This is a genomic window from Pseudoalteromonas sp. OOF1S-7 (assembly GCF_022347765.1).
Lineage (GTDB): Bacteria > Pseudomonadota > Gammaproteobacteria > Enterobacterales > Alteromonadaceae > Pseudoalteromonas.
This window is the reverse complement of record NZ_JAKRFZ010000001.1, coordinates 1-230,686: the sequence shown is the minus strand read 5'-3', so window position 1 is coordinate 230,686 and position 230,686 is coordinate 1. Positions and strand designations below refer to the sequence as shown.

Below are 230,686 nucleotides of genomic sequence, written 5' to 3'. Positions count from 1 at the left end.
TGAAATAAATATCTTCAGTCCGTGGTCTACTATGCAAATCATCCATTTTTTATAGCTACCGATTGAGAGAGAACAACATGAAATCAGTAAAAAAAACCAACACACTAGCAATGACATTAGGCGCGGCAGTTGTAACTGCTGCAACTTTTAGTGCGCCAGAGGCTGCTGCCAACCCATTTAGCTTTGAGCAATTGACAGCAGGGTATCAGTTAGATGCCGGTGAAGGAAAATGTGGTGAAGGTAAATGCGGCGGCGATGCCAAAGGTAAAAAAGAGGGCAAGTGCGGCGAAGGTAAATGCGGCGGCGATGCCAAAGGTAAAAAAGAGGGCAAATGCGGCGAAGGTAAATGTGGCGGCGATGCCAAAGGTAAAAAAGAGGGCAAATGCGGCGAAGGTAAATGTGGCGGCGATGCCAAAGGTAAAAAAGAGGGCAAGTGCGGCGAAGGTAAATGTGGTGGCGATGCCAAAGGTAAAAAAGAAGGCAAATGCGGCGAAGGTAAATGTGGCGGCGATGCCAAAGGTAAAAAAGAAGGCAAGTGCGGCGAAGGTAAATGCGGTGGCAATGCCAAAAAAGAAGGGAAGTATGGCGAAGGTAAATGTGGTTGCCACGCTTAACGTCTAACCTGGCTAAGGAGTGACAATGAATAAACCGTTTGGTATGGTCGGCATGGGCCTGAGGCGCGAGATGTTAGATGATATTTTAGTCTCCCCGCCTCAACAGGTTGACTACTACGAAGTTGCGCCTGAAAACTGGATGACGCTCGGTGGTAAATATGCAGTTCAGTTTTCTGAGTTAACTGCCCGGCATCCCTTTGTTTGCCATGGTTTGTCGTTATCACTCGGATCGCCGGCACCGCTGGACACTCAGTTTGTCAGTGATTTGAAAACTTTTTTTACTACGCATAGCATTCGTTGCTATAGCGAACACTTGAGTTACTGTTCTGGTGATGGTCACATGTACGATCTTATGCCTATTCCTTTCACTGAAGAAGCGGTAAAGCATACAGCAACGCGGATTGCAGAGGTGCAAGACAGACTCGAACGTCGTATAGCCGTGGAGAACGTCTCCTATTACGCAGCACCAGGACAGCAGTTGTCCGAACAGGATTTTACCCTGGCTGTACTTGAAGAGGCCGATTGCGATCTGTTGCTGGATGTGAACAATATCTACGTTAATTCAGTTAACCATGGCTATAATGCCAGTGAATTTTTAGCAGCAATGCCCAGCGAGCGAATCGTTTATGGTCATATTGCCGGACACTATGTTGAAGAACAAGACCTGCTGGTGGATACCCATGGCGACGCGGTGTGTGATCCGGTCTGGCAGCTATTGCAACAAGCCTATCAAATACACGGTGTGTTCCCGACATTACTGGAGCGCGACTTTAATATTCCACCTTTGCCCCAGTTGCTGGAAGAAGTGGACCAGATCCATGCCGTACAAAGCCTGAACAAGTCAAAAAGAGGGATCGCCTGATGTCATTTCAGCAAGTTCAGGCTGAGTTTATGGCCCACATTAAAGATCCCACAGTGCACCCGACACCAGCAGGTATTGAAGACCGGCGTATGCAGGTTTATCGTGAGCTCTTCTTCAATAATATAGAGGGGTTTGTCGCATCCACCTTTCCGGTACTTAAAAGTCTCTACGATGAGCAAACCTGGCTCACTTTAGTGCGTAGTTTCTTTAGTCAGCATGACTGTCAGTCTCCCTATTTTTTAGATATTAGTCGGGAGTTTTTGAGCTTTTTGCAAGACGCGTACACACCCTTGCCCTCGGATCCTCCTTTTATGCTCGAGCTGGCCCACTATGAATGGACAGAATTGGAAGTTGCAATTGCTCAGGAGGCCAAAGAGGAATCACCCATCCCGCTGCCTTTATCTGAGCAATCAGGGCTACACCTGTCACAGGCCGCCCGCAGCGTTAGTTATCAGTATCCAGTACATCAGATAAGTGATGTGCACCAGCCTCAGGCGACCTCGGGTCCACATTGTTTTATCGTATATCGGGATCGCGCCTTTGATGTGCAGTTTATCGAAACGAATCCAATGACGGCACTATTACTGCAAAATATTGTTGTTAATCCCGGAATAACCATAAATTCTCTGGCAACGCAATTGGCTGAACAATTCAGCCAGTTCGATAAACAAACCTTGATAAACGGGGCGGTTCAGACACTCAGCCAGTTTGCTCGTCTGGGTATATTGGTCGATAAAAAAGCATAATACCCCTTTATCAGCCATCTAAGTTCGATTATTATGGGCGCCGTTTTGTCGTGCTTATGCTGAGTGCTGTACAGGCAGTTAAGCTTGGACACTTGTGCCAGGCAACATGCTGCTTGCTCACCCAGCGCTTAAAAATAAAGGTAGTAATATGTCTAAAGGTGATTTCAAAGATCCGTTCAACGCGAAGTATTTCCTGGCTTTTGTCGCTGTATTTGCTGGCATTGGATGTCTGAATGCAATTCTTGGCTGGGCCACTGCACTGAGCGCTTAATCGCTACTTAGAGCCTTCTGTTTTTCAGAGTTAAAAAGCCGCCTACAGATTGGGTGGCTTTTTTTCAATCCGAACTTTATGAATTTATCGTAAAATCCACCTTTCTGGCATTTCATGTCATTGCTTTCTTGTTATAATCGAGCTCTTTGAAATTAAAACTAATTAAGCATCCGATTATGACACAAGCTAATTTGTCACTGATTAAAGACAGCATCGCGACGGTTCCAAACTACCCAAAAGAAGGGATCATGTTCCGCGATGTAACGACCTTGTTGGCCAACCCGGCGGCGTTTAAGGCAACCATGGATTGCCTTATTGAAGCGTACAAAGACCAAGGTTTTACAAAAGTTATAGGGACTGAATCTCGCGGCTTTATTTTTGGCGCACCTTTGGCCTACGAACTGGGCTTGCCTTTTATTCCGGTACGTAAACCAGGCAAGCTTCCGCGCGAAGTGATCAGCCAGTCTTACCAGCTTGAATATGGTGAAGATGTGCTGGAGTTGCACACTGATTCGATTCAAGAGGGTGATAAAGTTCTGTTGGTTGATGACTTGCTGGCAACAGGCGGTACCATTGAAGCAACCGCTAAGTTGGTTGAACGCCTTGGTGGTAAAGCCACTGATGCCGCGTTTGTAATTTCTTTGCCTGAACTGGGTGGAGAAAAGCGCGTCACGGGCATGGGCATTAAAGTACTTAAGCTGGTCGATTTTGACGGCGAGTAACGCACTATGAGTTATCAGGTTCTGGCGCGTAAATGGCGTCCGCAGTCGTTCCACGAAATGATGGGACAGGAGCATGTTAAACAAGCACTCATCAATGCACTGAATGAGCAGCGTCTGCATCATGCTTATCTGTTTACCGGCACTCGGGGAGTGGGCAAAACAACCATTGCCAGGATCTTTGCCAAGAGCCTGAACTGTGAAGTGGGGATCACCTCCACTCCATGTGGTCAATGTAGTGCGTGTGAAGAGATCGAAGCCGGTAAGTTTATTGATCTCATCGAGATAGATGCGGCATCGCGTACGAAAGTGGAAGACACCAGAGAAATTTTGGACAACGTGCAATACGCGCCAACGCGTGGTCGTTATAAAGTGTATCTGATAGACGAAGTACACATGTTGTCAAAGCACAGTTTTAATGCGTTACTGAAAACCCTGGAAGAGCCGCCGGAACACGTTAAGTTCCTTCTGGCAACCACCGATCCGCAAAAGTTACCGATCACCATTTTATCGCGGTGTCTGCAGTTTAACCTTAATGCGATGGCACAGAGCCAGATTGTAATGCAGTTGTCGCAGATCTTGCCTCAGGAGTCCGTCAATTTCGAAGAGACGGCACTGGAAGTCTTGGCAAAGGCAGCAGATGGCAGTATGCGTGATGCGCTGAGTCTGACCGATCAGGCAATCGCGCAGACCAATGGTGAGTTGACCTTACCGGCCGTACAGCAAATGCTCGGCCTGATGGACAGCAGCCATGCCGTATTACTCATGGCTGCCATATTGTCACAAGAGGGCGAAACTCTGTTGGCAGAAGTGGCCGACATAGCGCTGAAAAACGGTAACTTCGCCAGCGTGCTGGATGATCTGATCAGCCTGCTGCATCTTGTACAGCTTACGCAGCTCGTACCTCAGGCTGCCAATTTTGGCCAGTTTGAAGCCGAGCAGGTGAAGACACTTGCCCAACAGCTAACACCGCAAGACACCCAGTTTATGTACCAGTTGCTGCTTGCGGGTAAAAAAGACTTAAGCTGGGCACCTGAACCCAGGCTTGGTTTTGAAATGATCATGCTGAGATTACTGGCGTTTGAACGTGCCGACTTTTCTCAGGCCGCTGGTCCGACGCCTGCGGGAGCTGCAAAGGATCCGGGTAAAGTCGGCAAACTGCGGGATATGTTAAGTGCCAAACAGCGTGGTCCGCAGGCTCAGAACAACACACCTGTTCCTGAACATCAAAATGCAGCGCCACAAAGCCAGGTTGTTACTTCTGAATCTCAGCTCGCACCGGCGCCGCAAAATATTGCAGAGAAAGCTCAGCAGCAAGGCTCAGCGCAAGCGCATCAGCAAACTACGACAGCAGCGATGCAACAACACGATGCGCAGGTCGTCGGTCAGCCTCCGTCTGCCCGTGAACAGCAAAAGTCTGAATCTAAATTAGGCCCAGAGGAATCGTCATCTGCTGCACAATTTACAGACACGGTCCCGGTACACACAGCACCTCCAGCAGCTCCGCCGTCACCGGAAGATGTCTCGATTGAACAACAATATCAGGACATCATGGCTCAGGCCGAATCACAGGGCTATGAGCAACATCAGAGCGCACCAGTGCAGCAGCCAGAGCCCGTTCAACAGCAAAGCAATGCACCGCAGCAGACGCAGGGCTCGCAAGAGTCAGAGCATACTCCTGTTCAGCAGCTGGCACAAAAGCAGCAACAAGCGCAGTCGGCCATTGCTCGTATTTTACAAAATCGGCAAATCTCTGGCGCTGGCAGGTTACTGGGAGGAGAGGGCGAAGCAAAAAAGTCTGAGCCGCAACAGGGAGCCGGTACGGTGCCCGGTGCTGTTGCGTCAGGCAGACGATTACCGTCAGCCCCGCTTACTGATGATAGCCAGTATGCAGAACAGGCCCCCCAGCAGGCGCAGCTGGCTTCTCAGCCTGTGGCACCGCAACGCAAAGCCAAAAAGCCCGAGATGGCGGAGCGCTTTAAAAAAGATGAAAGCAAGCTGGCCCCTGAGCTGCTGGAGCAGTTAGCACCGCAGGCACCGGGAGAGCAGGATATTCAGGAAACAGCTCTGGAAATCCCTGCACCAGAGAACTTTGTCAGCCCAATCAGCGATATTAAATTCGCCCATCAAAAGGATGACTGGGCCCAGATGATTGAACAAATGCAGCTGGGTGGCCGGGTCAGACAGTTTGCGTTGCATGCCATGTTCAACCAGCAGGGCCAGCAATGTATTTTGCAGGTGGAGCAGAGTCAGCAGCATCTGGATTCCAGTATGCTCAGAGAGAAACTTCATGAAAGCCTGGCTGAGCGACTCAATGCGTCGGTAGAGCTAAATATTGAATTTGTTGACGTGGTGAACAACACGCCATTTCTTATCCAGCAGGATATCGATCAGCAGAGATACCTGCAGGCGGTCGATGCGGTTAATAACGATCCCGTGATCCAGGCCTTTGCCCGCGAGTTTGAGGCCTCGGTAGACGAAAAATCGGTAAGGGCATTGTAATTGCGCAAGTAAGCCCTTATCTTGTGTCCCATAGAGTTTTAATTTTTGAAGTGTAAGAGAGCAGACTATGTTTAAAGGTGGAATGGGCAATATCATGAAGCAGGCGCAGCAAATGCAAGAGCGCATGGAAAAAGCCCAGGAAGAGATTAAAAGCCTGGAAGTCGTTGGTGAAGCCGGCGCAGGCCTGGTTAAAGTCACTATGCTGGGTAGCCACAATGTACGCCGCGTAGAGATCGACGAAAGCCTGATGGAAGACGACAAAGACATGATCGAAGACTTGCTGGCAGCAGCGGTCAATGACGCTGTACGCCGTGTAGGTGAAGAGTCGCAAAAGCGCATGTCAGAAGTCACCGGCGGTATGCAGATGCCTCCGGGATTCAAGATGCCGTTTTAATTGAAAGTAAAAGAAAAATAGCGCCTCATGGCGCTATTTTTTTGTTTGAATTCTGACAACTTCTAACAGAAATATGACAAGGACATAAATGAGTACGCGTGCGCTGGTTTTTCCACCCAATTTTAAGCTGGTTTTATACGCAATGGCTGTGATGATTGCGATGCAGCTGTTGGGGAGCGTGATTGGCTTGCCGGTGGGTCGACTCGGGATCATCCCACATAATGAGTATTACCTGAGTGGTGTCATCACCGCGCCTTTTGTCCATGGCAGCTGGGGTCATTTAATGAGTAATCTGCTGGGCCTCTCTATCAGTGGTTATCTGGCCGCGAGGTTACCCAAGTTTAAAAGCGCGACACTGCTAATCCTGGTTGCGACCGGGTTACTCGTCTGGCTCTTTGCAGGTTCAGGCAATCACATTGGTGCATCCGGTCTGGTTATGGGCTATTTTGGCCTGTTGCTTGGTGCCGCATTGTTTAATCGCAACGTACTGGGTGTGCTCAGTTTTATCGCCTTACTGGTGCTTACTTATTATGCCAATATCAGCTTTTTAGCGACTTTGCTCGATTTCTCCGCTCAGACCAGCAGCTCAAGCCATATCTTTGGCTTTATCAGCGGAATGGGGGCGGCGTATTTGACTAGGCAAAAACGTGTGAGTAACAAGAACAAGGTGGCTCGCTGATGAGCCGTATGATTTTTCACTGCCAGCTGAATATACCATGTGCTAAACGGGCGGAGTCAGTTTCTACATTGGCAGGACATTTTAAAAAGAGAAGTAATAATTATGTATGAATATCTCGTCGGGTTAGCGGTATCAGATAATGAGGTGTACGCCCAATATCGTGCTGCGATGAAGCCTATTTTGAGCGTTTATCAGGGTGGGTTTGGGTTCGATTTTGTCGTCAGCGAAGTATTGCAATCTGAAACGGATAAACCAATCAACCGGGTCTTTACGATCCAGTTTCCAAGTAAAGAAATGTCTGAGCGCTTTTTCTCAGACGAAGACTACCTGCAGGTAAAAGCGCGCTACTTTGATGCGTCGGTTGCGCATACCACAATTATTTCGGGCTATGAAAAATAAACCTGAAGTCGCTAAACAAGCTTTAGGGTGTTGTAAGAGTGCAGCAGAACATGGGAGCAGCGTGGTTTTGGCTAGCTGTAACGTAACATGGTCAACCGTCACCATACTGCAAACCGAATCGTACTGGCTAATTCGCTGTGTGTTGTTACCAGTATACTTTGGTCACTTTGAGTCTGCCGCCATCGTTTTCACATATAGCACCCAAATTTGGGATGTAAGTCTGCGAAATTTTAAACCACAACTGAACTTGGTTGCTATCGAGGCACTGGAAGTGATAGTAGCGAAAATTTCCCGGGTCGATGCCCCGGGCCTGAGTTGTAGCGCTGAGTGTGAACATGCCCGCTGCAATGGTACAGAGTGTTATAAGCTTCTTCATGTTAGTTTCCTTCATGTATTATACCAATTTCACTCAATACCTGTTCAATTTGAAGGAGCAAATAGAACACTTAACTAAGCAAATTGGTATTATCTTGATCCCTTCACAGGCAATGACCTTTTTTGTGTTTTAGTGTCATTGAATGTGAACAAGTTTAATATTATGTGATCTACTTAATGTCTGTCTATATTTTACTCACAATACAAAGCGATCAAATCACTATCTAGCTATATCTTCATGATATAAAAGAAGTTGTTTTTATGGGTTATCTGCCAGGGCCGGTGTAGTCGTTGTGATCGAGTAACGCATATGGTTTGCAATCTGATTCATTTTTAGGTACGTTTTATTAGCACTAAATATACAAATTTTATTGAGTTAGTGCAGAACAATAAGATAAGCCTTAACCGTCATCGATAGCTGTGCCTGGACCAAGGAGGAAGAGGATGTTTGAATTTTTTGCAGCGTTATTGGGCCTGATAGCGACCGTTTGGATCACATGCGGCGTTTATATTGCGGGTCGGTTTTATCCTAACTATGATCATATTAACCAGTTTTGCAGTGAACTGGGGGCGGCGGGGAGCCCAACTCAGAGGCTGTCTCCCTGGATTAATAATTATCCGTTAAGCGTGATGTTTACGGTCTTTGGCTGGCATGTTACTCAGCTGCCAAATGCCAGCATCGCATTCTATATCACGGGTGTGCTGATCATGTTTCATGGTATAGGCACTTGGTTTGCAGGTTACTTCCCAATGGATAAAGACCCCTATACGACCACACCCAGTCGCCATTGCCTGATCCATTCAACCGCAGGTTCTGTTGTCATGTTAACCCTGCTGCTTGCACCGGTGTTTGTGGCCATCAGCCCGGACTCAGAGCTGGTCGCGCCCTGGTTTCGTGTTTTTTCTGTCACGGTGGTCCTTGCATCACTGTTTTTCACGGTTAAACTGATTCGAGCATTTCACATCAAGCGCGGTGCTGGTTTGTACCAGCGTTTGTCCTACTGGACTCAGTTAGTTTGGCTGAGCGTATTTTCTCTGGTTTTGATGTAATAAGCGTTGCCCGCAGTTAAGGTCGGGCAACTTTTTTACCGTTTGTATTAAAGTTTGAGCGCCTCAACAATCAAAAATTTTCCCTCATGATTACGGTGAACTGTGTGCGATATTTGCACGAAACCGCTGTTCTGCAGGAGTGATTTTAGACCATCAAGGGCTTTCAGATCAGAGTGAACTTCTATGTTTCCTTCTGTCGGCGCATTCAGATCTTCACACAACCAGATCTTGCCGCCGGATTTGAGTGCTGAATAAACCAATGCCATCGACTGAGCCGGGCTTTGCCAGTGGTGAACAGAAAATGCGGCTACGACTAAATCCTGTGTATTATCGGACACATCTAGTGACTCTGCACCGGCTTCAAAAAATTGCAACTGAGCCTTTGAAAGTCCGGCTCGTTGTTGTCGGGCCTGTGCCAGCGCAATCATTTTGGCAGTTGGGTCGAGTGCAGTCACGCGCACATTTACAGCAGATTGTGCCAGACATACGCTCAGGTATCCGCCGCCGCAGCCGAGTTCAACAACATTGAAACCAGATTGCACGCCCGCAAGCCCAGGGATCTGTTGGTGGAAATCCAGTTCGCCCCATTGCTCGTCATAACGGTTCGCATGTTCATCATTCCAGTGGCTCATAAATGTTCCTCTTGTCTTTTATGGTATGGCGTCAGTATGTAGGTAAGGCGCTGTTCAGGGCAGAGCTCAGATTATGAAAAAATCGGCTTATCTTAAGAATTCAATATTGAGCAAATTTTGTAACGGAAGAAATATTTACAGACACTTTTTTAGTCCACATTTTGACAATTTACGTATTTACTAAAGAGACCAATAACACGGACTATGGATACGACAATGAGAAAGCTTTTGATGGTACTGGCATTGCTGACAATGACCGGCTGCTCAACAAAATTTATTTATAAAAATGCTGACTGGCTGAGCTACTGGTATCTTGACGACTATGTGTCAATGACCGATGAACAGGAAGCGCAGTTTGATACGCGTTTACTCTCCTGGCTGGAATGGCATAAAACACAGGAATTGACACGCTATGCCGAGCAGCTTACTTTGCTGAAATCAGACATAGAGAACGACAAAATTACTCTGGCGCGTATTGAGTACCATCAGACACAGATGCTGGCGCACTGGTATCGTTTACGTGGCAAAGTGGTGCCGGATCTGGTTGACATGGCGCCTATGCTGAGTGAAACGCAGGCCAAAGAGCTTTTTGACGCACTTGCCGAAGGTGAAGCTGAGCGGGCTGAGAAACGGGCTAAACGTTCAGAGCAGAAAAAACACAAGCGCTGGTTGCGAGAGCGCGAAAAAAATCTCAAGCGCTGGATAGGCAAGCTCTCTGCCGAGCAGGAATCGCGGATTGCGCAATTGTACGACCAACAGAGCAGCACCGCAGACTTGTGGACAGATTATCGCACGCGTTACCAGGGAGAGCTCAGAGCCTTGTTTGCTCAGTCTGAGCGTGGCGATGTTTTTAAAGCAAGACTGTCCGAATTACTGATGGCCCCGGAGGTGTTCCGCTCTGAACAACTCAACCAGGCTCAGGTAAAGAATCGCCAGGCAAACCACCAATATCTGCTGGATGTGTATATGAGTCTCAGTGAAAAACAGAAAAAGCGCCTGGTGTCTGAGCTGGAAGAGGTGATTGAAGACATCCAATCACTTGCTGAAGACGAGTGATCAAGAAGGCGACGCAAAACACGTCGCCTGGTTTTAGAATCGCTGCTTTAATCCAGCAGAGTCAGTGTGGTGACGTTACGCACACCAGGCTGGCTCATATAGTCATTTTTAACGCCAGTGACACGCAGCTTTTTGCCCAGCAAACTCGGGTTCAGCTGAGGGCTGTATGTCGCGCGCTGTGAAGACTCTAGCTTGATGTACAGCTTGTTGCCGGGGGCGTTTGGGTCGCTCAGCTCAAGTGCATAAATGTTGTTGATGGCTGAGGTAATGGTGCCCGCTACCACAACCGGTGTGCCATTGCTTTTGGCCAGCACTTCACTGACCGTCATATCCAGGTTTGGATCCGGGTCTGGAGAGGTTGCAGATGCCTTAGCAATCTCAGACACGTTGCGGATCCCAGGCTGACTCATGTACGAGTCGCGCTTACCCGTGATAACCAAAGTCTCATCCAGAATGCTGGGGTTCAGCTGCGGACTGAACTCGGCGCGCTGGCTTGATTCAAGCTTGATGTTGATAGTGGTACTGTCGTCAGATAAGTCAGACAGCACCAGTGCGTAGATGCTGTTGAGTGGTGCTTTGACCTTACCGGTTAAGGTGATGGTTTCGCCCTGAGCTGTGGTCAGTGCCTGAGCTACCGATAGTGCGCTGGGTGCGATAACCAGATCGGTAACATAACGGATCCCCGGCTCACCCATGTAACTGTTACGCTTGCCGGTTACCAGCAGCGTTTTGCCCAGGATTTCAGGGTTCAGCTGCGGGTTGAAATCGGCGCGCTGATTAGACTCCAGTTTAACATTGATGCTCACAGCCGGGTCATTTAGGTCGGTCAGTAACAGACCATAAATACCGTTTACGGCATCCGTCACTTTACCCTGAACAACCAGCTCAGTGCCGGTTGTGGCGGCCAGCGCGTCAGCGACTGACACCGCAGTACCCGGCGTTGGATCCGGATCAGGATCTGGGTCTACCTGGCCCTGGCCATACGGTGCATTGAACGCGTTGTCTTTGTAGGTGTCTGTATCCCAGGGGTTAAAGCCATTGCTGGGGTTGCTCCAGGGTTGTCCATTGTTGGGGTCGAACATTTCCTCTGAGGTCATGGGGACCGGCGTTACACGGCCCGGTGTGCGGCCATTGGTACCATCGAAATGAGTGTAGCTTTCAGGTGTAGCCAGCCAGTTGATGATATTAACTGATAACACAGAGGCGTGACCTGGATCTGTCCAGCCCGGGTAAGTTTTTTTGGTGTTCCCGTTGTCCTGTCGACGATATTTAGGAGTTGCATCTTCGATGGGGGAGGAGTCACCAATGAATGCTGCTTTACCAGCACCAGATTTAGCGATGGCAACGTAAGGGCCTTCGGCCTCGCCACCAAAATACAGGCCAGAGTCTTTGGCGTGTCGCCACTTAGTCGGGTTGTCTGTTTCAGCAAAGTAAACCAGGCCTTTGGCTTTTTGGCCGTCGACAATCGCCAGCGTTGCACCGGCAGCCATCAGGATAGGGGCAACACCCTGGGTCAGGCCTTGGGTCTGAGAAGCAGGCTCGACACCGCTGACCCCTTGTTTGTAGTCAACGCCGTTAAAGCGAAAACGAATACCGAAGTTTTCAACCAGCCAGCCTTGTTGTGCGCTTTTCGGATTGCGCCAGTCACCGTAGACGCCGCCCAGGTTATATTTGCTCAGATCCGAGCGGTTGTAACCGTTGAAGACCTCTGTCGCATCCCAGGTATTGAGGTTGCGATCCGCATCGTAATGGTCGGCGATAAAGAAAATCCCTTTACCCGCAGCCACGAAGGTTTCCAGTGCCTGTTGCTCTGCCAGAGTGAACGGGCGGTTAGTTTCAGCAAGCACAAAGACATCGGCATGTTTGATGGCATCATAGGTAATGATGGCTTCGTTTAGCTGAGTTGAGATGTTGCGATCGTCATAGAAGCGGATTTTGCCGTCGTTGTTTAAATCGACGCCGCGATATTCTTCAACGCGGTAACCTTCAGCGACCAGGGCATCGGCAAAGTCAGAAAAGGCGCCGTCAATCACCCAGTCGGCATTTCCTTCAACGCCGCCGTGCGAGACGTCGAATAAAATGGTTTTGCCATTGTTTTGTTGTGCACTCGGTACTTTGACCGGTGCGGTGTTGTTCCAGTTATAAGGTGTTGCCGCTTGCAGTGTTGTTGCACCCAGTGCAAGCGTGACACCAAGGCCTAAGACTGTGAATTTAGTTAGTTTCATCATCAATTCCCGTTGTGAATATCAACCAGCCTGACTACTTTTGCTAAATGAGCGTATTCACCCGATCAATAGCCGGATAGCAAACTGGGGTCAGCTCGCTGCAAAGCCAAGTTTCCCTGGCAAGCACACAATCCTTTGGCCTCAAAATGGCACGTTCAGTTCAGCAGGTTGATAGGATAATGCCGCATACTGCCTGTGATTGCGGCGTGATATAAAAACCACGCAAGTGCGTGGCTTTTAAATTGTTTATCGTTCTGTCACTCAGTTCGCGGACTGAGTCAGATCGATTTGATAGATTGCAAAACCGTCATCAGTGGTTTTATTCAAAGGTGTGATGTGGGCAAAGCGTGCACTGAATACGGCGGCTTTGTCCGACGGTGAGCTGTAAAATACAACATTTGCACCCGCCACCGGTGCAAATGACCAATTGCCATCAGCACTAGGGTCCATGCCAGTTTCAGGGTTTTTGTTTGACTGCAAAGCAATGTAGTCTGCGACAACCTGACGGTTTTCGTTAGGAGAATCTACCACGATTTTTTCGCCTGAGATCCCCGGGAAGTTACCTCCACCTGAAGCTCGGTAGTTATTGGTTGCAACCAGGAACACTTGCTCGTCTGTTACCGGCTGACCCTGATAGGTGAGGGCTTTAATGCGGTTACCATCAGAGACTTTATTGCCTGTGGTGTCGTAGCGGGCAGGTTCAGTGACATCAATCTGGTAGCTCACACCATCCAGTACATCAAAGTTATAAGAAGGAAAGCTGGTATTAACCAGTACCTGAACTGCCTCACTGTTTGGCGTAATTTGGTTAAACTGACCGGCCGACATTTCCAGCCATTGTTTAACCTCTGCGCCATTGAGTTTCAACACTTTCAGTACATTCGGATAAATGTACAGGTCGGCCACGTTGCGATAAGCAATGTCACCTTTTTCTACCGCTGTAAAGTCATCAGAGCCACCACGACCTGCTCTGAACGGGGCGCCCGCAGACAGGACTGGTAGTTCACCCAATTCAGTGCCCTGAACAATTGTCTGTGTATACCAAAGCTGAGCGTCGGTGACTATCTGGATAGACGGGTCGTCATTGACGAGCGCAAAGTAGCTGTTTACTTCATCCGAGATCTTAGCAAATGGCTCGTTAACCCAGGTCTTGGTTTCTTCATGTGCGGCCATTGCCGCGTTTTCGACCTGTGCATCGTTAATCGCCAAAGATGTGACTGTGCGGTCTTCGTTGGTGACAGAAATTGGCTGCAAGGTCGACTGGGTGTCTTTCACCTGCCAGCCATCTTTGCCGTATTCCAGCGTCATGTCGATGATCCCCAGATTGTTACCCCAGAAGCCTGGCATAACCGCTGCAACGCCATTGATGGTGCCTTTTTCGTTGTCTACACCATGTTCTTCCAGGCCGGCATAGCGCGGACCCGGGAAGTTGGCGTGGGCATGACCAAACATAATGGCATCAATACCGTCGACTTTGGACAGATAGTAACTGGCGTTTTCAGCCAAAGGTTTCTTCTCTGCCGTTTCCAGACCGGAGTGTGGAATGGCGATGATAATGTCTGCTCCGGCTGCTTTCATCTTAGGCACATAGTGCTTGGCCATGTCGACAATGTCTTTGGCAATCACTTTGCCTTCGAGGTTGGCTTTGTCCCACTGCATAATTTGCGGCGGGACAAAGCCGATGTAGCCGATTTTCAGCGTTTGTGTGTCACCATTTTTATCCACAACCAGCTTCTCTTTTATAAGATAAGGCCTGAACAGCGACAAATCGTTGCTTGGGTCATCGTCACCATCGTCTATAAATACGTTGGCTGAGATATAAGGGAATCTGGCATCGTCTATGGCTTCGTCCAAAAACTCCAGACCAAAGTTAAATTCATGGTTACCGATGTTGGCTACATCGTAATCCAGGGTATTCATAGCACCATAAATCGGGTGTACATCACCGTCTTTAAGCCCTTTAATTTTGGCCATGTAGTCGCCAAGCGGGCTGCCCTGGATCAAGTCACCGTTGTCTACTAGTACGGAGTTTTTCACCGCATCACGTGCCTGACGGATCAGGGTCGCAGTTTTGACCAGCCCGACCTTGTTGTCTTCTTTATTGGAGAAATAGTTGAAATTCATCAGGTTGGCATGCAGGTCCGTGGTTTCCATCACGCGCAGTTCAAGCAGGGTGCCCGGGGCAATCACCGGCTCTTCGGGCTGCTTGTCGTCAGTCGGCTGCTTATCGTCAGTGGGTTGTTTGTCATCTGCAGGCTGTTTGCCATCATCCGTTTGTTGCTCATTTGCCGGTGGCTTGATCTTAACTTTGTTATCGTTATCTGAACAACCGGTGAGTAAAGCGGCACTGCCGCAAAGCATTGCGAGTGTTAGTAATTTTAATTTCATAGTCCTGACTCTGTAATTGTTTCAGGGGCAGTACTATAGAAACCAAAAAAGACAAAGAGGCTAAAAATTCATGGCATCTCTGTGCAATATATATGGCTAAAAAATGACTTGAAGATTCTCGTTAACATTTGGGTAAAAACGCCATGTGAGATTTTATTTCTATAAAGAATATGAGCTTAAGTGCTTTCTTGGGTGAATATCTATGACTCTTTTTGAAATAACACTATTGATGTATACAGGGCAGAGTTTTTTCTGAATATATGTATGCACCTAACAAAATGAAGAGTTACAGCACGCAAAATGTCTTCTCAGGTATTATTTTGCGGCTGTCATTATTGAATATCTGGTATGAGTAGAAATATACCCGTTAACTGAAATTATTTTTGTTGGCCTGATAAAGTTGGTCAATGTCGGGGATATTGCGCTCCCAGCGCGGTTTTTGCTCGCCAATATAATGGCGTGCGGCATCCAGAAAAAGGCGGGTTCTGACGGGCAGGTCCCGGTGCGGGTATACGGCATATACAGCGCTATAATCGGGCAGGTTGACGTCAGTCAGCAGAGGCACCAGCTGATCGGTATCAGCATGATCGGCAAAGAAGAAGGCCGGTGCGGTAAAAAATGCGGTGTGCGACAGTACTTTGGCTATCAAGGCCTCAGCATCATTGGAGCGAAACACTGGCGTTATGGGTTGCTCCTGCGGCTTGCCATCTTCGTCGATGTAACTGATGGATTCAAAGCGCAGGTGTGAACTGCTGTAAGACGCTGCGGGTAAATCTGCCAGATCGGCCATGCATTTGGGCTCGCCATAGGTGTCAATAAAGCGCTGTGTGGCCAGGATCAGCATTTTGTTACGGGCTATTTTTCGGGCAACTAGGGAAGAGTCACGGGGCTCGCCAACCCGAAACGCCAGATCATAACCCTCAGAGATCATATCCACGACCCGGTCGTCCATGCGGATCTCAACACTGACCTGAGGAAAACGCTTTTGAAAGTCGGTGATCACCGGCATCAGGTAATATTTGCCAATGTAACTGGATGCGGTAATACGCAATAAGCCCCTTGGCTCCTGGTGATAGTTTTCTGCCAGTTGCACGGTATCTTGTAGCAGCAGGCGCAGATCGGCTGCCTTTTTTACCATTTCTGCACCGGCCGCAGTCAGAGAAAATGACCGGGTAGTGCGGTTGAGCAGTCGCACACCCAGCTCTTCTTCAAGTTTGCCTATCTGTTTGGAGATCACTGAACGGTCAATATTTCTCAGCTCAGCTGCCTTAGAAAATGACCCCTGCTCAACAACTTCGAGCAACATAATCAATCGGCTGGTGGTATCCATAATCTGTCCTTTCAATACAAAGAAAAGTTTATTGGTGCCATTCTGGCACTAATGTTTTTAAAAAACTACCATTTTTCTTCACGATAATTCTTCGTACCATCATAGCAACTCATACTGTCGGAGAATGTCATGAATAAAATTAGCTATACACTCAGTGCGGTCGCACTTGCTTTGGTGCTCAGCGGTTGTAGCCAGCCCAATGCACAGGAAGGGCAACAACAGCCACCGCCGCTGACCATAGATGTGGCGCAGGTGAAAATGGCCCCGGTTCAGTCGTGGCATACCTTTACCACGCGTTTGCAAGCGCCGGAGCGGGTGGTGCTTAAGCCTCGCGTATCTGGTCAGGTAGAGCAGATGACATTCAAAGAAGGTGAAAGAATTGAGAAAGGCCAGACTTTGTTCAGACTTGACCCGCGCCCGTTTGAAGTGCAGGTAGAAACCCTGAATGCTCAGCTGGTGAGCGCTGATGCGGCTTTAATGCAGGCTAAAAGCGAAGCACGCCGTGCCAAACAACTGGTCGCTGAAAAAGCCATGTCAACCGAGCTTGCCGAGCAGCGTGCGGCGACATTGCGCCAGGCACAGGCTAACCGCGATGCTATCGCCGCACAGCTGAAAAAAGCGCGCCTGGATCTGGAGTTCAGCCAGGTTGAAGCGCCGATCAGTGGCGTGATTTCGCGTGCTATCGTAACCAAAGGTAATTATGTGAGCGCCGGTGAAACCACGCTGGCAACCATAGTTTCAGATCAGCAGATCTATGCTTACTTTGATGTCGATGAGCGCACCTGGAGTGACAAGTTTGCCGGTGTTGATGCCACAGATGCGGTAACCGTGCAATTACAGCGTATCAATGGTGGGGCATCTGTGCCCGGCGTGGTTGATTTTATCGATAACGAAATTAACCCCAATACGGGCACTTTAGGCGTACGTGCAGTGTTTGATGCGCAGCAACACGGCCTGAAACCAGGTGCCTTTGCGCGCATCTCTTTGGGCTCGGCTGATGCTGCCACCATGCCTTTGGTGCCTGAGCGTGCCATTGGAACGGATCTGAAAAACCGCTTTGTACTCACGGTAGATGCCAATAACACGCTGCAATACCGCCTGGTAGAGCTGGGTGAGCGCTACGGAGCATTCCGTGCGATTAAATCGGGTCTGGAAGCAGGCGATAAAGTCGCGGCCAATGGTCCTGCACGCGTTGGCCCGGGCATGCCTATCACCCCAAATATGGTGACGCTGAACCTGGATGATACCCGTCTTGTGATTGCACAGCGCGACACTCAGCATAGCGCTGCAAACTAAGAGGCCATTATGAACTTTTCTCACTTTTTTATCAGCAGGCCGATTTTTGCGGCCATGCTCTCGCTGGTGTTTGTGATCACCGGCGCTATCTCGCTGTTTCAGTTGCCGGTCAGCGAATACCCGGAAGTTGTCCCACCGACTGTGGTGGTCAACGCCAGTTACCCGGGTGCCAACCCCAAAGTGATTGGTCAGACCGTTGCAACGCCGCTTGAGCAGGAACTCAATGGCCTGGAAAACATGCTGTATCATTCATCGCAGGCAACCAGCGATGGCCGTCTTACCCTGACTGTGACCTTTGCTTTGGGCACAGACTTGGATCAGGCACAGGTTCAGGTGCAAAACCGGGTGAATAATGCTCTGCCACGCTTACCACAGGAAGTACAACGCCTGGGGGTGACGGCGCAAAAATCGTCACCTAACCTGGCCCTGGTGGTGCATTTGGTGTCTCCGGATGGTCAGCAGGATACCTCTTACATGGCCAACTATGCCGACATCTATATTAAAGATGAGCTGAAGCGCTTGCCGGAAGTGGGCGATCTACAACTGTTTGGTGGTGCCAAGTATTCCATGCGTGTGTGGCTAAACCCCGATGCACTGGCGGCTCGTAACCTGACAGCAGGCGATGTGATTAACGCCTTACGTGCGCAAAACCAACAGGTGGCTGCAGGCTCTTTGGGCGCTCAGCCTTCACCGGATGAGAACCAGTTTCAGGTATTGCTGAATGTAAAAGGCCGCTTAACTCAGATTGATGAATTTGAGCAGGTGATCATCAAAGTGGGCGAGCAGGGCCAGATCACACGCTTGCAGGACATTGCGCGTGTTGAACTTGGTCAGGAAAACTATGCACTGCGCGCTATGCTGGACAATCAGCCAGCGCTGGCGATGCCGGTATTCCAGCGTCCGGGCTCTAATGCCATTGCTTTGTCTGACAACGTACGTGCGACAATGGCGCGTCTGGCGAAAGACTTCCCGGCGGGCATGACCTATGAAATTGCTTATGACCCTACCGTATTCGTACGTGGCTCAATTGATGCGGTTATACAGACGTTGTTGGAAGCCATTTTACTGGTAGTTGTGGTTGTGGTGGTGTTCCTGCAAACCTGGCGTGCGTCTATCATTCCATTAATTGCCGTACCTGTGTCACTGATTGGTACTTTTGCTATCATGCAGATGCTGGGTGTGTCGATTAATACGCTGTCTCTGTTTGGTCTGGTGCTGGCCATCGGGATTGTGGTGGACGACGCCATTGTGGTGGTCGAAAACGTAGAACGTAATATTGCCGACGGTTACAGCCCGTTTGAGGCAACTAAAATTGCCATGACCGAGGTAACCGGCCCGATTATTGCCATCGCCTTTGTATTGTGTGCGGTGTTTATTCCAACGGCCTTTATAACCGGACTGTCGGGCCAGTTTTATAAGCAATTTGCCCTGACGATCACCATTTCAACCTTGATCTCGGCCTTTAACTCGCTGACCTTATCGCCTGCGCTTTCGGCCTTGCTGTTAAAGTCCCATGATGCGCCGAAAGATGGCCTGACCCGCGTGCTCGACAAACTGTTTGGCACCTGGTTATTCAAACCCTTCAACCGCATGTTCGACAAAGGGGCGCAGGGTTACGAGAAGCTGGTACAAAAGCTGATCCGCATGAGTGTGGTCGTAGGTGTGGTGTACTTAGCGCTGGTGGGTTCAACCGTGGGTCTGTTTAACTCAGTGCCGGGTGGCTTTATTCCTCAGCAGGACAAGCAATACCTGGTTGCGGTAGCGCAACTACCGGATGCGGCCAGTCTGGACAGAACTGAAGCCGTGGTCAAACAAATGCAGGCCATTGCGCTGGAAGTACCTGGTGTGGCACACACCGTGGCGTTCCCGGGTCTGTCGGTGAATGGGTTTACCAACAGCACCAACAGCGGCATTGTGTTTACGCCACTGGCTGATTTTTCTGAGCGTCAGGATCCCAGCCTGTCAGCCCATGCGATTGCGATGCAGCTGAACATGCGCTTTGCACAAATTGATGAAGCCTTTGTTGCGGTGTTCCCGCCGCCGCCAATTCTTGGTCTGGGTACCACAGGTGGTTTTAAATTACAGCTTCAGGACAGAGGTAATAAAGGGTTCGAAGCCTTGTTTGCGGCGCTTCAGACCACCATTGGTCAGGCACAACAACATCCGGCACTGACGGGTCTGTACTCCAGCTTCCGCATTCAGGTGCCACAAATGGACATTAACGTTGACCGTGAGCAGGCACTATTGCAGGGCATTCCGCTGGATGAGGTGTTCAATGCACTACAGATTTACCTGGGCTCTGTGTATGTGAATGACTTTAACCTGTTCGGCCGTACTTATCAGGTCAAAGCGCAGGCCGATGCTGAATTTCGTGCTAAGCAATCGCAGATCAACAACCTGAAAGTGCGTAACGCCGCCGGCAACATGGTGCCTCTGGGCTCCGTAGTTACGGTGACACCCACCACAGGTCCGGATCGGGTGATGCACTATAACGGCTATATGACCGCAGAACTGAACGGCAGCCCGGCGCCGGGGTACAGCTCAGATCAGGCCAAAGAAGCGATTGAATCGGTACTGGCTGAGAGTTTACCGGAAGGGATCAGCTATGAATGGACTGAGGTAACGTATCAGCAAATTCTGGCGGGCAATACCATGGTGTATGTGTTCCCTCTGGTAGTGGTACTGGTCTTCATGGTGCTGGCAGCCCAATACGAGAGCCTGCGTTTACCACTGGCCATAATATTGATAGTGCCAATGACGATATTCTCTGCGCTGGCGGGTGTGTACATGCTGGGCGGTGACAATAATATCTTCACCCAGATTGCGCTGATTGTACTGGTGGCACTGGCCTCGAAGAACGCGATTCTGATGGTCGAGTTTGCCCGCGATAAGCATAAATCCGGTGCAACGCATCTGGAAGCCATCATGGAAGCATGTCGTTTACGACTGCGTCCTATCCTGATGACATCGATTGCGTTCACAGCCGGTGTGGTCCCTCTGGTACTGGCGTCAGGCGCAGGTGCTGAGATGCGTCAGGCAATGGGTAATGCGGTGTTCTTTGGCATGATTGGGGTAACGGTATTTGGCTTGCTCTTTACACCCGTGTTTTATCGTCTGCTTACGCTAAACGAAAGCGCAAAGGAAGGCTCAAAAGACAGCGCAAGCGAGCCTGCGATTGAAAAATAGCCGTTAACAGGATTTAAACACCTGTCACAACATTGAGTTGTTTGACAGAGACCAAGATGGTTTAATAGCAACAATTGCGAAGTTTTGCCCATAACTGGATAGTTGAAGTTATGGGCAACCAGGCCTCAAAAGGGCCGAAATGTGGAGATATGCACCCATGTCAGTCGAAAAAACCACCATGCGAGCGCTGGAGCTGCGTCAATGTGGCGCTGAGTTTGACTTAGCGATGGCAGAGCACACCATGCCAGTGCCGGGAGATAACGAGTTACTGGTTGCCATTGATTATGTGGCCTTGAATCACTTGGACGCACGGATGGCGAAAGACGGATTTTGCCAGTGGCAATACCCGCACATTTTGGGACTGGATGCCGTCGGCACTGTGGTCTCAGCTGCCAAAGGCGTATTTCCTCCCAAAGGCAGCCGGGTATTGTTTAATGCCAGCCTGGCAGAGCAGGGGATGCTGAAAGAATACGCGGTTGTGCCCAGCCACGCGGTGTCGGAAGTACCCGATGGCATGAGTGGCAAGGTGGCGGTGTCACTACCCAATGCGGGCATGGCGGCACTGCTGGCTCTGGATAAAATGCAGATGCAGGACGGCGACTCGCTGGCCATCAACAGCGCGCAAGGCGCCGTGGCCCATTTTGCCGTGCAATACGCCAAACAGCGCGGTGCTCAGGTGTTTGCTTTCGCGCAGAAAGAACACCACAAAAGGCTAAGTAAACTCGGTGCAGACTGGGTGTTCGACTGTGAGTCGGAGTCGGTGTGCGAACAGATAAAGCGCGAGATGGGGCCAGGTGGTTTTGACTGTATCCTGAATACACAAGGCGGCGACTCCTTTTTGGATGACCTGCGCCACTTGCGGTTTTGCGGTCGCATTGCCTGTCTTAATGGCTTTGGCACCATTCCCGAAGAGCTGCTGTTTGAGAAAGCACCCAACATTGGTGTGGTCTCAGTCGCCGGCGCCTGGATGGCGAACAGCCTGTGCGCCCAGCAGCACTTGTGCTTTATGGGACGCCAGTTACTTGATGACGTCAGCAACGGCCGCATCAAAGCACCTGAGGTTAAACTGCTCGACTTTAGCGTCGACACCGTGCGCGATGCATTAAGTTGTTTGCTAGGGAAAACCTGCCAGCAACGCCCGGTGATCCGCATTACGCGCGATTAATCCGACACGATATTTATGAGTTACAAAGCCCGGCTAGTTTAGTCGGGCTTTTTAATGTGTGGAGACTTAAAATAGTAGGCTTCTGGGGAGCGCCGTGTTGTTTGAGGTGTTACGTTGTTTGGGCCTTTCTAAACGCTGACAGAAGTATAAAACAAGCGAGAAGCTAGCTTGCGACAGGGAGAAACAGAGCCAGCGAGCCGATGTGCTTTCCTGACAAATGAAAATAGCGGTGAGGCGATTCTGTCAATGTAATATGCAAGGGGAAGTAAGCCATGCTGTGTTGAAATCACAATACCTTGCCAAATAGGAAAAAAGTGGGTCTAATGATATGCATAAATCACGTTGTTCAGGCAGGGAATGAGTCACGTTGTAACGGTTTAAGTCACAAACGGTTCAGTACATAAGTTACTCATCAAAAGCAAATCCCCAAAACATAAACAACACCAACCGGATACGGCGTGCAGGTAGCGGCCCAGTTCAATAAACGATTATGCGTATTGCGTACGCATGAATACTAAAGCGTTAGATTTTCGCGAAGTTCATAATATTAACCAAAGAAGGTCTTAAAATTGTTTAATCTAATAATCTCATATGATCCGGAAAGTTGGGACAGCAGCCCTCACGAGCTTGATAGAAGCCGTGTGGCAATTGAATATACTGCTGATGAGATTAGTGAGAGATACAAATTTTTTAGTGAAAGTGCAATTGAAGAGCTAAAAAGTTTTCCTACTCTTTTCGTTACAGAAAACGAGTCAGTAGAATCTAAAATAGGCTACGTAAAAAATATTCGTCTTCGACAGAATTCGGTTGTGTTCGATTTTGAATTTGATCATGCTTTACCGAGCCTACCAGTTGGTGCTATTGAGGCTTTGAGAGTTGATATTGATCTTGGTAGTTGGGAACTATCGCGGACTCACTGGGCAATTAAAGATGAGCCACTATTTGAAATCTTGTTACGAAAAGGCTATGTCACCCAACAACAATTAAATGCTTCTAAATGGGGTTCCAACCAAGAACCAAGCTTTGATCCTCCTGTAATTCCAACCCCTCCTGGTGTCTTTAATACATCTCAGGTGTTTATAGTTCATGGTCATGACGATATTGCCAAGCTAGAGATGTCGGCATTCGTTTCAAGCCTAGGCTTGCAGCCAATAATTCTTCATCAGCAAGCGAGCTCGGGGCGAACTATTATTGAAAAAATAGAGCACTATTCAAATGTCGGCTTTGGCGTGGTTTTGTATACACCGTGCGATATAGGCTCTAAAGTTGGAGACCTAACGGGTAATTATAGAGCACGTCAAAATGTCGTTTTTGAACATGGTTTTCTAATTGGTAAACTTGGGAGAGCTAGGGTTTCCGCAGTGGTAAAAGGCAGCGTAGAAACCCCAAATGATATTAGTGGTGTAGTTTACGTTTCAATGGATCATGCGGGGGAATGGAAGCAGCAATTATTGGTAGAGCTCAGAGGTGCTGGCTATCAAGTATAAACCTAACAAAAATCTGCACACGGACGCATACTGCTACGCTCGTTTTTGTGTATGTCGCTGCGCTCCAATTTTACACAAAAACGCTCTCCGCAGATTGTGCCGGTGAGCTTGGCGTTAGACATACTTCAGGGAGAATACATGCCATCTTTGGATTTTGAGACGGAAAAGACAATTTTCCGAGATTATTACAACGAAAATAGTGGGTTATTTGATGGAGCAAAGAGTTCATTTATCACTCTAGTGAATTCCCTAATCAGAAGCGCCAGCGATATTGCTTTGTCAAAAATTGAAGGCCGGGTAAAAGATCGGGACGAATGCGTAAAAAAATTCAGTAGAAAATATCGAACAGATCTTGAATCAAAAGGCGAAGAATATCAGATTATAGATCACATCACAGACCTAATAGGCTTGCGAGTAGTTTGCCTCTATGAGGATGATATAGTCAAAATTAAAGATCTTTTGTGCGAGCATTTCGATGTTATTGATATAACTGATAAGATTTCACAGATCGAAAATACCGAAAACTCTTTCGGCTATAAAGGTCTCCATTTGGACCTGAAATTAAATGAACAAAGAAAGGGACTTCCTGAATATTCGAAGTTCACAGATTTCCAGTTTGAGGTTCAAATACGAACGATAATACAGGACTCATGGAGCGTTCTTGATCATAAGATAAAGTACAAAAAATCCATACCGAATTACCTTAAAAGACGAATTAACTCTCTAGCTGCGCTATTTGAAGTGGCGGATAGGGAATTCAGAGAAATCCGAAATGCCACAGAAGAAAGTATAAGGGCGGAAGACGTCACTCAAGAACAAATCACTCAGGAAACCGATCAAGTTGAATCGGGTGAAGAAGCACCTAGGTTTACAATTTCCCCTTTAAACGCTTTCAGCTTTTTGAAGATCGCACAGCACTTTTTTAACGGTTTTGAGTTCGAGCCCCATAAGGTAGACGGGTTCACCGAAGAAATTGTGTCTCTGAAGCCGGATATAACTCGCGGAAAATTCAATTTCTATATGCGAGAGAATATCTCACTAGTAAAGCGATATAAGGAGTTTTTCGAAAATAATTACCCAAATGATAAATTGAATCCTTATACAGTTATTAGGCACTGCCTATATAACGGTAATAAGGAAGCGTTTTCCAAATTGCTGACTAACCAATCAACTGAAACGTTTGAAGCATGGCTGGCAGAGAGTGGCTAACAAAGCGCAAGGGCGATAGAAATAGGCGACACCCACCTAAAAATGGCATACTTTTGTTGCCCTGAACTGACATGCAGAAAAGGGTCCAATAGCCTTGTATATCCAAGTTGAGCCTGCTTATAGTGGTCTGCTAATTGAAAATATGGAAACCTTAATGTGTTGCCAAGCGGGTTTATGAGAATACGGCACTATGGATTTCTGGCAAACGCGTGCAGAGTAAAGAAACTGGTGATAATACGTAATCAATGTGGCAGCGAGGCAAGGAGGTTGCCAACCGAGGATAGCGAAGCGCTTTGTACAAGTCCACCAAGCTGGCCGTGCAGGTGTTGCCAAACTGGGCGAGTGTGCTTGATGCTGGTGTTGCTGGTTGAGAAGTGCAAGGGGCACGAAGGTAGCTGGCGAGAAGGAGACTCAGAGCGAACGAGATAGCGACCCGACGTGGTTGCCTGATAAATGAATATAGCGGTAAAGCGACTGTGCCAATGCAACATGCAAGGGGGAGTAAGTCATGTTGTGTCGAAATCACAACACCTTGCCAAATAGGAAAAAAGTAGGTCTAATAATAGGCATAAATAACGTTGTTTAGGCAGGGAATGAGTCAGGTTGTAACGGTTTAAGTCACAAACGGTTCAGAACAGAAGTTACTCATCAAAAGCAAATTCCCATAGCATAGACCACACCAGCCGGATACGGCGTGCAGGTAGCGGCCCAGTTCAACAAACGATTATGCGTACTGCGTACGCATGAATACTAAAGCGTTATAAGTACAATTTGGCCTGTTCGATATTATTTGAATAATAAGTTTAAGGAAAGTTATGGGTGAGCTATCAAGAAAAATTGGTGAAAAAGGAGAAAAGCTTGTTTCTGAATTTCTAACTATTATAGGTTGGGATAATTTTCTAGACGATGAATCAATAAGTTGTCATTTTCCAGAAAAACATAAAAGAGCAAGTGCAAAAAAGAATAGAACAACTCATGGTATCGATGTATTCCATTCATTTAGATCTCAACTCCAAGATTACACACTCGAAAATATAGTATTATCGGTCAAATATACAAATGATCCTTACCCAGCCAACCCATCATCAAAATTTAAAGAGCATTTAAAAGACTTAGCCCAAACGGTAGAGTGCTTTATGAAGTCTGACTTGAGGTCGTCTAATAACGAAGATTATGAAATGTCAGGGATTAATAAAGCTAGTGATGTTGGAGTTCTCTTTTGGCTAAGTAACCATAAAGAGTCAGACCAAGATGTTATAAGTAAAATTGCAAATATAAATTTAGATAAAAGCCTTAACTTCTCAACAGTACATGTTGTTGATAATAGTCGTGCAGAATTCATTTACGATTCTGTGAATTATATTCGTAATAATTACAGAAACTATGAGTGTTACTTTCATTATGCATTTAGCTCCTCCAACTTTAAAGATCCTGATATTGATAAATACGGAAGCATCATGCCTGTTGAGTATTTAACTTCAAATTTATTACCATTCAGGATAATTGATAAGCAGACAAAAAAAGTATCATTTTGTTTGTCTAGTAGAGAAGATTTTTCCGAAGAAGCTATTAATCGACTCTTGTATTTGGCCAGTGACGTTTCACAAGATTTCACCGGTGACTTTATTTTCCTTTTTCCAGAATACGACCCTTTGAAACATGACCCAATCTTAAAAAGAGCAAAACGTTTAAAAAAGGACACTAAAAGTTCGCTTAATGTAGTTGTAAAGTCTTATAGCTCTGATTTTAGGAATTTAATAAATGAATAAAAAATACCTATTACCATTTGGGGATTCACTAAGAGAGTTCTTAAATGATTCAGGCGTAGTTAAATCAGATCTTAGAGGATTGGTTCGTAGGAGAGGGATTTTTGTTGCTGTAGAAGAGAAAAGTTCATATATCCCTATCTTAGTGCGGACAGGAATAACCCCCTTAGAGTTAATTGAACTCAACGAAAACCTAAAGGTAAGAGAAGCTAACCCCAAAAGGCAGACACAATCAATTAAATGTGAAGCAGTAGATGTAAATTTAATTGATGCAATACCATTAGGTTACAATGTAAACCAAATTACTAAAAAAGAGTTTGCGAACTATAAGGTTTTGGGGAATCCAAGCTTTAAGACCATAGATAACGATCCTAACAATATTGAGTTAGATTTTAGTGTAGAACGATATGACTACACTCAAAGTTGGAATAAGAATACGACTCAATTTAGTGGAAAAGTTAAACTAAAAAAAGATGGAGATGCTCTAGATATTAATATCAGTTTGTCTCATACGTCAGATGAAACAAAGGAGGTGGCTAATAAAATAGCCGCTGATGTGATTGGACTTCTAAAGAAATCGGGTCACGTTAAAAATGAAGAAAAAGTGAAAAAGATAAGGTTTTCTGATTTCACTAATGAAAAAAGAATTAAGTTCTTACAAGAGTTGAGTCAAAAGCAAATAAATAACGAGCTTTACTTCAAAGATACTAAGGATATTGGCTTTAGCCCTGATACATCCCTAGAACTTCCAGAAGAAATTTCTTGGATGCAAGAAAAAGTTAGTAACTTAGAAATTCAAGGTAAAGAGCTACATTCCACATTTTTCATTAAAAATAAAAGGTTACATAAAAACATTCAAATGCACAGGATAGAAGCTTCTTATACATTTGATTTTATTAATTATAGTGGAACATGTGTAATATCTTTTGAATTTCCTGAGTTTGTCGCTAAACAAGATAAAAGTGCAGAACTCATAATTCGAGTAAATAGTGTAAGGTTTAAAGAGAACAAAATAGGCATAAGTCAAAGCAAAATGAAAGAAGTGCTTTTGAGTCAGTTAGAAAGTTCAAAGTTAGCTTTATACAAAAAGCACTCTGAGTAATGTACTTATAACAAACGCATCAAAAATGACGTAAAACGCTTGGCTGGCGCTCATTCTTCGCTAATTATAGCCAAGCATTATCCGCATTTTATGCGGGCGTTATGCATTTTAACCAAACCCACTTTTGGTAAATATTTCGTATGGAAGAGATAGAAAAACAAAAGTTTCAAGCTGAAATAGATAAACTGCAACTGGAATCACAAGAAATTGAAAGAAGGCTTCAATCGCATGTTGGAGCCAGAAGATTTCTGATTGAGGGGATTGTTGGTGGATTAGTAGCGGCGGGACTTTTAGCTGCTTGGCTTATCGTATATTTACAACCAATAATCTCAGCCAAATCTGAGCTTTCCGAAATCACAGCAAAAACCCATGAGGCAAACGTCAAAAAGCTGTCAGAAGAAAAATCCAACTTGGAAAAAGCAAAAGAAAGATTAGAAAAATCAAAAATTGAAGCGGAAAAACAAGCAGAAAAACTTATTGCAGTAAACGCGCAACTTCAAAATCAACAGGAGCAGTCAAAAGCAAACCTGGCACAACAAAAACTAGAGCTAGAAAAGTTGGCGGCAGAGATCAATGAGCTGAGCAGTGCCCTAAACATTAACGAATTAGAAAAGAAAAAGCTGACCGCATTGACAGCTAAAGCCCAGAATGAAATTGCTCGATTGAGTGAAGAAAAGGAAAAGCTAAGCGAAGACATTACTAATACGATTCGGAGAGGTGATGATCTAGATGTGCAAAGAATCAGGACTATTCTCTCGCCCTATACTTATTGGATCTTACACGAAAGCGAAGAGCTGCAAGATGTCACTAAAATAGAAAATACTCTATCTAAGTTTTCTCTTATTCCCATCACTAAAAGTGACAACTTCCAAAAAAGACAAAGAACGGTAAAGACAGAAGCTAATGTCAGCGAATCCGCAATTTCAGAGCTTAAGAAATTATTTCCAGATTATAGTTTCATAAAGAGTTCGTACACTGATGGGGAGGTAACGATCTATCCATAGTTTTATTACATGCATAAAAAACAAGCGACATATATGGACGCTTCAGAGATGTCAAGCCGAGTAGGTCTTCAAGATAGCGAATTCTCGTTATCTCGTTCGTTATTTTACCCGTGTTGCCACGCCTGATGTTTGGTCCAGTTCGCTATAAATGTGTTGCTCTGACATATATCCGGGCTTAACTGATTGTTCAGCGCCCCAAATGAGTTCCGAGCCCAAAAAACAAGCAAAAACAAGCGACACCTGTAACTCCCCCATAAACTGCAACAGCTCTTGAGTAGAATTTCCATTAACAGAAGAAGGAAGTTTTACGATGAGAAAAAGCAAGTTCACCGAGTCACAAATTGTTGCCATGATCAAAGAAGCCGAATCGGGTATATCGGTTCCAGATCTTTGCCGAAAACACGGAATTGGGCAAAGTACATTTTATAAATGGGAAAAGGAAATAGGCGACACCCACCTAAATATGGCGTACTTTTGCTATCCTATGTTCTAAATTGAAACGGCCAAACTGCTCACAATTAGGCTGAGAATTTACGGGTGGGTGTCGTCGAAAGTAGAGCGGTCGAAAGTAGAGCGCCCAAAGTATAAACCACATCAGCCGGATACGGCGTGCAGGTAGCAGCCCAGCTCAGAAAGCGATTATGTGTACAGCGTACGCATGAATACTAAAGCGTCTGGTAAAAAATATGAGTAAAATTGAAATAATGAAAGCGGAGCCTGGCCATGCTAGTGAAGCGCTAAAACTACTTTCTCAGCTTGGCTATGAAAGTACGTTGGAAGACTTAAAGCGAGTATTAGCTCAAACCGATAGAAGTGATGAAATTTACATTGCTAAAATATGCGATAAAGTTGTTGGATTAATGAGCGTTATTTATTTCGATTACTTTCCGTCTCAAGAAAAAATTTGCAGAATTACAGCAATCGTTGTTGATCAAAATGCTCGTGGTACTGGCGTTGGAAGCCAGTTAATTGATTTTGCAAAAGGTTTGAGCAAGCAACAACTTTGTTCAAAATTAGAAGTAACAACATCCATCGTTCGTCAAGCTACGCAGCAATATTATGAAAATATAGGCTTTACCAAGACCTCCTATAGATATGCGCAAGAAATCGATAACTTGTAAGTTACTCAACAGGACGCAAAACGCTTAGCTCGTGCTCCTTCGCCGCTCATTTGGGCCAAGCATTTATGCGGCCCATTTTACCGAGACATCCATATGAAAATGGCGTACTTTTGCTGGGCAGTTTCAACTGCCAAGCTGAACTTGCTGAGGGTCTCTGAAAATGATGTTATCGTATAGAATGGAGTTATCACGCGGGGTGTTGTTATCTGGTTAGTTTTTGGCGAAATAAATTAGATTAAACAATGCAGTGCGTACCCATTACATTGATTATAAATATGAATATTTGAGAATTCCTGAGGTTCGGGTGTTATATGTCAGTCGAGAACTAGATTTAAGGATTAAATGTGATTAAGCGTTATGGTTTTATCGTAAAGGCTGATGGCTATGATCATCTCCGTGATTCTGCGGATTTGAATGTGCCAGAATTTTCGACTCAGGTGGTTGGTGTGAGTAGTGATGAAGAAGCGATTGTCGTAGCCAAAGAGATGATAGGAAGTGGAGTTCAAGTTATTGAACTGTGTGGTGGCTTTGGTGCTGACAGTGCTGGTTACATTATCAACAGTTTGGCTACTGACGTACCAATTGGCTACGTGACATTCTCTTACCAAGAGGAAAAAAAACTTGAGCAATTGATGAAGTAGCGCTCAGGCGTATAAAAAGAGAGTATGGCGTTAATGACGCTTAGAGGGCGGAGCTAAATGAACAGCCACTTGAAACGGGTGCAATTCCAGGTTGAAAAACACCGAGTGTTAAAATTAAACGTCACAAATTCGACTTTACAAGCGAACAGATTAACAATGCAAACTCAACTAAAACTCCATACTCACCGACAGCATAAAGCTACGTTTTGGCTGAGGGATGAGGGAGTTAGCCCAGCCCTGTGAACGCTGCTCAAAATCATCGCCACTCGCGGCGGCTTCCGCGCCCGAATGGTAATAGATTTCATCAAAGAGATTTTTTACTTTAAATGCCACTTCTAACGATTCGAACCGGTAAATGATATTGGCGTCTACCGTTAAATAGGCATCATTTTCCCTGCCTTTGGCACGCAGTGTGTTCCTCAAATACAGCGGTTTACTGGCGATCCAGTTGGCCCTGACGTTGATATTAAGCGCCTCACTGACCGGTACATTGAGCCCGGTACTGATTTTGTGTGGCGCGATATCTCCAAGCTCTACATTCATATCCTGGCAGGGGTTGTAAGATAGCGTATGATTTGTTGCAATGTCCTGGCAATTTTCGATCCCTTCGCCTACCCACAGGCCCAGCGAGTGGTCGTAGCTGACACTACTTTTGGTTTTTGTATGGGTGTAATACAGGTAGCCGGAAATATTGGCAGCACCCGTAATAAAGTTGCTGAACTCAAACTTACCGCGATATTCCAGACCATAAGTGCTGCGCTTTCCGGCGTTTTCGGCTTCTTCTTTTACGACGTCATCGTATCTGGCAGTAAACAGAGACAAGTCATGCAGCCAGTTGTCTTGCTGATACATATAAATGAGTTCAAAGTTTTCCGCCTTTTCGGGTTTCAGGTTTGGGTTGGCAGCACGACCGCTCCAGCCGCCCCACAGTTGTATGGGGGCTGGTTCCTGAAAGGCGGTGCCATAAAGCAGCTTAATTGTTGATTTGTTTGAGAGAAAATAAATGGCAGACGCTCTGGGGTTGGTGGTACTGCCGTATAAGCTGTTTTTGTCAAATCTCACCCCAGCATTGACTCGCCAGTCATTGACATTCCAGATGGCCTGAATATACGCGCCTCGGTCAGTCAGACTGGCCAGGTTTTCGTCCGGCATTCGGCTGAGCGTGTCTGGCTGAATGTTGATGGTACTGTCTGTATTGAGTGCAACGCCATCTCCGGCGGTCTCTGGTGTATCTGATGAGCAAAAGGTTTCGGCAAAATAACCGCAGGCATCATAGGCTTTAGTGAGCTCTTTGTCTTCAAATTTAATGCCGCCGCTGATCTTTAGCTGCTCAGAGTAATCGAATTCATAATCTTGCTTAAACAACCAACTTTTATTACTGGTTCGCCAGTGTGAAATGGTCAAGGTTGAGACCACATTCGGGCCGCTCAGCGCATTGGAGCCTGGAAAGGATTCAACCCAGTAACCCCCATTGCCACTTTGCCTGCTCAGCAACAGGGTACTTACCTGTACTTTATCTTTTAAAGACCCTGCATATCGCAGGTAATATTGTTCAGAGTTGCGATACCACTGCGCCGCCGGCTGTGCTCTGTCGTGGGGATATTGCGGCCCCCAGCCGTGGCGCATATCCCATTCAATGATCCCCAGCGTCAGGTTCTTGAACCCGACATCAGCAAGAATACCCCATTCCCGTTGTGGGTCGTGGTAGGCACCAAAATCATTGTATTTGGAGCTGTGAGGACAGCCGTCGGCTGCACAATTGGCAGACAATGCGGTGTCATAAATAACGGGTCCCCATATATCCCGGTTGCTTAATAATTCATTGCTGACAAAACCCCAGGGCGCCAGATCGTCAATGTCGGCTTCATCACTTGAGTAGTATTTAGCAGACAAGTTATAGGTCAGCTTGTTATGGGTGCCACCTGCGGCAATATCAATGCTCTGTGTGTCGTAGCTGCCCGACTGAATATTCACTTTAAAAAAATCATCACCCTGATGAGTCTTGTCGGCGTCGGACGTAACCAGATTTATGATCCCCAAAAATGCATTGGGGCCATACACAGCGCCAACTGGGCCATATAGCACTTCTATCCGCGCTATATTTGACAGCGGGTAATTTTTTGACAAGGTGGCTTCGTGATACCACAAGTGGTTATCGACGATGCCATTGACCAGCATCAGTGTGCGCTGGGTGAGGGGGGTACGGTAGCCGCGCTGATAGGTGATCACTCCGCCATTACCATTGGTGACTGTGCTATCGAAGCCGGGCAGATCCAGGATCACTTCATCAATGCTTGTGTAACCGCGTTGTCTGATATCCGCGGCGGTAATGATCACCATAGCAGCCGGGGCATCTCGCAGTGTTTCTTCAATGCCGGAGGCCGATGACACGGTGACATCAAGTAAGTCCTCTAAGCTTAGCTCCATGAATGTATCCAGTTCATCACCTTGTGCCGCGCTTTGTGAACTGACTAAAAGCATGGAGGAAAAAAGGAGTGCAGGTGGAACCTGTCTGAGCTGCTTCCTGGTCATAAGCTGTCCCTGGCCCTACTAACTGTAGCGCACCAATGACGTGTTACCCTGGCAAAACGCAGATATGGCATAGTCAGTGACTAACTTACTCTAATCTTTGGAGGTTAGAATAAACTGCTTGTTTGTCAAGGTGGAAGGAGTGGTAATAGGAACGCTGAATGCCACTTGGGCTTTGCCTATGTCTGGGTTAGCCACAGTTAGTCGAGGCGGATGAAGCTAAACAGGGGCTTAAAATACCGAGGCTACAGTTGGATACGAAGCCCGGCTAGCCGGGCTGACGGAGATCCAAACTTCTCAAAAATACGCCGAGTACGATAAAGACAGAAAGTCTAAGCCGGGATTGGGGCTTTTGAATCCGGCGTTGGAGTAGTGCATATAGCGAATAGCGATATTGGCATTGTCCAGCTGATAAACCAGTCCCAGTCTGTCTTCAAACTGGTAATGCGTGCTGACATTTTTACCCGCAAACTGTGTATCATCCAGTAGGGCCAGACCAATGCCAAACTCCAGAGCAATCGGATGGCCGTTTAAGGTGGTGAAGGGATATCGGATCACCGGCGAAACCGCCAGAACAAAATTTCCGTCATGGCGGTTTTCGTCTCCATAACGCCAGAAATTGATGCTGCTTTCAAAATGTACATCAAAGTGACGCCAGGCTGCCGGCAGTTCCAGTTTTGGATGGTATTGATAAGCCAGTTTAATGCCATCGACGCTGCCTTCCCCATGAATGTAATGGATGGCATAGCCATGCTGCTGCGCAGAAACAGGGGCTGCTACCAATGTAAGCAGTGACAGCAGAAATACGATTGATTTGATCATCATAAAACCAAACTCAGTAGAATTGAATAGCCCCATTTTCGGGTTGTCTTTTGCCAATAAAAAGACATGAAATGGCAACTGATTGATGCTAATTCGGCACCTGAATGGTAAGTGATTGATTTTAAAGGTAAAGACGATTGGTGCCAATCTAGCATTAATATGGTGCTGATTTGTGTGTTTTTTATCTGCAAAGTTAGCGCTAAACTTGTCCCATTAACCGTTATGGGAGTGGATCATGAAAAGACTAATGCAACTTATACTGGTAACAGTACTGGCGTTTAGCAGCGTACCGGGTTTTGCAGCAGCCGGTACACAAAGTAACCCCTATGGCCTGATCAAGTCGGTTGGCGATCAGCTGTTTGTGGATATCAGCAAACTAAACACGCTGGAAGAAGTCCAGAAAAAAGCACAGCTGAAAAAGCTCGTGCGCGAGCAATTGATGCCTCATATCGACATCAAATATGTGTCTTTCAAGTTACTTGGCAAGCATGTCCGTGAGATCAACCGGGATCAGGCCGTGACCTTTATTGATGCGGTCGAGCAATACCTGGCCAATACTTATGCCAACGCACTGATGAGCTATAAGGGCCAGCAGGTTAACTTCATTGAGCCGGTTGTGAGCGACGACAGCAAATTCGCGTCGGTGAAATCCGAAATTGTTGAACCCAATGCACCGACTATCGACATCGTATTTAAATTCCGCAAAAACAAAGCGGGTGAGTGGCAGGTATACGATCTGGTTGCCGAGAGCATCTCACTGCTAAGCGCCAAACAAAAAGAGATCACAGCCCGGATAAGCGAAGTCGGCATAGAACAGGTAACCAAAGAGCTGGTGGCCAAAAGTTAAGCAAAGTACTTAAAGGCACAATTTTCGTCCTTCAGGCGGGTACTCACCCTTACCCATGAGATCCGATACTCTCCGATTGCCCGCCTTTTTGTTGCCCTGCGGGGCAGTACTTTATCCTCTATCTTTGGCTTGTCGCTGTCGTGTCAGCCATAGTAAGATGGCGACCATTGATCGGATCAGCACAGCTTAGCGGGCAACAAGATACTGATGTATAGATATCAGCCAGTTCGCCGTACGCTGTCAGTAAATTAAGAATGCTTTATTATGCAATTATCTCCCTCACTCTCAGCTTTGGTTGAAGCTTTGCGTTGTCTACCTGGCATTGGACCTAAATCGGCACAGCGGATTGCCTTTCACCTGCTTGAAAGGGACCGCAGTGGTGGCACTCAGCTGGGCCAGAGTCTGTTGCAGGCAATGGACAAAATCGGCCACTGTGAATCCTGCCGTACTTTTTCAGAAACGCCGGTATGCGATATCTGCAGCAATGTAAAACGTCAGGATACCGGATTGCTGTGTGTGGTTGAATCCCCAAGTGATGTACTGGCCATTGAACAAACCGGTCAGTACCAGGGTCTGTATTTTGTATTGATGGGGCATTTATCACCGCTTGATGGCATTGGCCCGGCCGAAATTGGCATGGATGTACTGGAAAAAACGCTTGCCAATGGCAACATCAATGAAGTCATTCTGGCAACCAACCCGACGGTTGAAGGTGAAGCCACTGCCCACTTTATTGGTGAGATGTGCCATCAACACGGTGTGACCGCCTCCCGAATAGCCCATGGTATGCCTGTCGGTGGCGAACTGGAACTGGTGGATGGGATGACCCTGATGCACGCCTTTAGCGGCAGAAAAGCGATTTAGTGAAAGCCCGAAAGGGCTTTTTCAATATTTATTGCTTCGAAAGTACACTAATTGCAACTTTTTTCTTTTAACACTCTTGAAAAATATCTTCCCAGCACAATATACCTGAGCAGAACGCAAGTTAACTGATTAACTATGTACTACTATGTGTACCAAATAAGTTAGGGTGTACCAAATGACTACAGAGAATACCAAACAAAATCATTCATTTAGTGCCAACACTAAGCAACTGCTTCAGCTGATGATCCACAGCTTATACTCCAACAAAGAGATCTTTTTACGGGAGCTGGTCTCCAACGCATCGGATGCCGCTGATAAGTTACGCTTTTTAGCGTTGCAAAACGGCAATTTGTACGAAGGTGATGCTGAGTTGCGCGTACGTATCAGCGCCGACAAAGACGCAAAGACGGTTACCATTTCTGATAATGGTATCGGGATGACCCGTGATGAAGTGATAAGCTCACTGGGTACAATCGCTAAATCGGGCACGGCGGAATTTTTCAATAACCTGACAGGTGATGAGGCGAAAGACTCTCAACTAATCGGCCAGTTCGGTGTGGGTTTTTATTCTGCCTTTATCGTGGCTGATGAGGTAACCGTACGCACGCGTAAAGCGGGTGAATCGCAGGCGGTTGAGTGGCAATCAAAAGGCGAGGGTGAATACACGCTGGCAGATATTGAAAAAGCCGAACGCGGTACTGAAATTATTCTTCATCTGCGTGAAGACGAACTGGAATTTGCTGACGATTTTCGTCTGCGTTCAATCGTCACTAAGTACTCAGATCACATCTCTATTCCGGTTGAAATGTATAAAGCACCGGTACCAGAATCTGAAGGCCCGGATGGTGAGAAAATCGAAGCGCAACCGGGCGAGTGGGAAGGTATCAACCGTGCCACAGCACTGTGGACGCGCGATAAGTCTGAGATCAGCGACGAAGAATATAAAGAATTCTATAAGCACGTTGGCCATGACTGGGAAGAGCCACTGACCTGGGCGCACAATAAAGTCGAAGGCAAAACGGAGTACACCAGCTTATTGTACATTCCGAAAAAAGCGCCTTTCGATATGTGGAACCGTGACCGTCAGACTGGTCTGAAATTGTACGTACAACGCGTGTTCATCATGGATGACGCTGAGCAGTTTATGCCAAGCTACCTGCGCTTTGTAAAAGGCTTACTGGATTCTAACGACTTGCCACTGAACGTGTCGCGTGAAATTCTGCAGGACAACAAAGTAACTCAGGCTATTCGTAAGGGCTGTACCTCTCGTATCCTGAAAATGCTTGACCGCATGGGCAAGAACAAGCCAGAAGATTATCAGACTTTCTGGAACGAGTTTGGCCAGGTGATCAAAGAAGGCCCGGCTGAAGACGCTGCAAACAAAGAAGCGATTGCTAAGCTACTGCGCTTCAGCTCTACCCACACTGATGAAAGCGTACAAAATGTGTCGCTTGAGCAGTATATTGAGCGCATGGCCGAAGGTCAGGACAAGATTTACTACGTGGTGGCAGACAGCTTTGAAGCGGCGAAGAGCTCCCCACACCTGGAAATTTTCCGTAAGAAGGGCATCGAAGTACTGTTGCTGTCGGATCGCGTTGATGAGTGGATGATGAGCCACCTGACTGAGTTTGCGGAGAAACAATTCCAGTCAATCACTCGGGGTGATCTTGACCTTGGCGATATGGAAGACGAAGAGAGCAAAAAAGCGCAGGAAGAGAGCGAGAAGCAGGTAGAAGGCCTGGTTGAGCGCATCAAAGAAGCGCTGGGCGATAAAGTAAAAGAAGTACGCTTTACACACCGTCTGACCGATTCTCCGGCCTGTGTGGTTGTCGATGACCACGATATGAGTTCGCAGATGCAAAAACTGATGGAGTCAATTGGTCAGTCTGCACCAGAGGCTAAGCCAATTTTTGAGCTGAACCCTGAGCACCAGCTGGTTAAACACCTGAATGTGGAACAGGACGAAGATAAGTTTGCACAGTGGTCAGAAGTATTACTGGACCAGGCACTGCTTGCAGAGCGTGGCAGCCTGAAAGACCCGGCTGGCTTCGTAGCTCGCCTGAACAAACTGATGCTTGATCTGAGCAAATAAACCCAAACGCAGTCTTGATTGTGTTTAAAAGCCCGGCGAGTAATTCGACCGGGCTTTTTTGTGTCTGGTTACTGGCCAGATGCAAGAGAGCTGTACTTTGTATTACCCAGTGATGCGACGACAGAATCGCACCAACATGTGTTTCCAGCCAGTGAAAGAATTCATTATTCGCCAACCTGTATGCACATCTCATTGAAAAAGAAAGGGTGGTGATAAATTCTCATGCCTTTCATCTGAATTAAGTGCTTGTTTTACCATGTTCAAACGTCACTCAACACCGAGAGTAAAGGCACTTTCGTGAATTTGTCATATAAATACACTGGACAAAGTAAGGATGAAAAAGATAAAATGACAGCGTTGTCATTGAGATCTATTATCACCTTGAATCCGCTTCTGCCCGAACATTTATGGAATAATCAGATAGCTCAGCTTGCCGACATTAGAAATGTTTATTAATTAGGTCCAAATCTTCTACATAACTCATCGCAATCTCTGTAAAAAAGTGCATAGCTTGTGATATATTCTCCTCGTTTGTAACAAACTATAACCGAATAATTATTTATTCTATCTATATCAGTGGTTTAGGTTTTTGTTGAAAAAATCTTATGTTAGCCACAAAAAAAGATGTAGCGAATCTGTAATTTTGGGTGTATGGTTTGTTATTAGATGACAGCGTTGTCATCATCACTGGGCAGAAGTGATTTAAAAACCAACAAAATGATTCAAGGGGAATCCTGTGTTAGCTAATAATTTTAAAAAAAGCTTACTGGCAGCTAAGGTTGGCCTCATCCTGAGTACGGGTGTGACAGGCGTAGCGTTTGCTGAAGATAACCAGACTGGCGTTCAAGAGAACGTAGAAGTCATTGAAGTGCGTGGTATCCGCCGCTCATTGGCTGAAGCTGTTAATACCAAACGCTTCGCAACCAGCGTTGTAGATGCGGTATCGGCAGAAGATATCGGTAAGTTTCCTGACAGTGACGTAGGTGAAGCGCTGGGTCGTATCCCGGGTGTCGCAGTAAGTCGTCAGTTTGGCCAGGGCCAGCAAGTATCAATCCGTGGTGCATCCAGCCAGTTAACGTTAACCACGCTTAACGGTCAGAACGTTGCTTCTACAGGTTGGTATACTGAGCAAGCAATCGATCGAAGCTTCAACTACACCTTGTTGCCACCTGAACTGATTTCAGGTATCGACGTTTACAAGTCTTCGCAGGCAAACATCGTAGAAGGTGGTGTTGGTGGTACGGTTAACGTAAAAACCCGCAAACCATTAGACCTGGATTCCGGAACCGTTTTCGCTTCTGTTAAAAGTGTTTACTCAAGCCAGTCTGAGCAGTGGGATCCTGCTTACAGTGGCCTTGCAAGTTATAAAAACGACGACGAAACATTTGGTGTACTTGCTGCGTTAGCTGTACAGGAAACCGACTATGTGCGTCGCGGTAATGAGTCACTGGCTGGCTGGAATGGTGCAGTTTCTGCTAACTACTTCCTGCAAGAGCGTGAAAGAACAGCAACCAATGTTGCGTTCCAGTATGCGCCTACGGATGAGCTATCATTCGACCTGACATACATGAATCTTGAGCTTGAAGCGAACAACAACAACAGCAGCTTCTGGATTTTCCAGGCTGGCGCAAACTGCCTGGGCGAAAACCCGGATGGCGTATGTATGTTGTCTGAAGCAACAGCAGCGACACCAACTGATAACCCGTCTTGGCTTCAAGCGTTTGCTCGTCGTGCGAAGATGGAATCTGAAACCGTTGATTTTGGTTTTGAATTCAAGCGTGACACGTTTGAAATCTCCGGCCGTATTGGTCGTTCAGAAGCAACTGGTGGTACAGAAGCGCAAACAAACTATGGTGGTTTGATTGGTTCTCATGAAGATCGCTACGGCATGATCGACATGACGGGCAAGCGTATTAAGATCCAGCTAAAAGAAAATGATTATCGCGTTGGTCACTGGAATGAGGGTAGCCCGGGCGTAGCAGCATGGGCAGTACGTAATCAGCCGAATACGGATGAAGAAACGTATGCACAGCTTGATACTAAGTTCATGCTTGACCATGACATCATCACCGCTGTTCATGTTGGTGCACGCTTCACTAACCACAAGGTGGAAGAAGATAATTTCAAAGGTCTGGCAAACATTCAGCGTGATGCGAATGGCGCGCCGGTACTGCGTGATGAAAATGATCCAACCAGTGTGATTGCTGATATTGCTGATATTGCACCGGCACAACTATATGGCAATGGCGTAAACGAAGCGGGTTTCGAATATATCACTATCCCGGGTCCACACCTGGATGCAATGTTCAACCATACCGCGCAGAACTTCAGCGAATATGTGCGTGACCGCAGTGGTTATGCCGCGCTTGAAGAAGAAAACTTTGCGTTTTACGTAATGGCTGATTTCAGTGGTGAAAACTACCGTGGTAACTTTGGTCTGCGTTACATCTCTACAGATGTCAACAGTGACTACTATGGCTCAGACATCACAGTAACGGGTATTACTGATTCAGGTAACTTCTACGGTGGTAATGCGCTGAAGTCGAAGACCTTGTCTAACAAAGAAGCGGATTACTCAGATATCCTGCCAAGCTTCAATATCGCGTACGACCTGGATGAAGACACTATCCTGAGAGGTTCAATCGCGCAGGTTATCAGTCGCCCTAACTACCAGGATGTGTTTGCACGTTCTAGCCTGAGTGGTTACGACAATGAAAACCCGAATGACCAGCAAGAAGTAACCGGTAACCCAGGTCTTGAGCCGTTCAAAGCAACTCAGCTGGACGTGTCTTATGAGTACTATTACGGTGACAGCAACTTCGCAAGCGCGACGTTCTTCTACAAAGACATCGAGACATTCGTAACCTCTTCAACTACACCAAATCAGTCTATCGGTATCAAAGATCCCGCGTGTAATTGTGATGTATGGAACATTGTTAACCGCGTAAATGGCGACGGTGGTGATGTAATCGGCCTTGAGCTTCAGTTGCAGCACGCGTTTGACAACGGCTTTGGTGCCATCGTCAACTATACGTATGCCGACAGCTCGTCAGAAGAAACAAACTTCGATGACCGTATCGGCCGTTTCTCAGACAGCTCTGATCATACGGTTAACTTAGTCGGTTACTACGAGAATGATGACTTCGGCGCGCGTCTGGCTTATAACTGGCGTTCTGAGTTCATGATCCGTGAAACGGGTTTCTATTCTTCACGTGAGCATATGGACTTCGGTACTTTGGACTTCACTGGTAACTACCAGGTGAATGACAATATCAGCCTGACACTTGAAGTTGTAAACATTCTCGAAGAAGACAGCTACCAGATTGGTATCTCAGGCTCTGACGGTCTGTTGAAAGAAGAAACGAAACACAACTTCCCTGCATGGAGCTATGTGGGTGAGCGCAAGATTGCATTGGGTGCAAACTTACGTTTCTAATTTTGTTGTTTGGAAAAGCCCTGCTTAAATAGTGGGGCTTTTTTATGCCTGTTTTATGGCAAGATCGAGACAGGCGTACATTGTTTATAGTAAAAGCGGTATGTCCGTCGGTGGTGGTCTTTTCAGTGGTTGTGAGGTGAATTGTGCAAAATGCAGAAACCAGAATTAAACGTATCGTCATTGTAGGAGGTGGCACAGCGGGCTGGCTGGCTGCTAATCATTTGGCCGCGGATGCGTCCGAGGATGTGTCTATTACATTAATTGAGTCTCCTGACATTCCTACGATCGGGGTCGGTGAGGGGACGGTCCCTGTTATTGTTGATAGCCTGAAAAAGTTTGGGATCCGGGAGTCGGATATGTTCCGGCTGTGCGATGCAACCTTTAAAAATGGCATCCACTTTACGGGCTGGAACAAGCCTGTTGACGGACAGCCCCATTGCTATTTTCACCCGTTTGACGATCCAAATGTTAACGGGGTTAATCTGTTGCCTTACTGGTTGCATCAGTTACCTGAGGCCAGGACACGCTTTGATCTAAGCGTTTCCATCCAGGCCCATATTGCACTAGAAAATAGAGCGCCAAAGTTGATCACCAATGCTGAATATGAGCGCATGATTAACTATGCTTTTCACCTTGATGCGGGTAAGTTTTCAGCATTACTTGCAGATCATGCAACCAAAAATCGCCAGGTAAAGCATATATTGGATGACGTTGAATCAGTCAAACTGACACCGGATGGCGCCATCTCAGGGTTACAGCTGAAGCTGGGGGGACTGCTTGAAGGCGATCTGTTTATTGACTGTAGTGGTTTTCAGTCATTATTGCTCGGTAAAGCACTCAACACCCCGTTTATCGATAAAAGTGATGTATTGTTCGCCAACCACGCTGTGGTGACACAGGTCCCTTATGAAAATGAGCAAGAAGTACCGCCTTACACTATTTCAGCAGCCCAGCAGGCAGGGTGGATCTGGGACATTGGGCTGCAAACCCGTAAAGGGGTAGGCCACGTTTACAGCGATCAATTTACGACCCATGAACAGGCCCATCGCGATTTATCCGCTTATCTGGGAAAGTCTGAAGATGCTGTCGAGTCGCGGCTGATCAAAATGCAGGTGGGTTATCGAGCACAAGCCTGGGTGAAAAACTGTATCGGCATTGGACTGTCACAAGGGTTTGTTGAACCGTTGGAAGCAACTGGGTTATTAGTTTTTGATTTAGCAGCCAGAATGCTCTCTAGACGTTTACCCGATGTGCACCAGGACATACCGCCCATTGCGCAGCAGTTTAATCAACATATGACGCATGTCTGGCAGTCAATCATTGATTTTATCAAACTTCACTATTGTATCTCAAATCGTGACGATAGTGAGTTTTGGCGAATGAATCGCGCAGCAGAGACGATCCCAGACTCACTGCAACACAAATTGGCATTGTGGAGAAACGATATTCCCAATGAGTATGACTTTGTCAGCAGTCTGGATGTGTTCAGGCTGGAGAATCACCTGTATGTGTTATATGGCATGAACTATCCCAGTCGATGCAATTATCCTTCGCCACAAAAAGTGTCACAACAGGAAGCTATGCTGAAGCTGGTAGCCCGGCAGCAGCAAAAGGCTGGTGCAATATTAGAAACGCACAGCACGCTGGTTGCAAAAGCATCAAGATATGGCTTTCAAAGAATTTAACCACAATATTTCTTTTCTTTTACCTTGAAAAGCTATAGCCTTGGACGCATATAAATAACAACTTTACGATAAAACGGAGCAGTATTATGGCGGAGCAACAAGTGCAGCCTTTACACAATGAGAAACATGCCAACATCAAAGTAAAAAATGGCATTAACGTAGAATTTTTAAAATCTCAGCACTTGATCCCGGTTGTTGCACACGAGTTTGCACGTGTTGCGACTGAATTCCCGATGGCATTTGTTAAGAACACTGAAAGCGGCCAGTATCAGGCAGTGGCTTTGTTTGGCCTTGAGCCAGGTGAAAACCTGTTTGTACAAAATGACGAGTGGACTGCGGGCATCGCACCTCTTGCTGCTTCTCGCTACCCATTTGGTCTGGTGAAGCATCCAGAGCAAGATCAGTACGGCATCGTTATTGACGAAGCAAGCCCGCTGGTAGGTGAAGAAGAAGGTAATGCTTTGTTCGAAGATGGCAAAGAAACTGAATACCTGGAGCGTCGTAAAGAAGCACTGGTTAACTACATCGAGTTTTCTCGTGTTACTGAAGCCTTCACACAATACCTGGCTGATAAAGACCTGCTGGTTCAACAGACTCTGACTGTTGAAATCGCAGGTGAGAAGAAAGACATTAACGGTATCTACCTGGTAGACGAGCGTAAGCTGAACGAGCTGAGCGATGAAGCATACCTGGAATTGCGTAAGCGTGGTTACCTGGCACCTATCTTCTCTTTCCTGACTTCTACACATCAGGTTGGCCGTCTGGCTCGTCTGAAAGCAAAGCGTCAGGCAAGCTAAGTCAGTAATGACTATCTATTGTTAAAAAGCGCCTGAGGGCGCTTTTTTTATCGCTTTTTTTTGTATTCGAAATTCAATTCCGGCAACTTGGTTCCATAATAAAAGTACAACAGGAACTCAACATGCGCCGTATTCTTATCACCTCATCCATATTCGCCGCTCTGAGCGTGGCACATCCTGCTTTTGCAGCCAAACCTGAGACACCCATTGCGATTGCTATTCATGGTGGTGCCGGCACGATTGAAAAATCACGCTTCACACCTGAGCAGGAAAAAGCCTATAGACAGACGCTTAAAGCGGCCGTTGAGCAGGGCTACGCCGTGTTGGAGCAAGGAGGTGAAAGCCTGGATGCCATCACTACGGCAATTACAGTGCTTGAAAACTCGCCGTTCTTTAATGCCGGAAAAGGCGCGGTTTATACTTATGAAGGGGCGCATGAGCTGGACGCATCAATTATGGATGGACGCGATCGTCAGGCCGGTGCGGTTGCCGGTGTTAAACATATTAAAAATCCCATCGAGCTGGCAAGAGCGGTCATGGAGAAATCGGTGCATGTGATGCTCAGTGGTGAAGGTGCCGAGGAATTTGCTAAACGTGAAGGTATGCCGTTCGTTAACAACGACTATTTTGATACGCCTCACCGTCATGAAGCCTGGCAAAAAGCACGAAAGAAGCTGGAACAAGCCGAGCAGGGCAGCAAAGACTATCAGGCACAGCATCAGCAATTGCCACTGCAATATAAAATGGGCACAGTGGGCGCCGTGGCGCTGGACAAACAAGGCAACCTGGCCGCAGGCACATCGACAGGCGGTATGACAGCAAAACGATTTGGTCGTGTTGGTGACTCGCCGATTATTGGCGCGGGGACCTTTGCAGACAATGAGTCTTGTGCAGTATCAGCAACCGGGCACGGTGAGTACTTTATCCGCTATAACGTTGCCGCTGATATCTGCGCGCGGGTGCAGTATCAGGACAAATCCGTGGTGCAAGCCGGGCAGGACGTGATTTTTGGCCCTATGTTACGTGCGGGTGGAACCGGCGGGGTGATTATTTTAGATGCCAAGGGCAATATCAGTATGCCATTTAACACCAAGGGCATGTATCGGGCCAGTAAATCCAACACTCAGCCTACCTATGTTGGTATTTTCAAAGAGGCACAATAACCCTAATCAGTCTGCTTAACGTCTGCAAATTTGGGCAATTTTTGTAACGCCAGCTACTATTTAATATGAAGCTGGTGTTTTTTTAGGGGAATGAAATATGCAATCTGTCAAAGTAGCAGACTATCTGAATCATCGTCCGGTGACCTTTAAAGCGGACATGCGCATCGAATCGGCAGTGGAAAAATTACTGCAAAGTGGTCAGTCCGGAGGCCCGGTGATTGATGACATGCAACGCGTGGTGGGCTTTTTATCTGAGCAAGATTGTATCCGCACTATGCTCGAAGCTACTTATCAGAACGAATCACACAGCATAGTGGCTGATGTAATGAATGCTGAGCCATTGTGTGTCAGCCCGGATGACAGCATTTTAAAATTGGCAGACAGAATGACGGCGGACAAGCCGAAAATTTATCCGGTCTGTGACAGTGATTGTCGGCTGGTTGGAGTGATCAGCCGTACTCATGTGCTTTATGCCATTGATAAGCACCTCCACGATACCTATGAATCGGGACATCGCTTTGTCTGAGTATTGAATCGCTCGCCAGACCTGTCGGCGAGTGTGCCTGGCGCGCTGTTCGGCCCACTCGTTGTATCGACGACTTTACCTGCGCTAATTTAGTACACAGCCCCCGTCAAAGGGACTGGGCTGACTGCATGCTTTTTGTTAGACTACGCGACGATTTTCTCAGTAACAAGGTGTCGTGTAGTGGATTTGCAGTCGTTGTATTCGAACATAGCGGATTGCCTCAAAAAGGATCAGTTTCTCTTTAAAAAACGTCTTCAGGGCGTCAAAAAAATAAAAGACGAAGCGAAACAACAAAAGGTACTTACTCAGATAACGCGTGACATAGAGCACAGTAAAACGCTTAGAGTGAAGCGCCTGGCTGAACTGCCGACGGTGCAATATCCCGAGTCGCTGCCGGTCAGCCAGAAAAAAGACGACATTAAAAAAGCCATTGCCGAGAACCAGGTGGTGATAGTCGCGGGTGAAACCGGCTCAGGTAAAACCACTCAGCTACCTAAAATCTGTCTGGAACTGGGCCGTGGTGTTGATGGCTATATTGGTCACACTCAGCCACGACGTTTGGCCGCACGCAGCGTGTCAAACCGGATTGCCGAAGAGCTTAATTGTGAACTTGGTCAGGAGGTTGGCTTTAAGATCCGTTTCAGCGATCAGGTGTCTGATAAGAGCTATATCAAATTAATGACCGACGGTATCTTGCTGGCAGAGATCCAGCAAGACAGATACCTGAACCAGTACGATACCATCATCATAGATGAAGCCCACGAGCGCAGTCTGAATATCGACTTTATCCTTGGCTATCTGAAAAACCTGCTTCCCAAGCGCCCGGATCTGAAGGTGATCATTACCTCAGCGACAATCGATCCGGAGCGTTTTTCCAGGCACTTTAATAACGCGCCTATCATTGAAGTATCGGGCCGTACCTATCCGGTAGAAGTGCGCTATCGCCCCGTGATTGATGCCAGAGGGGATGAGAGTGAAGCTGAAAACGACCAGCTACAGGGGATCTTCGATGCCGTAGACGAGCTGTGTGCAGAAGGCCCCGGAGACATTCTGATCTTTATGAATGGCGAGCGGGAAATTCGCGATACGGCGGATGCGCTGAGTAAGCGTAACCTCAAAGGGGTTGAGATCCTGCCTTTGTATGCCCGTTTGTCGAATGCGGAGCAAAATCGCATTTTTGCTGCCCACAGTCACCGTCGTATTGTGCTGTCAACCAACGTGGCCGAAACCTCGCTGACAGTCCCTGGGATCCGCTATGTTATCGACCCGGGCACGGCGCGGATCAGCCGCTACAGCGCCCGTACTAAGGTTCAGCGATTGCCGATTGAGGCCGTTTCTCAGGCCAGTGCCAATCAGCGTATGGGTCGCTGTGGCCGGGTTGCCGCGGGCGTGTGTATCCGACTGTACTCGGAGGAAGATTTCCTTGGCCGACCTGAATTTACCGATCCGGAAATTCTGCGCACCAATCTGGCATCGGTTATTTTACAAATGCTGGCGCTGGGTCTGGGCGACATCAAGCGGTTTCCGTTTGTGCAGGCACCCGATAACCGCAATATCACAGATGGTGTCACCTTGCTTGAGGAGTTGGGTGCCGTAAAACCTGCCGCCAGACGTGAGCAAACCACGCTGACCCAGACCGGGCGTAAGCTCAGCCGCTTACCGATAGATCCGCGACTGGCCCGCATGGTACTGGCATCAGCCCCTTTGGGTGCATTGCGTGAGGTGATCATTATCGCAGCGGCACTGTCGATTCAGGACCCCAGAGAAAGACCGCAGGAAAAGCGCGGTGCTGCGGATGAAAAGCATGGTCGGTTTGAAGATCCGGACTCGGATTTTATGGCGTTTTTAAACCTCTGGCAGTATCTGGAGGAGCAGCAGGAAGCGCTCAGTCGCAGCCAGTTCAGAAAGCAATGCCAGAAAGACTTTTTAGCCTATATGCGGGTCAGAGAGTGGCAGGATATTGTTTATCAGCTCACCACCGTGTGTACCGAAATGGGCCTGAAGGCCTCGGGCAACGACGCCAGCTTCGAAGCCATTCACCAGGCGCTGCTCAGCGGGATGTTGAGCCACATAGGTCAAAAAGACGAGAAAAAATTCTACAAAGGGGCGCGCAACAGCCAGTTCCATATTTTCCCGGGCTCTGGCCTGTTTAAGAAAAGTCCGAAGTGGGTGATGGCGGCTGAACTGGTAGAAACCAGTAAGCTCTATGCCCGTATTAATGCCAGAATTGATGTTAACTGGGTTGCCCCGCTGGCGGAGCATCTGGTTAAGCGTAGTTACAGTGAACCGCACTGGGAAAAGAAACAGGGTTGTGTCATCGCCTTTGAACAGCAAACCCTGTACGGCCTCATCATAGTTGGCAAAAAGCGTACGGTTTACAGTCAGATTGAACCGGCGCTGTGTCGCGAACTGTTTATTAAAGAAGCGCTGGTTGCGCAGCAACTGGGTCAAAATGAGGCCTTTTTAAAGCACAATCAGGCCCTGATTGAAGATATTCAGGATCTGGAAAATAAAGCGCGTCGTCGGGATATTCTGGTTGATGAGCATATGATGCAGGCGTTTTATGAGCAGCGGATCCCGGCCGATGTCAATAATCGGGCTGCGTTCAACCACTGGTGGAAAGAGAAGAAAAAAACCGATAAACGCTTTTTGCATATGGACAGAGATGCCCTGATGCAGCACGAAGCGTCGCACATTACGGCGCTGGATTATCCTGACGTGTGGCAGCAGGGCAATCTGATGTTGCCATTGAGCTACCATTTTGAGCCCGGTCAGCCGGTTGACGGCGTGACGGTGAACATCCCCTTACCACTGCTTAACCAGGTGGCCAATGAAGGGTTTGACTGGCATATTCCGGCACTGCGTCATGAATTGATCTGCTCTTTGATCAAGAGTCTGCCAAAAAGCCTGCGACGCAACTTTGTTCCGGCGCCCAACTATGCCGATGCGGTGCTTGCTGCCATAGAGCCAATGCAGGGCGGTTTTCTTGAAGCCCTGGCCAATCGCTTGTTGCGTATGACGGGGGTTAAAGTTGACGCTGAGGCATTCGATCTCGGGGCTCTGGAATCGCACTTAAAAATGCAGTTTCAGGTACTGGACGAACACAATAAGGTGATTGCACATGGCTATGATCTGGATGCACTCAAAGCCAAATTACAAGGCAAGGTTACACAAACGCTGTCTAAAGTGGCCGAAGAGGGCATAGAGCAGGAGGGGCTGACGCAGTGGTCGTTTGGTGACCTGCCTGTGGAATACACTAAAAAGCAGGGCGGCTATGAGATCAAAGCTTTCCCGGCGCTGGTAGACAACAAGCAAAGCACCTCAATCAGTTTATTTGACCATCCGCTCAAGGCACAACAGGCGCATCGCCTCGGTTTGCGTCGACTGGTGATGCTGAACGTGCCCTCACCGGTGAAATATTTACAACAGCATTTGCCGAATAAAGCAAAGCTGGGGCTGTATTTTAATCCGTTTGGTAAAATTAATGACCTGATCGACGATTGTACCGCAGCGGGAATAGATGCCCTACTGGGAGATTACACTGCGATCCGCTCTGAGCAGGACTTTGAAAATGCCAAAGAATATGTCCGGGCTGAACTTGGAGACAAAGTGGTCGATATTGCGTCGGCGGTAGAGCAGGTGCTGAGCATTGCGCACGGCATTAACAAGCGCATGAAAGGGCGGGTTGATTTAACCATGATCACCGCGCACGGAGATATCAAGTCTCAGCTGGAAAGCCTGATCTTCAAAGGGTTCGTCAGCCAGCATGGGGCGCACAAATTGCCTGACTTACTGCGTTATATGAAAGCCATTGAAAAACGCCTGGAAAAACTGCCTGTTGACCCTAACCGGGATCGTTTATGTGTGCTGGAGCTGGAAAAAGTGGCGGCGGCGTATAGCGATAAATGTAACAAACAACCAAAAGGGATCCCCATGCCTGCGGCACTTGACGAGATTTTCTGGATGCAGCAGGAACTTCGGGTGTCTTTGTTTGCTCAAACACTAGGAACACCCTATCCGATTTCGGCCAAACGGATCACCAATGCGCTAAATGAGATCGAATAGTGTGTTTTGACTTGCAATTTGTATTGGGGCAATTACCTTATTAAGAGGAAACTATTTTTGGATTGTGAAAAGGAAGCGGCATTGACTATGTCCACACAGGGGAACAGGATGAAAACGCCGCATGTGTTAGTGGTTGACGATGAGTATTTCAATTTTGAAATGCTCTCTATGGCTTTGTCGGATGCATTTAAGTTTAGTTATGCTGAATCGGGTAAGAGCTGCCTGTCTAATGCGATAGCGGATCCACCGGATGTGATATTGCTCGATGTGTGCATGCCCGGGCTGGATGGCTACGACACGTGCCGAATGCTGAAAAATACGCCAGAGACCCGTGATATTCCGGTGCTCATGGTGTCGGGCCTTGAGTCGGAGCAGGAAATGCAGGCGGGTTTTGATGCCGGCTGTGATGCCTATGTGGTTAAACCTTTTTCAATGCAATCCTTATCGGAAAAAATAAAAAATATGGTGCAAATTATTCCCAGGTAATTTTTTGCAGGCAAGCAATGATAAGAAAGAGTGGAGCATGCCATGATACACGAGGATAAACGGCGCTTTATGCGCATGATGGTCAATACTCAGGCACAATTGACCGTGTTGTCAACGGGCCATAAACTGCAAGGTACCTGCCATGACTTAAGTGCCACGGGGCTATCAATTATTGTTGACGAGCCTCTGGAGATCAACGAAATGCTGGAGGTGTTTATCGACAGCCATGGTGGCTCTATTCCCCCTCTAAATGCGCATGTTAAAGTGATCCGTTGCGGCAATAACAGCGAAGGTGAAGGCTATATACTCGGCCTGGAAATCGTACAGTTCAATTAGTCACTTTATATTCGGTTCGAGTCCCGGTCCGTGTTGAATGTGACGGACCGCCTGCACAAAGTAAGCGCTCTGACGTGTTCCCACTTTGGTAAAATTCGTCACTACTTCCACACTATTTGCACATTGACCTTACATACTGATTAGCATCTGGTCTTACATGTTTTGAATTCCGCTCACAGGGGTAGCTACACCATGAGATTGACAATACGGCACAAGCTGCTGGCTATTTTGTTGTTGGTCAACACTGTATTGATCATGGCGATTTACTTTGCTAATCAGGCGGCGTTTGAAAAGAGCTTTCGTGATTATATTCAGCAAAACAGCCGCGCCCGGCTGATTGCCCTGGTGCCGAGCATTCGCGACAACTTTGCCCGTTATGGTGAAGACTGGGTGTTTCATCGCCATCCGGCCTGGCATCAGCTGGTAAGAGAGTTACGAGGGAACGGGGTGAGTGCCACTTCGTCCGGTACTGCCCCGTCTTATGACAGTTACGACAGCCCTTCCATGCAGCGATCGCGCAGACCATCAGAACTCAATGAGCGGGGTTCTGAGCCCGATTGGGGCGGTCGTGGCGTTCGCACTGAGCAAGGTGCTCAGGCGCAGTATCACACCGACAGACGCCCACAGCCTGGTGCTGATCGCCCGCCCAGAGGAGAACGAGGTGCCCATCCTCCCAAAAAGCGCAGACCACCCAGGGGCCATGGTGATAATGGTGGTCGTCTGGTGTTTAAAAACGCGGCGGGCGAGCAGGTAATTGGCTCTCTGACAACGACCAGAACCACCTTGTGGGTACCCGTACACCAGTCCGAGGTCCCATCGTCACCTTTGCTGGGATATGTGGGCCTGGAAGATGGGCTGGTTGTCAGTAATCGCTTTGACAGCCTGTTTGCAGAGCGACAAAAAAACTGGTTTATGTACATCGCCATTGTTGCCCTGATTGCGTCGAGCTTACTGGCCATTCCGTTCAGCCACTTTTTGGTTGCCCCGGTACTGGCACTGCGCCGTGCAGCACAAAATCTTGCAAGGGGCGACTATCAGAGCAACTTAAACCCTGACAGTAACGACGAGCTGGGTATGCTGGCAAGAGATTTGAATACGTTGTCCGAGACCCTGCGGGAAAACCAGCAAGCCCGACAGCAATGGATTGCCGATATTTCCCATGAACTGCGCACGCCTATCGCTGTGTTTAAAGCTGAGCTGGAGGGCATGATCGATGGTGTGATAGACACAGATCCCGCGCAGTTGCAATCTCTGCATGAGGAGATTGGCCGGCTGACTCAGCTGGTGGATGATCTGCATCAGTTATCCATGTCGGACAGAGGCTCACTAAGCTATCAGATGGCGTCACATTGTCTGGGTGAACTGGTTGAGCAAACCTTTGGCAATCATCAGGCGCAGTTAGCCAATCGTCACTTTGTGTACCGGCTTAAAGGCGACCTCCAAAACCTGATGGAGTGTGACGACAGAAGGATGACGCAACTGTTTAGTAATCTGATGCAAAACACACTACGCTATACCGACTCTGAGTTGCACAATCCGGGGCAAATCCTGGTGACCATCAAGCAACAGGGTAAGCACACCGAGATCGTCTGGGAGGACAGTTCACCGGGTGTGGACGCCGCGCTGTTGGATAAACTGTTTGATCGGCTATACCGCGTTAAGCAGGCCAGAGATCGGGTCTCGGGGGGGTCAGGTCTGGGGCTGGCCATTTGTACCAGTATAGTGCAGGCCCATAATGGCACTATTTCGGCTCGTGAGAGTGAGTTAGGTGGCTTAGCTGTGGTAATGCGTTTTACTTAAAAGGGTTGTAAATTCAAGCGATTTCACTTAATTTTGGGAAGGAGAAGACCCAAAGCTAAGTGAACGCAGAAGATGCAAAAAGTACTGATCATAGAAGACGAGCAAAAACTTGCGACCATTTTGGGCAAGTATGTTACCCAGGCAGGCTATGAGCTCCACATGGTGCATGACGGTGCCGATGCCCTGGCTGCCGTGGAAAGCTTTAAACCCGACATTATTTTGCTTGACCTGATGCTACCCAACGTTGACGGTATCGTGATCTGTCGGGAAGTGCGTCGTCATTCTATGGTGCCGATCATCATGACAACCGCCAAAGTCGAAGAAATAGACAGGCTCCTCGGGCTTGAGGTGGGGGCTGATGATTATGTTTGTAAGCCCTACAGTCCGCGAGAAGTGGTTGCCCGGGTGAAAGCCATTTTGCGCCGGGTAGGGTCGAACGTGCCTCAGTCTGAGCAACTGACACTGGACGAAAATACTTTGTTTGTGAGTTATCAGAGCAACTCTGTTGAACTGACCCAGGTGGAATTTGTTTTATTGCAAACGCTGGTAGCGCATCCGGGACGCATATACAATCGCTCGCGATTAATGGACAACATTTACGACGACGACCGCATCGTCAGTGACCGCACTATAGACAGCCATATTAAAAAAATTCGCAAAAAACTGTCACAGTTGTCTCCTGACACCGAGTTTATTCATTCCATTTATGGTGCGGGTTATAAGTATGAGCTGACTAACTAGCTGAGTGCCCTATGGATAAACCTCGGAATCTGTCGCCCTGGCAGCAGGCATTTTGTGATAATCAGTGCCTTGATGCGCAGTATATCCAGCCACTGGCACCGGTTACGCGCTGGCTGGCACAGCAGGTTGAGCAGCAGGTGCCTTTGTGCCTTGGGATCAGCGGCTCACAGGGCAGTGGCAAATCTACACTGGCGGCGTATTTAAAAGCGTATCTGATACAGCTCGGCCTCAATGCTGAATGTGTATCGCTGGATGACTTTTATCTGAGCCGGGCCGAGCGCACAAAACGTGCCGCAGATATCCACCCCCTGTTTCAAACCCGCGGTGTCCCCGGCACGCATAACACTGAATTGGCAAAGGATGTATTCGCGCAATTTCGGGCCCGTAGGCCGCTTACCTTACCCCGCTTCGACAAGTCCATGGATGAACCATTTGAACCGGGAAAATGGACAAAGACCGAGGCGCTGGATGTCCTCATTGTCGAGGGCTGGTGCCTGGGCGTCGAGCCACAAACTGAGCAACAACTCAGTGATCCGGTTAACCCGTTAGAACAAAACCGGGATCCAGAAGGGCGTTATCGATGTGCAGTTAATCACTTTCTTAAAGCAGACTATCAGCCGCTGTTTGCACAACTGGACAAGCTCATTTTCCTCAACGCGCAGGCGTTTACTTATGTTGCCCGCTGGCGCTTTGAACAGGAGCAAAAGCTTAGCCTGTCTGGCGCTCAGGCGCGCCGCATGTCGCAGTCGGAAGTGGCGCATTTTGTGCAGTTTTTCCAGCGCCTCACACAGTGGGGGTTAGCAACTTTGCCAGAGCAATGCGACATCATGCTAAGGCTCTCGCCACAGCGCCAGATCATCGAGACGGTGCTTCACAATTAACCCACATTAATGCGTTAGGGTGGGGAAAATAACGACGGAATAACACCTATGAACAATATCGCTTTTTCCTTTTCGGCCCTGTTGCTGCTGAGTTCCATGAGTGTCAGTGCAGAGCAAGCGCACAGCGGAAAAATTCAGGTTGAAACCCTGACCAAGCAGCTGCACAGCTGGAATGGTGCAGTTTTACCTGCCTATCCTCAAGGTCAGCCGGAGGTGCAGATCATGCGTTTTACCATTCCCGCCGGTCAGACGCTGCCAACGCATAAGCACCCGTATATTAACGCCGGGCTGTTGCTCAGCGGAGAATTGCAGGTCGAAACTCAAAGCGGGGAAATGCTCCACATCAAAGCGGGCGATACTCTGGTTGAGGTTGTCAATACCTGGCACTGGGGTAAGAGCATAGGTAAAGAAGCCGCGCAGATAGTGGTGTTTTATGCCGGCGTTAAAGATCAGCCGGTGACCCTCAAAAAACAATAGCTTTAGCTGCACCGCTTCAGAGCCAGATGGCAGTGCAACCGGGTTTAACTGACACAGATCCCGTATCTGGGCAGAATATCTACTATGATGCTGTGACGGTGTTTTTTCGCCGCATCATGAAAGTGCTTCCAGTCACTGTGCATAAAGTCCGGGTGGTACTCGTAGCAAGCCTCATCGCCCTGTGCCAGTGTGGTGCCAAGGGCCTGATACTTCCAGGACCCAGGACCTTTGGCGATATAACTGAGCTGGTGGGCACCCAGACCAAAGCGGTCGGCGGCAATGGCATCCAGCCACTGCTGGTGTCGCAGCTCAGGAGCATCACTGGTGAACTGAGTAAAACACCGTGCAATCTGCTGTTTTACATTCGGCGATAGCCCGGTGATGGGCTTGACCAGGTACGTCTGAAAAACCTTGCACAGCTCATCTGCTGCTTGTAAAAAGTCAACGGGGTTATTGCGCTCAATGTGCTCCCCTAAACCATTTTGATAAGACCAGTGCTGGTGTGGCAAGTCCGGATGAGACAACGCCTGACCATGGCCCAGACTAGGAATGTGGTCTTGCAGGATATTGGCAAAATATCCGCTGACTTTTGCGATCAGCGAGTGATGTGTCTGGCCATTGTGATCTTTGATATCGCGCACATGATTGACCGGGTGGTCAACACCGGCAAAGCCCCGGTGACCCCAGGTGTCAATAAACACGTGTGCCGTGATGCCCAGTCTGTGCAATGAATAAGGGCGGTCTTTGTCCGCCAACACCTCTGCGACCATGTCTTTGGCCACATACGAGTGAGGCTGACAAATGAGCTTTTGAATAAAGCTGCCATTGGGATTTTGTCCCGCCGGTAGTCCGCCATTGCCCGGTAAAAAATGAAATGGCACCCAGACTTTCATGTTTTTCAGGCTGTCCAGGTTGCGATATTCAAGCATTTTATGGGCGGTCGCAATACGCTCATAGGCTGCGCCATTGCCAAATTCAATGTGGCCATAGTTGGTGGCATCATCCACATATTGTGCCGCATGGGCAATGGTGCTGGCCTGAGCAGGCGAGAATCCGGCATCTCGGGCTACCACCCAGGTCATAGCGTGATGAAGATCAATTTGCATTATTTTTCCCTGCGAAAATCGATTAATGCACTAAACGGTACACTATTCAATGAATTAATCCTACTGATAGCGACACGAAACCGCTATAATGGCAGCCATTTTCAGGTATTTGTATACGGTATCGTGTGGTACCGCAGAGAGTGTGTATGAGTAAAGGTTTTATGTTGGTTTGTGATGGCAGTAACGGTGCTGGCAAAACAACAGTGATCCAGGGCATTGCCGATTATCTTGAGCAGCAAGGGTATGACGTAGTACTGACCCGGGAGCCTGGTGGTACGCCAATCGGTGAAAAAGTCCGTAGCGTTATCCTCGATCCCAGTACACCAGAAATGGGGTCAATGACTGAGCTGATGTTATTTGGCGCGGCCCGCGCGCAACACGTCGAGGAAAAAATCCGTCCGGCTCTTGAAGCTGGCAAAGTGGTGATTTCTGACCGTTTTGATGCTGCAACATTCAGCTTTCAGCATTACGCACGTGGCATCGACCTTGAGGCGATTACAACCATCAATGAACTGGCACTGGGTGGTTTCAAACCGGATATGAATCTCATCCTTGACCTGGATCCGGAGTTGGGCCTGCAACGTGTCAGTCAGCGCGGCGAAGGGTTAGATCGTCTCGAAGATGAAAAAATGGAGTTTTTACAGCGTGCCCGTGAGGGCTATCTGGCTCAGACTAAGGCCGACCCCGCGCGTTTTAGTGTAATTGATGCATCCCAGGACAAACAATCGGTGCTGTCGGATTGCCTCAAAGTGGTTGATGCTGTGATTGCAACAAATCGTAACAGTAAAAACGATTAGCGAGTGTCCAGATGTATCCTTGGCTAGAATCGGTTTTTACACAATTGCAGACGAGTTATCAGCAACAGCGCTTTCATCATGCGCAGATGCTGTATGGCATGGCGGGAGTGGGAAAACTGGAGTTTGCACACACGCTGGCTGCGGCACTGCTATGTAAGCAAGCAGGCACATCGCTTGTTGCTTGCGGGCAATGCAAAAGCTGTTTGTTACTGGAAGCTGACAATCATCCGGACAAGCTACTGATCGCCGCTGAGTCTCAAAGCATCAGTGTTGATGCGATACGCAGTCTGAACGACTTTATCTTTCACTCAGCGCAGCAGGGTGGCAATAAAGTGGTGGTGATCGATGGCATAGAAAAACTCACCGAGTCTGCGGCCAATGCATTACTAAAAACCCTCGAAGAGCCCGCCAAAGGCCGCTATTTACTGCTACTGTGTAATGATACCGCCCGCGTGACAGCCACTGTGTTGAGTCGCTGCAACAAAATGAATGTGGCGGTAGTCGATGGCAGGGAGGTTGAGCAATGGCTGGCAGAGCAGGGAGTCCATACCGGGCAATATCCCTGGGTCAGTCAGTTTATCTCGCAGCCGCTATTATTGCTCAGATGGGCGCAGGCACAGCAGCTGGGTGATATCGACGCTTTGTGGCAGCAGGCGCAGCGTCTTGGAGAAGGTGTAAATAGTGAGACATTGAGCAAGGCTTTGCAGGCAGACACCAGCTTGATCAAAATATTTTGCGGGTTTGCCGTGGCCGCCATCAACGCTAAAATGGCATCGGGTCAGCTGGATTTCATCAAAGCGCAGGCGGCTATCACCAGCATAAGGCGGTTTTCAGTAGACCAGCAAACTGTGTTAGGCTTAAACTTGTCCCTGAGTCTGTCACGATTGTGCTATCAGTTGCAGCAAACCTTAAGATAGGAGTCAAGGTGCAAGAAATACTCGTTGATTTTGAAGACAATGACGAACTATATCGCAGTTATATGCCTTATCAGAAAAGTGGTGGTTTGTTTGTGCAAACCAATAGTCGCTACGAGATGGGGCAGGCACTGACGCTGCGCATTACTTTACCCGATGCGCTGGAAGAAGACGTTGTTACCGGTAAAGTCGTCTGGATCACGCCACAGGGGGCACAGAACTCCAACCCGCCCGGCATTGGCGTGGGGTTTGAAGCCGAAGACGAATTGCTGAACGATAAAATAGTAAAAATACTGGGCACTAAGCTGAATTCCGGCAAGCCCACCTACACCATGTAAGAGTTGTTATGATTGTAGATTCTCATTGCCACCTGGACAGGCTGGACTTTGATAAAATAGGCAAAGACCTGCCCGAGATCCTGACCGATGCCCGAGCCAAACAGGTGGAGCACTTTTTGTGTGTGAGCGTGACCCTGGCGCAATTTCCAGCCATGCTGGAAAAGATTTTACCCTTTGACGATGTGTCTGCATCTTGCGGCGTCCACCCGCTTAACCAGGACGATGCATTGGACCCGGCATTGCTCAGAGAGCTGGCGCAACATCCTAAGGTGGTGGCAATCGGCGAAACGGGCCTGGATTACTACTATTCAAAAGACACCCACCAGGTGCAAAGAGACAGTTTCGCAGAGCACATTGATATTGCCAATGAGCTGAGCAAGCCACTGATCATCCATACCCGCGACGCCAGGCAGGACACCCTGGATATCATGCGTGCGCATAACGCGCAGCAGTGTGGCGGTGTTTTGCATTGTTTCACCGAAAACTGGGAAATGGCTAAGCAAGCCATTGATATGGGATTTTATATCTCTATTTCCGGGATTGTGACCTTTAAGAATGCTGTTGAGCTGCAAGATGTCGTAAAACGTTTACCTCTCGACAGACTACTGATTGAAACGGACTCGCCGTATCTGGCACCGGTACCGCATCGTGGTAAAACCAATCAACCTGCCTACGTACAGGATGTTGCTTATTTTATTGCGGATTTAAAAGGGATTAGTTACAAGGAGTTAGCTTGCGCCACAACGGAAAATTTCTACCGTTTGTTTGGCCTTGCTCAGCGTGGTAATGCCAGTTAACAGGACCGATTTACCCTATGTGTTGCTCGGCCCTATGGTGCGCCGGGCAGAGCCCACGCAATTTTGCCTGCAGTTTGTCACCACGGCGGCCCCCGATATTGAGATAGAAGTTGAAGGCACAGAGGTGGTATCTCAGCTCAGTGAAATACGCCTGGGGACTTATCTGTATCTGTGCTTTGTATTGGTCACGCCAAAAACAGGCCGGTTTGCGTGCGATACCAATTTAAGCTATCGCGTAAAGGCGGACGGGCAATGGCTGGACTTAAGTGAGCTCAGCTACACTGCGTCGCCTCAATTAATGATCCCCGATACCCTACACAGTGTACTCCATGGCTCCTGTCGTAATCCGCATCATCACAGCCGGGATAGCCTGGCAAGCGCAGACGATTATCTGAGCCACACCTTGCACGATAGTGCCAAACGACCAGCCTTATTGCTCATGTCCGGAGACCAAATATATGCGGATGATGTGGCGGGTCCTATGCTGATGGCTGCCCATAAGTTGATCACGCTACTTGAAATCTATCCCGAGGACAATGTGTCACTGGCTTTGCCTGAGTCGCTGCAGCAGCAGCTCTATCAACGCCATCATTGGTTGCCAAAAACACCCTGGCAAGCGCTTAGCAAATGGACTATGGGTCACTGGCTTAAAAAAGACGAGGTACACTTCTCCAGTGTGAAGGCTGGTAACCACCTGGTTACGCTGGAGGAATTTATTGCCTGCTATGTGCTTAATTTCAGTTATCAGGCATGGAACTTAGTTGATTTACCACAGCTGCATGGACATTCACTGAACCATGCTCAATCTCTGGAATTTGCCGCCGATAAACGGGCTCTGGAGGGGTTTATAGACACGTTGCCGGCCGTACAGCGATTATTTGCCAATGTGTCTACCCTGATGATGTTTGATGATCATGATGTAACCGATGACTGGAATCTGACTGCGCGTTGGGAGCAAAATATTGCCAATTCGCCGGCGAGCCGTCGGATCATCGCCAACGGGCTGATCAGCTACTGGTTGTTTCAGGGCATGGGAAATGATGCGCTGGCTGCAACCGGTAAGCTGATAGACGGGTTCACACAAAGCCTCACTGCGCACAATAAATGGGCGCTCACCAGCTTTGACAAAGCTTTACACCGCTTTACCCAGTGGCACTACTGCCTGGAAACACAGCCTAAAGTGGTGGTACTGGATACGCGTACACACCGTTGGCGCAATGAGCAAGACTTTAATGAGCCGAGCGGGCTCATGGACTGGGAAACCCTAATGGAATTGCAAGAGCAAATGCTGGATCAGGAAAGTGTATTACTGGTTAGCCCGGCACCGGTGTTTGGCGTTAAGGCGATAGAAACCATACAGGCAGTATTCAATGCCTGTGGCCAACCTTTAGTGGTTGACGTTGAAAACTGGATGGCTCACGAGGGCGCCGCGAAAAAACTGATCGACATTTTCAAACGTGAAGATACCCCTTCAGAGACTATTATACTGTCGGGTGACGTACACTACTCGTTTTGTTTCTCGGTGGCGGCGCGGTTTGGCCGACATGACAACCGTATCTGGCAGCTGACCTCATCAGGGATTAAAAATGAATTTCCCAAGCGGTTGTTGCAGATTCTGGAAAAGCTTGATACCTGGTTGTTTGCACCCTGGAGTCCGTTTAACCTGTTGACTAAACGTTGGCAACTGTCGGTACGTAAGCATCACAGTGACAGCCCCAAAAAGCGCTACCTGGTAAGTGCGTCCGCGATCAGCCTGGTAGAGTTGGAGCAAGGGCGCTTAAGTCGTTATCGGCTGCTGCGGGGGGATGGTGACGTGACTGAGTTTGCGTTATCGGAGCATGATGATACTTCCTGTTAGCCAGAACATCGACATCCCAACTGAATTGTAAAGTTTTGCTATAGTTACAACAAAGAGCCTGCGCATAAGGTGAACGGGTTGTATCAGCAGCACAAAAAAAATACTAAGCTCAGCATCCTGGTCATAGTGATGCTCTGGCTTTTCTCTGCAAACTTGTCGGCTGTCCCTGTATTTTCGGATACCGCTCAGGTGATGCGTCATTATGACTACGAATCTGGCCTGAGTCAGGTCAGCATTACTGCGATTGAAGAAGATCAGCTCGGATACATCTGGATTGGGACCCAGGCGGGTCTTAACCGTTTTGACGGCCATTCTTTTAAACAGTTTATCAGCCGTCAGCAAGACCCTTTTTCATTGGCTGGTGCATTTATCACGGCCTTATGCCATAGCGGTGAATCGTTATGGATTGGCACCAGCACCGGGCTCAGTGTCTATCACACGGTAACGGGCCGCTTTCAGAGCTTTCTGAGTGATTTTAGCCCTTTGATCCCATCCGACAGGGTACAGTCCATTGGCTGCCAGGGCGCGGCTATCTCGGTGACGACCGAGGATGGTTATTATTACGTAATAGACAAAGGCACTTTAGAGCCGCAGGAGCTCGTACTGGAAGGCGACTTTATACGCTACGTGACTGTGTATAAAAATCTGGTCTATTACTTATCCGACCAGGGATTGGTTGTTAATAATCGCCAAACCGGGCTCACGACATTGCTGTTAGCTGGTGACTTTAAGTCTTTAACGGTCAGTGGTGAGCGTGCCTTTTTGATCGGCAAAGATAATCAGCTCACCGCCTACGATACGCTGTTTGAACGCGCGTTATGGCATAGCACAATTACGCCAGACGCTAACCTGGTGTTGCATTCAGTGTTTGCATCGGCGGGAGAGTTATTTGTTGCAACCAGTCATGGCGTTTATTTACTCAATATGAAAGGCGAAATTAAAAAACGCTGGTACAAACGAGGCAACAATAAATCCGGTTTACAGGACAGCAGCATTCTCTCGGTATTTCGCGATAGTAACAGCGATCTGTGGATTGGCACTGAGACCCGGGGGCTGCACTTTATCAGTCAGTTGAGCGAAACCTTTGGTCACGTTGGAGAATATAACTACCCGCATGCCCCGATAACGAATGCCGACGTGCGCAGTTTTGCGCTGGATGCATCAGACCGGCTATGGGTCGCGACCTCCAATGGCGGCTATATTTTTGAGCAGCAAAGGTTTGTCAAAGTGGAGCAGGTCTATCCTCAGCTTGCGCGTTTTGCCAATAGTTTTATTACGAAGGTGCAGATTGTGGGCGATCTTGCCTGGATGACATCACGTGGTGCGGGGGTGGCCAGGCTCAATCTGGTCAGCGGCGAAGTCACTTACTTTACACCTGATTTTGGCAACGGGCCGGAGCTGAGTTTCAATGATATCACTGTGTTTAAACAACTGGTTTTACTTAGTTCCCGTACTTTGGGTTTGCTTTATTACGACGAAGCTCAAAAGCAACTTTTGCCTTTCTTTGCACCATCTGTATTAGTGCCTAACCATGTGTCGTCTGTGCTGGTGGATGGCGATGGTTTCTACTTTGGAAGTGTGGGTGACGGCTTATATCATTATGATGGTCAGAATATCAAATCACTCACCACCAATAATGGCCTGGCGTCGGATATTGTATTTATGTTGTCCCGTGATTCACTTGGCGCTGTGTGGGTTGCCAGCGAGTCTGGTGTGAGCATTATTAATCAGCAGTTTGAGGTTGAAAAGGTATTGAAAGTAGCGGATGGCTTGGCCAATGAAGCTATCTGGGCCATGGTGTTTGATCAACAGGAGCACGTCTGGCTTGGCACCAGCGGTGGCCTGAGCCGGGTTAATATTCACGATCATAATATTGACAACTTCCTGGTGGTAGACGGTGTGCAGGATAATGAGTTTAACTACAATGCCGCCTGGCTGGCACCGGATGGTCGGGTGTTTATCGGCGGAGCCAAAGGGTTTAATCAGTTTTATCCGGAGCAAATCCGGATTGCTTTTGGGATCCGGCCGCTACTTATTTCTAATATCGAATTACTGGGTGAAGTCTTGCATCCTGAGGTTAGCAGCGAGCTGACACTGGCGCCGGAATTGACCGAAAAACTGGTACTCACTCATAATCAGGATATTGTCTCTTTACATTACTCCAGTCTGGACTACGGCTCAGAGCGTTTGAACTTTTTTTATCGTATTGTCGGGTTAAGTGATCAATGGTTGAAGCTGGCCGATGGTGTCAGACAGATCAACCTTCTGAAATTAGAGCCTGGTAACTATCAGGTGCAAACTTACACTGTGAATCGCTTTAACCAAAAGTCACCGGTGCATCGTTTTACCATTCAAATTAAGGCCCCGTGGTGGTGGGATTGGTATTCAAAAACATTCTATGTTGTGGCGTTAACATTGAGTTTTGCATTGTGGCTCAGGCAACGTCAGGCACGTTACCGTCAGGTGGTGAATGACAATCGGGTGATGAACGAGCTGCAGCAGCGTCTCGAATTGAGCCTATGGGCCAGCGGTGACGAATTATGGGACTGGCATCTGGAAGACAAGAGGGTCTATCGTTATTGCGTAAAGCCTCGCATTGACTATGGTAGAAACCAAACCACCATGACCGTTGAAGACATTGACCAGTTTGTGCACCCAAAAGATTGTATCGCCTGGGAAGAGAAAATTGAATCATGTCTTGAAGGTGAGCAGGATACCTATGAAATCGCCATGCGGGTCAAGACGTTAAAAGATCAATGGAGTTGGGTCCTTGAGCGCGGCAAGGTCGTGAGTCGTGACCACCATGGCCAGCCACAACGAATTGTGGGTGCATTAAAAGACATTGCAGAATTAAAAGCACATCAAAATGCGCTGCAATCGCTCAATGAGCAACTTGAAATCAAAGTGGCGATGCGTACGGATGAGTTATATAAGAAAAACCAGAAGCTTGAACAGGCCATGATGGAACTTAAACGAACCCAACAGGAATTGATTGAAAGCGAGAAAATGGCGTCGTTGGGCAATGTGGTAGCCGGGATAGCACATGAGATTAATACGCCACTGGGCGTGGCCATTACGGCGCTGACATATAATCAGGAATGTTTACACAATATCAACGAAAAGTTGCAGCAAAAGCAACTGCGCCAGGCGGATTTAGAGCGCTCAAACGCGGAGCAAGAAGAGGGTTACCGACTTATTTTACGTAATCTGGACCGGGCTCAAATGCTGATCAGCAACTTTAAGCAGGTTGCCGTAGATCAGTCCAGTGAGGTAGAGCGGGATATCAATGTGAAAGACTATATTGCCGATGTTTTCAGTTCTCTATTGCCGCTCAGCAAAGGCAAGGAGATCAGCTTGTCCATCACAGGGGACGATGACATGCTGGTAAACACCTACCCGGGCGCCATCTACCAGATCATGACCAACCTGTTTAATAATTCAATGATCCATGGCTTTGAAAAGCACCCGCAAGGCAAGGTCGAAGTGTCAACGTATATGGCTCAGGCGCACTGGTTGCTGACATATCGCGATGATGGGGTAGGCATGTCAAAAGAAGGTCTTAAAACCCTGTTTGATCCTTTTGTTACCACCAAAAGAAGTCAGGGGGGCTGTGGTCTGGGCATGCATATAGTGTACAACCTGGTGACGCAGCTGCTCAAAGGGGAGATCTCCGCGAGCTCAACCCCGGGGGAAGGCATTGAAGTGACTATTAAGGTCCCATATACCGCCCCCAAAGGCGAAGACGTTGAGGAACAAAGTCGTGCCTAAATAAGGCTCATATGCAGTGATAAATGTCATTCGTTTTTAAAAGCATCATGGGCTAAATTGCTGTACTATTTGGCCCACCCAGTTGTTAGCATACGGGTATACAAGGCAGCGGAATAGGCTTAAATGCGTGCATGTTATACCAATTTGCTTAATTAAGTGTTCTATTTTGAGGCGAGAAAATAGGGTCGATAACACCGCTCCCGCGTCCTGCTATCGCTAAGGCACCTGCATCCCTGTCTCTTATACACAAATTTTGCGAACTCATACCTAAGGTAAAGGTTCTAAATGAGAAATTTTCAACGCCGTTAGCGTCATTTGCTCCGTCAAATTGAACAGGTATTAAGTGAAATTGGTATTATGCCAGTGCTCTGAAGGCTTTAAGCTTAAATTGGACATCAAGAGAGCAATAATAAAGGACAGCTCAAGTGAAAGTATTAGAATTAACGAGCAGCGACCCGGACCTAGAAGTCATCGCAAATTGGTATTACCAACAGTGGGACAGTACAGACCCAAATGCGACATTACAAAGCGTGATTGACAAAATCTCGTCGTTTGATGCCCGCACGGGGTTTGCCGCCTACATTAACGATGAGTTGGTCGGTGCGGGTGAAATTAAGCACCAAATCTTCCCTAAACACTCAGACTACCAGTACTGGCTGGATGGTGTTTATGTGCCGGCAGAGCAGCGTGGAAAAGGCATTGCAACGGCTTTAGTTGAGTTTGCGATTGCCAAGGCGAAAAACGTGAACTGGCCTGCACTGTCTCTTTGCTGTGAAGCACATCTGGTGAAATTATATGAGTCACATGGGTTTTGCGTCGTTGATAGGGACGAGCATAAGTTCATTATGACCCATAGACTAACGCTCTGAGCATTAACGAAATATATACTCAAACAGCTTGACCAAAACAAAAACGGGCCCTGTGGCCCGTTTGTCATTCCAGCTTAATAGCCGCGCAGATTACATGACACGCATGCCAGGCTGTGAACCGTCATCCGGATTAAGGATGTAAATTTCCTTGCCGCCAGGGCCCGCAGCCAGGACCATGCCTTCCGACATGCCAAAGCGCATCTTACGAGGCTTCAGGTTAGCAACCATCACGGTCAGTTTGCCTATCAAATCTTCCGGTGCATAGGCCGATTTAATGCCTGCGAATACCTGGCGGGTTTCGCCCCCCAAGTCCAGCGTCAGCTTCAGTAGCTTATCTGCGCCTTCTACGTGTTCGGCATTGGCAATTTTAGCCACGCGTAAGTCAACTTTAGCAAAATCATCGAATTCGATTTCATCAGCAATGGGCTCTTTGGCCAGTGGGCTGTCTGCGGCTGGCTGAGCGCTTTGACCACCCACTTTTTTCTCCAGACTTTCTTTAGACGCATCAATCATGGCATTGACTTTATCCAGTTCAACACGTTGCATCAGCGCCTTAAACTTGTTGATTTCGTGGTCAACAAGCGGGGTTGCCAGATTATCCCAGCTGAGTTCAGTATTCAAAAAGGCTTCAACATTGGCCGCCATGCCGGGCAGAATAGGCTTAAGGTAAGTCAGCAAAGCGCGGAACAGGTTCAGGCCCATTGAACACACTTGATGGGCGCGCTCTAAGGTGTCTTCATTTTTAGCCAATACCCACGGCGCTTCGGCGTCGATAAACTGGTTGGCTTTGTCGGCAAGTGTCATGATCTCACGTACAGCGCGACTGTATTCGCGGTTTTCATAGTGACCGGCGATACTATCTTTGGCAGCCACAAAGCTATTCAGTAGCGTTTCATCCATCACCGTACTGCTCAGCTTGCCGCTAAATTTTTTGGTAATGAAGCCCGCACAGCGGCTGGCGATGTTGACAACCTTGCCGACCAGGTCTGAGTTAACACGTTGTGCAAAGTCTTCCAGGTTCAGATCCAGGTCGGTTACTCCGCTGTTTAGTTTAGCGGCATAGTAGTAACGTAAATACTCAGGATCTAAGTGCTCTAAGTAGGTACGTGCCTTGACGAAAGTCCCCTTGGACTTAGACATTTTTGCACCATTTACGGTAACAAAGCCATGAGCAAAGACGTTGTTTGGCTTACGGAAATTAGCGCCGTCAAGCATGGCTGGCCAGAACAGACTGTGGAAGTAGATGATGTCTTTACCAATGAAATGATATAGCTCGGCATCAGACCCTTCGGCCCAGAACTCATCAAAGTTCAGGTCCTGCTTGTCACAGAGATTTTTAAAGCTGGCCATATAGCCGATGGGGGCATCCAACCAGACATAGAAGTATTTACCTGGCGCACCCGGGATTTCAAAGCCAAAGTAGGGCGCATCACGGCTAATGTCCCATTGTTGTAAACCATCAGCAAACCACTCATCCAGCTTGTTAGCCATTTCGGCCTGCAAACTGCCAGAGTGCAACCAGGTTTTCAGCATGTCTTCAAATGCCGGCAGGTCGAAGAAAAAGTGTTCAGAATCTTTCAAAATCGGCGTTGCACCCGACATCACAGACTTGGGGTCAATCAGTTCAGTTGGGCTATATGTTGCACCACAGGCATCGCAGCTGTCGCCATTTTGGTCTTCTGCTTTACAAGTTGGACAGGTACCGGTAACAAAGCGATCGGGCAGAAAAATACTTTTCTCAGGGTCAAACAGCTGAGAGATGGTGCGCTTCTTGATATGACCTTTGTCGTTCAAGCGTGTATAGATTAATTCACTCAGCTCACGGTTTTCATCGCTGTGCGTGCTATGGTAGTTATCAAATTCAATATTGAAATCGGCAAAATCGCGCTGTCTTTCAATACTGACTTGCTGAACCATTTCCTCAGGTGTTATGCCTTGCTTTTGCGCATTCAGCATAATCGGTGTGCCGTGTGCATCATCGGCGCATACATAATAGGCTTCATGGCCTTGTTGCTTCTGGAAGCGTGCCCAGATATCAGTTTGAATGTATTCCAGCAGGTGACCCAGGTGAGTCGGTCCGTTGGCGTACGGCAGTGCACTCGTTATGAGAATTTTTCTCTTTGTCATAGTTATTCCATGAAAATAGAGCGGCTCAGTTTGGCTCTGCAGATCTGACGATTGGCACCGGCTTGGTGCTTATCTACACAGAGAACAAAAACTTCGGCCCGGTCAGTACGTCTGCGATTGCTAAAAGACTGACCAGAACGGCCGGGAAAATCCCGGCAGACGCGAATTTGACTGGTTTTAATGAGGTGAATGTTACATAATTCCTGCGCCCATTTCATCACCTCAAGGCGTTTTATTTGTATGTTTGGTATTGAAAAACTATTTACCAGGAAGGACCCCATCAAAGAACAGATTAAAACTCACCTGCAACATTACCGTAGCGCGATTTTCCCGATGGGGGTTGATGCGCAGTGGATAGCGGAAATATCTGCCGGTAAAGCGCAGGGGGCGTGCTGGCAAGTGTCATTGACCTTACCCTTTGCAGCCTCCGGACAGGGGGAGGTATTGACTTCACACCTGAGCGATTCTTTGAACACAGACATTCATGTTACATGCCACACAGAGGTGGCCGGTGCGGCACAGTTTAAGCAAATCAAACACATTGTTTTGGTTGCCTCGGGCAAAGGCGGTGTTGGCAAATCAACCACGGCGGTTAATCTGGCTGCGGGGTTGGCATCTCAGGGCGCACAGGTTGGGATTCTGGATGCCGACATCTATGGGCCCTCTATTCCTTCGTTATTGGGATTGACTGGACAGCAGCCAGAGGCACTTGACGAAAAGACCTTAAAGCCGTTCGAGAAAGATGGTATCCGGGCTATGTCCATCGGCTTTTTGGTTGCAGAGGATGATGCGACCGTGTGGCGTGGTCCAATGGCGTCACAAGCGTTAACTCAGTTGTTGAACGAGACTGCCTGGGGCGAGCTGGATTACCTGATAGTGGATATGCCGCCAGGAACGGGGGACATTCAACTGACAATGACGCAAAAAGTACCTGCCAGTGGCGCAATTGTCGTGACAACGCCTCAGGACCTGGCCCTGGCCGATGCGCAAAAGGGGATTGCGATGTTTAATAAAGTCAATTTGCCCATTATTGGCCTGGTCGAAAATATGAGCTACTTTTCATGTCAGCATTGCGATGGTAGAAACGCGATATTTGGCAGTGAAGGGGGGGCCAAACTGGCTGCACGTCATGGTGTACCCTTACTTGCAGAGATCCCACTTGATAGCGGGATCCGGGAAAACTCGGAGCAAGGAGCCAATATCACCACCCAATCACTGGCGATAAAAGATCATTATATTTACTGTGCGCAGTTGGTGAGCAGTATGCTGTATTTACAATCACAATCGACTCAAGGGGTCGAAATTCTAATAACGGATGACTAAGTAATGAGACTCTCCGACAGAGACATAAAAGAAGCAATAAAAAATCAACATATCCAAATCGCGCCATCGCCGGCCGATGAGATGATCTCAGGGGTGACCGTTGACCTGCGTCTGGGTAATAAATTCCGGGTGTTTCAGGACCATGCTGCACCTTACGTTGATTTGAGTGGACCCAAGGACCAAATTAATGCGGCGATGGAATCCATAATGAGTGACGAAATTGTGCTCGAGGATGGCCAGGCCTTTTTTCTACACCCGGGTGAGTTAGCATTGGCTATGACCTATGAATCTGTGACTTTGCCTGCTGATCTGGTTGGCTGGCTGGATGGCCGCTCTTCATTGGCCAGACTTGGACTGATGGTCCATGTGACCGCGCATCGCATTGATCCGGGTTGGTCGGGAAATATTGTTCTGGAATTCTATAATTCAGGTAAATTGCCGTTGGCGCTGAGACCAAAAATGAAAATTGGCGCGTTGAGCTTTGAGACGTTAAGTAGCCCGGCTGATGCGCCTTACAATATGCGAAAAGATGCCAAATACAAAGGGCAGAACAGCGCCATTGCAAGTCGGATAAGCGACGATAATCGCTGATAGAAAGCGTATATTGAACTTAACAGACGGTCAGGCATGCATCAAAAATGTGCGTGCCTGACTACGCCGTGCTTCCTTTCACTTGCCAGCAAAATTGAGGATTTTTTAACTTGATACTGGCAATTCAAACTTCAGCTTCCATACTTAACATTCAAGCTACATCGTAACGTGCATCATTGAACATGTTCGCTTTGGTGTTGGCAATTCCCTGAAACCAGTAAAACAGGGCACTGTTGTAACTCGCCCACTGATTGATCGAACTATACCACTTGCTCAAGGAGGTTGGGATGTGGTCAGGCGTGATACGTGTGTTGGCGGTACTGTTGGTTATGATGACAGGCTTGCTTTTGGAAAGCCCTGCTCGCACTGGCGATCAGACCGCAATTTCTCTGAAGACGTATAATGATGCAACAAATCAGCTGAATCTGGCTGAGATCCGCCAGATGGCGACGCAAATGACAGAGGCAAGCGAGCACATCAAGTTGCAGCGTGGGGTTGCAACCTGGGTGCGAGTCGACATTCCCCCAAACGTTCAACAAGAGCAAGTGATCTATACTCAGCCCTTCCAGGGCGTGCTTAAGTTCTATCTGGAGCGCGCTGATAAGTTAATTCAATATACACTGGTTGCACCTACCAAAGAGCTCGTTTCACCTGCCCAGGCTGTATTGCCACATATTAAAGTACCTAGAGATGATCAAAGTGCGCGGCTTTACATTCAGGCTCAGGGGACCTACCCCCAATGGCTCACAATAAGTGCAAGCCATGAATCCGATTTTGTGCAGCTGTTTAGCATCAAGGTCTTTTTATTTGGGGTTGAAGCAGGCTGTATCTACTTCGTTGCATTTTTTCTGCTTATGATGGCTGTGACTCAACTCAGGCCGGGTTTACTGGCGATTGCGGGCTATGTACTGCTGGTGGCTTTTCTCAGCGGGGCGGAGAGCGGAGTAAATGTGTTGTTACTTCCTGCTGTGGTGAGTGGGGCTCTGGCGACATATAGCAGCCAGTTTTTCCTGCTGTCACTGGCATGTATTTTGTGTTTCTTTCATTTTTTTGCAGTTCAAAAACGGCTAAATGAGCAACATCAGCACTATTTATGGCGACTACTATGGGCCTTATTGCTGGTTGTGTGTTTCAGTGCTCCGTTGCATGCCAGCTACCAGCTGTTGTTTCAGGTTATAGCCAGCTTAGTGGTGACAGCTTATATCGCTTATGTACTGTGTATGCAGCCTCCGCAGTATCAGTTAGAAGCTCGATTACTGACGCTGGCCTTTGCACCAGTGTTAGTATTGCTGGTGATCTTGATGCTGGGACAGTTAGGCGTGCTTGCCAGTTCACACTATTATGTGCTTAATCATACTTTATTGACGGGGCATATTTTGCTGCTGGCCTATTATGTCTACTGGCACGAAAGACAGAAAAAGTTGCTGCTACTTCAGTATGCGAACCATGACAAAGAAACCGGACTGCCTAACAGGCACATGTTACAAAAAGCCTTAGACGGCCTGCAAAGCACCCATCAACACCACACCCTGATAATGTTTCGGCCCAAAGTATTGAGCGTAATCAGGCTGAATATGGGCTGGGATTATGCAGCTATGCAGTTGAAATTATTGCTAAAAAAGGTTCAACTACAGCTGGATACCTATGGCCGGGTGACGATTGCTGCAGAGCCAAACAGTAAAACCCAAATTTACCAGCTGGACGATATTCTGTTTGCCATTGTATTGCGTGGTAAGCTGGAGCTAAGTCAGGTAGAGCAATATGCCTGCCTGTTGGCGTCGATTTTTGAAGAAGGAATAAACTTTAAAGGTGAGTTGCTGGTGGATCAGCTCGAAATCGGTGTAGCCAGTAACCCCATCCATGCACAAACCACAGAAGCATTGATGCAGCGTGCTTTGCAGGCAATATCGGCGCGTCCACTTGGCACTCAGAAGTGGCATTTGTTCGATCACAATGACTCACTGTCATTAGAGCGGCGGATCAAAGTCGCGTCATCGCTGAAGTACGCGGTATCACAAAACCAGTTTACTTTGTATTTTCAACCCCAGGTGAAGTTGCAACAAGGAGAAGTGTTCGGTGCTGAGGTGCTGCTGCGCTGGCACCACCCCGAGTTAGGTGTGATCCCGCCGGATGAGTTTATCCCCATCGCTGAAGCGTCTGGCATGATACCTGAAATCACCGATTGGGTTGTCGAACAGGCGTTATCTGCGCAGGCGGAGTTGTGCCATATTTATCCGCAGCACATTTTGTCGCTGAATGTGTCTGGCAAAGACATTGGCCGAAAAGAACTGGCGGTGCAATTGATCACCTTGATCAGTCAATTGAATTTGATTCCTTCACAATTGATGTTGGAGATCACAGAGTCTGTTACTCTGGCCAATGAAATGGATCTGAACGAGATCATTGATGGTTTTAAACGCTTAGGTGTAAAAATGGCCATCGACGATTTTGGCACCGGATATTCATCGCTGGCCTATCTCAGTCAGCTGGGTGTTGATGAGATAAAAATTGATAAAAGTTTTGTAATGAATATTGCCAGTTCAGCGACCAATCAGACGATTTGTAAGGCCACTTGTGATATGGCACACAACCTCGGTTCTATGGTGGTTGCTGAAGGGGTTGAAAGTGTGCACAGCTATCAGATGTTACAAGCTTTTGGTTGTGATATTGGTCAGGGTTATTATATCTCCCGACCGTTGCCATTTGACCAGTATCGGGACTGGTTAGTGCAGTTTATTGCGCTTGACGATATAACGCAGCACCTAGCATCTGAAAGTAATTAGTTGTTGTGCTAAGTGTTGCCGCTGCAATCGAAGAGTCGGGAAAGCCGCCCTGACGTTGCAGCTCTGAGCCGAGTACATCATCTACCAAAAAGGCGTTGCGGATCTGAGGGTGACTGGCGATGACCCACTCAAAGGCGCGTGCGGTGAGTTCCTGTGGTCGTGCGTAATACTGAATGCCGCGCGCCTTATCTAACAATGCGGCACGTTTAAAATAGTCACTTGGTTCAAGGGTGCTGCTATCGAGCAGCAAAAGGCGAAAGAGTTTATCAAGCCGTTGATTAAGCGGGTGGGTCAGCCTGGGTGTCTGAGTAAGCCACAGCGCTGATGCAAAGTCGTGTGCACCCGCCGTGCTGAACATGTGTTTGGCGATGTAATGATCAAATGCATGCCACCACTCGTGCGCCAGTGCCCCTCCACCTGCATTTTTTGCCAGTGCCAGCGTGCGTTTGCTGCTGTCGTAATGGGCCTGCACGCCAGCTTGTCCGCCACTACCAAAAGCGAGGTTTAAGGTGCCTCTCAGGCCAATCGAAAAAGGAGGCAATGACAGGATCTGGGTGAGATCAGCCAGTGCATCGTAGAGTAAGTTGGCTGCGATATGCTGTTCCTGTTTGTTGACCCAGGCACCTAAGGTAATGGTCTTAAAACCAAAAGTACTTTTAATTTCATCAAAGCTTGCCTGGTCGCCAAAGCGATAATCCGGCCCGTCACGAAAAAACTGCCGTTTTAATCGATTATTCGATCGATTATTCGTCACGTAAGTACCTTAATTTTACATGCTCAGGCATCTGCCTCGTTTGTTGTTCGATCATACCTGCCAGCGCCTGATATAAGGGGGCGGGTGAAATTTGCTCATAGAGGTGTAAAAAGTGAGCGGTTGCTTCAAGCGTAGATAGGCTGAAGGCCTGCTCAGCTTTACGTATATGGTACTGATTCTCTGGGAGGTGCGCGAAAGAGACATGAGGTAGTGTCATCAGCCAGGGGTTGAGCATCAGCATTTTGTGCACCTTTTTCCAGGTACCATCCAGTACCACCAGCGTCTCTATTTTGGGCAAGGTGTCCTGATGCCCATTTTCGCTGAGTGTGAGCGCCTTGTCAGACGGGTACAGTAAAGCACAGGCGCCCGACTGTAGTTGTGATCGGGTAGCGGTAAAGTCGGCCGCTGACTCTCCGCGGACGACTTCGACATTGGTCAGTTGCAAAGAAAGCAGTCGAGCGGTGTTTTTGGCGACTTTGGCTTCACTGGGATGTTGTAATACCAGTATCTTACAGCGATTGTGGATGGCGCTACACAGGTACTGGCAAACACATGTTTGTAGCGGAAAGTGGCAGTGATTACAAAGGGGTCGTTTCATCGCATTATTTTACTGTTTTTTCTGTCACAGATCATATCATAGTTTGCAGTTTGGGTGCCTCTTGGCTAGCATTAACTGTAAGTGAGGCTGTTGGTAGGTTTTTTAGCCAGATAGTGAAAGGACTAATATGAATGTAATGATTGATGAAGCTTGCCTGGATACGATGCAGTCCCTGTTAGGTGAGCAATTTTCAGACACTTTAGTATTCTGCATCAGTGAGTTTGAGCGCCTGGAACGCGAAGTGCGAGAGTCTTTGCCTGTCGATCTTGAGGCTGCAACGCGCAACGCGCACAGTCTGAAATCGAATGCGGCACAGTTTGGAGCAATGAGTTTATCTGACAGTGCTCGGGAGGTAGAAATGTTACTGCTTCAGGGGGATGTGAACGCTGCCAAAGACGCGCTGGGTGGTTTATCTCAGCAAGTGATAGGGTCCACGGCCAAGTTGCAGCAATGGCTGATGGCGAATGCTTAGGCTACTGGTATAGCTCGTTTGCGGTAAAGCTTGACAATTCCATACAGCTCAGCTTTGCATGAGCTGTTGATTTTCCTGGGCCGTCACATTTTGGTGGCGAAATTCGTTCTGTACTTCATTGAAGTCTTCTTTTAATTTCCGCCCGGAAATCTGCTTTTCTTCCTGTTATTTGGGCGCTATTCTAGTAGCCTGAATGGGGAGAAATAATGATAAAAATTACTAAAAGCAGCAAACTCAATGGGGTGTGCTACGATATTCGCGGTCCTGTGTTGTCACAGGCAAAGAAAATGGAAGACGAGGGCACTAAAGTCCTCAAACTGAATATAGGGAATCCGGCGGCATTTGGTTTCGACATGCCAGAAGATATGCACCGTGACATCATTCGCAATTTGTCAGATGCTCAGGGTTATTGTGATTCAAAAGGACTTTATTCCGCCCGTGTCGCGGTTTATCAGCACTATCAACAGAAATGCCTGCCAAATATCAGCGTAGACAACATTTTTATTGGTAACGGTGTCAGTGAGCTTATCCAGATGGTCACGCAGGCATTGTTAAACGATGGTGATGAAGTACTGATACCTGCACCTGATTATCCGCTATGGACGGCGTCAGTTAAGTTATCAGGTGGTAAACCCGTTCATTACTTATGTGACGAAGCTGCCGACTGGTTTCCTGATTTAGCTGATATACGCGCCAAGATTACCTCTAAAACTCGTGCCCTGGTGTTAATTAATCCCAATAATCCGACCGGGGCCGTGTACAGCAAAGCGCTGCTTGAGGGGCTTATTGATATTGCCAGAGAGCATAACCTGTTGCTGCTCAGTGATGAAATCTATGAAAAAATCCTTTATGACGGCGCTCAGCATTGGTCAATTGCCTCTCTATGTGACGATTTACCTGTGATCACCTTTAACGGGCTTGCCAAGACCTATCGGGCAGCAGGCTTACGTATGGGCTGGATGGTGCTCAGTGGAAAAGTGTCGGCAATGAAAGATTTAATAGATGGTCTCAACATGCTGGCATCCATGCGTTTGTGCGCCAATGTACCAGCACAATTTGCCATCCAGCAAGCACTGGGTGGGGTGCAGTCAATAGATGCCTTGATCCAGCCTGGTGGACGTTTATACGAACAACGTGAGATTGCATGGCAAGGCTTGAATGATATTCAGGGCGTATCCTGTGTTAAGCCAATGGGCGCACTATATGCTTTTGCTAAAATAGATACGCAACATTTCAATGTGAAAAATGATGAGCGAATGATGCTGGACCTGTTGCGTGAAGAGAAAATACTACTGGTGCATGGCCGGGCGTTTAACTGGCCTCAGCCAGATCATTTCCGGTTGGTATTTTTACCACATATGGATGAGCTGGAGCCTGCCATGGCTCGGATGCAGCGATTCTTCGAGCATTATCGTCAGCAATAGCGGGCGCCCCATTGCTAGCTTAATCACAGATGTTGCTGATATATCGCTCGTATAGCGTTGGCAACATCTCTATAATCGTGTGTTTGGCTGCGACGTCGTGACTGCTGATCACTGCTGCCAGAGTCTCCACAGAGACCGCTTCCATCATATCAGCAGCACGGTGCCTGTGGCTGATATGCCACGGTTCGGCCGCAACACCGCCCTGATAACACCGATAGGGCCGAAAAAACCCAAACGCACTGAGGTGCTCGTTCAGCCAGGCATTAAATTCGGCAAAAGGCCCATCATGTTCATATTCCCAGGGCTCTAGCTGCAGGTGCTGGCCAGCTGGCAGGCAATTGCTGGCGTAAACATCCAGATCAGTGCCGAAGTGATGGCGGCTGGCACCGGGCAGGGCCGAGTAGAGCATAATGGCGTGCACACAGGCTTCTGGCGTTAATACAGACAAGTCGACCACTTCATTTTGACGATTTAACACCGGGCGCACACCCCGAAACTTGTTGTTCCAAATCAGGCATTGGCGATGAAAGTCACGATGAGCCGAAGCAATACGAAAGGTAAACCCGGCCTGTCTGGCAGCTTCACTCAGTGCGCTGAGATCACGGTGGATGGCTCCGTGAACAGCATGACCCGCAAACGGGACTATGTGGCTGTCACAGAGGCCACTGGCCTGAGACTTAAGTTTGCTGAGATGACTCATGTAAGTAGCTTTTCCAGGATCAGTTCGTAGATTTCAGCAAGCTGGTCGAGCGATTCAGTGCTTACGCATTCATTTACCTGATGGATAGTGGCATTCACTGGCCCCAGCTCGATCACCTTACAGCCGGTTTGTGCGATAAAGCGCCCATCAGAGGTCCCCCCGGTTGTTTCCGGGTTGGCATCAATGCCGGTCACCGTTTTAATGGCTTCCAGCGTTACATTCAACAAAGGCCCGGGTTCGGTTAAAAAGGGCAGGCCATTGAGTGTCCAGTGCAGATCATAGTCCAGACCGTGTCTGTCGAGAATTTCGCAAACTCGGGCCTTGAGTTGTTCAGCGGTCACTTCGGTACTGAAGCGAAAGTTAAACTGAACATCCAGACTGCCGGGGATCACATTGCCTGCGCCGGTCCCACCGTGGATATTTGAGATCTGAAAGCTGGTGGCCGGGAAAAACGCGTTACCCTGATCCCACTGTGTTGTACTGAGCTCTGTCAGTGCCGGTGTGCTCTGATGGATTGGGTTTCTGGCCAGGTGGGGGTAGGCAACATGGCCTTGTATACCCTTGACAGACAGATGCCCGGTCAGTGAACCACGGCGTCCATTTTTAACCACATCACCCAATTGTTCTCTGGACGACGGCTCGCCAACCAGGCACATGTCTATTTTTTCATTTCTGGCTTCGAGCAAATCAACCACTTTAGTCGTGCCATTAATAAATGGACCCTCTTCATCTGAGGTGATCAGAAAACTGATCGACCCGTTATGATCAGGAAAACGCGCGACAAAACGCTCTGTGGCCACCACCATAGCCGCCAATGAACCTTTCATATCAGCTGCACCACGGCCATGTAACATACCATCGTGTATATCACCTGAAAATGGCGGGTAACGCCAGTCTCGCTCATTTCCGACGGGAACAACATCGGTGTGGCCAGCAAAGCAAAAATGCGGGCCTTGTGTGCCTTTGCGTGCCCAGGTATTGAGCGTATCAACAAAGAAGTGCTCTTCGACGTTGAATCCCAGTGCGCTCAGACGCGCGTTGATCATAGCCTGACATCCGGCGTCCTCTGGCGTGACAGAAGGGCGCTGGACAAGCGCCTTTGCCAGTGCGACTACCTCACTGTGCGTCTCACTCATAGCGAGAAAATGTCCTGGTATTGAGGTGCCTTAAAGCCAAGATGGTACTGGCCAGCGTGCAATAAAATGGGGCGCTTGATCATTGCAGGCGCTGCCAGCATATGTTTTTGTGCGCTGTCTGCATCAAGGTTTTGCTTGTCTTCATCGCTCAGTGCACGGTAAGTGGTACCCCGTTTGTTGAGTACGTTTTCCCAACCCAGTGCAGCGACAAATTCTGCCAGCATCTGTGCATCCAGCCCGTCTTTTCGGTAATCGTGAAAAGTAAAGCTGATGTCGTTTTGTTCGAGGAATTTCTTTGCTTTTTTAATCGTATCGCAGTTGCTGATACCGTACATAATGGTGGTCATAAATTACATGCCCTGGAAAGTGTAATAAGCGGATCTTTACCCGCAGTAACTTGATTTAAAGGAAAATAACAGGGTCCCAGTTTATCTGCATTGAGCAGAATTAGGGTACCCAGAATACTCATGTCGCCCGGCACATCGAAATAACATAAGATATCGCCCATCGTGACCTGCTTTTTACCATAACTATGCTGAATAAGATGCTCTGTTTTACGGTACTCCGTTGGGAGCTGCAGGTGCAGCAACATCAGAAGTCCGGATTTGGCGCGCAGTACAAACTCGCAGCCTTGCTGACTGATTTTTTCGACCTTCGCTGGGCAGGGAGCCAGCATCATAGCCGAGTTTAATTTCACACAAACCCCAGGACCTAACATACCGCAGGCAAACAAAGGCTCTGGATGCCGGCTGAGAGGGTGCACTTTGCCAGTAAAGGGGCTGGCGATATGCATGATTGGGTTGGCAATTTGCGCAATGGGTGCGTAATTAATCTGTTGTGATAAGTGCATCAGACAAACAGGTATCCGTCTTTTTTGAGTGCCTTAATGGCATCTGGAAGTTGCGTTTCTTTAACCAGAATATAGTCGGTGTCGTAGGTAGAAATCGAAAAGATTGACACATTCGCACTGGCCAAGACGCCTGAAATATTGGCCATGATGCCGGTGAGCGAAAAACCCAATGGGCCAATGACTTCCAGTGCGCGCCAATGTGGCTCGGTGGCGAAACTGTCAAACGTGAGGTCGCTGGGGCAAACAATTGAGAGCTCTTCGGAGGTTTTTGCAATAAAAAATATCTCTGCGGACATTACTTCAGCGGGCACAGCCTGATCACTATCCAGACTATGGATGGTAAAATTGTGCGGCAATACCTGCAATGTTTGCTTCGACATATCCGAGTCCTGACACTTTTGACTCTTTCATAGTATAGTCAAGCATGGGCAAAAGAAACCTTTTTCCGTTGGCTGCACACTCAGCCAAGTTGTAATTCGGGAAGCGAGTCTGCCTCCCGAATTACACAACAGGCTTGCCTGACATGTTACTGGTCGTTTTGTCCTGCCTGGATTGCAGTCAGTGCGATGGTATAGACAATATCATCAACCAGTGCGCCACGGCTGAGATCATTAACAGGCTTGCGCATACCTTGCAGCATGGGCCCGATACTGATCAGATCAGCGCTTCGCTGAACGGCTTTATAAGTAGTGTTGCCGGTATTGAGGTCCGGGAATACAAACACCGTTGCTTTACCAGCCACCTTGCTGTTTGGTGCCTTCTTACGTGCGACATTTTCCATAATGGCGGCGTCGTATTGGAGTGGTCCGTCAATATCCAGATCCGGGCGTTTTTCTTGCGCAATGCGCGTCGCTTCACGGACTTTGTCAACGTCAGCCCCCTGGCCCGATGTGCCGGTACTGTAGCTGATCATCGCCACCTTAGGCTCAATACCAAATGCAGCGGCAGACTCGGCAGACTGGATTGCGATATCGGCCAATTGCTCTGCAGTTGGATCGGGGTTAATGGCACAGTCACCATACACCAGCACCTGATCGGGTAACAGCATAAAGAACACCGAACTGACCAAAGAGGAATCCGGCGCAGTTTTGATCAACTGAAGTGGTGGGCGAATGGTATTGGCGGTCGTGTTGACTGCACCGGACACCAGGCCGTCTACTTTGTCTTCTGCCAGCATCATGGTACCCAGCACCACGTTATCCTGTAATTGCTCAGCCGCCACGACTTCGGTCAGGCCTTTGTTTTTACGCAGCTCCACCATAGGCGCTATGTACTTTTCAACTTCTTCATTGGGATCGAGAATGGTGACATTGTCATTGAGCTCTACACCTTGCTGCGTGGCAATACGTTCAATTTCTTCACGGTCTCCGAGCAGCACGGTTTTGGCAATACCTCGTTCCCCACAAATAGCAGCAGCTTTGATAGTACGAGGCTCATTGCCTTCAGGCAGTACGATGGTTTTATTGGCTTTACGCGCTGAGTCGGTCAGTAAAAAGCGAAATGCCGGTGGAGATAGCTTGCGCGTTCTCGCCACCCCTTGAGCCAATGAATCCAACCAGTCGGCGTCTATATGATCGGCGTTATGTTGTTTGACTTTGTCGATACGTTGTTCGTCATCAGCAGGCACCTCCATATTGAAGTTATGCAGTAACAGAGAAGTTCGCCAGGTATCAGCTGTGGTCGCCAAAATAGGCAGACCCGTTGCCATGGCTTGTTCGCACAATTCCATGATCTTGGCTTCGGGTTTAAAACCGCCAGTGAGCAAAATAGCACCCAGCTTAGTACCGTTCATCGCACTCAGGCAACCTGCAACTAAAATATCGGAGCGGTCACCCGGTGTGACCAGCAGGGCGCCTGGCGTAAAGTGGTTCAGAATATTTGAGACCGTTCTGGCACAGAAGGTGACACGCCTTAGCCGGCGGTGCGCCATATCTCCGGCATTGATCACTTCCGCACCCAGATAGTTACTCAGGTCGACCACGCGTGGGGCGACCAGATCAAAATCCCACGGAATGGCGCCGAGTAACATAAATGGATGCTTGCGGAAGATAGGTAAAGAGGCTAACCGGTTCAGTTCGTTTTCCAGCTGTTCCGGCTCGTGCTGGTCGACCAGATCGGCACGCGCACGGCCATCTTCATCAAGTGGTGCGTTGACCTTGTTAAAGATACAGCCTAATACCCGCGCATGGTCAACCCCCCCATAGTTTCCGGCGGCAATTTCCAGGCGGTCTTCCAGTTGGTCATTGTTGTCGTTACCCGGGGTCAGCACAAACACAATGTCTGCGCCCAGTGTCTGGGCGATTTCCCGATTGACGCGGCCAGCATAAGGCTGGCGGCGTGTTGGCACCATCCCTTCAATGATGGCCACTTCACCCGGATTGATCGTACTTTCAAAGCGCTCGACAATTTCTTCCAGTAAATCGTCGCCTTTGCCATCACCAATCATCTGCTCGGCATAGCTCAGTGCAAATGGTTTCGGGGGGGAAATCGATGATCCCTGTTGAACTATCAACGTTGATTTCTCCGGGCCCGTATCTTCTTTGCGGGGCTGTGCTATGGGTTTGAAAAAATTAACCGCAACGGCTTTTTGCTCCAGTGCGCGCACCAATCCAACCGACACGGACGTTAAGCCAACACCGGTTGAAATTGGGATCAACATAATACGACGGCTCATAGCTTATTGCTCCTGTGCCAGTTGCGCGGCATCATGGGCGATGACCCATTCTTCATTCGTTGGGATCACCAGTGCCTTGGTGGCAGCACCAGAGCGGGTAATTTCCCCCTCGTTGCCAAAACGGGCATTCAGGTTTGCCTGCTCATCAATCTGCATACCTAAAAAGCCAAGTTGCTCGACCACTTTTGCACGGATAACATCAGAGTTTTCGCCAATGCCGCCGGTAAAGACCAGCGCATCAACGCCACCCAGGGGGACTGCAAAACTGGCAATTTGCTTAGCCAGGCGATAACAGAACATGTCCAGCGCCAGGGTTGCCTGCGGGTGTCCGTCTGCTGCGGCTTCTTCGATAGTGCGACAGTCATTCGATAGTTCACTGATCCCCAGCAGACCACTTTGCTTATTCAGTAAGGTATCGACTTGTTCAACGCTGTAATCAAGCTGGTTAACCAGGTAGGAGAACAGGCCCGGATCGATATCACCGCTGCGAGTGCCCATGATCAGGCCCTCCAATGGTGTCAGTCCCATACTGGTATCCACCGATTTACCGTCTTTTATTGCACAAACAGAGCAGCCGTTACCCAGGTGCGCAGTAATAATTCGAGAACTTTTTTGCTCAAGGCCTAATGCTTTGATGGCCTGAGTCGATACAAAATAGTGGCTGGTGCCATGGAAGCCATAACGGCGGATCCCATGGGATTTGTACAGGTCATAGGGCAACGCGTAGAGGTACGCAGTAGGTGCCATGCTTTGATGGAAGGCTGTGTCGAATACTGCGACCTGAGGCAAGTGACTAAAGGCTCCAGTGGCGGCGTCGATGCCCAGCAGGTTGGCCGGATTGTGCAATGGTGCCAGATCGGCGGTTTTGACTATAGCCTGGTGCACTGTGTCATCTATCAGTGCCGATTGTGTGAAGTGTTCACCCCCATGCACGACGCGGTGACCCACAGCAACCAGCTCTTTGTCCAGGTCGAGCGATTTGACCAGCTCGACCAGTTTGTCGATAGCAATCTGGTGGGCGTCACCGGCATTAAGTGCAACGGTGTGTTTTTGACCTTGGTGCTTGTACTTGATCTGAGGATTGCTTTCGCCAAGGCGTTCAGCCAATCCTGAAAGGTGTTCCTGAGCGGTGTTTGGGTCTATGATTGCGAATTTGAGGCTGGAGCTGCCACAATTGAGTACCAGAACATGGGTAGATGACATAATGACTATCCGTTTTGACAATAACTGTTATTGCGTATTAAGCTAAATGAAAAGGCGCGTTTAGCTATATATTAGACTAAGGTATAATTGACGAGTATAAAGTTAATTTTACCCGATTTTTTTGAGAAGCGTTAGGCCGTCTCGATTGGTTTATCGTATTTTATTGAGCGTTTTATTGATGACAAAGCGGCACTAGTCGATATCAGGTAAGCAACGGGTTAATGATGTTGCCTGGCATTCTGAAATGGACTAAATGTAAGTTGTTCGTTGCCGGTTTTCAATCAATGACAAGTGAGTAAAAATTTGCCCTTGCACCCGGGAGTTATGATGCAGAAAAGTCTTATTTCACAAGTGCAACTTGGACGTCAGTACGCCAAAGAGTGGCCAATGCGCAAGGAATTGACGCTGTTATTTCCCGAATTCAGAGTGATTAAAGCCACTGAATTTGCCCTTCAGGTAATGCCTGCGCTGGCGATTATTTCGGTCTTTGTTCAAACTTCGTACTTGGGAATGGCATATTTACCTCAGGCTATTACCATCGCTTTATTCTTTTTGTCTTTGCCTGTACAGGGGTTGCTGTGGCTGGGGAAGCGGGCGGATACGCGTCTTAATCCAGCCCTGAGCAGCTGGTATAAAGAACTGTATCACAAAATGGTGGCCAATGGGTATCAAGCCGATGCATCACGGGATCCTAAGTATCGTGAACTGGCTAAACTACTCAAAGATATGTTTGAGAAAATGGACAAAGCATTTGCAAAAGAAAACCTCTGATATGTCAGAGGTTTTTTTGGTAGGTAGGCTGATCAGGCTTTTTGGTAGCGCGTGATCAGAAAAGAAAAGGTCACTTCATGGTGGCTGGCTCGCTCCAGTGCCTCGTAGTGACTTTCTTTAAATTTCCACGCAAAAGGCGTCATTTTGATCAAGTGCTTGACGACGTCGGTGGGCACCTGCTGGGTTTGCTCAAGGTGGGTTTGCTCTGCTTCGACAAAACCCTGTGGGCAATCCGGGGTGTCATGGAGTCGCACTTCATCGTAAATATGCGTTTTCAGCTCATACAAGTGTTTAGGCCCCGGGCTGACAAGCAGTAACTGGCCTTGCGGTTTGAGCAGGCGCGCCATTTCATCAGCAAACACCGGCGCGAACACACTTAACAGTACATCTGCCTGAGCGGCAACAAATGGCGTATCTTTAATCGAGGCCACGCTAAAACGGACCTGAGGGTAACGTTTTGCAGCGTAGCGGATAGCTGGTTTTGAAATATCGACACCGAACACCTGGCTTGTTGCGGGCAGTGAATTGGCAATGGCCTGCGTATAAAAGCCTTCTCCACAGCCCATATCGATAACCACCTGGCAGGGCAATGCTGCAATGGCCTGAGCCAGGTGAGATTGTAAAAACTGGTAGTGTTCGGTGGCAAAAAAGGCACGACGGGCCTGCACCATATCCAGGTTGTCGCCAGGCTGACGAGACTTTTTAAACTGGACGGGTAACAGGTTAACATAGCCCTCTTTCGCTACATCAAACTGATGGTTGTGCGCACAATGCAATGTTTTATTGTGTTCACTCAGCGGCGCTGAGCAAATGGGGCAACGATAATGCAGCGTCATTTATCTAAGTAATCCCTATCATAAAAGGTTTTGACCCAGTGAGGTCGGTAAGTGATCAGCAAGGTAATGGCCATCCCGTTCAGCATGGCTTCAGGGAACCACATGATGACCGTATAAAAGATGTAGTTATCTACCAGCACAGGCCAGTCATATAGCCCGATACTCAGGTAATAGAACGCGCTGATAAGTATTTTACTGGCTGCAACCAGCCCACCACACAAAAAGGCACAGACAAAAATATAGACAAAAAAGTGCCGGCTGAGAAAGTGATAACAGAGTAAAAACAGGCCATAACTCAGGTATACCGGGAGCAGGGCAGTAAACAGCCAGAATGCCCAGAGGTTGTCGATGGGCATAGGGCCAAAGAAATAACTGAGCAGCGTGGCCAGCGTACTGCACAGCAATCCCATATGCCAGCCGAGTGTGAGCGTTACAGCTGTGATCCCGAGGATATGAATGGACAACTGGGGTAAAATCCCAGCCTGAGCCTGCCACAACAGCGCCAGCACCAGCGCACTGGCCAGCACGCCGGTTTGTCTTGCCGGTGTCTGTAGCAGTGCCTGGTACTGTTGCTTGTTGATGCTCAGGGCGAACAAGCCCATGGCTATAAGCGCAGTGAACATACTAATTACAGGTCAAAGGTCGCCCAGATTGGGGCATGATCTGACGGTTTTTCGATCCCACGCAGCTCGTAGTCAATGTCGCTTTCAACACATTTTGCCATCAAAGAGTCGGTGGCCAGAACAACGTCTATACGCAGGCCGCGATTGTCGTCGAACCCTTTTGAGCGATAATCAAACCACGAATATTTTTCGCTGGCGTCCGGCGTCAGCTCGCGGAAGGTATCTTTGAGGCCCCACTCCAGTAATGTTTGTAGCCATTCACGTTCAATGGGCTGGAATGAACACTTACCGGTTTTCAGCCAGCGCTTGCGGTTGGGTTCACCAATGCCAATATCCAGGTCGACAGGAGAAATATTGATATCACCCATCACTATCAGGTGTTCACTGTTATCGGCAGTGCTGTTCAGGTGGGTCATCAGATCGGCATAAAACTGACGTTTATACGGAAACTTGGTCTCGTGGTTAATGTTATCACCCTGCGGGAAGTAACCGTTCATAACCGTGACATCTTCGCCACTGTTGCTTTCGAAGGTGCCAATGATCATGCGCCTTTGTGATTCTTCGGTGTCTGTTGCAAAGCCCTTTTGGATTTGTTTAGCCGGCTTTTTAGAAAGCAATGCCACACCATAGTGGGCTTTTTGACCGTGAAAATAGACGTGATAGCCCATCGCTTCAACGTCTGCGACCGGGAAGGCTTCGTCATGCACTTTTATTTCCTGCAAGCCGATCACATCGGGCTGGTGTTTATCTATCAGAGCTTGTAACTGGTGCAGGCGAGCGCGCAGACCGTTTATATTGAATGAGATAACTTTCATCGTTGTTGTTCTTTGTGTGCAATAGTCAGTGGTGCTAAGTCTATCATTTATGTTTGCCTGAATGGAGGGGCAAGTGAGATTTTCCCGCTCAGCTTAGTCCCCTGAACGGTTCCCGTAACCAGGCCAAACGGGGTGGTTAATATCCGCTATTTTTGTTAATGAACGCGAAAATTGTAACCGCTTTAAAGCGCCTGATTAGGGAGTTGTGAATAGGCTATTAAATGATCAGGAAAGTTGAGTTTTACCATTTACACGGTAAAACTTGTATATATAATGCGCGTCAATTCGTTTGTTTGGGGTAAATTATGTTTAAGTCTCTCTCTCTTGTTACATTGATCTCGGTTGCATCTTTTTCAGCTACTGCTGCCGCACAGGTTGTGAGCGGTAACGCATCACCAGAAACAAAAGTATGTACTATCGCTGCGGAACAAGGTCTGAGTGCTGCACGTGCATATGGAGCGAAGCACGGTGTATTCGTATCACGTTTTTCTAAAACACTTGAGTGTAACGGTGAAGACATTCGCACATTTGCCAAGCAAGTAAACGCTGAATCAGCAGATGGACATGCGACAGTGAAGCTGGTAGCTAAAAATGGCACAATTGCGACTGAACTATGTCTTAAAGCAGCCAAAGAAGGACTGTCCAGCCTGAGCAAATATCGTCATCAGGCACGTAACTTAAAGTGCAATGATGTGCCAGTTAAGCAGTTTATTAAAAACATCAATAATACGGCTATCTAAATACCCTTTATTTATGCAATAAATAATGCAACAAAAACCCGGCTATGAGTGCCGGGTTTTTTGATCTCATCGCATTGTCCGCACCAAAAGTATTGAAACTCAGATTGCTGCTAGATTTTTGTACTTAAATGTGTATTTTTGGTAACGTTTAGTCCTTTCGTGTATATTTATGTGTTCTTAAAGTGTTTTCTGTATGTTATAAAATATTTGGTAATTACAAATATAATTAACACTATGGAGAAGAGTAAGAATGAAAAAGGGGATTACACTCACTGCACTGGCAGTCTCAACAATCCTTACTGGCAGTTTACAGACCGCCATGGCAGAGGAAGGTGAAGTCGAACGTATCGAGGTGACAGGCTCACACATTAAACGCTCCGATATGGAAGGGCCCTCACCGGTTCAGTCGATTTCAGCATCTGACCTGGCAGCCACAGGGTCAACCGATCTGATCGGTGCGCTGCAAAAACTCCCGGTCGCGGGTACTGGTACATTTAGCACTCAGGGTAACTCCAGTGATGACACCGCAAACGGCGGCTCCAGCGTGGCACTGCGCGGTCTTGGGGCATCATCCACCCTGGTTTTGATCAACGGACGCCGGGTGGCGGTGAGTCCGTTTGCAAAAGACATTGAAACGTCTTTTGTTGACTTAAATACAATCCCGGTTTCGGCGGTAAAGCGCATTGATGTACTCAAAGATGGTGCGTCGGCAACTTATGGTTCGGATGCGGTAGCGGGTGTTATTAACATTATTTTACGTAATGACATCGACGGCTTTGAAGTCGCAGCCAAAGTCTCTGACACAGCTGATGGTGGTGGTGAAGAGCAAAACTTCACCTTATTATGGGGTAACTCTACCAGCAAAGGTCATCACAACTTTACGCTTGATTACTTTAAACGGGGCGATATCTTCTACTCCGACAGAGACTACACAGCAACGGCTGATCAACGTTTTCGTGGCGGCAATAACTCACTGAGTTCGTCGGGTTTTCCTGGCAGCGTTGAGGTGGTGCGCAGCATGCTAACTGACGAACAATGGGCGCGTCTGCCTGTCGTACGGACTGAAGATGATGGTACTCAGGTCCGTCAAACCTTGTTCGCAGACGTGTGGGGAAATGATGTTTGTCCGGCTGAGATGATCATCGGGGATGTATGTCGTTATGACTATGCGCCACATATGAGTCTGGTACCCTCAACCGAGCGGGTTACTTTTAACTATAACGGCGTTCAGGAGATCATGGATGGCGTAGAGGGCTTTGCAGAGTTTTCCGCTCAGCACGCCTCGACCTTTATTCAGGGGGCTGGTAGCCCGAGCTTTACTGAATTAACAATGGCCGGAGACAATCCTAATCACCCTCTGGCCGATCAGCCTGATCACTTTCTTCATGGTGTAGACATCTCAATGCGACGCCGCACTGTAGACATCGGCAACCGGAAAAAAGACGTCGACTCTGAATACTATCGCGCTGTGATGGGGATGCGTGGCCAGTGGCAGGATTGGGAATGGGAATTTGCATATTCTGCCATTCGCTCCAGTGCTGTTGAAAAAGGCTTTGACGGTTTCCCGAATAAATTGCGTGCCCAGCAAGCCATAGACACAGGCTTGTGGAACCCGTTTGAACCCAGCACCAATACTCAGGCCGGGCTGGACTTCTTTGAAACCACCACCACCCGTTACGGTTCATCGACCATGCAGTCGCTGGACGGCACCATTTCCGGTGAGTTATTTGAATTTGGTGATGGTTATGTCTCTGCGGCATTTGGTTTCGAGCACCGCTATGAAAAAATTGAAGATAACCCGGATAGCCAGTATATCCGAGGTGAGATTTTTGGTACAGAAGCGACGCAAGCCAATGGTGATCGCGATAATACGGCGGTGTTTGCGGAATTCAGTGCGCCATTGCTGGAAAATCTTGAGCTTCAGTTAGCGCTGCGTCATGAAGACTACAGTGATTTTGGCAATACCACCGATCCCAAGATTGCATTTCGCTGGACACCCATCGATTCTGTAGTGGTACGCGGCTCCTGGGGTACCGCATTCCGTGCTCCCTCGCTCGTTCAGTTGCACCTTGGCCGCACCGACGAATCGCCCAGCGTAATTGACAAAGAACGTTGTAAGCAGACCGGTGCTGATTCGGATTGTTCGCCGACTGAATATACTGCTATCGTTGCCGGTAACAAGCAATTGCAGCCGGAAGAATCGGAAAACTTCAATCTGGGTGTGATCTGGCAGGCGACGGATACCTTTAGCATAGGCGTGGATTACTGGAACTATGATCAGGAAGACCTGATCAAGAAAATTGGTGCGCAAAAGCTGGTCGACTGTTGCGGTACTGATCCGAACCTGGTGGTGCGAGCACCGAGTCAGGGCAGTACTTTAGGCCGCATCCTGACAATCAATGATACCTTCGTCAACATTGGTGGCCGGGAAACCGATGGTCTGGACCTAGACATCGAATATCTGCTTAATACTTCAGAAATGGGTGAGCTGCGCTTTAACTACAATCTTACTTATACGCTGAACTTCGAAGAGCAGTCGTTTGAAAGTGATGATGCCGGTAATACCAGCACTGTGGTTGAAGACCTCAACGGGGAATATCAGCACCCTAAATACCGCTGGACTGCCGGGGTTGACTGGTCGATGGATGATTTCGTGGCCAATCTGAGTTTTAACTATGTCGATAAGAACCTGGATCTTGAAGACAGCAACGGCGATAAGTACGAAATCGACTCCTGGACTACTGTCGATACCAGTGTGAGCTATGTGGGGTATGACAAGCTGACCGTAACTTTAGGTGCATCTAACTTAATGAATGAAGAAGCACCACTGGCACCGTCTGAATCTATGGGTATTGACAACAAAACGCACAGTGCGCTGGGTCGCCAGGTATATCTGAAGTTTGGTTATCAGTTTTAATTACCTGATGTCTAAACATATCTAAACGTAGAAATAATACATTCAGATATCGTACGGCTATTTGAACAATGTACAATATATGTAAAGGCAAGGGAGCTGCCTTTACATAAGATAATTGCATCACTGAGGTTAAGCCTCCGTCCTCTGGCACTGTGGTATAAACAAATTCCCGTTCATGATAACACCGAGTGATAACGGTGAATGTACGTCACATTGTTTGTGATGGTAACTACCCCCCGGAAATACAAACACTCATTGTACCAGCGGGCTGGTGCTGACGTTAAAATCAAACCCGTCTATTTTTGCCTCTGCAATTAAGCACTCTATGTATTGGGCAATGGCTTTGCGTTCCACCTTCTTATTCAGATAGTCCTTAATACGCAATTTTACTGCCTCATAGGGGAGCTGTTTACCCGCTTGTTTAAAGTCGACAAACACAATGTGGAAGCCAAAGCGGCTTTCCACGGGATGGTTTATCAAACCTTCATCGGCACTGAATACCTGACGTTCAAATTCACTGACGGTCTGACCTTTTGAGAGCTGTCCGAGTTGACCGCCAAGCCTGGCTGACTCGCATCTGGAATGTTGCCCGGCCAGTACACTAAATGATTCTCCTTTGTTGAGTGCTTCCAGAATGGACTCTGCGGTTTCCAGCGCGTTGGCTCTGGCATGCTCATCTTCTGCTGGTGCCGGTATTAAAATATGGCGGGCAGCAATTAAGGGGGAAGAACAAAACTTAGCCAGGTTCTGTTGGTAATAGTGCGCACATTCTTGCTCTGTTGCACAGGGAATTGCCACTTCGGCTTCAATCAGTAAGTTCAAAAGGGCATTTTGCTTTTGTTCTTCACTTTCCTGCTGCTCGTCTGTTTGCAGATGCAGCCCCAGCGCATCCAACCGCTGATTGAACAGCTCGCCTATGATCAGGCTTTCTGCTGCGTCTATCATGGCTGCACGGTGATCTTTTGCCGGATGATATTGCATCTCCTGGAGGATCTGTGCTTCGCTGATTGTTGTTTGGTTGACGGTAATCATAATTGACCTCAGCTAAAGCCCTGGCTGGCAGGGCTTATGTTTATGGGTTATTTGCTACGCACGACCTGGTAGTTCCGGGTCAGGTACTGAAGTGGCACACTGGCAATGTGGACCAGACGGCTGAACGGGAAGGCAACAAACAGTGTCATGCCCAGAAATACGTGCAGTTTGTAGATCCAATGCACATCAGAGATGGCTGCAGCAGCGGCGGTGCCATTAAAGGTCACCATGTTTTGCGCCCAGCTCATCAATTTCAGCATTTCGGTACCATCCATGTGGCCTGCGGAAACAAAGATCGACAACAGACCCAGAATGAGCTGAACATAAAGCAGCAGGAGAATTCCAATGTCCATGGTACTGCTGGTGGCACGAATGCGCGGATTAAACAAGCGGCGCTTTAGCAATATGGTCAGGCCATAAAAGCAAATCAATCCAAAAAAACCACCCAGGCCCATTGCTATCAGCTGTTTATGATTGGCTTCAATGCCCAGCAGGTGCCAGATCTCAGTGGGTGTCAGCAGACCAACAAAATGCCCGAGTAGTACCATGATGACACCGATGTGGAAGGCTCTGCTACCTTGCTTTAATTGCTTGCTTTCCAGCAGCTGACTGGAGCCTGTTTTCCATGTGAACTGCTCACGGTCATATCGGACTACCGAGCCAATGATAAAAATCGACAGGGCTATGTAGGGGTATATCCCAAATAGTAATGTATTTAAATAAGTCATAATGTACTCCTTAACTGGCCTGCTTGTTAAAGTCAGTCCAGGTCACTGGAACATGTTGATCTTTGCGTTGAGATTCACTGGGGCGATTGACTGCACTCGGGCAACTACTGGCATCCGGCGCACCAAAGGTGACGGCTTCTTCTTCCCATTCTTTGTCTATGGCCTGCTTGGTATCATCGCGTTTTTCACCATTGACCTGGTCGCGTAGTGCGCTCAGATCAATGGTGCTTTGTGCGATATCAAGTAACGACACAAACACAATGGCGTACTCGCTGTCGCGTTTTTCCAGTCGACATTGCAGCAGGGCCAATATGTGCTCTACTTCGCCCAGCCAGTGCCGGGCATTGTCTTCGCCCTGGGTTGCCAGAAACTCAAGAAACAAAGGGATGTAGTCGGGCAGTTCGTTTTGCGCCAGCGCCAGACCGGCTTGCTTGTACTGCTCAATTAAGTCGATCATCGCCTGACCACGGTCACGGCTTTCGCCGTGAACGTGTTCAAACAGCCAAAGCCCCAATGCGCGACCGCGCTCAAACAGGCCATCGTACTCTGCCTGCCATTCCATGACGTCTTTTGCGCATTGTGTTTCGATAAAAGCACAGAGCGCCTGACGTGTGTCGGGGCTGATCGAGCTCTCGTTGACAATCGCCAGCAGCTCTTCTTTCGCTGCAACAAACTCGGCTGATGGGTAGTCGAGCAAATGGGATAGTACACTTAATACTTGCATGGTCTTTACTCCGTTATCTCGACAGGGATGATTTGTTTACCGGTTTGTTTTTTACCGCCAAACAGGTTCACTCCGTTGTTGCCATCACTACAGCCGTTGCCAAAGCTGAACCCACAACCACTCTTCATGTCGTACGCATTTTCTGCATAGGATTTGTGGCTGGTTGGAATCACAAAGCGGTCTTCGTAGTTGGCAATCGCCATGTAGCGGTACATGTCTTCAACCTGTTCAGGGGTAAGGCCAACCTGTTTCAGTACTGCCAGATCTTCCTGTCCTTCAACTTGTTGTGCGCGTTTAAATGCCCGCATAGCAATCATGCGCTCCAGTGCTGTCACAACCGGCTTTTCATCGCCCGCAGTCAGTAAGTTGGCGAGATAGCGCAGTGGGATCCTCAGTGACTTCAGGTCCGGGATGACGCCCGCCATACCCACATGACCCGCTTCTACCGCTGTCTGAATAGGTGACAGGGGCGGAATGTACCACACCATTGGCAGGGTTCTGTATTCCGGGTGCAGGGGCAGGGCAACTTTCCAGTCCATCGCCATTTTGTACACCGGTGACTGGCATGCCGCTTCCAGCCAGCTGTCAGGAATGCCTTCTTCTCTGGCTGCTGCAATAACTTCTGGATCATGTGGGTCTAAGAACATACCCAGTTGAGCGGGGTACAGGTCTTGCTCATTGGGCGTATTAGCCACTTCTTCTACTTTATCTGCATCGTAAAGCAGCACGCCCAGATAGCGGATCCGGCCTACACAGGTTTCGGAGCACACTGTAGGTTGGCCAGCTTCAATACGCGGGAAGCAGAAAATACACTTCTCGGATTTACCGGTTTTCCAGTTGTAGTAGATTTTCTTGTAGGGGCACCCTGATACACACATGCGCCAGCCACGACACTTGTCCTGATCAATCAGCACAATGCCATCTTCTTCACGTTTGTAGATTGCACCAGATGGGCAACTCGCTACGCAGGCTGGGTTGATACAGTGTTCACACAGGCGTGGTAAGTACATCATAAAGGTCTTCTCAAACTGACCGTAAATGTCTTTTTGCACCACGTCGTCGAAGTTTTTGTCTTTCTTACGTTCAGAAAACTCAGTACCCAGAATTTCTTCCCAGTTCGGACCCCAGTTGATCTTTTCCATACGCTGCCCACTGATCAGTGAGCGCGGGCGCGCAACCGGCTGGTGTTTGCTGTCCGGCGCGTTGTGCAGGTGTTGGTAGTCAAAATCAAACGGTTCGTAATAATCGTCGATCTCGGGCAAGTCCGGGTTGGCAAAAATATTGGCCAGTAATCGACGTTTGTTACCCTGGCGAGGCTCAAGCGTGCCATTGCTGTTGCGTTTCCAGCCACCGTTCCACTTGCTCTGGTTTTCCCACTCTTTGGGGTAACCAATACCAGGTTTAGTTTCCACATTGTTAAACCAGGCGTACTCAACGCCTTCGCGGCTTGTCCAGACATTCTTACAGGTGATAGAACAGGTATGGCAGCCGATACATTTGTCCAGGTTTAAGACCATGCCTATTTGTGCACGTACTTTCATAATATTATCCTCGGCTACTCGTTATCTAACCAATCAACTTTGTCCATTTTACGGACAATGACAAACTCATCGCGGTTACAGCCCACAGTACCGTAATAGTTAAACCCATAGGCTTGTTGTGCATAGCCACCAATCATGTGTGTGGGTTTCATGACTGCGCGGGTCACCGAGTTATGGATACCGCCACGAGTACCTGTTACCTCGGAGCCCGGGGTGTTCACAATCCGTTCCTGTGCGTGATACATCATACTCATCCCTTCAGGAACTCGTTGAGAGACGACTGCCCGCGCGGCAATCGCACCGTTGACGTTAAAGACTTCAATCCAGTCGTTGTCTTTAATGCCGCCTTCTTTGGCATCGGTTTCACTGAGCCAGACAATGGGGCCACCACGGCTGAGTGTCAGCATCAACAGGTTGTCAGAGTAGGTTGAGTGAATTCCCCATTTCTGGTGTGGGGTGATCCAGTTAAGCGTTAACTCTTTATGACCATTGGGCTTTTTGCCCAGCAAGGGCTGCGTTGTTTTCAAGTTAATAGGGGGCTTGTACGACACCATGGTTTCACCAAAATCACGCATCCATTGGTGGTCCTGATAAAACTGCTGTCTGCCCGTAACGGTACGCCAGGGGATCAGCTCATGGACGTTGGTGTAGCCGGCGTTATAAGACACATGCTCATCTTCAAGACCTGACCAGGTCGGCGAGCTGATGATCTTACGCGGTTGCGCCTGAATATCCCTGAAACGGATTTTTTCCTCTTCTTTGGGGCGTGCCAGGTGCGTGTGGTCTCTGCCCGTAAACTCACCCAGTGCTTCCCAGGCTTTGACTGCGACCTGACCATTGGTCTCGGGTGCCAGGCTTAGAATCACTTCAGCGGCATCAATGGCAGTGTCAATTTTTGGGCGTCCTTTGTGTGGACCTTCCTCTGTGTGTTTGTAATTAAGTTCACCCAGGAACTCGACTTCTTTTTCGGTGTTCCAGTTGATCCCTTTACCGCCGTTGCCCAGCTTGTCCATTAACGGACCTAAAGAGGTGAAGCGGTTGTAGGTATTCGGGTAGTCCCGTTCAACCGGGATCATATTGGGCGCAGTTTCGCCCGGAATGAGGTCGCACTCGCCTTTCCACCACATTTTCACGCCATCAGGTTGCGCAAGTTCCCCTGGGGTGTCGTGCATCAGTGGCAAGGTCACCAGGTCGTTTTCAACACCCAGGTGTCCGTCGCACAGTTCAGAAAACTTCTTCGCAATGCCTTTGAAAATATCCCAGTCTGAACGTGACTCCCATACCGGATCGACCGCTTTCGACAGGGGGTGAATAAACGGGTGCATGTCCGAGGTATTCATATCGTCTTTTTCGTACCAGGTGGCCGTTGGCAGTACGATGTCGGAATACAGGCAGGTCGTTGACATACGGAAATCCAGCGTGACCCAGAGGTCCACTTTGCCTTCCGGTGCTTCATCACGCCACACTACGTCTTCTGGTTTTTTATCACCGCTTTCGCCCAGATCTTTGCCTTGCAGGCCGTGTTTGGTGCCCAAGAAGTGACGCAGCATGTATTCATGGCCTTTGCCCGAGGAACCAAGCAGGTTTGAGCGCCAGATAAACATGTTGTGCGGGAAGTTTTGCGGATTGTCCGGGTCTTCACAGGCAAATTTCAAATCACCCGATTTGAGCTGTTGCACTGCGTAGTCTTTTGCAGACATCCCTGCTTTTTCGGCGTCTTTGCACAGTTGTAACGGGTTCATTCCAAGCTGTGGTGCCGACGGCAGCCACCCCATGCGTTCTGCGCGGGTGTTGTAGTCAAGAATGGAGCCAGTCCAGTTGCTTTTGTCTGCCAAAGGCGAAAGGACTTCCGTCATTTCCAGTTTTTCGTAACGCCATTGATCTGAGTGGTTATAGAAGAATGAGGTGCCGTTCATCTGACGTGGCGGACGTTGCCAGTCCAGCCCGAATGCAAGAGGTAACCAGCCACATTGTGGACGCAGCTTCTCCTGTCCTACATAGTGTGCCCAGCCACCGCCGGTCTGACCGACGCATCCACATAGCATCAACATGTTGATAAGACCACGGTAGTTCATGTCCATGTTGTACCAGTGGTTCAGGCCAGCACCGACGATGACCATGCTGCGGCCACGTGTTTTGTCTGCATTGTCGGCAAACTCGCGCGCTATCTGAATAACATGCTCGGCGTTAACTCCGGTGATTTTCTCTTGCCAAGCCGGTGTATAGGGCACATCGTCATGAAGTGTTTTTGCGACGGCCGGATCGTTCAGGCCATTGTCGACGCCATAATGTGCAACCATCAAATCGAATACCGTGGCGACCTGCGCTTCACTGCCGTCTTGCAGTGTAATGGTTTTAACTGGTACCTTGCGAACCTGTACTTCATCATGCTCAGTGTGCTGGAAATAGCCATGTTCATGCGCCTGCCCACCAAAATACGGGAACAGTACGGATTCAACTTTGTCTGCGTGTTGTTTCAGGCTCAATGCCAGTTTAACTTCGTCTCCGGTTTTACCATCGCGTTGTTCAATGTTCCATTTGCCTTTTTCGCCCCAGCGGTATCCGATTGCGCCTGTTGGAGAGACCATGGAACCAGACGCCTCATCTATCCCGATGGTTTTCCATTTCGGGTTATTGTCCTGTCCCAGATTGTCAGCCAAGTCTGATGCTCTTAAGAATGCCCCCTGAGTGTAGCCTTTGTCGGTTTTATCCAGTACCACAAGCATTGGCATATCCGTGTAACGACGGACATAATCCGTGAAATACTCACTGGGTTTATCTATGTGGAACTCTTTCAAGATGACATGGCCGAACGCCATAGCCAGTGCCGCGTCAGTACCTTGTTTTGGTGCCAGCCACATGTCAGATAATTTTGAACACTCAGAGTAGTCGGAAGTGATGACGACGGTTTTGGTGCCTTTATATCGGACTTCTGTAAAGAAGTGCGCATCGGGCGTTCTCGTCTGGGGGACGTTTGAGCCCCAGGCGATAATATAGTTGGAGTTGTACCAATCGGCGGACTCAGGTACATCGGTCTGCTCCCCCCAGATCTGTGGGGACGCGGGGGGTAAATCGCAGTACCAGTCATAGAAGCTGAGACAGTGACCACCAATGAGTGACAGATAGCGCGAGCCTGCGGCATAGCTCACCATGCTCATTGCAGGAATGGGCGAGAATCCCATAATACGATCCGGACCGTATGTTTTTGCCGTATATACGTTGGATGCGGCAATAATTTCATTCACCTCATCCCACTGGGCGCGTACAAAGCCGCCTAACCCGCGCTTAGATTTATAGCTCTTCGCTTTTTCGGGGTCGGTAACAATGGAGGCCCATGCTTCAACGGGATCAGAGAAGTTCTGTTTCGCGTCTCGCCAAAGCTTTAGCAGAGCTTGACGGACTTTGGGGTATTTCAGTCGGTTGGCGCTATAGATATACCAGGAGTAGCTTGCGCCACGCGGGCAACCCCTTGGTTCGTGATTAGGTAAGTCAGGGCGGGTACGTGGGTAGTCTGTTTGCTGTGTTTCCCAGGTGACCAGGCCGTCTTTAACGTAAATTTTCCAGCTGCACGACCCTGTACAGTTTACCCCGTGCGTTGAACGTACAATTTTATCGTGTTGCCAGCGGCGGCGGTATCCGTCTTCCCAATCGCGATTTTCGTCGGTGGTAACACCGTGACCGCCAGCAAAGCTTTGCTCGTTGGTCTTGAAAAAGCGCATTTTATTTAAGAAATGGCTCATATCTTTACTCTCCTATCCTGCTTAATTTATGTGTGCTGCCAGGTGACACATTAATTAGGCAGGCAGCTACATTGCTCATCAAATATAGTGACATAGCCGTAAAGTAACTTGACGATGATCAAATTCTCAAGTTCTATAAAGTGCTGAAAAATATTGAAATACCTACAAAGTGGTAGAGTATTTTGTCGCGCTTTATGGCGAAATGATTGGTGTTGATAACATTCAAGCGTTATCGTCTATTGGTAGAAAATAAGTGGGTAATTATTGTGGGTATTCGGTTCCATGAACTAAAAAGTCGCTTCAAAGGCTCGGTGATGGTTTACATCAAGGGGTCTATTATTGGCGTGATTAGTCTGGCGATTTGTACTTTGTTTGCATCGTACTGGATAGCAGAGCTGGCAGATCTGGACGCCAGAGCGATTAATCTGAGTGGTTCATTGCGGATGGACGCCTATCAACTGGGCATGTTTGGTTTAGAGGGTCGCTCAGAACAAGTGAGCGAGCGGATTGTGCAGCTCGAGGAAAAGCTCAGAGACCCCATCTTTCAAAAGTTGCAAAGCGATGCTGAGATAAATCGACTGTGGTCTGATCTGGTTGAACACTGGGACAACGCATTAAAACCCGAGTTAATGAATTTACCCATCGAAGATCACTCCCAGTTCAATGAGCTGGTGGCTATGCATGCAACCTACGCCGATAACTTTGTCCTGGCGGTGCAAATGCACGCAGAAAGTAAAATCCGTTTACTGCGCACAATACAGGTTGCCGCCTTGTTCATTACCTTGCTGTTCGGCGCATTTATTCTGCATTTGATCAGCTTGCGGGTGGAAAAACCGTTGATCGAATTAACCCATGCAGCTTATGCCATCGGCAAAGGCAACTTTACTCACCAAATGAACCTCAAGGGCGATGATGAACTGGCCCTGTTAGCAGCCACGTTTAATCATACCAGTAGTGCCATCGCGTCAATGTATGGTCAGCTTGAAAGTCGCGTTAAAGAGCAAACCCAGGAGCTTGAAGTAAACAACCAGGCACTGACCTTTTTGTTTAAAACGGCAAGGCTGTTACTGGAATCCCAGGAAAACAAAATAGATCTGCAGCACGTGCTGGACGAGCTTGCCCAGTTAATTGAGATCGAGGATATCGAGTTATGTTTGATGACCGCCAGTGGCGATATACCTTATGTACAATTAAAACCTCAAACTGACAGCCATGGTCTCTGTGGGGCGAAAAACTGCGATAACTGTGATGGCAGTGGTGCATTTGTCGCATTGGCACAGCCCTCCACAATGCGGTTTCCGCTGGTTTACGGTTGCAATCATTATGGTGTCATCGTTGTGCGTGGGAAAAAGTGCTTTGAAGCAAACTCCTGGCAAATGCAACTGGTGCAATCGGTTGCTGATCAGGTGGCTTTGTCATTGAACTTGGATGTACAGCACGACCAGGAACGCCGTATTGCGTTATTAAATGAACGTACTGTAATTGCACGTGAACTGCACGATTCTCTGGCACAGGCTCTGTCTTATTTAAAAATTCAGGTTACCCGATTATCCAAAGCTCAGGAAAAGCAAAAATACGATTTACAGCCTCCCATAATTGACGAGCTGAAAATGGGGCTGGATTCAGCGTACCGCCAGTTGCGAGAATTACTGACGACATTTCGTCTTAAAATGGTCAGTGAAGGACTTGAAGCGGCCTTAGAGAAGACAATAGAGCAGTTATCTGAACAATCTAAAATGCAGTTCCACCTGAACTTTGCCATTCAACAAATTCCTTTGTCTCCAATGGAAGAGATCCATTTGCTGCAAATTGCGCGTGAGGCGTGTCAAAACACCGTCCATCACAGTAAGGGAAACAATGTCTGGGTTGATCTACAGGTCACTGAGGACAAGCGACTTCAGCTGGTTGTAGCCGACGATGGTGTGGGCATCGCAAGTGGATCGGAAAAACTCAATCACTATGGGATGGCCATTATGCAGGAGAGAGCCAAGCACCTGCACGGTGAGCTGTTTATTGTCCCCAGGGCTGAGAGAGGGACCGAAGTAAAGCTGCTATTTCAACCCGTTGGTGGCGGCCAGAATTATCATTGAGCACTAAAAGAGTCACTGAATTGAGGTGTGGTTACTTCTTTGTGAAGACTCACCACAGCTATGATTTTTCCTCTGTAGGTAGAAAAAAGGGAGCTATCAGCGCATTGGGGGTAGTGTGATTTACAGACAATTCTGAATTGAGCTAAATCAATATCCGATCATTTTGGTTCTGGCAAGGTGTCCCGAAATTGATGTCTATCGGAGGTGATTATGACGCTCGCTCGCACTTTATTAACTATGCTCAAAAGCGCTGGGGCAAAACAAGTCTGGGGGATCCCCGGAGATTTTATATTGCCTTTTTTCCGTGAAATGGAACAAAGTCAAATCCTGCCTGTGTACTCCCTCAGTCATGAACCCAGTGTGGCATTCGCAGCAGACGCCAGCGGGCGATTGCACGATGGCATTGGGGTACTTGCCGTGACTTACGGTGCCGGAGCACTGAACAGTGTTAACGCTGTTGCGCAGGCATACGCCGAACGCTCTCCCTTAGTGGTAGTTGCTGGCGTCCCTTCGCAAAGCGAAATGGAAATGGGCTTACAGTTACACCATCAGGTTAAGTCAATCGACAGCCAGGCCCATATCTTTAAAGAGATCACCTGTGCCCAGATCCGGCTGGACGATATCAGCCAGGCACCCAGGCAAATCGCTCAGATACTGTGCACCTGCAAAGAACAATCACAACCGGTATTGATTGAGATACCGCGGAATCTGTCAGCGGTACCTTGTGATACGGGTCACTCAGGTTTGCTGAACATGTTACAGGCAAATTCCGAAGTGGCTTCGATAGAAAAATGTGTTCAGGACTTACAGCAAGTCATTGGCAGTGCAAAACGACCCGTTGTGCTAGTGGGGGTAGAGGTCAAACGCTATGACCTGGAGGGCGTATTGTGTCAGTGGCTCAACAAATTGGCAGTTCCCTGTTACACCACCTTGATGGGCAAAGGCATCGCGGCTGAGCAAGAAAACTCGCCGGTTAAAGGCACCTACCTGGGAGACGCCGGCGATCCTCATATTGCAGCGATTGTTGAGCAGTCTGATCTGGTGATTATGGTCGGAGCGATACTGTCTGACAGCAATTTTGCGATAAGCGCCGAAACCTTGTCCGGTCGCCAGGCCGTATTTATTCAACACCGCGAAGTCAACCTTGGCCACTACAGCTATCACGGGATCGCATTAACCGCCGTGTTATCAAAGTTGGCGGATCTGGCTGAGTGCAAAAATTGGGACATGCATCACCCACACCACGTGGTTGAACAGCAAAGCCCGGATGTACCCGATGGGACTATCGCCCCTATGATGATTGCCGAGACGCTCAACCGCTGCTTTGAACGCTATGAACAGCTGCCCGTTGCCAGCGATGTGGGCGACTGTTTGTTTGTCAGTCAGGGTGTAGAAAACAGCGCGGTGGTGGCACCGGGTTACTATGCTTCGATGGGTTTTGGAGTGCCTGCCGGTTTTGGCATTCAGGCAACCACTGGCCGGCGGCCTGTTGTGTTGGTCGGAGATGGTGCGTTTCAGATGACGGGGATGGAGCTTGGACATTGTCGTCGTTATGGCTTTACGCCCATTGTTGTGGTGCTGAACAACCAGGGCTGGGAAATGATCCGCGCGTTTGCCCCTGACAGTCAGGCGGCTGATTTAGGGCTGTGGCCGTTTGCAGAAATGGCGGTGCTGTGGGGGGGCAGGGGGATCAGAGTTTCAACTCCAGATGAGCTAGCGTGCGCGTTGAATAGTGCATTCGAAGATCCTGCTCAGTTTTATCTGATCGATGTACAAATACCAAAAGGGTGCATGACACCCAGTCTTTCACACTTCGCTAAGGTTTTGACCAGTAAACAAAATATGGCGAGATCTTAAGCGCCTACCCATTCTGGGGTAGGTCAACTGCCCCTTCTTTTGTATGGTGTGCCCGGCTGATAGCCACTATTCTGGGCATCATACGCCGAAGTATACTCACCTAAACCCAAACGGGCATGGTGAGTATACCGTGGTTTACCACCGGGTTTGCCAAGAAATTGTCAGGCCTCCCGATTTGGAAAGGCTAACATGCTGCAAGATTCGTTTAACCGAAAGTTTACCTATTTGCGTTTGTCGGTCACGGAAGTCTGTAATTTCAAATGTAATTACTGTCTGCCGGATGGCTATGAATGCGAGACTCGTCCGACTACGCTGACCCTGGCGCAAACGCACACGCTACTGCGGGCATTTGCGATGGTCGGTACCAAAAAAGTGCGTTTAACCGGTGGTGAGCCAACCTTGCGCAAAGAGTTACCTGACATCGTGGCCCTGTGTAACGACACGCCGGGCATTGAGTCTGTGGCACTCACTTCAAACGGCTATCGCTTGGCGCGAAAACTGCCCAGGCTGGTTGATGCGGGCCTCACCGCGCTCAACTTGAGTGCAGACAGCCTCAGCCCTTACACGTTTTCTCAAATAACGGGCAGCAACAGCCTGGATGAGGTATTGCGTTGCATTGATTTGGCATTTGAGCTGGGACTGAAAAAAGTAAAGCTAAATGCGGTGTTACTGAAGCAGTACAACGGTGCACAGCTAACGCAATTTCTTAATTTTATTAAAGACAAACCGGTCACTTTTCGCTTCATTGAACTCATGCGAACGCTTGATAACGCCGCGTATTTTAACGCGCAGCATGTGTCCGGGCAAAGTATCCGTACCACACTGGAAAACAGCGGGTGGCAAATGCAACCCAAGGGGCCGGATGCCGGGCCAGCGGTGGAGTTTTGTCACCCAGACTATGCCGGTCAGGTAGGCTTAATTATGCCTTACAGTCAGGATTTTTGTGCCAGCTGTAATCGCTTGCGGGTGTCAGCCGACGGCAAACTGCACTTGTGTTTGTTTGGCGATGCCAATGATGATTTAACCCCCTGGCTTGACGATGGCGATGCCACAGGTCTGGCAACCTATTTGTCCAATCGCGTTTTGACCAAATGGCAGGGGCATCAATTGCACCTTGGCAAGTCCGGCATGACCAGGCATCTGGCGATGTTGGGGGGGTAATATGCTACTGGGTATTATTCTGGCGGGCGGTCAGTCGCACCGTATGGGCACCGATAAGGCCACATTATGCTGGCAAGGCGACACCTTGTTATCTCACGCACAGCAACTGCTGTTGGCTGTGGGGTGCGATCAGGTGCTGATCAGCCGCAATGGCCTCGGTTATGTGCAGGATATTTATACCGGGAAAGGGCCACTGGCCGGTATTCATGCATGCCTTGAGCAGCAAGTATGCGATGAAGCGGTGGTTATTCCAATCGATATGCCACTGTTGTCCAGTGCTTGTCTTAGCGCACTGATTAATCAAGGTCGCACGGCGCAGCATAGCTGTCATTACGCTGACTCAGTACTACCTTGTTATCTTTCAGATTATTCGCTGGCGCTGACGCAGTGCCGCAGCCAGCTAAGTCAGTCGCGTTTATCTGTGCGGGGCTTTCTCGGTGCCATCGCAGCATCCGTTATAGAGGGTGAGCAGCCCCATAGCGAACTGACCTTAATGAATACCAATACACCCGAGCAGTGGGCGTGTGCACAACAAATCATGCAACAGGAGACAGTATGGGCCGTGTAAAACCAGAACACTTTATACCGCTGAACATCGCCATCTTAACGGTGAGCAATCGCCGCACTTTAATTGATGACACGGCGGGTGATCTGTTACAGGAACGAATTGGCAGTGCAGGACATAGTGTGTCTGACAGGCTGGTTGTTCGTGCCGACAAATATCATATCCGCGCCGCCATCAGCAACTGGGTTGTCAGTGCCGACATACAAGTGATTGTGGTGTCGGGCGGAACGGGTTTGACCGACGATGATGTCACACCTGAAGCCATCGAGGTGTTATTTGACAAAAAAGTAGAAGGGTTTGGCGAGCTATTCCGTCAGTGCTCCTTGCGTCAGATTGGCTATTCCACCTTGCAGTCGCGTGCGACAGCGGGCCTGGCCAACAAAACCTTGATCGTTGCGCTGCCCGGCAGCCCGCGGGCCTGTGAGCTGGCCTGGGATGAAATGCTCAGTTCACAGCTGGATGCACGTCAGGGTCCCTGCAATTTTGCACCCCATCTGAAAGCAACAGATGCGGATGCGTGTACATCAAGGGAGCGCAACTAATGGGATTAACGCATATAGATCAGCATGGTCATGCCGCGATGGTGGATGTCGCCGATAAACCCGTCACAGTCAGGGAAGCCAGCGCGCAAGCCTGCGTTGAGATGAAGCCAGAGACGCTGCAATTAGTCAGTCAAAATCTGCTAAAGAAAGGCGATGTACTGGGCGTTGCCCGGATCGCCGGAATACAGGCGGCAAAGAAAACCTCAGATCTGATCCCGCTGTGTCATCCGCTGGCACTCAGTAAAGTGTCTGTTGAGTTTAAGCTGGACACAGAAAAATCACAGATATGGGTGTTTAGTTACTGCAAACTGGCAGGCCAAACCGGTGTTGAGATGGAGGCGTTGGCCGCAGCTTCCGTTGCATCGCTGACCATCATAGATATGTGTAAAGCGGTAGACCAGGACATGGTGATCTCCGGGTTGTGTGTGACACACAAGTCAGGGGGTCGACGCGGGGTATATCAACGAGTAAGTGAGGTCAGTGATCATGAATAAAATTCTGTTTTTTGCCCAGCTGCGCGAACGACTGGAGTGCGACGAACTCGACCTGGATGTTGCCGGGCTCAGCGTCGGCGAGCTGCGTCAGCAGCTGGCACAAAAGAATAAACGCTGGCAAAAGTGGCTGCTCGACAAAGACGTACTGGTGGCGGTTAATCAGGCGTTAGTCGCCGCAGACAGCCGTATTGGCGAGGGTGATGAAGTGGCGATGTTTCCGCCTGTGACCGGGGGGTAGCGATGATCCGTGTACAACAAGCCGATTTTGATATGAACCAGGAATATCAGGCACTGATCAGCGACAATAGCAGCTCCGGTGCTGTGGTGATGTTTGTTGGCCGGGTGCGGGATGTAAATCAGGGTCATCAGATAGATGAATTGTATCTGGAGCACTACCCCGAAATGACGAACAAGTACTTATCACAGCTGGAGCGGCAGGCTCGGGCGCTTTGGCCACTTGAAAACGTGTCGGTTATTCATCGCGTTGGTCCTTTGCAGTTAGAAGACAAAATTGTGCTGGTTGGCGTGTCGAGTGTACACCGGGAAGCGGCATTCGAAGCCGCTCAATATCTGATGGATTTATTGAAAACCAATGCACCATTTTGGAAAAAAGAAGTGATCGAAGGCGGACACAACCGCTGGGTTGAGGCGAATCACAAAGATACCATTGCCGCAGCGCAGTGGGCTGAAGTTGAGAGGTTAGCGTGAGCAGATCTGGCGTCGGACACAGTTACACAGCGATAGGCGTGGTTGTATTACTGCTGCTGTTTGTGCCTTTGACAGAGGCCAAACCGACGCGCCTGACTCTTGCCTGCGCAGCTAATTTCAGTGCCACCATGAACAAGCTGGTCACGCTGTTTGAGCTGCAAACCAAAGAGGTTATGGATATTCGTGTGTCCGTTGGATCGTCTGGTTCACTGGCTACCCAGATCCAACATGGTGCGCCCTATGATGTATTTTTATCTGCCGACAAGCACTATGTCGAGTTACTGACGCAAGCTGGGTTTGGTCATGACAGGGCCCGCTATGCCATGGGTGAGCTGGTGTTGTATTCACTCGATAAATCGCCCCACGGGTTGGAGCAGGTGCTGATGAATACCACAAAAGCCACGGTTGCCATTGCCAACCCAAAGCATGCGCCGTATGGTCGCGCGGCACAGCAGATCCTGCAACGCCACAGTGCAACGCCAAAGCGGCTGGTGAAAGGCACCTCTGTGTTACAGGCGTTTCAGTATGTCGAAAGTGGCCATGCTCGGTACGGCTTGATTGCCAAAAGTTTATTAAAACCGGGATTTAAGGGGCAGTGGTTCGACATTCCCGCACATTGGTATGACCCCATTGAACAGCACGCGTTGCTGTTGGCTGAGCACCCGGCAGCCAGGGCATTCTTTGATTTTATTCAAAGCGATGATGCGCAGCAGCTGATCAAGGCATCAGGGTATCGGTGAGCGTATGTCCGACACAGATTTACAGGCAACGATCCTGACGCTACAGCTGGCAAGTGTGACCACCCTTTGTCTGCTGCTGATCTGTGTGCCAGGCGCCTATTATCTGGCGCGCAGCCGCAGTGTGGTAAAGCCTTTTATTGAGACCCTGGTCACCTTGCCACTGGTGCTGCCTCCAACGGTAATGGGGTATTATTTCTTAGTGCTGTTTTCTCCTAATGACGGGCTTGGGTTGTGGTTACGTGACACCCTGGGCATAGAGCTGGTGTTTAGTTTTTCGGGCATCTGGCTTGCGTCGATGATTTACAGCCTCCCCTTTACGTTCAGACCACTGCAAAGTGCTTTTGAGCAATTGCCGAAAGATCTGTACAACGCCGCTGCGCTGCTGGGGTTTTCTCCCTGGCAACAATTCAGGCAGGTGATATTGCCAGCCATAAAACCGGCTCTGTATACGGCTGCAACGCTGAGCTTTGCCCATACCATAGGTGAGTTTGGTGCCATTCTCATGATTGGCGGTAACATTGTAGGGGAGACTCAGGTGCTGTCTTTGGCGTTGTTTGACCACGCAGAAAGTTTAGATTTTCAGGCGGCAGAACAACTGGCGCTACTGATGCTGGCGTTTTCATTTAGCGTTGTGTTTGCCTGTCAGTGGTGGCAAAAGCAAAGTGCCTATGTGGGGTATACCTCACGCTGTCAGGTCAGGGGGTAGCCATGCTGAGCGCGATCCTAAACACGTTTAAATATACTGAGTCTGTATCAGAGCACAGACGAGATTGTCGAAGCACAGGCTCGGCCACGATTGACGTGCAGGTCAGTTTACCAGTGTCACAGCGTTTCAGTTGCACGTTGCTCAGCGGCCAGGTTGGTGTCTTGTTGGCGCCGAGCGGGGCGGGGAAAACCTCCCTGTTCAATGCGCTGGCGGGGTTGAGCCCTGCAACGGGTTCCATTCAGGTCGGGAGCAAGGGAGATGAACAAATAGACTTACCTGCATATCAACGGCGTATCGCTTATGTGACCCAGTCCCCGACTTTGTTTGGCCACCTCTCGATACAAGCTTTATTGAATTTGGTGTCTGCTGAGCAAAAGAACCCATTTGATGTGTCATGGGCGGTTGAGTTATTGAACCTCAGCGGTGTATTGCACTTACGCGCTCAGCAGCTGAGTGGAGGTCAGCAGCAACGGGTGGCGCTGTTACTGGCAATGATCAAAGGTGCGCCTCTACTGCTACTGGATGAAGTCTTGAGCGGACAGGATCACACCATGAAACACGCCTGTATTGCGCTTATAAAGGAATTCCTGAAGCAGACAAATGCCGCTGCACTGATGGTGTGTCATCAGATGGAAGACGCACTGGCACTGGCCGATAAGGCATTGGTGCTCCAAGACGATGGGAGTTGTAAACACTGGCAGGCGATGCCTGTTGGTGCTGGTCTGCACCTGTATCAACACCAGCTGTTGGCATCTGCTCAGGGGAGTTCAAACGGGAGGGAGAACCATGCCAGTGAGTTTTTATCTGTTGTGCAGGCGACCACATTGACGCATCGCGCATCACTTGGGCTGACCGAATATCGGCTGAACGGGCAGGCCTGTTTCAGTGTTCATACGCCCCACACCAAGCCCGGGCAGGTAGTGTCATTGGTCCTCAAGGCCAATCGGGTTGGCCTGTCCAGGACGATTATGCCAGACAGCAGTTTTGTCAATCAATGGCTGGCTACCATCACCAGTACGCGTGAAATCGTGTGGCAGGGCGAGCAGGGCATGCTGATCGATGTTAAATTGGTGAGCAGAGACGACAGCGATGTAGCACAGTGCAATGACCTGTCTGTCTGGATAACCCGTCTGTCTTTCAATCAGCTAAAACCCGCCGTCAACGAGCCCTGGTATCTCATCAGTAAAGCCGACGCACTGAGTTTTAACAGCCTACATTAAGCGGTTGCGTACCAAACCGCGTTTAACGTTTTTACACAGCTTAGCGAAACGTCTGATGTCATCAAACTGGGGAATCACACCACAGTTGAGCTGGTGCTCCCAGTAGGTTAAATCAGTATCCACTAATTCCATGAGTTTTTTCGGGCAGCCGACACAGGAGGTGTTGGTACCACAGAAGAAGGTATCCGGCTCATAGAGCGGCAATTCTTTTTTGACTTGCTCGATGAGTAACCGCATTGCGGTTACTCTGTCGGGCTTACGGGGGCGCATTGTTACTGTACTCAGCTCAGTGCCCAGTCGAAAGGTACGTAAGTCACCAGCTCATTCTCTTGCCAGTTGGCACCGTCAGCGTCCAGGAGCAGGTACCCACTGCTCGCAGCAAACGTGCTCAGAATACCAGAGCCTTGTCCCTGCAGGGGCTTAACCCGGGTGCCCGACGGGCTGCTTTCAAGGGATGCTCGGATAAACTCCAGTCGCCCCGGCCTTTTGGAGATAGGAGAGGCGAGCGGCAGTCGCTGCGATAGTGTGGGAGTCACTTGTTCTCCTGCTAACTTCCGCAGCGCCGGGAGCGTCAGTTGATGCAGTGTGACCACACTTGAAACCGGGTTTCCAGGTAAGCCAAAAAAGCGTTTGTGATGGCCTTGTTGGTTACAGGTGTGAAAATGCCCATACACAAACGGTTTACCCGGTTTGATGGCGACTTTCCAGAACTGCATATTACCCAGCTCATCCAGTACCGTTTTGGTGTGATCGGCGTCACCAACAGACACACCGCCTGAAGATACCACCACATCTGCCTGTGCAAGTGCCTGGTTAAAGATCCTGGCCAGTGCGTCAGGGCAATCCGGGACAATACCAAAGTCCAGTACTTCAAAAGCCAGATTCTCAAGCATGGCACGGGTGGTGTAGCGATTGGTATCGTAGATTTCACTGGCTTGTTTATCGTTGCCAGGCTCACATAGCTCGTCTCCTGTTGATAAAACGGCGACTTTTAAGGGCCGGAACACAGACACAGATCCTACGCCGATAGACGCGAGCAAGCCAATGTCTGTGGCCGTTAACCTGTGCCCTTGGGCAAAGAGCGCAGTATTGGCGGCAATGTCCTCGCCGCGTTTACGTAAATTCTGCTGGGGCTTTGGCGCAGTTGTGAAGTGGATATGTGTTTTATCTTCAGTTTGCTCTGCGACAGCCTGTTCCTGCATGACGATGGTGTCAAAACCCACTGGCACGGGGGCGCCGGTCATAATGCGAATACAGCTGCCCGGTTGCCAGGTGCCGGTAAAAGGGTGACCCGCCAACGCAGTACCGATAAGTTCAAATTCGCTAAACTGGCCGAAGTCCTGATACGCAATAGCGTAACCGTCCATGGCCGAGTTGTCATAGCCTGGCACATCAAACGGGGCGATAATATCTGCAGCAAGGATCCGCTGCCTTGCACTGTGTAACGGGCGTGTCTCGCTACCAACAAAGGTTGGGGCATCCTCTTCGAGTGCCGCTAATGCAGCTTCAAAAGAGAGAAAAGTGGGTTTGGGATCAGTCATGGTTAGGCCCCTTTTTGCTGGTTAATCATCCATACTGCGGCTTCTACACGCGAACGAAGACTCAGCTTTTTCAGCAAATGCTTGACGTGAACTTTCACCGTCCCGTCTGAAATATCCAGCTCTCTGGCAATGAGTTTATTCGACAACCCCTTGGCAATCAGCTTGAGTATTTCAAATTCCCGGCTGGTTAACGAGTTCAGAATGTTGGCTTTTTGAGACACATCGGGTTTGCGAATAGCCTGTGCCAGCACACCGGTTAGTTTTTCACTGAGTACCATTTTACCCAGCGTCGCTTGTTTGATTTTTTCAAGAATGTCTTCCGGGTCCATGTCTTTGAGCAGATAACCGTCTGCGCCGTAACTGATCGCAGTCAGGACATCTTCATCGTTGTCTGACACCGTTAACATAATGATCCTCGATGTGACGTCATTGGCGCGCATGGCCTTGAGTGTTTCCAGGCCATCCATGCCCTGCATGTTCAGATCCAGGATGATCAAATCCGGGTCGCTATCAATGGCGATTTCTAAGCCCTCTTTGCCACTGGCTGCTTCGCCAATCACCGTTAGCTCATCTTCTAACTCGATTAACTGCTGTAACCCTTTGCGCAGTAAGGGGTGGTCATCCACAAGTAGTATTGTGCTAACTAGCTCACTCATAAGTTACTCTTACTCTATCAAGACGGTCAAAATCACGTGTTTGTAATAGTAACTTGGATTAACAAGGCATTCACTACAAACATCGGGTGCTACTCCAAAAGACCTTTTTACCACGCTTTAAAAATGTTTAAAAATCAATTTTTTATTGGGTTTTATACCTAAAATTGGGTATACCTTGCTAGCCTCACATTGTTGCTTATTACCCATCAATGTGAATTGTCTGTCACCTTTTTTATGCACATAGTGAGGGTAATTCGATTGTAAGGAGCGGCACTATGGCTGATCTACAGAAATGGGAACCCGAAAATGAGGCCTTTTGGGAGTCTCAGGGTAAAAAAATTGCACAGCGTAACTTGTGGATATCCATCCCAAGTCTGTTGTGTGGCTTTGCGGTATGGCTCTACTGGGGGATTCTAACGGTACAAATGATGAATGCGGGATTCAACTTTTCCGCACAAGAGCTATTTACATTAACAGCGATTGCGGGTTTGTCCGGTGCGACCTTACGGATCCCAAGTAGCTTCTTTATTCGTTTCTGCGGTGGCAGAAATACCATCTTTTTTACAACTTCTTTGTTGCTTATTCCGGCCTTTTTTACCGGTATGGCATTACAAGATCCCACCACGCCGTTGTGGCAATATCAGTTACTGGCGCTGCTCTCAGGGTTTGGGGGCGGTAATTTCGCATCGTCGATGTCCAATATCAGCTTCTTCTTTCCCAAGAAGCAACAAGGTCTGGCACTGGGCCTCAATGCGGGGTTAGGTAACTTTGGCGTGACGACCATGCAGATCCTGATCCCACTGTTTATGACCTACGGTGTGTTTGGTGCACTCGGGGGCGATCCGGTGACGCTGGTCAGCCCTTCAGGTAGTTTGATCGGGAAAATTCCAGCGGGTTCAGAAACCTGGATCCAAAATGGCGGGTTTCTGTGGTTGCTGCTACTGGTGCCTCTGTTCTTTGCCACCTGGTTTGGCATGAACAATATTCGCACGCCAGAAGTATCGCCAAACTTGGGCAGCCCATTGGGCGCGTTTGCCATGATTTCAGTGATGCTGACAATTGGTCTGGCAACAGCGGCGGCGGGTTTGTGGCTAATGCTGCCAGAATCCGCCAATGGTTCCGGGTTTGGTGTGCCAAAAGAGCTGGTGTTGATTCTGGTGGTTGCGACAACAGTGTTCCTGCTAAAAATGTTACCCGGCGCAATCGGCGAGAGCTTGTCTAAGCAATACCAAATCTTCAACAACAAACATACCTGGGTGATGAGTGTTATTTACACCATGACATTCGGCTCTTTCATTGGATTTGCGGCGGCATTTCCGCTGGCAATCAAGGTCATCTTCGGATTTCAGCACATGATGGTGGATGGTGCCATGACACACGATACGGTAAATCCGAACGGTCCCAGTGCCCTTATGTATGCCTGGATGGCCCCTTTCATTGGTGCACTTATCCGTCCTCTGGGCGGCTGGGTTGCAGACAGAATGGGTGGTGCGTTAGTCACACAGATCTGTTCTGTGGTCATGGTCGCCTCTTCACTGGGCGCAGCCTTCTATATGCACGCTGCTTATCAATCTGCGACCCCGGAAGAGTTCTTTGTGCCTTTCTTTGTACTGTTTTTAATCCTGTTTGCTGCCACTGGTATTGGTAACGGTTCGACCTTCCGTACCATCGCCATGGTATTTCCAAAAGAGCAGGCGGGTCCGGTACTGGGTTGGACATCAGCAGTGGCAGCCTATGGTGCTTTCTACATCCCTATGGTGTTTGGCCAGCAGATTAAAGCTACCACACCAGAAGTGGCACTGATCGGGTTTGCAGTGTTCTACGGTGTATGTGTATTCGTCAACTGGTGGTTTTATTTGAGAAAGGACGGTGAGTTCTACAATCCATAATCATCTCCACTACAGCAAGAGCCATTAACATCTGGTTGTGGCTCTTTTTTAATTTTGCAGGGTAAGAAAAATGAGCAAGTTTCAAGAGTTACTAACAATGTCCCGTTATCAGCCAGAGCCCGTCAAGCTTCTGATGCTGTTTACCAAAGCCAGTGTTGAAAGTGCATCGAACGATGTGAACAAAGGGTTTATTCAGCCAGTCATGTGTGTCGATAAGTTACCGGAAGAACTGAGTGATTACCCGGCCTTATGTAAAGAAGCGGACGTAATCAATCCAGACTGGGATTTGGTATTTGTGACCAGTATAAATGCAGATGTCGACAGTAGTATTATCGACAAGAGTATGAAATCCATGGTCAGTGATGTCCAAACGGGTAAAAACACCTCAATGTATGTGGTACTTGACCGTCAGGACAATCTCGTTGAACTGGTAGGCAGTTAATATTGCCGGGAAAATAAGTAGGGAGTTAATACTACCGAGGTATAAGCAGGCAGTTAATACTGCCTGGATTTATCTCAAATCATTAGATACTTAAAGCAGGCTGCGTAAGCAGCCCACTTCAAGATAGCGTTTCTACATAAGATTGTAAATCTGCATACAGTCGGCTTGGTAATTTTCCTTCAGGGTCTTGCGTATCGAGCCAGTTTTTAAACTCTAAACACAGCTCTGTGTCACCTTCGATAGCAAGCTCACGCCTGAAAAACAACGTATCAGGATCACGCTTTCCGGCCAAAAGTTGCAAAAGTGCATCGCTACTACCCGTTAATTTGCCATCAAACCGGGTCATTTTTTGCGCAATGAACGCTGATTTTATAACCAGTATGGTAAGTCGCTCGGTTTCATTGTCCAGAGAAATGAATAGGCTCAGAGAAATGTTATTGACGTCGATACAAATACATTTGTCGACCAAAAAACTCAGTTCTCCTGATGTTATTTGAGTTTTGAAAATATTATTTAAATGGAACTCCAGCGCTGCGCTCATTGCGGTGCAGGGCATAATATAAGTAAGTCTGCTTAACCATTTTGGGGTAAAAAAAGTCGATGTTTTTTGCTTAAAAATATCATTAAAACTATTCATCATAGCTGATTACCTGAGTTAACTCGTTCGCTTAGTATTATTGATAAATTACGAGCAAGTTAAAATAATCAGGAGTGGGTATGGAGTTGCTTTGCCCGGCAGGAAACCTTCCATCATTGCGAAAAGCCATTGAGCACGGTGCGGATGCTGTATATATCGGTTTAAACAACGACACAAATGCACGGCACTTCAAAGGGCTTAATTTTAACGAAGCACAACTGCGCGAAGCCGCTGCATTTTGTCATCAGAATAACCGCAAGTTGCACGTTGCCATCAATACGTTTGCGCACCCCAAACAGTTTCCTCGCTGGAAACGAGCAATGGATCAGGCCATAGATAATGGCGTTGATGCACTCATTGTGGCAGATATTGCCGCGCTGGATTATCTGGCAACTCATCACCCTGAACAAGAGGTTCATCTGAGTGTGCAGGCATCGGTGACCAACAGCAGTGCCATCGATTTTTATCAGCAGCAGTTTAACGTTAAACGGGTTGTTTTGCCTCGGGTACTGAGTATTCAGCAAGTCAGGCAGCTGGCGCGGAAAACTACTGTGGAGCTGGAACTGTTTGCATTTGGCAGTCTGTGTATTATGGCTGAAGGGCGCTGTTACTTGTCTTCCTATATGACCGGCGAATCGCCCAACACCGCAGGTGTATGCTCTCCCGCAAAATTTGTGCGCTGGGAGCAAAAAGACAAGATACTGGATGCGCGATTAAATGGGGTGTTGATCGATTCGTTTGGGCCCGATGAACAAGCGGGTTACCCCACCCTGTGTAAAGGCCGCTTTGATGTTGCAGATCAGAGATATCACGCCCTGGAAGAGCCCACGAGTTTAAATACTCTTGCGCTGATCCCTGAACTCCTGAATTTAAATATTGCATCGGTAAAAATAGAAGGCCGCCAACGCAGCCCTGCCTATGTGGCACAAGTCACCAAAGTGTGGCGCCAGGCCATTGATAGTGCCAAACGCGAGTGCGATCAGTTTGAGGTACAGCCACACTGGAATACAACACTGGCTGCGCTCTCGGAGGGGCAGCAAACGACTTTGGGTGCGTATCATCGCAAGTGGAAGTAAAGGGGGAATAAAGATGTCGAAGTTAAAAGTTGCGATTGGACCTGTGTTATTTCTCTGGCAAAAAAGTGTCATGGATTCGTTTTATGAGCAAGTTGCACACTCTAGTGCGGACATCGTTTATCTGGGAGAGAGTGTCTGTGGCAAACGCAGGCTGTCTCGCCAGGAGGACTATCTACGCTGGGCCAGTCAGCTGAGCGAGCAGGGCAAGCAGGTTGTGTGTTCGACGCTGGCGTTGCTTGAATCGCCGGCGCAAGTGTCGGCACTAAAAAAAGTGTGTAGAGATACTTCGCTGTTGTTTGAAGCCAATGATCTTGCTGCGGTGCAGGTACTCAGTGAACTCAACCAGCCGTTTGTGATTGGGCCTGCTATTAATGTTTACAACGGTTATACGCTCATGAAACTGGCGAAAATGGGGGCAAAACGATGGGTGATGCCCGTTGAGTTGTCACAGACCTGGCTGATGGCGTTAAAAGCAGAATATGCGTCGCTGTGTGATTTACCCATGGAGTACGAAGTGTTTAGTTATGGCTATTTACCGCTGGCGTACAGCGCCCGATGCTTTACTGCGCGCCACCATGATTTGGCCAAAGATGCGTGTGATTTGATCTGTCAGTCTCATCCTCAGGGCCTCAAGACGCAGAGTCAGGATGGCAAAGCGTTGTTTGTGCTCAATGGTATTCAGACGATGTCTGGGCAGATATACAATTTGTGTGAAGAAGCGGCGCAGTTGGCTGATATCGCTGATATTGCGCGGATCAGCGCTCATCAGAGTGAAGATATGGACTGGATAGAGTCCTTTTCTGGTCACCGGAACACGCCACGGCCCGCCAACCATATTAACGGATATTGGCACGACCTGGCTGGTATGGCGTCTGACGCGTTAAAACTTTGACTGACTGAACAGATAAATCATCAACATTAACGTGATGAACCAAAACCCACTGACCAGTTTCCAGAACACCAGACTGCTGGCTTCTTTGGGTTCAGGTTCTGGCTTAAGGAACAGGGGATTTGGTTTGGTGAGATCCTCTAACAGCGCATCAATGGTTTGGTAGCGCGTAGTAAGATCAAAGCTCACACCTTTTTGGAGTGCTTTATCAAACCAAACGGGAATAACCGGGTTGTACTTTGTCGCGCTCTGGTAGCGCAATTTGTCATAGTCATGCATGGAGGTACATGCTTCAACTTTGTCTCCGTATGGCAGTTGCCCGGTAAATAGCTCATAGCAAATGGTTGCGAGGCTATACACATCTCCCTGAATGGCTGAATTTTTGCCAACCAGGTAATTAGGATCCGAATAACTGGCTGTGCCCAGTGCGCCAATGTGTTCAATAGGGCGGTACAGTTCAGCCACACCGGCCACAAACACCGAGCCAAAGTCCACCAGCTTAACTGAGCCATCTTTCATTATCATGATGTTGCCGGGTTTTAAGTCCTGATGAGTTGCATCGTTGTCGTGGAATGCCTGGAGTCCTTTGGCAATGGCTTTAACGATGGCGATGGCGTGCTTTGGCTTCAAAGGGGCGTTTTTTGCGAGCCAGTTGTCCAGGCTCTGACCATCGAGGTGTTCCATCAGGTAGTAAAGTGCTGTTCTTGGACGGTTGTGCTGGATAATTCTAACAACGTGAGGCGAATCTATACGGCTACCAATCCACTTTTCTTTGAGGAAGCGATCAATATAATGCGCATCGTCTTCAAAGTTAACAGAGGGGGTTTTCATCGCGTAGCGCTGGCCACTTTCTTCATCTTCTACCAGATACAACTGACTTCTGGGTGAGGCAAAAAGCTCCTCGATAACCCGATAACCATCTAGTTTCAAGCCCGCTTCCAGAGGAGGCGGGAAGGGCAGCCGGGTTAGATCTGCATTGAATTCATTTTCATCTTGGTGCGGTAGTGCCGTTACTCTGAATACAACGCAACTGATATTGTCATCACTGCCGTTGGTCTGTGCTTGCTCACACAGCGAACAAGCAATATCACTGGCAGATGCCGAAGAGGATAAAGCTCTGATCAGCGCGGCGGTCGGAATAAAGTCGTGCACGCCATCCGTGGTTAACAGGTAGCAATCGCCTACCTTGAGTTCGAAATTGCTGTAGTCAATGTGAATGTTGTTGTCCATGCCAAGGGCGCGTGACAGGAAGGACTTACCCTGTCCTAAGTGCGTCACGTGGTCGGTCGTAAGTTGCTCAAAGGAGTCTGAACGCAAGCGAAATACCCGGCTGTCACCAACGTGGAATAAATGGCCGTGAACTCCCTTTAAAATTAGACAGCTCAGGGTCGTTAAGTAACCTTTGTTGTCCTGCTTAAATTGGTGACTTTTGCGGTATAACCTGAGGTTTATCGCTGATAATACTTGCTCACCACAGCGGCTCACAGACCAGGTATCCGGGGTCTTAAAATATTCAGATAAAAAGCGCTTTACTGCGGTGTCACTGGCCTCTTTACCCGCTTCAGCTGAACTAACGCCATCGGCAATGCAAAACGCCAACCCTTTGACTTTGTTCAGGTAGCTGTCTTGTGGGATCAGGAAACCCGCGGCATCTTCGTTGATGTCTTTGATACCCGCAGTGGTTTTTACCCCGACCAGAACCGTGATGTTTTGCATCTATCTCACACTTTAATCCTGTCTTGATGTGAAAATAGTGCAAGAAAAGCCCGTTGTAGTTCAACCTAAAATAGGCCGAAACAAGGTAAAAGTGAAAGCTCCTATGACTAAATGGCACGGCAGCTACCCACAAGGGGGTATGGGGCGCAGTTTGTATCTATGTGAAAATAAACGCATCTCTTGAATACGCTGTGTCGTTGCCCGGTATATTGAGGCATTGGGGGTAGAAGCCCGATATCTCTCAACAACTTAGGTAGAATAGATACCATACTTATTACACCGTGCCTTGTTACTCAATTCGGGTGGTTTGCTATATGTCAGAAAAAACTGCAAAACGCGCATTGCTACTCGCTACTTTCGCATTCGCTGCTAACTTTTCCGTCTGGACGCTTTATGCTGTGCTGGTTATTCCTGTCACCACGCAATGGGAGCTGGACACATTAGAGGTAGCTGCTCTGTTGTCTGCTCCGATGCTGACGGGGGCACTCTCTCGTATCCCGGCGGGTATTGCCGCCGACCAAGGCTCCCCCAAAAAACTGTTTGTTATTCAGATGCTGATTTGTCTGCCGCCACTGACATTGTTATATCTGGCAGATACCTATATGACGCTGCTACTGATTGGCTTGTGGCTTGGTCTGAGCGGCAGTTCTTTTACGCTGGGTATTCGCTATGTGAATGACTTCTTTCCCCGAGACCAGCAGGGCACTGCTATGGGGGTATTTGGAGTGGGCAATGCCGGTGCCGCGATAACCTTGGTGCTTGCGCCCTTTTTGATGCAGTCGATTGGCTGGCACTATGTTGGATTGGTTTATGCTGGTGGGCTGATGTTTGTGGCATTGGCGTTTTGGTTTTTTGCACCACAGCGACCAGCCCGTGAAAATCGGCCCGATCCGTTCAATGAACCCTGGTATACCTTGTTAAAGCAAACTCGGATCTGGCGGCTTGGCCTTTACTATTACTTTGTATTTGGATCGTTTCTCGCCCTGTTGTTGTGGTTGCCCTATTACTACACGGAGGCCTATCAACTATCGCTCTCTCAGGCCATGGCTTTTACCTTGTTTTTTGTTGCTACTTCGTCTGTGGTTCGGGCTTTGGGTGGGTGGTTTGCAGACAAATACGGAGGCCGCAGCGTGAACTGGAGTGTGTTCTGGGTGTGCCTGGGGTGCCTGTTTTTCCTGAGTTACCCTCCTACCACAATGACCATTCATGGCGTTGAACAGGATGTGCATATTCAGATTGCCATTGACGTCTGGTTTTTTTCAGTTTTGTTATTTGTGATTGGCATAGCGCAAGGTTTTGGTCGCGCAAGCGTGTTTAAAGTGATCCATGAACACTACCCGAACAATATGGGCAGAGTTGGCGGAATTGTTGCCGCCATTGGTGCATTGGGCGGCTTTACGTTGCCCGTTCTGTTTGCTGCTGCGGTAGAGGTATTAGGTTTCTACAGTGCCAGCTTTATGTTGCTGTACGGGGTCCTCGCGGTCTGCATGATGGCGATGTACTTTGCGATCCGGGCAGAGCGTTACAGCCGCAGGCTGAAGGAAGCTGCGAGCTATAATTTTTTGGAAGATGATGACTTATGATGCAGATACTCGATACCCAGAAAGAGGAGCAGATCCCGCCAGTGCTCCGCTTGGCTTTTAGACCTTTTTTCCTGTTAGGCGGCTTTTTCAGTTGTTTGGCGTTAATTGTGTGGGGCTGCGTGTTAAGCGGGACCTTACAGTTTACGCCGTACGGTCATGTCCTGTTCTGGCACAGTCATGAGATGTTGTTCGGTTTTGTCAGTGCAATCGTGGTGGGGTTTTTATTAACGGCTGTGCAAAACTGGACAGGCATACCCAGCATTCGGGGGCGTAAGCTGGCTGTGCTTGCAGGATTATGGATTGCGGCCAGGGTGCTGATGCTGTTTTCGTCCACCCCGCCATGGCTTGTCATTTTGGTGGACTTACTGTTTTTACCCTTAGCAGGGTACTGGCTTGCGAAACCCATTATCGCAATCGGCCAGATGCGCAATTTGTTTTTTGTGCCGATATTGGTTTTTTTGAGTGCAACCAATCTGATCATGCATTTGGGGGTCGTACTTAATTTACCCAGCTTGTATCAACATGGTTATATTTCAGCCATTTGGCTTATTACGTTGTTGATGAGTATTCTGGGTGGCCGCGTGATCCCGTTTTTTACGGCCAATGGCACCAAAACTGAAAAAGTCACGCCAATTCGCTGGCTGGAATATCTGACGCTGGGCATGACATGGGGCATATTCGCTGTGTACATTACGGGGCTAAACCATTATTTGCCTGAGCAGGGTCTGGGTGGACTGATGCTGCTCTGTGCGCTGGCCCATGTGATTCGCGTGCAGAGATGGAAGTTCAGACTAACGCTGAAAGTCCCATTGTTGTGGAGCCTGCACGCGGCATACTGGTTTATCCCCATTGGAATTGCTTTGATAGGCATTTCCTACCTATCCGATATGCTGACGTTATCGACGGCTTTTCACGCGTTAACGGTTGGTGCAATGGGAAGCATGATCCTGAGCATGATGTCGCGAGTGAGTCTGGGGCACACCGGGCGAAAACTGGTGGTCAGGCAGCTGGTGGTGGTGGCATTTGGTGCCGTCTTTGTGTCGGCCCTGATCCGGGTATTTGGGATCCTGTTCTTTGCCAGTTTTAGTTTTACTTTTGTTCTTATTTCGATAGTGACCTGGTGTATTGCCTATGGCCTGTTCACTTTGGTGTATTACCCAGTGCTGACTCAGCCCAGAGCTGATGGCCGCCCCGGCTGATAACAAAAGCCCTTCACCCCGGTAACCCGAAGGGGTTACCACCTACCTATTTTGCGCGCGTAAATCACTTCTGGCTGTTGATGTGGATCAAGCTGAAAAACTGCGTGCTGCCTATGCTTTTATTCACGATTCAAACACGAATGTACTGACATGAAAAGCAATCTCTTACCCTGCATCATGAGTTGTTCCGGTTGTTGTCACGACGGCGCATTGTCCGACGATATTGCGGTTGTCTTACAGCAACAAGGCAAGGTTGAGCGGATTGCTGTGGCGGCCATTGCGGCCGGGTCGCCCCAGCATCTTGAACGGCTCAAACAAAGCGAACTGCTTATTGCCATAGATGGCTGCGCATTGCACTGTATCAGACGCTGTTTAAGCAGCTGTGGGGTCGAGCAGTTTATCCATTTTGACATTGCAAGAATCGCCAATGGCCTGCCAAAAAGTGCCAAAAGCAGCACCTTGCAAACTGAGTTGCAGGTCACCTCATATATATGTCGTGAACTGGCCCCGGTGCTGTCTGACGTTCAACAGCCCCGGTATGAGCCCGCTGACTCCAATATTATTGCGCTATTCCCTTGTGCTAAGGGGTAGAGTGTCTCTGTGAGCAAACGGGACAATCTGCTCGTTTGGTAATGTCAAATGCCCTGAATTGCAACGACTGGGCGTCGTACAGGGTCAGCGAGACTTTATCAGGCGAAAGCTTCAGCAGACTTTTTAGGGCTTCTGTAGCCTGTAATGTGCCTATGGTACCGACGACCGGTGACAGCACACCCGCTTCCATACAGCTCAGAGGTTGTTCGCCAAATAAACTGGCAACGCACGCGTAGCACGGATCGGCGGCACGCATAGGAAAGTGGATCACCTGACCTTCCAGACGGATAGCAGACCCTGAAATCAGCGGAGTATGGTAACGCCAGCACAGATCATTTAACAGTAATCGTGTTTGCAGGTTGTCACTGCAATCCACGACAACATCGGCCTGCTTTATCGTGTCACTGTGGACTTTACTCAGGGCGGTTGCAAAGATATTGACCCGGATGGACGAGTTGATTCTGCCGAGTGATTCTGCGGCGGATTGCGCTTTGTTTATCCCGACGCTTTGCTCAGTATGCAGGATCTGGCGTTGCAGGTTGGTGATATCCACAGCGTCGTGATCAAACACCGTGAGAGTGCCAACGCCTGATGCGGCCAGATACGGTAAAACAGCACAGCCCAGGCCACCGGCACCCACCACCACAATATGGCTGTCTAAAAACGCTTCCTGCCCGTCTTCCTGCACCTGGGGTAGTAAAATGTGCCGACAGTAACGCATTGTATTTGTGTCATCTAACTTCATTCAGCTTTAGCCTTGTGTTTCGGTGATGTATTACTTAAAGACTACAGCAAATTGGGAGGTGTTGTTATACCTACAAAGAGAGGGGGAAGTGCAGAGTGGGTAACGCAAATCAGGGCTTGATATAAATCAAATTAGGAAGCAGATCATGGCATTAGGCTACGTACAACATCACTGCGTAGCAAGGTATTAAAGTATGAAAACACAACTTTCTGTAATTGCCACATTGCTTTTATCCGGTCTGAGTTTTGGGGCTCAGGCGTCTGTTCACGACGGTATCAACAACATGCTCTCAGAGGGCAAGACCACTGGCCTGTTGAGATATCGATATGAACATGTCGATCAACAAGGCGTTGACGAAAAAGCACATGCATCTACTTTGTTAACACGCCTGAATTACACCAGCGGGACGTTGCGCGGTGTCCGGGCGTTGCTTGAAGTAGATAATGTCACCCGCATCGGCAACGACAACCACAACAGCACGGTCAACGGGATTAAGGACCACCCTGTGGTGGCTGATCCAACCGGTACAGAAGTCAATCAGGCCAATTTGCAACTCAATCAGGGCAAGCTGGCGTTTACCCTGGGCAGGCAGCGGATCAATCTGGATGACCAACGCTTTGTTGGTGGCGTGGCATGGCGACAAAATGAACAAACGTTTGACGGCTATCGGGCGCTCTACAAGGTCAGCGACGTTCTGACGTTTGATTACAGCTATGTGTACAATGTGAATCGTATTTTCGGTGAAAAAAGTGCCAAGAGCGATTTACCCGGCTCGCTCCATCTCGGTAATGTCGCTTATCAGATCAGTCCCGCGCTTTCGCTATCAGGCTTTGCTTACCTGTTAGACTTTGATCACAATGCGGCCATTTCAACGCGAACACTGGGTGTACGGGTTGCGGGTAAAGCCTTTGATAAGGTGAAGTACATATTGAGTTACGCCCAGCAGCGGGACTATGGTGACAATCCAGCGGATTTTAGCACTGACTATTTACTGGCTCAGGTAAAAGGTAAATTCAATAAGCTTGGCTGGACGATTGGTTATGAGTCACTGGGATCGGACAATGGCGTTGGCTTTAGTACGCCATTGGCTACTGCACACAAGTTTCAGGGCTTTGCTGATAAGTTTCTGGGCACCCCAGCCAATGGCGTGGCAGACTGGTATGTTGGCGTCGATGGCATGGTATCTGGCGTAAAGCTGGGTGTGACTTACCACAAGTTTGACAGCGTAGAAAACAGCATTGATTACGGTAGTGAAATAGATTTTACGGCGGCGTATAAGGTCACAGAAAAATGCAAATTACTGCTCAAATACGCCATGTACGATGCAAAGGTATTGGCCTCCGACACAGACAAATTGTGGTTGATGCTGGCACATAAGTTCTGAATGCACTGACACCATTACGATAAGATTCCCTGCAATATGTTGAGCCTCTTCGGAGGCTTTTTTTTGTTTTTTGCTTTTCGTTAGTTCCTGATTGCACTGGGTATCACTATTGATATCAAGGTGTTGGATTGGAGTAGTCCGTATACATCTAAATAGGTAGTTAGCTGTGTATTTCCGCGTGCTGTCACTTTATGGCCAAAAACCCAAATAGGTAGGGGCGTTATTGCGCGCATTTTGCGGCCGGGAATTACTTGATTTGCGTCAATTGTTTTTGTGCTGAGCGCGCCAGAATGGCTGGGAATCTACCGTATTGGAGAGAATTATGGCCAGTGAAAAATTTAATGTGTTTTCCATGAAGGGGAAAATGAAAGTCCTGCACTTAAGCTGGATTGCATTTTTTATCACCTTCTTAGTATGGTTTAACTTTGCCCCTCTGTTGCAGGCCGTAAAGACGACCCTGGGACTCACTACCGAACAAATCAAGACACTTCTGATACTCAACGTTGCACTTACGATCCCTGCACGCGTCATTATTGGCATGCTTACCGATAAATATGGCCCGCGCGTCGTTTACTCCAGTTTGCTGGTACTGTGCTCTGTGCCCTGCTTTATGTTTGCCTTTGCAGACAGCTTTTTACAGGCAGCCATTGCTCGCTTCCTACTGGGCTTTATCGGTGCCGGTTTTGTGATAGGCATACGCATGGTTTCTGAGTGGTTTCCACATAACGAGCTCGGTACTGCTGAGGGCATTTACGGCGGCTGGGGTAACTTCGGCTCTGCGGCTGCAGCTTTTACTCTGCCAACGGTGGCATTGTTGTTCGGGGGTGACGATGGCTGGCGTTATGCCATTGGGATAACCGGGGTGATGAGCCTGGTTTATGGCTTTATTTACTATTCCAGCGTAACCAATACTCCAAAAGGCTCGACCTATTTTCGGCCTAAAAACCTGGGGGCGATGGAAGTCACCTCTAAGGGCGATTTCTTTTTACTCCTGCTAATGAAAATACCTATGTATGCAGCGCTTGCGCTGTTAGCCTGGAAACTGTCTCCCAATGGCGTAAATATGCTGGATGCAACTGTTGTGAATGTGATTTATGTTGCGTTGTGCCTGCTGTATTTGTTTGAAGTGAAAAAAGTGTGGGCGGTCAATAAAGGTGTGTTTGAAAAAGAAGTTCCCGAGTTGCATCGCTATAGTTTTAAGCAGGTCGCCGTGCTGGATATCCTGTATTTCACCAACTTTGGTTCTGAGCTTGCTGTTGTGTCTATGTTGCCGCTGTTCTTTGCTGAGACCTTCTCGCTGGACCCGGTTATGGCCGGGATGGTGGCAGGTGCTTATGCATTTATGAACTTAATGTCTCGCCCCGCAGGGGGCTGGATCTCAGATAAATTTGGCCGTAAAACAACCTTGCTGATTTTAACCGCTGGCCTGGCAATGGGATATTTCTTAATGGGCATGGTGGATGCGCAATGGCCATTATGGCTGGCAGTTGCCACAGCAATGGCGTGTTCTTTCTTTGTCCAGTCTGGCGAAGGCGCTGTATTCGCCGTGGTACCGCTGATCAAACGTCGCCTAACTGGTCAGATCGCGGGTATGACGGGAGCTTATGGCAATGTGGGCGCGGTGACCTTCCTGACCGTTCTGTCTTTTGTTGACTATGCCACCTTCTTCTACGTTATTGCAGGTACTGCCATGATTGGATTTGTAACCTTGTTCTTTATGGATGAACCCAGAGGACAAATTGCAGAAGTGCGTGAAGACGGTACCGTTGAACTGATAGATGTATCACACAAAAAAGTTTAGCAATCTCCAGAACCAAAAAGCCAGTGCAAATGCACTGGCTTTTTTATGGGTAATGATTATACAGATTAAGATTTTGGCCTGAATACCTGGATCACAGCATCATCGCATGTCAGGTAAGGACCTTCCAGCAGGTCAATACAGTAGGGCACTGCCGGGAATACTGCATCCAGACACTGTTTGATGGCCTTTGGTTTGCCCGGCAAGTTGATGATCAGTGCCCGATCGCGAATACCGGCAGTCTGGCGGGATAAAATCGCGGTCGGGACATACTTTAAACTTTCCTGGCGCATCAGTTCGCCAAAGCCGGGCATCATCTTATCACAGACCGCTTCTGTTGCTTCTGGCGTCACGTCGCGTTTAGCGGGGCCTGTGCCGCCGGTGGTGATGATTAATGCACAGCCTTCGTCATCGCTCAGTGTACGCAAAGCCTGCTCAATCAGTGGTTGCTCGTCTTCAACAAGCATACGTACAGCCTGCCACGGCGAAGAAAGATAGGCCGTGAGTGTGTCAATAATAGCGGGCCCGGAGAGATCCTCGTACTGACCTCTGCTCGCGCGGTCGCTTATCGTTAAAATACCAATTTTAGCTGTCATAGCCGCCCTTTAACATTCGTAAAAAAGCCAGTCTAGCAAAGAATATATGGTATGAAACTCCTCCTAAGTAGGTAGAAGTACCCACACAGTACGCCGTTGCGCATGCCCCTGTTTTGTTACCACTAAAGTGCCTTTTTTAGCCGTGAGTAAGCTTGATCCAGATCAAGCGGGAGACTGGCAGGAATACACTGGAATACTATATATTGTGTTTATTGATTTATAAAATAACTATATATGGTGTTTTGTGAATGTGTTTGAGCCGCAAATCTGTTTTCAGGAAGTGCCCAATGAGATAGCGTTGGGCTTTTTATGTACCGGGTGTCAGATAGGTTGCCGGGGGTGTCACAGCCCACAGGTGTGGGATGCACAAAACGGCACGCCGCTCACAGTTGGCCGCTTTACCGGGCTGTTACACAAATACAGTGGGCTTATCACCTGTGTGGTGTTTTTTGGTGGCGAGTGGCAGGCACCGCTGTTGATCAAATTACTGCAACTTGCCAGACACGCTGGCCTGAAAACCTGCCTGTATACCGGGTTACAAGAAGTGCCTGCGCCATTGCGTGCAGAGCTCACTTACCTGAAAACCGGCCCGTACATCCAGGCTTTAGGTGGCCTGGACAAGCCAAATACAAACCAACTCTTTATCGACGTGGCCTCCGGCCAGATCCTTAATGCACACTTTTCCAGGGAGTAATCTATGTCTGTGCTGACCCAGCATCAACTCGAAGAAAAACGCCGTTTTATCGACAACTACTGTGCGGCGCATAATGCCGCCGACGGCTCCACCATGGACGCCAACGCCAATGTGACGCTCAAAAACATCGCCACCTTAGAATCTGAACTGATGAAAGACTATTTTATTCAGGTCAACCGGGCACAGGTGGCCGCAAAAATCACAGCGCTTTACGGCGATGCACTGGCACAGGAATATCAGCGCCAGATCACCGATCACGAGATCTATGTGCACGATGAAACCAGCCTGAAACCCTATTGCACGTCTATTACTATGTACCCTTTTTTACTGGATGGGCTGACCCGCCTCGGCGGAGAGTCAAAAGCACCACAGCATCTGGAGTCTTTCTGTGGCAGTTTTGTGAATCTGGTGTTCGCCATTAGTGCGCAGTTTGCGGGCGCGGTTGCGACGGTCGAGTTTTTGATGTACTTCGATTATTTTGCGCGTAAAGATTATGGTGACGACTACCTAACTACACATAGCAAAAAGATTGAAAACCACCTGCAACACGTGGTGTATGCGTTAAATCAGCCTGCCGCCGCACGGGGGTATCAAAGTGTATTTTGGAATATCTCTTTGTATGATCAGCCCTACTTTGAGGCCATGTTTGGTCACTTTATCTTTCCTGATATGACCCCGCCGGGCTGGTCGTCGGTTAAGGCACTGCAACACTTTTTTCTTGACTGGTTTAACGCCGAGCGAAACAAAGCCATTTTAACGTTTCCAGTGGTAACTGCCGCCATGCTGGTAAAAGCGGGCGAGCCAGTGGATACGGGGTTTGCCAGTATGTGTGCTAAAAACCTCAGTGAGGGTGGGGCATTTTTTGTTTATCAGTCTGAGCGTGCAGACTCGTTGGCGTCCTGTTGCAGGCTGAGAAACGAAATCAGCGATCACACCTTTTCTTACAGCCTGGGAGCGGGTGGTGTCGCGACAGGCTCAGTAAATGTTATCACACTGAATATGAACCGACTGGTGCAGGACGGCCGGGATCTCGCAACCGAAGTCGAAAAAATACATAAGTACCAGATAGCCTACCGCAGGCTGATGGGAGAGTATCAGACAGCAGGACTACTGCCGGTTTACGATGCGGGCTTTATCTCTTTTGACAAACAGTTTCTGACTATTGGCATTAACGGGCTGGTGGAAGCGGCCGAGTATCTGGGTATCGAGGTTGGTACCAATTCACAGTACAACGCGTGGGTGCAGTCGCAGCTCAAAGTGATCTATCAGCTTAACCGGGCTGCAACTGAAGAAACAGGGTATTTATTTAATACCGAATTTGTACCGGCCGAAAACCTGGGTGTGAAGAATGCAAAATGGGATGCAAAAGATGGCTATGTTGTGCCACGAGACTGCTACAACAGCTATTTTTATCGGGTAGAAGACGACACCCTTAATCACCTGGACAAGTTTATTTTGCATGGTAAGGCACTAACTCAGTATCTGGATGGCGGCTCAGCCCTGCACCTGAATTTGGAGGAGCACTTAGACGAGCAGCAATACCTGCACTTGTTCGGGATTGCCGCCAAAACCGGCTGTAACTATTTCTGTATTAATGTTAAAACCACCATCTGTAATGGCTGCGGGCATATTGAAAAATCCACTCGAATGCACTGCACTGCCTGTGGCTCCATCGATGTTGATTTTGCTACCCGGGTAATAGGATACCTAAAACGAATTTCGGCGTTCAGCAAGGGCCGCAGAGCAGAGCATGGATTAAGGCATTATCATAAGCAGCGGAGTTAAATAAGCACTGGGCAAGCAACGCCAGGTAACCAGAATGGAAAGTTTGAAGATACGGCCGCAGATTAAACGGCGGCCTTTTCATCGTTAACGACTTTGAGCACTTAATTGTGTGGTTGAAACAGAATATCGTTCTCAAGGTGGATATGTGCTTTCAAATCAAAATAGAGAGTCTGTAAATCAGTATACAGTTTGGCCCAGCTGTTGCAGGCATCGGCTGGCGGTGCAAACTCATTAGTTAACACCCTGAGGCACTCCAGAGATTTGGCATGATCAACATGCTCCGCTTCCATGACTGAGATAGGCCCACTCGGGTAAAGCCCCTTTTCCATCATCGGAAACAGGATCATCTCTTCTTTCATCATATGTTCTTCAAGGTCAAACTGCATTCGCGTTAGCTCGGCTTCCAATTCGTGTGGAAAACTGGGGTGGTGGTCATGAGCAGCCGCCACTTTTTGCGTGAGCCGGATAGCGTCTGAAAACTGAACACGATGCTTTTCGTGATAATTCTCAAGAATATGGGTTATCAACTCGGAGGCACTGACATGCCGCCACCGCTCGTAGTCGCTGTCCGGACCGGTACGCAACAGAAGCTCCAGACGTTCAGTAATTTCAAACAGCTTCAGTTCACCTTCTAAAACAGCATCTTGCAATGGTTGCCTTTTATGCGTCTTGTAGTTTATTTGGTAAGTCTCAAATAATTCAATTGCACCAGGAACATTAACGGCGAGTTCCTGAACAGTGCGTTGTACTAGATTCATCATCTGCTCCTTTTTCAGAGTGATAGTGTGATTCTAGAGCAATCCGTTATATTTGATATTCCCACAAAGGGGTAGGTGTAATTTTGTCGTCAGTACTATGTATTTGGTGGTACCCTGGTTTGCTGATTTTGAGGTTGATATTTTAACAAGGTAAAAAACGTACATACTTGGGTTTAGTATGTACGTTTAATCAGAAAGCTAAACATCTTGTATATATTGAACAATTTCTCAATCGTAGACAGACAAAACGTTCACTACAAACATTTAAGTACCTCTGATACAAATTACCATTTTTATGCCAGGCACACTTAGTGCTGAACTTTAGGCGGGAAGTTCGCCAGGATCTCAGCAATGGTTTCATTAACAGACTCGGTACGTTGCTCAGGTGTTTGCTTGGCGCGCAAACGGCTTTCTTTGGCACCGCGCCAGACTAACTGATGAGAAGTCCGGTCGATAATATCCACAACAAGCGTGCCGACTTTGTATTCTCGTGTTGTGGTGTGATGGTCGACGCCCCAGCCCCAGTAGCTCCAGCGTGCACCATAACTGACCTTAAAGGTATCCATCTCAAGCTTTTTGTCTACGGCAACGTGGTAGTTGATCAGAATATCGGCCTGAGCCGGGTCTGCCAGTTTGAACCCCTGGCTGGCCATTTGCTCGGTAATGGCGTTACGAATACGTTTTTCCATCAGTCCGTTGACTTGATAGTTTTGCGGACGCGCCTGCAAGCTGGCTTCAGCTGACCAGGCATAAGTTTTATAGTTGGCAAACTCGACGGACTTGTCATAGTCCCAGTCAGGTGTAGTGCCACAGGCACTGAGCATCAGTAAACTTGCCACAACGGCAAAGGTTCGGGTGTTTGCAAGGTGCTTTTTCAGTTGGTTCAGCATGGCTTACTCCTAAAAAACAAAAAATCTAATGCGTACCTTAGTATACGACAGTTAAAGTGGGAAGATCATCACAAAAAAGGGCACTGAATAGTGCCCTGATTTTGCGTTAACTGTGCTCGACTTCGATCCAGTCTTTTTCGTCAACCCAGTTCTGGCTGCCCTGGTTGACGCTGCGGATTGGCACCAGATAATCACAACTGATCTGGGGCTTCACTGAGGCGAAAATCGGTACAAAGCCAAAGCTGAGGGCGGTTTCTATAATCGCCTTCTGGTTTTGCGGATCGATGTCGGCCGCCTCATCAATGTAGATCGGAATACGGTACATTGCCTGCTCCTGATCGGAGAGCAGGTAACGGATAAACAACATACCACACAACAACTTAATGGTGATCCGGGTGCCGTTCGAACCGGCCGAGTCAATCTTATCAAAGTGCTCGGTATCGCCTGCGCGGTTAACCACTTCAAAGCGGATATCAAACAGGTCGGTCAGTGTCAGGCCGGCTTTATCACTGGCCAGCTTGATAATGTGATCTTTGGCCTCGTTAACGGCATTGCTGTCGGCTGGCTGCTCACTGAGCAGGTCAAAGCTCTCGCCTTGCTCGTACAAGTCGGAGGTTGCGATAATGGTATCTATGCTCTCAACCAGCATTTTCCTTGGGATCACATTGATCTTGAACGCCTTAAGGTTAGAGATACGGTGCTGACTAATGCCCTTATTAAAGCTATTCATTTCCCGGCGCAGGCGATCTAAGTCTTCACGCAGACCTTTGATGGTCGCAGCAACTTCGGTCAGTGCAACCCGGGCCTGGCGCTCCACCGCATCACGCTCATTGTCGATGTTGTGATAGGCGCTGATCAGCTTGGCGTATTTTGTTGCGTCGTCTGTTTCGTTGTCGAACTTGGTAATACCGGCATTGTAAATGTGCAAATAAGTATTGCGCACATTCACATCCAGATTGCGCAGTTCCTGGCAGTCTTTATTGAACTGATGGATCACTTCCGCGAGATTGTCGAAATCCAGATTGATTTCGACCGGGTAAGGGGTTTGCTTACCACTATATAAATCCAGCGTGTGATCGATGCGTTCCGATTTCACTTGCTTCAGGCGATCCGCCTGGCGCAGGATCAGATCTTGTTTGCTCTTGATGATAGAGCGGCGGTCGGAAATGGATCCGGCGTTACGTTGCACATCTTGCAGATAGTCGTCGACCTGCTCACGTTCGGCTTGCAGCTGATCCTGTAATGCCTGTTGTGCTTCCGCTGACTGCGCCATGGTCTGGAATTGCTCAAAGCGCTTGAGTGCGGCTTCGGTGGCCATCAGTTCATCGTACAGGGCATCACGCTCTTGCTGCTTTTCGGCCACATTGGCAGACACTTCGCGCTGTTGCTTCAGCTCCTGCAGTGACTGCTGTAATGCGTCTAACTTTGCCTGCAACTGGGCTTTGTTTTCGCCGCTTTGCATTTGTACCGGCGCCAGCTTTTTCAGCTTGATGGTGGCGCCGGGCAGTTTAAGTTCGCCGCCTTTGACCGCTGTTGACAACTGGGCCAGGAAATCACCGAAGGCATCGTCGTCACTGATCTCAACTTCGCCCTTACCTGTGGTGGCAAAAGACAAAATATCCGGGTTAAGAATGCGAGAGATCTCTTCGACTTCTTTGAGTGACAGATCTTCACGCATTCGGGTAAAGAGGTTGAACTCCAGGTTTTTCATCTGCAGCTTCAGGCTCTTAACCTGCTTTTGTGTTTCGCTAATCCGGTAGTCGAGGGTGTGCAGACTCTGGCCCTGAGCACTGTTAATCGAGAACGACAGTTGCTCGTACTCCTTTTTCAGTAGCGTCAGGTTGGTTTTCAGTGTGGCATGGTTGGTCAGTTCAAATTCGGATTTGAGTGCATGATAGTCGGTAAACCATTGCTCAATCTGGGTTTGCTTACGTTCAATATCGCGAGACTGCTGCACATAGAGCTGTTGCTTTTCTTCAAAGTCGCGTTTTTCCTGCTCGATGTTTTCAAGCTGCTCATTGAGCTCGCCAATTTGGCTCTGCTGATACTCATCAAACTCCACAATGGCTTTGTCGAGCTTAGGCGCATAGGCGGCAAGTTTACCCTTGAGCGTCGCTTCGCCTTCGATCATTTGCTCCAGTGCAGCAATGGGTTCCTGCATAGACTCCAGTGCGTTCAGCTCACGGCGAGCGCGATTGACTTTATCAAACGCACGACGCCACACTTCATAGAAGTCGACTTTGGAGTTGGACATATGGCGTTCAAACACCTTGAGCATAAAGCGTTTTACGTCATGGGCACCCAGTTTGTGCAGGTTCAGGATGCGGCGGAAGATCTCTTTATATACTGCGGCATCCTGAACATTATTCAGTGGGATCATCTTGAGGTTGATGTCACCATCGTATGGTGTTGCGCCGCCAGTCAATAATGCATTCAGCTCCGCGGCCTTTAGCTCAACGGGGTTAAAACCTTTTTCTTGCAGGTGATTGAACAGTTTGGTGTACTTTATGATGCTTTTGCCCTGAGTAAAGTCGTCCAGATTGAGTTTGCCGTTATAGCAAAAGAACTGGTGGGCATAGCCGGCAATTTTACCTAAACCCGCAACGCCAATCACCACGTCGCCATGGGGCAGGTTGGCTTCAAGCAGGATATAAGACTGATCACTTGAAAAGTAGAACTTGCGGGTTTCTTCCAGATCGTGACCATCCCATTCGGTCAGGCGTAAATCGTTGATCAGCGGAAACTGCAAGGCATTGATAACCGAACTTTTACCTGTGTTGTTTGGGGCACAGATAGACGCACTTTTATCCAATGGGATCACACACTTGGCATAACCTGCGGTGTTTAGCAGGGCGAGTTTACTGAGACCATACAGCTTGTTCATACTTCATCCTCAAGTGTGTCGTAATTGTCTTCGTTCACTTCCATCAGCGCATCGATATAACGATAAACCGGCGCCAGCAGCGAAAAGCCTTGCTCTACTTCGCGAGCCAGTCCCAGGCGCACCATGCGCAGACACACGTCTTTGCGAAGATCTGAGCCTGAGAAAATCTCCAGCTGATCAAACAGGTGCTTGTTAAGCTGCACCAGAGTCTGCATCAGCTCCAGGTCTAATACTTCGTCAAATAGGGCGCGCAGTGGATCTTTACCCTGGTTGGCAAAGTGCTCGATCAGGATAAATACGGTCAGCGCGATGGCCCGGGAGATCTTACCCATATTGGGGGTGCTTTCGTCACTGGCCAGGTAGTAAAACCCCCGGCTGTCGTGTTGCAGGTCGTGACCAAGCGCGCTGAACAGCGCCTGATAAGATTCGATGTGCTGGTCCAGCTCCTGCCACTGTGTGGTGTCCTGCTCGCTGATGTGGTAGCCACTGACCAATTTCTTATTGATCGCCTGTAACTGACTGAGTTCGTCTAGATTAATCTGTGTCATGGTGATTACTAATTGTGGTTATCTGTTTGCTTGTCCGTTGCACTGAACGGATAAAGTCGAATGCGGGTGTTGGCGATTTGCATCGTTTGCCGTTGCTCGTCCTGGGCGATATCGAGTTCAGGATCGCTGATCAATTTTTGGTACAGGAACAGCATTTCATCGGCTTCCAGTGCCGGGTATTGCTCACTCAGGAAGCCAAGCAGGGCGGTGCGTTTTTTACCAGATCCTTTAAATGATTTACGCACATCCGAATAATCGGGAATATTTGGACTCTGATAAGCGGGTACATCCTGTTGATCGGGTAGCTGGTATTCTTCGTGTTCAAACTCGCTGAGGCTGGCCATATAAGCCACCATATGACGCTGCTGGCCGAGGCTGAAACGCTGAATGTCTGAAACAAAGTGCGGCTGCACCGGCGCGAGCATGCGATCAACACCATTTTTACGGATCAGGCCCAGCACTTTGGCCGCCTGGCGGGTGATCAGGGTGTTGCGTCTGAGTTCTTCACGCAGTGGCATCAGCATATCAGCGCTTTTACCTAAGCTTTCACGACCGATCAGATGCATATCAAGGATCCGGGTACGCAGTTGTTCAAGCATACGTTTGTCCTGTGCACCCCGGCCCAGCTGTTCAATTTGCGCGATTTGTTCACTGATCTGATGTTCTATGGTGGTGAAACAGGCCTGAAAGGGGCCGTGAATATCGACCATTTCCAGCATAGGTTCGATGTATTCGTCAAATGCCTCTATCACAGCCCGGTAGCGTTTTTGCAAAGACAGGTTTCCCTGATCGGACTTTGCCTGTTCGACCAGGTTCATGATGGCGCTTTCATTATGGTGGTAGAGTTTGACGATTTTACGGACCCGCTCATCCATAATGCGGCTAAAACGGCGCAGTTCGCTGTGATCGCCTTCATCACCGGCCTGCGCCAGGCGTTCACCCAGACGTTGCAGATCTTTGACTAATACCGTGATCTCTTCAGCCAGACCAAGGTGCTCTTCTTGTAATAAGAAACTGGCAAAGTCGGCCACGGCACGGTTAATTTCGAGCTGTGACGATTTAGCCAGAGGAATAATAATTTCCTGATTAAGTAAGCGGTTGGTTTCTTTGTAGATGCGCTCACTTGACCAGCTGGGGTTTTTCATTTTGATGATGTTTTGCACATCTTTGAGGCTGAAATCGGCCATCTTAAAGCGTTTAAAAAGCAGCTCCAGGACGCCCCAGTGTTCATTCAGCGTATTTAATACTTTTTTGGCTGGGATCATAGCTTTCCAGTGTGTATCAATTTTGTGACGGTATCAGGTAAGAAAATTGTCATAATGTGTAACTACTCGTGGCACAGTGTGCTGCTAAGTGATAGACTCCGCGCCGAAAACGTTACCCTTCACAATTTTTACTTTTGATTACAGGTTGTTTACGCATATGGTCACGCCCATTATCCTAACCCTGATAGCGGTCGCTTTTGTGCTTATCGTTATAGAGGATATTATCCATGTAAACAAGGCCAAAACGACCCTTTTTTTTGGCACTTTATGTTGGATTATCCTATTTATCTCCCCACTTCATGGCGAAAGCTCAGAAACTATACAACATCAGCTCGATCACAACATTCTCGAAATCGCCACCTTGTGGCTATTCCTGATGGCTGCGATGACCTTTGTTGCCTATCTGAACTCCAAAGGTTTTATTCAAAACATTGTGCACCGCGTGATGCCAACCCAGATCAGTGAACGCAAAATGATGTTCCTGGTGGGTGGCTTTGCTTTTTTGTTTTCTTCGATTTCTGACAATATTACAGCAACGCTCATTTCGCTGGCGGTGGTGATGTCGCTCAAACTCGATCCGAAGAAACTCATTAAGTATGCCACATTGATCATCTTTAGTGTTAATTCGGGTGGTGTCTCTTTGATCACCGGCGATGTAACCACGCTGATGATCTTCCTTGCCGGTAAGGTAACCATTCCAGACTTGTTATTGCTGGTAGCGCCTTCAATTGTCAGCGTACTCCTTTTGGCTACGCTCTTGTCTATTGGTATGAAAGATCAGCTGGTATTTGAAAAACAAGCACTGCGTCGGATCGAAAAAACAGACATTACGATCGCGGTGATCTTTATGACGACCGTACTGACTACGCTGTATCTGAGTGTGCAATATCAGGTACCGCCTATGCTGACTTTCCTGTGTGGCCTGTCGGTGATGTTTTTGATGGCCCAGTTTCTGATGCGCAAAAAGGACGTCAATAAAAAGATCATCGATTATATTCGCGAAATTGAGTACGACACTTTGCTGTTCTTTGTGGGTGTACTTTTGCTGGTTGGGGCGCTAAAAGAGGTGGGTGTCCTTAATATGTTCACTCAGCTGTATGAGTTCGTTGACCCGCAGTATGCCAGCTATCTGGTGGGCCTGATGAGTGCCGCAGTTGATAACGTGCCTCTGACTGCCGCTTTGCTCAAAGCAGATATCGTTATGAGCCCGCAGCAATGGCTGACCTTCACCTATGCGACAGGCGTGGGCGGCTCTATGCTGATCATCGGCTCGGCGGCGGGGATCATTGCAATGAGTAAAGTAAAGGCTCTAACCTTTACGAGTTACTTAAGAATGAGCCTATATTTGTTAATTGCCTACACGGCAGGTTATGCCGGTGCCTTTTTTATGGGGCAATTTATTTAATCTTTAATGACAGGGTCAATTTTATACTTGACACCTAGACGTCTAAAAGATACCTTTTCCAAGCCCGCTCAAAATGCGGGCTTTTATTTTGCCAGGATTCAGTTAAATCCCGGCAAAATAAACAGAAGAGGCGCGATGCTTAGGTAGCTGATGTGAGGTGACGATAACCCGTGACCATCAGTGAGGGAAGTACTCGCCGAGGAAAACCATGCTACGTCGGCGTGATTTTTCGGTCCTGGAGGTTGAATCCTCGGGACTGTCACCGTTTTCAGGTGGAGAGCTTCTGGCAGAGGTCATTTCTTTATGGTTAGTCCACCCTGTTGCCAAGTTCTCCTTATTGATGTTGATCGCCGCGTGTGATCCCAAGGAGATAAAATGAATTCCCAGTATGTCGTTGCTAAATTTGGCGGCACCAGTGTTGCAAACTTCGAAGCCATGCAGCGATGCGCCGCTATTGTCCATGATAATCCTGATGTTCGCGTGGTGGTGGTCAGTGCCAGTGCCGGTGTAACCAATCACCTGGTGACCCTGACACAGCAAAAAGTCGATGCGGCTGAGCGCGAGGCGTTGTTTCAGTCTGTGATGGCAATTCAGCAGGACATTCTGGCATGCCTGACACTCGATGCCGATCTGGAAGCGGGTTTTAACGACACAAAAGAGGCTTTTTACGCGCTTGCTCAGTTACCTGCGCTGGATGCACAACAATGTGACGAGATGCTGAGCTTTGGAGAGCGCTTTTCCTCTTATCTGTTCACACAGGTACTCAGAGACTTAGGCGTTGCCAGCAGCCGTTTCGATGTGCGTCAGGTACTCAAAACCGACCGTCAGTTTGGAAAAGCCGTACCAGATGTGGCAGCAACTCGTGATGCAGCCACGACCCATCTGACGCCGCAACTTGCGGAGCAGGTGGTGGTGACTCAGGGCTTCATTGGTAGCGACAATCAGGGCCAAACCACCACATTAGGGCGAGGCGGTTCAGATTACAGTGCGGCGCTACTGGCCGAGGCAATTGCGGCGCAAAGCGTGCATATCTGGACAGATGTCGTGGGTATCTTCAGCACAGACCCTCGTCTTTGCCATAAAGCACGGCCGATTGCCCGGCTGAGTTTCGATGAGGCTGCTGAAATGGCTACCTTTGGTGCTAAAGTGCTGCACCCCGCAACTATCTTGCCAGCCAGTCGCAGTGGTATTTCGGTATTTGTTGGCTCGAGCAGAGATCCCCATGCCGGTGGCACCTGGATTGAAAAAAATAATCGCTCTGAGCCGGGTATTCGCGCGGTAACTCAACGTAAAAATCAAATCTTACTAACTCTGAAAAGCCCAGAAATGCTGTTAGCCAGTGGCTTTCTGGCACGTATTTTTACTATTCTGAGTGCACATAATATCTCGGTAGACCTGGTCACCACTTCGGAGATCAGCGTAGCGCTGACACTTGACAATGCCCCCAATGCCACACGCCCGGAACTGGCTCAGGCGTGTCTGGATGAGCTGGGTGAATTTTGTCAGGTCAGCGTTGAAAACAACCTCACACTGGTCGCCATGATTGGCTCCGAAATTCAGCTGCGCCATGGTGAGGCCAGCCTGATGCAGGTATTGGCTGATTTCAACATTCGCTTGATCTGCCATGGCGCGAGTCGTCACAACCTTTGCTTCCTGGTTGAACAAACGGAATCAGATGCCGTGGTTCAGGCGATCCATAGTCGCTTATTGGAAGCTGCATAAACCAGGCATAGGCTAAGTCTGGCTGGACACATCATCCGGAGCGGGTAATACTCGCTCTGAAAGCAAAATTTTTTACTCACAGGTGTGTCCATGGAATATCAGGAAATTTATCAATTCTGGTTTGTAGAATGTCAGGAACAGGACTGGTGGCAAAAATCGGCCCAGTTCGATAATAAAATCACAGTACGATTTGCACAGTTACATCAGCAGGCCATGGCTGGGGAGCTGGCTGAATGGCGAAAAACTGCGGTTGGGGCGCTGTGTGAGATCATTGTTCTGGATCAGTTTTCACGCAATATGTTTCGCGACACGCCGGCGGCGTTTGCCAGCGACCCACTGGCGTTGTGCCTGGCTCAGCATGCCATTGAAAAAGGCTTTGATCAGCAGCTGGAGAAAACCCAGCGTACCTTTATGTATTTGCCCTATATGCACAGCGAGAGCCTGAAAATACACCAGCAGGCGGATACCTTGTTTAAATCCCAGCCTAATTATGAATTTGAGCTGGCGCACAAAAAAATCATAGAGCAGTTTGGCCGCTATCCCCATCGCAATGCCATTTTAGGCAGAGAGTCGAGCGCTGAAGAATTGGCATTTTTGAAAACGCCCGGTTCGAGTTTCTAAGTATCGCTTTTCAATCTACGTATACTAAGTATTAATGGCGTTGCAACCGTGAAGTAAGCCTGGTTTGAGAGGGCAAATGCCCGTCACTTCAGGCTGTTCCGGTTTGCCCGAACTGACACTCGCAATTTGTTTGCAAGTGCGTATAATCGCCAGTCTACAACAATAATTAACTTGGCATTCAATTATGGCTCAAGTGCGTGAAGGTTTTCAAAGTCGTCTGGGCTTTGTGTTAGCGGCGGCTGGTGCGGCTGTCGGACTTGGTAATATTTGGGGGTTCCCCACTCAGGCTGCAAACCACGGTGGTGGTGCGTTTTTGCTGGTCTATTTCATTGTCATTTTCTTACTGGCATTACCCGCTTTATACACTGAACTGTACCTGGGACATCAGGCGCAAGCCAACCCGGTTAAAGCGTTGAAACAAGCCTGGCAGGAGAAACAGTCTAAAATCGGTGCTTCTGCAGGTTACATCGGCCTTGCCGGTGCCATCGTCATGCTCAGCTTCTATTCTATTGTTGCCGGCTGGATGTTGGCGCATTCGCTTGAACCGCTTACACGTATAGTTGGCTGGGATGAAGCCAGTGCTTTTCTGTCCGGTGATTCGACCTTACGGAATTTTATATTTACCCCTCTGATGCTGATGCTGACGGCTGGCATTATTTTGCAAGGGGTAAAATCCGGAATTGAAACCTGGTCGCGTCGGCTCATGCCTTTGTTACTGCTGTTGTTGGTCGCGCTGATTGCCTATATGGGCACGCTGGAAGGCGCTGCTGCCGGGTTTAAAGCTTATCTGGTGCCTGACTTTAGTAAAATTGGCGACCCAGAATTGATCATCGCTGCTATGGGGCAGGCGTTTTTCTCTTTGTCTCTGGGTGTTGGCTGTATGATGATTTATGGCTCTTATCTGAAACCAAACGAAAACCTGCCAAAGCTCACCTTTAGTGTGGCAATGCTGGATACTGGCGTGGCGTTTCTGGCTGGGCTTTTGATCATCCCGGCTTTGTTTATTGCCCAGAACAACGGAGTTGAGGTTTTCCAAGATGGCAAACTGGTCGGCGAGGGCAGGCTTATCTTTGCCATTCTGCCAGAGTTGTTTGCAACTATGGGCGAAATTGGCCTGTTCGTTGGACTGACTTTCTTTGTACTGATGTCAATAGCTTCACTGACATCCACGATTTCATCTACCGAAATTCCGGTGTCATTTTTGGTTGAAAATCACGGTTTCAGGCGCTCGCAGGCAACCTGGGTGGTCACGCTGGTGCTGTTTGTCTGCTCGGGTACTATTATTCTGAATTTTGACTGGTTGTTTGGCTTGGTCATTCAGGTATTTACCCAATATCAGCTACCATTGATGGGCTTGTTCTACTTTATTACTGTGGGCTGGGTATGGCGTCGTGGTAACCAGCTGGCACTGGAATGCAGTGGCAAGATGTACTGGTTTGCCCAGTATGTACGCTTTGTCTGTCCGGTGCTGATGACCGCCGTATTTGCTAATGTGGCTTTCTTTAAGTAATCGTTATCAGATACAAAAAGCCCGGCATCGCCGGGCTTTTTGTATCTAACCACTGCGCCGTTAAGCGACAACATCAAACCTGATTCTCCAGCGCCAGCCCAGTGCGAATGGCGTTGAGGTTAGTCACTGTGGTGTGGGCGATTTCGGTTAAGGCTTCTTTGGTGAAAAAGCCCTGGTGGCCGGTGATGAGTACGTTCTGGAAGCTTGCCAGGCGCATAAAGACATCGTCCTGTATGACTTCATCGCTGCGGTTTTTAAAGAACAATTCAGATTCCTGCTCATATACATCTAAGCCAAGATAGCCGAGTTTTCGGGATTTCAGCGCGCGAATACAGGCCTTGCTGTCTACCAGCGCGCCGCGGCTGGTGTTGATCAGCATGACGCCTTGCTTCATTTTGTCAAACGCAGCATCATCGATCATGTGATGCGTGGCATCGGTCAGTGGGCAATGCAGGGTGATGATGTCGCTTTGTTCAAACAGCATATCCAGAGAAACCTGAGTATAAGAGCCTTCTCCTATGTTCGGGTCGTAAACCAGCACGTGGGCGCCAAAGCCATTGAGAATGGCCACCAGTGCCTGACCTATTTTACCACAGCCAATGATACCGACGGTTTTGTTGTGCAGGTTAAATCCCAGTAAACCGTTGAGATCAAAATTATCTTCGCGGACCCGGTTATAGGCTTTATGGGTTTTTCGGCTCAGTGTCAGCATCAGAGCAATACAATGCTCTGCCACGGCTTCAGGACTATATGCCGGTACACGCACAACTTTAATGCCCAATGCATGAGCCGCTTCGATGTCGACATTATTATAGCCTGCACAGCGCAGCGCGATACTCTGAACGTCCAGTTCAGCGAGTTCGGCCAGCACATTAGCATCAACCTGATCGTTCACAAACACGCATATGGCATCGAACCCTTGCGCTAATGCAACGGTTTTATCATTCAGTGCTTGCTCAAAAAACTCAAACTCAATATCAGGAAACTTGGTAAGTGCATGCTCAAAAAACGGCAACTCATACTTTTGCGAACTGAATAGGGCGACTCTCATTGGACACTTGGCTCTCTATAATCGATTTTAAGGTTTCGGGCTTTGTCCTGGGTGCATAGCGGGACAATAACACGCCCTCTGAGTTTACTAAAAACTTAGTAAAATTCCATTTAATCGCGCGGTTTTGCGCTATCCCTCGGGTATTAACCTTGAGGTAATTAAAGAGTGGGTGGGCATCAGGGCCATTTACCAGTATCTTTTGTGAGATATGAAAACTCAGATTAAAATGCGACTGATAAAACTCTTTGAGCATTTCATTTTCCAGCGGCTCATTGCGGCCAAACTGGTGACAGGGAAAGGCAATGATTTCGAGTCCCAGTGGATGGTACTTTTTATAGAGCTTTTCCAGCGCACTGAGTTGAGGGGCAAAGCTGCACTTGCTGGCAATATTGGCAATCAATACCGGTCTGCCTTGTAAGGATCTGAGTGCCAGCGTCTCGCCATTAAGTAGTTTCACGCTGAAACGATATATGTTCTCCATCCTGTCAGGCTCCTTGCTGTTTTTTCTTTTTAATCACTTGATTCATAGTTGGTATTTTTCATTTGCCATGCTTAGATGGCTCAGGTATAACAACTCCATCTTTCTAGCTTAACAGCCAAATAGGACAAATTTATGTCAGTCAAAGTCGCATTCATCGGATTAGGGGTAATGGGATATCCTATGGCCGGTCACTTACAACAGGCCGGTCATCAGGTGACCGTTTACAATCGCACCAATAGCAAGGCGCAGCGCTGGGTCGAACAGTATCAGGGTGCGTCAGCGCTGACACCCAGAGAAGCGGTTGTCGATGCAGAGCTGGTGTTCATGTGTGTGGGCAATGACGATGATCTCAGATCTGTGGTGTATGGTGATGAGGGGGTTTTGGCGGGCATGAAATCAGGCACTGTGCTGGTAGACCATACCACTACGTCGGCAAAAGTGGCACGTGAAGTGGCCGAGCGTGCTGCTGCTCAAAGCGTGGCGTTTCTGGATGCGCCCGTATCGGGCGGTCAGGCTGGCGCAGAAAATGGCGTACTGACGGTTATGGTGGGCGGCGAGCCTGAGATATTTGAGCGCGTGCAGCCTGTTATGGCGGCATTCAGTCGCTTTAGCCAATTGTTGGGTGAAGTGGGCTCTGGCCAGCTGTGTAAAATGGTCAATCAAATCTGTATCGCAGGTGTGGTGCAGGGGCTGGCTGAAGGACTGCACTTTGCGAAACAAGCAGGGCTGGATGGTGAAAAAGTAGTAGAGACCATTGCCAAAGGTGCAGCAGGCTCCTGGCAGATGGAAAACCGTTATAAAACCATGCTTGCTGGCGAATATGATTTTGGTTTTGCCGTTGACTGGATGCGCAAGGACTTGGGCATTGCACTGGACGAAGCGCGCAGCAATGGCGCATCACTGTCACTGACTGCTATGGTTGACCAGTATTATGCGGATGTACAGGCGCTGGGTGGCGGCCGCTTCGACACTTCCAGTTTACTGGCTCGCCTGGATGCAATTCACGACAAAAAATAACCTTGCGTGTAAGAAGCATTAAAAAAGGCAGGGCGCTCGGGCGACCTGCCTTTCTATTTGTATATTGAGTTAAGCCTTTTTAGTGCGCTTCTCTAAATCCATGTCTTCTTCCAGATCTTTGGCAGCGTCGGCGTCGTTAAACACATTAATGTCCAGCTCGCCTTCGGATTTAGCGACCACACAGGTGACCATACAGTCGCCGGTTACATTCACTGCGGTGCGGGTCATATCCAGTAGTCGGTCAACGCCCATAATGATGGCAATGCCCTCTACCGGCAGGCCAACCTGATTAAGTACCATGGCCAGCATAATCAGGCCTACGCCTGGTACACCTGCGGTACCAACCGAGGCCAAAGTGGCGGTCAGAATGACCATCAAATAGTCACTCAGAGTTAAATCTACCGCGAAGACTTGGGCGATAAACACAGTTGCAACACCTTGCATAATGGCGGTGCCATCCATATTGATGGTTGCGCCCAGTGGGACTGTGAAAGACGCCACAGAGTTATGTGCACCGAGTTTCTTCGTTGCAGTTTCTAACGTAACCGGCATAGTGGCACTTGAGCTTGAGGTGCTGAATGCAAACATGCAGGCATCTTTCATCTTGGCCAGGAACGTGAGTGGGCTCAGACCGGTCAATACTTTGAGCATTATGCTGTAATTGACGAAGGCATGGATCAGCAGGGCTGCAATCACCACCAGGAAGTATTTGCCTAATTCAACAATCAGGTCCATTTCAATGGTAGTGAACAACTTGGCCATCAGACAGAACACGCCATAAGGGGCCAGATTCATCAGCAGGGTCACCAGCTTCAGCACCACAGTATTTAAATCTTCGAACACCTTGGCACAGCGTTTACCCGCATCACCACTTAGCGCCATGGCGATACCAAATAATAAGGCGAAAACAATCACCTGAAGCATTTTGCCACTGGCCATAGCGTTAATAGGGTTAGTCGGGAACATCCCAATGATGACTTGTGCAAGCGTCGGAGCTTGTTGTGCATCAAAGGTGGCCGTTGTTGGGATAGCGACGCCGCCGCCCGGGCTGACCAGCAATGCCAGTGAAATGGCCACTGTGATGGCGATGGCCGTAGTCGATAAATACAGTAAGATGGATTTTCCACCCAGGCGACCCAGTTTTTTGGGATCGCTCAGGCTACAGGTACCAACCACTAAAGAAATAAAGACCAAAGGCACAACCAGCATCTTTAAGCTGGCAATAAAGATCTGGCCACCTATGTGGAACAGCCCATCGACAAAAAAACCCTTGATAGGTAAATCGAACAGGCCCAGAGGGATGGCAACTTCAGGCTTATCGCCCAGTATGGTTTGTATTAACAGACCCAGAATAACACCCAATACCATGCCCAGCATGATACGAGTTGTTAGGCTCATTTTTTTGTTGTGTGACATAGCCTTTGACATCGTCCTAACGCTTATATTTTACAAAATCGCTATAGCCTAACAGGATAGTTGAAGATGAACAGAAAAAATCGATGACGGCCGCCAAAAATTTGTGATTTTAGATCCACAATTGGGTTAACATGGTGAAAATAACTCAAAATTATTAGATTGCAAGGGAGAATCGGATATGTCTCTGATGCGCTGGTTTAGTATTACTTTGCTCAGCTTGCTGATGGTCGCCTGTGGTGGCGGTGGTTCGATTGAAAAAGACACCTCGGGAGGTGGCGGTACAACGACCGATTATGAATTGGTACTCAGCACGAGTTCCGACAATGGTGGTAGTCTGAGTACGACTAATCCAATCACAGTAGTAGCAAAACTCACAAACGATGGGGTACCTGTTGCCAATAACCTGATTACTTTTAGCAACGATGAGTTCTCTAACTTTGCAACTGACAGATCACAGCTGACAGACAGCAATGGTGAGGCTAAAGTCACTATTACAGCAAATGGTACTGGAGGAGCGGGTATTATTACCGCTACCGCTGAAGTCGGCGAAAGCACCGTCAATGGCTCAGTTCCTTACGCTGCCATAGGTGATGGTGGCCTGCAGATGACAGTAGAAGTGGTAGATGGTGCGGGGGCAGAGATAAATAAACAAAACCCGCTTAGTGTCGGTAAAACGGGTTTAATCAAAGTTTCTTTGCGTAAAGATGGTCAGCCTCTTGACAACAAATTGATTACCGTGAGTGAGTTGTTGCTAGCCAATATTACTGATAGTGGCACAGCAGTAACAGGCGCAGACGGCCTAGCTGAGCTCGAAATTTCAGTTAATGACTCACGAGGGTGGGAACCTTTCACTGTAGATTACGAAGATCCTGACAATGATGAAACCGCATCAGCTTCTGGACGTTATTACTCTGCTGGTATTGCTGCAGGTGCTGGTATTCAACTAATGGTGGCTGTTCAGGATGCAGATGAAAATATTATCAATGAAGCTAATCCGCTAAGCGCAAATAAACGAGGAGAAGTGGTTGTCACTTTACTGGAAGACGGGCAGCCTTTGAGCAATGAACTGGTGAAGGTTTTAAGTGGAAGCAAAGCTGTAACTTCTCCATCTGATGGCATCAGCAACACGGATGCAACGGGCACCGCTAGAATCACTTTAATTCCTAACACCACTAAAGGCTGGGGCGAAGTTACAGCGACATTTGGTGAAGGTGCAGCAGCAGTGACTAATACGGCCAGATATTATTCAGATTCCGATCCAAACTTTGGAGCGAGTGGCTTACAGCTCACACTCATTGGTTTTAATGCACAAGGCCAGACGTCAAATGCGCTTTCGGCGCAAACCCCACTGACCATACAGGCAGCTTTGTCTCTAAATGGTGACGCAATTGTAAATGCCAACGTGCTGCTGACCGTTAATGAGTTTGGGGTACTCAACCCTTCATCTGGCTCTGTATTGACGAACAGTGCAGGTATTGCAACTATCACGTTGTCAGACAATTCAGTGTCGGGTGCAGGGCGAGTTACTGCGAGATATGAAGCTAATAACGGCGAAGTCGTCACTCAAAGCTTCAATTTTAACAGCGCAGGCGATGGTGGTATTAACATCTCCATTGTGAGCATCCTTGACCGTGATGGCGATGCTATTTCTACCCAGCTATCTGGCGACAATAAACTTGGTGAAGATCACAATGGTATTGCAACTGTGCAGCTGATAGAAAATGGTCTGCCTTTGGCTGGTCAGTTAGTCACTTTTACAACGGATTCAGTTGCGACAATGAACCCTCAAAGCGGCCGCGCTGTCACCGATGATAATGGCTTGGCCAGTGTTGAGTTGCTCGCGACAACCACGTCAGGTATTGGTGAAGTTTTTGCCGAATACCTGTCGTTCTCAACCTCTCGCGTTACCTTCGCGTCTGATGGTGCAGTATTCGTCGATGAAGGTGAATATAAAATGGTTGTACGTTTGTTAATCAATTGTGACGATGATTGGGATAGCAATCGGGATGAAGACGGAATAACGGATGCCGATCTGGCTAAATGTGATGAAGTGACCAACGTCCCCTCAACTGAACTGGCCGAAGTTTATGTGAAGTTGACTCCAACTGCGAACCTGAACAATGGCATTCAGAATGCGATCGTGAGTGTACAAACTAACAAAGGTCAGATCCTGCCGTCTTCCGGACAGGTTTTAACCGATCAGCAAGGCGTTGGATTACTGAAATTGCAACCCGGTGACTCAGGGGGGGCGGGTACAATTACGGCGACCTATTCAGGTGAAGCAGATACCAAGAATTTCTCTGTTGGTATTCAGGATTTGTTCTTAAGTTTAAGCAGTGAACTGGACTCAGGTGACGGTCGTGATAGCTTGTCTGCCGGAGACAGTTTTATTCTGACTGCAACGATTTTCACTGACGAGACGGACCCAGATAACTCGGTTTATACTCAACCTGTTGATGTAGAGTTCACTTCGACCTGTGCCGATGAAGGGTTGGCAACGATAGATGGTCAGGTACGCTCTAAAGGTGGCAGAGCGTCTTCTACATATCGTGCCCAGGGCTGTAGCGGCAATGACACGATAGTTGTAACAGTGACCTCTGGTGGTGGCGTGAACGATCCGGAAAGCTATGTGTTTACTGTTGACGATGCACCTGTGCAAGCTATCCAGTTTATTGAAGCTTCTAATACCTTTATTGCTTTACCTCCTGGGGTAGGGGCAACCCCGACAACGTCAACAGTGAAGTTTAAATTGTTGGATACGGATAACAGGCCTTTGAAACAAAAATATATTGAATTTAGGCTGGCCGATCTGACAGGCTCTGCTGAGCTAACCAATTACAGAGGCAGTACCGACAGCGAAGGATTTGCGCAAACCACCGTTCAGTCTGGGGTTGTGCCAGGTGATATTGTTGTTGAAGCCTGCTATATCGCGGATGCAACTATCGAGAACTTTGCACAAAGCAATCAATTTCCAACTTGCTGGCAATCTGTCATTGATCAGTGTTCTGCAGATGATACTCACCCAAGGTGTAAGCCTATTCAAGAGAATGCAGGTTTTACCTTTAAACTCATTAGCTCTGCAGAACCCGAAGACAATATAGAAGACCCGGTTAATGCCGTGTCTTCGGGGATTGTGCTCTCTTCGGGTGTACCTGACCAAAATAGCTTTGATATTGCAGCTGATAACCTGGTTTTGAATGCGCTTAACTCGGTGGGTGTCACCACCAATATCACGGTCTTTTTTGGTGATCAGTTTAACCAGTTAACCGGAGACAACCTGGTTGCTAGTGTGACCGCTGAAGCCGGAGTAGTTGGTAGTATAGATGGCACAGGTGGCACGCCATCTTATCAGTGTTCAATTATCGATGGCGTTTGTACTGTTCAATGGCGAAAACAAGGGGAGTTTCCCTATAACGATGCTGATACCTGGCAAAACACTATCGGAAATGTTTGCGATACTTATGAGGGTAGTCCAGTGCCCTGTATTAAAGGGTTTCCGAGCGAGTATGACTATAACGGTGACGGCACTTCAACACCTGTGGTCAGAGGTGGACGAGTCACCGTAATGGCAACCGCTAAGGGACAAGAAAGCTTTATCGATAAGCCCAGCGGTGGTGGCATCATCCGTAAAAACGGACGATTTGATGAAGGTGAGTTTTTTAGTTCTTTCGATTTACCAGAAGCATTCGTGGACCACAATAAGAATGGCAATTTTGATGCCATAGACTGTAATGACAGTGACGAAGCAGAAAAATGTGAGTTTGGTACCAGTACGGGTGGTCACAATGAAACCTATTTGGATGCCAACAATGACTTTGCCTATACCGTTGCTGATGGTAAATACAATGGTTTACTTTGTGGTGAAGAGGCTGAAAAAGATAACTTGTGCTCTAAAGATTTAGTGGACGTTCGCCGCGACCTTGAGCTGGTGATTGCCGGAGACGTGCCTTATGTAAGGTTTGTAGTGAACAAGAGCCATATCGGAGGAAATGAAGTTGATTGTACAAACATTATTACGGTGCCAGACCCAGACCCTGACGCAGAACCAGACGCAACAATAACAGTTGATGTGCCGGTAAACGGTATGTTGGATCTTGAGGCGACAGAAGATGCTGAGTTCTGTGATATAGGAGGGATCGATCTCAACGAATATGATGTGGCTGAGCCTCACACGGGAACGGGTACAGATAAAGTTGAAATTGAGATTTATTACTCAGATATTTTCGGCAATGCGCTGCCAAATGGTACCACTGTGAGTATTACAGCAGACAATGGTGAAGTGGCGGTTCAGGAGGTGGATACCAAAGTCAACGTTGCAGAATTACATGGTATTAAAAAAGCGGTTGTCACTGTTACTCGAGAAACGGCAGCGAACAGTAAAAAAACGGGTAATTTAACGATAACCTTTACTATTCCTGCGCCAATTGATGGGCAGAACCCGACAATTGTTTCCAAATCAATATCGGTTGAAGACGCCGGTTAATCATCCTAAAAAAGGGCCAAATCATTGGCCCTTTACCTTTACCTCTTGAAATTCCTTTTATATCCGCTATATTCGCCCTTTCCATCAAGCAATCTATGCGCCTGGGTAAATTAACAGCAACAATTGTTCATAAAATCACTGCTTGGCGAAAAGATCGAATGAAAAGCTTGTAACAATAGGTATTTGTGGATATACCTATATTTAATCGCGCCCAATGAAGGGCAACAACCAGACAGAAGTCAAATAGGCAGCTATGGGCAAATCGCTAGTAATCGTAGAGTCTCCCGCAAAGGCAAAAACTATCAATAAGTACCTGGGTAAAGACTACATTGTGAAATCCAGTGTCGGTCATATCCGTGATCTTCCTACCTCGGGCGCAGGCAAAACCAAAGGCCTGGCAACGAAATCTCCTGCTGAAGTGAGAAAGATGTCACCTGAGGAAAAAGCTGAGTACAGAAAAAAGAAAGATTACGCGAACCTGGTTGCCCGGATGGGGATAGACCCGGAAAAAGGCTGGGAGCCGCACTATGAAGTGCTGCCCGGCAAAGAAAAAGTGGTTCAGGAGCTGGCTAAGCTCGCAGAAAATGCCGACACCATCTATCTCGCAACCGATTTGGATAGAGAGGGAGAGGCCATCGCATGGCACTTAGAAGAAGTGATTGGTGCCGATGCAAGTAAATACAAACGTGTGGTGTTCAACGAAATCACCAAAAATGCCATTACACAGGCCTTTGAAGCACCGGGTCAGCTAAATACCGACATGGTATACGCTCAGCAGGCGCGACGCTTTTTGGACCGCGTTGTAGGCTTTATGGTGTCACCTTTGTTGTGGCAAAAAGTCGCGCGTGGCTTGTCTGCAGGCCGGGTGCAGTCTGTGGCGGTACGTTTGTTGGTTGAGCGTGAGCGTGAAATCAAAGCGTTTATTCCGGAAGAGTTTTGGGATATTCACGCAGACACTGCGCTAGCTGAACAAGACGTCCGTTTTGCCGTGACTAAATATCAGGGCGAAGCATTTAAGCCGCTGAATGAGGCACAGGCTAATAAAGCCGTCAGCGAGCTACAAAAAGCTCAGTATCAGGTTGTTAAGGTTGAAGAAAAACCAAGTAAGAGCCGCCCCAGCGCGCCTTTTATTACTTCGACTATGCAGCAGGCTGCCAGTACCCGCCTGGGTTATGGTGTTAAGAAGACCATGATGCTGGCACAACGTTTATATGAAGCCGGTTATATTACCTATATGCGTACCGACTCAACCAACTTATCGAATGATGCGGTTGAAATGGCACGTGGCTATATTCAGGGCAACTTTGGCGACAAGTACCTGCCAGGTACACCGATTAAATACAGTGCAAAAGATAACGCACAGGAAGCGCACGAAGCTATTCGTCCGTCAGACGTTAATATTTTGTCGGGCCATGTTGAAGGCGTGGATGCCGATGCCAAGAAACTTTATGAGCTGATCTGGCGTCAGTTTGTTGCCTGTCAGATGACACCAGCAGAATACGACCTGACCAATATCACCGTGGGCGCGGGCGATTACACGCTAAAAGCACGCGGTCGTGTGTTGCGTTTTGATGGTTGGACACGTGTACAGCCAGCAGTACGCAAGAAAAATGAAGAAGAACAGGCACTGCCAGCAGTGGCTGTGGGCGATACCGTACAGTTGCAGGCGCTGGATCCAAAACAGCATTTTACCAAGCCGCCGGCACGCTTCAGCGAAGCAAGTTTGGTTAAAGAGCTTGAAAAGCGCGGCATTGGCCGTCCATCGACTTATGCGTCCATCATTTCGACCATTCAGGACCGTGGCTATGTGCGGGTAGAAAACCGCCGTTTCTACGCCGAGAAAATGGGCGAAATTGTCACCGATCGTTTGATTGAGAACTTCGACGAGCTGATGGACTTTGACTTTACCGCCAAAATGGAAAACCGTTTGGATGAAATTGCCGAAGGCGATCGTGTCTGGACGCAGGTACTGGATAAGTTTTACGCCGATTTCTCTAATCAGTTGGAACTGGCAGGTAAGGACGAAGCCGAAGGCGGCATGCGTCAGAATGTGATGGTTGAAACCGACATTGACTGTCCAACCTGTGGGCGTAAGATGGGGATCCGCACCGCATCCACCGGGGTATTCCTGGGCTGTACGGGCTACAACTTACCGCCAAAAGAGCGTTGTACTACCACCATGAACCTGATCCCGGGTGATGAAGCGGTTGATGCCGACGTGGAAGACGCTGAAACCGAAAGTCTGAGACAGATGAAGCGTTGTCCTAAGTGTGAAACCGCGATGGACTCTTATCTGATCGACGAAAAGCGTAAGTTGCATGTGTGTGGTAATAACCCAGGTTGTAGTGGTTACGTGATTGAGGAAGGCAGCTTCAAGATCAAGGGCTATGACGGGCCGGTGATTGAATGTGATAAATGTGGTTCAGATATGCAGCTTAAGTCTGGCCGTTTTGGTAAGTACTTCGATTGTACCAGTGAAGACTGTAAGAATACGCGGAAACTGCTGAAAAGCGGAGAGCCTGCGCCACCAAAAGAAGATCCGGTACACTTGCCAGAACTGCCATGTGAGAAATCAGAAGCCTATTTTGTGCTTCGTGATGGTGCATCGGGTATTTTCCTGGCCGCACACACTTTCCCCAAATCGCGGGAAACGCGTGCGCCGAAAGTGGCCGAGCTTAAGCGTTTCAGAGATCGCATCTCGCCTAAATTCTACTATCTGGCGGATGCACCTGAGCAGGATGGCGATGGTAACCTGGCCGTTGTCCGATATTCTCGTAAAACCAAATCACAATACGTGATGACAGAAGTCGAAGGAAAAGCGACAGGCTGGAAAGCGACCTATGTCAACGGCAAGTGGGTTGAAGAAGAGAAAAAACGCAAAAGCGCAAAATCTTAAGTCACCTTTCGGTTACGATGTAATAGATAACAAAAAGGCCAGCATTGCTGGCCTTTTTCGATCTCAGAGATCAGATGTCGACTTCTGTCACGGCCATGTAGCCGCCGGCAGAGAGCTCCTCGTTAACACACTGCAAAACGTATTGACGTAGCGCATCGGTTGCTACTTCGTCATCCTGAGCCCATTCAACACACATTTGTGTCAGCTCAGCAACTAAGCTGGCTGGTGCACTTTGTAGTTGCGTATCGTCAGCAACGACTGAAGTTGAAGTTAAAGTAGCGGCTAAAACGCAGCTCGCCAGGGCTGAAAATAATTTCATTGATGTTTCCTTTTGTGTTTAGTGTAACGTTTCGTCACAGTGAATTTTTAAACTAAAACACAAAAAAAGAACAACGAAATAATTCACTCTTTAAGATAAGTGAATGTGATTAGGGAATTAATCGAATGTTTTTGATTAGGGAACTGCTTTTCTAACAATGATATACTTGAGAGATATGACGTATCCAAGGCCCATTAGGGCTAAAAAAGGACGATATAATGTTAAAAATTCGTAGGCACTGGCGTACACTGATCAGGCAAAGTGCCATTGCTTTGGGACTGCTCAGCAGCGCAGGAAGTTACGCTGCCATCTCCGACACAGCCAGTCTGACGCCTTGTTATACCAAGGGACTGGCAGACAGGCTGATGTGCGGCAGTGTCAAGCAGGCTTTGTCGGCAAACAAAAGTGAAAAAATCAGCATACATTTTGCGGTGATCCCGGCGATTAAGCAGGTACATCCAACAGAGGCCATCATGGCATTTGCCGGCGGCCCCGGGCAGTCGGCTATTGAGGTTGCTGCTGTATTTGCGCGGGTTTTGCGTTATGCCCGTGAAGAGCGAGATATTATTTTGGTTGATCAGCGCGGTACGGGAAAGTCCACACTGTTACAGTGTGATATGGATCCGCTTGAAGCGCAGTTTGCATTTAATGACGATGCCTTGCCAATTTTTGAATACAGCCGTGACGAAACCCAAAAGTGTAAAAACAAACTCAATACCGATCTGAGTCACTTTACGACCGTTGCTGCCGCCAGCGATTTTGAAGCGGTCCGTCAGACACTGGGTTACCAGAAGTTACACCTGTTTGGTGCTTCCTATGGCACACGCATTGCGCAGGAGTATATGCGCCGCTATCCACAGGCTGTGGCCAGTGCCACACTGGATGGGGTAGTGCCAATGCAGCAAAGCTTAGTTGCTATTGGCGATGCCATTGATGACTCTTTGCAGGCCATTTTCAGCGACTGTGCCGACAATGCGGATTGCCGTGGTCAGTACCCCCAGCTGGAACAGCAATATCACACGCTGCTAACCCGGCTTGAGGCGCAACCTGCCAGCGTTCAGGTACCACACCCCAGAACACACAATGCCATCGGGCTGGTACTCACGCAGAGCAAGGTGCGCTCTGCCATCCGTATGGCGCTTTACAGCCATGCAACCCGCGCCTTGGTGCCGCTGGCCATTAGCGAAGCAGGCAAAGGTAACTATCTGCCGCTGGTTGGTTTAATGGGCAGTGATTCTGGGTTTGGTTCGCTAGCGATGGGCATGCACAGCGCGATTGTCTGCGCCGAGGACTGGCCACTATTAACAGGGCGAACAAGAGCGCGTTTTTCAGATAGTTACTTTGGTCGCATGATGATCGAATCTCTCGATGCCAGCTGCCCAATTTGGCAGGTAGAAGCCGTCGGCAAAGCGTTTTATCAGCCGCTCAGTACAAGCATTCCAACCCTGTTGTTGTCTGGCGGACTCGATCCCGCAACGCCTCCAGGCTGGGCTGAACTGGCGATGGTTAATATGACTAACGCACGACATCTGGTTGCTGAACAAGCAACCCATGGTGTGGCTGCGCAAAGCTGCGCCGACAAACTGGTTGCTGAATTTATTAACCACACAGAGCCTAAAGAACTTGATGCCGGCTGTTTGGAGAAAACCGCTGTCAGACGCTATTTTATGAACCTCAATGGCCCCGCAGTGGTAAGCCAGGAGCCATAACATGATCACAGTACACAATCTTAAAAAGCAAATCGCATCCGTGAATGCGCTGGACGGGCTGAGCTTCAGTGCCGAGAACGGCAAAATCACCGGGCTACTTGGCCCCAATGGCGCTGGTAAGACAACGTGTTTGAGAACGGTATTTGGATTATTACAGGCCGATCAGGGGTATGCCGAAATTGATGGGGTTAAGGTACACGAAGACCCCATGGCGGCAAAGCAGCAGCTGGGGTTATTTCCCGACCCCTGTGGCCTGTATGAACGACTGACACCCAGAGAGTATATTCAGTTTTATGCGCAGCTGAGCGGCATGGCCAAGTCGCAAGCGCAGGCAGCCACAAACAAAGTCATTGAACAGCTAAAAATGTCTGATATTGCCGACAGGCGCTGTCAGGGCTTTTCTCAGGGGCAGCGGATGAAAACTGCACTGGCTCAGGCCATTGTTCACCAGCCACGCAACATCATTCTTGATGAGCCAACCCGCGGCCTGGATGTCATGAGTACCCAGGTGTTACGCGAGTTATTACTGATGCTCAAAGCGCAGGGTCACTGCGTGTTGTTCTCCAGCCATGTGATGCAGGAAGTAGCCGCATTGTGCGACCACGTTGTGGTGATGGCCAAAGGTAAAGTGGTTGCGCAGGGCACACCACAGCAACTATGTGAGCAAACGGGTAAAGTAAGCCTGGAAGAAGCGTTTATCGCGCTGATTGGCAGTGACGAGGGGATAGCGGCATGATGAAGCAAATTAATATCTTGTTTAAAAAAGAATTGCTGGATGCGTATCGTGATAAGCGCTCGGTGATGGCCGGACTATATTATGCCTTTGGTGCGCCGATTGTGATGTGTTTGCTGTTTTCGGTCCTTTTGCAGCAAATGGCGTCGCCAGAGGCGTTGAAGATCACCATTTCAGGGGCTGAACGCGCGCCAAATCTGGTGCAATATCTGGACAGTGTTGATATAAGCCACAGTGATGATGCAGATGCTAAGCCGATCCAGCTTGAGATTGACACAGCTTATCAGCAGGATATGGCAGCAGGTCGCAGCGCTACTGTGGTGATAGTGGCCGACAAATCTGACAGCAAGTTGATCAAGTCGGTCCGTCGACTGGAAACGGCGTTGCTCAGATACAATAGTGAAGTGGCCGGGCTGCGGCTGGTAGCGCGTGGTATCGATCCCGGCCTGATGCGGGCTCTGGATGTACAGACGCAGGATCAGGCCACGCCCGATGCAAAGGGTGGGTTATTTCTTGGTATCGTCACTTTGTCTATCATCATTGCGATTTTTTATTCAGCCATGAACCTGGGTATAGACACCAGTGCCGGTGAACGTGAGCGTAATTCACTGGCGCTGCTGCTCAGCCACCCCATCAGTAGTGTGCAGATTGTGCTGGCCAAGGTCGCTGCGATTGCTGCTTTCTCGATTCTGGGACTGACGTTGGTGCTGGTGGTGTCAAAGTTTGCCTATGCCATGGTGGCCTGGGAGCAACTGGGTTTTAGCATTACCCTGGATCTGCGTTTTATCTTGGTCAGTCTGCTTATCGGGATCCCCATAGCGCTGATGTCGGCCAGTATGCTGATTTTTGTCTCTTTTATGGCTAAGTCGTTTAAAGAGGCACAGTCTTACGTCACTATGGTGCTGATGGTGCCCGTCGGCCTGAGTATGATGACCAGCTATGATATCGCCACAGAGACCATCCAGTGGTTGCCGATCGCCGCGCAACAATATGCCATGATCGAGCTGATCAAAGGCAACGAGTTAGGGCTGGCACCTTTAGGGCTGGCGTCGCTTTTGACTCTGGGCTTATTCGCACTCTTTACCCTGCTGAGCAGCAGAATGCTGACAAGTGAGAAAGTGGTGTTTGGGCTGTAGTCACAGATTTGCCTTGCCGGCTGGTCGTCACTGCTTGAAATGACTTGTGACCGGTGTTTTAAAAAGAAAAGGCTGGCTAGTTCAGTCATCGTCAACAGGAACTGAAATATTAATTTCAGTTCCTTGCTCAGGGATGCTATGGCACTCAATGCTGCCATGCAGCACATTTATCACCAGGTTGTAGGCAATGTGCATTCCAAGCCCGACGTGCCCCTGATGCCGCTTGCTGGTAATAAAGGGCTCGAAAATATGCTCCAGTATGTCTTGGTCTATACCCAGGCCGTTATCCCGGTAATGAATTTTCAATTCCTCACGCTCGACACCAATTTTCAGGTAAATCGTCCCTGGCTCATCGCCGGTGAAAGCGTGGGTCAGCGAGTTCGTGACTAACTCATCAACCACTTTGAGCAAAATTCTCGGGTAGCTGACAAAGTTCAGCGCCCGGTCGCAATCGAGCGTGATTTTACATGTTTTATCATGCAGTTTGGTATCCAGTGAGTCCAGGTGGGCACTGACCGTTGCATAGATATTAAAACGACTTTTATCAAGCCGCATGTCATCGGCAGAAATTTGCTTGAATGACTCTACTAGCTCGGCGGAGCGCGATAAGTTGTTCATGATCAGCAAGCAACACTCTTCGTTACTGGCGAGAAAAGTGTTTAACTCCTGTGCTGTTAATGTCTGGTTTTTAACCTGCTGCACGACCGATTTTGCGCAATTCTGGAGATGGGAAATGGCAGTGACACATACCCCGAGAGGCGTATTCATTTCATGCGCAATACCGGCAAACATATTGCTCAGAGTCGCCATTTTCTCCGTTTTGATCAACTTTGCCTGGGTGCTTTTCACTTGTTTGAGCGATTCCAGCAAAGCTGTATTTGAATCATTGAGTTGCTGCGTTCTTTCTTCTACCCGTAATTCAAGCTCCGCATTTAGCTCCCTGACGCGCTGCTCTGTTTGTTTTAAATAAGTGATATCCGTGGAGATACCGCATAAGCCGTAAAAGTCTCCGGACTTATCATAAATGGGAAATTTCACTGAAATATAGGTGTGCAGTTGCCCGTCCGGGTGTAAGGCTTGTTCTTCCACTTCTAACGGGTGCGTTTGTTGCAACACCTGCTTATCATGTGCCTGAAAAGCCTGAGCGACCTCGGCGGGGAAAATATCAAAGTCGGACAGCCCGTATATGTCATTGTTGGTGATATTAAATAGTTGCTCGTACTTTTTGTTGACCATCAGGTAGCGGCTGTTTTTATCTTTGAGGTAAACCACCGCGGATGTGTTGTCCAAAATGGCCTGCAAACGGCCTTCGCTCAGTCGCAGCGCCTGCTCTTGCTTACTCAGGCGCGTGGTCAGTTGCAAAATAAAGAAAGTGGCCATAACGAGTACAGATGCCAGCAGCATTTGTTTGAACAGGGCATTACGGCTCGCCTGCTCCAGAGCATGTTGCATTGTATTGGCACGTGTCTGCAGGCTGGAAGTGAGCTTTTGCGACTCCTGATAGATGACGGATTTATCAAACAGAATATGCACTGACCAGGGGCGTTGGGTGTGGGCAATATGCAATGGCAGTCGCAGGGGAAGTAAGCCGGGATCTGAATTTTCAATCAGCGCACCGGCGGGTTTTCCGATCTGCTCCGGGTGTTCACTGCTTGCGACTAGGGTGCCATTGTGACTCACAAACATAATTTGTGCGCGAGACAAAATAGTACTGTGGTAATTTAATGCAATGCGTTGTAAAAAGTCTAATTTTAAGTCGATCCCGACGATCCCAATAAAACCGGATTGACTGATAATGGGGGCGACCAGAGACATTAACGGGATCTCCTCTCCTGCAAACGTACGCGTATAGGGATCAATAACATGGGGCGTTTTATCACGGCGAGGCAGCTGATAATAGGCACCGGGAATAGAGCCCTGGCTATTGACCTGTATATCGCTGTAGCCACGGGCAACGGTATGAACTAACTGACCTTCACTGTCCCTGTACCAGTAACTTGCAAAACGGCCACTGGCATCATGGGCCGGCGCATTGACGTATGCCAGATCCAGCATATCAAACTGATTGGGCTCCCAGATGCTGTAAATGGCAAAAAACGCGTCATGACTGTTCAGTATATTACTGAGCATACTGTTGACGGCATCCCGTCCGACATCCACAACCATACCCTGATCTTTCATTCCCGCCAGGGTTTGCGCCAGCGTGGTAACCACGCTCATCGCCGAATTGAGCACCGTTTGCACTTGTGAAGTTTTACTTTTGGCCGTGAGTTCGAGCTTTTCCTGTGCTCTTGCAAGTGCTTCCTTTTGCATGACCTGGGTAACTTGCTCCGCAACCTGTCGGGAGGCATCCAGTGTTGTTTGCGTCAGCTGATCGGCAGTGCGGTAAGAAAACAGGATTATGGCAACTGTGGCGACTAAAGTAATAAACCAGTAAAAATAGTGCGCCTTAAACCAAAGCTGAGGGCCAAATTTGCTTGTTTGTACGCCTTTTTTTTTAGTCATCATAACCGATTACTATGGAATTACCCCTTCCAATAGCGCCTGGCTTCAAGGTCTGTGGCGTTTTGCGCAAGCGGGATCTGCCGCGCCAGTTGATATAATTCACCGTAAATATCCAGGTTGTTGGCCATGCGATCTAAACGCAGCCGCCATTTTACCCAAGGAGCTGGATTGAATTTAGGTGCAATACTTTGCTCTGTGCGCAGGCGCTCCTCTGGGGTCCAGATGGCATTGCGAATACTGTGTTGATGGTAGTAAGAGCCGGGCAAGGGCGGCTCGGTTATGCCGGTGACGGTCACCAGCTTACATTCACTGGATTTTTGAATATCGCGCTGGGTTAAGTACGCCGACTCGCGCACCGCTTGCTGTAAATCACTGCCCAGCTGTTCAAAGCGCGTCCGGTTCATTGAGGTCATTGCGCACCCGGCCATAAACTGGCATTGCACATCCTGGCTGATGACATTGCCCCAGTTGCCATAAGGTACGGCACTTGACCAGGTTTCGGCGCCGTCCAATGCTCCGACTTCAAGGGCTTTGAGGGTGTCACTCCAGGGGACGGGGACGGGCTGCACGCCCATTAATTTCATTGAGATACGGCCGAGCTGAGTGCCAGTCACCCTGATTTTGGCACCTTGCAAGGCTTTCAGGTTCATGACTTTAGGTTTGTTCTTATATTTTAAACCAAGCATAAAACCGCGCAATTCGGCATGCGAGAAGAGAAACTCCAGATTGTGGTATTTTCGCAGCGGGGCTCTCAATAGTACTTCGCTTTGTGGGTGATAAAAAAAGTAGTAAAGAGCGGCTCTGCTCGGCCACAGGTAGGGAAAGTCTAAAATATTAAAATAAGGGGCCGCTGTTGAAGCGTTTTGCGTTGAGGCGGAGAAAAAATCCAGTGTCCCATTAATGCAGGCCGTGGCACAGGCGACCTCACGGCAAAGTTGGTTGCCGCCAATGTATTCTACGCGAATTTCGCCGTCGGTGCGCTCCTCCAGGTCGGCAACAAATGGCAGCGAGCCATTGGGGATAATGCTGAGGCCTGGGCGGGTGAAATGCGCCGCGCCAAATCGCAGATTAAATTTGGCCTTTTTTTTAAAACGTTTGTTATAAACCGAGCCGGTGGTTATCTGCAGGGACTTTTCCGAAATGGCTTCTCCCGCAGCAAGCAGATCGCTCCAGGCAAGAAACACGGAAGAGAGTCCAAACCGGCCCGCCAATGCGAAGAAATCCCGGCGGCTAACTGAATGTTTCCCTAGGTCATTTTTGTTTGACGCCATAAGTCTTATACCTATCAGAAACGCGATACGGGTTGAATACAAGTTTAGTTGATAATGCTTATACTGCGAGTTAATTTACGCTGTGCAGCAGGCTGCTTTAATCTGTTCTATACTCCTCACAGTCGTACGCGGTGATTGTGAACAGCCATGTTGAAGACTGCCTTTTTTTTAGCGATAACTTTTACTAGTTTGCCATTGTTGGGGGCATCAACAGGGCTCGGTGATACGCAGTGGCAAAGCTATGGAGATGTCAGACTGGATTATCTGGTCAGAAATTCGAGCAATCCGGACGTTGAAAACCTCTGGCGCAGTCGACTGCGCTTTGGCGTTAGGCATAAGGATCTTGCTCAGGGTGGCTGGGATATACGTGTGGCAAGCAACTATTTGTCTGTAGGAGAAAACAGCAAGGTCGATTTGAGCTGGTCTTATCCGCGCGCTCAGGAGGCGGATAAAAGCTTCACGACAGTGGATCGTTTATACTGGCAAAAGAACGGCGCTGACTGGGGTGTGCGCATTGGCAGGTTCACACACAGAAACGTATTAAAGGGCAGTGCCGGACTGTCATTAGACAGCAAGAATGCCATTGCCACCAGGATAGACTGGACGGATGGTCTGGAGCTGAGCCGCACGTTTCCCGATGGCTGGCATGCGCAGTTCTTATGGCAACACGAAGCCGCATCACAGCCCAGCAGCACCCGGCGGGCACCATTGGATTTTTCAGATAGTGACAGCCGGGCCAGTTTTCACTTCAAACTGGAAAAGGTCGCATCCGATGACACCCTGATCCAACGCAGTATTGCTTATCATTATTTTCCTCAGTCATTACCCGATCAGCCCGGTAGTCAGGCTAGGCGCGATTACCAGACATTAAACACTAAGCTGGTTGTTGGCGGGCCGCTGCCGCGAGGTAAATGGCTGCTGGGCGGTGAAGCGGGTTATTTAATCGAGCGCCCTGTGCGGGAATTGTCCGGGATAAGCGCGGATCAGGGTAACCCTCATTGGTCATTTCAAAGCATCGTGGGTTGGCAGGACTTTGTGCCCGGACATAAGTTAGAGTTTAACTATAGTGAAACTGCACCTGGTTGGCTGATCTCGCCTAATTTCCCCGCCAATTCAAGGCTGAAAGTCCTGACCTATTTATGGATAAAGCCTCGCTTTTTTCTCGAGATAAGCGCCATTAAAGCCGTTCAGCTTAAGGCCTATGCACAGTCACAACGGCATGTGACAAATAACCTGTTATTGTGTCGTGTCCATTTTTCATTCTAGCCAGGCGCTTATCCGGACAGCCACGAAAAGCCATCACTCAGGCTCACATATGCGGGCTGACTTTCAGCGGGGCCTGCATCGGCGCGCTGCCAAACATTCGCTGGTAGCAGCGTCTGGCGTACTCGTCGGTCATGCCTGATAAATAATCGGCCAGCACCCGCATTTGTGCGGTTTCACTTTGCGCCTGCTGGTAATGGGTCTGGGTAGTGTGGGGCAGTAATCGCAGCGGATCGCTCTGAAAAGCGGCAAATAAATCGATCAGCATGTTCTGGCCGCTGAACTCGATCTGTTGCATTTTCGGATCGCGGATCAGCCGGGTAAACACAAACTGCTTGAGCACGCCGAGAATGGCTTCAAACTCATCCGAGAGCTTCACGGTATGGCGCAGCAGCGGATCGCTGAAAGCGGCATCCTGAATAACCAGCTCACAGTTGACGATAAACAGATTCACCAGCTCGCCAATTACGTCTTTACGCAGCGACTCGTCATGAGAGAACAATCGTTCACTGATACTGTCGAGGTGCTTATCCAGCCAGGGGGAGTCTATCTTTTGCAATTCTGGCAGGGCGTAACGCTGCCACTCCCGCTCGCTCAGCGTTTCAGTGGCAATGGCGTCTTCTAAGTCGTGTACCGCATAGGCAAAATCGTCGGCATATTCCATGATGGCACTGTCTAGTGATTTAAAACGGGTTTTAGCTTTGTATTCATTCACAGGTGTGTGGCTTTGCAGCAGCGCCCGATCTGCTGCGCTGAACGGCTGAAGGATCCAATCCAGTACGTCTTTGTCACACTGATAGACGCCTTTGGCTGGCAGCCATTGTTGAGTATAGATAAAACGCTGGTTGGGGTCGGGTTGCGGGTGGGAGAGCCACAACTCATCAATTAAAGCCGGATATTTAATAAAGCCGAGTAAAGTGCGGCGAGTCAGGTTCATCCCGTAGCCTTTGGAGTAAGGTTCCAGTTTGGTGACGATCCGCAGCGTTTGCGCGTTGCCCTCAAAGCCGCCATGTTCACGCAGCAAATAGTTAAGGGCGATTTCCCCGCCATGACCAAAGGGAGGGTGACCGATATCATGTGCCAGGCAGATTGTTTCCATCATGCTGGACGATGGAAACCAGGTAAAATCCGGGTGCTGCGCTCTGAGGTGACGTAATAGCCCTGTGCCTATTTGGGATACTTCCAGTGAATGGGTTAAACGCGTGCGGTAAAAGTCATTGACGCCGATACTCATAATTTGCGTTTTTGACTGCAAGCGTCTGAACGCTGCTGCATGAATGATCCGGGAGCGGTCAATCTGCCAGGCTGAGCGGTTGTCATTGGGGCGATATTTTTTCTGGTCCAGCTGTCTTTGCTGCCATGGAGACTGGCTCATAGGTGTCCTTTGTTTAACGCGTTACTGTGTTCAGTATATCTACTGAGTGTGCAGGGAAAAAGAAAAACTAATCAAAGCACTAGGGGAATTTTTCAATGTTCAGTCAGAGGCGGCTACGATAGAATGCAGAAATTCGCGTTCAGTGGTAAATTTTGTTATCATTGTCCGCTAATTTGAAAATGAAAGAGCAAAGTACAGCAGGGTTGTTCTGTTAGGGATTTTCAGAAAACCTGCGTAGTCACGCCATTTTCAGGGTGTTTTCGGCACTTTGAATTGGTAGTTGGTACTAGTGTGAGGAGAATCATGCGTTTACTAGTTAAAGTTATTATTGCCGCGATTTCAATATTCGCGATCCTGTATCCATTTATCGTCAAACCCCCAGCCCCCATTGAGCCTGTGCCCGAGCCGGAAGTGACCGTGACGAAACCACCACTGAAGGAAGTGGAAAAGCCATTACATAAAGTAAAGCTACCGGAGTTTGGCAAAATTCGCGATATTGCTACCAAGAAAAAACGTTTCTTTGATTTCATCAAGCCACACGTTGAAGCGGAGAACGAGCTGATATTGCAGCAACGTGCCAGCATCGAAATTGCGCTGATGATGCTCCAGTTTGAGGAGCCACTGAGCGACATTCAGCAGCAAAGAATTGAGCAGGTGTTTAAACTCTACAAAATAGAGGACGAGACCATTTCAGTTGATAATCTCAAGCGGGCGCTGCGCAGGGTAGACATTATTCCTAAAGAGCTGGCGCTGATGCAGGCGGCCAATGAGTCAGCCTGGGGCACATCTCGATTTGCACGTATCGGACTGAACTTCTTCGGCCAGTGGTGTTATCGAAAAGGCTGTGGGATGATCCCAAAACGCCGTAACGATGAAGCCGCGCACGAAGTGGCTGCATTTCAGTCGGTCCGGGCATCGGTTAAATCGTATTTCAGAAATATCAATACCCATGATGCTTACAAAGACCTGAGGGCCACGCGGGCAAAGCTGCGGGAGCAGAAAAAGCCAATTGAAGCCACGGCATTGACCGCAGGACTCTTGTCTTACTCGGAGCGCGGCGTGCATTATATTGAAGAACTTAACGATATGATCAGACATAACAAGGCTTATTTTGATGAAGAGTAGGATGTTGGCACTTTTGCTGGGACTGGCTGGTGCTGCAACTAGCGTACAGGCGCAAGAAGAGTTTGTGGTTTCATACGATGGCTTTTATGACCGCCTCAAGGTGGTTGAAAAGGGCGAGTTTGAATTTGCCCGGGTTAATTTTTATCTGGTAGACATCGCCTCACTGGCACCATGTCAGATCCAGTCAGGTAAAATTGTCACGGAAACCACGGAGCAGCCGCTTAATTATACTCAACAGGCACAACTGTTGCTGCCATATAGCGAGAAGCTCGACAAAGACAAAGCGGTGATCGTCGCACAGCCACAAAATCCACAGCACGACTGTCAGATTAAGTTTCAAATTGAGTCTGCTTACTTCACAAACACACACCTGACCAGGCAACGCTTATATCAGCTACATAATGAGTTTGACGAATTGTTGTCTGACTTGTCCGGCTTTTTTGTCAGTAAGCTCATGGGCTTTTTACTGCCGCAGCAAAAGGGTGTCAGGGTGACGTTTGCCAGTGAGCCTAACTTGTCAGCACCGGGCGTTAGCTGCGATAAGCTGGTGTGCCAGTTTCTGGTGACGGATGACTGGGAAAATGACACGGCGCGCTTTAATACACTTAGCGAAGTCGTATCGGTTACGCCCTGGATAGAAAAGTAGTGACCAGAGCGGTTATCTGATCAGTTATCTGAAAGACCGTTTAATCTACAAAAAAGGCTTCGCACTGCGAAGCCTTTTCTTTTTAACGCAACGCCTGAATACGTTGCTCAAGCGGCGGGTGAGAGGCGAACATCTCAGACAAGCTTTTGCCTGATGCAATACCAAAGGCCATCATTGACCCTTCGAGTTGCGATTCATGGTTATGGCGCAGGCGTTCAAGGGCTGCACGCATTTTATGTGCACCCACCAGATCTGCCGCGCCTTTGTCGGCCGCAAATTCGCGCTGACGGCTGAAGTAGGCAACAATGACGGATGCCAGAATACCGAACAGGATCTGGAAAATCATATCGAATACAATGTACGTCCAGCTCACGCCATTATCTTCTTCGTCGCCATTGAGAAAGCCATCGACCAGATTAGCCAGCACTTTGGCAATGAAAATGACAAAGGTATTGACCACACCCTGGATCAGCGTCAGTGTGACCATATCGCCGTTTGCAACGTGAGACACCTCGTGTGCCAGTACGGCTTCCGCTTCGTCCTGAGTCATATTGTTCAGTAGCCCGGTACTGACCGCCACCAGACTGTTGTTTTTACTCGGGCCCGTTGCAAAGGCGTTGATTTCAGGGCTGTCGTAAATGGCCACTTCGGGCATCGCAATCCCCACTTGTTTGGCCTGATTGGCAACGGTTTGCACCAGCCAGTGTTCACTTTCATTACGGGGTTGCTCAATGACATAAGCACCCGTTGATTTTTTCGCGATCCACTTCGACATAAACAGCGAAATAAAAGCACCACCAAAACCGAATACACCGGCAATCAGTAACATGCCGCCATAACTGCGGTTAGACAGACCTAACGCAGACATGACGATAGACAGAACAATCCCCAGTACCAGCATGACTGCCAGGTTGGTGATTAAAAATAGCACGATTCGTTTCATCTTAACCTCAAGCTTATACTCAACTTATTGTTTGCCGAGCGCCCAAACCAAAAACGGTTTGTACAATCGGACTCTTTATACTTGCGTACGTTTACCTACAGCGCCCTGCGGGATCCATTTCCTCAACACGACGTTTTATCATAGGCTTAGTTGCAGTACTGTCAGCTTCCAAAGCACGCTGTGAATATGATGGCAAACGACCATTATTACAAGTCATACAGTAAAAAATTAGTGTGACAAAATATACGTAGAACAAACTGACCCTGGTGCTTCCCTTGCGTTCATCTGCGCAATTACCCACAATAGTCATAATCAGGGTTATAAAACGGTCATTATGCAAATAGAACACTTTGAGATCATGCAGTTTTTATCTGCACATCCGCCATTTAACGATTTGCCTGCAGACGCGCTCAAACAGCTTGCCAGTGAGGTTGAGGTTGGCTATTACCGTGCGCGCAGTGAAATACTGCATTACGGAGAATCTATCTCAAATCTGTATGTGGTGCGGGCAGGTTCAGTGGAGGTATATCGTCGCAATGGTGAGCTCTATAATCGCATTTCAGAAGGGGGCCTGTTTGGTCAGCGCGGCTTGCTGATGAATCGCAAAGTACGTTTTCCGGTGATGGCATTGGAAGACATCCTGGTTTACTGTATTCCCGTGGCCTTGTTTGAAGCATTTTGTGATGAACACGAGGCATTTGCGGACTTTTTTGAGGCCGACGACAGTGGTGGTTTGATCCAGGCGGTGTCGGACCAGGCCGACAATAATGACCTCACCACGGCCAAAGTCAGAACCTTGTTACTTCGCGAGCTGGTGTCGGTAGAGCTGACTCGCCCAATTCGTGATGCGGCAAAGCTGATGACCGAAGAGCAGGTGTCGGCCTTGCTGGTATATGACCCGAGCAAACCCGTCAGCGACGATCCTGAGGATGACGACGGTCAAATTGTCGGGATCCTGAGCGATAAAGACCTGCGTATTAAGGTGGTGGCAGAGGGGTTAGATACAAACCAACCGGTTGCCACTATCATGACCCGGGAGCTGACCATAGTCGACTCCAATGCCTATGTGTTCGAAGCCATGATGATGATGCTCAGAGACAACTTGCATCATTTACCCGTGGTTCATAAGCGCCGACCTATAGGCGTGATAGCCCTGTCGGATATCCTGCGCTATGAGTCGCAGAGCAGCTTATTGTTTGTTAAAGGGATCATGGAGCAGCAAAGTGTGGAGGACGTGGCACACTATGCTAAGTCTCTGGCCAGTGTGTTTGTGCGTCTGGTGAATGAAGATGCTAACTCACACATGGTGGGCACGGCCATGTCGGTCATTGGTCGCACTATCAAGCAGCGATTACTGGAGCTGGCCGAAGACAAATTGGGCGAACCACCCGTACCTTATTGCTTTATTGCATTGGGCTCAATGGCACGGGATGAGCAGCTTATTGTGACCGATCAGGACAATGCGCTGATCTTGGATGATGCGTTTGAGGCTGATAAACATGACAGCTACTTTGCCGCGCTGGCAAAGTTTGTCTGTGACGGCCTGGCACAATGTGGCTATAAGCTCTGTGATGGCGGCATTATGGCAACAAACCCGAAGTGGCGCTTAAGTGCCAGTGACTGGCAGGCTCAGTTCGAAGACTGGATGGATAACCCCAAACCCGAGGCCTTATTACACAGCTCCATTTTCTTTGACCTGGATGGGATATTTGGTCGCACCCAGCTGGCCAGCCGCTTGAGTGAGCTGGTGGCAAAGAAAGCGAAGATCACGCCACGGTTTTTAGCGGCCATGGCCAGTAACTCACTACGCAGAACACCGCCGCTGGGCTTTTTTAAAGACTTTGTACTGGAGCAGGACGGTGAGCACAAGCACTCGCTGAATATTAAGCGCCGTGGTACCGCGCCGCTGTCCGATTTGGTGCGTGTGCATGCACTGGCCATCGGATCTCGTAAGCAAAACTCATTTGAGCGCCTGGAGGACATAAAAGAGGCCCAGTTATTACCACCCGGTAAAGTAGAAGATTTAGAGGCGGCGCTGGAGTATATTGCCATGATCCGTATTCGCCATCAGGCCCGGCAAATAGAGCAGGGCAAACAGCCCGACAATAATATTTTGCCAAAGCGGCTATCTGAGTTTGAACAGCGCAATCTCAAAGAAGCATTTGCAGTACTGGACAAAGCGCAAAGCTATCTCAAGATCCGTTATCAGAACAAGGCGATACTCAAGTAATGGCAATGCAAGGCGACATTTTATCCTGGCCAAACCGGTTTGCTCATTTAGCACGGCAAAGTAGTGATGAGCGGCTCAGGGCATTTTATACCGCAGGCGTACAGCTGCCCGACACGCCAGTGTCTCAGGCTCAGTTCGTGGCACTGGATTTTGAAACCACCGGTCTGAATTATGAAACCGATGACATTGTCAGCGTCGGCCTGGTGCCCTTTGACGCGCGAAGAGCCTATTGCCGGGATGCCAGGCATTGGATCTTAAAACCTGCTACACCACTGCACGAAGAGTCGGTGGTGGTGCATCAGATAACCCATTCACAGGTCAGTGAAGCGCCCGACCTGGACACCATACTGGAGGAGCTGCTTGCCTGTCTGGCTGGCAAGGTCATTGTGGTTCATTACCGCCATATTGAGCGGCCGTTCTTTAATCAGGCGTTAATGCAGCGGCTGGGCGAAGGGATTGAGTTTCCGCTGATTGACACCATGGCGCTGGAGCATCGCATTGAAACCAACCGGCTCACGCTTTGGCAGCGGATAAAACGCCAGCCGATCCCCTCGATCCGTCTGGCCGACAGTCGCAAACGTTACGGTCTGCCTTACTATGTGGCACATCACGCACTCAGTGATGCCCTGGCGACGGCTGAATTATTTCAGGCACAACTTCAGCACCACTACACGCAGCACACAGACATTAAGTCGCTGTGGATGTGATCAAGCAGAAACAAAAATGGCATGATAAGAAACATGCCATTTTCAATCCTTATCTTGTTACAGATATACCTGAACTCAGGGCTTAGTTTGCTCCGTGCGCAGCCCGAGGATCAGGCTCAGACACATCAGCAGCAATACGACTGTAAACGGCAGACCGGTTGAGATAGCACCCGCCTGCAAGGCTTGTATGGCCTCTGTGCCGCCGATCCACAGCAGCGCTGCAGCGATTGCACCTTCCACTGTAGCCCAGAACACCCGTTGCGGAATTGGGGCATCAATTTTGCCGCCGGCCGTTATGCTGTCTATGACCAGAGAGCCAGAGTCCGACGAGGTGATAAAGAACACCAGCACCAATACGATGGCAACAAATGACAGCAGATCGCCCAGTGGCAGTTGTTCAAACATTTCAAACATGGCCAGCGGCACCTGCGTCAGGCCATTTTCGCCCAGTGCACCCACACCAGACTTAACCTGATCTATGGCAATGCCACCGTACACTGACATCCACAAGGTTGTGACTAAAGTCGGGATCAGCAGCACAGCAATAATAAACTCACGAATGGTACGGCCCTCAGAGACGCGTGCGATAAACATACCAACAAACGGTGACCAGGAGATCCACCAGGCCCAGTAAAACACAGTCCAGCCCTGGAACCAGGCTTCGTCGTCACGCCCGTGTGGGTTACTCAGTGGAATAATGTTCTCTACATAGGCCATTATGGTGGTGGGAACATTACCGAGCGCCACCGCAAAGCCGGCCAGCATGACAAACAGCAGCAGGGCAAAAGCGATCAGCATATTGGTGTTACTGAGCACTTTAACGCCACCTTCAATGCCACGTACTACAGAAATGATGGCCAGCAAAGTGACGCCAACGATCACCATGATCTGTAGCCCCAGACCTGCCTCTATGCCGAATACATGCTGGATCCCGGCGCTGGCCTGTTGCGCGCCCAGGCCAAGTGAGGTCGCCAGACCAAATAAAGTGGCCAGCACCGCCAGAATATCTATGATATGACCCGGCCAGCCCCAGGCTCTGTCGCCTAGCAGAGGATAGAAAATTGACCGAATAGACAGCGGCAGGCCTTTGTTATAGGCAAAGAAAGCCAGCGAGAGCGCGACGACGGCGTAAATCGCCCAGGGGTGTAAGCCCCAGTGGTACATAGTCGCGCCCATGGCCATTTCCGCAGCTTCAGGTGTATTGGGTACGACATTCAGCGGGGTTTTAAACCAGCCTGTGTAATAGGCCACCGGCTCGGCAACGCCCCAGAACATCAGCCCGATCCCCATACCGGCGGCGAACAGCATGGCCAGCCAGGAGAGGGTGGTGTACTGAGGTTTAGCTGAGTCGCCACCAAGGCGGATTTTACCGTAGGGAGAGAGCACCAGCGCCAGGCAAAACAGCACAAAGAAGTTACCCGACCACATAAAGACGGCATCAAACGCGCCGATGATTTTCCACTTCAGGCCATCCAGTGTTGCCTTTGCCGACTCGGCGTCGCTTACTAAGATTGCAATAAGGAATAATAAGATCAGGCCCGCACTCACGCCAAAAACCGGGTTGTGAACATCAAACCCCCATTTTTGTACGTTGTCCTGGCCCACCGTATAGTCTGTATTATCGATACTATACTTATCGTGATTGTCTGCCATTGTTACCTCAAAGTTGAGAAATGAAATGACAAATTGGTATAACACCCGGCTTTGATGCAAACTGCATGCGATAGGTTTATGTTAGTTACAGCGGTAATGAGCGTGGCAATGACTTGCCATTACAATCGTCTTCCTATACTCAAAAAGGCGTTTCGATGTAATTAAGATAAACCGACCAAAACGGGGTATTTTTACCACCTTGCCGAAAAAGTCTTAGTTTATAAGTGTAAGCGTTAGAATATAAAAGTAAATGAATGGGCTATTAACTGAATAAAATCACACCAGTTAAGGGCCAAACAGGTAAAAAAAATCCCTCTTGCGAGGGATTTTGGGTAACTCAGCGCCTTTGGCACTGGGAATGAGGTCGGTACAAAGTTGATGTTTTTGTGTCAGACCGTGCTTATTTAGCTGGCAAACTGCATTTCAGGAATATCGCCATCGACGATAAGTTTGCCCGCTGTTTTGCTGATAATTTCGTCTACACTAACACCCGGTGCGCGCTCTAGCAAATGGAACGCGCCATCTTTTACTTCAAGCACGGCTAAATCTGTGACGATCTTTTTCACACAGTTCACGCCGGTGAGCGGCAGAGTACAAGACTCCAGTAACTTTGAATCGCCGTGCTTGCTGGCATGGGTCATGGTTACCACGATGTTTTGTGCACCTGCAACTAAATCCATCGCGCCACCCATGCCTTTGATTAACTTTTTCGGGATCATCCACGAGGCAATATTGCCACTCTGATCCACTTCAAATGCACCCAGTACCGTCAAGTCTACATGACCACCGCGGATCATGGCAAAGCTTTCGGCGCTATTAAAAATAGCTGCACCTGTGGCTGCTGTCACGGTTTCTTTACCCGCATTGATCATGTCAGCATCGACCTGGTCCTCTGTTGGGTAAGGACCCATACCCAAAAGACCGTTTTCGGATTGCAGCATAACTTCGATACCCTGAGGCACGTAGTTGGCAACCAGAGTAGGGATACCTATGCCCAGGTTGACGTAATAACCGTCCTGAAGTTCCTGCGCCACGCGCATTGCAATTTGTTCACGATTTAAAGCCATGGTGATCTCCTTACTTACGGGTTGTGACACGTTCGATGCGTTTTTCAAAGCGACCCTGAATCACGCGATTAACATAGATCCCCGGTGTGTGGATCTCACTCGGTGCCAGCTCGCCCGGCTCGACGATTTCTTCGACCTCGGCAACGGTAATTTTACCTGCCGTGGCAGCCATAGGGTTAAAGTTCATCGCAGTGTGGCGGAATACCAGGTTGCCATAGCGGTCTGCTTTCCAGGCCTTAACGATGGCGAATTCGCCGGTGATAGATTCTTCAAGAATGTAAGGGCGACCATCGAATTCTTTGACTTCTTTACCTTCAGCAACTGGGGTGCCATAGCCGGTCGCGGTATAGAAACCCGGGATGCCCGCGCCGCCAGCGCGCATTTTCTCTGCCAGTGTACCCTGAGGCGTCAGTTCAACATCGATAATGCCGTCTAACAGTTGTTGCTCAAACAGGGCGTTTTCACCCACGTAGGAAGCAATAATTTTCTTGATTTGACGGTCATGAAGCAAAATACCCAAACCAAAGTCATCAACCCCACAGTTGTTAGAGACCACGGTCAGCTCTTTGGTTTGTTTGCGCTTGATTTCTGCAATTAACCCTTCTGGAATACCACATAATCCAAAGCCACCGGCAATAATGGTATCGCCGTCTTTGAGGCCCTCCATTGCTGCTTCATAGCTTGAAACTACTTTATCGAAACCGGCCATTAGCCCACTCCTAGTTGTTCGTTGTTTTCGGTTGTTATGACTGACAGCTGTTTTTCAGCGCCAGTGACACCTTGCTTAGGGGTGCTTTTTCAAGCGCCTCGCAAATCTGCCAGCCTGCTTTTGCAAGCCTTTCTAAATCAATTCCACTGTCAATGCCAAGTCCTTGCAGCAAGTAAACAACATCCTCAGTGGCAACATTTCCTGACGCGCCCTTAGCATAGGGACAGCCACCCAGTCCGGCAACGGCTGAATCTATGGTACTAATGCCCATTTCCAGTGCGGTATGTATGTTTGCCAATGCCTGGCCATAGGTATCATGAAAGTGCACGGCAAGGCGCTCAGCCGGGATGTGTGACAGTAATAACGTGAGCAGCTGCCGAACCTGATTGGCTGTGCCCACACCTATGGTGTCGCCCAGGCTGATCTCGTAGCAGCCTAATGCCAATAATTGTTTACACACCGCCAGTACCTGCTCTGGTTCGACCTCTCCCTGATACGGGCAGCCAACCACACAGCTTACGTAGCCTCTGACTTTGATGTTGTTTTTTTGTGCAAGCTCGACCACCGGGCGGAAGCGTTCAATACTCTCTTCAATAGAGCAGTTGATGTTCTTTTGCGTAAAGGCTTCGCTGGCTGCGGTGAAAATGGCAAACTCATCGACCTCATTGGCAAGCGCCAGTTCGGCGCCTTTGAGATTTGGCGTAAGGGCGCTGATCTCAACACCCTCACGGCGTACAAAGCCTTGGATCACATCACTGGAGTCGGCCATTTGCGGCACCCACTTGGGCGACACAAATGCACCGGCCTCAATGTGTTTCAGACCGGCCTCGGCCAGTGCATTGACCAGCGCGATTTTTGCCCCGGTCGATACACTGGATTCGTTTTGCAGGCCATCACGCGCACCAACTTCAACTATTTTGACTTGGGCTGGATAGTTCGCCATTTCAGGCCTCCTCAACAATCGCAAGCATCGCGCCGTGGCTGACCAGCTCGCCCTCGTCGAAACAATAGCTGGTGAGCGTGCCATCAAACGGCGCGTTCAGGGTGTATTCCATTTTCATCGCTTCAATAACCACCACAGGGTCGCCTTTGCTCACCTGAGCGCCAACACTTTGCAGGTGCTTTACGACCGTGCCGTTAAGTGGCGCAGCCAGCGGTGCTTCCTGATGTTCATGCTCACTGACGTAGTGTTTTGATTTAAGCGCCACATCAAACTGATACGGGCCAAACATGACGGTGATCTGCGCTTCGGTGATCACCACATCCGCCAGCAAACGCTTGCCATCCAGGTTAGTGACCAGGTTGTGGCCGTCAAGGCGCACGTCCATAGTATGATCGAGATCCTGGTAAAATACCTGCCACTGGCTTCCACAGGCTTCGGCAACCACCAGGTGGTCAGCAAATGGTAATACCTGACGACGCGGCTGATTGAGCTTAAAGCCCGACAGCTGCCACGGCGAGGTAACTTTCTCTGCCTGCTGATGCGCCAGATAGGCCGCACTGGCCAGACAAACCAATAAGTCACTGGGCGCCTGCGATGCCGTCAGCGTTTCAGTTTGGGTATCAATAAAGTGGGTATCAGGTGCTGTGGTACTAAATGCAGGATGGCCCGCCAGGTGGTGTAAGAAGGCAATATTGCTTTTCAGACCAGCCAGATGTACCTCTGCCAGCGCGCTGCGTAATTTTAATAGTGCAGTACGACGGTCGCGGCCGTGCACAATCAGCTTAGCGATCATTGGATCATAAAAGGGGCTGATCTCATCACCCTGTTGTACACCGGTGTCGATGCGCACACCATCTTTGGCCTCCGGGAAACCCAGATGCGATAATACGCCAGAGCAGGGCATAAAGTTTTCCTGCGGATCTTCGGCATAAATGCGCGCTTCGAAACTGTGGCCACTGAGACGGATCTCATCCTGGGTTAGTGGCAGTACTTCATTGTTGGCGACCCGAATTTGCCACTCAACCAGATCCTGATCGGTGACCATTTCCGTCACCGGATGTTCTACTTGCAAACGCGTGTTCATTTCCATAAAGAAGAACTCGTCACCACAGAGCAAAAACTCAACGGTACCGGCACCGCGGTAGTTGATTGCCTGAGCACAGCGCACGGCGGCTTCACCCATTTCGCGGCGTAACTCTGCACTAAGATCCGGGGCAGGGGCTTCTTCAATGACTTTCTGATGGCGGCGCTGCAATGAGCAGTCGCGGTCGCCCAGATACACGCAATTACCATGGCTGTCGGCAAACACTTGTACTTCAACATGGCGCGGCTTATCGACAAAACGCTCCAGCAGCACCAGGTCATTACCAAAACTGGCTGCGGCCTCACGCTTTGCGCCTTCAAGGGCGCTGATAAACTCGCTGGCTTCGCGCACTACGCGCATGCCTTTACCGCCACCACCGTAAGCGGCTTTAATCAGTACCGGGAAGCCCACTTTCTCGGCTTCCTGAGCCAGAAATTCAGTATCCTGTTGCTTGCCGTAATAGCCGGGCACTAGCGGCACATTGGCCTCGGCCATGATCTCTTTGGCGCGGGTTTTTGAGCCCATGGCTTCAATTGAACTGGCCAGCGGACCAATAAAGGCAATATCTGCCTGCTCACAGGCCTGGGCAAAGGCTTCGTTTTCAGACAAGAATCCGTAACCCGGATGGATACAATCCGCACCGGCACGCTTAGCAACATCCAGAATGCGCTCTGCAACCAGGTAGGAGTCTTTACTTGGCGCCGGGCCAATGTGATAGGCTTCGTCTGCCTGTTGTACGTGCATGGCATTGGCGTCAGCATCGGAGTAAACCGCCACAGTGCTCAGACCCAGGCGCTTGGCGCTGCGCATGACACGGCAGGCGATTTCGCCACGGTTGGCAATCAGAATTTTCTTTAGCATAGTGTACTCCTTACTTGCTGGCTGCGTTTTGCCAGCCGGGGGCACGTTTGTCGAAAAAGGCGCTCAGGCCTTCCTGTCCTTCTTCGCTAACGCGGATCTCTGCGATCCGTTTTGCGGTGTGTGCAATCAGTGTGTCGTCAATGGCATGGCCTGCCACTTCGTCTATCAGTGCCTTGGCACTTTTGACCGCCACCGGGCCATTGTTCAGCAGCGTCTCAATAAAGTGAGATTCTGCACTGGCCAGGTCTTCGGCGATTTCGTGGATAAGACCCATGTTCAGCGCTTTGTCTGCATTAAAGATCTCAGCACTGAGGAAATAGCGACGTGCCTGACGCTCGCCAATGGCGCGGATCACATAGGGGCTGATCACGGCAGGGATAAGCCCCAGCTTGACTTCGCTCAGACAGAATTTGGCATCCGGGGTCGCAACGGCGATGTCACAGCAAGCGATGAGGCCCAGTGCACCACCAAATGCTGCGCCCTGAACCAGACAGACCGTCGGGTGCGGGCTGTTTGCCAGCACTTTCATCAGTTTGGCCAGCTCCATAGAGTCAGCGACGTTCTCGTCATAGTTATTGCCAGCCATGGATTTCATCCACGCCAGGTCGGCACCAGCAGAGAAGTGCTTGCCATTGGTTTTCAGGATCAGAGCGCGAATATCCAGCTCGTTAGCGTATTCAATGCTTTTGATTAGTTCGGCAATGACCTCGGCATTGAAGGCATTGTGTTTTTCCGGGCGGCTGAGTTCCAGCACGGCCACCTTACTTTTGGTAATATTTAAGGTTACTGACATAGGGCCTCCTTACATCCGGAAGATGCCGAATTTTGAATTCTGCTCAGGTGCATTGGCAGCCGCTTCAAGCGCCAGACCAAGAACTGTGCGTGTATCGGCAGGATCGATAATGCCATCGTCCCACAAGCGCGCACTGGCGTAGTAGGGGTGGCCTTGCTTTTCGTATTGCTCGACAATAGGCTTTTTAAACTCAGCCACTTCTTCATCGCTCATTGACTGGCCTTTACGTGCCAGACCGTCCTGACGAACCTGTGTCAGTACACCGGCAGCCTGCTCGCCACCCATGACAGAAATACGGGCATTGGGCCACATCCACATCATAGTGGGTTCATAAGCGCGACCGCACATGCCGTAGTTACCGGCACCATAAGAGCCACCGATCAGCACGGTAAATTTCGGCACGTCTGCACAAGACACCGCGGTAACCATTTTAGCGCCGTGTTTGGCAATGCCTTCTGCTTCGTACTTTTGACCTACCATAAAGCCAGTGATGTTCTGTAAAAACAGCAGCGGAATGTTGCGCTGGGCACACAGCTGGATAAAGTGCGCGCCTTTTTGCGCAGACTCAGAGAATAAAATCCCGTTGTTGGCGACGATCCCGACCGGGTGGCCATAAATTTCGGCAAAGCCGGTAACCAGGGTTTCACCAAAGTAGCGTTTAAATTCGTCGAACTGTGAGTCGTCCACGATACGGGCGATGACTTCGCGTACGTCAAATGGCTTTTTGAGGTCCGTTCCGACGATGCCGTAGATCTCACGAATATCGTATCGTGGGGCTTTAAAGTCTTTCAGAACTGGGCGAACAGGACGTTGATGGTTGAGGCGGGAAACACACTGGCGGGCGATAGACAGCGCGTGCTCATCGTTTTCAGCATAATGGTCCGCAACACCGGATACTTTACAGTGCACATCGGCACCACCGAGATCTTCGGCGCTTACTTCCTCACCGGTTGCCGCTTTCACCAGCGGTGGGCCGGCGAGGAAAATCGTCCCTTGCTCTTTCACTATGATACTTTCATCGGCCATCGCGGGGACATATGCACCACCGGCAGTACACAGGCCCATCACCACGGCAATTTGCGGGATGCCTTTGGCAGACATGCGCGCCTGATTATAGAAAATACGGCCAAAGTGCAGTTTATCCGGAAATACTTCATCCTGCTCCGGCAGGTTCGCGCCGCCTGAGTCAACTAAGTAAATACAGGGCAGGTGACAACGTTCAGCGATCTCTTGTGCGCGCAGATGCTTTTTCACCGTCAGTGGGAAATAGGTACCCCCTTTAACCGTAGCGTCGTTTGCCACAATCATGCATTCAATCCCTTTCACCCGGCCAATCCCCGCCACCACTCCGGCGCAGGGAATGTCTTGTTCATACACGCCGAAGGCGGCGAACTGAGAGATCTCTAAAAAAGGAGAGCCTTCGTCGAGCAGATGCTCAATGCGGTCTCGGACAAATAACTTGCCGCGGCTCTGGTGGCGGGCTATCAGGGCCTCACCGCCGCCCACAGATAATGTGGCGACCTTATCATTCAGGTCGGCAACCAGAGACGCCATGGCGTCCTGGTTTGCCTTAAACTGCGGGTCATGACTATTAACATTCGAGTTTAGTACTGTCATGCTGCCTCCTTAGCGGCTTTCGGTGAACAGCTCACGACCGATCAACATACGGCGGATCTCAGAGGTGCCCGCGCCAATTTCATAGAGTTTGGCATCACGCAGCAGGCGTCCGGTTGGGTACTCATTGATGTATCCGTTACCACCGAGTAACTGAATCGCATCGAGCGCCATTTTGGTGGCCAGCTCGGCGGCATACAGAATTGCGCCGGCGGCATCTTTACGGGTGGTTTCGCCACGGTCGCAGGCTTTAGCCACTGTGTATACATAAGAGCGTGCTGCATTCATTTGCGTATACATATCGGCAATTTTGCCCTGTATAAGCTGGAACTCACCAATAGACTGATTAAACTGTTTACGTTCGTGAATATAAGGTACAACCACATCCATACAGGCCTGCATGATCCCAAGCGGGCCACCGGCCAGAACCACGCGCTCATAGTCCAGACCACTCATCAGGACCTTAACGCCTTCATTATAGTTACCGAGGATGTTTTCCTCTGGTACTTCACAGTCTTCAAATACCAACTCACAGGTGTTTGAGCCACGCATGCCCAGTTTGTCGAGTTTCTGTGCGGTTGAGAAACCCGGGAAGTTTCGTTCTACAATAAAAGCGGTTATACCACGCGAGCCAGCTTCTACATCGGTTTTTGCATAGATCACGAAGACATCGGCATCCGGACCATTGGTGATCCACATTTTATTGCCGTTAAGAATAAATTTATCGCCTTTTTTCTCGGCTTTGAGTTTCATGGAAACCACATCCGAGCCCGAATTGGGCTCACTCATAGCCAGCGCACCTATGTGTTCACCGGAAACAAGCTTAGGCAGATACTTTTCTTTTTGTGCCTGGTTACCGTTGCGATTGATCTGGTTGACACACAAATTTGAATGCGCACCATAACTGAGTCCGATTGATGCACTGGCTCGGCTGATCTCTTCTATTGCAATCACGTGTTCCAGATAACCCATGTTTGCACCACCAAACTCTTCCGGTACTGTGATGCCCAGCAGGCCCATGTCACCAAGTTTCGGCCACATTTCATTGGGAAAGGCGTTTTCTTCGTCGGTCTTTTCAGCCAGTGGGGCGATTTCACTGCTGGCGAAGCTGTTGACGTGGTCACGGATCATGTCCGCTGTTTCGCCCAGGCCAAAGTTAAGTTCTTTATAAAGTGATACTGTGCTCATCTGTAGTTATCCTGTGTGAGAGTTATTCTTGATCAAGCACTCGCCGCGGACGGCATTAAGTGCTACATTGCTCAATCACTATTCATCTAAATTTTTTAAAGTATCGAGACAGCGGCGCTCCGCTGTCACCAGTTCCATCAGTACGACTTTAATGTCGTCCATTTGCTGGCTCAGATCGGCCTTTTTTTCGTCGATCAATTGCAACATAGTATGAAGTTGTTTGGCGCTTGATTTGTCGGCGTCGTAAAGCTCAAACAATCGACCTGTTTCTGCCAGGGTGAAGCCTAATCGCTTACCACGCAGAATGAGTTTCAGGCGCACTTTGTCGCGCTTTGAATAAATGCGGGTCTGGCCATGGCGTTCAGGTGAAAGTAATCCTTGATCTTCATAAAACCGAATACTTCGGGTGGTAATATCAAACTCCTTGGCGAGTTCGCTGATTGAATAAGTTGGTTCTTTGTTGTCTTGCATCGTTTACGCACTTACATCAAAACTGATTTGTCCAATATAAGTGAAGTTTACGTAAAGGTAAAGTATGGCGTTTGTTTCATCCATTGGTCGCATATCGCAATCGCTCATACTGGTCTACTTTAGGTATTCGTTTAGCTTACAGATGATCCGCTGAGGCACTCCAGATGGTACGTCACACAGCAGTATAGTCGCTTTGTCCGCGACTAAACGGCGAGGAGGACGACACATCGGAAGTCACGCCAGTGGCAACCTCGATGTGCAACTTAACTTTACACTTTCAGAGATCGCAATTTGCTTGATTTTAGATTTACGTTGGCGTAAACGTAAATATTAGGTATGCTCGACGTAAGAGATTACTAAAAGCAAGCAACTTGCTTGTAAACAGGAGTTTTTTTAATGAGTAACGAAGCTGTTGTCATTGTCGCCGCAAAACGTACCCCTATGGGTGGATTCATGGGTAGCCTTTCAGGCGCCAGTGCTACTGATTTAGGTGCAACCGCAATTAAAGCGGTGATGGCTGAGACTGGTTTGTCAGATGCCAGCATTGATGAAGTGATCATGGGCTGTGTATTGCCTGCTGGATTAGGCCAGGCACCTGCACGTCAGGCGATGTTGCATGCGGGTCTGGCTCGCTCAACAGGCGCAACCACCATCAATAAAGTCTGCGGCTCTGGCCTTAAAGCGGCGATGTTCGCCCACGACTTAATTAAAGCAGGCAGCATTAAAAATGCCATCGCCGGTGGTATGGAGAGCATGACCAATGCCCCTTACTTCATTCCTAAGGCACGTGGCGGCATGCGCATGGGTCATGGTGAAATTAAAGATCACATGATGGCAGACGGCCTGGAAGATGCTTACGATAACAAAGCCATGGGCTGTTTTGCTCAGGATACGGCCGATGAGTACGGCATAACCCGTGACAACATGGATGAGTTTGCGCTGAGCTCGCTGAGCAAAGCCAATGCCGCCATTGAAAACGGCAGCTTCACTAATGAAATAGCTGCGCACACTATTGCTACCCGTAAAGGCGATGTAGAAGTAGCGATTGATGAACAGCCTGGCAATGCACGCCCGGACAAAATCCCATCACTGCGCCCGGCATTCAAAAAAGATGGCACCATCACGGCGGCGAACTCGTCTTCAATCTCTGACGGTGCCGCGGCACTGGTTCTGATGAGTGAGTCAGAAGCGAAGCGCCACGGTTTAACACCTCTGTGTAAAATAGCCGGCCATACTACCCACTCTCAGGCACCTGCCGAGTTCACAGTCGCACCAGTAGGTGCAATGAATAAACTGCTTGAGCAAACTGGCTGGTCTAAAGACGACGTCGATCTGTGGGAGATCAATGAAGCATTTGCCATGGTGACTATGCTGGCAATCAGCGAACTGGGCCTGGATCAAAGCAAAGTGAATGTGAACGGCGGCGCCTGTGCATTGGGTCATCCAATCGGAGCCAGCGGTGCACGTATTTTGGTAACGCTTATTCATGCGCTGCGCAATCGCGGTTTATCAAAAGGGGTTGCCTCACTGTGTATCGGTGGTGGCGAAGCGGTGGCATTAGCTGTCGAAGTTTAAGTTAAGTATAGCGCCGCAATGACAATAATTAAGCGGCGCTTTTCGTTTTATTTGGGGAGGAGTGCACATGCACCAGGTACCATTATACATCAACGGTGAATTTACCCAGTCTCAGTCTGACAAGTGGCTGGATGTCGTCAATCCGGCGAATCAGGAAGTTTTGGCGCAGGTGCCGTGTGCGACGCACGATGAAGTACAGGCTGCGATCACATCAGCACAAGAGGCGTTCAAGACCTGGCGTAATGTGCCAGTAACGGAGCGTGCGCGCATTATGATGCGTTATGCGGCATTGCTGAAAGAACACCAGGAAGAAATTGCGACCATTATCTGTCATGAACTTGGTAAAACTTTTGAAGATGCCAAAGGCGATGTCTGGCGTGGTATTGAAGTCGTTGAGCAGGCAGCCAATGCGCCGGCATTGATGATGGGTGAAACCGTCGAGAACGTGGCCCGCAATATCGACACTTATTCTTATATCCAGCCGCTGGGTGTATGTGCGGGTATTACCCCGTTTAACTTCCCGGCAATGATCCCATTGTGGATGTTCCCAATGGCGATCGTCTGTGGTAACACTTTCGTACTAAAACCCTCTGAGCAAGATCCGCTTACACCGATGCGTTTGGTAGAGCTATTCGAAGAAGCAGGCGCACCAAAAGGCGTACTACAAGTGGTACATGGTGCCAAAGAGCAGGTAGACCAAATCCTGACAGCCCCTGAAGTACGCGCAATTTCTTTCGTGGGTTCATGTGGTGTAGGCTCCTATATTTACAGCAAAGGCACCGAAAACCTGAAACGTGTTCAGGCTTGTGTCGGCGCGAAAAACCACATGGTGATCATGCCAGATGCCAGTCGTGAGCAGACCATTAATAACCTGGTCGGTGCCTCTGTGGGTGCTGCGGGTCAGCGTTGCATGGGCATTTCGGTTGCCGTGTTCGTTGGCAAGTCCAAAGAATGGATCGACGATTTAAAAGCCGGTCTTGAAAAAGTACGTCCGGGTGTGTGGAACGACCCGCAAGCGGCTTATGGCCCGCAAACCTCGGCTCAGGCAAAGGCACGTATTCTGTCGCTGATCGAAAGTGGTAAACAGCAAGGTGCAACCTGTCTGCTGGATGGTTCAGACTTTACAGTAGAAGGCTACGAAAACGGCAACTGGGTTGGTCCAACGTTGTTTACAGACGTCACGTCAGACATGGACATCTACAAGCAGGAGATCTTTGGTCCTGTGCTGAACTGTGTATGTGTTGATACCCTTGAAGAAGCCATTACGCTTGTCAATAACAGCCCATACGGTAACGGTACGTCTCTGTTCACGGCAAGCGGTGCTGCGGCACGAAAATTCCAGCATGAAATCGAAGTCGGTCAGGTAGGGATCAATATTCCAATTCCTGTGCCGTTGCCGTTCTTCTCATTCACAGGCTGGAAAAACTCTTTTTATGGCGACCAGCATACCTATGGCAAGCAGGGGGTGCGTTTCTACACTGAAACCAAGACCATTACTTCACGCTGGTTTGCCGATGAGGCCGTAACGGGCCCTAACATGAGCATTAACCTGCGATAACGCCAGTCAGTTAACCTATCAGGCCCGGCATTTGTCCGGGCCGCTCGTAGTATTACCTGAGACTCAGGTACATAAGAATAACGCCGGGCAGAACCATCACTTCGCCCGCTATGACAACAAGTGAGGTCTTTATGGACTTTAATCTCAACGAAGATCAACAGGCTTTTGCCGAAACCGCCTATCAGTTTGCCATGAGCGAACTGGCGCCCCATGCCGCCGAATGGGATCAGAAACACATTTTCCCAAAGGATGTCATTAAAAAAGCCGGTGAGTTGGGCTTTTGTGGCTTATATACACCGGAGGAAGCCGGTGGTCTGGGCCTGTCGCGTCTTGATTCAAGCATTATTTTTGAGCAGTTGTCGATGGGCTGTACGGCCACAACGGCGATGCTGACCATACATAATATGGCCACCTGGATGATTGCCAGCTTCGCCACCCAGGCGGTTAAAGATCAGTACATGGACCAACTGGTCATGGGTGAGCTGCTGGCTTCATATTGCCTCACTGAACCAGGCTCAGGCTCTGACGCGGCATCATTGAAAACGAAAGCCGTGCTTGAGGGTGATGAGTATGTCCTGAATGGCTCGAAAATGTTCATCTCGGGCGCGGGTGAGACCGATGTGCTGGTCGTGATGGCTCGAACCGGTGAAGACGGCCCGAAAGGCATTTCTGCTTTTGTTGTTCCGGCAGATGCCGAGGGCGTGATTTACGGTAAGGCCGAAGAGAAAATGGGCTGGAACGCCCAGCCAACCCGCCTGGTAACATTCGAAAATGTCCGTATTCCGGCCGCTAACCTGATGGGTAAAGAAGGCGAAGGCTTTAAATTTGCCATGCAGGGTCTGGATGGCGGACGCATTAACATTGCGACTTGCTCAATAGGCACCGCACAACAGGCTCTGAACACAGCCAAAGAGTATATGCAGGAGCGCCAGCAGTTTGGTAAGCCTCTGGCCGCATTCCAGGCACTACAGTTTAAGATTGCCGATATGAACACTGAACTGGTTGCCGCGCGTCAGATGGTCCGTCTGGCCGCATTTAAACTGGACAGCAATGACAGTGAAAAAACCACTTACTGTGCCATGGCTAAGCGTTTTGCGACCGACGTCGGTACTAAGGTTTGTGATGATGCATTACAAATTCATGGTGGTTATGGCTACATCAAAGAATACCCACTTGAGCGCCACCTGCGTGATGTACGCGTTCACCAAATCCTGGAAGGCACCAATGAGATCATGCGGGTGATCATTGCACGCCGAATTCTAGCCGAAGGCGCAGCAAGCGTACTGTAGAGGAGCATGATTATGTCAGCACAATTGAAACTTGAAAAACAAGGCCATATCGCGATTGTGACTATGTCCAATCCACCGGCAAACACCTGGACTCGCGATACGCTGGTCGGTCTGAAGGAGCTGGTGAACGAGCTAAACGCGGATAAAAACATTTACTCTTTGGTGATCACCGGTGAGGGTGAAAAGTTCTTCTCAGCGGGCGCCGATCTGAATGTGTTCGCTGATGGCGACAAAGGCGTTGCTGCGGATATGTCGCGCGTATTTGGTGAAGCGTTTGAAACCCTGAGTGATTTTCGCGGTGTGTCTATTGCGGCCATCAATGGCTTTGCGATGGGCGGTGGCCTGGAAGTGGCACTGGCCTGTGATATTCGTATCGCAGAAGCGCAGGCTCAAATGGCCTTGCCGGAGGCCAAAGTGGGCTTGCTGCCTTGTGCAGGTGGCACACAAAACCTGTCATGGCTGGTAGGTGAAGGCTGGGCGAAGCGCATGATCTTATGTGGCGAGCGCCTCAAAGCCGACAAAGCTCAGCAGATTGGACTGGTTGAAGAAGTGGTTGAGCAGGGCAAAGCGCTCGAAGCTGCACTTGAGCTGGCCAAGAAAGTAGAAGATCAAAGCCCGGTGGCTGTAACCGCTTGTAAAGCCCTTATCCAAAAAGGTCGTACCGGCACCATTAACAGCGCGTTGCCGCTTGAGCGTGAACTGTTCGTGACTTTGTTCGATACACAAGATCAGAAAGAGGGCGTCAATGCCTTCTTAGAAAAACGTAAAGCAAACTGGGTGAATGGCTAATGGTTGAATTACAGTTACTGAACCAGGCAGATGCCCCAGTGGTATTTGAGTTGGCGCACTGTAATAACGGCATGAAGGTGGCGGTTGCCACCCTCAATGCGCCAAAAGCACTCAATGCACTGAATCTGGAGATGATCCGCTTACTGGAACCACAGCTTAAGGCCTGGGCCGAAGACGAACAGGTCGCTATGGTCCTGCTCAAAGGCGCAGGTGAAAAAGCCTTCTGTGCCGGTGGTGATGTAGTCAGCCTGTACAATGCGATGGCAGCTGAAGATGGCAATAATCATCTCGAAGTCTTCTTTGCCGAGGAATATCGTCTCGACTATCATATTCACAATTATGATAAACCTATCCTGCTTTGGGGCAATGGCATCATCATGGGGGGCGGTCTTGGTCTGATGGCCGGTGCCAGTCACCGTGTGGTGACCGAGTCATCACGCATCGCGATGCCGGAAATCACCATTGGCTTGTATCCGGATGTCGGTGGCAGCTACTTCCTGAATAAGATGCCGGACGGTGTCGGCTTATTCCTTGGCCTGACAGGTGCTTCCATTAATGCCACTGATGCCAAATTTGTTGGCCTGGCCGATCATTATATGGATGGTGAGCGCCTGGATATGCTGTTGCATAACCTCAGTGAGGTAAACTGGGGTAAGACCAATGTACTCAATCATGAGAAACTGACCCAGTTACTTATCTCTCTTGATGAAGCATCGCACATTCCACCGCGCTGCGAAATTAAGCCACTGGCTGAGTCTTTTGCTCAACTTGCCGAATTTGACACCCTGGAAGCCCAGATTGAGCATATTCTGGCGCTGGACAGTACAGAGAATAAATGGCTGAGCAAGGCGCAAAAAGCCCTCAAGCATGGCTCTCCTTTGAGTGCAGTATTGATCCAGACACAACTTAAGCGTGCAGAAGGCCTGTCACTGAAAGAGTGCTTCTTGCGTGAACTGGCGATGTCGGTTCGTTGTGGTGAAGTGGGTGAGTTTCGCGAAGGTGTGCGTGCATTATTGATTGACAAAGATAGTCAGCCACAATGGCAGTTTAAGAGTATCACAGATGTAGACAGCACTGTGATAGACAGCTTTTTTGCCCCACGCTGGGAGCAAAGCGAACACCCATTGGCTGACTTGTAAGGAATTAACACATGGCAAAGATTGGATTTATAGGTTTAGGAAACATGGGTGGTCCAATGGCGACCAACTTGGTGAAAGCCGGCCACCAGGTGTCGGTATTTGATCTCAGTGCAGAGGCGTTAAAGCAGCTAGCATCGCACGGCGCGGTGATTGCGGATAAAGTCTCAGATGTCTGCACTGATGCAGATTTTGTGATCAGCATGCTGCCTGCGAGCAAACATGTTCGCATGATTTATACTGGCGAAGATGGGTTAATCAACTATCTTGATAAGTCGACGCTGGTCATAGACTGCTCAACCATTGACGCAGAATCAGCGCAGTTTGTTGGTAATACGTTAGCACAGGCCGGTATTGCCTTTGTTGATGCGCCCGTTTCCGGTGGCGTTGCAGGTGCTGCCGCGGGCACATTAACCTTCATCGTGGGGGGCAATGATGCGGACTTTAACCGAGCGCAGACAGTTCTTAACGACATGGGTAAGAATATTTTTCACGCCGGGGCTGTCGGGGCAGGTCAGGTCGCTAAGATCTGTAATAATATGCTGTTATCAATACTTATGGCAGGCACCAGTGAAGCACTGCAAATGGGCGTTGATCACGGCCTTGATCCAAAAGTATTGAGTGAGATTATGCTCAACAGCTCGGGTCGCAACTGGACATTGGAATTATATAACCCGTGTCCGGACGTATTAGAGAATGTGCCTTCGTCAAATGGGTATAAACCTGGTTTTATGGTTGACTTGATGGCCAAAGATCTGGGGCTGGCGATGCAGGCGGCACAGCAAACAAACTCGGCTACGCCGATGGGGGCACTGGCAAAAAATCTCTACAACCTGATGCAGAATCAGGGCAGTGGCAGTGAAGATTTTAGTGCTATTTTTAAACTCTATTCACAAAAGCAGTAACAGAAGCAGGGTTGAAATATCATGGATATAAAGAACAAAACGGTGGTGATCACCGGTGGTGCGCAGGGCCTGGGCTTTGCGATGGCAACGGAAATGGCCAAAATGGGCGCCAAACTGGCGTTAATTGATATGCAAGAAGAGCAGCTGCAAAGTGCAGCCGCTGAGCTGAGAGCGCTGGATGTTGAAGTAAAAACCTATGTGGCGAATGTCAGCCTGGAGAGCGATGTTGAGCAGGTGTTCAGCGACATAGTTGCAGACCTGGGGAATATTGCAGTGCTGGTAAACAACGCCGGTATTCTGCGTGATGGTTTGCTGTTAAAAGCCAAAGACGGTGAAGTGACGGATAAGATGTCACTGCAGCAGTTCCAGTCGGTACTGGATGTCAACCTAACCGGGGTTTTCCTGTGTGGCCGTGAGGCGGCAGCTAAGATGGTTGAAGGTCAGCAAGGTGGTGTGATCATCAATATGTCGAGCGTGGCGCGTGCGGGCAATATGGGCCAGACCAACTACTCGGCAGCCAAAGCGGGTGTTGTTGCTATGACTACATCCTGGGCAAAAGAGCTGGGCCGCCACGGCATTCGTGTAGGCGCAATCGCACCGGGTGTTATCCGCACGCAGATGACCGATGCAATGAAGCCTGAAGCCAAAGAGCGTCTGCTGAAGATGAAACCCGTTGGACGTCTGGGTGAAGCTGGCGAGATTGCCCACACGGCAAAATATATTATCGAGAACGATTTCTTTACCGGTCGCGTTGTAGAAATTGACGGCGGGATCAGACTCTGATAACTTAATACTTAAGTATCGGTTTGCTTTTATTTGTGACCTAAAACCAATACAAAAGAATTCGCATACTTATGTTCCTTTATCTTCGAAAGAAGAAAGTGTGTTGAATCAAGCGGCAGGCCACGCATACCTGCCGCTTTTTAGTTTCTGGCGCACAAGTGTTTGGCGTATTGGCTTATCAGCTTCTTTTCTGAGCATGCTTTTTGCTCTTTGAATATTATTGAAAAATTACATATTCTTTTAACTAATCCATTGCTAGAGTAGCGAATTACTCACTATTTATCCTTACGAATAAGGGACGACTTTGATTGATTTTGTAGCCACTTTTATCTTCTTTTTTGCGGTTATCGACCCCATAGGCACGATCCCCGTATTTATTGCGGTCACGCGTGGTTATGATGCTGCAGCGAAACGCAAAATTGCCGTGATTGCGAGTCTGGTCGCCGCAGCTTTGCTGGTGTTTTTTGCTGTTGCTGGTGAGATTTTACTGACCGCGATGGGGATCCCGCTGGCAGCGTTTCAGATTGCCGGTGGCATAGTGCTGTTTTTATTTGCGCTGTCGATGATCTTTGGGGAAAGTAAGCCGGAAGAAGAGGTCCGGTTAATTAAAGACCACCGTGAAACCGCGATATTCCCGCTGGCAGTCCCGTCAATCGCAAGCCCAGGTGCAATGCTTGCCTGTGTGCTGTTAACTGAAAATGCACGTTTTAATATCTTCGAACAAATGCAGACTGTGGCTATGATGCTGGCAGTGATTTTACTGACTTTGTTGCTGATGCTGGTAGCGAGCAGTGTTCATAAGGTGATTGGTAATGCCGGGGCGAGTGTAATCAGCCGGGTAATGGGGCTAATACTGGCCTCAGTAGCGGTGACCAACGCGCTGGCTGGCTTTGTCAGTTATTTCGATAAATAAGGAAAGGTTGGAAAAGCAGCCAGTGGGCTGCTAAACATAAAGAGGCTGGGTTAACTGGATTGCTGATTGCGGGCGGCCCAGGCCTTATTGACAGAGCGACGCCACAGGAAGTCAATAACGAAAAAGCCTAAAATTGCGGCCATACAGGCGCAGATCAGTGAGCCTAGCATAAAGGCTGGCCCTATGGTTGACAGACTCTCGACCAGCCAGTTCCAGCTGGCTTCAAAGTGAAACGGTTGCTCTTCCTGGCCCAAGGCGAATGCGCCCACCTGATAGGATGCATAGAAGATAGGTGGCATAGTAAGTGGGTTGGTGATCCACACAAGGGCAATAGACAGGGGAAGATTAACTCGAAAAGGAATGGCCAGAGCGGCTGCAAGGACCATTTGAAAAGGAACAGGGATGAATGCAAAGAACAGGCCAACGGAAAAGGCCCCGCGCGCCGAGCGGCGATTTAAATGCCAAAGATTCGCATCATGTAACAAACTGCCGAATATTTTCAGCGATTTTTGCTGTTTGATCTTATTGTGATCGGGTAGAAACCGTTGGATCGTCTTCTTTGGCATGTTAAGCAACCATTTACATCGATATTGATCTGCTGCGGCCTGATCAGCGGGTGCCTGATCTCAGTATTTTATCTGGGTCAGTGGCAGTGGTTTGTCTGCTCAGGCGTGCTCCTTTTTCTCTGCGGCTATTTTAAGACTTTTTCGAGTGTTTTGGCAGGTTTTATTTTAGGTATTTTTGTGACGATTTGTCACTATCGGTTGGTTTATGTACCACCACTTGCTGAAAAAGGCTTAGAGCAGGAAGTGAGTGTAATTGGCAATGTCCGTAAAGTCATTGGCACAGGCTCGAACCCTTATGTCTCCCTCGAGCTGACTAGCATAGGTCAGTTTAAAGTGCCCTGGTATCGCCGTGTTCGCGCAAATGTGTCACTAAATGGTGCGTTGCCCGGTGATTTACAGGGCGCAACATTGGCAGGCACTGCGACACTTAGGCCATTTCGCAGTCGAAAAAACTTCTCGGTATTTGACGCTGAGCTTTATGCCTTTCGAAACCAGATTTTCTACAAAGGTCGCGTGTCAGTGGTGGATGCAAGTTATGATCATAGCGAACGCTTGCGGACGAGCTATCGCACTTGGGTATCACAGGCGCTGGATGGACTGCATTTTAGCTGGTTTTACTATGTGATACTGACGGGAGATAAAAGTGCCGTACCGCAAGCCGATAAAGCCTACTTTCAATCGCTGGGCCTCAGTCATTTACTGGCTATTTCTGGCCTGCATGTGGCCATTGTATTTGCGCTGAGCTTTGGTCTGTACAAACTAACCTTGGTTTTAATGTGGTCGCGCTTGTCTCAACATCACAACTATCAGCTGGGTTACTTTACCTTTGCTCTGCTACTGAGCGGGGCCTATGTCTGGCTCAGTGGCATGCAGGTATCGGCGCAGCGCGCCTGGTTAATGGCCTTGCTGGGCGCATGTTGTTTTCTGTTTGCCCGGCATCTGAGCCCTGCACGAACCTTAATCTATGCCCTGGCTGTGATCTTGTTAGCTAATCCTTTTGCGGCGCTTAACCTGGGGCTGTATTTTTCTTTTTTTGCTGTGGTCACTATTTTTATGGTGATTCGCAGCACTGCGCGTGAATCGCAGCGCCTGTCTCGAGTTAAGCTGCTGTTATATCTACAATGTGGCTTATTTGCGGTTCTGTTACCGCTGACCCTTTATTCCTATCATGGCTTTAGCCTGAGCAGCATACCGATCAATTTGCTGGTCATTCCATTGTTGTCGGTGGTGATTTTTCCGCTGCTGTTGATACATCTGCTCAGTGTAATGACCACGGGCTGGGCCGTTTTAGCTGTGCCGGATACCATGCTCAATTCGGCCTATCAGTGGTTAAACGCATTTCCTTATCACTGGTGGCACAGTGGCACGATGGCACCAGAGCTGGTGATACTGAGTTATATAGCGTTACTACTGTGTATGAGTGCCTTAACCCGACCATTTGCCTGGGTTCCCGTGTCTGCTGCCCTGATGGTCAATCTCACCGAGCGCCCACCCGACTGGCAGGTGGACGTTTTTGATGTCGGGCATGGTACGGCGGTACTGGTCACGTCTCAGGGAAATGGTCTGCTGATTGACCTCGGCGCCAGTTATTTTTCGCGTTATTCGCTGTTTGAAAATGTGATCAAGCCTTATCTGCAGGCGCATCGCATTACCCTTGTGCATACCGTGATCAGCCATGATGACAGTGATCATAACGGTGGGCTGGCTGCTCTCTATCGTTACGATGGTGGCCGCTCCCTTGCTCAGTTTCACCAGGGGGATGGTAAGGCGCTATGTACACTCAAAACGGTGCAAATGGGTAAACTGAGTATCGAGTCTCTGTGGCCGGTAGAGACGATGAACAGTGACAATAACAATTCCTGTGTGGTCAGGGTAAGTGATGGCACGACCGAGCTGCTATTGCCCGGAGACATAGAGCAGGTCGCTGAGCAAGCGTTGTTGGCATTACAAAGCGAAAAGATGCCATCGGAGATATTGATTGCCCCGCATCACGGCAGCAATACATCATCCAGTATGGGGTTTGTCTCTGCCGTTGCCCCACAGTGGGTGGTGTTCTCGCGGGGATACCACTCGCCATGGCGTTTACCACATAAGGAGGTGGTAGCGCGTTATCAATCGACCGGCAGCCAGATGCTGGATACTGCCACAGCGGGTCAGGTCCGATTCAAAATTACCGGATCTGAGATCCAGCCGGAAACCGCCCGCAACAGGAAAAGTTTTTGGTTCTTAAGATAATGCATTCAGTTTTGCCATCAGTACAGCTACAATACGCGGGTTATGACGTACCAGAGAGACACTATGCAACAATCCGCCAAGCAGATCTACAAGCGGCTTCTGAGTTACACCTTCGATTTTAAAGTGCCGGCCTTGTTTGCCATCATCGGCATGCTCGGTTACGCCGCCATGGATGCGCTATTCGTCCAGTTAATGCAGCCGTTTATTGACGATGGGCTGACAGAGCGCAACGCCGAAGTGTTAAAAATGGCACCCATCGTGGTGGTGTTGCTGGTTATTGGGCGTGGTATTTTCAACTATATGGCATCGTATTGCCTGAGCTATGTGGGCTCCCAGGTGGTAAGAAAACTGCGTCAGTCCTTGTTCGAACATATGTTGTTTTTACCGGTGAGCTTTCATGATCAACACTCCAACGGTGAAATGATCTCAAAAATCACCTTTGATACTGAACAGGTTCAGCAAGCCATCACACGTGCCTTACAGGTGATGATCCGTGAAGGGGCCTTTGTGCTGTTTCTGCTGGTGGTAATGTTCAATGCCAGCTGGCAATTGTCTTTGATATTCTTAGTGGTCATTCCTATTGTCGGCGTGATAGTGAACCTGGTTTCCAAGCGCTTTCGTAAAATTTCAAAAAACATTCAGGATGCCATGGGTGAAGTCACTCGCAGCTCAGAGCAAATGCTGGCCGGGCATAAAGTGATCCATGGCTTTGGTGGTCAGGACAAAGAGATCAATCACTTTGCCGATGTTAACAATCGTAACCGCCAGCAAAGAGTCAAGATGGATGCGACGAGGGCACTGAGCGTTTCTGTGATCCAAATTATTGCAGCCAGCGCGATGGCATTGATCCTGGCCATTATCGCGATGCCAGAAATGATAGACACCATCTCGTCGGGCACCTTTGTATCGCTGACCACCTCCATGATGATGATGCTCAGACCGCTCAAGCAGCTGGCGAATGTGAACAGTGATTTGCAACGCGGCATTGCTGCAGCGACCAGTATTTTTGAAATTCTGGATAAAGAGCAGGAAAAGAACACCGGCAAACTTGAGGCGGACAGCGTTAAAGGCGAAATTGCGGTCTCAGGCGTGACATTCCGTTACCCGGGCAAAGATGAAGCCGTTATTAAATCCTTATCATTACAAATTCCGGCTGGTCAGAGTATCGCGCTGGTGGGTCGCAGTGGTTCAGGAAAATCGACTTTATCGAACCTGCTGCCGCGTTTTTACGACTGGGGGGAAGGAGAAATCACCCTCGATGGTGTGAAACTTCAGGACTACACGTTGTCGTCCCTGCGCAAGCAATTTGCACTGGTGTCACAACAGGTGGTGCTGTTCAACGACACCATCGCCAATAACATTATGTACGGGCTGGAGCGTGCTTATACTCAGGAAGAGCTGGAGCAGGTAGCAAAGCAGGCCCATGTCTGGGAGTTTGTTAAATACTTGCCTGAGGGGTTGAATACTATGGTGGGTGAAAATGGGGTTATGCTTTCCGGCGGTCAGCGCCAGCGTATTGCCATCGCCCGTGCGATTGTTAAAAACGCCCCCATTCTGATTTTGGATGAAGCAACTTCGGCATTGGATACTGAGTCGGAACGCTTGATCCAGCAAGCGCTCGACAACCTGATGAAAGATAAAACGTCAATCGTTATTGCGCACCGCTTGTCGACCATTGAGCAATCAGACTGTATCTATGTGCTCGATCAGGGGCGCATCGTCGAGCAGGGTAAACACCAGGCTCTGCTGGAGCAAAAGGGCATTTATGCCGCGTTATGCCAGATGCAATACGGTGAGCAGGCATGAATCGCTTAGAGCGCAGCTGGTATCAACCCTTGGGGCTGTTAAATATATTGCTACTGCCTTTATCAGGTGTGTTTTGGTTACTGAGCTCATTGCGCAGGGGATTGTTTAAGCTTGGCCTCAAGCGTGTCTATAAAGCACCCGTACCGGTGATCATTGTTGGTAACATTGGTATAGGTGGCAACGGTAAAACACCGTTCGTGTTGTGGCTGGTACCCTACCTTGAGTCTTTGGGCCTGAAAGTAGCCGTGATCAGCCGGGGATATGGTGCCAAGCCTCCCAGCCTGCCATATCGGGTGACAGACAACAGCAGCGCCGCAGAAGCGGGCGATGAACCCTTATTGATATACAAACGGCTGGGTTGCCCGGTAATGATAGGTGGCGACCGCCAGGCCAGCATTGAAATGCTGATGCGAGAAGATAAGCCGGATATTATCGTCAGTGACGATGGCCTTCAACACTATCAGCTGGCCCGGGATATCGAGATTTGTATTGTTGATGCACAGCGTCGTTTTGGTAATGGTCTGCTGTTACCGGCCGGCCCGCTGCGCGAATCACCCGGGCGTCTGAAGCACACAGATCTGGTTGTCTATAATGGAGAGTCAGATGGGGTTGGTTATGAGCTGGTACGCAGTGGCTATTTCAGCGTGAAAGATAATCAGCCGGTTGCGCAAACCGCCGGGCAGGGCGTTGCCGTAAGCGCCATTGGTAACCCGCAGAGATTTGAACAATCCTTGCGCTCAGATGGCATTGAACTGACCGATACACTGCATTTTTCCGATCACCATGCCTACAGCGCAGCCGACTTTGCTAGCTGTGAGGACCAGGCTGTGTTTATGACCGAAAAAGATGCTGTTAAATGCCAGTCATTCGGCAAAGAAAATTGGTATTATTTAAAAGTAGAAGCCCAGCCCAGTGCTGCGCTTACACAACAACTAAATTCGTTATTAAAACAAAAAGGGATAGTCAACCATGGCCTTTGACACTAAATTACTTGAGATTATTGCCTGCCCGGTTTGCAAAGGAAAACTGAGATTTGACAAAGACAACCAGGAGCTGATCAGCACGGCGGCAAAACTGGCTTACCCTGTCAGAGATGACATTCCGGTATTGCTGGAAAATGAAGCGCGCGAATTATCGCTCGAAGAGGTCGAAAAGTGGAATTCATAGTCGTCATTCCGGCTCGCTACGCCTCCACCCGTCTGCCAGGCAAGCCGCTTGCTGATATTTGTGGTAAACCCATGATCCAGCATGTGTACGAGCAGGCGCAAAAATCAGGAGCTAAAGCCGTTTACATCGCAACCGATAATGCCCAGGTATTTGAGCGTGCGAAAACCTTTACAGAAAACGTGCTGATGACCCGAGAAGATCATCAGTCAGGGACAGAGCGCCTTGCAGAAGTGGTTGAACAGCTGGGGCTGGCCGACGATACCTTAGTGGTTAATGTGCAGGGTGATGAACCCTTACTGGCGCCGGAAAACATTACTCAGGTGGCGACTTTACTGCATGAAGCGCAGGAAGCGCCGATGGCTACGCTGAGCGTTGATGTGACGGATGTGCAGGAAGTACTGAATCCCAATGCCGTTAAAGTGGTTCAGGACGCGCACCACAATGCGCTGTACTTTTCACGCGCTTCCATCCCGTTTCAGCGTGACAGCATGATGGAACTGGATGAGAGTAAAATACCACTGGCACATTTCCAACGTCATGTGGGTATCTATGCTTATCGTGCTGGTTTTATTAAAACCTATCTTGCCTTACCGGTTTCTCCGCTGGAAGGGCAGGAATCGCTTGAGCAGTTGCGCGTGTTATACCACGGTTATCGCATCAAAATTGCCAAGGCTTGCCGCCCAGTTTATGCGGGGGTTGATACGCCGGAAGATTTGAAGCGTGTCGTAGAGTACCTTAATGGCACAATTTGAGGTGATTGCCAGCCACCCGGACTTTGTGGTGGCACATAAGCCCGCTGGGGTGAGTTTTCACAGTGAACAGGAAAGCGGCTTTGTAGCCTTATTAGCTGAACAGTTGGGTGAGCAGCTTTACCCGGTACACCGACTTGATAAGGTAACGTCCGGCTTGCTGGTACTGGCTCGCTCCAGTCATGCCGCTGCCAGGCTGACTGAACGCTTTACCAGTCGCGCCGTGGATAAGTTCTATCTGGCGCTCATTGATAGCAAACCGAAAAAGAAGCAAGGCTGGGTTAAAGGCGACATGGCCAAATCCCGGCGCGGTACTTATAAGTTATTAACCAGTCAGGATAACCCGGCTGTCACGCGCTTTTACAGTGCCAGTATAGCACCGGGTCTCAGAGCCTGTTTGCTCAAGCCCTACAGCGGCAAAACGCACCAGTTACGGGTTGCGCTAAAAAGCTTGTCAGCGCCCATCCTCGGCGATGTCAGCTATGGTGGCAGCGAGGCCGACAGAGTTTATCTGCACGCCTACTGTTTGAGCTTTGAATGGAACGACGAAAGAATGACGTTCTACGCTTTGCCTCAGGGCGGAGCACGGTTTGCTGAGCTGGCAGACACAGAAGTAATGCAAAACTGGGCAAAGCCCAGAGAGTTAGAGTGGTAATATGACGCAAGATACATCGTTAAGATTTGGTGGCATCGGCCGCTTGTATGGTAATACAGAGCTAACCTGGCTTGGCGAAGCTAGCTTCTGTGTAATAGGCATTGGCGGTGTGGGCAGCTGGGTGGCAGAGGCACTGGCGCGTACTGGCATAGGCAAAATTACTTTGATTGATCTGGATGATATCTGTGTCACTAATATCAATCGCCAGCTGCATGCGACAACGCAAACCATAGGCCAGCCTAAGGTCGAAGCCATGCAGGCGCGTTGTCAGTCCATCAATCCGGATTGCCAGGTTGAGGTGATAGATGACTTTATCACCCTGGATAATATCAAAGAGCATATTCAGGGCTTTGATTATGTTATCGACTGTATTGATGCAGTCAAAGAAAAAGCGGCGCTGATCGCCCACTGTAAGCGGCAAAAAATTCCGGTGATCACCACCGGCGGCGCGGGTGGTCAGACAGATCCTAGTCAGATCTGCTATGGGGATGTAGCTAAAACCACCCATGACCCTTTGCTTGCAAAAGTCCGATACCTGCTGCGTAAGCAATATAACTTCACTACCAATCCGAAGCGTAAGTTTGCCGTTGATTGTGTGTACTCAACGGAGCAACTGGTTTACCCAACTGGTGACGGCAGTGTCTGTAAAGCTAAGCAAATGGCTGATGGTAGCAAAAATATGGATTGTGCGACCGGGTTTGGCTCTGCAACTATGGTGACGGGCAGCTTTGGCTTTTTTGCTGCGGCAAAGGCTATTCGCAAGTACCTGGACAAGCGTACGCGCGAAGCGGGCTAATTCGCGGTATGTATCTCAGGTGCTATTGCAGCACCTGAAGCTGTTGATGAATACGCTCTACGATAGCGCGCACTCCGTTGCCGCGAGACGGGCTCAGGTGCTTGATCAGCCCCAGCTTGTCAAACAGCTCATAGGCATCAAGCTTACCTGCTTCTTGCGGTAACTGGTTGTTATAGCAAGCCAGAATAATCGCCAGTAAACCTTTGACGATGCGAGTGTCTGAGTCCGCTATCAGTACCAGACGTTGCCGTTGTTCATCCAGGTCAAGGTGTAACCAGACTTTACTCTCACAGCCTTTCACCAGTGCGTCATCCGTTTTTAGTGCATCCGGCATGGCCGGTAGTGCCTTGCCCAGTAGCATGATTTCACGATACTTGCCCTGCCAGGCGCCGTGCTGAGCCAGGGTGTGCTCGATGTGTGATAAGTCCATAATTACTCTTCTAATAAACTGATGGTGTCTTTCAGTGCCACAATAAACCGATGGATGTCTTGCTGGTTGTTGTAAAACGCCAGGCTGACACGAATGGTGCCTTCAATGCCCAGATGCGCCATCAGCGGTTGCGTGCAGTGGTGGCCACTTCTGACGGCAATACCGTGGGTATTGAGCAGGGTTGCCAGATCGTAATGATGCTCATCTTTATAACTAAAACTAACCGTACCGACATTGTTAGCGGTATCGCCCCAAATCCGGATCCCGTCAATTTCGCTCAGTTGCTGAAGCAGGCTCTGATACAGTGATTGCTCATACTGGAACAGGGTTTCATGATCTTGTGCTGCCAGGTAATCAAGCGCTGCGCCAAAGCCAATCACACCGGCAATATTGGGTGTGCCGGGCTCAAATTTCTCTGGCGCGGGACGAAAGGTTGTGCCACTGAAACTCACGGTGTCAATCATTTCACCGCCGCTTTGATAAACGGGCAGGGCATTAAGCAATTCATAGCGACCGAAGAGGCCACCCAGTCCGGTCGGACCCAGAGCCTTATGAGCAGAAAACACATAAAAATCGCAATCCAGTTGCTGTAAATCTGGTCGCAGATGTAATAAAGATTGGGCGCCATCTACCACAGTAACCGTGCCTGAGCTTTTACTGCTCGCTATCAGTGCTGCCACATCATTGATATTGCCCAGCGCATTAGAGGCATGGCAAATACTCATTACTTTGGGTTTTAAGTTCTCTATCAGCGTTTTTGCTTGTTCAAGCTGAAGAACACCTTGTGCATCCACTGGCAATAGCTCAATACGTGCACCGGTGCGCTTTGCGGCAAGTTGCCAGGGCACGATATTAGCGTGATGTTCCAATGGCGAAAGCAGGATCACATCATCTTTATTCAGGTTGTCACTCAGGCCAAACGCGATTAAATTCAAAGAGGCGGTAGCACCACTGGTCCAGACGATTTCTTTGCTTTGCACGTTCAACAACTGCGCAACTTTAACCCTCACAGCCTCGTAGGCTGTGGTTGCCTGTTCACTGAGCGTGTGTAAACCCCGGTGTACATTGGCATTTTGAGACTGGTAAAAATTCTTTACGGCCTGGATCACTTGATGTGGTTTCTGCGTGGTTGCCGCGGAGTCCAGATAGCACAATGGCTGGTCGTCAACCGATACCTCAAAAATGGGGAAATCATGCCGAAGTTGTGTGCAAGGGTTATCGTTCAAAAGGGTCTCCTACTGCGCCTGAGCAGGCGGATTTTACCGGATTTATATGGCCTTGCAAGTCTGTCTAACTGGTCTGGCACAAAAAAGGGCTGCCAGTGGCAACCCTTTTCAAAGTGCTAGTTAAGCGATGCTTATCTTTCACCTTCTTTTTTGTAATCACGCGCTGTGTAACCCGTATACAGCTGACGTGGACGACCAATTTTATGGCCAGGCTGTGACAGCATTTCGTTCCAGTGTGAGATCCAGCCAACAGTACGAGACATAGCGAAGATCACAGTGAACATACTGGTCGGAATACCGATTGCTTTCAGGATGATACCTGAGTAGAAATCAACATTCGGGTACAGTTTCTTCTCAACGAAGTACGGGTCTTCCAGTGCGATCTGTTCCAGTTTCATTGCAACGTCAAGCAGTGGATCCTGAATGTTCAACTCTTTCAGAACTTCATGACAAGTTTGACGCATTACGGTCGCACGCGGGTCGAAGTTTTTGTATACGCGGTGCCCAAAGCCCATCAGACGGAACGGGTCGTTCTTGTCTTTAGCTTTTGCAACGTATTCGTCGATACGGTCAACAGTACCAATTTCTTCCAGCATGTTCAGACACGCTTCGTTTGCACCACCGTGCGCAGGGCCCCATAGTGACGCGATACCCGCTGCGATACACGCATAAGGGTTAGCGCCCGAAGAACCAGCAAGACGTACCGTTGAAGTAGACGCGTTTTGCTCGTGGTCTGCGTGTAGCATGAAGATACGGTCCATTGCTTTGGCCAGTACAGGGTTTACCTTGTACTCTTCAGCAGGAACTGAGAACATCATGTGCAGGAAGTTTTCTGCGTAGCTCAGGTCGTTACGTGGGTAAACGAACGGCTGACCCGTGTTGTACTTGTACGCCATTGCTGCAATCGTAGGTAGCTTAGCAACCAGTTTGATTGCACAACGCATACGCTGATCCGCGTCTGAGATGTCCAGGTCGTCGTGATAGAACGAAGACAATGCACCAACCACACCGCATAGCATCGCCATCGGGTGAGAATCGACACGGAAGCCCTGGAAGAAAGACGCAATTTTTTCATGCAGCATAGTATTGTGCGTGATGTTCTTTGCAAATTCTTCAAGTTGCGTATCGTTTGGTAATTCACCGTTCAGAAGCAGGTAGCACAGCTCAATGTAGTTAGATTGCTCTGCTAATTGCTCGATTGGGTAACCACGGTGTAGTAGTACACCCTTTGCACCATCGATATAAGTAATAGATGATTCGCAAGAGCCAGTCGACATAAAACCAGGGTCGTATGTGAAGAAGCCGTGAGCGCCAAGTGTGCGGACGTCGACTACGTCCTGGCCAGCAGTGCCAGAGTAGATCGGGAGTTCGATCGGATCATGACCATCGATATGGACTGTGGCTTTCTTATCTGCCATCTATTTATCTCCTATGAAATAACAATATTCTGATTGTTATGTTGTGATACTAATGTTAAGCAAATTCAGATCATTCTAACTTAAAATAGGGGTGGAAAGTCAATTTTTCTGAGAATTATGCAGAAATGTATGATAAATATTCTACGCCGTTTAAATATTATACCATCGGCTAATTCGCAAGCGTCTCAATCTAAACAAGAATTGTAAAAGGCCGCTCGGCCTTATATACTATCTACGGTTTTATACCGTGTCGTCTGTGGGTAAACCTATTTTTACATTGGCATTTTTCACAATGTGAACCGCTCAGTGTTTAAACAGGTATATCTAGAGTGTGCCATTTGTGCGACCAGCGCAAGTGGTTTTATAAAAACAAGTAGATGAGCTCCTTTGTGAGCAAGATGGGCAAGTAACTGTGAAAAAGCAAAGACCTGTAAATCTAGATCTTACGACTATATCTATGCCACCTACGGCAAAAGCGTCGATCTTGCACCGTATCACCGGTGTTGCGTTATTCTTCGCGTTGACCTTTGTCATTTGGGCGTGGTCTGAGTCTCTTTCTTCTCCTGAAGGGTTTGAATTTGTTAAAGAGCTAATGACTGGCTTTATTGCAAAATTCATAGCGTGGGGCACCCTGACTGTATTGTCTTACCACATCATTGGCGGTGTCCGTCACATGATCCAGGACATGGGTTATTGGGAAGAATTGGAATCGGGCAACACCAGTGCGAAAATCGCATTGGCGCTGTGGGTAATCGTAGCCATCCTGGCAGGAGTGTGGATATGGTCTTAAATCAAGCAACTCTGAAGCGCGACGGTGTGCAAGACTATGTGTCACTGCGCACAACAGCACTAATCATCCTGGCTTATTCGGTATTTATCGTTGGCTATTTTCTGCTAACGCCCGAAATCAGCTATGAAGCCTGGGCAGGTTTATTCTCAAACCTGGCCGTTAAAGCGGCAACTATCATTACACTGGTATGCATCATGATCCACACACGCATTGGCTTGTGGCAGGTTCTGACTGACTACGTTAAATGTTCAACGATGCGTTCTGTGCTGGGCTTTGTACTTAATCTGATGGCACTGGCGTATGTTGCTGTTGGCCTGTTTGTATTGTGGGGTGTTTAAGTGAAATATAATGTTCGTGAATTTGACGCTGTAGTAGTTGGCGCCGGTGGTGCTGGCATGCGTGCAGCGCTTGCGATTTCTGAGTCAGGCAAAACTTGTGCATTGATCTCTAAAGTATTCCCGACACGTTCTCATACGGTATCTGCACAAGGTGGTATCACAGTTGCGTTGGGTAACTCCCACGAGGACAACTGGGAATGGCACATGTACGATACGGTAAAGGGCTCTGACTACATTGGTGATCAGGATGCCATCGAGTACATGACTAAAACCGGTCCAGAGGCAATCACTGAACTTGAAAACATGGGTCTGCCTTTCTCTCGTTTTGAGAACGGCCGTGTTTATCAGCGTCCTTTCGGTGGTCAGTCTAAGAATTTTGGTGGTGAGCAGGCTGCACGTACAGCAGCAGCGGCAGACCGTACGGGTCACGCATTGCTTCACTGCTTGTACCAGCAAAACGTTAAGAACAAAACTAACGTTTTCTCTGAGTGGTACGCACTTGATCTGGTTAAAAACGACAAAGGCGACGTCGTCGGTGTAACTGCAATCGACATCGAAAGCGGCGAAGTTGTTTACTTCAAGTCTAAAGCGGTTGTATTGGCAACCGGAGGTGCGGGTCGTATCTACGCATCAACGACTAACGCACACATCAATACTGGTGACGGCGTTGGTATGGCGGTTCGTGCTGGCATCTCTATGCAGGACATGGAAATGTGGCAGTTCCACCCAACCGGTATCGCGGGTGCGGGTACACTGGTAACTGAAGGGTGTCGTGGTGAAGGTGGTTACCTTCTGAATAAAGACGGCGAGCGTTTCATGGAACGTTATGCGCCTAACGCGAAAGACCTTGCGGGCCGTGACGTTGTTGCACGTGCAATGATGACGGAGATCCGTGAAGGCCGCGGTTGTGAAGGCCCTTGGGGTACTCACATCAAGCTTAAGCTTGACCACCTTGGCGAAGAAATGCTTAACCTGCGTCTGCCAGGCGTATGTGATCTGTCTAAGACATTCGCACACGTTGACCCAGCTAAAGAGCCAATTCCGGTTATCCCAACCTGTCACTATATGATGGGTGGTGTACCGACCAACGTAAATGGTCAGGTACTGAACGTGAATGAAAACGGCGAAGAGCGCATCATTGAAGGCCTGTTCGCGGTGGGTGAAATCGCGTGTGTATCTGTACACGGCGCAAACCGTCTGGGTGGTAACTCACTGCTTGACCTGGTGGTATTCGGTCGTGCGGCTGGTAACTTCCTGGGTACTTACCTGCAAGGCTTTGAGTCTACAGGTGATGCATCTTCTGACGACGTTGAGCAGGCATTTGCACGCTTCAACCGTTGGGAATCTTCAGAGAAAGGCAAAGGCGAAGATCCGGTTCAAATCAAGAAAGATTTACAAGAATGTATGCAGCTTAACTTCTCGGTATTCCGTGAAGGTGATGCGATGGCAGATGGTCTTAAAGAACTTAAAGAGATCCGTGAGCGTCTTAAGTTTGCGCGTCTTGACGACAAGTCAACTGAGTTCAACACTCAGCGTATCGAGTGCTTAGAGCTTGATAACCTGATGGAAACAGCTTACTCAACTGCCGTTGCAGCTAACTTCCGTACAGAAAGCCGTGGTGCACACTCTCGCTTTGACTTCCCTGAGCGTGACGATGAGAACTGGCTATGCCACTCTTTGCATCACCCAGAGTCAGACACGATGACTAAGCGTGAAGTAAACTTTGCGCCTAAGACTCGTGAAGCATTCCCACCGAAAGCACGTACATACTAGGAGCTAAGCGATGGCAACTTTAGAATTATCTGTTTATCGTTACAACCCTGACGTAGATTCAGCACCTCGTATGCAAGACTATAAGCTGGAGGTTGAAGAAGGTCGCGACATGATGGTGCTAGACGCACTGTTAATGTTGAAAGAGCAAGATCCAACATTGTCATTCCGCCGTTCATGCCGTGAAGGTGTGTGTGGTTCAGACGGTGTAAACATGAATGGTAAAAACGGCTTGGCTTGTATCACTCCATTATCTGCGCTGCAGAATAATGGCAAAGGCAAGATCATTGTTCGTCCATTGCCAGGTCTGCCAGTTATCCGTGACCTGGTTATCGACATGAGCCAGTTCTACACTCAGTACGAGAAGGTAAAACCTTACCTAATCAATGACAAGCCAACTGGCGGTGAAGAGCGCCTTCAGAGCATTGAAGAGCGTGACAAGCTGGATGGCCTGTACGAGTGTATTCTGTGTGCATGTTGTTCAACGTCATGTCCGTCGTTCTGGTGGAATCCAGATAAATTTATCGGTCCTGCGGGCCTTCTTCACGCGTATCGCTTCCTGGCTGACAGCCGTGATACAGCGACAGAAGAACGTCTGGCTGACCTTGATGACGCGTTCAGCGTCTTCCGCTGTCACAGTATCATGAACTGTGTAAGCGTTTGTCCGAAAGGCTTGAATCCTACTAAGGCGATCGGACACATTAAATCTATGTTGTTAAATCGTTCGGTTTAATACATATTTAAATCTACAGATGGCATGCTCAGCATGCCATCTTGTTTTCGTTTAAGTTTCTGCGCTAGAAAAAGGGCTAATAAATGCACGAAGGTGTGATGAAGGCATGGCTGGAATCTTCGCACTTATACGGCGGCAACGTTGCATATGTTGAAGATTTATATGAGGCGTATCTTGATGATGCGGCTTCAGTGCCAGAAGAATGGCGAGAAGTGTTTGATCAACTGCCGAAGGTTGAGGGCGTTGATGTTGATGTTAAGCATTCAGAGGTCAAATCTCAGTTTGCTGACCTTGCTAAAAACAAACACAGAGAAGTAATCGTTTCTGCAGAAGGTGCGGCAGATGCAAAACAGGTTCGTGTTTTGCAGCTTATTAATGCATTCAGATTCAGGGGTCACCAAAACGCAAACTTAGATCCATTGGATCTATGGCAGCGTGATCGAGTTCGCGAACTCGACCTGGCCTATCATGATTTAGACAATGCCGACCTGGAAAAAGAATATAACGTTGGCTCTTTTGCTTCAGGCCAAGAGACAATGAAGTTAAAAGACTTATACAACGCGCTGAAAACCACTTATTGTGGTTCCGTTGGTGCAGAGTATATGCACATTACTTCAACAGAAGAAAAACGTTGGTTACAGCAACGCATCGAATCGACCTTCGCACAGCCTAAATTCAACAAAGAAACTAAGCTTCGCATCCTAAAAGGCCTGACCGCTGCTGATGGCCTGGAAAAATATTTAGGTGCTAAATTCCCAGGCGCAAAACGTTTCTCACTGGAAGGCGGTGATGCACTGGTTCCTATGCTGAAAGAGCTGGTACATCGTGCCGGCGAAAGTGGTCAGGAAGAAGTGGTCATTGGTATGGCACACCGTGGTCGTCTGAACGTACTGGTCAACGTACTGGGCAAAAACCCACAAGTGCTGTTTGATGAATTCGCGGGCAAGTACGGTGAGTCAGCAGGCTCTGGTGACGTAAAATACCACATGGGCTACTCGTCAGACTTCGCAACGCAGGGCGGCAATGTGCACATGGCGCTGGCGTTTAACCCGTCGCACCTTGAGATCGTTAACCCGGTGGTTATGGGCTCGGTACGTGCACGTTTGGATCGTCTAAACTGTAAGAGCGGTTCTAAAGCACTGCCAATTACCATTCATGGTGACTCGGCCATCGCCGGCCAGGGTGTAGTACAAGAGACATTCAACATGTCTCAGACTCGCGCTTATGGTGTTGGTGGTTCAATCCGCATCGTGGTGAATAACCAGGTTGGTTTCACTACGTCAAACCAGGAAGACACGCGTTCAACTGAGTACTGTACTGACATCGCTAAGATGGTTCAGGCGCCCATTTTCCACGTTAACGCAGATGACCCGGAAGCGGTTGCGTTTGTAACGCAAGTTGCCCTTGATTTCCGCAATAAATTTAAGCGTGATGTGGTGATCGACCTGGTTTGTTACCGTCGTCATGGCCACAACGAAGCCGACGAGCCGAATGCAACTCAGCCTCTGATGTATCAGAAGATCAAAAAGCACCCTGTACCGCGTCAGATTTATGCTGACAGACTGGTATCAGAAGGCGTATTGAGCGCTGAAGAAGCGAAGACGCTGGCTGATGACTATCGCAACGGTCTGGATAAAGGTCAAATTGTGGTTGAAGAAATTCAGCCTGAGACCAAGCACTCTTCAGACTGGTCTAAATATGTCGGTCACGACTGGGATACGGCCTATGAGGCAAGTGTGCCAGTTGAAAAGCTGCGAGAATTAAGTGAAAAAATCTCGACTTACCCGGCTGACCACAAAGCGCAGTCGCGCGTTAAGAAAATCTACGACGACCGTAAGACCATGGCCAGTGGCGAGAAGCTACTTGACTGGGGTATGGCAGAAACACTTGCCTACGCAACCTTGGTTGATCAGGGCACAGACATTCGTCTGACCGGTCAGGATTCAGGTCGTGGTACTTTCTTCCACCGTCATGCGGTTGTTCACAATCAGGCTGATGCTTCAACTTACCTGCCGTTGCAAAACGTACGCGATGGCCAGGGTCTGTTTGAGGTCTACGACTCAGTATTGTCTGAAGAAGCCGTTTTAGCATTCGAATACGGTTATGCGACTGCTGAGCCAACCTCACTGGTACTGTGGGAAGCACAATTTGGTGACTTCGCGAATGGTGCCCAGGTGGTATTCGACCAGTTCCTGAGCTCAGGTGAGCAAAAATGGGGCCGCCTATGTGGTCTGACTTTATTACTGCCACACGGCTACGAAGGTCAGGGCCCAGAGCACAGCTCGGCGCGTCTTGAGCGTTACCTGCAACTGTGTGCAGACCACAACATGCAGGTGTGTGTACCAAGTACACCTGCACAGGTTTATGCCATGTTACGTCGTCAGTCAGTACGTCCTCTGCGTCGTCCACTGATTGTAATGACACCTAAATCTTTACTTCGTCATCCTCTGGCTGTCTCTAGCCTGGAAGAGTTGTCCGAAGGTGTTTTCCACAACATGATCGACGAGATTGATGACATCAATCCTGAAAACGTCGAGCGCGTTGTGTTCTGTAGCGGTAAAGTATATTACGAATTGCTACAGGAGCGTCGCAAGCAAGAGCTGAATAACGTCGCTATCGTTCGTGTGGAACAGCTATATCCGTTCCCACACAAAGAGATGGACGAGATCATGGCTCGCTACCAGCACGTTAAAGACTTCGTATGGTGTCAGGAAGAGCCTCAGAACCAAGGTGCCTGGTACTGTTCACAACACCATTTCTGGGAAGCTATCCCAAGTGGTGCGAAGTTGACTTACGCCGGTCGTAAAGCTGCAGCAGCGCCTGCATGTGGCTATATGTCGACCCATACAAAAGAACAAAATGCGTTGATTGCTGACGCTTTAACTATTAAGAAATAAGGAATTAGAGATGACGACCGAAATTAAGGTTCCTGTTCTTCCTGAATCTGTTGCCGATGCAACAGTGGCCACATGGCACGTAAGCGTTGGTGACAAAGTAAGCCGTGACCAAAACCTGGTAGATATCGAAACTGACAAAGTAGTTTTAGAAGTTGTAGCACCAGAAGACGGTGTTATTGTCGCTATCTCTGAAGAAGAGGGCGCAACGGTTCTTGGTGAGCAAGTTATCGCACAGCTGGGCGCGTCAGATGCCGCTCCAGCGCAATCAAATGAACAAACAGCAGCGCCAGCAGCGGCGCCAGCAGCAGAAGGTAAAGAAGTGGACATTAAAGTACCTGTACTTCCTGAATCAGTAGCAGACGCTACAGTTGCAACTTGGCATGTACAACCAGGCGAAGCGGTAAGCCGTGACCAAAACCTGGTAGACATTGAAACAGACAAAGTTGTGCTTGAAGTTGTTGCACCAGAAGACGGTGTAATGGGCGAGCACATCCACGCAGAGGGTGAAACCGTTCTGGGTGAGCAAGTGATTGGTAAACTGGTTGCCGGTGGTGCACCAGCAGCAGCGCCAGCTGCACAGGCAGAAGCAGCGCCTGCAAGCGATGACAATGCAGATGTACTAACGCCATCTGTTCGTCGCCTGATTGCTGAAAAAGGTCTTGATGCGTCACAAATCAAAGGTAGTGGCAAAGGCGGTCGCATCACTAAAGAAGATGTTGATGCATTCCTGAAAGCACCTGCGGCAAAACCAGCAGCAGCGCCAGCGGCAGCAGCTCCTGCGGCACCAATGGGCGACCGTACTCAGAAGCGCGTTCCTATGACTCGCCTGCGTAAGACAATCGCGAACCGTCTGCTTGAAGCAAAGAATTCAACAGCGATGCTGACGACGTTCAACGAAGTAAACATGAAGCCTATCATGGACCTTCGTAAGCAGTACAAAGACGTATTCGAAGAGCGCCATGGCATCCGTCTTGGTTTCATGTCTTTCTACGTGAAAGCAGTTACAGAAGCACTGAAACGTTTCCCTGAAGTAAACGCGTCTATCGACGGCGATGACATTGTTTACCACAACTACTTCGACATCAGCATTGCAGTATCTACACCACGTGGTCTGGTAACACCTGTACTACGCGACTGTGACAAGCTGTCTGTTGCTGAAATCGAAAAAGGTATCCGTGAGCTGGCACTTAAAGGCCGCGACGGTAAACTGACTGTTGACGATATGACTGGTGGTAACTTCACTATCACTAACGGTGGTGTATTTGGTTCACTACTGTCTACGCCTATCATCAACTTGCCACAGTCTTCAATCCTGGGCATGCACAAAATCCAGGACCGTCCAATGGCAGTTAATGGCAAGGTTGAGATCCTGCCTATGATGTACCTGGCGCTGTCTTACGATCACCGTCAAATCGATGGTAAAGAATCGGTTGGCTTCCTGGTTACAATTAAGGAACTTCTGGAAGATCCAACGCGTCTGCTTCTGGACGTTTAATCATCTAGATTAAAGATTAAGCTGTATGTGAGCATAATGTCCGCATACAGCTTTTTTTTTGCGCCATTAGTCTTACTGGGGTTTTCATACAAGGCCTTGAGATCTATACTATGGGCGCAATTTGGGATAGCTGATTATTTGCATAAATATTCAGCTTTTTTAGTATAAAAAATTGGATAAAGCATCATGAATTTGCATGAGTATCAGGCAAAACAACTTTTTGCCGAATATGGTTTACCTGTATCAGATGGTTACGCTTGTGACACGCCTCAAGAGGCTGTAGAAGCTGCTGGTAAAATCGGTGGTGACAAGTGGGTTGTAAAATGTCAAGTACACGCTGGCGGCCGTGGTAAAGCGGGCGGTGTAAAACTGGCAGACAGCAAAGACGAGATCCGCGCATTTGCTGAAAACTGGTTAGGCAAAAACCTGGTAACCTACCAAACTGACGAGAAAGGTCAGCCAGTTGCTAAAATCTTAGTAGAAAGCTGCACTGATATTGCAAATGAGCTATACCTGGGTGCTGTTGTTGACCGTGCTTCACGTAAAATCGTGTTCATGGCATCAACTGAAGGTGGTGTTGAGATCGAAGAAGTTGCTCACAACACGCCAGAACTAATTCACAAAGCTGAGATCGATCCACTAGTCGGTCCTCAGGCTTACCAAGGTCGTGAGCTTGCGTTCAAACTAGGTTTGAATCCAACTCAAGTTAAACAGTTCACTAAGATCTTCATGGGTCTTGCTGACATGTTCATCAACCACGACTTTGCACTACTAGAGATCAACCCTCTGGTAATCACTGACGAAGGCAACCTGCACTGTCTTGACGGCAAGATCGGTGTAGACGGCAACGCATTGTTCCGTCAGCCTAAGATCCGTGAATTCCACGATCCTTCACAAGAAGACGCGCGTGAAGCTCACGCAGCAAGCTTCGAGCTGAACTACGTTGCACTAGACGGTAACGTAGGTTGTATGGTTAACGGTGCTGGCCTGGCTATGGGTACAATGGACATCGTAAACCTGCACGGCGGTAAGCCGGCTAACTTCCTTGACGTAGGTGGCGGTGCGACTAAAGAGCGTGTATCTGAAGCGTTCAAGATCATCCTGTCTGATGACAACGTTAAAGCTGTACTAGTTAACATCTTCGGCGGTATCGTTCGTTGTGACATGATCGCAGAAGGTATCATCGGTGCGGTTAAAGAAGTTGGCGTAAACGTACCAGTAGTTGTACGTCTTGAAGGTACTAATGCTGAAGCGGGTCGTGAAGTACTCGCTAACTCTGGCCTTGACATCATTGCAGCTGAGTCTCTAACTGACGCTGCTGAGAAAGTAGTTGCTGCTGCGGAGGGCAAATAATGTCTGTACTAATTAACAAAGATACTAAAGTAATCTGTCAGGGTTTCACTGGTGGCCAGGGTACTTTCCACTCTGAGCAAGCTATCCAGTACGGTACGCAAATGGTTGGTGGTGTTTCTCCTGGTAAAGGCGGCACAACTCACCTGGGTCTGCCAGTATTCAACACGGTACGTGAAGCGGTAGAGTCTACTGGTGCAACTGCATCTGTAATCTACGTACCAGCTGCATTTTGTAAAGACGCTATCCTTGAAGCGATCGACGCAGGTATCGAGCTTATCGTATGTATCACTGAAGGCATCCCTACACTAGATATGGTTGATGTTAAAGTGAAGCTGGAAGAAACTGGCGTTCGCATGATTGGTCCTAACTGTCCTGGTGTTATCACTCCGGGCGAGTGTAAGATCGGTATCATGCCTGGTCACATCCACCTTCCTGGTAAAGTAGGCATCGTATCTCGTTCAGGTACTTTGACTTACGAAGCGGTTAAGCAAACTACTGACGCTGGCTTCGGTCAGTCTACTTGTGTAGGTATCGGTGGTGACCCAATCCCAGGCACTAACTTCATCGACGTACTGGAAATGTTCCAGAACGATCCTAAGACTGAAGCAATCGTCATGATTGGTGAAATCGGTGGTACAGCTGAAGAAGAAGCGGCAGAGTACATCAAGCACAACGTGACTAAACCAGTTGTTTCTTACATTGCAGGTGTTACAGCGCCTCCAGGTAAGCGTATGGGTCACGCTGGTGCAATCATCGCAGGCGGTAAAGGTACAGCTGACGAGAAGTTCGCTGCCCTTGAAGCTGCTGGCGTTAAGACCGTTCGCTCACTGGCTGAGATCGGTTCTGCACTAAAAGAAAAAGCAGGCTGGTAATCACTTTACCTGTACTGTAAAAAAGGCGCCTCAGGGCGCCTTTTTTGATCTTTTCTTTACAATTCTTCTGATGGCTTATTGTTCAATTTGATTTGTTTTTCTGTATAATCCCCGTTCGATTTTTTGCTTGTCTTACCTCTTTGTTTCAGAAGATGCTTACATAAGTGTATCTGTGCCTGATTCAGCATCGTGATTTGACCTTGTTTGGTAAGCATCATTTTTCAATCATGTCGCTATTTTTTGTTTATAGGAAGTTGTATGAGATTTTTATTGGGGTCTTTAGTGATTGCCCTGCTCGCTGGTTGCGGTGGCGGGTCATCTGAACCAACGGGTAATGTCACGCCGGGCACTCAGGGTGGCCAAAGTTCAGCTCATAATACTGCCCCGACCCTGAAGAATGACGAGGGGACATGGGTCATTTCTGCCAATATGCAGAGCACCAAGCGCTTTGAATTAAGCGATAAAGAAGGGGATCCTGTTAGTGTTTCATCAGAAAACCTACCCCAATGGCTGAAGTTGGATCAAACCGGCACTACATTGTCTTTAGTTGCCGAGCCAGATCTCTTTGATGTAGATACCCATAGCATAGATTTTGTACTGTCTGACTCCAAAGATACGTCAGCACAGACTATCGTTATTCAGATAACAGCTGATCCTGAATCTCATCCTTCAGAGACCATCACTTTGTCCGACGACGTTGTAAAGGGTACCTGGTCTAACCAATCTGGAGACGTGCTATTTCATTTTGCGGATGATAACAAAGGACTGGGGCTTTATAAGAACCAGGGTTTCGCATTTGACTGGAAAAATCCGGATGATATTGAGCTCACTACACGAGAGGCCGAATGTATCGCGCATTGTAGTCGTCCTCAGTTTTTACCTATTGAAGTTGTCGCACAACAAGACGATAAAATAGCGGTAAAAATACATGCCAGTGAGCAGGACTACGAGTTGGTTGTGTTAACAAAAGGGGATGTAAAATCACTCGAATACAACTACTACATTGAACAACGTTTATCTGATGATGTATACGTCAGTAAGCTGTCCACAAGTACCAGCGTGCCTAGCCTGATTGGCGGAGTCCTGACTGTTGACTATGAAGACTATAAACAGCAAGTGCCGTTTCATTATGCCCCGTACTATGATGGTGATAACTATCAAATTTTGAGCGGCGGACCGGAGAGAAACCTCTTTGGTCGTTCATTAGAAAAAGAATTTCTGAATACCAGCACGCAAACATTCAAAAAACTGAGTTTTGACCCTAATATTCTCAGCGCAAAAATTGTAGCTGCGAAGGGCGACTTTGTGGCTCTGGAGTTTGTTTATCGTTTTGAAATTGTGCCAACAGTTGATTCAGGCTTAGTACCAGAAGCTGAATGGAGCAATTACGAAGGGCTTAGCGATGTCATGGTACCCAGGCACAGCTATAAAATATACCGAGGCCTGGAGATGATGGACATTCCAGAGTTCTCTGCGGGCAGGCAAACCCTGGGACTCTCGCCGGTTCTTAGTGGAGAGCTGCCGACGGGAGGAACATTCAACGCTGTGAACACAATGCTCGAATTCACCTCTGCTACAGCGGGGGTTTATAAAGCAACAGATGGTGTAACGGGAGAGCAACACCGTTTGGATGTATCATTGAGCAGAACACGAGATACGCTGAGCTATACATTTGAGAAATACACGCAGACGGTTAGATATGGACAGTTTTTCAACAACCAATCTGCTTATATAAGAGAGCGTGGCGGGGATTCGCCTTTTATCCTGGCAAGTATAGCAACGCTGCCAAGTCTGGTTGAGCCAACGCAGGCAGATTACATGCGGACTTTTTACATCGATACTATGGATTTGAATAACAAAGGCCGACACTTGGTACTTGAGCCGCAGTCTGATGGTCGGGCGATTATATACACTGGCGGTATTTTCGGGCCTAATGGCCGTTGGCAGATGGAAGACGACAACAGTATGAGCTTTATTTTGCCGTGTAATGAAGAGACCTATGCAGAGTGCCTGAGTGCCCAGACCGAGAAGAATGTACTGAATTTTAAGTTGCTACATAAGCAAAGGGAAGGGTATTGGTTTATGCGTGAGTATACCCATTACAGCCAGGATGACAATCAGCAATGGAATAGTCGTATTACACATAACATGCAGTTCTTACGTGTATGTGATGTTTGCTACTACTCCAGCAATTAAACTGATGTCAAAAAGACACCTACTGGCTAATGCCGTTCACTTATGGTGAGCGGCATTGTTTTTTCTGGGATATCGACTTGGCCTTTTCTTAACCGTTCGTGGAAAACTCCTTTGCCGTCTGGGTTCTAGGAGCTGGCTTTCAGTTATTCCGCAGAAGTTCTTAAGTTGCCTTGGAATTGCGCCTGGGGTGGAATATGGCAATCCAACGAGTAGCCTCATAATATGGGCAAGTGCACTGTTAAAACTCAACTAATAAGGCCGTAATCGCCTTTTAATGTCATACATTGAACCATCTGGTAGCGAATTAAATGGTCGGTCAGTAATATCCCCCCATAACTATTGCTTTACCACTCTGGTAACCGACGACGTAGCGTTCAGCACCTGTTGTTTGCCATTGATGCAGTAACCCACGTGAATAAAAGCCTCGGTCGAATAAGGTCAAACTATTATTGGGTGTCGTTTCAATGAGCTGCCTTATCAGTGAGAGACTAGGCTTTTTCGATAAGCTCTAAAGGTAATAACTCCGCTAGAGAATCGACTTGGTGAGGTTTGAAGTTATTAATAGCATCAAGTGCTTGAGAAGCGAGTATAAAAAACCGATGACCTGTGATCATCGGATTCTGATCTTTCTGTGCATAATGTCAATTGCTTAACTGAGCGGCATTAAACCAGTGGAGCCTTTTTTAAATACAAACTTTTTATTTTGCAAAATATGCGTCTGCATAGGGTTTTCTGATATTGGCAATGAGTCTGTCTAAGGCCATCAGGTTCAGTTCGTTCGGCTTTGAGTGTTTATGTCTGGCAAGTAAATTGCGGTTGCGCAGCAGTTGCTGATTGTCTCCCTCAAGAAATGCGACTGTCGCCTGGACATACTCTTTCCAGAGGAACGCCGGTTGGCTCGGGGGAGCCTTTGCAACAATCTCCTGGCCGAGGCTGATTGCCTGGAGGGTGTTTCCTGCCATGGCATGCATCTGGAGCAGGTGCCACTGTAGTGCGCTATTCTCGTTGTTGGCTTGTTCAATATACTGTTCGATAAGCGTCGCCGCTTGCTTATAGCATTTTTCGGCTGCCAGTTTTCGCCAACCCCTGTTTGCAGTTTGATCAAATGTAGTCAGATCTGTGTCAAGCTGCTTAACCTGAATTGATAGCGATTGTTCGCAATATGCGTGAGTAAAACAAGGTAGACTGAGCGCTAGCCAAGTTATGGTCGCTTTTTTAAAATTTTTCATAATGTTATCTTCCTGGAAAAATACTGCTTATAGTCTTGCAGTAATGAGAACCCCCACTAAGAGCGATGCACACGCTACAGGGGAAATCCATTAAATTAAATCTATGTCTTCTGAGTCGCGCTATACCTTTGAGTGTTCTGATATTCTGTAGACTGCTTGTAAAGACACTCAGTGATACAACGCGGTGATTTTGTTGTCAATATCTGGCAGGTCTGCAATCAATTATTTAGAAATAGATAGCGAGCCGGGGTCTCGAATAAATAGTTACTCGCGTTTTGCAGGGACTGTATTGAATGTGAGTGCAGCGGGGACAGACCCCCGCTCAAGCGACTCAATCCTGATAACTGATATGCTGGAAGAAGCGCACAATAACGTCTTGCTTCTCTGGATTAATTGGTAGCTTACCGGTTAAACGGCGGATCATGGTTTCGGCGTTGTTCATAAACTTACCATAGCCCACGTCTTTTTTGTCTTTGTCACTGGCAACCATGACAAAATGCATAGTGTCGCACAGGTGCTCACCGTCCCAGATAGAACGTACCTGGCCATCCGGTGCGGATGTATCAAAGCTGAGTTTTTGTAACTCACGATTAGCGTCTGACTTATCAATCTGACTGCTTCGAACCAAAGGCTGACGGCCATCTGCAACAAAGCCGACGTGGGTCAGTTGCAGTTGATCGCACAAGGTTAAAAAGCTGTCTTCAATACTGCGATAAAACTGGGTGTAATCGCCCGGGCGCATCTGACTTTGATACTCGGTCTTGACAGCGCGGGTAATTGGGATAGAGAAAGATACATAGCTCATCTCCGAGTGCTGCTCCGGCAGAGTACAGTTTCGCGCCTGGTAACGCGGGTACAAGCTGCGCAGTTTATAACCGTAGCTTTCTCTGTGGCCTTTTACTTTAGCGAAAATGTCATAGGTCAGATGCTGATGGTCGCGTACTTTATACGACAAACCTTCTTTCTCATATTGCTCTTTTAAGTCGTCCAGTGCTTTTTTCACTTTACTGTGAAAACTGGCGGCATTGGCGCGCAGCTCATCACCAGTAGCCAGGAACAATAAGCGAATTTTACGGGCTTTATGATCCGCCTCATAATGTATCTTATGGCCTTCATGATACTTTGGATTGTAAAAAAACAGGATCTGCTTATCCGTTTGCAGGCTGTGTGCCTCGTCGTGGTAGCGCACGATGGGCAGCTTGTCGTTAGCAATAACGTGAACGTTAAATAATTCGTGTTCATCGCAAATGGCAAATAGTTTTCGGGCCAGGCGCTGGTAGCAACTTTCCACGTCATCGAAACACTCAAAGAATGCGTCGCTGGGTTTGAACTCAGCCAGAATATAATGGTTGTTGCGTGCGTTGGTTGGAATATAGACGCGGTGAAGATTCATTGATGCCATAGGTTTTTCCTTGCGATACCTCTGTTGTTGACGCCTATGATAGAGGGAGCGTGTGACGAATATATTGCGCTAGAACAAAATTTGTCATAAAAATGACGCGCCTTTTTGCTCTTCATTTGGCTGTTTTATGCCCAGGTTTGCGTAATTGCGTGGTAAATCTGTTTTCGCCTTAGTTTTACGCTGTTCGTTGCGCGAACTTTTTGTAATAATGCCTCAGTTAACTGGTACTAAATTTTCAGAGGAATGAGTTCCTATGGCGGAAGCAGAAAATCGCCCAACAAATTTTATAACAAACATCATTGATGCGGACTTGGCCAGCGGTAAGCATGGCGGTACGCACACGCGCTTTCCACCAGAGCCGAATGGTTACTTACATATAGGCCATGCTAAGTCTATCTGTCTGAACTTTGGCATCGCTCGCGACTACCAGGGCCTGTGTAATCTGCGCTTTGACGATACGAACCCGGAAAAAGAAGATCTGGATTACGTTAACTCAATCAAAGAAGACGTGCAGTGGCTGGGCTTTAACTGGGATGGCGAGATCTGCTATTCGTCTAACTACTTTGACAAGCTATACGAGTATGCGGTTGAACTGATCAATAAAGGCCTTGCCTATGTGTGTTTCCTGTCGCCAGAGCAGGCGCGTGAATACCGTGGCACTTTAACTGAGCCGGGTAAAAACAGCCCGCATCGCGACACTTCACCAGAAGAAAACCTGGCGTTGTTCGAAAAAATGAAGAACGGCGAGTTCAAAGAAGGCGAGTGTGTACTGCGTGCAAAGATAGACATGGCCAGCTCATTTATGGTGCTGCGCGACCCTATCATCTACCGTATTCGTTTTGCTCACCATCACCAGACCGGTGACAAGTGGTGCATTTACCCAATGTACGACTTTACCCACTGTATTTCGGATGCACTGGAAGGGATCACCCATTCACTGTGCACGCTGGAGTTCCAGGACAACCGTCGTTTGTACGACTGGGTACTGGACAACATCAGCCTTGAGTGTCACCCACAGCAGATCGAATTCTCTCGCCTGAACCTGGAATACACCGTCATGTCAAAGCGTAAGCTGAATGACCTGGTGGTGAATGGTCAGGTAGAAGGCTGGGATGATCCGCGTATGCCAACCATTGCTGGTCTGCGTCGTCGTGGTTACACCCCTGCGTCTATCCGTGAATTCTGTAAGCGCATTGGTATTACCAAGCAAGACAACATGGTTGAAATGGGCATGCTGGAAGCCTGTATTCGTGACGACCTAAACGAAAACGCACCGCGTGCAATGGCTGTGCTTGATCCGGTTAAAATCGTGATTGAAAACTATGACGCCGAGCAGGTTGAAATGCTTGACGCACCTAACCACCCAACGCTGGATATGGGCTCACGTCAGCTGCCGTTCACTCGCGAAATCTACATCGAGCGCGATGACTTCCGTGTTGAAGCCAACAAGAAGTTCAAGCGATTGGTACTGGGCAAAGAAGTACGTTTGCGTAATGCCTATGTGATTAAAGCCGAGCGCGTTGAAGAAGACGATGCGGGTAACATCACTACGATTTACTGTACTTACGACGCCGATACTTTAGGTAAAAACCCGGCTGATGGCCGTAAAGTGAAAGGCGTTATCCACTGGGTATCTGCCAGTCACTGTATCGAGGCAGAAGTGCGCCAGTACGACCGTCTGTTCAATGTGCCAAACCCGGCTGCGGCAGAAGACTTTGCTACTACGCTGAACCCAGACTCTCTGGAGATCATCGCCAATGCTAAGCTAGAGCCGTCTCTGGCTGATGCTGCGCCTGAGCAGGGCTTCCAGTTTGAGCGTTTGGGCTACTATTGTCGTGATAACAAGCGCGATACACTGACCTTCAACCAGACGGTTGGTTTGCGTGACTCCTGGGCGAAAATCGAAAACGCCTAACGCGTACAATATATAAAAAGGTCGGCTTATGTCGGCCTTTTTTAATTACCATACCCGATCTTCATAATTGACAATAGTTAACTGAGTACCCGTAAACGGACAGGCACATGACAGAAAAGTCGATCCATAACTTTTATATCAACGAACAGCAGTCGGTATATTTGCTCTCCCATAAAGACGCAAAAAAACACCGCCAGTGGCTCAATATCTGTCAGAAACAGCTGACATTACTGGGTTACCATGATGTGGAAGTGATAGGCTCAGGTGCGTTTGGTTTTGTGTTTGCCGGGGTTGACGGGCAGGGCAAAGAATGGGTATTTAAATTCTCCCGTATTACCCTGGCGCAGAGTGTACGCGACCGCCTGGAAGACGAAGCGTATATGCTGTCGCAGATTAAAAACCCCATGGTCCCCGAGTTTTACGCCTTTGAGCGGGCAAAAAAGCAGGGGATCCTGATGATGGCGCGCGCCAAAGGTCAGGATCTGGAGCAATGGTCACTTAAACGCGGTCGTTTTAAGCCCCATGAGCTGGTGCACCTGGCCAATAAACTCAGAAACGTGCTGGTTGATTTGCGCAACCGTAAGAATGGTATGTCGCCACAGCCTGTGGTGCATGGCGATATTAAGCCGTCTAATATTGTCTGGGATGAGCCAACGGACAGCTTTTCGCTGGTTGACTGGGGCAGCTCAGTCTATGCGCAGCTGGATGCCCATGGCGAGCCTGTTGCCAGTAATATCATGGATCTAATGTCGTCGGATATCAGCAGTACCAATGCCCGGATGGGCGATGTGTACTTTATTGGCGATGAGCAGATGTCGGGCGCGCGCTCCTCGCCACGCTTTGACGAGCAGGGCGTGGCATCCACCATTTACGCGCTGGCCAGTGCCCAGTCCTGCCGTTTTGGTGCCGCTGTGATCCCTGCAACCAGCTTAGGCTTGCCACAAGCATTTGCCAGAATGATAGATGCAATGCTGAGCAAAGATAAAACCACCCGGGATCAGGCCGGCGACTACTTTATGCGCAATATGCCGGCCATGGCGCGTATGTACTTGCCCGAGCTAAAAACACCGCCGCGTAAAGCGAAAATTCCCTTCTGGTTTAACGAAACCGATGAAGAGCCAGATACCGTGGTCTACAGCTCGCGCAAGCAGTTTTTACGCCGCGCCGATCATAATCAGCAACTGCTGGACGTAAACGACGCCCAGCTTGATCGCTACTATAAAGAGTTCTTGTTCGACACCGGCGACAGTGAAAAAGCGTTTCTGGCATCCATCAGCCGGCTGGCAAAATATCCGGTGGTGGGTGGCCTGAGTTTTCACTGGAAAGACGCCTCTTTGTTTGTGGAGTCCAGCCTGGTACTGCACGATGAATCTTTGCAAAGTGCTTTTACGGATGCCGTAAACGCCACCGTGATGCTGGCGCAGGGGATAGAACAAAAGGGCTTGTTTAAATGTTGCCTGTTTGATGCCAGGCAGACCATACAACTTCAGCGTGACGGCACGGGTGCATTTATTTTTGACCATGTGCCCGAGCTGCAATACACGGTATCGGACATTGGCACCAGTGAAATTGCGCGCCCCCATTCTTACTTTGAAGATGGTAAAGACCCCGACGAGCAACTGCAATTACCACGACAGATAGTGCAGTGCGTGTTTGAGCTTAACCAGATCCACCATACCGGTTGTATCATTTTTGAGTCGCTCAACGACCGCCTTAAAATACACCATTACTACTGCCTGCTTGATGCCAGCAAAGAGCGGGAGTTCAAAATTCTGCTGACCCGGATTATGCAATACGCCATGAGTATTCAGGATTTTGGTGTCGCAGGCTTTATGAAACTGCCATATAAAAACACCCGCGAATTTACTTTATGCGCCCGCCAGCCAGACCATTTTTATCCTAAAGACCCAAAGGCTGCGCAGGGCTGAATTAAGCTATCTACGACTAAGATATAACAAAACACACGTTGCACATCCGCCCGTCCTCCGCCAAGATAAAAAGCCTACAACCGGAGGGAAACATGGATCAGGAAACACGCCGAGAGCTGCTCAAACTAAGCTGGAGCATGCATGACGAAGTAGAGCAGGCCATTTTAAAAGACAGCGCCAAACAGGGTGATGACAACTGGACTGAAAAGCAAAAGCTGTTGCTGGCAGATATGTCGCTACACCTGCTGCAAACCGCACTCAAACCCAATGGCCTCAGCCAGGAAAAGCTCAAAAACAACCTCAATGCTATTCTTACGCTCAGCGACGACTTTATCGACGAAGTCGATTTGCGCAAAACCGCCGATGCACTCTATGGGTTGGATAAGTGAACGCGCTTAGAGCTTTCGCTTAACGCTTAATTAGATTTCTTACTCCTGTATATTCCTTGTCATCCCAAACGCGTGCGAGCCGGGATCAACTTGAACACCACACAGTAGTTCCTCGATAAAGATAAACCTGACAAACAGCTCGTCATCCTGGAAGTATGCGAGCCGGGATTTACTTGAACACCACACAGTTGTGCCTCGTTACAGACAAACCTGACAAGCAACTCCGTCATCCCGGACGTGTGCGAGCCGGGACCTACTTGAACACCACACAGTTGTGCCTTATTACAGACAAACCTGATAATCAACTCCGTCATCCCGGACGCTTGCGAGCCGGGATCTACTTGAGCACCGCACAGTTGTGCCTCGTTGCAGACAAACCAGACAAGCAACTCCGTCATCCCGGGCGCGTGCGAGCCGGGATCTACTTGAACACCACACAGTTGTGCCTCGTTACAGGCAAACCTAACAAACAACTCCCTCATCCCGGACGCGTGTGAGCCGGGATCTACTGAAACGCCACACAGTGGTGCTTCGTTACAGAGAAGCCTGACAAACAGCTCCGTCATCCCGGACGCTTGCGAGCCGGGATCCGCTTGAACACTACGCAGCTGTGCCTTGTTACAGACAAAGCAGTAGGCAACTCCGTCATCCCGGACGTGTGCAAGCCGGGGTCTACCCGAATACTACTCAGCTGTGCCTTGTTACAGACAAACCTGAAAATCAACTCCGTCATCCCGGACAAGTGCGAGCCGGGATCTACCTGAATACCACACCGCTGTGCTTCGTTACAGACAAAGCAGTAGGCAACTCCGTCATCCCGGCCGCTTGCGAGCCGAGATCTACTGAAACACCACACAGTTGTGCTTCGTTTCTGGCAACGCAGAAGGCAACTCCGTCAACACGGACAGCAATAGCGCTTGATTTTGCGTTGCTGCGCTCACCGCCCGGTTAACGGCCAAGTGGTTGAGGAAACGTTCTATTTCCCTGTTGCCCATATTATCAGGATGCTTTTTGTCATTGAATAATATGTAGCCTTTGATCCAGTACAGATAGCTTCTCTCTGTTTTCAGACTGTAGTGCCTGGTTCTGAGCTCAACGCGTACAGACTCCAAAAAAGGTGAATAAGACATCTTTACTCCGAATGCTGTTTATTTATACAGGTATAAGTGAATGCGGCCAATTATCAAGTCAAATTTCTCGTTTTCTCCGCGCTTGAAGGTCTCGATTAAGTGAAACACCAATTTAAGTTCTTTATATTCATAATGTTAGTAGTTTTACATAACGAGACTTCAAGTATCGCTATGAACAAGGCTCGGTTTCAACAAAGCCATTTTGGCTTGAGCAATGAGAGCAACGGTGGTAGGTTATTGTTCTTATTATGAATAAATTAGTTTGGCTGTGGGTCTTTACGGTTTTAGGAACTGGGTTTAACCGGCATTCACGCTAATAAGCTGTTAGTTGCCAAGGAGAAAGTCGTGCAAGTAGACGATATCAGGGTGTTTATTCCGAGCAAGGATTACGAAACTAGTAAATCTTTTTATCAAGCTCTTGGTTTTAAAATGGACTATGTATCTGATGACCTCTCGCTATTTGAAAATGGTGATTGTTTCTTCTTTTTACAAAGGTTTTATAACCACGACTTAGCAAATAATTTAGTTCTCCAATTGTCAGTTCTTGATATAAATGAAGCACATGAACGTATAAAATGCTTGCAGGGCTTTGATTTTAAATATAATCCAATTCAAGAAGAACGTTGGGGTAAAGTAATTTTTCTATGGGGGCCATCAGGTGAACTTTGGCAAATAACAGAGTTTACTGGCAACTAACAAGTTACTCAAAAGGACGCAAAACGCTTGGCTTGTGCTCCTTCGTCGCTAATTTTAGCCAAGCATTTATGCGCCCATTAGTAAGGCGTTATATGCCAAAGGAAGTTTCGTGACTTTGCTGGAAGCTCTTGAGCAGGTTGAAAAACTAAATTCAGATGCAACAATCTGGATCGATTGTTCACAGGAATGGTCAGCAGACTCTTTTGTTGCTATTGCCGAGGAAAGGGTAGAGGGTGGTGCGCCAGATGATGTTCCATCAACATATGAATACTTTCTTGAGGTATTTTTGGTATCTGAGTTAATTCATGACTTAAATTTAGAAAGTTGTGAGCAAGTAATTGAGTATATTATAAGCTATGCCGAAAATGATGCCTAAGAGAGTCTTTATTAATAAATTACTTGATAGAATGTTAATACCTTTTGTTGGATTGCTTTTGCTAATTTTGTTTAGTGGGTTGGTTATATCTGACAAACTACATTATGCACTAGTTGCTGGTGGTGTATTCGTATTGTTGAGTGCGGAGAATATTTTTAATTTTATAAATCGAGCAAAAATACGAGGTGTTGAAATTTTAGCAGGTACATTGATCCAAAGGTGTGTATCTTTATTGCTACCAATGTTCATATTACTAAGTTTGTATAGTGTAATCGGCATATAACAAGTCAATTATTGAGACTCCTTAAATTTGTCATTTTAATTGCAAGCAGTGCAATAAAGCTACCAAACTACGTCACACAATATTGAAGCGTTATATACAAATGTAGTTAGGAGTAGAGTTGAGTAAAGAGCCATTTATACCTATGAATTACCCTAAATCAAAGGTTGTATTTATCCTTTGCATTTTATCTGGTATTGCTATTGGGCTACTAGGTTTTGTTTTAAAGCAACTCCTGCCAAACTATCTCTATTTTTTACTTGTGCTTGTACTATGGGGCTTAATCTTAACTAGTTTTGTATGTTTCTTTATAAACTTGTATGGTTCCATAACAGGTAAGTATAAGTCCCTAAAGAAAAAATCTTGGAAAGAGCAGGTTTGGTAATTGTATATAACAAGCACCTCAAAAGGACGTAAAACGCTTGGCTTGTACTCCTTCGTCGCAACTTTAGCCAAGCATTCATGCGCCCATTAGTAAGGCGTTATAAGCCTAGAAGGTGACTTATTGTTCATTTGAACATAAACCTAAAAAGGAAATTCTATGAGAATGTTTGTTCTATTACTGTTCACTGTTGTGTCATTTTTTTCGTACTCAGCGAATGAAAATAACTGCACTAAGCAAAGCAATATAACCGCGAACAACTCATTTCAAGACGAGTTATTCGTTACTATAAATGGTATTGAACAATGGATAGCAATTAGAGCAAAAAATTGTAAGAATCCTATATTGTTAATAGTTCATGGTGGACCGGGCTCTACTTCAAGCTACTATACTAATGAACATTTTGAAGAGTTAGAAAAAAGCTTCATTGTTGTTCACTGGGATCAAAGAGGTTCAGGAAAAACCTTTGCTAGAGACATATCAACCACGCCATTTGATGATTATTTAATGCAAACCCCTCTCACAATAGCGCAATTGATTGATGATGGTATTGCGGTCTCAAAATACCTGCTTCAGCGATTTGATAAGAGAAAGCTGATTCTTCGAGGAGGCTCTTGGGGAGCCTATTTATCAATGAACATGATACATACCAGCCCTGAGCTATTTTACGCGTATGTTGGACACTCTCAATTGGTAGATGCAAACGAGAAACTAACCTTTGGTTATGAAAAATCAATTGAATTGGCTGAAAAATTTGAAGACGAAGAAGTACTAAAACTATTGAAGGATTTGTCACCTCCACCCTATGATCACCCAAGAAAATATGGGCAACTATTTCGCATTATTAAAGGGTTTGAGAAAGGCAGCCAATCAACCAAAAAAAGTAGAGTTTTAGAGGGATATAATTCAGAGGAAGAACGTAAATTTCGGTTTTTAGGCGACGACTACTCTTGGATGCATTTCGTTGGTTTTAAGCGGTTGGGTATTAAGGGCATGCAGAGATCTGTTAACCTAGATAAATTGGGTTTTAAGTTCCGAGTTCCTATTTTTATTTTTCAGGGAGAAAAAGACCTAACAACACCTCAACATCTAACGGCTAATTATCTCGAACAGGTTGAAGCGCCAATTAAGGAGTATTTTCTCATACCTGATGCAGGGCACGAACCGAGCGACAAGATGCTAGATGCAGAGTTAGCTTTATTTATTGACAGAGTTAAGCACTTAGCCAAACCGGATAACTAGAGAGTACTTTGCCTGCTATATCTTTACTGGCTTATAACAAGCTGTTTAATCGGGACAAAATTCAGTTGGCTTTTTGCTCCTTCGTCGCTAATTTTAGCCAAGTTTTTTACGCCCATTAGTAAGGCGTTATGTAGAATCATCGAAGATAGAGGATGAATAAATACTGTCCTTACATTTTCCTTGAGTAGAAAGTTTTAACGGTAAGGAAACAGCATTGAAGATAAATTTTAAAACAAAAAGTTTAATCACATTTGCACTATTAACTAGCTTTAGTAGCTTTGCTGAACAAAGCGATAAGAAAGCGCCGGTGATTGAACAATTCAGCGCCCAAGACTCATCTTATGCACTCGAAAAAACTATTCCAGACCTTAAAAAGGCCTTTATCAACTCAACGCCAGAGAACCAAAAGGATGGAATTCCAGTTGGCGAGTTAGGTGTTGATGGGGGAGACAGAAATTTGATTTTTAATTTGGCTCAGGAGATCGCCAATAATAAACATGACCTCTATGACAGCTTGCTCATCGCTCATCAAGGTAAACTCATTTTTGAATCTTATTACTCACGCGGCCGTATCGATCTTCCTCATTTCCAAATGTCAGCGACCAAATCTTATACGGCATTGGCCATTGGCCGAGCGATACAGCGAGGCTACCTAACAATGGCCGATTTAGACAGACCCATCGTCAGCTTTCTAAAAGAGCTAAATCCGGAAAAGTTTGTCAAGGGAGCGGAAGATATAACCCTCCACGAAGCGATGAGTATGCGCTCTGGTCTTAACATTAACTGGAATAAAATTAATGAGCTGGAAAAATTCCCTGAGAAATTAAAGGGTCAGGCTCTTGTACAGGCTTACCTCGAAAATAGTGCGCCAGTTTCAGAAAAACCGAAAGCTTTCAGATATCAAAACATCGATGCGGATTTGGTGATGCAAGTTCTTGATGCTGTCGTGCCAGGTGATGCGACAAGTTTCATTAAGAATGAACTTCTCGACAAAATGGGCATATCGATTTACCGCTGGGATAATGACATCAGTGGTCTGCCAACCGGAGCCTATGGGACCAGTATGACTTCACGCGATATGATCAAGTGGGGGACTTTAGTCATGAATAAAGGTGAGTGGCAAGGCAGGCAATTACTGCCAGCAGCCTTTATTGCCAAAGCGACGAGTGAAATAATTAACTCTGACATCCACAATACTTCCTATGGCTATTTTTGGTGGCATACTGATATGAAAGTAGGAAATAAAAATTATCTTTCTAAATCTGCTCGCGGTGGTGGCGGGCAATATATCATGGTATTTGAAGAACTTGATTTACTGGTGGTGGTCACCTCACATAATAAACTCGGTTCAGATGACAATACCCTAATGCTAGTTCAGAAGCGGTTGCTACCTGCATTTGTAAAATAAAATTGGTTCGACTGAATTGAACTCAGACACGCAGAGAAGGTTACGATTGCCAACTACGCCGGTGATCAATACGGTATCTGCGTATAGGTATTCTCTGGGAAGGATTACTCTTTGAGGTTTTTCGCGATGACACTGTGAAAGCAAGAGGGGTAACTCTATAAAAAAATAATTTTGATTTAGAGTAGATGGAACAAGCTATTACTCTTTTTTAAAGGAAATTTCTTGGGAGTTTATAAATTAATCGTTGGCCGTCACATAACAATTTACTCAAAAGGACATAAAACGCTTGGCTTGCGCTCCTTCGTCGCTAATTTTAGCCAAGTTTTTTACGCCCATTAGTAAGGCGTGATGTATCTAGCGGGAGTGCATCACCCAAATTTCTTTAAAACACCTGAGATAGCTGCTTGGCTGACCCCATACATTTGCGAAAGCTGAACTTGTGTATAGTTTCCAGTTTTGTAGTAATGATAAATCTGAGTTTTTTCATCATCGCTTAATTGACCTCTTTTTACCCCTTGCGTCTCATTAAACTGAGCGATCTGAGCTTCTAGCCCATTAATCTGAGACATCATGTCACTTAGCTTTCGTTGCTCATTAAAGAACTCTTGCTGAGAGATATCGCCGGACATACACCTTAAATTCAAATTGTTAAAATGTGCGTTGTAAAAATTTTGTAGCTCTAAAAGGGCTGTTTTTAGAGAACGTAGGCTGTTTTGGGAATACTCGGCTCTTTGATTATAGATGTAACTCATGATGCTTATAAAACTTATAATATAGCAGTTGACGCTTATTATAAGTTTGTATAACTTAGAATGCAAGAGACCGAATGGGTTGGTCTCAAATGTACATTAGAGGTAATGATTATGGGTACGATTCGAGGATTTGTTCTTGATTCAGCTTTACAAGGTCTGGCTAGAGATCTGATCGAGCTAGAAAAGACAACCGGAATTGCTCCGAATGTGGATCAAACTGTGGCTAACTGGAATGAAAAGCATAAGTTGACAGCTAACACTGCTCAACTACAAAACGATGTTGCGCTATACATTCACGTGGAGAAGAACAAGCAAGTGAAGTCGATGAGTGCTAGAGGGTTAGCAAAATACAAAGCTGAACCGTATGTCGAGCAAGCTATAGAGCTGATGTCAGGGTCTAGATTCAACAATGCTCCTGAAACAGAGTAGCATGGACGAAAAGTTACATAACAAGGGCTTAAAGAGGGCGAGAAACATTGGATCAAACTTTAGGTCTTTTCAAATTGTGGTGCTTAAGGTGGCTATCTAAACTGAAGTGTGTGTTTTTAGCCCCTTAAGCCGACGTTAGCTGTTCACTCAATTCATGGAGTAGTAAATTAGAATATGGAGTCAGTTGCTCTAATAAAGACCATTGCGTTGACAGGTCTTTATGCTTTGCCAATATTGCTTCTAATCATTTCCTTTTTTAGTCACCGAAAGATGAAATCATGGGAACGCAGGACAACGCAAACACCCATTCAAAAAATTGTCTGCTGTGCCTAGGCAGGTTAAACCTGTCGGTCTATTGACTATGAATACGGGTGCTTCAGAAGTCAGGCTTTACTGATGGGCAATTTCAGCTGAAACAGTTGGTTATTGCATACATCGAGACATTGCTAAGCGCTGCCAGAGTACAACAGTAATCATTTGAAGTTAGGACAATGACAATATTAACCTAATAATCGCTCACAATTAGCCTGGCCAGGGCGTCGCTTTTCTTGCAGATGCTCACAAAATTCAGTTACGGCTTGCTGCCTGCCAACTGCACCATAGAGGACTTTGGTAAATCGGGTGGTGAGCTTTAGCCAGTTTCCAGACTCTATTTGCAACCTGGCGAGAATAGACTGAGCATCGCTGATGTGACCTCGCTTGTCGGCACGAATGCTTCGGTCTGTACGTTCAAGCAGTTCAGTAGAGTATTTAAGCTCAAAAGGTAGCCCTTTGGGCATGAGCAGTTTTGGGCTACCAGCAAAGCGCAGTAGGCTCTTTGGTTGTTTGCCGTGTTGGGCGTGCTCAATGTGCTACTTTGGTCCGGTTAGGATTGAGAACAACGTAAGCTATATTGGTGGCCAAGACGCCAGGGATGTAAACCGGCCTTCCCAGAACCCGCCTGTGCAGCCATCTTCTCTATTGGCGTTAGGCACTATAATCGAACCTTCAGTTCCGAATGTGGCGAGTATAAAAATACAGAGTATCTAAAATCATGCTTTCGATTTGACAGTAGGTAATTGACTATGAAGACTGATTTTAAGATTAGTGGGATTGATAAGCACAGCTTTTCCGAACTTTTGAATTTAAATGAGCAAGAATTGGAAAATCACAATGCTAAATGGATAACGGCCGATGCGAACCCAGGTTACCCGTGTAGGGTTTCACTGATAGAAGCAAATATAGGGGAAAGAGTTTTAGTATTGCCCTATTTACATCATAACGCTGATTCACCTTACCGCGCATCTGGTCCGATTTTTATCCGAGAAAATGCTACAGAGGCAAAGCTGGACGTTAACGAAATACCTGAAATATTAAGAGAAAGACTGCTTTCCATAAGAGCTTATAATAAACAGCAAATTATGATTCATGCAGAGATATTGCAAGGCTCTGAATTGGAGCCCGGTATTAGAAAGCAGCTCTTAAACCATGAGGTTGAATACATACATATTCACAATGCTAATCCAGGTTGCTTTAACTGTAGTGTACATCGCGCATAACAAGAGATTATGGCGTCAATAGCTAAATTTCAGCATTTGGCGCTTCCCACATTGTTCCCTCTCTGTGTATCGAGTTCAAGGTAACGACCATCTTTCTAACACAGGCAATTGGGGTAACTTTTTTATCAACTTATCTAAACCAGGTTTTTCGATAGCCAGCATCGATCACGATGAGTGGAATACATTTATCAGGCAGGCTCTCTATGGAAGGACAATGGCAAGTTCATTAAGGAACAATTGATGGGACTTAGGTGAGTTGTATTGAGCAAACGTGAAGGTGCGCTCATACACTATCATTGAGCGTCCCTGAATGCTGACGGAAGACGCAAAGTCATCAGCCGCAGTTGTTCGCGTACACCGGCCCAGTCGACCAGCAAAATAGACATGGGATTAGCACCACACGTCAGGCGAGCATGAAAGCGGTAAATAGCATGTCGGTCGTTATGCATGGCAGTGCTGCCAAGCAGCCGGTTCATACGCTTGATATTGTGCTTGACAGCGACAGGGCCTTTCATATTTCGACCCAGCTTAGTAAGAGAAAATTGATTGCTATCGAGCAAAGTTTCAGTGGCCAGCATTAATGAATCAAGGCGCCGGGCATGAATTTGGGGGCAGTTTATGGGGGAGTTACAAGCGGATAACGATAGCCTTATCAGACAATCGGTTGGCTTTTTTGTCATCAACATACAAAACGATGTGAGTGTGATTGCTCATTACAGCGTAAGCGCAGATATCAATGCAGAAAATGGTGGCCAGCAGGAGCAGTTTATCTTCAACCCATTCACGGCGATGCTCGTAAGACTGGCCTGTTAACGGGTCCTCACCACATAAAAAGGCGCGCCTGACACAGCGAGAGATACAGTGGTAGTATTTTGTGTCATTTAAACTGACCTGGCTTTTCCGTGCCGCTGGCATTTGCTTCGTCCTTATCCTTGGAGCAGATTAAAAGCACAGATGGTGGAACGGGGGTAGGCAAGTTTTGGAGTGGATATCAGTTGCTACTCTCGTCAGTTGCTACTCTCGCCAAAATACGTAAACACCCAGCGTTATCCGTCCCGTTTCTGTGGAGGAAAGTGACAACTTGAAATGGGTGCCTTTGAATCTTCTGAACCATAAAAGATTCACATATCATTATGATTTGTACCCAATGAAGAGTTTTATCAATATAATAGGTACGCTAATAATATCTATTCGGGAGTTACTCATGAAGTACTTACTTGCTGCGTGCATATTTTTCAGTGGAGCATCTTTTGCTGCATCTAATCAAACAGGAAAGATCACGTCACTTTTAACGGGGCCTGTTTACGGCGACAAGCTGTTTTTTAAAGTGAATGGAGCAATAAAATACAAACCATCATGCCATACTAACGAGCATTTTGATTATGTTGTGGATATATCTACCTCGACAGGTAAAGCTTACATGAGTTTAATTATGGCTGCATACGCAGCCGGTAAGACGGTTACTGTAAGTGGATATGATGAATGTTCGATCTACACAGGTGTATCTAACTTCAGGTCTTTAAACTCAAAGTAAGGTGCCAGGGCATGGTTGTAACGAGCACTTAAAACTTGAGTGTATATGTCGAATAAAAGCAAGCACCTGCATTTTTAAACAGTGAGCAGTGGTAGCCTTATGGCTAACGGCTGCTCTTTACTTTTCATTATTGCTTCTCAAATAATGCCTGTACGGCGAAACTTTCACCCTTTTCAAAAATTTCCATCCTGTAAGTTTCAAGAAAGTTTGTTCCTTTAAATTTCACTCAACCCCGGACAAAAGCGTTGTCCGACCCAATAAGTTTGAATAACGGAGCACAGCAATGAACAAATCAGTTTCTTTGATTCCCCTGGTACTAATGAGTATTTCGGCTCTGGCTGATGAGCCGAATCAAGGCATTCAATGGGGAGTTGGCGCGGCGGTTGTATCTCAGGAACAGGGCTACACAGATGTTGGCAATCAGACCACTTTAGTGCCCGTTCTGGCCATCCAGTATGGCAATTTTTCATTACTGGGGCCGCGCGGTAGCTATAAAGTCTGGCAGCACGACAATATTGAGTTATCAGTGGTGGGGCAGTTGAGACTGGATGGCTACGAAGAAGACGACGGTGATATTTTCCTGGGGATGGTAGACAGAGATATGAGCTTTGATTTTGGCTTTGAAGGGGAATTTGATACGGGGTTTGGCGAGTTTGGTTTCTCCTTTATGCATGATGTCACCAGCACCCACAAAGGCTATGAAGCAAGTGTCAGCTATGGTGTGCCGTTTACGCTTGGTGACGGGCGGATAACGCCTTATGTCTCTGCAAGCTATTTGAGTGAGGACCTGGTTGATTATTACTATGGTGTATTACCAACAGAGCAGCGCACCGGGCGCATTGCTTATACAGGTGACGCAACCACGAATCTTGAAGTGGGTGTCTCCAGTGATTGGTTTTTTGGTCGTAACCATATGATAAAAGCCGATCTGAGTTACACCGCTTATGGCAGCGAAATTAAAGACTCTCCGCTTATCGAGCAATCCGGTGCTGTGCAGTTACTGTTGGGGTATGTGTATGTCTTCTAAAGCGCTTATCCTTTTGGGTCTGGTCGCCATGCTGGGCTGCCAGGATCAGCAAAGAGAAGTCAATACAGAGGCACAAACAAACCATGCCAGGGCGATTCAGTTTGCCACTGCGATGCCTGAGCGAGTAGTCGAGGTGCCACAAAAAGTGTTTTTTGGCCAGATAGAAGGGGCCGAAGACACCCAGCTGGCCGCGTTAAAATCGGGGAGGGTTGAAAAGCTCTGGGTACGTGCCGGGCAATTTGTGACGCGTGGTACGGTACTAATGGAGCTTTACGATCCTGTTGCATTTGCCCTGCTTGAACAAACGCGGGCAGAGCTTCAGCGCACACAGGCAGAGCTGACCAACAGTCAGGCTGAATTCGAACGCGCCGAAGCACTGGTTAAACGCAATTTGCAAACCCAGTCGCAGTTAGATCAACGCCGACGTAATCTGGATATGGCTTATCAGCAAGTCAATAAAGCACAGGCCGAGGTGAATGCCGCACGCAATCAGCTTGCGGAGCTCACCATCAGTGCCCCGTTCGACGGGGTAGTGAGTGACCTGTTGGTAAGGCGCAAGGAGTTTGCAGAGGCTGGCCAGACGATACTGAACTTTCAGGCCGCATCCGCTTTACATGCTCGTTTTGCGATACCGGAAGAAGTAGCACTGAAAATCAGCCAGCAGGAATATATGGAGGTTTTTGTGCCGGCGCTGAACGAGTCGGTAACAGGCATGATAGTAGAGCGTACTTTGCCGCTGGGGTCACGCGCTCCCTTCTTTTTTTTGAAAGTCCAGCTAGAAGCGCACAATCAGACCTGGATGGGCCTGAATGCGCAATTAAAAATTCCGATTTCAGATCAACCTTTGTATCGCCTGCCTGGTGGTGCCTTACACTATGACGATGCCAGTCAGCCCTATGTGGTACTGCAATCAGAGCCTGAGCAGCGCCGTTATGTTCAGGTAATAGCCGGGCGCGCAAACCATATTCTTGTCAGCAGTCCTGAGTCACTCGAAGCGCCCGCACTGATATTTGCTGATAGCCGCATGCCGCTAAACCACTCGTTTGATAAGGAGTAAGTTGTGATTCGACCTCCCTGGTTTGTTAATCCTCGCCTTATTTTGGGTCTGGTATGTATTTTGTGTCTTGCCGGTTTAGGTGGCTGGTTCAGCGCCCCGGAGCAAGAAGATCCCAGCTTCCCGTATCGCAATGGTATGATTGTACTCAATGCCAGTGGCCTGGAAGCTGAATCTCTGGCACAGCACTATATTCGACCTCTGGAGCGTGTTTTAGCGCAAATCGATGAAATCCAGACCTATAGCGCGCAGGTGAAACACGGCGCTGCGTCGCTGGATATAGAGCTGAAAGAAACCGTGTATAACACCGATCAGGTTTGGCAGCGTATCAAAGAAGGGGTTGCCCCCATACGCCAGAGTAATCCGGCGCTGTCTATGGTTATCTTAGATCGTGTGCAGGACACCCAGGGTATTTTATTGTCTGTTGGCAGTCGGGGCGACCTGCTACAGGAGCGCCAGCTTGCCATTAAGTTGCGAGATCAGATATTGGCGCTCAGTACAGTGCGCAATGCTCAGCTGGTGGGCGACCCGGGCAGCCAGATAGCGGTGGCGTATTCACAGCAAACTATGTTACAAACGGGTGTTACTCCCGCGCAGATTGCCCAGCGTATCGCCGGTGCCAATCAGATTGACTCGGTTGCCAGTATCACCGATGACCGGGCTAATCTTATTCTGTCACCTGTGGCTCAACTGGATTCTCTGGCTGAGTTAAAGGGTAAACTTGTGACAACCAGCCAGGGCCAGCAACTGCCTTTATCTACGCTGGCCGATATCCATTATCGTCCCGATCCAAAAGCCAGTGAGTCTTTTTGGATTGACGGCCAGCAACGCGTTGGTGTGGCGGTGACTCTGGTGCCCAACCGGATCCGCATTGCACAGGCGGGTGAGCAGGTTACCCAGCTGGTTGAGCAATTCAATGAGGTTTATGGGGCAGACGCTGTAACGATAGAGCTGTTTCAGCCCAAGTGGGCGAAAAAGCGCAAAGACGGGCTAATGCAATCGTTAATGCTGAGCCTGGTTGCCATTGCTGTTATTTTGTTTATTTTCCTCTCTGCCAGTGGCGCTGTAAGTGTGTGTATTGCCGTTATTGTTATCACATTGTCGGCCATTGCCGCTTTCAGTGCGATGGATGGTGTATTGCACCAGATGACCATTGCCGGGCTGATTTTATCTTTAGGCCTGATGGTCGACAACTGCATTGTGGTTGCTGAGCGGTTTAACCGGCATATGTCAGCGGGTTTAGAGCCATTACTCAGTGCCATCCAAAGTATCACCGAGTTGTGGCGTCCACTGTGTGCTGCAACCGTGACAACCATTGCGGTGTTTTTGCCAATGCTGATGGCCAAAGGCAGTGTGGCCGATTTTATCGCCAGTATTCCGGTCATGGTGATTTTGTGTATTGTGGCCAGTTACGTCATTGCGTTAACGCTGGTGCCTTTGCTAAACCGTTACTTGCCTGTGCGTAAAAGTCCGGTTTCTTGCTGGCAGCAGCAACTGCAACATATTTTAGAGCAGGGCGCACTGGCTTTATCTAAGTTTACCTTACAGCACAAAACGCTGACGTTAGTTGCTGTATTTGGACTATGCGCCGGGTTGATGTCCCTGCCGCAGGCCGATGGTGAGTTTTTTCCAAAAACCAACCGCAATCAGGCCATTGTGGATGTGGAGCAGCCCATGGGTACGCACAAGCAGCTTACAGCAAGTACATTAAACCGGATAGCTGAAGACATCAGTGCACATGCCGATGTGCGGCGCACCCTGGTATTCAATGGTTTCTCCGGCCCGCGCTTTTACTACAACCTGGCGCAAAAACCGGATGAAAGCCATATTGGCCGGGTGGTACTGACCGCCCAAGCGCATACCGATATTAGGTTGCTGGTTGAACAGCTGAACGACCAATTGCAAAGCGACTACCCGGAAGCCATCCTGCGAGCCCGGGAGCTCGGGCAAGGGCCGCCACTGGAAAGTACGGTGGTAATGTGGCTAAGCGGTGAAGACTATAAAATCTTACGCAGGGCGGGCGAAGAGGTATTTGCCTTACTGAGCTCAGATGGGCGGTTTGACGCACCCGGCAAAGCCTACTCGGGAGCCGTGCCTCAGCTGACCATGACTTTTGATCAGCAACGGCTGAGTCAGCTTGGCCTCACTGAAAGCCAGCTTAATGATTATCTTGCATGGCGTAGTGCAGGGCTAACCATGACTCAGGTGAGCTTTAATGATGAGCCTACATCCGTTGTGCTGTATGACCCGGATTCAAGTCATGACAGTATTGATCTGATGAACACCGGCGTACTGACCTCACTGACCGAAAAACCTGTTCCGATTCATGTGCTTGCTGATACTAAGATAGTCGGCCAGTCAGCCATTTTGGCGCGCAGAAACGGTGTACCCGTGGTTAAACTGATCAGCGAAGTTGCACCCGGCGTGGATGAGGCTGCGCTGCTCACTGAGTTGATGCCAGAGCTGACTGCTATTGCTGAGCGATACGGATTACAGTTAGCATTTGGCGGAGAAATGGCTGAGTCTGGCGAGGCAAACAATGCCTTGTTTAAAACCCTGCCAGCTGGTGCGCTGTTGCTCTTTATTGCCTTGGTGCTGCAGTTTAATTCGTTACGTTTAACTTTGCTGGTGATGCTGAGCATTCCCTTCGCCGTCATTGGTGCGCCGGCTATGCTGAGCCTGGCTCAGGTGCCGTTCGGGTTTATGTCGGTGTTAGGGATCCTGGCACTGGCAGGAATAGTCGTGAACAATGCTATCTTATTGATCGACGGTACTTTGTTGTACGTACAAGCGGGGAAGAATACGCAGGCAGCTATCATGCTATCGGTACAAAACAGGGTGCGTCCTGTTATAGTCACTTCGGTCACAACCATAGTGGGTATGCTACCTTTAACCTCGGCCAGCAGTCCTCTGTGGCCGCCACTGGCATGGGCTGTGATTGGCGGATTGATCACTTCAACCATTCTGGTGCTGGTGGTGATCCCTGTTCTGTTGCAATGGTTGTTGCCAAAGCGTACCAGGTCAAAGTCAATTGCATTACCTGAGCTGACGTAAAACCTGTCTGGAATAAAGTAGAACAAGTACAGTAAGGCAAAAGAGTGGAGAAAGTAGTATGCGCATTTTGATCACCGAAGATAACCTGCAACTGGCCAGTTTTATCCAACAGGCCATGACCAAAGAAGGCTACGCGGCTGATATAGCCACCAGTGCGGGCGCATTACGCGATCAAATGGCATTATGGCACTACGACGCCATTATTCTGGATCTCGGGCTACCCGACAAAGACGGACTGGACGTAATAGCAACGTTACGAGGAGCTGACAATCCGGTGCCTGTCTTGATCTTAACTGCGCGGGGCAGCGTGGATGATCGTATAGCCGGGTTGGATCTGGGCGCAGATGATTATATCAATAAGCCGTTTGATATCGGTGAGCTACTGGCACGAATGCGTGCTCTGCTGCGTCGTCCCAGTCAGTACACTGGCACTTTATTGTCTCATGGTAACCTGGCGCTTGACCCGAAATCTCGCCGCGTAACGGTAGGCGGCGAGAACCTCTCAATGGGTAAGACAGAAGTGGCTATCCTGGAATATCTGCTGCGCCATGTTGGCTTAACCGTGGGCAAAGATGCATTATACGACGCCATTTATGCCATGGGGTTTGAAGTAACCGATAACGCTTTGCAGGTAGCGGTACATCGAATTCGCAAAAAGCTTGATGGTACTGAGGCGGGCGTCACCATTAAAACGCTCCGTGGCATAGGATATATACTGGCATGAAAATCATAAAAAACTCCCTCGCCCGCAAGATCTACCTGCATTTTATTCTGATAGGCTCGGTGGTGTTCACCGGAATAGGTGTGATCTTGCACCTGTTTTCGATGAACTATGCCAACCTGGCGCTCGAAGTCAGTATGAAAGGTATGATTGAGGACGTAGGGGATGCACTGCATTTTGAGCAACAGCAACTTGTGTATACCCCTGATAATGTAATTGAAAAGTGGGGCTATGACGCCTTGTACAATAACTTTGCGTTTCGTGTTTTGCGCGCCGAGGATGGGCAGGTATTGCTCCAGTCTGTAAACAGTGAACAGGGCTCTGAAGCACTGGCGGCGCTGACCGACACCATTGCGTTTGGGTATTCGCACCTTGATGGCGTTGATCGTTTTCGTACCGAACTCACACTGGACGGACAGGCGCTGTTGCTGGACATGGCACGCAATGATCTGATCACAGAACTGGCAAACGAAGCCGTGATCCCGGCATTAAACCGGGTGACGGCCATTACCATTTTTGCCGCATTTGGGGTGTTTATGGTGGTTGGGTACTTATCGGTGCGCTCTGTGGTGCGGCCCGTTAAAGCCGTAGCTGGCCAGTTAAAGCAGATCAAACCGGAGCAGCTGAGCTTCAGGCTCAGTAACGAGGGGTTGCCTTATGAGATTCAGCCGATTGTGGATTCACTGAACCAGGCTATGGAGCGGGTAGAGGGGGGCTTTGATGAACAAAAGCGCTTTGTGGCCAACGCCGCCCACGAGCTTAAAACCCCACTGGCCGTGCTTAATACCCGCGTTCAGCTGGCCGATATTGCCCCTCAGATCCGCGAAGAAATCGTCAACGATGTTGCCTATATGAGTCGGGTTGTGCAGCAACTCTTAGATCTCTCTCGCGCGCAAAACTTTGTGGTGTACAACAAGGTACCGGTAAGCCTGTCAGCTCTGGCACAGGAAGTTTGCATGATGCTGGCACCGCTGGCAGTACAGTTTGATAAAGAGCTAAGCCTGGACACGGAACCTGGCACAGCTCAGATCCTGGCAGACAAAGCCGCCGTGCATATTATGATAAAAAATCTGGTCGAAAACGCCCTGAAACACTCACAGGACAATGCCAAGATTCAGGTCAGAGTGAGTGCCATTGAACTGGAAGTGAGCGACAACGGCCCCGGGATCCAGTCACAATTCTACGACCGCCTGTTCGAGCGTTTCTGGCGACAAGAGCAATCTACCCTGACCGGAAGTGGACTGGGTTTATCTATCGTTAAAGAAGTCGTCGATTTTCATCGCGCTAAACTTACCGTCACCTGCAAAAATGAGCAGGGCGGTGCGAGCTTTAAAGTCGTGTTTGTTGAGCGCGATACTGAGTGCGAATCGTTGAATTGGAGCAGTTAAAGGGAAAAGTGTGGTTGTTAATTAATTGCAATGAGCCGAGTAAGCTGAGATCTATGTGAATATTATGCAGGTGCTTCCAGCGCTGGTATAACCTACATATATCCCGGTCACCCCAGGCGTTTACGAGAAGGGATTTGCTTATACACAATGCAGATGTTTCTAAGCGAAGAGCAAAGGAAGACGGAACCGGATTTGCAGCATCACTTGCTAGTTTTGGAATGGATGTCTGGGGTAATCTACACAATGCAGATGTTTCTAAGCGAAGAGCGAAGGAAGACGAAACCGGATTTGCAGCTTCACTTGCTAGCGTTGGAATGGGTGTCTGAGGTAATCAGGAATGGGTGATTGAGATGGACGCTCCTAAATCGGCGTCAATGCGCCAAACTGAGAGTGATATTTACAGTTAACAGGAGCATCCATCATGAATCAAGTTAGCACATTATCCATCGACTTGGCTAAAA

The 230,686-nt window shown here is 48.5% G+C and carries 191 protein-coding genes, 6 pseudogenes and 2 riboswitches; of the genes and pseudogenes, 129 read left to right on the top strand and 68 right to left on the bottom strand.

Annotation, left to right across the window (positions count from 1 at the left end):
• The first annotated feature begins 77 nt into the window (after window positions 1–77).
• From MHN33_RS00980 to MHN33_RS00945, 9 genes are all read left to right on the top strand, one after another.
• Complete coding sequence (locus tag MHN33_RS00980) at window positions 78–614, top strand: hypothetical protein (protein WP_239393293.1); 537 nt, start codon at window positions 78–80, stop codon at window positions 612–614.
• Window positions 615–639: 25 nt separating this feature from the next.
• A complete protein-coding gene (locus MHN33_RS00975) occupies window positions 640–1,476 on the top strand; it encodes a DUF692 domain-containing protein (RefSeq protein ID WP_239393292.1) in 837 nt (278 codons plus the stop codon).
• Complete coding sequence (locus tag MHN33_RS00970; RefSeq protein ID WP_239393291.1) at window positions 1,476–2,222, top strand: putative DNA-binding domain-containing protein; 747 nt, start codon at window positions 1,476–1,478, stop codon at window positions 2,220–2,222. The genes MHN33_RS00975 and MHN33_RS00970 overlap by 1 nt, the downstream gene beginning before the upstream one ends.
• Window positions 2,223–2,370: 148 nt before the next feature.
• Window positions 2,371–2,493 (top strand): hypothetical protein, encoded by a 123-nt coding sequence (locus MHN33_RS23790; RefSeq protein ID WP_268795172.1) that lies wholly within the window; start codon window positions 2,371–2,373, stop codon window positions 2,491–2,493.
• 176 nt (window positions 2,494–2,669) lie between these two features.
• A complete protein-coding gene (apt, locus tag MHN33_RS00965; RefSeq protein WP_239393290.1) occupies window positions 2,670–3,215 on the top strand; it encodes an adenine phosphoribosyltransferase in 546 nt (181 codons plus the stop codon).
• Between the two features lie 6 nt (window positions 3,216–3,221).
• Window positions 3,222–5,714, top strand: coding sequence for a DNA polymerase III subunit gamma/tau (dnaX, locus tag MHN33_RS00960; RefSeq protein ID WP_239393289.1), 2,493 nt, complete (start codon window positions 3,222–3,224; stop codon window positions 5,712–5,714).
• A 67-nt stretch (window positions 5,715–5,781) separates the two neighbouring features.
• On the top strand, window positions 5,782–6,108 hold the full coding sequence (locus MHN33_RS00955; protein ID WP_125718762.1) for a YbaB/EbfC family nucleoid-associated protein: 327 nt from the start codon (window positions 5,782–5,784) through the stop codon (window positions 6,106–6,108).
• 88 nt (window positions 6,109–6,196) lie between these two features.
• A complete protein-coding gene (locus tag MHN33_RS00950; protein ID WP_239393288.1) occupies window positions 6,197–6,787 on the top strand; it encodes a rhomboid family intramembrane serine protease in 591 nt (196 codons plus the stop codon).
• Window positions 6,788–6,889: 102 nt separating this feature from the next.
• Window positions 6,890–7,186: a DUF1330 domain-containing protein gene (locus tag MHN33_RS00945; protein ID WP_275442338.1), complete on the top strand. Its 297-nt coding sequence runs from the start codon at window positions 6,890–6,892 to the stop codon at window positions 7,184–7,186.
• 145 nt (window positions 7,187–7,331) lie between these two features.
• Here MHN33_RS00945 and MHN33_RS00940 read toward each other — a convergent pair whose 3' ends face one another.
• The gene (locus tag MHN33_RS00940; protein ID WP_239393287.1) at window positions 7,332–7,562 is read right to left on the bottom strand and encodes a hypothetical protein; all 231 of its coding nucleotides are present in this window, start codon (window positions 7,560–7,562) and stop codon (window positions 7,332–7,334) included.
• Window positions 7,563–8,005: 443 nt separating this feature from the next.
• Here MHN33_RS00940 and MHN33_RS00935 point away from each other — a divergent pair, with 443 nt between their 5' ends.
• A complete protein-coding gene (locus MHN33_RS00935; RefSeq protein WP_239393286.1) occupies window positions 8,006–8,611 on the top strand; it encodes a DUF998 domain-containing protein in 606 nt (201 codons plus the stop codon).
• 47 nt (window positions 8,612–8,658) lie between these two features.
• On the opposite strand, the gene MHN33_RS00930 is transcribed toward MHN33_RS00935, so the two are convergent.
• On the bottom strand, window positions 8,659–9,243 hold the full coding sequence (locus MHN33_RS00930; RefSeq protein ID WP_239393285.1) for a class I SAM-dependent methyltransferase: 585 nt from the start codon (window positions 9,241–9,243) through the stop codon (window positions 8,659–8,661).
• 216 nt (window positions 9,244–9,459) lie between these two features.
• Between MHN33_RS00930 and MHN33_RS00925 the strand changes: the two genes are divergently transcribed.
• A complete protein-coding gene (locus MHN33_RS00925; RefSeq protein WP_239393284.1) occupies window positions 9,460–10,299 on the top strand; it encodes a DUF6279 family lipoprotein in 840 nt (279 codons plus the stop codon).
• Between the two features lie 47 nt (window positions 10,300–10,346).
• On the opposite strand, the gene MHN33_RS00920 is transcribed toward MHN33_RS00925, so the two are convergent.
• The 3 genes from MHN33_RS00920 to MHN33_RS00910 all read right to left on the bottom strand — a co-directional run bounded on the left by MHN33_RS00920 (window position 10,347) and on the right by MHN33_RS00910 (window position 16,242).
• Window positions 10,347–12,524, bottom strand: a complete 2,178-nt coding sequence (locus MHN33_RS00920) for a DUF6359 domain-containing protein (protein WP_239393283.1) — start codon at window positions 12,522–12,524, stop codon at window positions 10,347–10,349.
• Between the two features lie 261 nt (window positions 12,525–12,785).
• On the bottom strand, window positions 12,786–14,912 hold the full coding sequence (locus tag MHN33_RS00915) for a bifunctional 2',3'-cyclic-nucleotide 2'-phosphodiesterase/3'-nucleotidase (protein WP_239393282.1): 2,127 nt from the start codon (window positions 14,910–14,912) through the stop codon (window positions 12,786–12,788).
• 367 nt (window positions 14,913–15,279) lie between these two features.
• On the bottom strand, window positions 15,280–16,242 hold the full coding sequence (locus tag MHN33_RS00910) for a LysR family transcriptional regulator (RefSeq protein ID WP_239393281.1): 963 nt from the start codon (window positions 16,240–16,242) through the stop codon (window positions 15,280–15,282).
• Between the two features lie 129 nt (window positions 16,243–16,371).
• Here MHN33_RS00910 and MHN33_RS00905 point away from each other — a divergent pair, with 129 nt between their 5' ends.
• The 9 genes and pseudogenes from MHN33_RS00905 to MHN33_RS00870 all read left to right on the top strand — a co-directional run bounded on the left by MHN33_RS00905 (window position 16,372) and on the right by MHN33_RS00870 (window position 28,457).
• Window positions 16,372–17,538: an efflux RND transporter periplasmic adaptor subunit gene (locus MHN33_RS00905; RefSeq protein WP_239393280.1), complete on the top strand. Its 1,167-nt coding sequence runs from the start codon at window positions 16,372–16,374 to the stop codon at window positions 17,536–17,538.
• Window positions 17,539–17,547: 9 nt separating this feature from the next.
• Window positions 17,548–20,724 (top strand): multidrug efflux RND transporter permease subunit, encoded by a 3,177-nt coding sequence (locus MHN33_RS00900; protein ID WP_239393279.1) that lies wholly within the window; start codon window positions 17,548–17,550, stop codon window positions 20,722–20,724.
• Between the two features lie 157 nt (window positions 20,725–20,881).
• Complete coding sequence (locus MHN33_RS00895; RefSeq protein ID WP_239393278.1) at window positions 20,882–21,889, top strand: zinc-binding dehydrogenase; 1,008 nt, start codon at window positions 20,882–20,884, stop codon at window positions 21,887–21,889.
• Window positions 21,890–22,530: 641 nt separating this feature from the next.
• A complete protein-coding gene (locus tag MHN33_RS00890; RefSeq protein ID WP_239393277.1) occupies window positions 22,531–23,376 on the top strand; it encodes a nucleotide-binding protein in 846 nt (281 codons plus the stop codon).
• Window positions 23,377–23,514: 138 nt separating this feature from the next.
• A complete protein-coding gene (locus tag MHN33_RS00885; protein WP_239393276.1) occupies window positions 23,515–24,585 on the top strand; it encodes a RelA/SpoT domain-containing protein in 1,071 nt (356 codons plus the stop codon).
• A gap of 150 nt (window positions 24,586–24,735) precedes the next feature.
• Window positions 24,736–24,822, top strand: a pseudogene (locus tag MHN33_RS23980) (transposase); the annotation flags it as partial.
• A 578-nt stretch (window positions 24,823–25,400) separates the two neighbouring features.
• The gene (locus tag MHN33_RS00880; RefSeq protein ID WP_239393275.1) at window positions 25,401–26,354 is read left to right on the top strand and encodes a hypothetical protein; all 954 of its coding nucleotides are present in this window, start codon (window positions 25,401–25,403) and stop codon (window positions 26,352–26,354) included.
• Window positions 26,347–27,453, top strand: a complete 1,107-nt coding sequence (locus MHN33_RS00875; protein WP_239393274.1) for a hypothetical protein — start codon at window positions 26,347–26,349, stop codon at window positions 27,451–27,453. Before MHN33_RS00880 ends, MHN33_RS00875 begins: the two co-directional genes overlap by 8 nt.
• Window positions 27,454–27,593: 140 nt before the next feature.
• Entirely contained in the window at window positions 27,594–28,457 is an 864-nt protein-coding gene (locus MHN33_RS00870; protein ID WP_239393273.1) for a hypothetical protein, read from the top strand.
• Window positions 28,458–28,556: 99 nt separating this feature from the next.
• On the opposite strand, the gene MHN33_RS00865 is transcribed toward MHN33_RS00870, so the two are convergent.
• Complete coding sequence (locus tag MHN33_RS00865) at window positions 28,557–28,808, bottom strand: hypothetical protein (protein WP_239394999.1); 252 nt, start codon at window positions 28,806–28,808, stop codon at window positions 28,557–28,559.
• Here MHN33_RS00865 and MHN33_RS00860 point away from each other — a divergent pair.
• The 3 genes and pseudogenes from MHN33_RS00860 to MHN33_RS00850 all read left to right on the top strand — a co-directional run.
• A pseudogene (locus MHN33_RS00860) lies at window positions 28,768–28,890 on the top strand (transposase); the annotation flags it as partial. The gene MHN33_RS00865 and the pseudogene MHN33_RS00860 sit on opposite strands and share 41 nt — an antisense overlap.
• 253 nt (window positions 28,891–29,143) lie before the next feature.
• Window positions 29,144–29,578: a GNAT family N-acetyltransferase gene (locus tag MHN33_RS00855; protein WP_239393272.1), complete on the top strand. Its 435-nt coding sequence runs from the start codon at window positions 29,144–29,146 to the stop codon at window positions 29,576–29,578.
• Window positions 29,579–29,922: 344 nt separating this feature from the next.
• On the top strand, window positions 29,923–30,219 hold the full coding sequence (locus MHN33_RS00850) for a DUF6506 family protein (protein ID WP_239393271.1): 297 nt from the start codon (window positions 29,923–29,925) through the stop codon (window positions 30,217–30,219).
• A 168-nt stretch (window positions 30,220–30,387) separates the two neighbouring features.
• Here MHN33_RS00850 and MHN33_RS00845 read toward each other — a convergent pair whose 3' ends face one another.
• Both MHN33_RS00845 and MHN33_RS00840 read right to left on the bottom strand, forming a co-directional pair.
• Window positions 30,388–32,751 carry a TonB-dependent receptor gene (locus MHN33_RS00845; RefSeq protein WP_239393270.1) on the bottom strand — a complete coding sequence of 788 codons (2,364 nt, stop codon included), beginning with the start codon at window positions 32,749–32,751 and terminating at the stop codon, window positions 30,388–30,390.
• A gap of 294 nt (window positions 32,752–33,045) precedes the next feature.
• A complete protein-coding gene (locus tag MHN33_RS00840) occupies window positions 33,046–33,570 on the bottom strand; it encodes an acyloxyacyl hydrolase (protein WP_239394964.1) in 525 nt (174 codons plus the stop codon).
• Window positions 33,571–33,805: 235 nt separating this feature from the next.
• Here MHN33_RS00840 and MHN33_RS00835 point away from each other — a divergent pair, with 235 nt between their 5' ends.
• The 15 genes from MHN33_RS00835 to MHN33_RS00765 all read left to right on the top strand — a co-directional run bounded on the left by MHN33_RS00835 (window position 33,806) and on the right by MHN33_RS00765 (window position 53,766).
• On the top strand, window positions 33,806–34,417 hold the full coding sequence (locus tag MHN33_RS00835) for an ABC transporter substrate-binding protein (RefSeq protein ID WP_239393269.1): 612 nt from the start codon (window positions 33,806–33,808) through the stop codon (window positions 34,415–34,417).
• Window positions 34,418–34,681: 264 nt separating this feature from the next.
• Window positions 34,682–35,281, top strand: coding sequence for a recombination mediator RecR (gene recR, locus MHN33_RS00830; RefSeq protein ID WP_239393268.1), 600 nt, complete (start codon window positions 34,682–34,684; stop codon window positions 35,279–35,281).
• Window positions 35,282–35,456: 175 nt separating this feature from the next.
• Window positions 35,457–37,373, top strand: a complete 1,917-nt coding sequence (gene htpG / locus MHN33_RS00825; RefSeq protein WP_239393267.1) for a molecular chaperone HtpG — start codon at window positions 35,457–35,459, stop codon at window positions 37,371–37,373.
• Between the two features lie 736 nt (window positions 37,374–38,109).
• On the top strand, window positions 38,110–40,809 hold the full coding sequence (locus MHN33_RS00820) for a TonB-dependent receptor (RefSeq protein ID WP_239393266.1): 2,700 nt from the start codon (window positions 38,110–38,112) through the stop codon (window positions 40,807–40,809).
• A gap of 143 nt (window positions 40,810–40,952) precedes the next feature.
• A complete protein-coding gene (locus MHN33_RS00815) occupies window positions 40,953–42,494 on the top strand; it encodes a tryptophan halogenase family protein (RefSeq protein WP_239393265.1) in 1,542 nt (513 codons plus the stop codon).
• Between the two features lie 86 nt (window positions 42,495–42,580).
• On the top strand, window positions 42,581–43,291 hold the full coding sequence (locus MHN33_RS00810; protein WP_239393264.1) for a SapC family protein: 711 nt from the start codon (window positions 42,581–42,583) through the stop codon (window positions 43,289–43,291).
• 122 nt (window positions 43,292–43,413) lie between these two features.
• On the top strand, window positions 43,414–44,454 hold the full coding sequence (locus MHN33_RS00805) for an isoaspartyl peptidase/L-asparaginase (RefSeq protein ID WP_239393263.1): 1,041 nt from the start codon (window positions 43,414–43,416) through the stop codon (window positions 44,452–44,454).
• 97 nt (window positions 44,455–44,551) lie between these two features.
• Window positions 44,552–44,980, top strand: a complete 429-nt coding sequence (locus MHN33_RS00800; RefSeq protein ID WP_046003729.1) for a CBS domain-containing protein — start codon at window positions 44,552–44,554, stop codon at window positions 44,978–44,980.
• Window positions 44,981–45,160: 180 nt separating this feature from the next.
• On the top strand, window positions 45,161–49,045 hold the full coding sequence (gene hrpA / locus MHN33_RS00795) for an ATP-dependent RNA helicase HrpA (protein WP_239393262.1): 3,885 nt from the start codon (window positions 45,161–45,163) through the stop codon (window positions 49,043–49,045).
• Window positions 49,046–49,132: 87 nt separating this feature from the next.
• Window positions 49,133–49,531, top strand: a complete 399-nt coding sequence (locus tag MHN33_RS00790; RefSeq protein WP_239394962.1) for a response regulator — start codon at window positions 49,133–49,135, stop codon at window positions 49,529–49,531.
• Window positions 49,532–49,573: 42 nt separating this feature from the next.
• Window positions 49,574–49,867: a PilZ domain-containing protein gene (locus MHN33_RS00785; protein ID WP_239393261.1), complete on the top strand. Its 294-nt coding sequence runs from the start codon at window positions 49,574–49,576 to the stop codon at window positions 49,865–49,867.
• Between the two features lie 192 nt (window positions 49,868–50,059).
• A complete protein-coding gene (locus MHN33_RS00780; protein WP_239393260.1) occupies window positions 50,060–51,667 on the top strand; it encodes an ATP-binding protein in 1,608 nt (535 codons plus the stop codon).
• A 72-nt stretch (window positions 51,668–51,739) separates the two neighbouring features.
• Window positions 51,740–52,408 carry a response regulator gene (locus tag MHN33_RS00775; RefSeq protein WP_239393259.1) on the top strand — a complete coding sequence of 223 codons (669 nt, stop codon included), beginning with the start codon at window positions 51,740–51,742 and terminating at the stop codon, window positions 52,406–52,408.
• Between the two features lie 11 nt (window positions 52,409–52,419).
• Entirely contained in the window at window positions 52,420–53,289 is an 870-nt protein-coding gene (locus tag MHN33_RS00770) for a kinase (protein WP_239393258.1), read from the top strand.
• 48 nt (window positions 53,290–53,337) lie between these two features.
• Complete coding sequence (locus MHN33_RS00765) at window positions 53,338–53,766, top strand: cupin domain-containing protein (protein ID WP_239393257.1); 429 nt, start codon at window positions 53,338–53,340, stop codon at window positions 53,764–53,766.
• 44 nt (window positions 53,767–53,810) lie between these two features.
• Here the strand turns inward: MHN33_RS00765 and MHN33_RS00760 are convergent, their stop codons facing one another.
• Complete coding sequence (locus MHN33_RS00760; RefSeq protein WP_239393256.1) at window positions 53,811–54,872, bottom strand: DUF6765 family protein; 1,062 nt, start codon at window positions 54,870–54,872, stop codon at window positions 53,811–53,813.
• A gap of 146 nt (window positions 54,873–55,018) precedes the next feature.
• Between MHN33_RS00760 and tmk the strand changes: the two genes are divergently transcribed.
• From tmk to MHN33_RS00725, 7 genes are all read left to right on the top strand, one after another.
• On the top strand, window positions 55,019–55,669 hold the full coding sequence (tmk, locus tag MHN33_RS00755) for a dTMP kinase (RefSeq protein ID WP_239393255.1): 651 nt from the start codon (window positions 55,019–55,021) through the stop codon (window positions 55,667–55,669).
• Between the two features lie 11 nt (window positions 55,670–55,680).
• On the top strand, window positions 55,681–56,586 hold the full coding sequence (gene holB, locus MHN33_RS00750; protein ID WP_239393254.1) for a DNA polymerase III subunit delta': 906 nt from the start codon (window positions 55,681–55,683) through the stop codon (window positions 56,584–56,586).
• Between the two features lie 8 nt (window positions 56,587–56,594).
• Window positions 56,595–56,921 (top strand): PilZ domain-containing protein, encoded by a 327-nt coding sequence (locus tag MHN33_RS00745; RefSeq protein WP_046003737.1) that lies wholly within the window; start codon window positions 56,595–56,597, stop codon window positions 56,919–56,921.
• 8 nt (window positions 56,922–56,929) lie between these two features.
• Entirely contained in the window at window positions 56,930–57,718 is a 789-nt protein-coding gene (locus tag MHN33_RS00740; protein WP_239393253.1) for a YchF/TatD family DNA exonuclease, read from the top strand.
• Window positions 57,708–59,576, top strand: coding sequence for an alkaline phosphatase D family protein (locus MHN33_RS00735; RefSeq protein ID WP_239393252.1), 1,869 nt, complete (start codon window positions 57,708–57,710; stop codon window positions 59,574–59,576). Before MHN33_RS00740 ends, MHN33_RS00735 begins: the two co-directional genes overlap by 11 nt.
• A gap of 78 nt (window positions 59,577–59,654) precedes the next feature.
• Entirely contained in the window at window positions 59,655–63,344 is a 3,690-nt protein-coding gene (locus MHN33_RS00730) for a two-component regulator propeller domain-containing protein (RefSeq protein WP_239393251.1), read from the top strand.
• A 425-nt stretch (window positions 63,345–63,769) separates the two neighbouring features.
• Window positions 63,770–64,213, top strand: a complete 444-nt coding sequence (locus MHN33_RS00725) for a GNAT family N-acetyltransferase (protein WP_239393250.1) — start codon at window positions 63,770–63,772, stop codon at window positions 64,211–64,213.
• Between the two features lie 90 nt (window positions 64,214–64,303).
• On the opposite strand, the gene metG is transcribed toward MHN33_RS00725, so the two are convergent.
• On the bottom strand, window positions 64,304–66,340 hold the full coding sequence (gene metG, locus MHN33_RS00720) for a methionine--tRNA ligase (RefSeq protein ID WP_239393249.1): 2,037 nt from the start codon (window positions 66,338–66,340) through the stop codon (window positions 64,304–64,306).
• Between the two features lie 240 nt (window positions 66,341–66,580).
• Here metG and MHN33_RS00715 point away from each other — a divergent pair, with 240 nt between their 5' ends.
• The 3 genes from MHN33_RS00715 to MHN33_RS00705 all read left to right on the top strand — a co-directional run bounded on the left by MHN33_RS00715 (window position 66,581) and on the right by MHN33_RS00705 (window position 71,037).
• Window positions 66,581–67,663: an Mrp/NBP35 family ATP-binding protein gene (locus MHN33_RS00715; RefSeq protein WP_239393248.1), complete on the top strand. Its 1,083-nt coding sequence runs from the start codon at window positions 66,581–66,583 to the stop codon at window positions 67,661–67,663.
• 3 nt (window positions 67,664–67,666) lie between these two features.
• Window positions 67,667–68,254, top strand: coding sequence for a dCTP deaminase (gene dcd, locus MHN33_RS00710; protein ID WP_239393247.1), 588 nt, complete (start codon window positions 67,667–67,669; stop codon window positions 68,252–68,254).
• 287 nt (window positions 68,255–68,541) lie between these two features.
• Window positions 68,542–71,037: a bifunctional diguanylate cyclase/phosphodiesterase gene (locus MHN33_RS00705; RefSeq protein WP_239393246.1), complete on the top strand. Its 2,496-nt coding sequence runs from the start codon at window positions 68,542–68,544 to the stop codon at window positions 71,035–71,037.
• On the opposite strand, the gene MHN33_RS23975 is transcribed toward MHN33_RS00705, so the two are convergent.
• Complete coding sequence (locus MHN33_RS23975) at window positions 70,988–71,791, bottom strand: CLCA_X family protein (RefSeq protein ID WP_239393245.1); 804 nt, start codon at window positions 71,789–71,791, stop codon at window positions 70,988–70,990. The genes MHN33_RS00705 and MHN33_RS23975 overlap by 50 nt on opposite strands.
• Complete coding sequence (locus tag MHN33_RS00695; RefSeq protein ID WP_239393244.1) at window positions 71,781–72,389, bottom strand: tRNA-uridine aminocarboxypropyltransferase; 609 nt, start codon at window positions 72,387–72,389, stop codon at window positions 71,781–71,783. The genes MHN33_RS23975 and MHN33_RS00695 overlap by 11 nt, the downstream gene beginning before the upstream one ends.
• Before the next feature lie 127 nt (window positions 72,390–72,516).
• On the opposite strand from MHN33_RS00695, the gene MHN33_RS00690 reads away from it, so the two are divergent.
• Together MHN33_RS00690 and MHN33_RS00685 are read left to right on the top strand one after the other, a co-directional pair.
• A complete protein-coding gene (locus MHN33_RS00690; protein WP_239393243.1) occupies window positions 72,517–72,861 on the top strand; it encodes an Hpt domain-containing protein in 345 nt (114 codons plus the stop codon).
• Window positions 72,862–73,067: 206 nt separating this feature from the next.
• A complete protein-coding gene (locus MHN33_RS00685; RefSeq protein WP_239393242.1) occupies window positions 73,068–74,285 on the top strand; it encodes a pyridoxal phosphate-dependent aminotransferase in 1,218 nt (405 codons plus the stop codon).
• Window positions 74,286–74,304: 19 nt separating this feature from the next.
• Here the strand turns inward: MHN33_RS00685 and MHN33_RS00680 are convergent, their stop codons facing one another.
• From MHN33_RS00680 to MHN33_RS00650, 7 genes are all read right to left on the bottom strand, one after another.
• Window positions 74,305–74,985, bottom strand: coding sequence for a M15 family metallopeptidase (locus tag MHN33_RS00680; RefSeq protein WP_239393241.1), 681 nt, complete (start codon window positions 74,983–74,985; stop codon window positions 74,305–74,307).
• On the bottom strand, window positions 74,982–76,121 hold the full coding sequence (gene dapE / locus MHN33_RS00675) for a succinyl-diaminopimelate desuccinylase (RefSeq protein ID WP_239393240.1): 1,140 nt from the start codon (window positions 76,119–76,121) through the stop codon (window positions 74,982–74,984). Before dapE ends, MHN33_RS00680 begins: the two co-directional genes overlap by 4 nt.
• A complete protein-coding gene (locus MHN33_RS00670) occupies window positions 76,118–76,468 on the bottom strand; it encodes an ArsC family reductase (protein WP_239393239.1) in 351 nt (116 codons plus the stop codon). The genes dapE and MHN33_RS00670 overlap by 4 nt, the downstream gene beginning before the upstream one ends.
• Window positions 76,465–76,971 carry a PTS glucose transporter subunit IIA gene (locus tag MHN33_RS00665; protein WP_239393238.1) on the bottom strand — a complete coding sequence of 169 codons (507 nt, stop codon included), beginning with the start codon at window positions 76,969–76,971 and terminating at the stop codon, window positions 76,465–76,467. Before MHN33_RS00665 ends, MHN33_RS00670 begins: the two co-directional genes overlap by 4 nt.
• Complete coding sequence (locus MHN33_RS00660) at window positions 76,971–77,351, bottom strand: ACT domain-containing protein (RefSeq protein WP_239393237.1); 381 nt, start codon at window positions 77,349–77,351, stop codon at window positions 76,971–76,973. The genes MHN33_RS00665 and MHN33_RS00660 overlap by 1 nt, the downstream gene beginning before the upstream one ends.
• Before the next feature lie 146 nt (window positions 77,352–77,497).
• Window positions 77,498–79,645 carry a phosphate acetyltransferase gene (gene pta / locus MHN33_RS00655; protein WP_239393236.1) on the bottom strand — a complete coding sequence of 716 codons (2,148 nt, stop codon included), beginning with the start codon at window positions 79,643–79,645 and terminating at the stop codon, window positions 77,498–77,500.
• A gap of 3 nt (window positions 79,646–79,648) precedes the next feature.
• Complete coding sequence (locus MHN33_RS00650; protein WP_239393235.1) at window positions 79,649–80,848, bottom strand: acetate kinase; 1,200 nt, start codon at window positions 80,846–80,848, stop codon at window positions 79,649–79,651.
• Between the two features lie 327 nt (window positions 80,849–81,175).
• Between MHN33_RS00650 and yfbV the strand changes: the two genes are divergently transcribed.
• Window positions 81,176–81,619 carry a terminus macrodomain insulation protein YfbV gene (yfbV, locus tag MHN33_RS00645; protein WP_239394960.1) on the top strand — a complete coding sequence of 148 codons (444 nt, stop codon included), beginning with the start codon at window positions 81,176–81,178 and terminating at the stop codon, window positions 81,617–81,619.
• A 32-nt stretch (window positions 81,620–81,651) separates the two neighbouring features.
• On the opposite strand, the gene rlmA is transcribed toward yfbV, so the two are convergent.
• From rlmA to xthA, 3 genes are read right to left on the bottom strand one after another with little or no spacing between them, the layout of a single operon-like run.
• A complete protein-coding gene (gene rlmA, locus MHN33_RS00640) occupies window positions 81,652–82,455 on the bottom strand; it encodes a 23S rRNA (guanine(745)-N(1))-methyltransferase (RefSeq protein ID WP_239393234.1) in 804 nt (267 codons plus the stop codon).
• On the bottom strand, window positions 82,452–83,078 hold the full coding sequence (locus MHN33_RS00635; RefSeq protein ID WP_239393233.1) for an energy-coupling factor ABC transporter permease: 627 nt from the start codon (window positions 83,076–83,078) through the stop codon (window positions 82,452–82,454). The genes rlmA and MHN33_RS00635 overlap by 4 nt, the downstream gene beginning before the upstream one ends.
• Window positions 83,079–83,083: 5 nt before the next feature.
• Window positions 83,084–83,893 carry an exodeoxyribonuclease III gene (gene xthA, locus MHN33_RS00630; RefSeq protein WP_239393232.1) on the bottom strand — a complete coding sequence of 270 codons (810 nt, stop codon included), beginning with the start codon at window positions 83,891–83,893 and terminating at the stop codon, window positions 83,084–83,086.
• A 305-nt stretch (window positions 83,894–84,198) separates the two neighbouring features.
• Here xthA and MHN33_RS00625 point away from each other — a divergent pair, with 305 nt between their 5' ends.
• Together MHN33_RS00625 and MHN33_RS00620 are read left to right on the top strand one after the other, a co-directional pair.
• Window positions 84,199–84,633 (top strand): exonuclease III, encoded by a 435-nt coding sequence (locus MHN33_RS00625; protein WP_239393231.1) that lies wholly within the window; start codon window positions 84,199–84,201, stop codon window positions 84,631–84,633.
• A 250-nt stretch (window positions 84,634–84,883) separates the two neighbouring features.
• On the top strand, window positions 84,884–87,550 hold the full coding sequence (locus MHN33_RS00620) for a TonB-dependent receptor (protein WP_239393230.1): 2,667 nt from the start codon (window positions 84,884–84,886) through the stop codon (window positions 87,548–87,550).
• 252 nt (window positions 87,551–87,802) lie between these two features.
• Here MHN33_RS00620 and MHN33_RS00615 read toward each other — a convergent pair whose 3' ends face one another.
• From MHN33_RS00615 to MHN33_RS00595, 5 genes are read right to left on the bottom strand one after another with little or no spacing between them, the layout of a single operon-like run.
• A complete protein-coding gene (locus MHN33_RS00615) occupies window positions 87,803–88,582 on the bottom strand; it encodes a peptidylprolyl isomerase (RefSeq protein ID WP_239393229.1) in 780 nt (259 codons plus the stop codon).
• Window positions 88,583–88,629: 47 nt separating this feature from the next.
• On the bottom strand, window positions 88,630–89,310 hold the full coding sequence (narI, locus tag MHN33_RS00610) for a respiratory nitrate reductase subunit gamma (RefSeq protein WP_239393228.1): 681 nt from the start codon (window positions 89,308–89,310) through the stop codon (window positions 88,630–88,632).
• Window positions 89,311–89,320: 10 nt separating this feature from the next.
• Window positions 89,321–90,034 carry a nitrate reductase molybdenum cofactor assembly chaperone gene (gene narJ / locus MHN33_RS00605; RefSeq protein WP_239393227.1) on the bottom strand — a complete coding sequence of 238 codons (714 nt, stop codon included), beginning with the start codon at window positions 90,032–90,034 and terminating at the stop codon, window positions 89,321–89,323.
• 5 nt (window positions 90,035–90,039) lie between these two features.
• A complete protein-coding gene (gene narH / locus MHN33_RS00600; protein ID WP_239393226.1) occupies window positions 90,040–91,575 on the bottom strand; it encodes a nitrate reductase subunit beta in 1,536 nt (511 codons plus the stop codon).
• Between the two features lie 14 nt (window positions 91,576–91,589).
• Window positions 91,590–95,315 carry a nitrate reductase subunit alpha gene (locus MHN33_RS00595; protein WP_239393225.1) on the bottom strand — a complete coding sequence of 1,242 codons (3,726 nt, stop codon included), beginning with the start codon at window positions 95,313–95,315 and terminating at the stop codon, window positions 91,590–91,592.
• 266 nt (window positions 95,316–95,581) lie between these two features.
• On the opposite strand from MHN33_RS00595, the gene MHN33_RS00590 reads away from it, so the two are divergent.
• From MHN33_RS00590 to MHN33_RS00540, 11 genes are all read left to right on the top strand, one after another.
• Window positions 95,582–97,405 carry a histidine kinase gene (locus MHN33_RS00590; protein WP_239393224.1) on the top strand — a complete coding sequence of 608 codons (1,824 nt, stop codon included), beginning with the start codon at window positions 95,582–95,584 and terminating at the stop codon, window positions 97,403–97,405.
• A 210-nt stretch (window positions 97,406–97,615) separates the two neighbouring features.
• The gene (ipdC, locus tag MHN33_RS00585; protein WP_239393223.1) at window positions 97,616–99,262 is read left to right on the top strand and encodes an indolepyruvate/phenylpyruvate decarboxylase; all 1,647 of its coding nucleotides are present in this window, start codon (window positions 97,616–97,618) and stop codon (window positions 99,260–99,262) included.
• A gap of 71 nt (window positions 99,263–99,333) precedes the next feature.
• A riboswitch (molybdenum cofactor riboswitch) is annotated at window positions 99,334–99,464 on the top strand.
• Complete coding sequence (gene moaA, locus MHN33_RS00580) at window positions 99,452–100,423, top strand: GTP 3',8-cyclase MoaA (protein ID WP_239393222.1); 972 nt, start codon at window positions 99,452–99,454, stop codon at window positions 100,421–100,423. Its footprint overlaps the riboswitch before it by 13 nt.
• A gap of 1 nt (window position 100,424) precedes the next feature.
• Window positions 100,425–100,991 (top strand): molybdenum cofactor guanylyltransferase, encoded by a 567-nt coding sequence (locus MHN33_RS00575; protein WP_239393221.1) that lies wholly within the window; start codon window positions 100,425–100,427, stop codon window positions 100,989–100,991.
• A complete protein-coding gene (gene moaB / locus MHN33_RS00570) occupies window positions 100,979–101,530 on the top strand; it encodes a molybdenum cofactor biosynthesis protein B (RefSeq protein ID WP_239393220.1) in 552 nt (183 codons plus the stop codon). Before MHN33_RS00575 ends, moaB begins: the two co-directional genes overlap by 13 nt.
• Window positions 101,530–102,024, top strand: a complete 495-nt coding sequence (gene moaC / locus MHN33_RS00565; RefSeq protein WP_239393219.1) for a cyclic pyranopterin monophosphate synthase MoaC — start codon at window positions 101,530–101,532, stop codon at window positions 102,022–102,024. Before moaB ends, moaC begins: the two co-directional genes overlap by 1 nt.
• A complete protein-coding gene (moaD, locus tag MHN33_RS00560) occupies window positions 102,017–102,262 on the top strand; it encodes a molybdopterin converting factor subunit 1 (protein WP_239393218.1) in 246 nt (81 codons plus the stop codon). The genes moaC and moaD overlap by 8 nt, the downstream gene beginning before the upstream one ends.
• A 2-nt stretch (window positions 102,263–102,264) precedes the next feature.
• Window positions 102,265–102,732, top strand: coding sequence for a molybdenum cofactor biosynthesis protein MoaE (locus tag MHN33_RS00555; RefSeq protein ID WP_239393217.1), 468 nt, complete (start codon window positions 102,265–102,267; stop codon window positions 102,730–102,732).
• Window positions 102,729–103,472: a molybdate ABC transporter substrate-binding protein gene (modA, locus tag MHN33_RS00550; protein WP_239393216.1), complete on the top strand. Its 744-nt coding sequence runs from the start codon at window positions 102,729–102,731 to the stop codon at window positions 103,470–103,472. The genes MHN33_RS00555 and modA overlap by 4 nt, the downstream gene beginning before the upstream one ends.
• A 4-nt stretch (window positions 103,473–103,476) precedes the next feature.
• Window positions 103,477–104,178: a molybdate ABC transporter permease subunit gene (modB, locus tag MHN33_RS00545; protein WP_239393215.1), complete on the top strand. Its 702-nt coding sequence runs from the start codon at window positions 103,477–103,479 to the stop codon at window positions 104,176–104,178.
• A gap of 2 nt (window positions 104,179–104,180) precedes the next feature.
• Window positions 104,181–105,398, top strand: a complete 1,218-nt coding sequence (locus MHN33_RS00540; protein WP_239393214.1) for an ATP-binding cassette domain-containing protein — start codon at window positions 104,181–104,183, stop codon at window positions 105,396–105,398.
• On the opposite strand, the gene MHN33_RS00535 is transcribed toward MHN33_RS00540, so the two are convergent.
• Genes MHN33_RS00535 through narL form a run of 3 tightly spaced genes read right to left on the bottom strand, consistent with a single transcriptional unit; the run spans window position 105,390 to window position 107,595 of the window.
• The gene (locus tag MHN33_RS00535; RefSeq protein WP_239393213.1) at window positions 105,390–105,668 is read right to left on the bottom strand and encodes a hypothetical protein; all 279 of its coding nucleotides are present in this window, start codon (window positions 105,666–105,668) and stop codon (window positions 105,390–105,392) included. The genes MHN33_RS00540 and MHN33_RS00535 overlap by 9 nt on opposite strands.
• A gap of 11 nt (window positions 105,669–105,679) precedes the next feature.
• Window positions 105,680–106,939: a gephyrin-like molybdotransferase Glp gene (gene glp, locus MHN33_RS00530; protein WP_239393212.1), complete on the bottom strand. Its 1,260-nt coding sequence runs from the start codon at window positions 106,937–106,939 to the stop codon at window positions 105,680–105,682.
• A gap of 2 nt (window positions 106,940–106,941) precedes the next feature.
• Complete coding sequence (gene narL / locus MHN33_RS00525) at window positions 106,942–107,595, bottom strand: two-component system response regulator NarL (protein WP_239393211.1); 654 nt, start codon at window positions 107,593–107,595, stop codon at window positions 106,942–106,944.
• Between the two features lie 275 nt (window positions 107,596–107,870).
• On the opposite strand from narL, the gene MHN33_RS00520 reads away from it, so the two are divergent.
• Both MHN33_RS00520 and MHN33_RS00515 read left to right on the top strand, forming a co-directional pair.
• The gene (locus MHN33_RS00520) at window positions 107,871–109,484 is read left to right on the top strand and encodes an MFS transporter (protein WP_239393210.1); all 1,614 of its coding nucleotides are present in this window, start codon (window positions 107,871–107,873) and stop codon (window positions 109,482–109,484) included.
• Window positions 109,485–109,554: 70 nt separating this feature from the next.
• The gene (locus MHN33_RS00515; protein WP_239393209.1) at window positions 109,555–109,926 is read left to right on the top strand and encodes a ribonucleotide reductase subunit alpha; all 372 of its coding nucleotides are present in this window, start codon (window positions 109,555–109,557) and stop codon (window positions 109,924–109,926) included.
• 118 nt (window positions 109,927–110,044) lie between these two features.
• On the opposite strand, the gene MHN33_RS23780 is transcribed toward MHN33_RS00515, so the two are convergent.
• Entirely contained in the window at window positions 110,045–110,566 is a 522-nt protein-coding gene (locus MHN33_RS23780; protein ID WP_275442325.1) for an SCP2 sterol-binding domain-containing protein, read from the bottom strand.
• Between the two features lie 77 nt (window positions 110,567–110,643).
• Between MHN33_RS23780 and MHN33_RS00500 the strand changes: the two genes are divergently transcribed.
• On the top strand, window positions 110,644–111,639 hold the full coding sequence (locus MHN33_RS00500; protein ID WP_239393208.1) for a peptidase U32 family protein: 996 nt from the start codon (window positions 110,644–110,646) through the stop codon (window positions 111,637–111,639).
• A 13-nt stretch (window positions 111,640–111,652) separates the two neighbouring features.
• Entirely contained in the window at window positions 111,653–112,531 is an 879-nt protein-coding gene (locus tag MHN33_RS00495) for a U32 family peptidase (RefSeq protein WP_239393207.1), read from the top strand.
• On the opposite strand, the gene MHN33_RS00490 is transcribed toward MHN33_RS00495, so the two are convergent.
• Window positions 112,520–114,244 carry a bifunctional protein-serine/threonine kinase/phosphatase gene (locus tag MHN33_RS00490; RefSeq protein ID WP_239393206.1) on the bottom strand — a complete coding sequence of 575 codons (1,725 nt, stop codon included), beginning with the start codon at window positions 114,242–114,244 and terminating at the stop codon, window positions 112,520–112,522. The genes MHN33_RS00495 and MHN33_RS00490 overlap by 12 nt on opposite strands.
• A gap of 314 nt (window positions 114,245–114,558) precedes the next feature.
• Between MHN33_RS00490 and MHN33_RS00485 the strand changes: the two genes are divergently transcribed.
• The 3 genes from MHN33_RS00485 (at window position 114,559) to MHN33_RS00475 (ending at window position 117,617) form a co-directional block, all read left to right on the top strand.
• Window positions 114,559–115,827 carry an MFS transporter gene (locus MHN33_RS00485; RefSeq protein ID WP_239393205.1) on the top strand — a complete coding sequence of 423 codons (1,269 nt, stop codon included), beginning with the start codon at window positions 114,559–114,561 and terminating at the stop codon, window positions 115,825–115,827.
• Entirely contained in the window at window positions 115,824–117,026 is a 1,203-nt protein-coding gene (locus MHN33_RS00480) for an NnrS family protein (protein WP_239393204.1), read from the top strand. Before MHN33_RS00485 ends, MHN33_RS00480 begins: the two co-directional genes overlap by 4 nt.
• 150 nt (window positions 117,027–117,176) lie before the next feature.
• Window positions 117,177–117,617: a putative zinc-binding protein gene (locus MHN33_RS00475; protein ID WP_239393203.1), complete on the top strand. Its 441-nt coding sequence runs from the start codon at window positions 117,177–117,179 to the stop codon at window positions 117,615–117,617.
• On the opposite strand, the gene moeB is transcribed toward MHN33_RS00475, so the two are convergent.
• Entirely contained in the window at window positions 117,607–118,362 is a 756-nt protein-coding gene (gene moeB, locus MHN33_RS00470; RefSeq protein ID WP_239393202.1) for a molybdopterin-synthase adenylyltransferase MoeB, read from the bottom strand. The genes MHN33_RS00475 and moeB overlap by 11 nt on opposite strands.
• A gap of 193 nt (window positions 118,363–118,555) precedes the next feature.
• Between moeB and MHN33_RS00465 the strand changes: the two genes are divergently transcribed.
• Complete coding sequence (locus MHN33_RS00465) at window positions 118,556–119,746, top strand: alginate export family protein (protein ID WP_239393201.1); 1,191 nt, start codon at window positions 118,556–118,558, stop codon at window positions 119,744–119,746.
• Window positions 119,747–120,068: 322 nt separating this feature from the next.
• Window positions 120,069–121,547 carry a NarK family nitrate/nitrite MFS transporter gene (locus tag MHN33_RS00460; protein ID WP_239393200.1) on the top strand — a complete coding sequence of 493 codons (1,479 nt, stop codon included), beginning with the start codon at window positions 120,069–120,071 and terminating at the stop codon, window positions 121,545–121,547.
• A 65-nt stretch (window positions 121,548–121,612) separates the two neighbouring features.
• On the opposite strand, the gene mog is transcribed toward MHN33_RS00460, so the two are convergent.
• The gene (mog, locus tag MHN33_RS00455; RefSeq protein ID WP_239393199.1) at window positions 121,613–122,140 is read right to left on the bottom strand and encodes a molybdopterin adenylyltransferase; all 528 of its coding nucleotides are present in this window, start codon (window positions 122,138–122,140) and stop codon (window positions 121,613–121,615) included.
• Window positions 122,141–122,384: 244 nt separating this feature from the next.
• Here mog and nrdG point away from each other — a divergent pair, with 244 nt between their 5' ends.
• Both nrdG and nrdD read left to right on the top strand, forming a co-directional pair.
• Window positions 122,385–122,834 (top strand): anaerobic ribonucleoside-triphosphate reductase activating protein, encoded by a 450-nt coding sequence (gene nrdG / locus MHN33_RS00450; RefSeq protein WP_239393198.1) that lies wholly within the window; start codon window positions 122,385–122,387, stop codon window positions 122,832–122,834.
• Between the two features lie 3 nt (window positions 122,835–122,837).
• Window positions 122,838–124,619, top strand: coding sequence for an anaerobic ribonucleoside-triphosphate reductase (gene nrdD, locus MHN33_RS00445; RefSeq protein WP_239393197.1), 1,782 nt, complete (start codon window positions 122,838–122,840; stop codon window positions 124,617–124,619).
• A gap of 101 nt (window positions 124,620–124,720) precedes the next feature.
• Here nrdD and MHN33_RS00440 read toward each other — a convergent pair whose 3' ends face one another.
• The 5 genes from MHN33_RS00440 to MHN33_RS00420 form a co-directional block, all read right to left on the bottom strand.
• Window positions 124,721–125,380: a hemerythrin domain-containing protein gene (locus tag MHN33_RS00440; protein WP_239393196.1), complete on the bottom strand. Its 660-nt coding sequence runs from the start codon at window positions 125,378–125,380 to the stop codon at window positions 124,721–124,723.
• 305 nt (window positions 125,381–125,685) lie between these two features.
• A complete protein-coding gene (locus MHN33_RS00435) occupies window positions 125,686–126,267 on the bottom strand; it encodes a DUF4136 domain-containing protein (RefSeq protein WP_239393195.1) in 582 nt (193 codons plus the stop codon).
• A gap of 106 nt (window positions 126,268–126,373) precedes the next feature.
• Window positions 126,374–129,151 (bottom strand): ATPase, encoded by a 2,778-nt coding sequence (locus MHN33_RS00430; RefSeq protein ID WP_239393194.1) that lies wholly within the window; start codon window positions 129,149–129,151, stop codon window positions 126,374–126,376.
• Window positions 129,148–129,699 (bottom strand): hypothetical protein, encoded by a 552-nt coding sequence (locus MHN33_RS00425; RefSeq protein WP_054016843.1) that lies wholly within the window; start codon window positions 129,697–129,699, stop codon window positions 129,148–129,150. The genes MHN33_RS00430 and MHN33_RS00425 overlap by 4 nt, the downstream gene beginning before the upstream one ends.
• A gap of 8 nt (window positions 129,700–129,707) precedes the next feature.
• Window positions 129,708–130,964 (bottom strand): hypothetical protein, encoded by a 1,257-nt coding sequence (locus MHN33_RS00420; RefSeq protein ID WP_239393193.1) that lies wholly within the window; start codon window positions 130,962–130,964, stop codon window positions 129,708–129,710.
• A 157-nt stretch (window positions 130,965–131,121) separates the two neighbouring features.
• On the opposite strand from MHN33_RS00420, the gene nhaD reads away from it, so the two are divergent.
• The 4 genes from nhaD to MHN33_RS00400 all read left to right on the top strand — a co-directional run bounded on the left by nhaD (window position 131,122) and on the right by MHN33_RS00400 (window position 136,222).
• Window positions 131,122–132,369: a sodium:proton antiporter NhaD gene (nhaD, locus tag MHN33_RS00415; protein WP_239393192.1), complete on the top strand. Its 1,248-nt coding sequence runs from the start codon at window positions 131,122–131,124 to the stop codon at window positions 132,367–132,369.
• A gap of 117 nt (window positions 132,370–132,486) precedes the next feature.
• Window positions 132,487–132,660: riboswitch (Lysine riboswitch) on the top strand.
• Window positions 132,661–132,744: 84 nt separating this feature from the next.
• Window positions 132,745–134,091, top strand: a complete 1,347-nt coding sequence (gene lysC, locus MHN33_RS00410) for a lysine-sensitive aspartokinase 3 (protein WP_239393191.1) — start codon at window positions 132,745–132,747, stop codon at window positions 134,089–134,091.
• A gap of 90 nt (window positions 134,092–134,181) precedes the next feature.
• Window positions 134,182–134,712, top strand: a complete 531-nt coding sequence (locus tag MHN33_RS00405; protein WP_239393190.1) for a DUF924 family protein — start codon at window positions 134,182–134,184, stop codon at window positions 134,710–134,712.
• 184 nt (window positions 134,713–134,896) lie between these two features.
• Window positions 134,897–136,222, top strand: a complete 1,326-nt coding sequence (locus tag MHN33_RS00400; protein ID WP_239393189.1) for a sodium-dependent transporter — start codon at window positions 134,897–134,899, stop codon at window positions 136,220–136,222.
• 73 nt (window positions 136,223–136,295) lie between these two features.
• On the opposite strand, the gene MHN33_RS00395 is transcribed toward MHN33_RS00400, so the two are convergent.
• Both MHN33_RS00395 and MHN33_RS00390 read right to left on the bottom strand, forming a co-directional pair.
• Window positions 136,296–137,273, bottom strand: a complete 978-nt coding sequence (locus tag MHN33_RS00395; RefSeq protein WP_239393188.1) for a 2-hydroxyacid dehydrogenase — start codon at window positions 137,271–137,273, stop codon at window positions 136,296–136,298.
• Window positions 137,239–137,754, bottom strand: a complete 516-nt coding sequence (locus MHN33_RS00390; RefSeq protein ID WP_239393187.1) for a glutathione peroxidase — start codon at window positions 137,752–137,754, stop codon at window positions 137,239–137,241. Before MHN33_RS00390 ends, MHN33_RS00395 begins: the two co-directional genes overlap by 35 nt.
• A gap of 132 nt (window positions 137,755–137,886) precedes the next feature.
• On the opposite strand from MHN33_RS00390, the gene MHN33_RS00385 reads away from it, so the two are divergent.
• The gene (locus tag MHN33_RS00385) at window positions 137,887–138,771 is read left to right on the top strand and encodes an NAD(P)-dependent oxidoreductase (RefSeq protein ID WP_239393186.1); all 885 of its coding nucleotides are present in this window, start codon (window positions 137,887–137,889) and stop codon (window positions 138,769–138,771) included.
• Window positions 138,772–138,840: 69 nt separating this feature from the next.
• Here MHN33_RS00385 and MHN33_RS00380 read toward each other — a convergent pair whose 3' ends face one another.
• Window positions 138,841–140,187, bottom strand: coding sequence for a dicarboxylate/amino acid:cation symporter (locus MHN33_RS00380; protein ID WP_239393185.1), 1,347 nt, complete (start codon window positions 140,185–140,187; stop codon window positions 138,841–138,843).
• Window positions 140,188–140,365: 178 nt separating this feature from the next.
• On the opposite strand from MHN33_RS00380, the gene MHN33_RS00375 reads away from it, so the two are divergent.
• Together MHN33_RS00375 and topA are read left to right on the top strand one after the other, a co-directional pair.
• A complete protein-coding gene (locus tag MHN33_RS00375) occupies window positions 140,366–144,670 on the top strand; it encodes a hypothetical protein (protein ID WP_239393184.1) in 4,305 nt (1,434 codons plus the stop codon).
• Between the two features lie 253 nt (window positions 144,671–144,923).
• Window positions 144,924–147,566: a type I DNA topoisomerase gene (gene topA, locus MHN33_RS00370; protein ID WP_239393183.1), complete on the top strand. Its 2,643-nt coding sequence runs from the start codon at window positions 144,924–144,926 to the stop codon at window positions 147,564–147,566.
• Between the two features lie 70 nt (window positions 147,567–147,636).
• On the opposite strand, the gene MHN33_RS00365 is transcribed toward topA, so the two are convergent.
• Complete coding sequence (locus MHN33_RS00365) at window positions 147,637–147,885, bottom strand: hypothetical protein (protein ID WP_125718907.1); 249 nt, start codon at window positions 147,883–147,885, stop codon at window positions 147,637–147,639.
• A 218-nt stretch (window positions 147,886–148,103) separates the two neighbouring features.
• Between MHN33_RS00365 and MHN33_RS00360 the strand changes: the two genes are divergently transcribed.
• The 3 genes from MHN33_RS00360 to MHN33_RS00350 are packed head-to-tail and all read left to right on the top strand — an operon-like array spanning window position 148,104 to window position 151,463.
• Window positions 148,104–149,594 (top strand): alpha/beta hydrolase, encoded by a 1,491-nt coding sequence (locus MHN33_RS00360; RefSeq protein WP_239393182.1) that lies wholly within the window; start codon window positions 148,104–148,106, stop codon window positions 149,592–149,594.
• 1 nt (window position 149,595) lies between these two features.
• Entirely contained in the window at window positions 149,596–150,330 is a 735-nt protein-coding gene (locus MHN33_RS00355; RefSeq protein WP_239393181.1) for an ATP-binding cassette domain-containing protein, read from the top strand.
• Window positions 150,327–151,463 (top strand): ABC transporter permease, encoded by a 1,137-nt coding sequence (locus tag MHN33_RS00350; protein WP_239393180.1) that lies wholly within the window; start codon window positions 150,327–150,329, stop codon window positions 151,461–151,463. Before MHN33_RS00355 ends, MHN33_RS00350 begins: the two co-directional genes overlap by 4 nt.
• An 81-nt stretch (window positions 151,464–151,544) precedes the next feature.
• On the opposite strand, the gene MHN33_RS00345 is transcribed toward MHN33_RS00350, so the two are convergent.
• Window positions 151,545–153,971 (bottom strand): PAS domain-containing protein, encoded by a 2,427-nt coding sequence (locus MHN33_RS00345; RefSeq protein ID WP_239393179.1) that lies wholly within the window; start codon window positions 153,969–153,971, stop codon window positions 151,545–151,547.
• Window positions 153,972–153,988: 17 nt separating this feature from the next.
• Window positions 153,989–155,239: a TRAP transporter substrate-binding protein DctP gene (gene dctP, locus MHN33_RS00340; RefSeq protein ID WP_239393178.1), complete on the bottom strand. Its 1,251-nt coding sequence runs from the start codon at window positions 155,237–155,239 to the stop codon at window positions 153,989–153,991.
• A gap of 147 nt (window positions 155,240–155,386) precedes the next feature.
• Between dctP and MHN33_RS00335 the strand changes: the two genes are divergently transcribed.
• Window positions 155,387–156,505, top strand: coding sequence for a hypothetical protein (locus MHN33_RS00335; protein ID WP_239393177.1), 1,119 nt, complete (start codon window positions 155,387–155,389; stop codon window positions 156,503–156,505).
• 43 nt (window positions 156,506–156,548) lie between these two features.
• Here the strand turns inward: MHN33_RS00335 and MHN33_RS00330 are convergent, their stop codons facing one another.
• Window positions 156,549–157,877, bottom strand: a complete 1,329-nt coding sequence (locus tag MHN33_RS00330) for an anti-phage deoxyguanosine triphosphatase (RefSeq protein WP_239393176.1) — start codon at window positions 157,875–157,877, stop codon at window positions 156,549–156,551.
• Between the two features lie 300 nt (window positions 157,878–158,177).
• Between MHN33_RS00330 and MHN33_RS00325 the strand changes: the two genes are divergently transcribed.
• Window positions 158,178–159,002, top strand: a complete 825-nt coding sequence (locus tag MHN33_RS00325; RefSeq protein ID WP_239394958.1) for a glucosaminidase domain-containing protein — start codon at window positions 158,178–158,180, stop codon at window positions 159,000–159,002.
• Between the two features lies 1 nt (window position 159,003).
• On the top strand, window positions 159,004–159,648 hold the full coding sequence (locus MHN33_RS00320; RefSeq protein WP_239393175.1) for a DUF2987 domain-containing protein: 645 nt from the start codon (window positions 159,004–159,006) through the stop codon (window positions 159,646–159,648).
• An 82-nt stretch (window positions 159,649–159,730) separates the two neighbouring features.
• On the opposite strand, the gene htpX is transcribed toward MHN33_RS00320, so the two are convergent.
• On the bottom strand, window positions 159,731–160,591 hold the full coding sequence (gene htpX / locus MHN33_RS00315) for a protease HtpX (protein WP_239393174.1): 861 nt from the start codon (window positions 160,589–160,591) through the stop codon (window positions 159,731–159,733).
• Window positions 160,592–160,925: 334 nt separating this feature from the next.
• Between htpX and MHN33_RS00310 the strand changes: the two genes are divergently transcribed.
• Together MHN33_RS00310 and MHN33_RS00305 are read left to right on the top strand one after the other, a co-directional pair.
• Complete coding sequence (locus tag MHN33_RS00310) at window positions 160,926–162,821, top strand: DUF294 nucleotidyltransferase-like domain-containing protein (RefSeq protein WP_239393173.1); 1,896 nt, start codon at window positions 160,926–160,928, stop codon at window positions 162,819–162,821.
• Complete coding sequence (locus MHN33_RS00305) at window positions 162,821–163,528, top strand: 3'-5' exonuclease (RefSeq protein WP_239393172.1); 708 nt, start codon at window positions 162,821–162,823, stop codon at window positions 163,526–163,528. The genes MHN33_RS00310 and MHN33_RS00305 overlap by 1 nt, the downstream gene beginning before the upstream one ends.
• Before the next feature lie 75 nt (window positions 163,529–163,603).
• Here the strand turns inward: MHN33_RS00305 and MHN33_RS00300 are convergent, their stop codons facing one another.
• The 9 genes from MHN33_RS00300 to MHN33_RS00260 all read right to left on the bottom strand — a co-directional run bounded on the left by MHN33_RS00300 (window position 163,604) and on the right by MHN33_RS00260 (window position 173,911).
• Window positions 163,604–165,181 carry a BCCT family transporter gene (locus MHN33_RS00300; protein WP_239393171.1) on the bottom strand — a complete coding sequence of 526 codons (1,578 nt, stop codon included), beginning with the start codon at window positions 165,179–165,181 and terminating at the stop codon, window positions 163,604–163,606.
• 404 nt (window positions 165,182–165,585) lie between these two features.
• A complete protein-coding gene (locus tag MHN33_RS00295) occupies window positions 165,586–166,248 on the bottom strand; it encodes a 3-oxoacid CoA-transferase subunit B (RefSeq protein WP_239393170.1) in 663 nt (220 codons plus the stop codon).
• A 10-nt stretch (window positions 166,249–166,258) separates the two neighbouring features.
• Window positions 166,259–166,957 carry a CoA transferase subunit A gene (locus MHN33_RS00290; protein ID WP_239393169.1) on the bottom strand — a complete coding sequence of 233 codons (699 nt, stop codon included), beginning with the start codon at window positions 166,955–166,957 and terminating at the stop codon, window positions 166,259–166,261.
• 34 nt (window positions 166,958–166,991) lie between these two features.
• Window positions 166,992–167,900: a hydroxymethylglutaryl-CoA lyase gene (locus tag MHN33_RS00285; protein WP_239393168.1), complete on the bottom strand. Its 909-nt coding sequence runs from the start codon at window positions 167,898–167,900 to the stop codon at window positions 166,992–166,994.
• A gap of 1 nt (window position 167,901) precedes the next feature.
• Window positions 167,902–169,845, bottom strand: a complete 1,944-nt coding sequence (locus MHN33_RS00280) for an acetyl/propionyl/methylcrotonyl-CoA carboxylase subunit alpha (RefSeq protein WP_239393167.1) — start codon at window positions 169,843–169,845, stop codon at window positions 167,902–167,904.
• Window positions 169,846–169,855: 10 nt separating this feature from the next.
• Window positions 169,856–170,638 carry an enoyl-CoA hydratase-related protein gene (locus tag MHN33_RS00275; protein ID WP_239393166.1) on the bottom strand — a complete coding sequence of 261 codons (783 nt, stop codon included), beginning with the start codon at window positions 170,636–170,638 and terminating at the stop codon, window positions 169,856–169,858.
• 9 nt (window positions 170,639–170,647) lie between these two features.
• Window positions 170,648–172,255 (bottom strand): carboxyl transferase domain-containing protein, encoded by a 1,608-nt coding sequence (locus MHN33_RS00270; protein WP_239393165.1) that lies wholly within the window; start codon window positions 172,253–172,255, stop codon window positions 170,648–170,650.
• A 9-nt stretch (window positions 172,256–172,264) separates the two neighbouring features.
• A complete protein-coding gene (locus tag MHN33_RS00265) occupies window positions 172,265–173,440 on the bottom strand; it encodes an isovaleryl-CoA dehydrogenase (protein ID WP_239393164.1) in 1,176 nt (391 codons plus the stop codon).
• Between the two features lie 78 nt (window positions 173,441–173,518).
• Window positions 173,519–173,911 carry a MerR family DNA-binding transcriptional regulator gene (locus MHN33_RS00260; protein ID WP_239393163.1) on the bottom strand — a complete coding sequence of 131 codons (393 nt, stop codon included), beginning with the start codon at window positions 173,909–173,911 and terminating at the stop codon, window positions 173,519–173,521.
• A gap of 396 nt (window positions 173,912–174,307) precedes the next feature.
• On the opposite strand from MHN33_RS00260, the gene MHN33_RS00255 reads away from it, so the two are divergent.
• The 8 genes from MHN33_RS00255 to MHN33_RS00220 all read left to right on the top strand — a co-directional run bounded on the left by MHN33_RS00255 (window position 174,308) and on the right by MHN33_RS00220 (window position 182,859).
• Window positions 174,308–175,486, top strand: a complete 1,179-nt coding sequence (locus tag MHN33_RS00255) for an acetyl-CoA C-acyltransferase (RefSeq protein WP_239393162.1) — start codon at window positions 174,308–174,310, stop codon at window positions 175,484–175,486.
• A 67-nt stretch (window positions 175,487–175,553) separates the two neighbouring features.
• Window positions 175,554–177,044 (top strand): CoA-acylating methylmalonate-semialdehyde dehydrogenase, encoded by a 1,491-nt coding sequence (locus MHN33_RS00250; protein ID WP_239393161.1) that lies wholly within the window; start codon window positions 175,554–175,556, stop codon window positions 177,042–177,044.
• 131 nt (window positions 177,045–177,175) lie between these two features.
• A complete protein-coding gene (locus MHN33_RS00245) occupies window positions 177,176–178,333 on the top strand; it encodes an acyl-CoA dehydrogenase family protein (protein ID WP_046003797.1) in 1,158 nt (385 codons plus the stop codon).
• 12 nt (window positions 178,334–178,345) lie between these two features.
• A complete protein-coding gene (locus MHN33_RS00240; RefSeq protein ID WP_046003798.1) occupies window positions 178,346–179,122 on the top strand; it encodes an enoyl-CoA hydratase in 777 nt (258 codons plus the stop codon).
• Window positions 179,122–180,261 (top strand): enoyl-CoA hydratase/isomerase family protein, encoded by a 1,140-nt coding sequence (locus tag MHN33_RS00235; RefSeq protein ID WP_239393160.1) that lies wholly within the window; start codon window positions 179,122–179,124, stop codon window positions 180,259–180,261. The genes MHN33_RS00240 and MHN33_RS00235 overlap by 1 nt, the downstream gene beginning before the upstream one ends.
• 11 nt (window positions 180,262–180,272) lie before the next feature.
• A complete protein-coding gene (gene mmsB / locus MHN33_RS00230; RefSeq protein ID WP_239393159.1) occupies window positions 180,273–181,163 on the top strand; it encodes a 3-hydroxyisobutyrate dehydrogenase in 891 nt (296 codons plus the stop codon).
• Between the two features lie 21 nt (window positions 181,164–181,184).
• Window positions 181,185–181,946: an SDR family oxidoreductase gene (locus MHN33_RS00225; RefSeq protein WP_239393158.1), complete on the top strand. Its 762-nt coding sequence runs from the start codon at window positions 181,185–181,187 to the stop codon at window positions 181,944–181,946.
• Between the two features lie 304 nt (window positions 181,947–182,250).
• Window positions 182,251–182,859: a MarC family protein gene (locus MHN33_RS00220; RefSeq protein WP_125718955.1), complete on the top strand. Its 609-nt coding sequence runs from the start codon at window positions 182,251–182,253 to the stop codon at window positions 182,857–182,859.
• Between the two features lie 50 nt (window positions 182,860–182,909).
• On the opposite strand, the gene MHN33_RS00215 is transcribed toward MHN33_RS00220, so the two are convergent.
• Entirely contained in the window at window positions 182,910–183,425 is a 516-nt protein-coding gene (locus MHN33_RS00215) for a DUF2062 domain-containing protein (RefSeq protein WP_239393157.1), read from the bottom strand.
• On the opposite strand from MHN33_RS00215, the gene MHN33_RS00210 reads away from it, so the two are divergent.
• The 7 genes from MHN33_RS00210 (at window position 183,405) to tcdA (ending at window position 190,833) form a co-directional block, all read left to right on the top strand.
• Window positions 183,405–185,660 (top strand): DNA internalization-related competence protein ComEC/Rec2, encoded by a 2,256-nt coding sequence (locus tag MHN33_RS00210; protein ID WP_239393156.1) that lies wholly within the window; start codon window positions 183,405–183,407, stop codon window positions 185,658–185,660. The genes MHN33_RS00215 and MHN33_RS00210 overlap by 21 nt on opposite strands.
• Window positions 185,661–185,723: 63 nt before the next feature.
• The gene (gene msbA / locus MHN33_RS00205; RefSeq protein ID WP_239393155.1) at window positions 185,724–187,466 is read left to right on the top strand and encodes a lipid A export permease/ATP-binding protein MsbA; all 1,743 of its coding nucleotides are present in this window, start codon (window positions 185,724–185,726) and stop codon (window positions 187,464–187,466) included.
• Entirely contained in the window at window positions 187,463–188,446 is a 984-nt protein-coding gene (lpxK, locus tag MHN33_RS00200) for a tetraacyldisaccharide 4'-kinase (protein ID WP_239393154.1), read from the top strand. The genes msbA and lpxK overlap by 4 nt, the downstream gene beginning before the upstream one ends.
• The gene (locus MHN33_RS00195) at window positions 188,436–188,633 is read left to right on the top strand and encodes a Trm112 family protein (protein WP_239393153.1); all 198 of its coding nucleotides are present in this window, start codon (window positions 188,436–188,438) and stop codon (window positions 188,631–188,633) included. The genes lpxK and MHN33_RS00195 overlap by 11 nt, the downstream gene beginning before the upstream one ends.
• Window positions 188,621–189,385 (top strand): 3-deoxy-manno-octulosonate cytidylyltransferase, encoded by a 765-nt coding sequence (gene kdsB, locus MHN33_RS00190; RefSeq protein ID WP_239393152.1) that lies wholly within the window; start codon window positions 188,621–188,623, stop codon window positions 189,383–189,385. The genes MHN33_RS00195 and kdsB overlap by 13 nt, the downstream gene beginning before the upstream one ends.
• On the top strand, window positions 189,372–190,037 hold the full coding sequence (locus tag MHN33_RS00185; protein ID WP_239393151.1) for a TIGR01621 family pseudouridine synthase: 666 nt from the start codon (window positions 189,372–189,374) through the stop codon (window positions 190,035–190,037). Before kdsB ends, MHN33_RS00185 begins: the two co-directional genes overlap by 14 nt.
• 1 nt (window position 190,038) lies before the next feature.
• Entirely contained in the window at window positions 190,039–190,833 is a 795-nt protein-coding gene (gene tcdA, locus MHN33_RS00180) for a tRNA cyclic N6-threonylcarbamoyladenosine(37) synthase TcdA (protein WP_239393150.1), read from the top strand.
• A gap of 22 nt (window positions 190,834–190,855) precedes the next feature.
• Here the strand turns inward: tcdA and MHN33_RS00175 are convergent, their stop codons facing one another.
• From MHN33_RS00175 to MHN33_RS00165, 3 genes are all read right to left on the bottom strand, one after another.
• On the bottom strand, window positions 190,856–191,263 hold the full coding sequence (locus tag MHN33_RS00175; RefSeq protein ID WP_239393149.1) for a SufE family protein: 408 nt from the start codon (window positions 191,261–191,263) through the stop codon (window positions 190,856–190,858).
• Window positions 191,264–191,265: 2 nt separating this feature from the next.
• A complete protein-coding gene (locus MHN33_RS00170) occupies window positions 191,266–192,489 on the bottom strand; it encodes a cysteine desulfurase (RefSeq protein ID WP_239393148.1) in 1,224 nt (407 codons plus the stop codon).
• 131 nt (window positions 192,490–192,620) lie between these two features.
• Window positions 192,621–193,907, bottom strand: a complete 1,287-nt coding sequence (locus tag MHN33_RS00165; RefSeq protein WP_239393147.1) for a citrate synthase — start codon at window positions 193,905–193,907, stop codon at window positions 192,621–192,623.
• A 412-nt stretch (window positions 193,908–194,319) separates the two neighbouring features.
• Between MHN33_RS00165 and sdhC the strand changes: the two genes are divergently transcribed.
• The 9 genes from sdhC to MHN33_RS00120 all read left to right on the top strand — a co-directional run bounded on the left by sdhC (window position 194,320) and on the right by MHN33_RS00120 (window position 206,351).
• Window positions 194,320–194,697, top strand: a complete 378-nt coding sequence (sdhC, locus tag MHN33_RS00160) for a succinate dehydrogenase, cytochrome b556 subunit (RefSeq protein ID WP_239393146.1) — start codon at window positions 194,320–194,322, stop codon at window positions 194,695–194,697.
• Entirely contained in the window at window positions 194,688–195,035 is a 348-nt protein-coding gene (sdhD, locus tag MHN33_RS00155; RefSeq protein ID WP_239393145.1) for a succinate dehydrogenase, hydrophobic membrane anchor protein, read from the top strand. Before sdhC ends, sdhD begins: the two co-directional genes overlap by 10 nt.
• Entirely contained in the window at window positions 195,036–196,808 is a 1,773-nt protein-coding gene (gene sdhA / locus MHN33_RS00150; RefSeq protein ID WP_010381483.1) for a succinate dehydrogenase flavoprotein subunit, read from the top strand. It begins immediately after the preceding gene.
• Window positions 196,809–196,818: 10 nt separating this feature from the next.
• Window positions 196,819–197,538 carry a succinate dehydrogenase iron-sulfur subunit gene (locus tag MHN33_RS00145; protein ID WP_010381481.1) on the top strand — a complete coding sequence of 240 codons (720 nt, stop codon included), beginning with the start codon at window positions 196,819–196,821 and terminating at the stop codon, window positions 197,536–197,538.
• 83 nt (window positions 197,539–197,621) lie between these two features.
• Entirely contained in the window at window positions 197,622–200,435 is a 2,814-nt protein-coding gene (sucA, locus tag MHN33_RS00140; RefSeq protein ID WP_239393144.1) for a 2-oxoglutarate dehydrogenase E1 component, read from the top strand.
• 10 nt (window positions 200,436–200,445) lie between these two features.
• Window positions 200,446–201,930 carry a 2-oxoglutarate dehydrogenase complex dihydrolipoyllysine-residue succinyltransferase gene (odhB, locus tag MHN33_RS00135; protein ID WP_239393143.1) on the top strand — a complete coding sequence of 495 codons (1,485 nt, stop codon included), beginning with the start codon at window positions 200,446–200,448 and terminating at the stop codon, window positions 201,928–201,930.
• Between the two features lie 186 nt (window positions 201,931–202,116).
• Window positions 202,117–203,283, top strand: a complete 1,167-nt coding sequence (gene sucC / locus MHN33_RS00130; protein ID WP_125782083.1) for an ADP-forming succinate--CoA ligase subunit beta — start codon at window positions 202,117–202,119, stop codon at window positions 203,281–203,283.
• Window positions 203,283–204,155 (top strand): succinate--CoA ligase subunit alpha, encoded by an 873-nt coding sequence (gene sucD, locus MHN33_RS00125; RefSeq protein WP_010381473.1) that lies wholly within the window; start codon window positions 203,283–203,285, stop codon window positions 204,153–204,155. The genes sucC and sucD overlap by 1 nt, the downstream gene beginning before the upstream one ends.
• Before the next feature lie 258 nt (window positions 204,156–204,413).
• On the top strand, window positions 204,414–206,351 hold the full coding sequence (locus tag MHN33_RS00120; protein WP_239393142.1) for a hypothetical protein: 1,938 nt from the start codon (window positions 204,414–204,416) through the stop codon (window positions 206,349–206,351).
• A gap of 698 nt (window positions 206,352–207,049) precedes the next feature.
• Here MHN33_RS00120 and MHN33_RS00115 read toward each other — a convergent pair.
• A complete protein-coding gene (locus MHN33_RS00115; RefSeq protein WP_239393141.1) occupies window positions 207,050–207,580 on the bottom strand; it encodes a hypothetical protein in 531 nt (176 codons plus the stop codon).
• Window positions 207,581–207,911: 331 nt separating this feature from the next.
• Complete coding sequence (locus tag MHN33_RS00110; protein WP_239393140.1) at window positions 207,912–208,982, bottom strand: DUF3083 family protein; 1,071 nt, start codon at window positions 208,980–208,982, stop codon at window positions 207,912–207,914.
• A 253-nt stretch (window positions 208,983–209,235) separates the two neighbouring features.
• On the opposite strand from MHN33_RS00110, the gene glnS reads away from it, so the two are divergent.
• From glnS to MHN33_RS00095, 3 genes are all read left to right on the top strand, one after another.
• Window positions 209,236–210,897 carry a glutamine--tRNA ligase gene (gene glnS / locus MHN33_RS00105; RefSeq protein ID WP_239393139.1) on the top strand — a complete coding sequence of 554 codons (1,662 nt, stop codon included), beginning with the start codon at window positions 209,236–209,238 and terminating at the stop codon, window positions 210,895–210,897.
• A gap of 107 nt (window positions 210,898–211,004) precedes the next feature.
• Complete coding sequence (locus MHN33_RS00100) at window positions 211,005–212,825, top strand: serine/threonine protein kinase (protein WP_239393138.1); 1,821 nt, start codon at window positions 211,005–211,007, stop codon at window positions 212,823–212,825.
• A gap of 92 nt (window positions 212,826–212,917) precedes the next feature.
• Entirely contained in the window at window positions 212,918–213,214 is a 297-nt protein-coding gene (locus MHN33_RS00095) for a hypothetical protein (RefSeq protein ID WP_010381464.1), read from the top strand.
• Window positions 213,215–214,053: 839 nt separating this feature from the next.
• Here MHN33_RS00095 and MHN33_RS00090 read toward each other — a convergent pair.
• Window positions 214,054–214,344, bottom strand: a complete 291-nt coding sequence (locus MHN33_RS00090) for a phage integrase N-terminal SAM-like domain-containing protein (protein WP_239393137.1) — start codon at window positions 214,342–214,344, stop codon at window positions 214,054–214,056.
• Between the two features lie 345 nt (window positions 214,345–214,689).
• Here MHN33_RS00090 and MHN33_RS00085 point away from each other — a divergent pair, with 345 nt between their 5' ends.
• The 4 genes from MHN33_RS00085 (at window position 214,690) to MHN33_RS00070 (ending at window position 218,728) form a co-directional block, all read left to right on the top strand.
• Entirely contained in the window at window positions 214,690–215,040 is a 351-nt protein-coding gene (locus tag MHN33_RS00085) for a lactoylglutathione lyase (RefSeq protein ID WP_239393136.1), read from the top strand.
• Between the two features lie 109 nt (window positions 215,041–215,149).
• Entirely contained in the window at window positions 215,150–215,416 is a 267-nt protein-coding gene (locus tag MHN33_RS00080) for a hypothetical protein (protein ID WP_239393135.1), read from the top strand.
• A gap of 821 nt (window positions 215,417–216,237) precedes the next feature.
• On the top strand, window positions 216,238–217,320 hold the full coding sequence (locus MHN33_RS00075) for an alpha/beta hydrolase (protein ID WP_239393134.1): 1,083 nt from the start codon (window positions 216,238–216,240) through the stop codon (window positions 217,318–217,320).
• A gap of 214 nt (window positions 217,321–217,534) precedes the next feature.
• Window positions 217,535–218,728 (top strand): serine hydrolase, encoded by a 1,194-nt coding sequence (locus tag MHN33_RS00070; protein ID WP_239393133.1) that lies wholly within the window; start codon window positions 217,535–217,537, stop codon window positions 218,726–218,728.
• A gap of 368 nt (window positions 218,729–219,096) precedes the next feature.
• Here MHN33_RS00070 and MHN33_RS00065 read toward each other — a convergent pair whose 3' ends face one another.
• Window positions 219,097–219,480, bottom strand: coding sequence for a hypothetical protein (locus MHN33_RS00065; RefSeq protein ID WP_239393132.1), 384 nt, complete (start codon window positions 219,478–219,480; stop codon window positions 219,097–219,099).
• A gap of 111 nt (window positions 219,481–219,591) precedes the next feature.
• Between MHN33_RS00065 and MHN33_RS00060 the strand changes: the two genes are divergently transcribed.
• Window positions 219,592–219,909 (top strand): hypothetical protein, encoded by a 318-nt coding sequence (locus MHN33_RS00060; RefSeq protein ID WP_239393131.1) that lies wholly within the window; start codon window positions 219,592–219,594, stop codon window positions 219,907–219,909.
• Between the two features lie 500 nt (window positions 219,910–220,409).
• Here MHN33_RS00060 and MHN33_RS23970 read toward each other — a convergent pair.
• Window positions 220,410–220,874 (bottom strand): annotated as a pseudogene (locus MHN33_RS23970) (transposase); the annotation flags it as partial.
• A 99-nt stretch (window positions 220,875–220,973) separates the two neighbouring features.
• Here MHN33_RS23970 and MHN33_RS00050 point away from each other — a divergent pair.
• On the top strand, window positions 220,974–221,447 hold the full coding sequence (locus MHN33_RS00050) for a DUF1203 domain-containing protein (RefSeq protein WP_239393129.1): 474 nt from the start codon (window positions 220,974–220,976) through the stop codon (window positions 221,445–221,447).
• Window positions 221,448–221,469: 22 nt separating this feature from the next.
• Here MHN33_RS00050 and MHN33_RS00045 read toward each other — a convergent pair.
• The 3 pseudogenes from MHN33_RS00045 to MHN33_RS00035 form a co-directional block, all read right to left on the bottom strand.
• Window positions 221,470–221,571: pseudogene (locus tag MHN33_RS00045) on the bottom strand (IS110 family transposase); the annotation flags it as partial.
• A gap of 9 nt (window positions 221,572–221,580) precedes the next feature.
• A pseudogene (locus MHN33_RS00040) lies at window positions 221,581–222,103 on the bottom strand (IS4 family transposase); the annotation flags it as partial.
• Window positions 222,081–222,362 (bottom strand): annotated as a pseudogene (locus MHN33_RS00035) (transposase); the annotation flags it as partial. The pseudogenes MHN33_RS00040 and MHN33_RS00035, both read right to left, overlap by 23 nt.
• A gap of 289 nt (window positions 222,363–222,651) precedes the next feature.
• Between MHN33_RS00035 and MHN33_RS00030 the strand changes: the two are divergent.
• The 6 genes from MHN33_RS00030 (at window position 222,652) to MHN33_RS00005 (ending at window position 230,225) form a co-directional block, all read left to right on the top strand.
• Window positions 222,652–222,981, top strand: coding sequence for a hypothetical protein (locus tag MHN33_RS00030; RefSeq protein ID WP_239393128.1), 330 nt, complete (start codon window positions 222,652–222,654; stop codon window positions 222,979–222,981).
• Window positions 222,982–223,264: 283 nt separating this feature from the next.
• Window positions 223,265–224,008, top strand: a complete 744-nt coding sequence (locus MHN33_RS00025) for a MipA/OmpV family protein (RefSeq protein ID WP_239393127.1) — start codon at window positions 223,265–223,267, stop codon at window positions 224,006–224,008.
• Window positions 223,998–225,065 (top strand): efflux RND transporter periplasmic adaptor subunit, encoded by a 1,068-nt coding sequence (locus tag MHN33_RS00020; RefSeq protein ID WP_239393126.1) that lies wholly within the window; start codon window positions 223,998–224,000, stop codon window positions 225,063–225,065. Before MHN33_RS00025 ends, MHN33_RS00020 begins: the two co-directional genes overlap by 11 nt.
• Before the next feature lie 3 nt (window positions 225,066–225,068).
• Window positions 225,069–228,116, top strand: coding sequence for an efflux RND transporter permease subunit (locus MHN33_RS00015; RefSeq protein ID WP_239393125.1), 3,048 nt, complete (start codon window positions 225,069–225,071; stop codon window positions 228,114–228,116).
• A 58-nt stretch (window positions 228,117–228,174) separates the two neighbouring features.
• The gene (locus tag MHN33_RS00010; RefSeq protein WP_239393124.1) at window positions 228,175–228,840 is read left to right on the top strand and encodes a response regulator transcription factor; all 666 of its coding nucleotides are present in this window, start codon (window positions 228,175–228,177) and stop codon (window positions 228,838–228,840) included.
• Complete coding sequence (locus MHN33_RS00005; RefSeq protein ID WP_239393123.1) at window positions 228,837–230,225, top strand: HAMP domain-containing sensor histidine kinase; 1,389 nt, start codon at window positions 228,837–228,839, stop codon at window positions 230,223–230,225. The genes MHN33_RS00010 and MHN33_RS00005 overlap by 4 nt, the downstream gene beginning before the upstream one ends.
• Window positions 230,226–230,686: the final 461 nt, after the last annotated feature.

Coding starts and splice junctions, on each gene's coding strand:
- moeB (WP_239393202.1), bottom strand. CDS start 118,362: ATGAAGTTAGATGACACAAATACAATGCGTTACTGTCGGCACATTTTA.
- MHN33_RS00780 (WP_239393260.1), top strand. CDS start 50,060: ATGAGATTGACAATACGGCACAAGCTGCTGGCTATTTTGTTGTTGGTC.
- MHN33_RS00395 (WP_239393188.1), bottom strand. CDS start 137,273: ATGAGAGTCGCCCTATTCAGTTCGCAAAAGTATGAGTTGCCGTTTTTT.
- MHN33_RS00360 (WP_239393182.1), top strand. CDS start 148,104: ATGTTAAAAATTCGTAGGCACTGGCGTACACTGATCAGGCAAAGTGCC.
- sdhD (WP_239393145.1), top strand. CDS start 194,688: ATGGTCTTAAATCAAGCAACTCTGAAGCGCGACGGTGTGCAAGACTAT.
- MHN33_RS00005 (WP_239393123.1), top strand. CDS start 228,837: ATGAAAATCATAAAAAACTCCCTCGCCCGCAAGATCTACCTGCATTTT.
- metG (WP_239393249.1), bottom strand. CDS start 66,340: ATGACAAAGAGAAAAATTCTCATAACGAGTGCACTGCCGTACGCCAAC.
- MHN33_RS00295 (WP_239393170.1), bottom strand. CDS start 166,248: ATGGCTTTAAATCGTGAACAAATTGCAATGCGCGTGGCGCAGGAACTT.
- MHN33_RS00705 (WP_239393246.1), top strand. CDS start 68,542: ATGTGGTCAGGCGTGATACGTGTGTTGGCGGTACTGTTGGTTATGATG.
- MHN33_RS00855 (WP_239393272.1), top strand. CDS start 29,144: ATGAGTAAAATTGAAATAATGAAAGCGGAGCCTGGCCATGCTAGTGAA.
- MHN33_RS00185 (WP_239393151.1), top strand. CDS start 189,372: ATGGCACAATTTGAGGTGATTGCCAGCCACCCGGACTTTGTGGTGGCA.
- MHN33_RS00265 (WP_239393164.1), bottom strand. CDS start 173,440: ATGAGCACAGTATCACTTTATAAAGAACTTAACTTTGGCCTGGGCGAA.
- sucD (WP_010381473.1), top strand. CDS start 203,283: ATGTCTGTACTAATTAACAAAGATACTAAAGTAATCTGTCAGGGTTTC.
- MHN33_RS00490 (WP_239393206.1), bottom strand. CDS start 114,244: ATGCAAAACATCACGGTTCTGGTCGGGGTAAAAACCACTGCGGGTATC.
- MHN33_RS00925 (WP_239393284.1), top strand. CDS start 9,460: ATGAGAAAGCTTTTGATGGTACTGGCATTGCTGACAATGACCGGCTGC.
- MHN33_RS00350 (WP_239393180.1), top strand. CDS start 150,327: ATGATGAAGCAAATTAATATCTTGTTTAAAAAAGAATTGCTGGATGCG.
- MHN33_RS00420 (WP_239393193.1), bottom strand. CDS start 130,964: ATGATCCCAGCCAAAAAAGTATTAAATACGCTGAATGAACACTGGGGC.
- MHN33_RS00215 (WP_239393157.1), bottom strand. CDS start 183,425: ATGCCAAAGAAGACGATCCAACGGTTTCTACCCGATCACAATAAGATC.
- narH (WP_239393226.1), bottom strand. CDS start 91,575: ATGAAAGTACGTGCACAAATAGGCATGGTCTTAAACCTGGACAAATGT.
- MHN33_RS00280 (WP_239393167.1), bottom strand. CDS start 169,845: ATGCTAAAGAAAATTCTGATTGCCAACCGTGGCGAAATCGCCTGCCGT.
- mog (WP_239393199.1), bottom strand. CDS start 122,140: ATGACAGCTAAAATTGGTATTTTAACGATAAGCGACCGCGCGAGCAGA.
- moaA (WP_239393222.1), top strand. CDS start 99,452: ATGCTGCAAGATTCGTTTAACCGAAAGTTTACCTATTTGCGTTTGTCG.
- MHN33_RS00090 (WP_239393137.1), bottom strand. CDS start 214,344: ATGTCTTATTCACCTTTTTTGGAGTCTGTACGCGTTGAGCTCAGAACC.
- narJ (WP_239393227.1), bottom strand. CDS start 90,034: ATGCAAGTATTAAGTGTACTATCCCATTTGCTCGACTACCCATCAGCC.
- MHN33_RS00485 (WP_239393205.1), top strand. CDS start 114,559: ATGTCAGAAAAAACTGCAAAACGCGCATTGCTACTCGCTACTTTCGCA.
- MHN33_RS23790 (WP_268795172.1), top strand. CDS start 2,371: ATGTCTAAAGGTGATTTCAAAGATCCGTTCAACGCGAAGTATTTCCTG.
- MHN33_RS00495 (WP_239393207.1), top strand. CDS start 111,653: ATGTCGAAGTTAAAAGTTGCGATTGGACCTGTGTTATTTCTCTGGCAA.
- rlmA (WP_239393234.1), bottom strand. CDS start 82,455: ATGACGCTGCATTATCGTTGCCCCATTTGCTCAGCGCCGCTGAGTGAA.
- MHN33_RS00520 (WP_239393210.1), top strand. CDS start 107,871: ATGGCTGATCTACAGAAATGGGAACCCGAAAATGAGGCCTTTTGGGAG.
- lpxK (WP_239393154.1), top strand. CDS start 187,463: ATGAATCGCTTAGAGCGCAGCTGGTATCAACCCTTGGGGCTGTTAAAT.
- MHN33_RS00375 (WP_239393184.1), top strand. CDS start 140,366: ATGTCTCTGATGCGCTGGTTTAGTATTACTTTGCTCAGCTTGCTGATG.
- MHN33_RS00650 (WP_239393235.1), bottom strand. CDS start 80,848: ATGTCATCTACCCATGTTCTGGTACTCAATTGTGGCAGCTCCAGCCTC.
- MHN33_RS00365 (WP_125718907.1), bottom strand. CDS start 147,885: ATGAAATTATTTTCAGCCCTGGCGAGCTGCGTTTTAGCCGCTACTTTA.
- MHN33_RS00845 (WP_239393270.1), bottom strand. CDS start 32,751: ATGACCAGGAAGCAGCTCAGACAGGTTCCACCTGCACTCCTTTTTTCC.
- MHN33_RS00345 (WP_239393179.1), bottom strand. CDS start 153,971: ATGATGACTAAAAAAAAAGGCGTACAAACAAGCAAATTTGGCCCTCAG.
- MHN33_RS00480 (WP_239393204.1), top strand. CDS start 115,824: ATGATGCAGATACTCGATACCCAGAAAGAGGAGCAGATCCCGCCAGTG.
- MHN33_RS00110 (WP_239393140.1), bottom strand. CDS start 208,982: ATGGCATCAATGAATCTTCACCGCGTCTATATTCCAACCAACGCACGC.
- MHN33_RS00120 (WP_239393142.1), top strand. CDS start 204,414: ATGAGATTTTTATTGGGGTCTTTAGTGATTGCCCTGCTCGCTGGTTGC.
- MHN33_RS00875 (WP_239393274.1), top strand. CDS start 26,347: ATGAATAAAAAATACCTATTACCATTTGGGGATTCACTAAGAGAGTTC.
- dctP (WP_239393178.1), bottom strand. CDS start 155,239: ATGGCGTCAAACAAAAATGACCTAGGGAAACATTCAGTTAGCCGCCGG.
- MHN33_RS00665 (WP_239393238.1), bottom strand. CDS start 76,971: ATGCACTTATCACAACAGATTAATTACGCACCCATTGCGCAAATTGCC.
- MHN33_RS00625 (WP_239393231.1), top strand. CDS start 84,199: ATGTTTAAGTCTCTCTCTCTTGTTACATTGATCTCGGTTGCATCTTTT.
- MHN33_RS00320 (WP_239393175.1), top strand. CDS start 159,004: ATGTTGGCACTTTTGCTGGGACTGGCTGGTGCTGCAACTAGCGTACAG.
- MHN33_RS00270 (WP_239393165.1), bottom strand. CDS start 172,255: ATGACAGTACTAAACTCGAATGTTAATAGTCATGACCCGCAGTTTAAG.
- MHN33_RS00010 (WP_239393124.1), top strand. CDS start 228,175: ATGCGCATTTTGATCACCGAAGATAACCTGCAACTGGCCAGTTTTATC.
- MHN33_RS00760 (WP_239393256.1), bottom strand. CDS start 54,872: ATGCAAATTGATCTTCATCACGCTATGACCTGGGTGGTAGCCCGAGAT.
- MHN33_RS00635 (WP_239393233.1), bottom strand. CDS start 83,078: ATGTTCACTGCGCTTATAGCCATGGGCTTGTTCGCCCTGAGCATCAAC.
- MHN33_RS00465 (WP_239393201.1), top strand. CDS start 118,556: ATGAAAACACAACTTTCTGTAATTGCCACATTGCTTTTATCCGGTCTG.
- topA (WP_239393183.1), top strand. CDS start 144,924: ATGGGCAAATCGCTAGTAATCGTAGAGTCTCCCGCAAAGGCAAAAACT.
- sucC (WP_125782083.1), top strand. CDS start 202,117: ATGAATTTGCATGAGTATCAGGCAAAACAACTTTTTGCCGAATATGGT.
- MHN33_RS00145 (WP_010381481.1), top strand. CDS start 196,819: ATGGCAACTTTAGAATTATCTGTTTATCGTTACAACCCTGACGTAGAT.
- MHN33_RS00400 (WP_239393189.1), top strand. CDS start 134,897: ATGGCTCAAGTGCGTGAAGGTTTTCAAAGTCGTCTGGGCTTTGTGTTA.
- MHN33_RS00950 (WP_239393288.1), top strand. CDS start 6,197: ATGAGTACGCGTGCGCTGGTTTTTCCACCCAATTTTAAGCTGGTTTTA.
- narI (WP_239393228.1), bottom strand. CDS start 89,310: ATGACTTATTTAAATACATTACTATTTGGGATATACCCCTACATAGCC.
- MHN33_RS00285 (WP_239393168.1), bottom strand. CDS start 167,900: ATGGCGAACTATCCAGCCCAAGTCAAAATAGTTGAAGTTGGTGCGCGT.
- MHN33_RS00095 (WP_010381464.1), top strand. CDS start 212,918: ATGGATCAGGAAACACGCCGAGAGCTGCTCAAACTAAGCTGGAGCATG.
- MHN33_RS00025 (WP_239393127.1), top strand. CDS start 223,265: ATGAACAAATCAGTTTCTTTGATTCCCCTGGTACTAATGAGTATTTCG.
- MHN33_RS00935 (WP_239393286.1), top strand. CDS start 8,006: ATGTTTGAATTTTTTGCAGCGTTATTGGGCCTGATAGCGACCGTTTGG.
- MHN33_RS00895 (WP_239393278.1), top strand. CDS start 20,882: ATGTCAGTCGAAAAAACCACCATGCGAGCGCTGGAGCTGCGTCAATGT.
- MHN33_RS00900 (WP_239393279.1), top strand. CDS start 17,548: ATGAACTTTTCTCACTTTTTTATCAGCAGGCCGATTTTTGCGGCCATG.
- tcdA (WP_239393150.1), top strand. CDS start 190,039: ATGACGCAAGATACATCGTTAAGATTTGGTGGCATCGGCCGCTTGTAT.
- MHN33_RS00920 (WP_239393283.1), bottom strand. CDS start 12,524: ATGAAACTAACTAAATTCACAGTCTTAGGCCTTGGTGTCACGCTTGCA.
- MHN33_RS00405 (WP_239393190.1), top strand. CDS start 134,182: ATGGAATATCAGGAAATTTATCAATTCTGGTTTGTAGAATGTCAGGAA.
- moaC (WP_239393219.1), top strand. CDS start 101,530: ATGGGATTAACGCATATAGATCAGCATGGTCATGCCGCGATGGTGGAT.
- MHN33_RS00255 (WP_239393162.1), top strand. CDS start 174,308: ATGAGTAACGAAGCTGTTGTCATTGTCGCCGCAAAACGTACCCCTATG.
- MHN33_RS00250 (WP_239393161.1), top strand. CDS start 175,554: ATGCACCAGGTACCATTATACATCAACGGTGAATTTACCCAGTCTCAG.
- MHN33_RS00060 (WP_239393131.1), top strand. CDS start 219,592: ATGGGTACGATTCGAGGATTTGTTCTTGATTCAGCTTTACAAGGTCTG.
- MHN33_RS00440 (WP_239393196.1), bottom strand. CDS start 125,380: ATGATGAATCTAGTACAACGCACTGTTCAGGAACTCGCCGTTAATGTT.
- MHN33_RS00260 (WP_239393163.1), bottom strand. CDS start 173,911: ATGCAAGACAACAAAGAACCAACTTATTCAATCAGCGAACTCGCCAAG.
- MHN33_RS00615 (WP_239393229.1), bottom strand. CDS start 88,582: ATGATTACCGTCAACCAAACAACAATCAGCGAAGCACAGATCCTCCAG.
- dnaX (WP_239393289.1), top strand. CDS start 3,222: ATGAGTTATCAGGTTCTGGCGCGTAAATGGCGTCCGCAGTCGTTCCAC.
- MHN33_RS00740 (WP_239393253.1), top strand. CDS start 56,930: ATGATTGTAGATTCTCATTGCCACCTGGACAGGCTGGACTTTGATAAA.
- ipdC (WP_239393223.1), top strand. CDS start 97,616: ATGACGCTCGCTCGCACTTTATTAACTATGCTCAAAAGCGCTGGGGCA.
- MHN33_RS00305 (WP_239393172.1), top strand. CDS start 162,821: ATGGCAATGCAAGGCGACATTTTATCCTGGCCAAACCGGTTTGCTCAT.
- MHN33_RS00880 (WP_239393275.1), top strand. CDS start 25,401: ATGGGTGAGCTATCAAGAAAAATTGGTGAAAAAGGAGAAAAGCTTGTT.
- MHN33_RS00245 (WP_046003797.1), top strand. CDS start 177,176: ATGGACTTTAATCTCAACGAAGATCAACAGGCTTTTGCCGAAACCGCC.
- glp (WP_239393212.1), bottom strand. CDS start 106,939: ATGACTGATCCCAAACCCACTTTTCTCTCTTTTGAAGCTGCATTAGCG.
- MHN33_RS00805 (WP_239393263.1), top strand. CDS start 43,414: ATGCGCCGTATTCTTATCACCTCATCCATATTCGCCGCTCTGAGCGTG.
- MHN33_RS00385 (WP_239393186.1), top strand. CDS start 137,887: ATGTCAGTCAAAGTCGCATTCATCGGATTAGGGGTAATGGGATATCCT.
- MHN33_RS00595 (WP_239393225.1), bottom strand. CDS start 95,315: ATGAGCCATTTCTTAAATAAAATGCGCTTTTTCAAGACCAACGAGCAA.
- MHN33_RS00690 (WP_239393243.1), top strand. CDS start 72,517: ATGAATGTAATGATTGATGAAGCTTGCCTGGATACGATGCAGTCCCTG.
- MHN33_RS00310 (WP_239393173.1), top strand. CDS start 160,926: ATGCAAATAGAACACTTTGAGATCATGCAGTTTTTATCTGCACATCCG.
- MHN33_RS00500 (WP_239393208.1), top strand. CDS start 110,644: ATGGAGTTGCTTTGCCCGGCAGGAAACCTTCCATCATTGCGAAAAGCC.
- MHN33_RS00870 (WP_239393273.1), top strand. CDS start 27,594: ATGGAAGAGATAGAAAAACAAAAGTTTCAAGCTGAAATAGATAAACTG.
- mmsB (WP_239393159.1), top strand. CDS start 180,273: ATGGCAAAGATTGGATTTATAGGTTTAGGAAACATGGGTGGTCCAATG.
- MHN33_RS00785 (WP_239393261.1), top strand. CDS start 49,574: ATGATACACGAGGATAAACGGCGCTTTATGCGCATGATGGTCAATACT.
- modB (WP_239393215.1), top strand. CDS start 103,477: ATGTCCGACACAGATTTACAGGCAACGATCCTGACGCTACAGCTGGCA.
- MHN33_RS00975 (WP_239393292.1), top strand. CDS start 640: ATGAATAAACCGTTTGGTATGGTCGGCATGGGCCTGAGGCGCGAGATG.
- MHN33_RS00195 (WP_239393153.1), top strand. CDS start 188,436: ATGGCCTTTGACACTAAATTACTTGAGATTATTGCCTGCCCGGTTTGC.
- MHN33_RS00075 (WP_239393134.1), top strand. CDS start 216,238: ATGAGAATGTTTGTTCTATTACTGTTCACTGTTGTGTCATTTTTTTCG.
- MHN33_RS00235 (WP_239393160.1), top strand. CDS start 179,122: ATGGTTGAATTACAGTTACTGAACCAGGCAGATGCCCCAGTGGTATTT.
- htpG (WP_239393267.1), top strand. CDS start 35,457: ATGACTACAGAGAATACCAAACAAAATCATTCATTTAGTGCCAACACT.
- MHN33_RS00240 (WP_046003798.1), top strand. CDS start 178,346: ATGTCAGCACAATTGAAACTTGAAAAACAAGGCCATATCGCGATTGTG.
- MHN33_RS00435 (WP_239393195.1), bottom strand. CDS start 126,267: ATGCTGAACCAACTGAAAAAGCACCTTGCAAACACCCGAACCTTTGCC.
- MHN33_RS00980 (WP_239393293.1), top strand. CDS start 78: ATGAAATCAGTAAAAAAAACCAACACACTAGCAATGACATTAGGCGCG.
- MHN33_RS00380 (WP_239393185.1), bottom strand. CDS start 140,187: ATGTCACACAACAAAAAAATGAGCCTAACAACTCGTATCATGCTGGGC.
- xthA (WP_239393232.1), bottom strand. CDS start 83,893: ATGAAAGTTATCTCATTCAATATAAACGGTCTGCGCGCTCGCCTGCAC.
- dapE (WP_239393240.1), bottom strand. CDS start 76,121: ATGAGTGAGACGCACAGTGAGGTAGTCGCACTGGCAAAGGCGCTTGTC.
- MHN33_RS00335 (WP_239393177.1), top strand. CDS start 155,387: ATGTTGAAGACTGCCTTTTTTTTAGCGATAACTTTTACTAGTTTGCCA.
- MHN33_RS23780 (WP_275442325.1), bottom strand. CDS start 110,566: ATGATGAATAGTTTTAATGATATTTTTAAGCAAAAAACATCGACTTTT.
- MHN33_RS00030 (WP_239393128.1), top strand. CDS start 222,652: ATGAAGTACTTACTTGCTGCGTGCATATTTTTCAGTGGAGCATCTTTT.
- MHN33_RS00115 (WP_239393141.1), bottom strand. CDS start 207,580: ATGAAAAATTTTAAAAAAGCGACCATAACTTGGCTAGCGCTCAGTCTA.
- MHN33_RS00175 (WP_239393149.1), bottom strand. CDS start 191,263: ATGGACTTATCACACATCGAGCACACCCTGGCTCAGCACGGCGCCTGG.
- nhaD (WP_239393192.1), top strand. CDS start 131,122: ATGGTCACGCCCATTATCCTAACCCTGATAGCGGTCGCTTTTGTGCTT.
- MHN33_RS00165 (WP_239393147.1), bottom strand. CDS start 193,907: ATGGCAGATAAGAAAGCCACAGTCCATATCGATGGTCATGATCCGATC.
- MHN33_RS00885 (WP_239393276.1), top strand. CDS start 23,515: ATGCCATCTTTGGATTTTGAGACGGAAAAGACAATTTTCCGAGATTAT.
- moaD (WP_239393218.1), top strand. CDS start 102,017: ATGAATAAAATTCTGTTTTTTGCCCAGCTGCGCGAACGACTGGAGTGC.
- MHN33_RS00475 (WP_239393203.1), top strand. CDS start 117,177: ATGAAAAGCAATCTCTTACCCTGCATCATGAGTTGTTCCGGTTGTTGT.
- MHN33_RS00065 (WP_239393132.1), bottom strand. CDS start 219,480: ATGAGTTACATCTATAATCAAAGAGCCGAGTATTCCCAAAACAGCCTA.
- MHN33_RS00930 (WP_239393285.1), bottom strand. CDS start 9,243: ATGAGCCACTGGAATGATGAACATGCGAACCGTTATGACGAGCAATGG.
- MHN33_RS00555 (WP_239393217.1), top strand. CDS start 102,265: ATGATCCGTGTACAACAAGCCGATTTTGATATGAACCAGGAATATCAG.
- MHN33_RS00770 (WP_239393258.1), top strand. CDS start 52,420: ATGGATAAACCTCGGAATCTGTCGCCCTGGCAGCAGGCATTTTGTGAT.
- MHN33_RS00225 (WP_239393158.1), top strand. CDS start 181,185: ATGGATATAAAGAACAAAACGGTGGTGATCACCGGTGGTGCGCAGGGC.
- recR (WP_239393268.1), top strand. CDS start 34,682: ATGCAATTATCTCCCTCACTCTCAGCTTTGGTTGAAGCTTTGCGTTGT.
- MHN33_RS00790 (WP_239394962.1), top strand. CDS start 49,133: ATGTCCACACAGGGGAACAGGATGAAAACGCCGCATGTGTTAGTGGTT.
- MHN33_RS00670 (WP_239393239.1), bottom strand. CDS start 76,468: ATGACCACCATTATGTACGGTATCAGCAACTGCGATACGATTAAAAAA.
- holB (WP_239393254.1), top strand. CDS start 55,681: ATGTATCCTTGGCTAGAATCGGTTTTTACACAATTGCAGACGAGTTAT.
- MHN33_RS00290 (WP_239393169.1), bottom strand. CDS start 166,957: ATGGCCGGTTTCGATAAAGTAGTTTCAAGCTATGAAGCAGCAATGGAG.
- MHN33_RS00275 (WP_239393166.1), bottom strand. CDS start 170,638: ATGTCAGTAACCTTAAATATTACCAAAAGTAAGGTGGCCGTGCTGGAA.
- MHN33_RS00300 (WP_239393171.1), bottom strand. CDS start 165,181: ATGGCAGACAATCACGATAAGTATAGTATCGATAATACAGACTATACG.
- MHN33_RS00425 (WP_054016843.1), bottom strand. CDS start 129,699: ATGACACAGATTAATCTAGACGAACTCAGTCAGTTACAGGCGATCAAT.
- MHN33_RS00050 (WP_239393129.1), top strand. CDS start 220,974: ATGAAGACTGATTTTAAGATTAGTGGGATTGATAAGCACAGCTTTTCC.
- MHN33_RS00910 (WP_239393281.1), bottom strand. CDS start 16,242: ATGGATACCACCAGCCGATTGATTATGTTGCTCGAAGTTGTTGAGCAG.
- MHN33_RS00620 (WP_239393230.1), top strand. CDS start 84,884: ATGAAAAAGGGGATTACACTCACTGCACTGGCAGTCTCAACAATCCTT.
- yfbV (WP_239394960.1), top strand. CDS start 81,176: ATGCAGAAAAGTCTTATTTCACAAGTGCAACTTGGACGTCAGTACGCC.
- sucA (WP_239393144.1), top strand. CDS start 197,622: ATGCACGAAGGTGTGATGAAGGCATGGCTGGAATCTTCGCACTTATAC.
- msbA (WP_239393155.1), top strand. CDS start 185,724: ATGCAACAATCCGCCAAGCAGATCTACAAGCGGCTTCTGAGTTACACC.
- moaB (WP_239393220.1), top strand. CDS start 100,979: ATGGGCCGTGTAAAACCAGAACACTTTATACCGCTGAACATCGCCATC.
- MHN33_RS00390 (WP_239393187.1), bottom strand. CDS start 137,754: ATGGAGAACATATATCGTTTCAGCGTGAAACTACTTAATGGCGAGACG.
- MHN33_RS00685 (WP_239393242.1), top strand. CDS start 73,068: ATGATAAAAATTACTAAAAGCAGCAAACTCAATGGGGTGTGCTACGAT.
- MHN33_RS00945 (WP_275442338.1), top strand. CDS start 6,890: ATGTATGAATATCTCGTCGGGTTAGCGGTATCAGATAATGAGGTGTAC.
- MHN33_RS00940 (WP_239393287.1), bottom strand. CDS start 7,562: ATGAAGAAGCTTATAACACTCTGTACCATTGCAGCGGGCATGTTCACA.
- MHN33_RS00460 (WP_239393200.1), top strand. CDS start 120,069: ATGGCCAGTGAAAAATTTAATGTGTTTTCCATGAAGGGGAAAATGAAA.
- MHN33_RS00715 (WP_239393248.1), top strand. CDS start 66,581: ATGTTTGGTATTGAAAAACTATTTACCAGGAAGGACCCCATCAAAGAA.
- MHN33_RS00100 (WP_239393138.1), top strand. CDS start 211,005: ATGACAGAAAAGTCGATCCATAACTTTTATATCAACGAACAGCAGTCG.
- MHN33_RS00905 (WP_239393280.1), top strand. CDS start 16,372: ATGAATAAAATTAGCTATACACTCAGTGCGGTCGCACTTGCTTTGGTG.
- odhB (WP_239393143.1), top strand. CDS start 200,446: ATGACGACCGAAATTAAGGTTCCTGTTCTTCCTGAATCTGTTGCCGAT.
- MHN33_RS00355 (WP_239393181.1), top strand. CDS start 149,596: ATGATCACAGTACACAATCTTAAAAAGCAAATCGCATCCGTGAATGCG.
- MHN33_RS00970 (WP_239393291.1), top strand. CDS start 1,476: ATGTCATTTCAGCAAGTTCAGGCTGAGTTTATGGCCCACATTAAAGAT.
- MHN33_RS00955 (WP_125718762.1), top strand. CDS start 5,782: ATGTTTAAAGGTGGAATGGGCAATATCATGAAGCAGGCGCAGCAAATG.
- MHN33_RS00835 (WP_239393269.1), top strand. CDS start 33,806: ATGAAAAGACTAATGCAACTTATACTGGTAACAGTACTGGCGTTTAGC.
- htpX (WP_239393174.1), bottom strand. CDS start 160,591: ATGAAACGAATCGTGCTATTTTTAATCACCAACCTGGCAGTCATGCTG.
- MHN33_RS00330 (WP_239393176.1), bottom strand. CDS start 157,877: ATGAGCCAGTCTCCATGGCAGCAAAGACAGCTGGACCAGAAAAAATAT.
- narL (WP_239393211.1), bottom strand. CDS start 107,595: ATGAGTGAGCTAGTTAGCACAATACTACTTGTGGATGACCACCCCTTA.
- MHN33_RS00575 (WP_239393221.1), top strand. CDS start 100,425: ATGCTACTGGGTATTATTCTGGCGGGCGGTCAGTCGCACCGTATGGGC.
- nrdD (WP_239393197.1), top strand. CDS start 122,838: ATGTCTGTGCTGACCCAGCATCAACTCGAAGAAAAACGCCGTTTTATC.
- MHN33_RS00430 (WP_239393194.1), bottom strand. CDS start 129,151: ATGAACAAGCTGTATGGTCTCAGTAAACTCGCCCTGCTAAACACCGCA.
- MHN33_RS00515 (WP_239393209.1), top strand. CDS start 109,555: ATGAGCAAGTTTCAAGAGTTACTAACAATGTCCCGTTATCAGCCAGAG.
- lysC (WP_239393191.1), top strand. CDS start 132,745: ATGAATTCCCAGTATGTCGTTGCTAAATTTGGCGGCACCAGTGTTGCA.
- MHN33_RS00540 (WP_239393214.1), top strand. CDS start 104,181: ATGCTGAGCGCGATCCTAAACACGTTTAAATATACTGAGTCTGTATCA.
- MHN33_RS00680 (WP_239393241.1), bottom strand. CDS start 74,985: ATGAGTCATCTCAGCAAACTTAAGTCTCAGGCCAGTGGCCTCTGTGAC.
- tmk (WP_239393255.1), top strand. CDS start 55,019: ATGAGTAAAGGTTTTATGTTGGTTTGTGATGGCAGTAACGGTGCTGGC.
- MHN33_RS00765 (WP_239393257.1), top strand. CDS start 53,338: ATGAACAATATCGCTTTTTCCTTTTCGGCCCTGTTGCTGCTGAGTTCC.
- MHN33_RS00810 (WP_239393264.1), top strand. CDS start 42,581: ATGGCGGAGCAACAAGTGCAGCCTTTACACAATGAGAAACATGCCAAC.
- MHN33_RS00020 (WP_239393126.1), top strand. CDS start 223,998: ATGTCTTCTAAAGCGCTTATCCTTTTGGGTCTGGTCGCCATGCTGGGC.
- MHN33_RS00660 (WP_239393237.1), bottom strand. CDS start 77,351: ATGTCGAAGCAAACATTGCAGGTATTGCCGCACAATTTTACCATCCAT.
- MHN33_RS00775 (WP_239393259.1), top strand. CDS start 51,740: ATGCAAAAAGTACTGATCATAGAAGACGAGCAAAAACTTGCGACCATT.
- pta (WP_239393236.1), bottom strand. CDS start 79,645: ATGAGCCGTCGTATTATGTTGATCCCAATTTCAACCGGTGTTGGCTTA.
- apt (WP_239393290.1), top strand. CDS start 2,670: ATGACACAAGCTAATTTGTCACTGATTAAAGACAGCATCGCGACGGTT.
- MHN33_RS00915 (WP_239393282.1), bottom strand. CDS start 14,912: ATGAAATTAAAATTACTAACACTCGCAATGCTTTGCGGCAGTGCCGCT.
- MHN33_RS00800 (WP_046003729.1), top strand. CDS start 44,552: ATGCAATCTGTCAAAGTAGCAGACTATCTGAATCATCGTCCGGTGACC.
- MHN33_RS00840 (WP_239394964.1), bottom strand. CDS start 33,570: ATGATCAAATCAATCGTATTTCTGCTGTCACTGCTTACATTGGTAGCA.
- dcd (WP_239393247.1), top strand. CDS start 67,667: ATGAGACTCTCCGACAGAGACATAAAAGAAGCAATAAAAAATCAACAT.
- MHN33_RS00865 (WP_239394999.1), bottom strand. CDS start 28,808: ATGGCAACAATTTGTGACTCGGTGAACTTGCTTTTTCTCATCGTAAAA.
- glnS (WP_239393139.1), top strand. CDS start 209,236: ATGGCGGAAGCAGAAAATCGCCCAACAAATTTTATAACAAACATCATT.
- MHN33_RS00695 (WP_239393244.1), bottom strand. CDS start 72,389: ATGAAACGACCCCTTTGTAATCACTGCCACTTTCCGCTACAAACATGT.
- MHN33_RS00735 (WP_239393252.1), top strand. CDS start 57,708: ATGCCAGTTAACAGGACCGATTTACCCTATGTGTTGCTCGGCCCTATG.
- MHN33_RS00535 (WP_239393213.1), bottom strand. CDS start 105,668: ATGCGCCCCCGTAAGCCCGACAGAGTAACCGCAATGCGGTTACTCATC.